This is a genomic window from Cupriavidus taiwanensis LMG 19424 (genome assembly GCF_000069785.1).
Taxonomy (GTDB): domain Bacteria; phylum Pseudomonadota; class Gammaproteobacteria; order Burkholderiales; family Burkholderiaceae; genus Cupriavidus; species Cupriavidus taiwanensis.
This window is the reverse complement of sequence record NC_010528.1, coordinates 1,638,378-1,868,560: the sequence shown is the minus strand read 5'-3', so window position 1 is coordinate 1,868,560 and position 230,183 is coordinate 1,638,378. Positions and strand designations below refer to the sequence as shown.

Sequence of the window (230,183 nt, the reverse complement as noted above, 5' to 3'; positions counted from 1 at the left end):
GGCAGCGGGGTCGGGTGGCAGCGTGCTGGGCTTCCTGCGCCTGCCGCAGGTATGGGTGTGCTGGGGCTTCTTCCTGCTGACCACGTTCTCGGCCGCCGGCATCCAGAGCTTTGCGCCAACCGCGCTGACCTACCTCTATGGCATGCCGTTCACGCTGGCCACCGCGTCGTACACCGTCTACATGCTGTGCAGCGCCGGCGGCATGATCGTCGGCGGCTTTGCCGCCAGCCGCACCAGCAACCACGACCGCCTGATCGCGGTCAGCTTCACCGTGTCGGGCCTGATGGCGGTGCTGGTGGGGCTGAACCTGGTGCCGGCGCTGCTGGTGCCGGTGCTGATGGGCGTGATCGGCTTTGGCGCCGGCACCGCCGGGCCGTCGCGCGACCTGCTGGTGCGCGCGGCAGCCCCGGCCGGCGCCACCGGGCGCGTCTACGGCGTGGTCTACTCGGGCCTGGATATCGGGCTGGCCTGCGGCCCGCTGTTCTTCGGCGCGCTGATGGATGCCAGGCTGCCGGCCTGGGTCTTCTTCATGATTGGCGGCTTCCAGCTGCTGTCGATCTTTACCGCGGTGACCGTGGGTAACGGCAACCGCTCGCGCAGCGAGGCCGCCGCACGGGCGGAGGCCGCCTAGCCCGCCCGCCGCTATCCCAACCCGCTTGCCTGAGGAACGTTTCCATGCCAACGACGCCAGTCAACGCCAGCCAGCCTGAAGACACCGATCGCGGCGCGCCGCTGCCAGGCGGCCATATCCTGGTCGACGCGCTGCTGGCGCATGGGGCCGAGTTGGCCTTCGGCGTGCCGGGCGAAAGCTACCTGGCGGTGCTGGATGGCTTTCATCGCCGCCGCGACCGGCTGCGCTTTGTCGTCTGCCGCCAGGAGGGCGGCGCCGCGGTGATGGCGGAAGCCTACGGCAAGCTGACCGGCCGTCCGGGGCTGGCCTTTTGCACGCGCGGGCCCGGTGCCACCAATGCCAGCATCGGCGTGCATACCGCGTTCCAGGACTCGACCCCGATGATCCTGTTCATCGGCCAGGTCGGCACCGATTTCATGGACCGCGAGGCCTTCCAGGAAATCGACTACCGCCGCATGTTTGGCCAGATGGCCAAGTGGGTGGCGCAGATCGACCGGGTCGAACGCATCCCCGAGTACATCGCGCGTGCCTACCAGACCGCCACCTCCGGTCGTCCCGGCCCGGTGGTGCTGGCACTGCCCGAAGACATGCTGGCGCAGACCGCCGTCGTGCCGCAGTTGCAGGCCTACCGGCGCGTCATGGCCTGGCCCGGCGAGGCCGAGCTGACGCGGCTGGCCGACATGCTCCACGCCGCCGAGCGCCCGTTCGTGCTGGCCGGCGGCAGCGGCTGGACCCCGCAGGCCTGCGCCGACCTGCAGGCTTTTGCCGAGCGCTTTGCCTTGCCGGTGGGCTGTGCCTTCCGCGGCCAGGACCTGTTCGACAACCGCCATCCCAACTACGCCGGCGATGTCGGCATCGGCATCAATCCCGCGCTGGCCGAGCGCATCCGCAACGCTGACCTGGTGCTGGCGATCGGCCCGCGGCTGGGCGAGATGACCACCGGCGGCTACGCGCTGATCGCGGCGCCGCGGCCGGCGCAGACGCTGGTCCATGTGCACGCCGGTGCGGAAGAGCTGGGCAGCGTGTACCAGGCCGATCTGATGATCCAGGCCTCGATGCCGGCCATCGCGGCGCGCCTGGCGGGCCTGCAGCCGCAGGCCACGCCGCGCTGGCAAGACTGGACCGAAGGCGCGCACGCCGATTACGAACGCTACCTGCAGCCGCCGCCGTTCAAGGCGCAGGGCGTCGACATGGCCGAGGTCATCCGCACGCTGGACCAGCTGCTGCCGGACGATGCGGTGGTGACCAACGGCGCCGGCAACTATGCCGGCTGGCTGCACCGCTATTTCCGCTACCGGCCGTTCACCAGCGGCGGACGCGGCCAGCTGGCGCCGACCAGCGGCGCGATGGGCTACGGCGTGCCGGCCGCTGTCGGTGCCAAGATCGCCTTCCCGCAGCGTACCGTGGTGGCGCTGGCGGGCGACGGCTGCTTCCTGATGAATGGCCAGGAACTTGCTACGTCGATGCAGTACCAGGCGCCGGTCATTATCATCGTCGTCAACAACGGCATGTACGGCACCATCCGCATGCACCAGGAACGCGAGTACCCGACGCATGTGTCCGGCACCGAGCTGCTCAATCCCGATTTTGCCGTGCTGGCGCGCGCCTATGGGGCACGCGGCGCTACCGTGAATACGACCGAAGCCTTTGCGCCGGCGTTGCGCGAGGCGCTCGCCGCGCCGGTGTCGACGCTGATCGAAATCCAGGTGGACCCGGACGTGATCACGCCGCGCACCACGCTGAGCGCGATCCGGGCGCAGGCGCTGGCCAGCCGGAAGCCGTAACGCCGCGCGGCGCGGCAGCATTCTTTCTTACCGATCAGGAGACCCGAGATGAAGCCCGTCACCACCGACCTGTGCGACGCGCATGAAGACCGCCTTGCCGAGGGCACGCTGCGCGTGATGGCGCCGGTGTTCCGCGCCTTCGGCAAGCAGCCGGCATTTGCCGGCCCGGCCGCGACGCTCAAGGTGTTCGAAGACAACTCGCTGGTGCGCGCCACGCTGGAGTCGCCGGGCCGCGGCCGCGTGCTGGTGATCGATGGCGGCGGCTCGCTGCGCTGCGCGCTGGTGGGCGGCAACCTGGGGCTGCTGGCCGAGAAGAACGGCTGGGTCGGCATCGTCGTCAACGGCTGCATCCGCGATACCGCCGAGCTCGACGTGTGCGACATCGGCATCCGCGCGCTGGCCGCGCATCCGCAGAAGAGCCAGAAGCGCAACGTGGGCGAGAGCGAGGTCACGGTGCAGATGCCGGGCGCGGTGGTGCGCCCGGGCAACTGGATCTATGTCGATGTCGACGGGATCCTGGTCGCCGACGACAAGCTGGAGCGCTGAGCATGCCGCGCGTCTTCGTTTACGGCACGCTGCGCGCCGGCGAGGTCAATGACCTGAACGCCGCGGCCCGCCGCTACGGCATTGCCGCACCCACGCTCCTGGGCACCGGTACGGTCGCCGGCAGGCTCTATGACTTTGGCACCTATCCCGGCCTGGTGCTGGATGCCGGCGGCGGCCCGGTGGTCGGCGATATCTACGAGATTGCCGAAGCCCTGTTGCCGGTGCTGGATGAAATCGAGGAGGTCTATCCGGGCCAGGCCACGCTGTTCGTGCGCGAGGAACAGGCGGTGCAGCATAACGGGGAGCCCGTTGCCTGCCTGCTGTACCCGGTGGCGGCCGCCGCAACCGCCACGCTGCCGCGCATCGACGGCGGTGACTGGATTGCCTATCGCCGGGCCCGCGATACGGCCGCGGCCTGATTCCCGTACTCGCTTCAGCACGCGTTTCAGCACGCGTTTCAAACAGGCGGCGCCCATTCGCGGCACCGCTGGCTTTTGCGTAGCATGGCCGACCATGACATCGAACGATGGAACCGACGGCCATGCACGCTATGCAAGTCCCGCAGCAAGTCTCACAGCAAGTCCTGCAATCGTGTTTCATCGATGCCGGCGACGTGCGCCTGGCGGCAACGCGCCGGGGCGCGCCCGGGCCAACACGGCCAACCATCGTGCTGGTCCATGGCTACCCCGATAACAGCGAGGTCTGGCACGCCGTGGCGGCACAGTTGGCCGGGCGCTTCCACGTGGTGGCCTACGACGTGCGCGGTGCCGGACGCTCGACCGCACCGCGGGCGAGCGCGGCCTACCGGCTGCCGAAGCTGGCTGACGACTTTATCGCGGTGATCGACGCGGTGTCGCCGCAGCGCGCGGTGCATCTGGTCGGCCACGACTGGGGCTCGATCCAGGGCTGGGAATTTGTCACCGATCCGCGTTTGCAGGGGCGCATTGCCTCCTTCACTTCCTGCTCCGGCCCGTGCCTGGACCACGCGGCCATCGCGCTGCGCGAACTGCGCGGGCAGCGCTCGCTGGCGGCATTGGGGCAGGCGCTGCGCCAGCTGATGGCATCGTGGTATATCGGCGTCTTCCACCTGCCTTGGCTGCCCGAGCTGGCCTGGCGGCTGTGGCTGGGCCGGGCGTGGCCACGCTACCTGCGCCTGACCGAGGGCGTCCGCGCCAGGCTGAACCCGACCCAGGTCGCCGACGGCTGCCACGGCGTGCGCCTGTACCGCGCCAACATCCTGCCGACGCTGCGCGCGCCACGGCCTCGGGACGCGCATGCGCCGGTGCAGCTGATCGTGCCGCGGCATGACCGTTACGTGAAGCCTTCGGTGACAGAAGCCATGCACCGCTGGACCCCGCAACTGTGGCGTCGCACCGTACCGGCGCAGCACTGGCTGCCGCTCGCCGACCCTGCCGGGTTTGCCGCCATGGTCAGCGAATTTGTCGATCATATCGAAGGCGCTCCGGCCTCCGCGGCGCTCCTGGCGTGTCGCGTTCACTGACACGCTTGCGCCGCATCTGCCGCTTTTTTCACAATGTGGGAAATGGTTTTGGACCGCAAAAATGCGAGTTTGCGGAGCACAACGTCATTTCTCATGATGGAAGATTCTGTCCCGCATCGTGGAATAATTTTCTCAATCCGTTGATTTGAAAGAAGAATAAATCTGGGCGTGCCAGTGGCTTCGGACTTGTTGCGACGCGACAGCGTTCTCTACACTCTTATATAAGACACAGGACCTTGGGCGCGAAAAGCAGCCAGCGTCAGCGGGGCGCGAGGCAGCCTCCAAGTCCGGGCGAGCCCGAGATTCTCAGCCATCCCCAATCACGTTCAGGAGAGCAACCATGAACCGCCAAGAGCAGATCCAGGCCCTGCAGAAAGACTGGGACACCAATCCGCGTTGGAAGGGCATCAAGCGTAATTTCTCCGCCGAAGACGTGGTGCGCCTGCGTGGTTCGGTTCAGGTCGAGCACACGCTGGCGCGCCGCGGTGCCGAAAAGCTGTGGCACCTGCTGCATACCGAACCGTTCGTCAATTCGCTGGGTGCGCTGACCGGCAACCAGGCCATGCAGCAGGTCAAGGCGGGCCTGAAGGCGATCTACCTGTCGGGCTGGCAGGTTGCCGGTGACGCCAACCTGGCTGGCGAGATGTACCCGGATCAGTCGCTGTATCCGGCCAACTCGGTGCCGCAGGTGGTCAAGCGCATCAACAACACCTTCCAGCGCGCCGACCAGATCCAGTGGAGCGAAGGCACGGGCGACACCGACTTCTTCGCCCCGATCGTCGCCGACGCGGAAGCCGGCTTCGGCGGCGTGCTGAATGCCTTCGAATTGATGAAGGCCATGATCGAGGCGGGCGCCGCCGGCGTGCACTTCGAGGACCAGCTCGCCTCGGTGAAGAAGTGCGGCCACATGGGCGGCAAGGTGCTGGTGCCGACCCGCGAAGCCGTCGCCAAGCTGACCGCCGCGCGCCTGGCCGCCGACGTCTCGGGCGTGCCGACCCTGGTGATCGCCCGCACCGACGCAGAGGCCGCCGACCTGCTCACCTCCGACATCGATGACAACGACAAGCCGTTCTGCACCGGCGAGCGCACCGTCGAAGGCTTCTACCGCGTCCGCAACGGCCTGGAGCAGTCGATCTCGCGGGCGCTGGCCTACGCCGAGGTGGCCGACCTGGTGTGGTGCGAAACCGGCAAGCCGGACCTGGAATTCGCCAAGAAGTTTGCCGAAGCCGTGCACGCCAGGTTCCCGGGCAAGATGCTGGCCTACAACTGCTCGCCGTCGTTCAACTGGAAGAAGAACCTGGACGACGCCACCATCGCCAGGTTCCAGCGCGAGCTGGGCGCGATGGGGTACAAGTTCCAGTTCATCACGCTGGCCGGCTTCCATTCGCTGAACTACTCGATGTTCAACCTGGCCTACGGCTACGCCCGCAACCAGATGAGCGCGTTCGTCGAACTGCAGGAAGCCGAGTTCAAGGCCGCCGAAAAGGGTTTTACCGCGGTCAAGCACCAGCGCGAGGTCGGTACCGGCTATTTCGACGCCGTGACCCAGACCATCGAAGGCGGCCAGTCGTCGACGACCGCGCTGAAGGGTTCGACCGAAGACGAGCAATTCTTCGAAGACAAGAAAGTGGCCTGACTCTCCTGGTCACTCCCGCCGGCTCGTGGGTCCGGCGGGATCGGGAGCGCGTGCGACCATCACGCGCTCTCTTTTAGGCGACGCGCCGTTCTCTCTCAGGGACGGCGCGATTTTTTTGCCCCTCAATCTGAAAGATTGTCCAAATGCAATAAATTGTCATTTCTGGCGGCTTGCAGCATTTGGGTGATTCCCTCGCGCGGGCAGATGGCTTAAAGTGCCGGGGCCTTTATCGGCACTCTTCGAGCCACTCCACCCAGAACAACATCATGAAAGCAACTCTCTCGCTCGCTTCCTGCGCCGTCGCGGCGGCACTGCTGGCCGGCTGTTCCGGCGGCATGCCCACCAATGTCGACAGCATGCTGAGCGCCGGCACCTCGCTGGCCAAGGCGGCCACGCTGTCGGACGCCGACGTCAAGAGCCTGTCGGACCAGGCTTGCGCGGAATCGGACAAGACCAACAAGATCGCCGCTGCCAACAGCACCTACAACAAGCGCCTGGTCAAGATCATGAGCGGGCTGAAGAACAGCGAAGTGCCCAACGTCAATGCCAAGGTCTACCTGACCAAGGACGTCAACGCCTGGGCCATGGCCAACGGCTGCGTGCGTGTCTACAGCGGCCTGATGGACATGATGACCGACGACGAAGTGCGCGGCGTGCTGGGTCACGAACTGGGCCACGTGGCGCTGGGCCACACCAGGAAGGCCATGCAGGTGGCCTACACCGCCACCGCGGCGCGCGGCGCGGCGGCGTCGGCCGGCAATGGCGCGGTGGCGGCGCTGTCGCAATCGCAGCTGGGCGAGCTGGGCGAGAAGCTGATCAACGCGCAGTTCTCGCAGTCGCAGGAAACCGCGGCCGACGACTATTCGTTCGACCTGCTGACCAAGAACAAGGCCAGCACCAAGGGCCTGGTCACGGCGTTCCAGAAGCTGGCCAAGCTCGACGGCGGCAAGTCCAGCATGTTCTCGTCGCACCCGGGCTCGGAAGACCGCGCCAAGCATATCGAGCAGCGCATCAGCAAGGCTTCGTAAGCGGCCTGGGCAAGCAAAAAAACCGCCCGCACCGGTCTAGCCGGTGCGGGCGGTTTTGCTTTGGCGCGCCGCGTGCCGGGATCAGCGGTAGACGATCACCGGAATGTCGGTATGCGTCAGCACCTTTTGCGTCTCGCTGCCGAGCAGCAGGCCGGACAGGCCGCGCCGGCCGTGCGAGGCCATGAAGATCACGTCGCAGCCGTGGCGCTCGGCGGCGTCGATGATGCCCAGGTAGGGCACGGCGAAGGTCGACATGTCGGCGTCGAAGGTGACGCCGGCCGCCGTGGCGAGGTTTTCGACCTCTTTCAGATACAGCTTGGCCTGGTTCTCGATACGGTCCTTGAACGCCTGCGGGGCCTCGACCACGATCTCGCTGAAGGGGGTGTACGGGTATTCCTCCAGGCAGACATAGGCCGTGACGCGCGCGCCGATGGCCTTGGCGAGCTCCAGTCCGCCGTTGATGGCCTTCTTGGAGAGTTCCGAGCCGTCGGTGGGAAGCAGGATATGTTGGAACATGCGGGGCTCCTTTGCTGACTAGGGGAACGGGCAGGGCGGCCCGCCGGTTCGCGGTGGGGCCGCGGCGCCGGGCAACGCCTGTCACGAATCCATTGTAGTCAGTGTGCCGAGAGGGCCATTGCGTCATGTCAAGGGCAGCCGAAGTGCCCCGGCACGCCTGCGGTGGCGCGCGCCTAGTCGGCCAGCACCTCCGCCACGGGCAGCGCGCTGGCTTGCTCGGCGCGCCGCCAGTAGGACGGATTGCCGTAGGTGTTCTTCAGGTGGTCGATAAAGAGCCGCACGCGCAGCGGCAGGTGCTTGCGCTGCGGAAACACCGCATGGATGCCGATCGGCGGTGCCTGGAACTCGTCCAGCACCGTCACCAGCCGTCCGCTGGCAATCTCGCTGCCGACTTCCCACCAGGAGCGCCAGGCCAGCCCGTTGCCTTGCAGGCACCATTCGTGCAGCACCGCGCCGTCGCTGCATTCCATGGTGCCGCCCACCTTGACCGTCACGGCGCGGCCTTCTTCCTGGAACACCCAGCCGCGCTGCATGTTGGCGCTGGCGCCGAAGGCGAGGCAGTTATGGCGCTGCAGGTCCTCCGGCGCTTGCGGGCGCCCCGCGCGCGCCAGGTATTCCGGCGCGGCCACCACCACGCGCCGGGTTTCGGCCAGCCGGATCGACACCAGGCTGGAGTCGGGCAGGTCGCCCAGGCGGATGGCGCAGTCGAAGCCCTCGTTGACCAGGTCGACCACGCGATCGGACAGGTCCAGCGTGATCGACACGTCCGGGTGCGACTCGATGAACAGCGGCACCAGCGGCGCCACGTGCTTGCGCCCGTAGCCTGCCGGCGCGGTCACGCGCAGGTGCCCGCTGGCCTTGACGCCGCCGGCCGAGACGCTGGCCTCGGCGTTGTGCAGGTCGTTCAGGATGCGCTGGCAATCTTCCAGGAAGGCCGAGCCTTCGAAGGTCAGGCTGATCTTGCGCGTGGTCCGTACCAGCAGCTTGACGCCCAGGCGCTCTTCGAGCGCATCGATGCGCCGGCCGATGATCGCCGGCGCCACCCCCTCCGCCGCGGCCGCGGCGGACAGGCTGCCGCGCGAGGCGACGGATACAAAAGTCTCCAGTTGTTTGAAATGGTCCACAGATGTTTTGCCTGATATGCGCGGGAGGTTCCGCAAGTGCCGCGCTGGACACGCACCGGCTGCCATGGCGGAGCCTGGGTCACCAGTGAAGAGGATTTGGTGCGGAGTTTTGTTTTAGTCAGCCAAGATTAGTTGTGTAAAAGTAAAAGATCAAGTGACAGACGGCCACTTTGCCGCACTGCAGCGTCTCCCTACAATGCGATGCATTCAATGGTGTACAGAGCCACGCAGCTGTGGTCTGGCCGCCGCTTTACCCAGTCGCCCGTACCGTTTGCAGGTTGTCCAGGCTCCCATGAACAAGATCCGCGCCGTCGTCTTCGATGCCTTTGGCACGCTGTTCGACGTGTATTCCGTCACCGCGCGCGCGGAGCAGCTGTTCCCGGGCCGCGGCGAGGCACTGGCGCTGCTGTGGCGCGACCGCCAGATCGACTACACCCGCATCCGTACCATGGCCGCGCCCGACGGCGCGCACTACAAGCCGTTCTGGGCCATCACCGTGGACGCGCTGCGCTACGCTGCCGAGCGCCTGGGCCTGGCGCTGGATGAAGCGACGGAAGCGCAGCTGCTCAAGGAATACGCCTGCCTGTCTGCCTTCCCGGAAAACCTGGGCGCGCTCAAGCGCCTGCGCAAGGCGGGGCTGCCGCTCGGCATCCTGTCCAACGGCAATGCCGAGATGCTCGACATCTCGGTCAAGAGCGCCGGCATGCATGGCCTGTTCGACCACGTGCTGTCGGTCGACGCGGTGCGCCAGTACAAGACCGCGCCCGCCGCCTATGCACTGGGGCCGCTGGCCTTCGGGCTGGACGCGCAGGAGATGCTGTTCGTCTCGTCCAACGGCTGGGACGCCTGCGGCGCCATCTGGTTTGGCTACACCACTTTCTGGATCAACCGTGCCGGCCATCCGGCGGAGCGGCTCGACGTAGCCCCCTCCGGCACCGGGCACGACATGAACGACCTGCTCGAATTCGTCCGCGCCCATGGCGTGGCGGTATAGCAGGGCGCCCAACAACCCAAGCTATCGCTATCGTTTAACAGGAGAACAAGATGGCTATCACGCTGCCCGCGGGCATGAAGATTACCGGCGAGATCCTGCCGGCCTACGAAGATATCCTCACGCCGGAAGCCCTGGCCCTGGTAGACAAGCTGCACCGCGCCTTCGAGCCGCGCCGTCAGGAATTGCTGGCCGCGCGCGTCGAGCGCGCCAAGCGCCTGGACGCCGGCGAAGTCCCCGATTTCCTGCCGGAAACCAAGAGCATCCGCGAAGGCGACTGGAAGGTTGCCCCGGTGCCCAAGGCGCTGGAATGCCGCCGCGTGGAAATCACCGGCCCGGTCGAAGCCAAGATGGTGATCAACGCCTTCAACTCGGGCGCTGACAGCTACATGACCGACTTCGAGGATTCCAACACCCCCAACTGGCACAACCAGCTGCAGGGCCAGGTCAACCTGAAGGCCGCCGTGCGCCGCACGCTGACCCTGGAATCGAAGGGCAAGCAGTACAAGCTGAACGACAAGATCGCCACGCTGCAGGTGCGTCCGCGCGGCTGGCACCTGGACGAAAAGCACGTCACCATCGACGGCAAGCGCGTCTCGGGCGGCATCTTCGACTTCGCGCTGTTCCTGTTCCACAACGCCAAGGAACAGATCGCCCGCGGCGCCGGCCCGTTCTTCTACCTGCCCAAGATGGAAAGCCATCTGGAAGCGCGCCTGTGGAACGACATCTTCGTGATGGCGCAGAAGGAAATCGGCCTGCCGCAAGGCACCATCAAGGCCACCGTGCTGATCGAGACCATCCTCGCCGCGTTCGAGATGGAAGAGATCCTGTATGAGCTGCGCGAGCACAGCGCGGGCCTGAACGCCGGCCGCTGGGACTACATCTTCTCGTGCATCAAGAAGTTCAAGAACGACAAGGACTTCTGCCTGGCCGACCGCGCCAAGGTCACGATGACCGCGCCGTTCATGCGCGCCTACGCGCTGCTGCTGCTCAAGACCTGCCACTCGCGCGGCGCCCCCGCCATCGGCGGCATGAGCGCGCTGATCCCGATCAAGAACGATCCGGAGAAGAACGCCATCGCCATGGAAGGCATCATCAGCGACAAGCGCCGCGATGCCACCGACGGCTACGACGGCGGCTGGGTGGCGCACCCGGGCCTGGTCGAGCCGGCCATGAAGGAATTCGTGGCAGTGCTGGGCGACAAGCCGAACCAGTTCGAGAAGCAGCGTCCGGATGTGCAGGTGAAGGGCGCCGACCTGCTCGACTTCAAGCCGGAAACGCCGATCACCGAGCACGGCCTGCGCATGAACATCAACGTCGGCATCCACTACCTGGGCGCCTGGCTGGCCGGCAACGGCTGCGTGCCGATCCACAACCTGATGGAAGATGCCGCCACCGCCGAGATCTCGCGCTCGCAGGTGTGGCAGTGGATCCGCTCGCCGAAGGGCAAGCTGGAAGACGGCACCAAGGTCACGGCCGAGCTGGTGCGCAAGCTGATCCCGGAAGAACTGGCCAAGGTGAAGGAACTGGTCGGTGGCGACACCAGGACCTATGACCGCGCCGCCGAGATCTTCGAGCAGATGTCGACGTCGGAGGACTTCGCCGAGTTCCTGACGCTGCCGCTGTACGAAGAGGTCTGAACGCAGGCCGGGCACCTGCCGCTCCATGGAAACCGCAGCTTCGGCTGCGGTTTTTTTTCGCCTTTTCCGCGGGAAGGGCTGCGTTAAGCTGCCCTTATATCTGTACTGCGCTGCGGCAATACACCGTAAGTACTTGTAACTTTTGGGCATGCTGCAACGCTTTTATTGTCCGGTCTTCAAGACTATTTGGGTTTATCCCTAGCGCCTGAAACAGAAGAAACCCTCTAGGATGCGGGTTCCGATGGTGCGCTGCAAGATTGAGGGCGCGGCCCGGGAGCGAAGCCAGTCCGCGTTCCCGCGCCAGTGCCGGTGCGCCATTCTGTCCGATCCACCCACAGGAGATCTGCATGTCCCCTTTTACGCCCGAACAATTTGCTGCGGCGCAGAAGTCCAATGTGAGCCACTTGTTCGCGCTGACGAACACGGCCTTTGAAGGTTTCCAGAAGTTGACCGAACTGAACCTGCAGACGCTCAAGGCCACGCTCAGCGAAGGCCAGGAAAACGTCCAGGCGGCACTGGCCGGCAAGGACTTGCGCGAAGTGTTCGCGGCGCAAGGCAACCTGGCCCAGCCGGCTGCCGAGAAGGCGGTAGCGTATGCGCGCCACGTCTATGAGATCGCGTCGAACACGCAGGCGGAACTGAGCAAGGCCGTCGAGGCGCAGTACGAGCAGCACAACCGCAACGTCCAGGCATTCGTCGACACCTTCGTGAAGAACGCGCCGGCCGGTTCGGAAGCGCTGACCGCGCTGCTGCAATCGGGCGTGGCCGCGGCCAGCACCACCTACCAGTCGTTCCAGGACGCCGCCAAGCAGACCGCCGAAGTCGCCAAGGCCAACTTCGCCAAGACCGCCGCGTCGGCCACGGCCGCGAACGCGACGCCCCGCGCCGCCAAGGCATAACAGCGCAGCGCCGGCCCGCAAACTCAGGCCGGCGCGCTGAACCAAGATCGCAGGCATGCAGGCCGGGAACCCCGCGTTCCCGGGCCTGCGGCACCGCGACACCATATCTCCCGCCTCATCCATGCGCACCGGGACCGGCATGTCCGGCCCGGCACGGCAGCGCTTTGCCTGCGCGACGGCGGCGGGAATTTGCTCGGGGACCACCGGGGGAATGTCCCTTGCTGCACGGCAGGGGTCTTTCAACTTACGACAACGACGCAATCAGCATGACGAAGAGAATCGCATTGGTAACAGGTGGCATGGGCGGGCTCGGCGAAGCCATCAGCATCCGGCTGCACGACGCCGGCCATGCCGTGGTGGTGACGCATTCGCCCGGCAATGCCAACGCCAGGGACTGGCTTGCCGCGATGGCCGCCACCGGCCGCGAGATGCGCGCCTATGAAGTCGACGTCTCTGACTATGACGCTTGCCAGGCCTGCGCCGCGCGCATCCTTGCCGACGTCGGCAACGTCGACATCCTGGTGAACAATGCCGGCATTACGCGCGACATGGCGTTCAAGAAGATGGACAAGCCGAACTGGGATGCCGTGATGCGGACCAACCTCGATTCCGTCTTCAATCTCACCAAGCCGCTTTGCGAAGGCATGGTCGAGCGCGGCTGGGGCCGCATCATCAATATCTCCTCGGTGAACGGCTCCAAGGGGGCATTCGGCCAGACCAACTATGCCGCGGCCAAGGCCGGCATGCACGGTTTCACCAAATCGCTGGCGCTGGAAGTGGCGCGCAAGGGCGTGACGGTCAACACCGTGTCGCCGGGCTACCTGGCCACCAAGATGGTCAATGCCGTGCCCAGGGAGATCATGGAGACCAAGATCCTGCCGCAGATCCCGGTGGGGCGCGTCGGCAAGCCGGAGGAGGTGGCGGCGCTGGTGGCCTTCCTGTGCTCGGACGATGCGGCCTATGTGACCGGGTCGAATATTGCCATCAACGGCGGGCAGCATATGCAGTAAGGGCGTCGGCACTGGCCTTTGCCCGCGCGCGGAGCGCCCCTTGCGGAGGCGCTCCGGCGCCATTGCCGGCCGGTGGCCAGCGTTGCGTACCTCCGCAAGCCCGATTCTTGTCCATACTGAAGCTTGACCGGCGGACCGCCTCACCGACGCCGGGGACCACCGCGCCCGAAACTCGCACAGGGAGGGGAATCGTGTTCAAGCACATCTTGTTGGCCACCGATGGCTCAGATCTGTCAAGAATGGCGATGGAGGCCGCCATTGGCTTTGTCAAGGCCGATGGCGCCAGGCTGACCGCCTATACGTGCATGGAGGAGTACCCCTACATGGCGTCGGGCGACGCCGGCCACCCCAGGCGCAAGGCCTTCGAAGAGCAGGAAGCCGAACGGGCCAGGGCCCGGCTGGAGGAAGTGGTCGCCGCGGCCAGGGCGGCGGGTGTGCCCTGCGCCACGGACATGACCGCAACCGTTCCCTACAAAGGCATCATCGATGCCGCGGCAAGGCACCAGTGTGATGTGATTTTCATGGCGTCGCACGGCCGCAGGGGCCTGGACGCATTGCTGGTCGGCAGCGAAACGCAGAAAGTGCTCACCCACTGCCGGGTTCCGGTGCTGGTCTACCGCTGAAGGCGGGGGCGCGCAGCGGGCTCGCCCCCGCTGCGCGCCTGGCGCCGGACTCCATCTCTGGAGGTAATGCCATGGCGGAAATCGAGCAGGAGAAAGTCGTTGGCGTCCTGAATCGCATCGTGGAGGCCGAGCTCGCCGGCGTGGTGCGCTACACGCACTATTCGTTCCTTGTCTTCGGCTTCGGGCGCATCCCGATTGTGTCGTGGCTGCGCGAGCAGGCCAACGAGTCGCTGCTGCATGCGCAGCAGGCCGGCGAATGGATCACCACCCTCGGCGCATATCCCTCGCTCGGCATCGGCGAACTGCTGGACGCCCACATCCACGATATCGGCGCGATCCTGCGTGAATCGCTGGAAACCGAAAGGCAGGCGCTGGCGTTGTACCGCGAACTGCTCAGCCTGGTCGAGGGCCGCTCCGTCGCGCTGGAGGAGTATGCGCGGCAGTTGATCCAGCTCGAGGAACTGCACGCCGGCGAGGTAGGGAAGATGCTGCGCAAGCCCGCCGCGCCCATGATCCCCGACCCTGCCGGACGTACCGGCCAGGGATAAGGCCGGCCCGCATGGCATGGCGGCCGATTGCCGGCACGCTCGTGCCGGCACGCTCACTTGCTGCCGTCGCGCGCGTCGCCGCCGATCGCATCGACGATGATCATGGTGCGGTCCAGTACCCCGCGCTCGTCGAAGTACGCGCTGAAGTGCGCTGGCTGGTACGCGCCGGCGTAGAGCCGGTATGACCAGGCCTCGCGTTTCATCATCGGGTAGTACTCGACCGGCTCGCGCGGCAGGCCGAAGTGCTCGGCCACGTCCTGCTTGGTCCACACGCCCGGGCGGGCCGCGTAGATTTCCTTCTCGGTCAGCATCTGGCGGAAGCGGCTCAGCTTGCCGCCCGCGTCGAAGTCCGCGGCATAGACCTCGAAGCCGAGCGGCTGCTTGGAATAGATCCAGCGGCTCGTGCCGTCCGCGAGCTGATAGGTTTCGGAAGGCGCGCCGAAGGTATCGCGCACGGCGCTCTGCGGGCTGCCGAGCATTTTCTGCGCGGTCTCCACAGGCTGCAGGGTCGCGCAGGCGCACAGCAGGATTGCCGCGGTGGCGGCGAGCCAGGCGAACAGGCGATGGCGCATGATCGGTCTCCGGTAAGCACGGCGGATGGGGATCTTTTCAGCATAGCGCAACGCATGCTGGCGCTTCCAGTGCCCGGGCCATTACCGGGCCATTACCGGCCCATTCCCCGTCAATTACCAGCCGAACCGGTAATCCCTGGCTGGATGCAGCCGCCATGTGCCGTCGCCCGGCAGTTCCAGCACCTGGTGGTGATACTTCAGCAGCGTGGGACGGTGGCTGACGCTCACCAGGGTGGCCTCGAGGCCGGCCAGCAACTGGTAGAGGGCTTCTTCATTGACGATGTCGAGGGCACTGGTGGCCTCGTCCAGCATCACATAGCGCGGCCTGGCCAGCAGCACGCGCGCGATGGTCAGCCGCTGCTGCTCGCCCAGCGACAGGACCTTGCTCCAGTCCACCTCGGTGTCCAGCCCGCCGAAACGGCCGGCGATGTCGTGCAGGTTGACGGTATCCAGCAATTGCAGCAGCTCGTCGTCGGCGACCTGCCGGCCGACATGGTTGGGATAGAGCAGCTGGCTGCGCAGGCTGCCGACCACCATGTAGGGATGCTGCGGCAAGAACAGCATGTCCTGCGGCGCCGGCCGCACGATGCGCCCGGTGCCGCTGTTCCACAGCCCCGCGATGGCGCGCATCAGCGAACTCTTGCCGCCGCCGCTGGCGCCGACGATGAGCAGTCCCTCGCCTGCATGGATCGACGCGCTCAGGTCCGTGACCAGCGTGCGCTCCTGGTTGGGCGTCTGCAGCGTGACGTGTTCCAGCGCGAGCCGCGAATCCTGGCAGGATTCGATGGTGCTGGCCGCCCGCGGCGCGGTCGGCTTTTTCCCGGTCAGGGTGCTGGAGAACGTGTCCAGGCGGTCCAGGCCGGCCACGAACCGGCTCAGGTCTTCAAAGTTGTCGACGATCACCGTCAGCGCATTCAGCACGGCGGCGAACGCGCCAGCGGCCCGGATCGCGCTGCCGACCTCGAGCTCGCCGTCCAGCACGCGCGAGGCCACGATGGCGCTGGGCAGCAGGATGGTCAGGAAGCCATAGCCATACTGGAACATGTTCAGCCCCAGCTGCCACCGGATGAGCCGCTCGAAGTTCTGGAACGCCTTGCCAAAGCGTCCGCGGACATGGGAAGACTCCTGCGGCTCGCCGCGGTAGAACGCAATCGATTCGGCGTTCTCGCGCACACGGATCAGGCTGAAGCGGAAATCGGCCTCGCGCTTGAGCTGGTAGAAGTTCAGGCCGATCAGCACGCGCCCGAAGCAGGCGATCGAGACCACGGTGCCGGCGATCGCGTAGACCACCAGAAAATAGACCAGCTCTCTCGAGATCATCCACAGCACCGCGCTGAACGCAATCAGCTGCAGCAGCGCACCGATGCCGATCGACAGGAAAAACAGCGACTGCCGTGTAAAGGTGTTGATGTCCTCGGAGATGCGCTGGTCGGGATTGTCGATGCCGGTATCCGCATTGAGCTTGTAGAAAATGCGGTTCTTGAAATATCCGTCCAGGTAATGGTGGGTCATCCAGCGCCGCCAGTGCAGGCCCAGCGCGTTGCGGATGTAGTAGTAGACCGCGTAGACGGGAATCGCGACGATCAGGATGTAGAGGCAGGTACGGATCGAGGCCCAGAAGCGGTCGGCGTCGCGGGCCGCCAGCGCCGAGGTGAATTCGCCGGTCTGCTCGTTGATCAGCACCTCCGCCTGGGTCTGCCCCAGCAGCAGCAGGACCAGCACCACCAGCAGCCCGGCGGCCTTCCATCGTTCCTGCGAGACCCAGTAGGGTTTGGCGATCACCCAGAAGCGGGTCCAGACATGCCGGGTCGTCGTGGCGGGGCGTTTGCCGGGGACAGAAGTGCTGTCGGCCACCTGCGGCTCTGGCACGGCGCTCATAATCCACCTCCGGGAGGCTGAGCGGATTTCAGGATCGTCACATGGCGGGCGGGTCCGACCGCGGGCCACGGCACGGCGGAAAATGACTACTGAAATATAGGCGAGCAAATTCGATGCCCGGCGGTTTCGCGGGAGCCGAGCGTTCGGGCCCGGCCCAGGGCTGACGCCTGAGCCGGCAGCCGGGGAACCCGCGAGGGGGCGCCGCCCATGGTGGAAACCCGGGCATGTCCCGGGCCTGAACACTCTCTAAGATGAAAGACCCGCCGCCGTGCGGCGCACAACGATAACGCGGAGACTTCATCTATGGACCGTCGACAGTTCCTGAGCACCGCGGCCATCGCGGTGGCGGCCGGCGTGGCGCCGCATGCCATGGCCCAGCAGTGGCCCGCGCGCGCCATCCGGCTGGTGGTGGCCTATCCGCCCGGCGGCGGCACCGACGTGGTGGCGCGCCTGTTCGCCGACTACCTGGGGCGCGTGACCGGGCAGCCCGTGGTGGTGGAGAACAAGCCTGGCGGCGCCACCATTCCCGCCACCCAGGACGTGATCCGCGCCAGGAACGACGGGCAGACCCTGCTGGTGACGCTGGGCTCGTCGGCCACCTCGGGCGCGCATATCAACCGCGTGCCCTACGACCCGTTGACCGACCTGACCGCGCTGGCCGAACTCGGCCGCGCGCCGGTGCTGCTGGCCGCCAACAAGGATGCGCCGTACAACACGCTGAAGGAACTGGTCGCCTATGCCAAGGCGAATCCGGGCAAGCCGATCCACTCGGCCTCGTACGGCCCGGGCACGTCGTCGCACTTCGGCCCGCTGTTGTTCAACCGGCTTGCCGGCACGAACCTCGAACCGGTGCTGTACAAGGGCTCGGCGCCCGCCACGCAGGACCTGGTGGGCGGCGTGGTGCCGCTGATGATCGATGGCCTGACCACCGGCGTGCCGCTATACCAGGCCGGCAAGACCAAGGTGCTCGCCACCACCATTCCGGAGCGTTCCGAACTCGCGCCGGGCGCGCCCACGTTCCGCGAGCTGGGCTATCCCGAGATGGAGCAGCTCAGCGGCTATTTCGCGCTGTTTGGCCCGAAGGCGATGCCAAAGGAGACCGTGGAGGCGGTCTCCGCCGCAGTGCGCAAGGTGTTGGCCGATCCTGCTTACCAGAAGCGGCTGGCCGGTGTGGGCGTGCTGCCGCCGCAGGCGGTCACGCCCGAAGCGTTCGCCACGCAGATCCGGGCCGACCACGCCCGCTGGGGGCAGTTCATCAAGGACATCGGGTTCAAGCTCGAGGGCAGTTGAGTCCCTGGCCCTTCACGCCTGGTCTTGCTGGCTGGCCTGGGCACGGCCGGGCGCCGGCGCTTTTTTCTTCTTGCCCTGGTTGAACGCGATCGCTGCGCGGACCAGGGCCTTCAAGGCGCGTGTGTCGATCTTGTCGCCCTCGGCCAGGTCGATCGCCCGCCATTTGTTGCCGCCGAGGCCGGCGTTGAAGAGGCGGTCCGGGTCAGGCAGGCTGGCCCCGTTGGTAAAGGTGATCTTGACCTTGCCCTTGTGGGCATTGGCGACAGCGATCATGCCGTCGCGCGACCATACCGGGCTGCCCATCCATTTCCATTCCTCGACGATGCCGCTGTCGGCGGCGAGGATGGCCTTGCGCAGGCTGGCCAGGGTCTGGCCGCGCCAGTCGGCCAACCCTGCGATCAGCTGGTCAATCTGTTCCGATGGATTCATCGATGCGCGTTCCTCAAGGTTCTGCCTGACCGACCTATCATAGCCGCTGTATTCGATCGCGTCGCCGCACGTCAACCAGGGGGAGTTCAGCCATGGCCCAAAGCCCGTCCAGGACCCGGTCAGCTACCCGGCCCGCCACCGGCAAGCCGGTGCTGCTGGCGGGCGGCAATCCGCAGATTCCGAAAGGCGACGGCGATGCGCCGGTGCAAGCGTATCTCGACGCGATGCCGGGCTGGAAGCAGGACGTGGGCCGCCGCCTCGACGCGCTGATTGCGCGCAACGTGCCCGATGTAAGCAAGGCGGTGCGCTGGAACTCGCCGTTTTATGGCCGGGCGGGGCAGGGCTGGTTTCTCAGCTTCCATTGCATGACGAGATACATCAAGGTGGCATTTTTCCGCGGCATGTCGCTGGATCCGGTGCCACCGGTCGAATCCCGGGACAAGGACACACGCTATTTCCATATCCACGAAGGCGAGGCCTTCGACGAGGCGCTGATGGCGCACTGGATCCGGCAAGCCGCGACGCTGCCGGGATGGAAACCTTAGCCGCGCGCCGGGCGGCCGGCGTGGTCGGGCGTGGTCCGTTTGCACGCGGACAGCGCCGCGCAGGTCGCCATCAGCAAAATTGTCTTTCGCATTGAGTCTTCGATCTCACAGCGCGCCGGCGATGAAGGGGCATTCCGGTGCGCCGTCTGGCCTATATTGAAGTCCTGCGCGGCATCGTTGCCGGCCTTGCCGGACTGGCTGCGAGAGGAGGGCGCCATGAAGATCGCGAGCATCGAAGCCATCGTGCTGCGCATTCCGTTCACGGTCGGTGGCGTTTCGGCGGCGGGCGTCTGGGGCGGGGCCGGCATGCAGGCCGCCGACTCGCTGCTGCTGAAGGTGAGCACCGACGACGGCCTGGTCGGCTGGGGCGAGACCTTCGGCTTCGTCGGCATTCCGGCGGTTAAGGCAGCGATCGAACAGATGCTGGCGCCGGCCTGCATCGGCCGGGACGCGAGCCAGATCGAGGCCATCGGCCTCGACCTGCAGCGCAGGTTCCATGTGTTCGGGCGCAGCGGGCCCCTGTTCTACGGGCTGTCGGCGCTCGATATCGCGCTGTGGGATCTCTGCGGCAAGGCGGCCGGGCTGCCCGTCCACCGCCTGCTCGGCGGTGCGCGGCGCGAGCAACTGCCGGCCTACGCCAGCCTGATCCGGTATGCCGATGCCGACACGATCGCGGTCAACGTCAGGCGCGCCATCGCCGATGGCTACCGCAGCCTGAAGCTGCACGAAGTCGACCTGGCGGTGATCCGCGCCGCGCGCGCGGCCGCGGGCCCGGATATCGAGATCACCCTCGATACGAACTGCCCCTGGACGCTGCCCGAGGCCATCGACATGGCCCGCGCCCTGCAGCCGCTGTCGCTGCGCTGGCTGGAAGAGCCGCTGTGGCCGCCCGAGAACTACGCCGGACTGGCGGCCCTGCGCCGGCGCTGCGCGATTCCGCTCGCGGCCGGCGAGAATGCCACCACGCTGATGGAGTTCGAGCACCTGCTAGGCATGGGCGCCGTCGATGTGGTGCAGCCCAGCCCGGCCAAGATGGGTGGCATCAGCGCCTTGCGCGATGTCTTCGCGCTGGCCAGGGCGCACAACACGCAGGTGATGGTCCATACCTTCTACGATGGTCCCGGCTTGCTGGCCGCCATGCATGCCACCGCGGCGCTGGGCGACACCGCCGCCATGATCGAATGGCGCTACTTCGACATGGCCGCACAAGTGCTTGGCGATGCCGTGGTGCCGCGCGACGGCATGATCGCGCTGCCCGCCGGCCCGGGCCTGGGCATCGACCCGGATCCGGAGGTGATCCGGCGCTACCGGGTCGGCTGACGCCGGCGCTCAGAAATCAACCTTCTCGCCGGGCTGCGGCACGATCACGCCTGCCGCGGCATTGGCGCCCAGCGCCGCCTTGAATTCCTCCGGCGTGCCGCTCGCTTGCGGCGAGGTCTGGTAGTGGATCGGGATCGCGAAGCGGGGCCGGATCAGGTCGCGCACGGCGATCGCGGCCTCCTGCGGCCCCATGGTGGAATACCCGCCGATCGGAATCAGCACCAGGTCCGGCTTGTAGATCTCGCCGATCATGCGCATGTCGCCGAACAGCCCGGTATCGCCCATGTGCCAGATGCGGAAGCCGTTCTCCAGTTCGATGATGTAGCCCACCGGCTCGCCGCCGAAATGGGTTTCGTCCTTGCCGGTAGCCGGGTTCTTCAGCGACAGTTCCGACGAGTGTTCCGCATGCACCGCGGTGATTTTCGGGCCCGACGGGCCGAACGGCATGACCGTACCGCTCTTGCCGAAGCGCTGCACCTGCGCCTCCGGCACCAGGCCCAGGCTGACCAGCGCCCGGCCCAGGCCGCCGCCGTTGTACACCGGCGCGTTGGTCAGCCGGGCCAGCGCGGGCGTATCGCCGAGGTGGTCATTGTGGGCATGCGTGACCAGGATCAGGTCAACCTTGCCGAGCGCGGGCAGCTGCCTGAAACCGGGCGGGGTCTTCGGATTGCTGGTCAGCCACGGGTCGATCACGATGACCTTGCCGCCCGGCGTGGTGATGCGCGTGGCGGCCTGGCCCAGCCACAGCACTTCGGCCTTGCCCGCGGCGGGCTGGCCCGGTGCGACCGGGCGTGGCGCCGCTGCCGGGGGCGCGGGTGCGGCACAGGCACCCAGCAAGGCGCAGAGCGTGGTGAGGGCAGCGAGGCGCATCGCAAGGTGTCTGAGCATGTCCTGCCTCCGTAAAGGGATCGATGCCGGATCGGTACGCAGCCCGGGCCGCTAGCGTACAAACATGCCCAGGCCTTCGTGGTCGTAGAACTCCAGCCACACGCGGTCGCTGGAGAATGCGGCCTGCGAGATCGTGCCCGGCATGGCGTTTTCATTGACGAGCGTGAAGGTGAAGATATCGCCGTCCCAGTGGCTCAGTGGCAGCACCAGCGGCGTCGCGCCCAACGTCATCACCAGCGTGCCGCCCTGGTCCGCGACCTGCAGCGGACCGTAGTAATCGTTCCGGTAGACGCCGGTGTAGGCCGACAGCGCGCGCGCCGGCAGCGGATTGGCCGGGCGCGGCTGTCCCACCAGCCGGCCTTCCGGTTCCAGCAGCGGTGCCAGCGCATCTCCGTAGATCTTGCCCCAGTCGCGGCGGATGGCGCCGTACTGCGCCAGGTCGAAGAACTGTGCGTTCAGCGTTTCCGGCACGCCGATGGGCTGCGCGTTGGTCAGCGTCACGATGGCCAGGTCGAGTTCCGGCACCGCCACGAAGCTGGTGGCGACGCCCATGGCGAAGGCGCCGGAGTGGTTGAGCGAGGTCAGGCCCAGTTCGGTCGTGCCGACATTGAAGCCGTAGCCATAGAAGCCGGCAGGGCGTCCGTTGGCGGGCGGGTTGCTCTGCATCTGCGGGCTCACCGCCGGCGCCAGCGCGGCGGCGTCAACCACCCGCTGCCCGGCGAACTCGCCCCTGGCGAGCAGCATCGCCAGCCATTTGGCCATGTCGTTGACCGAGGCGCTGACGCCGCCTGCCGGCGATTGCGCGTCGGGCATCCGGCTTGCGCCTTGCACCCAGTTGCCGTTGACGCGGACGTGGCCGACGGCGCGGTTGTCGCGCGCGGCATAGTCGGCGTAGCGTGAGCTGGTGCGCGTCATGCCCAGCGGCTGGTAGAGCGCCTGTTCCGACAGCGTGGCCCAGTCGGTGCCGGCGGCGACGGCCACGGCTTCGGCCGCGGCCGTCATGCCGAAGTTGGTGTACGCGTAGACCCCGCGGAACGGATGCAGCGGCAGGAAGCGCAGGCGGGTCAGCACTTGCTGGCGGTCGTACCCCATGTCTTCGAGGCGGTCGCCGGCATGGTCGGGCAGGCCAGAGCGGTGGGCGTAGAGGTCGCCAACGGTGACGTCCGCCGACACCTCCGCATCGGCCAGCGTGAACCAGGGCAGGTGCGTGCGCACCGGCGTATCCCAGCCGATGCTGCCGCGGCCGACCTGCCGCGCCACCACGGTGGCGCCGATGGACTTCGATACCGAGGCCAGCTGGAACACGGTGTCGGCATCGACCGGCGCGGGGTCGGTCACCAGCCGCCGGCCGAAACCCCTGGCATAAACCGTCTGATTGCCGCGCACCACCGCGACGGCCATGCCGGGCACGCCGGAACTGGCCATCAGGTCGGCGGCCAGTTGGTCCACCTGGGCAATGGCCCGGGTGATCTGCGCCGCGGGAACCGGCTCCGGGGGCGTTGGGGTGGGCGGTGGCTCGTCGTCGCCGCCGCCGCACGCGGGGAGCGCAGGGACCAGCAGGCCGCCCAGCGCGGCTCCCAGGAAACGGCGGCGTCCTTGTTTGCCCACGGTAGTTCTCCGTTGTGAGGCCGGGCATGCAGTGGCTCGGCCGCGGCCTGTGGATGGAACTACTGTATGCGATCGATAGCTCGGCGGCGAAGGATAGCGGGACAAAACAAAAAAGGCCTGCATGCGCAGACCTTTCTTGAATTGTGGTGCCCAGGAGAGGACTCGAACCTCCACAGTGTTGCCACCGCTAGGACCTGAACCTAGTGCGTCTACCAATTCCGCCACCTGGGCAGGTGGTGAGCCGCGAATTCTACCGAAGGCGGCGGAATTTGCAAGCCCTGGTACGGGCGCCGTGCGAAAAAAATCCGGTGGCCGCTGTCAGCAGCGGTCGGGGCGCCTCGCGGCAATCAGAACGACGGCACCATCGCGCCCTTGTACTGCGCCTTCATGAACTGGCGCACGTCTTCAGACTGGTATGCGGCCACCAGCTTCCTGACCCACGGCTTGTCCTTGTCCTGGGTACGCACCACGATGATGTTGGCGTACGGGCTGTGGATGTCTTCCAGCGCGATGGCGTCCCGGGTCGGCTGCAGGCCGGCGGCAAGCGCATAGTTGGTGTTGATCACGGCGGCGGCGACATCGGGCAGCGCGCGCGCCAGCTGGGCGGCGTCCAGTTCCACGATCTTCAGCTTCTTCGGGTTCTCGGCCACGTCCAGCGGCGTGGCATTGGAGCCGTTGGTGCCGGCGCCGGCCTTCAGTTTGATCACGCCTTGCGCCTGCAGCAACAGCAGCGCGCGGTTTTCATTGGAGGGGTCGTTGGGCACCGCCACCCTGGCGCCCTGCGGCAGGTCCTTGGGCGACTTCAGATTCTTCGAGTAAACGCCCAGCGGCGAGATATAGGTGTAGCCCACGCTCTGCATCTTGTAGCCGCGCTGCTTCACCTGGCTGTCCAGGTATGGCTGGTGCTGGAAGCTGTTGGCGTCGAGGTCGCCGGCGTCGAGCGCGGCATTGGGCTGCACGTAGTCGTTGAACTCGACGACCTTGACGTTCAGGCCATTGCGCTTGGCGACCTTCTGGACCACTTGCCAGACCTCGGCGTCCGGCCCGCTGACCGTGCCGACACGGATAGTCTGTTCCTGGGCCGAGGCACTGCCCGCGGCGATAAAGCCGACGGCGGACACAGCCGCCGCCAGGCGCTTGATGAAAGACGTGCGCATAGGAGTTGTGAAGATCTTGTTGTGATGTGGCGAGTGAGAGGCAATCGCAGGGCAGGGATCGCCTACCCGGAGCGAGTGCACAGATTAACGCAATTGCGTGCGGATGGCGCAACGCGGACGATCCTGGCGTCTATTTCTTTTTCATAAGCTTATGAAGCCAGGCGGCGCCCACCTGTCGGCATTAAATGCCTTTGCATCGCGGCTTAGTCCGCGAAGACTTCCCGCAAGGTCCGCAAGGTGTCTGCCACGGTCCGGTCACTCAGGCCGCCCGCCCGCTTCACCAGCCGCGACTTGTCGACGGTGCGCAGCTGGTCCAGCAGGATCAGGCCCGTCTTGCGCTGGAAGGTCACCGGGATGCGAAACGGTGCCGGCCGGCTGCCTGTGGTCATCGGCGCCACGGTCACGGTGCGCAGGTAGTCGTGCATTTCGGGCGGAGACAGGATGACGCATGGGCGTGTCTTCTCGACCTCGCTGCCGACGGTGGGATCGAGCGCGACCAGCCAGACATCGCCGCGCGCTACCATTTCAGCTCCGCGTCGTCGGCGTTGGGCAGCTCGCCCAGCACCGGGGTGTCGTCGCCGTCCGCGGCGATCTGCCGGCTGGCTTCGGCCCAGCCTTGCCGCGGTGTCTGCCGGGGCCGGCGCAGCACCAGCGTGTCATTCACGATTTCCATTTCCACTTCATTCTCCAGACCCAGCTGTGCCAGGATTGCCTTGGGGATCAGGACACCTTGCGAGTTCCCCATCTTGCGGATCGTTGCCTTCATGTCTTGTTGCTCATGGTGTGGCCAGTAGTGGCGTCAGCACAATGTTATTACACCACGGACATCAAGGAAACAGGCAGGCACGACACTGGATGGAAATGTGACATCCCGGCGCAGCCGCCGACAGGCGAATCGTCCGAAAACGCCCGTGCCGCGCGCGGCGGCTCAGTCGGCCACCGCCCCGTACCCCTGGCCCTTCCATTCGACAAAACACAGCCCGTGCCCGAACGGGTCCGACAGCGTGGCCTGGCGGCCCCAGGCATACTCCTGCGGCCAGTCCTCGATCTCGGCGCCGGCCTCGAGCGCGCGTTCGATGGCCTGGTCGAGGTCCGCGACGACGAAGTCGAGGTGAACCGGCGTCCAGTGGCGGCGATAGTCGCGCCGGGTCGCGGCGCGCGTGGTGGGGCGCGTGCCCGCGGGCTTGGCGAGCAGGTAGATCGGGGTATTGCCGCCGAGCATCTCGGCGACGGTGCCGTCGAACAGCTTGCGGTTCAGGCGCAATCCCAGCCCCTGCGCGTAGAAGTCGATGCCGCGCGGCAGATCCTCGACGTCGATATTGATGAGCAACTCCATCACAGCCTCCTGCAGCGTTCCGTGTGAAAGCGGCCGCATTGTGCGCCGGGTCTCCTGACACCTGCTGTCAGGAGTGATGTTTCAGCCGGGCGCCGGGTGACGGCGGGGGGCTCCAGTCTGCGCGAAGTCTGGTCGATATGTGGGAAGGCTCGGGTCAACCATGTTGCACTGCGCAGACAAAAAGGTCTCGCGAATACGCGGAGACTTCATAATATCGACTTATCGCAAACGGGAGAGTGAAGTTGCGTTTTGAGCACTTGGTTGAGATCAACGATCCGGGCAACCCGCAGCTGGAGCCACTGACCGCCGATCAGCTTTGGCAGGGCCTGGTGCTGCGCGCCGAGTCTCCCGAGCTGTTCGTGCTGGGCCTGGACAGCGCCGAGGTGGTGGACCGCGGCGAGAACTGGATCGATCGCGTGCTGCATTTCGGCGAAGCGTCGATCGAGGATCACGTGGTCTATGAGCCGCGCCGGCTGGTGCGCTATGAAACCGCGGCGACGGCCGAGCATGCCGGCGGCACGCTCACCATGGCGATCGAGACCCCGGGGCCGGGCGCGCTGCTGCTGCGCTTTATCTACGACACCACCATGCCGGCGGTCGATGCCAGCGGCGACGACCGCTATGCCGAGATCGTCAAGTCGGCCTACCACGCGGCCGACATCGACACCGTCCGCAAGATCCGCGAGATCGCCGACACCGGGCGGCTGGGGTGAGCGAGGGCCCCGCCACGCCGGAGGGTTCCGGCCAGCGGACGGGTCTGCCGACCCGCCAGGCGCTGCGCGCGCGCTACGGCGAACGGCTGCGCTGGCTGGTGCTGGCGACGCTGATGCTGGGCACGATCTCGTCGATCGTCTCGTCCACCATCGTCAATGTGGCCATTCCGGACCTGAGCCGGCATTTCGTGCTGGGGCAGGAGCGTGCGCAGTGGGTCGCGGCCAGCTTCATGATCGCGATGACGCTGTCGATGCTGCTGACCCCGTGGCTGCTGAACCGCTACGGGCTGCGGCGCACCTTCCTGGGCGCGTCGCTGCTGCTGGGCGCGGGCGGGCTGCTGGGCGGTTTCTCGCCCACCTACGGCGTAATGATCGCCATGCGCGTGGCCGAGGGCATCGCCGCCGGCATCATGCAGCCGTTGCCCAATATCCTGATCCTGCGGGTGTTCGAGGAACGCGAGCAGGGCAAGGCGATCAGCATGTTCGGCTTCGGCGTGGTGCTGGCGCCGGCGCTGGGGCCCAGCCTGGGCGGGTTCCTGGTCGAGGCGTTCGGCTGGCGCTCGATCTTCTTCGTGGTGGTGCCGCTGACGCTGCTGGCCGTGCTGATGGCGCGCCGCTTCATGGCGGTGGACTCGATCATGATGGGCGAGCGCCAGCCGCTGGACTGGCGTGGGCTGGGCCTGGCCGGCATCGCCACGGTCAGCCTGCTCAACGGCGTGGTGGAAATGCGCGAGAGCGTGCCGGCGGGCCTGGCGCTGTCGGGCTTCGGCGTGCTGATGCTGGCGGCCTTCGTGATGTGGCAGCTGCGCGCGGCGTATCCGCTGATGAATATGCGCCTCTACAGCTACCGGCAGTTCGCGGCGGGCGCGGTGGTGGCCTTCATCTATGGCGCGGGCCTGTTCGGCTCGACCTACCTGCTGCCGGTCTATATGCAGATGGCGCTGGAATACACGCCGTCGCGGGCCGGCCTGGTGCTGTTCCCGGCGGGTGTGGTGCTGGCGCTGACAATTGCGGTGGCGGGGCGCTTCACGCACCGGATCCCGCCGCATGTGCAGGTGTCGTTCGGGCTGGCGCTGCTGTCGTTGTCGTTCCTGCTGATGGCGCTGGGCTCGCGCGCGACGCCATACCTGGTGCTGGTGGGGCTGGCGGTACTGGGACGGATCGGCCTGGGCTGCATCCTGCCATCGCTCACGCTGGGTGCGATGCGCGGGGTCGACTTCACGCTGATCGCGCAGGGTTCGAGCTGCATCAACTTCCTGCGGCAGCTGGGCGGGGCCATCGGCGTGAGCCTGGCCGGGGTGGGGCTGCAGTGGCGGCTGGCCGGGCATGGCGCGCTGCTGGGCCAGGCCGGCGACACTGCGGTCCAGGCGGCGCGCATCCGCGCCTTCGACGAAACCTTCCTGGCGGTGGGCGTGGTGATCGCCAGCGCCATGCTGGCGGCCTGGCGCATCCGCCCGCGCCCGGTGCCGGCGGCCTGAGGGCGCCGGGCGATTCCGTAGCCGTTCAGCTGGCCGCGCCGCTGCGCAGTTCTTCCACCAGCGCGATGTATTGCTCCATCGCCTGTTCGCGCGCCGTGCCGCGCAGCGCTTCCCACGCTTCGAACTTGTAGCGGCCGACGAAATCGGTCATGCCGGGCTTGTCGCCGTGGGCATCGCCCTCGCTGCCTTGCTTGAACAGCGCGTACAGGCGCAGCAGGGACATATTGCTGGGGCGCTCGCTCAGTTGCTTGACGTCGATCTGGGCCTGTTCGAAGCGTGCCTGCAGGTCGCTCATGGGGTTTCTCCGTGTGGACTGTCTGGGTTGCGAAAATGCAGCCCGATGATAGCCGCCCCGCGCGGCCGCGCCGTCCGTATAAAACCGAAGAAGCCCTCGATTCCGGGCCCAACGGATACAATCGCGCCATGTCCTGGATTCTTGCTGTTGAAACTTCTACGGAGTGGTGCTCGGTCGCGCTCGGACGCGCGGCAGGCGCCGGCATCGAGTGCCTGGTGCGCCATGAGCACACCGGCGCACGCTCGTCGGCGCGCGTGCTGCCGGTCGCCGGCGAATTGCTGGCCGAGGCGGGCATTGCGCTGGCCGATTGCGCGGCCATCGCCTTCGGCGCCGGCCCGGGGTCGTTCACCGGGCTGCGCACCGCCTGCGGCGTGGCGCAGGGGCTGGCGTTCGGCGCCGGGCTGCCGGTGGTGCCCGTCAATACCCTGATGGCCTGCGCCGAGCGCACCCGTGCCGCCACGCCGGCGCTGCCGGACGGCACCGCGGTGCTGGTGGCGCTGGACGCGCGCATGGACGAGGCCTATGCGGCCGCGTTCGGCTGGAATGCCGCCGCGCAGGAGTGGGCCGGACTCACGCCGATGCAGGTCGGCGCGCCGGAAACCGTGGCCTTGCCTGCGGGCGAATTCTGGCTGGCCGGCAATGCGTCGGCGGTCTTCGGCGAGCGGCTGGCCGGCCTGGGCCGCGCCGCCCGCGTGCTGCCCGAAGCCATGCCCCATGCGCAGCCGATGGTTGCCATCGCGCTGCGCGCGCTGGCGCGCGGCGAGGCCATCGACGCCGACCAGGCCATGCCGGTCTACCTGCGCGACAAGGTCGCCCAGACCATCGCCGAACGCGAGGCCGTTGCGGCGGCGCGCGCGGCGGCCCAGCCGGGGAGCGCATCATGAGCGCCGCGTACCCCCTCGAGGACCGCCACGCCTGGCCCGCGGTGCCGGCCATGCCGGCGCTGCCGGAGGGCTGGTCGCTGGGCCGCATGAGCGCGCTGGACCTGCAGGCGGTGGCGGCCATCGAGGCGCGCGCCTACAGCCATCCGTGGACGCGCGGCAACTTCGAGAACTCGGTCAAGTCCGGGCATCTCGGGCTGACTCTGCGCGACCCGGTGGGCACGCTGGTGGCGTATGCCATGCTGATGCCGGTGGTCGATGAAATGCACCTGCTCAACATCACGGTCGAGCCGCAGCGCCAGCGCCAGGGGCTGGGCCGCCTGATGCTCGCGGTGGCGCTGGCTACCTCGCATGCGCACCGCATCCACACCATGCTGCTGGAAGTGCGGCCCTCCAATACCGGTGCGATTGCGCTGTACCAGGCGGCCGGGTTTGCCGAGATCGGGCGCCGCAAGGGCTATTACCCGGCGCCCGGCGGCAAGCGCGAGGACGCGCTGGTGTTGCGCCGCGCCTGGCCGGCGCACGATGCCGCCAACGAAGGCACGGAGGGCCAGGCATGAGCCGCCGTGCGCAGTTCCTCGAGGTGCTGGGCATTCCGACCGAATGGCTTCCGCGCGAGCCCAGGGCAGGGCAGGCGCAGCCCGACGCAGCGGCGCAGCCGGCCGCGGTGCCGGCAGCCGAGCCGCCCGCGGCGGTAATGACTGCCCCGGCGGCAGCAGCGGCAGCGGTCGATTATCCGGAGGCGCTCCCGGACGCAGCGGTGGCGCAGCCGGCAGCCGATGAACAGGTGGCGCCGGAACCGGTGCCTGCAGGCCCCGGCGCCGCCGATGTCCAGGGGGAACGTGAAGCCGCCATCGCCACGATGGACTGGCCGGCGCTGGACGCCGCGGTGGCGGGCTGCACTGCCTGCGGGCTGTGCCGGACGCGTACCAACACGGTGTTCGGCGTGGGCGCGCGCCAGGCGGAATGGATGCTGGTGGGCGAAGCCCCCGGCGAGAACGAAGACCTGCAGGGCGAGCCGTTCGTCGGCCAGGCCGGCAAGCTGCTCGACAACATGCTCGGCGCGCTCGGGCTGGCACGCGGGCGCAATGTGTTCATTGCCAACGTGCTCAAGTGCCGCCCGCCCGGCAACCGCAACCCGGAACCGGAGGAAGTGGCGCAGTGCGAGCCCTTCCTGCGCCGGCAGATTGCGCTGGTCCGGCCCCGCGTGATCGTGGTACTGGGCCGCTTCGCCGCGCAATCGCTGCTGCGCACCACCACGCCGATCGGCAAGCTGCGCGGCACCGTGCATGTGTACGAAGGCATTCCCGTGGTGGTGACCTACCATCCCGCCTACCTGCTGCGCACGCTGACCGACAAGGCGCGCGCCTGGGAAGACCTGTGCCTGGCCCGTGAGGTCCACGACCGTGCGGGAGCTGGGGCCTGACCTTTCCCTGACCCGCGGCGGCGACGGCCATGGGCCGTCGCACGCGCCGCTGTGGCGCCGTGCCGCGTCGGCACGCGCGCGCGACCTGGCCTGGACCACGCTGTCGCCGCCGCTGCTGGACGTGGTGCCCGGCGCCGCGCTGGCACGCTGGCCAGCCGGGACGCTCGAGGCCTGGCAGCACTGGCTCGAAGGCGCGGATCCCGCCACGCTGCCCGCCACCATCGACGAACTGGCCGACGGCCACGCCGCGTTTTCCGCCGATGCCGACCTCGATCCCGCCAATCGCAGCCTGCGCCTGGGCCGGCATGCCGAGCGGCTGCTGCATTTTGCCTTGCGCCATATGCAGGGGCTGTCGCTGCTGGCCGCCAACGTGCCGGTGCGGCGCGCGAGCCGGCACGGCGTGCGCACGCTCGGCGAGCTGGATTTTGTCTGGCGCGATCTGGCCTCGGGCGCGGTGGTCCACTGGGAGATGGCGGCCAAGTTCTACCTGATGGCGGCGGGCGGCCACCAGCCGCCGCGGGCGCAGGATTTCGTCGGGCCTAACCTGGTCGACCGCCTGGGCGACAAGCTCGGTCATATCGTGCACCGGCAGTTGCCGCTGGGGCATACGGCCGAGGCGCGGGCCGCGCTTGGCCATACCGTCGACCGCAGCGAGGTTTACCTGCTGGGGTGGCTGTTCTATCGCGACGGCCAGGTGCCGGCCGGACTGGACACGCTGGGTATCGCGCCGGACCACCTGCATGGCTGGTGGTCCACGCTGGATGCCTGGGCCGCGCGCGCCGCCGCGCGCCCGGGGCTGCGCTGGTGCCGCCTGCCGCGTACCGGGTGGCTGTCGGGCGCGCTGGTGCCGGAAGCCGGCACGGCGGACGCCGGCACGCTGCATGGGCTGCTGGCGCAGCGCTTCGCCGATCCTGGCCATGACCGCGGCTGGCGCCGCGAGTCGCCGGTGATGCTGTGCGAACTGGAACCGGCCGGGCCGCAGGCGCCGGGCTGGTGGCGCGAATGCTCGCGCGGGTTCGTGGTGCCGCCGGGGTGGCAGGAGCGCGCGCTGGCGCGCACGGAAGAGCCGCCGCGGGCAGGCGCGCCAGCGGGGCAGGAGGACGCCTGACGCGCGCTGGCCGGCCGCCGCCGCGGCCGCACCGTGAGGGGCCTAGTGATGCTTGTCCTCGCCGATCATCGCCAGCGAGTTGAAGGTGCGTACGTTGTACTTGTGCAGCTTGAGCACCAGCGCCATCGTCACGCAGATAAACAGGCCCAGCGCGATGATGACCACGCCGATCGGCACGTTGAGCTTGATCAGCAGCGCGTACAGGCACAGCATCAGCAGCACCGAGACGTTCTCATTGAAGTTCTGCACCGCGATCGAGTGCCCGGCCGACAGCAGCACATGGCCGCGATGCTGCAGCAGCGCGTTCATCGGCACCACGAAATAGCCCGACATCGCGCCCACCAGCATCAGGAACACGTAGGCGATGGCCATGTACAGCGGCATGTGCAGGCCCAGCACGTCGAGCGTGACCTGCGGCATGGCGTCCTTGGTGTAGAACGCCATCAGCATCACCGTGGCACCCATCGCCACGCCGAACGGCAGCACCGACAGGGACTTGCGCAGCGGAATGCGCGCCGCCGCCAGGATGGCGCCAACGGCAACGCCGACCGCCACCACGGCCTGCAGCAGCGCGCCCTGGGACAGGTTCAGGCCCAGCGATTTCTCGGCCCACTTCAGCACGATGAACTGCAGCGTCGCGCCCACGCCCCAGAACAGGGTCGTCACCGCCAGCGAGATCTGGCCCAGCTTGTCGCGCCACAGCGCCAGGAAGCAGTCGCCAAACTCGGCGATCAGCTTGATCGGGTTCTTTTCCTGCGCCGGATAGCGGGCGCCGGTGTCGGGAATGAACAGGTTGAAGAGCGAAGCGATCACATAGAACAGCATGATCACCACCATCGCGGCCTCGGCCGGCGTGTCGATGCCCGTATTGATAAAGGGCAGGTCCAGGCGCAGCAGCAGGCTGGAGACATGCACGGAGATCAGCGCGCCGCCCACCACCGTGCCAAGGATGATCGAGCCCACCGTCAGGCCCTCGATCCAGCCGTTGGCCAGCACCAGTTTTTCGGGGGGCAGCAACTCGGTCAGGATGCCGTACTTGGCGGGCGAATACGCCGCCGCGCCGAAGCCGACCACGCCATAGGCCAGCAGCGGGTGCAGCCCGAACATCATGATGGCGCAGCCAACCACCTTGATGGCGTTGGTGATGAGCATCACCCGCCCCTTGGGCATCGAGTCGGCGAACGCGCCGACGAAGGCGGCAAGAATGACGTAGGAGAGAACGAAGAACAGCTTGAGCAGCGGGGTCATCCACTGCGGGGAATGCAATTCGGTGAGAAGGGCGATGGCGGCGATCAGTAAGGCATTGTCGGCCAGCGAGGAAAAAAACTGCGCGGCCATGATGGTGTAAAAACCCTTCTTCATGCTGTCGACTTTCTCTCCATCGCGCGCTCCATTCAGGGTGGGCAGGCTGGTGCCGGCCGCAGAGGCCATGGTTTGCAGGGAACCTTGTGCCGCGGCCGTGTCGAATTGTGTCGCAGGTGCTGCGCTGCGGCGCCGTGAGGCCTGCCTGACAGTCATTGACATAATGCTTCGCTTTTAGAACATGGCCGGAGCGTCCGGCTTTATATCACGAAAACATGACATTCCCGAACCCCGGCAACGGCTCTTTTTGACAGCAAATTGACTTGCCGATTCCCCGATGACCGCCGGCAACCGCATCCGGATGTGTTCAAATAACGGCTGCCACCGCGGCCCGCCGGACCGGTCTTTCCCTGATCTGGTTGTGCGCCCGGCGAGATATGGTGACTGGGATACCCGGGCGTGCCAATTGCGGGCATCCCGCATATCCGTCGCCACATCCGCTGCCGGTCCGTGCCGCGGCACACCGACAGGTGACGTTTGCGCCATCGATACTGAGACAGAGCCGTCCCTCCAGCCCGCCGCGCGCGTGAGCCGCCCGCGCCGCTGCCGGCTTTGTCCGCTACCCTGATGTGACTTCCAATGCCAAGACCGATCCAAGCCGTCATCCACCAACCCGCCCTGGCCAACAATCTCGACGTGATCCGCCGCAAGGCGCCCGATGCGCGCGTCTGGGCGGTGGTCAAGGCCAATGCCTACGGCCATGGCATCCGCCGCGTCTTTGCTGCACTGCGTGGTGCCGATGGCTTCGGCCTGCTGGACCTGAATGAGGCCGTGCTGCTGCGCGACCTCGGCTGGCAAGGTCCGATCCTGCTGCTAGAGGGCTTCTTCCAGCCGCAGGACATTGCCTTGATCGAGCAATACCGGCTGACCACCGCAATCCACTGCGACGAGCAACTGCGCATGCTAGAAAGCGCGCGCCCCAAGGGACCGCTGGCGATCCAGCTCAAGCTCAACACCGGCATGAACCGGCTCGGCTTCCATCCGGCGGAATATCGCGCCGCCTGGGAGCGCGCGCGCGCCATGCCCTGCGTGGGCAGCATCGTCCATATGACGCATTTCTCCGATGCCGACGGCCCGCGCGGCATTGCCCACCAGGTCGAGGCCTTCGACGCCGCCACCGCCAACCTGCCAGGCGAGGCCAGCCTGTCGAACTCGGCCGCGGTACTGTGGCATCCGCAGGCGCACCGCGCCTGGGTGCGTCCCGGCATCATCCTGTACGGCGCCTCGCCCACCGGCCGCGATGCCGATATCGCGGGCACGGGGCTGCAGCCGGCGATGTCGCTGCACAGCGAGCTGATCGCGGTGCAGGACCTGCAGCCTGGCGATACGGTCGGCTACGGCTCGCTGTTCACCGCGGAGCGGCCGATGCGCATCGGCGTGGTCGCGTGCGGCTATGCCGACGGCTATCCGCGCCATGCCTCGGGCTGGGGCGAGCAGCGCGCGCCGGTGCTGGTCGACGGCGTGCGCACCGAGCTGGTCGGGCGCGTGTCGATGGACATGCTGTGCGTGGACCTGACGCCGTGCCCGAAGGCCCGCGTCGGCAGCCCGGTCACGCTGTGGGGCCAGGGCCTGCCGATCGACGAAGTGGCGCAGGCCAGCGGCACGGTCGGCTACGAGCTGATGTGCGCGCTGGCGCCGCGCGTGCCGACCACGGTGGCGACCATCACGGCATCGGACAGCGCCGCGCCAGCGGTCGCCTGATGTAGCCGGCGTGCGCGCCTGGCGGCGGTGCAGGCGCAGCGCCGCACGGTTACGCTGTGTACGCGTGCGCTGCCTCGGGCCGCTTCGCCCACTACGCCACTTCCGCGGGCCGGGTCGCTTTCACACCCGGCTCGATTCTTTCTGCAAGGACCTCCGTTGGCCAAGAGCAAGACTGTCTATACCTGTACCGAATGCGGCGGCACCACGCCGCGCTGGGCCGGCCAGTGCCCGCATTGCCAGCAGTGGAACACGCTGGTGGAGACCGTGGCGGAATCCGCCGCGAACAAGCGCTTCCAGCCGCTCGCGGCATCGGCCACGGTGCGCAAGCTGGCCGAGATCGAAGCCGCCGACGTGCCGCGCTTTTCCAGCGGCATCGATGAGTTCGACCGGGTCCTTGGCGGCGGCCTGGTGTCGGGCGGCGTGGTGCTGATCGGCGGCGATCCCGGCATCGGCAAGTCCACGCTGCTGCTGCAGGCACTGGCCAACCTGGCCGGACAGCGCCGCGTGCTCTACGTCAGCGGCGAGGAATCGGGCGCGCAGATCGCGCTGCGGGCGCAACGCCTGGGCGTGGAAAGCCCGTCGCTGGGGCTGCTCGCCGAAATCCAGCTGGAGAAGATCCAGGCCACGCTGGAAGTGGAAAAGCCCGAGGTCGCGGTGATCGATTCGATCCAGACGCTGTATTCCGAGGCGCTGACCTCGGCGCCCGGCTCGGTGGCGCAAGTGCGCGAATGCGCGGCGCAGCTCACGCGCATCGCCAAGAGCAGCGGCACCACCATCATCCTGGTCGGCCACGTGACCAAGGAGGGTAGCCTGGCCGGGCCGCGCGTGCTCGAGCATATCGTCGATACGGTGCTGTATTTCGAAGGCGATACCCATTCGTCGCACCGGCTGATCCGCGCCTTCAAGAACCGCTTCGGCGCGGTCAACGAGCTGGGCGTGTTCGCCATGACCGAGCGCGGCCTGCGCGGTATCAGTAATCCGTCGGCGCTATTCCTGTCGCAGCATGAAGAGACCGTGCCGGGCTCGTGCGTGCTGGTGACGCAGGAAGGCACGCGCCCGCTGCTGGTCGAAATCCAGGCGCTGGTCGATACCGCGCATGTGCCCAACCCGCGCCGGCTGGCGGTGGGGCTGGAGCAGAACCGGCTGGCCTTGCTGCTGGCCGTGCTGCACCGGCACGCGGGCATTGCCTGCTTCGACCAGGATGTCTTCCTGAACGCAGTGGGCGGCGTCAAGATTACCGAACCCGCGGCGGACCTGGCGGTGCTGCTGTCGATCCACTCGTCGATGCGCAACAAGCCGCTGCCGCGCGGCCTGGTGGTGTTCGGCGAAGTGGGCCTGGCCGGCGAGATCCGCCCCAGCCCGCGCGGGCAGGAACGCCTGAAGGAAGCGGCCAAGCTGGGCTTTACGCTGGCCGTGATCCCCAAGGCCAATGCGCCCAAGCAGAAGATCGACGGGCTCGAGGTGATCGCGGTCGAACGCATCGAGCAGGCCATCGACCGCGTGCGCCACCTGGACTGAGCCATGGACACCGGCATCGCCTTCGAGACTGGCCGCTTGCGGCTGCGCCAGTGGCGCGACGAAGACTATGCGCCGTTTGCCGCGCTCAATGCCGATGCGCAGGTGATGCGCTATTTCCCGGCTCCACTGACCCGGGCCGAAAGCGATGCGATGGCCGGGCGCTGCCGCAGCCTGATCGCGCAGCAGGGGTGGGGCGTCTGGGTCGTCGAACGCATCGCCGACGATGCCTTCCTCGGCTTTGTCGGACTGCACGAGCCGGCCGCCGCGCTGCCGTTCGCGCCGTGCGTGGAGATCGCCTGGCGGCTGGCGCGGCAGGCCTGGGGGCAGGGCTACGCCACCGAGGCGGCGCGCGGCGCGCTCGCCTACGGCTTCGGCCGCCTGGCGCTGAATGAAATCGTCGCCTTCACCACGCTCGCCAATGCCCGCTCGCGCGCGGTGATGGAACGGCTTGGCATGCGCCAGGATGCCGAGGGCTTCGACCATCCCGCATTGCCGCCGGGACACCCGTTACGGCCGCATTGCCTGTACCGCTTGCCGCGCGCGGCGTGGCTGGCATCGTGCGCCTGATGTCCATGCGTCAGTCCGCCACGAGCCAAGGGCCCGGCGCCGCATGTGGCGCCAAGGGCAGGCGCCGCAAAATCGGTAATAATGCGCAGCACTGCCGCGCCCTCCACTGACGGCAATGATTACCGGATCACCTGGGTTCCAATGATGCAAGCCAATTCCCGCGCCTATTTCCTGCTGATTGCCATCGTCTCCTTCGCCCTGGTCGGCGTCGCGCTCTACCTGCAGATCGAAAAGGGCTACCAGCCTTGTCCGCTCTGCGTGATGCAGCGCTTCGCCTTTATCGGCATCGGGCTGTTCTCGCTGCTGGCCGCGGTGGCGCAGAACACGCGCTCGCTGTGGCAGGGCCTGGGCATGCTGTCGGGCATCGCCGGCATTGCGGTGGCGGTCTACCATGTGTCGCTGCTGCTCAATCCCAAGGCATCGTGCGGCATCGATCCGCTCGAGAACTGGGTCAATGCGCTGCCCACCGCCAAGGTGCTGCCGCAGCTGTTCTACTCCGACGGCCTGTGCACTGCGCCGCTGCCGCCGGTGCTGGGGCTGTCGGTGCCGGCCTGGTCGCTGATCTGGCTGTTTATCCTGACGCTGACGCTGGCGGTGGGGCTGATCCGCAGGGAGAAGAATTTCCGCTGAGCCCTCGGGTAAGCGAACGACACAAAGAGAAACGGCGCCATCGGCGCCGTTTCTCTTTTGCGGTGGTGCGAGGGAGGAGACTCGAACCCCAGACCGATCAGGCAATCTGCTCGATCTGCTCCTGCAGTTCCAGCCACTTTTCTTCCAGCGTCTCGAGCTCGCCGTTGACCTCGCCCTGGCGCTTGAGCATCTCCATCAGCTTCATCTTGTTGGCTTCGGCGTAGCTGCCTTCGTCGGCCATGAACTGGTCGATCTCCGCTTTGGCGGACTGCAGCACCGCCATGCGTTTTTCGACCTTTTCCAGTTCTTTGGTGAGCGGTTTGCGCAGCGCCGACAGCCGCTGGCGCTCGTCCGCTTCGGCGCGGCGCTGGTCCTTGCGGTTGACGGCGGCCTCGCCGGCGTTTTCCGCCTGGTGCGCGGCGGTGGCGGCATTGCGCTTGGCCGCGGCCTGCTGCAGCAGCCAGTCGCGGTAGTCGTCCAGGTCGCCATCGAAAGGCCGGATGGTGCCGTCGGCCACCAGCATGAACTGGTCGGCGGTGGCGCGCAGCAGGTGCCGGTCGTGCGAGACCAGGATCAGCGTGCCTTCGAACTGCGCCAGCGCCATGGTCAGCGCCTCGCGCGTATCGAGGTCGAGGTGGTTGGTCGGTTCGTCGAGCAGCAGCAGGTTGGGCTTCTGCCAGACGATCAGCGCCAGCGCCAGCCGGGCCTTTTCGCCGCCGGAAAAGGGCTCGATCGGCGTGGTGGCCATGTCGCCGCGGAAGTTGAAGCTGCCGAGGAAGTCGCGTAGTTCCTGCTCGCGCACGTCCGGCGCCAGGCGCGCGAGGTGCTGCAGCGCGGAGTCGTGGTCGCGCAGCGTTTCCAGCTGGTGCTGGGCGAAGTAGCCGATCTGCAGTCCCTTGCCCAGGCGCAGGGTGCCCTTGAGCGGGTCCTGCGTGCCGGCCAGGGTCTTGACCAGTGTCGACTTGCCCTGGCCGTTCGCGCCCAGCAGGCCGATGCGCTGGCCGTTCTGGATCGACAGTGCCAGGTTGTGCAGGATGGTGACGGGCGGATCGGCTTCGGCGTAGCCGCAATCGACGCCGTCGAGCACCATCATCGGGTTGGGCGCGGCATCGGGCTCGCGGAACTCGAAGGCGAAGCCGGCGGCGACGTGCACCGGCGCCAGCCGCTCCATCTTCTCCAGCGCCTTGACCCGGCTCTGCGCCTGGCGCGCCTTGGTCGCCTTGGCCTTGAAGCGGGTGATGAACGATTCCAGGTGCGCGATTTCCTTCTGCTGGCGCGCGTAGGCGGCCTGCTGCTGCGCCATCTGCTGCAGCCGCAGGGTCTCGAACAGCGTGTAGTTGCCGCCGTAGCGGCGCAGCTGCTGGTTCTCGATATGCACCGTGACATTGCAGATCGCGTCGAGGAACTCGCGGTCGTGCGAAATCATCACCAGCGTGCCCGGGTAGCGCGCCAGCCAGTCTTCCAGCCAGACGATGGCGTCCAGGTCCAGGTGGTTGGTCGGTTCGTCGAGCAGCAGCAGGTCCGACGGGCACATCAGCGCCTGTGCCAGGTTCAGGCGCATGCGCCAGCCGCCCGAGAACGATGCCACCGGCTGCGATACCTGCGCCAGCGTGAAGCCCAGGCCCAGCAGCAGGGCCTCGGCACGCGCCGGCGCGGTGTAGCCGTCGGCGTCGGCATAGGCGGCATGGGCTTCGCCTTCGGCGCTGCCGTCGCCGCTGGCCTGCGCCGCGGCAATGGCGGCTTCGATCTCGCGCAGGCGGGTATCGCCGTCGATCACGTAGTCGACCGCGGTGCGGCTGACCGCCGGCGTTTCCTGCGCCACGTGGGCGATCCGCCACTGCGCCGGCACGCTGACATCGCCGCCGTCCGGATGCAGCTCGCCGCGCAGCAGCGCGAACAGCGTCGACTTGCCGCTGCCGTTGGCGCCGACGAGGCCCACGCGCTCGCCCGGGTTGAGCGTCACGCTGGTGTGGTCGAACAGCACCTTGGTGCCGCGCTGAAGGACTAGCTGGTCGATTCGGATCACGAGAGGGGAAATGCCTGAGTGAAAAACAGAAAAAGCGCCGTGAACGCGGGCCGCGGCCTGCGCTGTGGCGCTGGCCCGCATTGTAGCGTTTCCGGTGCGCGGCACGCCGTGCCGGTGCAAGGGGCGCGCCAAAGCGGGTCGAAGCGCGTCAATGCATGCACCGTGAAAGTGCCGCTAAAGCCGCCGAATTCAGGGATTACCCTTGGTCTGGCAAAACTCTATTTTCTTGTAAGTCGGTTGCGTGTAAATTCATTTTCACAACGACGCGCCCGCTAATGCGCAGTCGATCAACCGCTTCCACCATGCCCATTGGCCATTCGATTTCGGACCGCATTGCACGCAGCCTGCCGGCACTGACGCCGGCGCACCGCCGCATGGCGGAATACGTGCTGGCCAATCTGTTCCGCGCGGCAACCATGCGCATCGATGAATTTGCCGCGGCGGTCGAGGTCTCGGTGGCGACCGCCAACCGCTTCGCGCGGGCGCTCGGCTTCGACGGTTATCCGCAGTTCCGGGCCGAGCTGGTGCGCGGTTTCGAAGCCACGCTGGCGCCGGTGGAGCGGCTGCGCAGCGAGCTGGAACGACCCGCCACCGTGGCCGAAGTGTTCGCCGCCTCGCTCGAGGATGCGGCGGCCAATGCCGAAGCCACGAGGCGCGGCATCGACGCGCAGGCATGCGAGCGCGCGGTCTCGGCGATCCTGGGGGCGCAGCGCGTCTACGTGGCGGGCTTCGGCGCCAGCGGTTTCCTTGCCGGGCTGCTGCAGCACGGCCTGGAAATGCATTGCCGCATGGTGACCTCGGTCGCCGGTGCGGGCGGCGCCTCGCACGCCGCGCGCCAGCTGTTCAAGCTGCAGCCGAGCGACCTGCTGATCGTGATCGCCTTCCCGCGCTATGTGACCGATTCGATCGAGCTGGCCCAGCGCGTCAAGGCACACGGCGGCCAGGTGCTGGCGCTGACCGACGGCCCGACCTCGCCGCTGGCGCCGCTGGCCGATATCGCGCTGTATGCGCAAGCCGGCAACCGGCTCTCGGCCAACTCCGATGCCACCGTGCTGGCGCTGATCGAGGCGCTGTGCGGCGCGGTCGCGCACCGGGCCGAACGCCCGGTCAAGGCCGCCGCGGAAATGACCGAATTCCTGCTGCCGTGGCTGTATGGCACGCCCGATGCCGAGCCGGGGCGCCGGGCCGCGCCGATGCCGGCGCAATCCACCGAACCCAAGGCCGGCGCCCGGCGCGCGCGGTCGTCCAACACCCGCAAGTCCTGAGTCCCCTTATGCAAGCAGCTGTCATTGCCATCCACGGCGGCGCCGGCACCATCACCCGCGCGGCGATGGATGCGGCCCGCGAACGCGAATACATCGAAGCGCTGCAACACGTGCTGCAAGCCGGCCAGCGCATCCTGGCCGATGGCGGCAGCGCGCTCGACGCCGTCACCGAGGCGGTGCGCCTGCTCGAAGAATGCCCGCTGTTCAACGCCGGCAAGGGCGCGGTGCTGACCCACGCCGGCACCTATGAACTGGATGCGGCGGTGATGGACGGCGCCACGCGCAATGCCGGCGCGGTGGCATGCGTTACGCGCCTGCGCAACCCGGTGCTGGCCGCGCGCGCGGTGCTGGATCACAGCGAACATGTGCTGTTTGCCGGCGCCGGCGCCGAGGCCTTCGCGCAGGCGCAGGGGCTGGAACTGGTAGCGCCCGAGTACTACTTCACCCAGGCCCGCCACGACCAGTGGCAGCGTGCGCGCGGCAATGCCGGCATGGCCTTGCTCGATCACGACGCCGCCACGCTGGCGGCGCAGCAGGCGCGGGGCACGGCGCCGATCGATCCCGACAGCAAGTTCGGCACCGTTGGCGCCGTCGCTTGCGACTGCCGCGGCAACCTCGCGGCGGCCACGTCCACCGGCGGCGTCACCAACAAGCAGGTGGGCCGCGTCGGCGATACCCCGCTGATCGGCGCCGGCTGCTATGCCGACGACGTGGCCGCCGTGTCCGCCACCGGCACTGGCGAGATGTTTATCCGCACCGTGGCCGCGCACGACGTCGCCGCGCAGATGCGCTATGCCGGCCTGCCGCTCGACGAGGCGGCGCGGCGCGTGGTGATGGAAAAGCTGCCTGCCATCCAGGGCCGCGGCGGCCTGATCGCGGTGGACCGCGATGGCAACGTCACGCTGCCGTTCAACACCGAAGGCATGTACCGCGGTGTCGCCCGGGTGGGCGAGGCCGTCGACGTGTCGATCTACGGCTGACGCGCCGCCTGCCAGGCCGTCCCGCATCCCGCCATCCAAGGAGTACCCGTGGTTACTACCCCAGCGCCAGCGCGCGTTCCCGCATCTGGCATCGTCATGCCGCCCGAGCGCGTCGTCCAGGTAGACGGGCTTACCGTGCGCTTCGCCACGTCCGAGCGTACCGTCGAGGCCGTACGCAACCTGTCCTTCCATGTCGATCGCGGCGAGACGCTGGCGGTGGTGGGCGAGTCGGGCTCGGGCAAGTCGGTGACCTCGCTGGCGCTGATGCGGCTGGTCGAGCATGGCGGCGGCAAGATTGCATCGGGCAGCATGGCACTGCGCCGGCGCGGCGGCGAGGTGATCGACCTGGTGCGCGCGGACAACGCGACGCTGCGCAGCGTGCGCGGCGCCGACGTGGCGATGATCTTCCAGGAGCCGATGACCTCGCTCAACCCCGTGTTCCCGGTGGGCGAGCAGATCGCGGAATCGATCCGCCTGCACCAGGGCAAGAGCCGCGCGGCGGCTCGCGCCGAGGCGCTGCGCATGCTGGAGCTGGTGCGCATCCCCGAAGCGCGCCGCGTGCTCGAGCGCTATCCGCACCAGCTTTCCGGCGGCATGCGCCAGCGGGTGATGATCGCGATGGCGCTGTCGTGCAAGCCGGCACTGCTGATTGCCGACGAACCGACCACGGCGCTGGACGTCACCATCCAGGCCGAGATCCTGCAGCTGATCCGCAGTCTGCAGGCGGAGATGCACATGGGCGTGGTGTTCATCACCCACGACATGGGCGTGGTCGCCGAAGTGGCCGACCGCGTGCTGGTGATGTACCGCGGCGAGAAGGTGGAAGAGGGCACTTCCGACGACGTGTTCCGCGCGCCGGCGCATCCGTACACACGCGCGCTGCTGTCGGCGGTGCCGCGGCTGGGCGCCATGCGCGGCACCGACCTGCCGGCCAAGTTCCCGCTGCTGCGCCTGGACAGCGCCAGCCCCGAGCCGGCCGCGCCGCAGGATACGGTGGCCCCGGGCGTCGCGCCGATCCTGCGGGTGCAGGACCTGGTCACGCGATTCGACGTCCCCGGCGGCCTGTTCGGCCGCGTGACGCGGCGCGTGCACGCGGTGGAGCAGGTCAGCTTCGATCTCTATCCCGGCGAGACGCTGGCGCTGGTGGGGGAATCCGGTTGCGGCAAGTCCACCACCGGCCGCTCGCTGCTGCGCCTGGTGGAAAGCCAGAGCGGCACCATCGAATTCAACGGGCAGAACATCAGCAAGCTCGAAGGCGCGGCGCTGCAGACCCTGCGCCGCAATATCCAGTTCATTTTCCAGGACCCGTTCGCCTCGCTCGATCCGCGCGTGCCGGTCGGCTATTCGATCATGGAGCCGCTGCTGGTGCACCAGGTTGCCAGCGGCAAGGACGCGCAGCAGCGCGTGGCGTGGCTGCTCGACAAGGTGGGGCTGGATCCGTCGCACGCGGCGCGCTATCCGCACGAGTTTTCCGGCGGCCAGCGCCAGCGCATCTGCATTGCGCGCGCGCTGGCGCTGAACCCCAAGGTGGTGGTGGCGGATGAATCGGTGTCGGCGCTGGACGTGTCGATCCAGGCGCAGATCGTCAACCTGATGCTCGACCTGCAGCGCGAGCTCGGCATCGCCTTCCTGTTTATCTCGCACGACATGGCGGTGGTGGAGCGCGTCAGCCATCGCGTGGCGGTGATGTACCTGGGCCAGATCGTCGAGATCGGCCCGCGCCGCGCGATCTTCGAAAACCCGCAGCACCCGTACACGAAAAAGCTGATGTCGGCGGTGCCGATCGCCGACCCGGCGCGGCGCCACCTGCGGCGCGAGCCGCTGAACGACGAGATCCCCAGCCCGATCCGCGCGGTCGGCGACGAGCCGGTGGTGCAGCCGCTGGTGCAGGTCGCCGGCAGCGGCGCGCTCGGCCATTTTGTTGCGCGGCACGCCGTTGGCGGCGCCTACTGAAACGGAAGTCAATCCAAGGAGAATCGAGATGTCTGCACGTATGGTTTCGCCCCGATGGATGGCCGGTGCCTTTGCCGCCGGCGCCCTCGGCATGCTGGCCGCCGCACCGGCCTTCGCGGCCAAGGACGCCGTGATGGCGGTGTATTCGACCTTCACCACGCTCGACCCGTACGACTCGAACGACACGCTGTCGCAAGCCGCGAGCAAGTCGTTCTATCAGGGCCTGTTCGGGCTGGACAAGGACATGAAGCTGGTCAATGTGCTGGCCGACAGCTACGAGGCAAGCAAGGACGGCCTGACCTACACCATCAAGCTGAAGAAGGGCATCAAGTTCCACGACGGCACGACGTTTGATGCCGCCGCCGTCAAGGCCAACCTGGACCGCGTCACCAACCCGGCCAACAAGCTCAAGCGCTACACGCTGTTCAACCGCGTGGCGAAGACCGACGTGGTCGACGCCAATACCGTCAAGGTCACGCTGAAGGAACCGTTCTCGCCGTTCATCAACGTGCTGGCGCATCCGTCGGCGGTGATGATCTCGCCGGCTGCGCTGCAGAAGTACGGCAAGGACATTGCCTTCCATCCGGTCGGCACCGGCCCATTCGAGTTCGTCGAATGGAAGCAGCCTGACCACCTGAAGGGCAAGAAGTTTGCCGGCTACTGGAAGACCGGCTACCCGAAGATCGACACCATCACGTGGAAGCCGGTGGTCGACAACAACACGCGCGCCGCCATCATGCAGACCGGCGAGGCGGACTTTGCCTTCAGTATCCCGTTCGAGCAGGCCGCGGTGCTGAAGAACAGCCCCAAGGTGGACCTGATCGCCGCGCCGTCGATCATCCAGCGCTACCTGACCATGAACACCATGGTCAAGCCGTTCAACGACCCCAAGGTGCGCCAGGCCATCAACTACGCCATCAACAAGGAGGCGCTGGCCAAGGTCGCCTTTGCCGGCTATGCGGTGCCGGCCGAGGGCGTGGTGCCGCACGGCGTGGACTATGCCGAGAAACTGGGCCCGTGGCCGTACGACCCGGCCAAGGCGCGCGCGCTGCTGAAAGAAGCCGGCTACCCCAACGGCTTCGAGACCACGCTGTGGTCGGCCTATAACCACACCACTGCGCAGAAGGTGATCCAGTTTGTGCAGCAGCAACTGCAGCAGGTCGGCATCAAGGCGCAGGTGCAGGCGCTTGAGGCCGGCCAGCGCGTGGAGAAGGTCGAGAGCGTGCCGAAGCCGGAAGACGCCGGCGTGCGCATCTACTACGTGGGCTGGTCGTCGTCGACCGGTGAATCCGACTGGGCGCTGCGTCCGCTGCTGGCCTCGGAGTCGATGCCGCCCAAGCTGCTGAACACCGCCTACTACAAAAACGACCAGGTCGACGCGGACATCGCCGGCGCGCTGCGCACCACCGACCGCGGCGAGAAGGCCCGCCTGTACAAGGACGCGCAGGAACGCATCTGGAAGGATGCGCCGTGGGCCTTCCTGGTAACGGAGAAGGTGCTGTTCGCGCGCAGCAAGCGCATGAGCGGGGCGTATGTGATGCCGGACGGGTCGTTCAATTTTGATGAGATCGATATCAAGCAGTAAATCGATGCGACGGCTCCAGGATGACCGTCATCTCCGCGAAGGCGGGGATCCAGTGTCTTTTTTGGTGGTTCCCAAGCCAAAGACGCTGGGTTCCCGCCTGCGCGGGAACGACGAACAAGTCCACGGGTATCGCAGTACCTGGCAGCAAGCAGTAGAGCAGTAAGCCGACAGACGGCCGCCTGCCTCGCGTCGCGGGGTTCGCAGGCGGGCGGCCCGCGGCCTTTCTTCATGGTGTGTGATGCTGAATTACTTCCTCAAACGCGTGCTGGGCGTGATTCCCACGCTGCTGATCGTGGCCGTGCTGGTGTTTCTGTTTGTCCACCTGCTGCCGGGCGATCCGGCGCGCCTGGCGGCGGGCCCGGAGGCTGACTCGGCCACCGTCGAACTGGTGCGCAAGGATCTCGGCCTGGACCGGCCCCTGCACGAGCAGTTCGTCAACTTTTTCTCGAACGCGCTGCGCGGCGAGTTCGGCCATTCGCTGCGCACCAAGCGCCCGGTGAGCGAGGAGATCGGCGACCGCTTCATGCCGACGCTGCTGCTGACGGTGGCGTCGATGGCGTGGGCGGTGGTATTCGGCATGGCCATCGGCATCGGCTCGGCAGTGTGGCGCAACCGCTGGCCGGACCGTTTCGGCATGACGCTGGCGGTTTCCGGGATCTCCTTCCCGGCCTTCGCGCTGGGCATGCTGCTGATGGAGGTGTTCTCGGTGCAGCTGGGCTGGCTGCCGTCGATCGGCGCGGACACCTGGCAGCACTACGTATTGCCATCGGTCACGCTCGGCGCCGCGGTGGCAGCGGTGATGGCGCGCTTTACCCGCGCGTCGTTCGTCGAGGTGCTGCAGGAAGACTTTATCCGCACCGCCCGCGCCAAGGGCGTGCGCGAGACCCTGGTGGTGGCCAAGCATGGCCTGCGCAATGCCATGATTCCGGTGGTGACCATGATGGGCCTGCAGTTCGGCTTCCTGCTGGGCGGCTCCATCGTGGTCGAGAAGGTGTTCAATTGGCCGGGCCTGGGACGCCTGCTGGTCGATGCCGTCGAGATGCGCGACTACCCGGTGATACAGGCCGAGGTGCTGCTGTTCTCGCTCGAATTCATCCTGATCAACCTGGTGGTGGACATGCTCTACACCGTGATCAATCCCACCATCCGCTACAAGTGAGGCCGGCATGACTGAGCTTTCCACGCCCGCCGCAGCGCAAGCGGCATCCGCTACCGCCTCTGCGCCGGAAGCCGTGCGCACGCCATGGACCGAGTTCTGGCGCAAATTCCGCAAGCAGCACCTGGCGCTGGGCGCCGGCGCGTTCGTGCTGGTGCTGGTGGTGATTGCCATCGTGGCGCCGCACATCGTGCCGTACGACCCGGAGAATTTCTTTGACTACGACGCGCTCAACGCCGGCCCGTCGGCCGCGCACTGGATGGGCGTCGATTCGCTCGGCCGCGATATCTTCAGCCGCATCCTGGCCGGCACCCGCATCTCGCTGGCGGCGGGCTTCCTGTCAGTGATCATCGGCGCGGTGATCGGCACCGTGCTGGGCCTGTTGGCCGGCTACTACGAAGGCTGGTGGGACCGCATCGTGATGCGTATCTCGGACGTGCTGTTCGCCTTCCCCGGCATCCTGCTGGCGATCGGCATCGTGGCCATCCTCGGCAACGGCATGACCAACGTGATCTTCGCCGTGGCCATCTTCAGCATCCCGGCGTTCGCACGGCTGGTGCGCGGCAATACGCTGATGCTCAAGCGGCTGACCTATGTCGAGGCCGCGCGCAGCATCGGCGCGTCGGACTGGACTATCCTGATGCGCCATATCCTGCCCGGCACGGTGTCGTCGATCGTGGTGTATTTCTCGATGCGCATCGGCACGTCGATCATCACCGCCGCCAGCCTGTCGTTCCTGGGGCTGGGTGCGCAGCCGCCCACGCCGGAGTGGGGTGCGATGCTCAACGAGGCGCGCGCCGACATGGTCACCGCGCCGCACGTGGCGATCTTCCCGAGCCTGGCGATCTTCCTGACCGTGCTGGCCTTCAACCTGCTGGGCGACGGCCTGCGCGACGCGCTCGACCCCAAGATCGACCGGCGCTGAAGATGACTGCCTCCACCCCGGGCGTGCCGCGCGTCGGCTGCCTTCCCGCGGGTCCGCTGGACAGCATTGCCGACGTGGCCGGCGTCACCGTCGGCCACTGCACGCTGGCCGAGGGCGGCCTGCAGACCGGCGTGACCGTGATCCGCCCGCATGGCGGCGATCCTTACCGCGACAAGGTGCCTGCGGCGGCTACCGTGCTCAACGGCTTTGGCAAGAGCGTCGGGCTGGTGCAGGTGGACGAGCTGGGCGTGCTGGAGACGCCAGTGGCGCTGACCAACACCTTTGCGGTTGGCGCCGTGGCGCAGGCGCAGATCCGCGCGGCGGTGGCGGCCAACCCGGACATCGGCCGCGCGCTGCCCACGGTCAATCCGCTGGTGTTCGAATGCAACGACGGCTACCTCAACGATATCCAGCGCATGGCGGTGGCTGGCCAACACTACGATGCAGCGCTCGCCGACGCGGGACCCGAATTCGCGCAGGGGGCCGTGGGCGCCGGCCGCGGCATGTCGGCGTTCGGCGTCAAGGGCGGCATCGGCTCGGCTTCGCGCGTGGCGGGCGGCCATTGCGTCGGTGCGCTGGTGCTGGCCAATTTCGGCACGGCGGAATCGCTGACCGTGGCGGGCCGGCTGGTCGGTCCGGAGCTGGCGCGGCGACTGGCGCTGCCGGACGGCGCGCCGGAGCCGGAGAAGGGTTCGATCATCATGATCCTGGCCACCGACGCGCCGCTGGACGCGCGCCAGCTGCGCCGGCTGTCGCTGCGCGCCGGCGCGGGGCTGGCGCGCACCGGTTCGGTGTTCGGGCATGGCTCGGGCGATATCGCGCTGGCGTTCTCGACGGCCTACACCGTGCCCGACGACGCGGCGCGGCCGATGCCGGCGCTTGCGCTGCTGCATGAAACCCTGCTCGACCCGCTGTTCCGTGCCGCCGCGGACAGCGTCGAGCAAGCCATCCTGCATGCCCTGTGGCATGCCACGCCGGTGCAGGGCCGCGACGGCCACCGCCGCGCCGCGCTGCTCGACGTGATGCCCGAACTGCGCGAGAGCCGCTGATGAAGATCCTTGTTTCCACCGATATCGAAGGCGTCGCCGGCGTCTTCCACGCCGAGCAGACCCGCCCGGGCAATGGCGAATACGAACGCGCGCGCGCCTGGATGACCGGCGAGGCCAATGCCGCCATCGAAGGCGCCTTTGCCGGCGGCGCGGCCGAAGTGCTGGTCAATGATTCGCACGGCGGTTTCCGCAACCTGCTGCCCGACCAGCTCGATCCGCGCGCGCGGGTGGTGCTGGGCAAGCCGCGCTACCTGGGCATGATGGCGGGGGTCGAGGCCGGCGTCGACGGCGTGCTGATGATCGGCTACCACGGCCGCGCGCAGAGCCGCGGCGTGCTGGCGCACACCATCAACAGCGGCGCCTTTGCGAGGGTCTGGCTCAACGGCAAGGAACTCGGCGAGGCCGGGATGTATGCGGCGCTGGCCGGCGAGTTCGGCGTGCCGGTGCTGATGGCCAGCGGCGACGACGTGTTCGTGCAGGAAACCCATGCGTTGATGCCATGGGTGCGCTATGTCGAGACCAAGACCGCGGGCGGCTTCGGCAGCGGCGCCTCGCTGTCGCCGACGGCCGCGCGCGAAGCCATTGCGGCGGCGGCAGCGGGCGCGGTGCGCGAGTGCGCGCAGGCGCAATGCCTGCGCATCGCGGCGCCGGTGGCCTGCACGCTGCAGACGCAGACGCCGGCGCATGCCGACCTGTTCTGCCAGTGGCCGACGCTGGAGCGGCGCGACGGCGTGACGCTGTCGTTCCAGGCCGATTCGGTGCAGGCCGCGGTGCGCATGCTGAACTGCCTGTCGGCGATGTCGTTCATGCTGAAGTAGCCCACGCGCAGCGTGGCGGGCCGGCCACGTCCCGCGGATTTGCGACAATGGCGGGTCGAGCAACACGCAGGCCACACACAACGCATGACCCAGGCACACGACGGCGGCTGGATCCCCGTACGCAAGGACTTCGTCGATCCCGCCGCGCGCTGCCACGCGCGCGGCGCCAGTCGCCGCCATCACGGCTTTCCGGAAGGCCAGGCTTATATCCTGCGCGATGCCGCCGGGCACGAATACCCGTTCGGCGAGGACTGCGCGCGCGCCGCGCTGGCGCAGCCGGCCCTGCTGCGGCAGGTGCCCGACTACACCGAGCGCGACGTGGTGCCGCGCACGGCCTTGCCGGAGCTGCCCGCGGCGCCGCGCCGGCGCGACCCCGCGCAGGCCCGTGCGGCCGAACGCGCCGCGGCGATCCGCTACCTGGTGCTGCGCATGGAGAAGGTGGCGGCGGTGCCGCGGGTGCAGCCCACCGTGCGCTTCCCGGCGCTGGAGGACGTCTACGAGCAGTACCAGCGCAGCGGCGACATCGCGCCGGCGCAGGTGCGCCGCATCCTGGCGATCGAGCGCAGCCCGTCGACGCCGCCCCGCCTGCGCGCGACCAACCTGCTCGACGTCTATACCGCGCATGTGAAGCTGGAGCGGCTGATCGCGGCATCCACCAGCGTCGACAACATCCGCTTCCTGCGCAGCCTGCATGACTGGCTGGCGCGGCACCTGGTGCTGACCGCGGCGCAGCTGGCCGCGGCCGGGATCGCGATGCATCCGCAGGCGTTCACGTCGGCCGGCATCTGGGGCCCGGAAGCCGAGGCGCCGGCCGCGGCGGGCAGGTTCCAGTCCGGGACGCTGTTCTAGCCGCGACTGGCGGGACCCGCCGAATTGGCGTCTAATGCCTGCATCGCATCCGCGGGTGACGCCATGAGCCATTTTTCTCGCAGCTACGCCGAAGCGCGCAAGACCTTCCTGGACGCCGCCCGCGGCGCGGGCGCCGCCCTGGCGCAATTTCCGCATCCCACCCGGCGCGGCAGCGCCGGCGAGGACCTGGCGATCGACGTCGCGCTGGCCGGCGCGCCCGAGGCGCGGCGCTGCATCATGGTGACCTCGGGCACGCACGGTGCCGAGGGCTTTGCCGGTTCCGGGGCGCAGGCAGCGCTGCTGCACGACGCCGCGCTGCTTGCCGATTGCGCCGCCGCCGACGCCTGCCTGCTGCTGGTGCATGCGGTCAATCCCTACGGCTTCTCCTACCTGCGCCGGGTCAACGAGGACAACGTCGACCTGAACCGCAACTTCATGGATTTCACCCAGCCGCTGCCGCATAACGCCGCCTATGCCGAAATCGCGCCGCTGCTGCTGCCGGCGCAATGGCCGCCGTCGGAGACCGACCAGGCGCAGCTGATGAAGGCGGTGGCCGAGCGCGGCATGGCGTGGTACCAGGCCGCGGTCAGCAGCGGCCAGTACCAGGATCCGGGCGGCATGTTCTACGGCGGCGACAAGGCCACCTGGAGCAACTACACGCTGTGCCGCATCCTGGCGCGCTTCGGCGCCGGCCGCGCGGCGCTGCGCTGGATCGACGTCCATACCGGCCTGGGGCCGTGGGGCTACGGCGAGCCCATCCACATGGGCCCGGACACGCCCGAATCGATCCGGCGCACGCGCGCCATCTGGGGCGAGCGCGTGACCTCGATCTACGATGGCTCGTCCACCTCCGCCAACCTGACCGGGCTGGCCTGGCATGCCGTGCCGCAGACCCTGCCGGCGGTGGACTACGCCGGCATCGCGCTGGAGTTCGGCACGCTGCCGGTGGGCGAGGTGCTGGATGCCCTGCGCGGCGACCACTGGCTGCACCGGCATCCCGAGGCCGACGAGAACCAGCGCGCGCTGGTGCGCCAGGCGATGTGGCGCGCCTTCTATGGCGATGCCGACGACTGGCGCGACGGCGTGGTGGCGCAGGTAACCGACGCCGTGCGCAGCACGATCGCGTCCGCCTAGCGAGTGGGGTTCAGGCCGCAAGCGTCATCTGGTATTGTCCGGGCTTGGCGGTAGAGTGCCGAGCCAGGCACTGCCGCCATGCCCTGGCCGGGGCGTGCCGCGGCCGGGCCAGGAGCCAGACCAACACCAAGAACAACACGGAAGCGGCCGCGGCGCGGTGCGCTTCCGGCATCAGCTCGGCAGGGAGGCCGGTGCGATGACGCTCTACGAACTGAAACCCAGGTTCCAGGCCTGGCTGCGTCCGCTGGTGCAAGACCTGGCGCAGCGCGGCGTGACCGCCAACCAGGTCACGCTGGGCGCCGCCGCGGGATCGCTCGCGGTCGGCGTGCTGGCTACGCTGGGCATGCTGGTGGCCGAGACCCCGGCGCTGTTTCTGCTGTTTCCCCTGTGGTTGTTCGCGCGCATGGCGCTCAATGCCATCGACGGCATGCTGGCGCGCGAGCATGGCCAGCAGAGCGTGCTGGGCGCCTACCTGAACGAGCTTGGCGACATGGTCTCGGACCTCGCACTGATCCTGCCGCTGGCTGCGCTGCCCGGTTTCAGCCTCGGGCAGGTGGGCACCTTCGCGCTGCTGGCGCTGATGGTCGAAGCGGCCGGGCTGATCGGCCCGCTGGCCGGCGCCAGCCGGCGCTACGACGGCCCGCTGGGCAAGAGCGACCGGGCCTTCGCGGTCGGCGCGATCGCGCTGTGGGCGGGCCTGGGCCTGGGCTTCGGTGCGGCCGCCAGCTGGCTGTGGCTGCTGTTGTCGCTGTTGTCGCTGCTGACGATGGCCAACCGGGTGCGCCGCGGCATTGCCGAGGCACAGTCCCGCCTTGCGGAGTAGCGAGATGGACCGACTATCGACCCGCCAGCCGCAGCAGCGGCAATTCGAGACCCACGACGGCCAGGCGATTTTCTATCGCCACTGGCCCGCCGTGGAAGGGCCGGCGCGCGGCGCCGTGGTGCTGTTCCACCGCGGCCACGAGCATTCCGGCCGGGTCGCCCACCTCGCCGACGAGCTCAACCTGCCCGGCTACGACATCTTTGCCTGGGACGCGCGCGGCCATGGCAACTCGCCCGGCGAGCGCGGCTACAGCCCCAGCCTGGCGGATTCGGTGCGCGACATCCAGACCTTCACCACGCATATCGCCGAAGTCCACGGCATTGCGCTGGAACGCACCGCGGTGATTGCACAAAGCGTGGGCGCGGTGCTCGCCGCCACCTGGGCGCACGACTACGCGCCGCCGATCCGCGCGCTGGTGCTGGCGTCGCCGGCGTTCAAGGTCAAGCTGTACGTGCCGTTCGCGCGGCCGGGCCTGAAGCTGATGCAGCGCCTGCGCGGCAAGTTCTTCGTCAACAGCTACGTCAAGGCCCGGTTCCTGACCCACGATCCCGAGCGCATCGCCAGCTATGACAGCGATCCGCTGATCACGCGCCCGATCGCGGTCAATATCCTGCTCGACCTGTACCAGACCGCCGAGCGCATCGTCGCCGATGCGGCCGCGATCACGGTGCCCACGCAGTTGCTGATCTCGGGCGCCGACTGGGTCGTGCACCGCGGGCCGCAGGACCGCTTCTACGAGCGCCTGGGTTCGCGCACCAAGGAACGCATCGTGCTGGACGGCTTCTACCACGACACCCTGGGCGAGCGCGACCGCAAGCCGGCGGTCGATGCCGCGCGCCGCTTTATCCTGCGCGAATTCGACACGCCGTCGGCGCCGCGCTCGCTGCTCGATGCCGACCAGATCGGCCCGTTCCGCGAGGAAGCGGACCGCCTGGCGTCGGCGCCGGGCGCGCTGGCCGCCTGGTACTGGCGCGCGGCGCGCGCCAACCTGAAGCTGGGCGGGATGCTGTCCGACGGGGTGCGGCTGGGCCATGAGACCGGCTTCGACTCGGGCTCCACGCTCGACTACGTTTACCGCAATACTCCATCCGGCCGTGGCGCGCTGGGCCGGCTGGCCGACCGGCAATACCTCGACGCGATCGGCTGGCGCGGCATCCGCCAGCGCAAGGTCCACGCCGAGGCGCTGATCGCCGAAGCCGTGCGGCGCCTGCGCGAGGCCGGCATGCCGGTGCGCATGGTCGATATCGCCGCCGGCCACGGGCGCTACGTGCTGGAAGCGCTGGGCGCGCTGGAGGGCGGTGCGGCCGCGGTCGAGTCGATCCTGCTGCGCGACTACAGCGCGCTGAACGTCGAACAGGGCCGCGCGCTGATCGCCGCCAAGGGCCTGCAGGACGTGGCCCGCTTCGAGCAGGGCGATGCCTTCGACGGCGACAGCCTGGCCGCGCTGGCGCCGGCCCCGACGCTGGCGGTGGTGTCCGGCCTGTACGAGCTGTTCCCCGACAACGCCATGGTGCGGCGCTCGCTCGACGGACTGGCGCGCGCGGTGCCGCCGGGCGGCTACCTGGTCTATACCGGCCAGCCCTGGCATCCGCAGCTGGAGTTCATCGCGCGCGCGCTGACCAGCCATCGCGCCGGCGCCGCCTGGGTGATGCGGCGCCGCTCGCAGGCCGAGATGGATGAACTGGTGCGGACCGCCGGCTTCGACAAGGTCACGCAGCGCATCGACCCGTGGGGCATCTTCACCGTCAGCCTGGCGCGCAGGCGCGGCGCATGAGCACGGTGCCGACGCAGGCCGGCGTCGACGCGCACCCGCGGCGGCCGTGGGGCCTGGCCTGCCTGCTGCTGGCGCTGGCCGGCGTGTTCTTCTTCTCCAGCTATGGCTTCGCCAACTGGCTGGCGAGCCAGCGCGCCAACGTGCCGTCGTTCTACTTCGCCTGGGAGCGCGGCATCCCGTTCCTGCCATGGACCATCGTGCCGTACTGGTCGATCGACCTGCTGTACGGCATCTCTTTCTTCGTGTGGCGCAGCCGCGCGGCGCTGTTCACGCATGTCAAGCGGCTGGTGCTGGCGCAGTTGGTGTCGGTGGCGTGCTTTATCGCCTTTCCGCTGCGCTTCAGCTTTGCGCGGCCCGATGCCGACGGCCTGCCGGGCCGGCTGTTCACGCTGCTGGGCGGCTTCGACCTGCCGTTCAACCAGGCGCCGTCGCTGCATATCAGCCTGCTGGTGATCCTGTGGGTTGCCTTCGCGGCGCACCTGCGCGGCGGCTGGCGCTGGCTGCCGCATGGCTGGTTTGCGCTGATCGGGGTCTCGGTGCTGACCACCTGGCAGCATCACCTGATCGACGTGCCCACCGGCGCGCTGGTGGGCTGGCTGTGCGTCTACCTGTTGCCGATGCAGTTGCCCGCGGCTGCGGCCGGCGTGCCGGATGCACGCACGCGGCAGCTGTCGCGTCGGTACGGCGTGGGGGCGGTGGTGGCCCTGTTGTGCGCGGTGCTCGCGGTGGGCGCATCGGTGACACTGGCGTTCCTGCTGTTGTGGGCCGCGCTGGCGCTGGCCTGCGTGGCGCGCATCTACGCGCTGGCGGCGCCGGCATGGTTCCAGAAGGATGGCGACGGCACCATGGCGCCGGGCGCGCGCTGGGTGCTGGCGCCTTACCTGCTGGGCGCCTTCCTCAATTCACGCTGGTGGACGCGGCGCGCGCCGCAGGCCAGCGCGATCGCGCCGGGAGTCTGGGTGGGCCGCTTCCCGACAACGTCCGAGCTGCGCGCGCTCGGCGCGGATGCCGTGCTGGACCTCAGCGCCGAGCTGCCGCGTTCGGCCACGGCACCCGGCCTGGCGTATCGCTGCGTACCGGTGCTGGACCTGACCGTGCCGACGCCGCAGCAGATCGGGCAGGCGGTGGCGCAGCTCGACGCCTGGCAGCGGCAGGGACGCCGCGTGCTGGTCAGCTGCGCGCTTGGCTATTCGCGCAGCGCGCTGGTGGCGGCGGCCTGGCTGGCGCGCCGGCAGCGCGTGCGCGATGCCGGCACTGCGCTGGCGGCGCTGCGCCAGCATCGGCCTGCCGTGGTGCTCGGGCGCGAGCATGCCGGCGCGCTGCAGCGATTCCTGGACCGTGACGCCACGCGGGAGACTGACGATGGCCGCTGACCAGTACACGTCCATGGGCGCTGACCGCGCGCACCGCACCGGCGCGTGGATCGCGCATGCGGTCACCGGCGCGCTGTCGGGCGCCATGTGGATCGGCGCGGCCGGACTGGCGTTCGCCATACTGGCGGCCTGGCTGGGCGCGGGCAGCGCAGTCCCGCGCTGGGTAGCGGCGCTGGCGCTGCTGCTGGCGCTGCCGCAGCTCTGGCTGCTGCTGCGCGTCGCCATCGACCATCGCCTGTTCGCTGCGCTCGCCAGCGGCGCGCAAGGCCAGGCCGACCTGGCCGCCGACCTGGCCGCCGACCTGAGGCAGCTCGATGCCGCGCTGCTCGAACTGGGCTGGATGCCCGCCGCGCGCGCCGCACGCCCGTTGCCCGAGCGCGCCCGCGGCGCGCTTCGCCTGGTGCGCGCCAGCGCCGTGCTGACCGTGTGCCAGCTGCTGCTGGCCTTGCTAACGCTGATCCTGAGGTAACCAACCATGTGGCTTGCCCGCGCGACGGCGCGCGCCATCATCGTTTTCGCCCGGCTGCTGACGGGCATGCGCGCCAACTGGCAGGGCTGCATTCCCGCCGCGGTGCAGCGCGTCTACTTTGCCAATCACAGCAGCCACGGCGATTTCGTGCTGATCTGGGGCTGCCTGCCGCCCGACCTGCGCGCGGTCACGCGGCCGGTGGCGGGAGCGGATTACTGGCAGACATCGCCGTTGCGCCGCTTTATCGGCCGCGACGTGTTCCGCGCGCTGCTGATCGACCGCACCCGCAGCGATCCTGGCTGCGACCCGGTGGCGCTGATGCAGGCCGGCCTCGCGGCGGGCGATTCGCTGATCCTGTTTCCCGAAGGCACACGCAACACCACCGACGCGCGCCTGCTGCCGTTCAAGAGCGGTATCTACCACCTGGCGCGGGCCTGCCCGGAGGTCGAGTTCGTGCCGGTGTGGATCGACAACCTGAACCGCGTGATGCCCAAGGGCGAAGTGGTGCCGGTGCCGCTGCTGTGCACCGTGACCTTCGGCCAGCCGCTGCGGCTGGCCGCCGACGACAGCAAGGAAGCGTTCCTTGCGCGCTGCCGCGAGGGCCTGCTCGCGCTTGCCCCGGAACTGGAATGAAAGCCATGCCCACCTTGCACTGGAGCCATGAAACCTGGCTGCTGTTCGGCGGCCTGTTCGGTGTGCTGCTGCTGGCTTCCACCGTGACCGCGCTGCTGCGCTGGCGCGTGGCGGGCGGCGGCCAGCACGCGGTGATCGACAACCTCGGGCAGCGCGTGTCGGCGTGGTGGTGGATGATCGGCATCATGGGCGTCGCCTTTGCGCTGGGGCGCACCGCGGTGATCGTGCTGTTCTACCTGCTGTCGTTCTTCGCGCTGCGCGAGTTCGTCACCATCATCACCACGCGGCGCGGCGACCATCGCGCCATCGTCGCGGCGTTCTTCGTGTTCCTGCCGCTGCAGTACGTGCTGGTCTATATCGGCTGGTACGGCATGTTCTCGATCCTGATCCCGGTCTATGCCTTCCTGGTGCTGCCGATCCTGGCCGCGCTGTCGTCCGAGACCACGCGCTTCCTGGAGCGCTGCGCCGGGGTGCAGTGGGCGGTGATGGTGTGCGTGTTCTGCATTTCGCACGTGCCGGCGCTGCTGACGCTGCCGATCCCGGGCTTCGACGGGCGCAACCTGCTGCTGATCGCCTTCCTGGTGATCGTGGTGCAGGGCAGCGACGTGCTGCAGTACGTGTGGGGCAAGCTGTGCGGCAAGCGCAAGATCGCGCCGCTGCTGTCGCCGTCCAAGACCGTCGAGGGCTTTGTCGGCGGGGTTGCCAGCGCCACCGCGCTGGGCGCGGCGCTGTGGTGGATCACGCCGTTCTCGCCGTGGCAGGCCGGCGCGATCGCGCTGGTGATCGCGCTGATGGGCTTCCTCGGCGGCCTGGTGATGTCGGCGATCAAGCGCGACCGCGGCATCAAGGACTGGGGCCACATGATCCAGGGCCACGGCGGCATGCTCGACCGGCTCGACTCGGTGGTGTTCGCCGCGCCGGTGTTCTTCCACATCACGCGCTACTGGTGGGTGCCCTGAGCGCAAGCGCTGCGCCGCGGCGGCTTTACAGCGCCATTTCCGCGCACCACGCCACCACGGCATCGCGGAAGTCCTGGCAGATCGGCGACAGGTAGCCGTCCGCGCGCCACAGCACGGCCAGCTCGTGCTGCCACGATGTGCCCGGGGCGTCGATCGCGGCCAGGCCCTGGCCCTCCGCCTGGCGCAGCATGCGCGGCGGCATGATCCCAAGCAGGTCGGAGTGCCGCAGCAATTCGCCGAAGGCGACCGGCGACGCCGTGCTTTCCACCGCCACGCGCGGCGGCGGCAGGCCGACCGCGGTAAACCGTTCTTCCAGCCACTGGCGCAGGTACAGCGAACTGGCCGGCACCACCCAGCGTTCGCCCGCGAGGTCGGCCAGCGTGCGAAAGCCATCGCGGCGCGGGTGGGCACTGCGGCACACGATCTGCATGCTGAGCGGCCCGAGCGGCAGCCAGGCTACCTCCGCCGGCAGGCTGGCGGGACGCGCGCCGAGGATCAGGTCGGCCTCGCCGTTCTGCAGCATTGCCATCAGGCGCGCGCTCAGGTGCGTCTCGATCGAGAACGTGGCCAGCGGCCGGCTCAGGAAGAACCGCGCCAGCAGCGGCGACAGCAGCGAGGGCAGCAGGTAGGGGATGGCGCCCAGGCGCACCGTGCCCGCGCGCGCGGCGCGCTGTTCGGCCAGCTCGTTGCGCATGTCGCCGGCGGCCAGCGAGATCCGGCGCGCATGGGCGGCGAGGGTGCGGCCCGCACCGGTCGGCACCAGGCCGCGCGGGGTGCGCTCGAACAAGGGCATGCCGGCTTCGCCTTCCAGCCGCGCCAGCGTCTTGGACAGGCCGGACTGGGTCATGCCCAGGGCGTCGGCCGCGCGGTGCAGGTTGCCCTGGTCGATCACGACCAGGAAGGCTTCTAGATCCTCGAATCGCATGGGTCGGGATGGCGCTGGGGGTGCGGGCCATTGTAGCGCCATGCCTGCCAGGACTTGGCTCGCGCCGCGCGGGAATCACGCCGGCCCGGACGCTGGCCTAGACTGCGTGGCATCCCTCGCGCACCGCGCCGCAGTGAAACGGCAACGGCACTACAGAAGGGACCCAGCACAGGAGACAAACCGATGCCATTCCGTTGCACAGGGCTGCGCACAGCCTTGGCCGCCATGTTGCTGGCCGCCATGCCCGCCGTCTTGCCGGCCGCCGCCGTGGCCGCCGGGTCCACCCCCGCCGAGCCCTATCCATCGCGGCCGCTGACCATCGTGGTGCCGTCGGTGGCGGGCAACGTCAACGACGCCGTGGCGCGCCTGATCGGGCAGGAGCTGACCAGGAGCTGGGGCCAGCCGGTGATCGTCGACAACAAGCCCGGCGCGGGCACCACCACCGGCACCAAGTACGTCGCCAGGGCGGCCAGGGACGGCTACACCGCGCTGCTGACCTTTACCGCGCACGTGCAGAACCCTTCGCTGTACCGCGGCATCGGCTATGACCCGATCGCGGATTTCACGCCGGTCAGCGAGGTGGCGGTCTCTTCCACCATCCTTGCGGTGTCGCCGGACTTCCCGGCGCGCACGCTGCCCGAGGTGGTGGCGCTGCTCAAGGCCAATCCCGGCAAGTACCCATATGGCTCTTACGGCGCCGGCACCACCGGGCATATCCTGGGCGAGCTGCTCAAGCGCGAGGCCGGCGTGCAGATGGAGCACGTGGCCTACAAGGGCGGCGCGCCGCTGGCCACCGACCTCGCGGCCGGCCACGTGAAGCTGGGCTTTATTGCCGTGGGCACGGCGATGCCGCTGCTGCAGGGCGGCAAGCTGGTGCCGGTGGCGATTGCCGGCGTCGAGCGCTCGGCCTTGCTGCCCCGGGTGCCGACCTTCCGCGAAGCCGGCTACCAGGGCTTCGAGCCCGAGGCGTGGATGGGCCTGCTGTTCCCGGCCGGCGTGCCGCGGGCTCGGGTCGATGCGCTGTCGCGCGAAGTGGCGCGCATCGTGCGGCTGCCGGAGATCGCCAGGAAGATGCAGGACCTGAACCTGGTGCCGGTGGGCAGCACGCCGGAGGCCTTCGCTACCGTGATGAAGAACGACCGCGACAAATGGAGCCGCATCATCCGCGATGTCGGCATCACGCTGGAGTAAGGGATTGACCATGCAAGACAACGACTATCTGGGGCTGGTCTGCTCGCGCTGGTGCCACTGGAGCGAATTGGAACTGCAGCGCCTGCCGCGCCAGCCGCTTGGGCCGGGGCAGGTGCGCATCCGCGTGCGGCATGCGGGCGTCGGCTTTGCGCTCAGCCTGTTCGTGTCGGGCAAGTACCAGCGCAAGCCGCCGTTGCCGTTCACGCCCGGCACCGAAGCGGCTGGCGAGATCCTGGAGGTCGCGCCGGACGTGACGCGGCTGCACGTGGGGCAACGCGTGGCGGCGGCGCTGGACTGGGGCGGCTTTGCCGAAGAAGTCGTGACGACCGCGGACACGGTTTATCCGGTGCCCGGCGGGCTCACCCTCGCGCACGCCGCGGCGCTGCCGATCACGTACGGCACGGTGTGGGCCGCGCTGGCGTGGCGCGCGGCGCTGCAGCCGGGCGACACCATGCTGGTCCATGGCGCCAGCGGTGCGCTGGGCACGGCCGCGGTACAAGTGGGCAGGCTGATGGGCGCGCGCGTGATCGCCACCGCCAGCACCGCGGCCAAGCGCGAGGCGGCGCTGCGCAACGGCGCCGCGCACGTGCTGGAGCCCGATCCGGCCACGCTGGCGGGCGCGGTCAAGGCGCTGTGCCCGGCCGGGGGCGCCGACGTGGTGTTCGACCCGGTCGGTGGCGATCTCTTCGATGCGTCGCTGCGCTGCGCGGCGCCCGGCGCGCGGCTGCTGTCGATCGGCTATGCCAGCGGCCGCATTCCGGCGGTGCCGGCCAACCTGCTGCTGGTGAAGAACCTCACGCTGATCGGCTTCAACTACGGCTATTACATCGGCTGGGGCCTGACCGATGAGCGCCGCCGCTTTGCGCCGCAGGTGCAGGCCATGGTGGGCGAGATCATGCAGGCGGCCGCCAGCGGCAGGCTGGCCCCACCGGTGCTGCAGCACTTCGCGCTGGGCGACTGGCTGAACGCCGTCGACACCACCATGTCGCGCCGCGCCATCGGCAAGGTCATGCTGGACATCTGAACGGAGCGTACCGATGCACGAAGCACAAGCGGCCCTGGACGACACCATGGGCGATGCCATGTTCGACGGCCTGACCGTGCTCGACCTGAGCCAGGGCATTGCCGGCCCGTACTGCGGCCTGATCCTGCGCCAGCAGGGGGCGCGCGTGATCAAGGTGGAGCCGCCGGGCGGAGACTGGTCGCGGCAGATGGGGCGCATCCGCGCCGGCCAGACCGCGATCGCGGTCGCCTGCAACGCGGGCAAGGAGAGCGTGGTGCTGGATGCGCGCAGCGCCGACGGCCGCGCCGCCATCGTCCGGCTGGCGCAGCGGGCCGACGTGGTGATCCAGAACTTCCGCCCGGGTGTGGCCGAGCGCATGGGCGTCGGCTACGAGGCGCTGGCCGCGCACAACCCGGCGCTGGTCTATGTCTCGATCTCGGGCTACGGCCATGCCGGGCCGCTGGCGAACCGGCCCGCGGTCGATACCACCATGCAGGCCTACAGCGGCCTGATGCACCTGAACCGCGATGCCAGCGGTCAGCCGCGCCGCATTGCCTTTTTCATGGTCGATCTGGCCACCGGTCTGTACGCGTCGCAGCAGGCATCCGCGGCGTTGTACAAGGCCGCGCGCAGCGGCCGCGGCCGGCATGTGCGGCTGTCGCTGCTGGAGACCAGTGCCGCGCTGCAGTCCTACCTGATGGTGGACGACGCCATGTTCCCCCAGGCCGAGCTGGCGGCCGCCAACGCGCCGACCGGGCTGTTCGAGGCGGCCGATGGCGCGCTGTACCTGAGCATGCTCAACGACGCGATGTTTATGCGGCTGGCGACGCTGCTGGGGTTCGACGACTGGCTTGCCGATACCACGCTGCATACCAGCGCCGGGCGGTTGCCGCGCGCGGCGGAACTTGGCCGGCGCGTGGCGCGCGCGCTGGCCGCGCAGCCGCTGGCGCACTGGGAAGCGCTGCTGACCGAGCACGATGTGCTGTTCGCGCGCGTCGGGCATGCGCGCGATCTGCTGGAGAGTGCGCAGTGCGCCCAGGCGGGGGTGTTCGGGCGGCTGCCGCTGGCGGGTATCGGCGAGGTGCCGTGGGCGAATCTGCCCGGCATGGCGGGGCGAGCCGGGCCGGTGGGGAGGGCGCCGGGGCTGGGCGAGCATACCGGGGTGGTGTTGGGGGAGTTTGGGATTCGGGCGTGAAGGGGGCTTGGGTTTGTCGTGCTTGCCGTGCGCGCCCGCACCACCCTCCGGAATTCGTCGATGCCCCAAAAGAAAAACGGACGGTGCGCGATGCGTACCGTCCGTGTTCCATTGTGCGTTGGTAGGCTCGATTGGACTCGAACCAACGACCCCCACCATGTCAAGGTGGTGCTCTAACCAGCTGAGCTACGAGCCTAGCGAAGGCGCGAATTATAGAGAGGCCGGCGCGATTGCGCAAGCACTCCCGCGCGACTTTTTGCGTGCGTGCCTGGCACTGCGCGTCAGGCAGCGGCGACGCGGTCGCGCAGTTCGCGCTTGAGCACCTTGCCGATGGCGCTGCGCGGCAGGCTTTCCACCTCGTGGATCGCTGCCAGCCGCTGGGTCTTGCCGAGGCGTTCATTGGCCCAGGCCAGCACATCCTGCACGCTGGCGCTGCTGCCGGCGTGCAGGGCGACAAAGGCTACCGGGGTTTCGCCCCAGCGTTCCGACGGCACGCCGACCACCGACACTTCGGACACCGCGGGGTGCTGGCGTACCACTGCCTCCAGGTCGCTCGGATACAGGTTGAAGCCGCCGGAGATGATCATGTCCTTCTTGCGGTCCAGCAGCACCAGGAAGCCGTCTTCGTCGAAGCGGCCGATGTCGCCGGTGCGGATAAAGCGCTGGCCCTGCGCGTCATGCCATTCGGTCTCGGCTGTCTTTTCCGGCTGGTTGTGGTAGCCGTTCATCATCGCCGGCGAACGGCCCACCACTTCGCCGGTGCTGCCCGGCGGCAGCTCGCGGCCTTCGTCGTCGATGATGCGGATGTCGGCGTTCGGCGCGGGGCGGCCCACGGTATGCAGCTTGTCGGGGAACTGGTGCGCGTGCAGCAGGCAGCTGCCGCCGCCTTCGGTCATGCCGTACAGTTCGGTCAGCCCGCCGGGCCAGCGGCGCAGCACCTCGGCCTTCAGCGCCGGGCTGAACGGCGCGCTGGTGCAGAACTTCTGGCGGAAGGACGACAGGTCGTGGCGGTCGAAGTCCGGATGCGCCAGCAGGCGCTGGTATTGCACCGGCACCAGCATGGTGTGCGTGACGCGATGCTGCTGCGCCAGCGCCAGGTACTTGCCCGCATCGAACCTGGCCATCAGGATCGCCGTGCCGCCCAGGCCGATGGTTGGGAAGAAGCTGGCCAGCGTGGTGTTGGAGTACAGCGGCGTCGACAGCAGCGTGACCGCGTCGGCGCCGTAGCCCGTGGCTGCGCCACGCGACACATGGGCCCAGCGCATGCCGTGCGACTGCACGATGCCCTTGGGCGTGCCGGTGGTGCCGGACGAGTAGATGATGTTGAGCGGCATTTCCGCGCGGATCTCGGGTTCCGCCACCGGCGTGCCGGCGGGCGCCAGCCAGTCCGCGTATGGCCGGCCCGCCTCGCTGCCGTCCAGCGTGACGACCGGTGTGCCGGCGAGCCTGGCGCGCACCGGCCCGAGCACGTCGCTTACGGTGGCGTCGGTGAAGAGCAGGCGCGCGCCCGCGTCGGCAATCATGCCCGCCAGGCTGTCGGGCGTGGACGAGGGCGCCAGCGGCGCGACCACCACGCCGGCCCGCACCGCGCCCAGGTATACCGCGGCGTATTCGATCGACGATGCGGCGCAGATGGCGATGGCTTCGCCGGGCCGCACCCCGTCGCGGGCCAGCGCCGCGGCAATGCGGTCCATGGCGGCGTCGAGCCCGGCGTAGTCGAGCACGCGGTCGCCATGCATCAGCGCGCGCTGCGCCGGACGCTGCGCGGCGTGCTCGCGCACGAGCACGGACATGGTGGTGAAGGGACGTTGGAGCGGAGTCGGTTGGGTCATGGTCGGCAGGGAAGTGGGGGGCGCCGTGGCGGCACCCTGGGCAGCGGTGGCGAAAAGCGGCGGGCCTTACTGGACCTGCGCGCCGGAGTCCTTCACCACCTTGCTCCAGCGGTTGATCTCGGCGTCGATATGGGTGCGCAGCGCGGCGGGTGTGGAACCGACCGGTTCATAGCCGTTTGCCGCAAGCGTGGCCTTGAGCTCGGGCTGGCGCAGCACGGTGGCGATCTCGGTGCTGAGCCGGTCGATCACCGGCTGCGGCGTGCCGGCCGGCGCCAGCACCGCATACCAGCCGGTAATGCTGATGCCGGGTACGCCGGCCTCGGCCAGCGTCGGCACTTCGGGCGCGACCGCGGCGCGCTGGCTGCCGGTCACCGCCAGCGCCCGCAGCTTGCCGCTCTTCACGTGCGGCAGCGTGGTGGAGATGCTGTCGAAGGTCAGCTGGACCTCGCCCGACAGCATTGCCGTGACCACCTGCGCGCTGCCCTTGTACGGCACGTGGGTCATCTTGATGCCGGCCACGGAATCGAACAGCTCGCCCGCCAGGTGGCCGGTGTTGCCGTTGCCGGCCGAGGCAAAGGTCAGCTTGCCGGGGTTGGCCCTGGCCTCCGCGATCAGCTCCTGCACGTTGTTCGCGCGCAGTGACGAACTGCCGGCGAGGATCATCGGCAGGTTGGCCACCAGCGACACCGGCGCGAAGTCCTTGCGCGTGTCGTACGGCAGCTTGGGATACAGGCTGGCATTGATGGCATGCGCGGCCAGCACCATGATCAGCGTGTACCCGTCGGGCCTGGCGCGCGCCAGCGACTGGCTGGCGATGGTGCCGCCGGCGCCGGGCCGGTACTCCAGCACCACCGGCTGCCCCAGGCGCTCCTGCAGTTTCGCGGCGACAGGGCGCGCCAGCAGGTCGGCGCTGCCGCCGGGCGGGTAGGGGATCAGCAACTGGAGCGGGCGCGCGGGCCAGGTTTCGGCGGCGGCGCTGAACGGCAGCGCCAGCGACCCGGCGGCCAGCATGCCGGCCAGGCCGCTCACGAGCCATGCACGGCGGCCCCGGACGGGGCGCAGGGAGGATGCCATCGATGTGTCTCCTTGTGATGCGGCCGCGGGGCGCGGCCGCCGTCCCATGTCGCGGGCCGGGACGTCGATGTCACAAACGGTAAAGCGGGATGCGCGGCAGCGGAATTCTTAAATTGATAAGTCTGGCTTTTTGAAGGCGAAGCCCGTGGCGATGGTGCTGGTGATCCGCGCGCCGCCCCGCTGCAGCAGAGAGGCCGTCCGAATGGCGCTCAGTGGGCCGGATGCGGCGGGCTGAAGAAATACGGGATCAGCGACACCGCGACCAGCACCGCCGCTGATGCAAAGATTGCCGCATAGGTCGAGGCCACCGGCCAATGCCGGACATGCCCGGCGTTGGCGATCATCCCGAACGCCCACGACGCCAGCGCCGAACCCAGGAACACGAAGGTATTGAGCAGCCCCAGCCCGCGTCCGCGCTGCGACGGCGGGATCAGCCCGCGGCCCTGCGCCATCACCAGCGGGTGCAGCATGCCGATGGTCGACAGCAGCGCCATCATCGCCACGCCAAAGCCGATGCCGCGGTCCGGCCACAGCGTCAGCAGCAAGGCCCCCGCCATGGCAAAGCACGACCACCCGGCGATGGTGGTCTTGAGCGTGCTGCGCCGCACCAGCACCGGCAGCAGGAAGGCGGTCAGGAAGCCGGCCAGGCTCAGCAGCGTCAGCGCCACGCCGCGCGGTGCCGAGCCCAGGCCGAACACATCGGCCAGGTAGGGCCCGCTCCACGCGTTGCGGAACGCGGTGCCCGCGGCCATCGCCACGCACAGCGGAATCAGCGTCCACAGCGGCACCAGCTTCAGCAGCTGCAGGCTTTCCGACAGCATCGCCGGCCACGACGCGTTGCGGGCCTCGGCATGGCCCTGGTCGCGCACGCAGCGCCATACGCCATAGCAGGCCGCCACCATGCCCAGCGCCGACAGCGCCATCGAGGGGCGCCAGCCGACCAGCGCGACGGCCCAGCCCAGCGGTGCGGTCGCGCACAGCGAGCCGACCATGCCGGTGGCGTTGGAGCGGCTGACCACGCGGGTGTAGTCGCGTTCGGACAGTTGTTCCGAGGCGAAATGCAGCAGTCCCATGAACACCGGCGCGCACGCCAGCCCTAGTCCCACCTGCGCCAGCGTGGCCGCGGTGCCGTTGGGCGCCAGCACGAACAGGATCGACGACACCGCGCCCACCGCCAGCAGCAGCGCGGTCGGACGGCCAACGCCATAGCGGTCGAAGGCGATGCCCACCGGGATCTGCGCGACGGCAAAGGCCAGGAAGAACGACGAGGACAGCGCGCCGAAGCCCGCCGGCGACAAGCCGAAATCGTGCTGCAGCTCCGGCGCCATCACCGCCAGGCAAGAGCGGAAGAACTGGCTGAGCGCGAACGCGAAGGTCAGGATGGCGATGCCGCGCACGGCATACGTGGCCGTGTGGCGGGCGGGCAGGGCGCCGGTGCCGGGAGAAGATCCGGGAGGGGGGATATGGCTGGGGGTCACGGCGTCTGTGGCGCTATCTCTGCAGCGAGTGTAGGGCCTGTGCCCGTTGCCGGATCAACGGTTGGCCGGTGTTCGCCCAGATTGCGATGGGGTACTCCCTCTCCCGCTTGCGGGAGAGGGGAGCAAACAAGCGGTTCGCTGATCCTTGTCAGCCCGGCAGCGCGTCGTACGTCAGCAGGAACACCTGCTCGTCCCCCGCGCTGACCGGCAGCCATACGATCTCCAGTTCCGGGAATGCCGCTTCGACGTTGGCATGCTCGTTGCCGATCTCGACCACCAGCACGCCGCCCGGATTCAGCCGCGCCTTGGCGCCGGCAATGATCCGCCGCACCACGTCCATGCCATCGTCGCCGCCGGCCAGCGCGATGCGCGGCTCGGCCTGGTATTCGGCCGGCAGCGCCTGCATCGACGCCTCGTTGACGTACGGCGGGTTGGTCAGGATCACGTCGTAGGTCGCGCCATGCGGCAGCGGCGCGTACAGGTCGCCTTCGTAGAGACGGATGCGGTCGTCCATCTTGTAGTCGGCCACATTGCGGCGCGCCACGGCGAGCGCATCGGGCGAGATGTCGACGGCATCGATCTTCGCGTGCGGCCACACATGCGCGGCCAGGATCGGCAGGCAACCCGAGCCGGTGCACAGCTCCAGCACCGGGCCGATGCTGCCGCTCTCGCCGACCCAGGGCTCCAGCCCTTCCTGCAGCAGTTCGCCGATAAAGCTGCGCGGCACGATCACGCGCGAATCGACGTAGAAGCGCAGGCCGTGCATATAGGCCTCGTGCGTGATGTAGGCGGCCGGCACGCGCTCGTTGACGCGGCGGTCGATCACCTTCAGCACGGCCTCGACTTCCTCGGGCAGCAGCCGCGCATCGAGGAATGGGTCGAGCGTATCGAGCGGCAGGTTCAGCGTATGCAGCACCAGGTAGGCCGCCTCGTCGTAGGCGTTGGCGCTGCCGTGGCCGAAGGACAGGCGTGCGGCGGTAAAGCGCGACACGGCCAGGCGCAGCAGGTCGCGCACGGTGCGCAGGGGAGAGGGCGTTGCCATGGATGGGTTGTCTTTGCGAAAAAATCAGGCGATCAGGCGTTCCAGCACGCCGCGGTACACGTTCTTCAGCGGCTCGATAAAGCGCACTTCGACGTGTTCGTCGATCTTGTGGATGCTGGCGTTGGGCGGGCCGAACTCGATCACCTGGGGGCAGATCCTGGCGATAAAGCGCCCGTCGGAGGTGCCGCCGGTGGTCGACAGCTCGGTGTCGAAGCCGGTCTCGGCCTTGATTGCCGACGACAGCGCCTCGGACAGCTCGCCGCGCGGCGTCAGGAAGGGCTCGCCGCCCAGGGTCCAGTCGAGCGTGTAGTCAAGGCTGTGGCGATCGAGGATGGCATGCACGCGCGCCTTCAGGCCCTCGGGCGTGCTGGCCGTCGAGAAGCGGAAATTGAAGTCGATGGTGACGTGGCCCGGGATCACGTTGGTGGCGCCGGTGCCGCCGTGGATGTTCGACATCTGCCAGCTGGTGGGCGGGAAATACTCGTTGCCCGCGTCCCACACTTCGGCGGCCAGTTCGGCCAGCGCCGGGGCGGCGTCGTGGATCGGGTTGCGGCCCAGGTGCGGGTAGGCGATATGGCACTGGATGCCCTTCACCGTGAGCTTGCCCGACAGCGAGCCGCGGCGGCCGTTCTTGACCATGTCGCCGAGCGCGTTGACCGAGGTCGGCTCGCCGATCACGCAGTAGTCCAGGCGCTCGCCGCGCGCGGACAGCGCCTCCACCACCTTGATGGTGCCGTCGTGCGCCGGGCCTTCCTCGTCGCTGGTGATCAGGAAGCCGATCGAGCCGGCATGCGCGGGATGGGCCTTGACGAATTCTTCCACCGCCACCACGAAGCCGGCGATCGAGGTCTTCATGTCGGCCGCGCCGCGGCCGTACAGCTTGCCGTCGCGGTGGGTCGGCGCGAACGGGTCGGAATGCCACTGCTCCAGCGGGCCGGTCGGCACCACGTCGGTATGACCGGCGAACACCAGCAGCTTGCCGTCCTTGCCCTGCGTGCCGCGCTTCACCGCCCACAGGTTGGTCACGCGGAAGTCGTCTGGCCCGCTGACCAGCGCTTCGCAGTCGAAGCCGATTGCCTTGAGGCGGGTTTCCAGGATGGCCTGGCAGCCTTCGTCGGCGGGCGTGACGGAGCGGCGGCGGATCAGGTCTTCGGTAAGGGCGAGGGTGGGGTTCATCGGACGGCGGAATCGGAAATCAGAACTGGCTGGCGTACTGGTCGGCGGAGAAGCCGACCATCACCTTGCCATCGTGGGCCAGCACCGGGCGCTTGATCAGCGACGGGCTTTGCTGCATCAGCGCGATCGCGCCGGTTTCTTCGTCGGCGCGGGCCTTGTCGGCATCCGACAGTGCGCGCCAGGTGGTGCCCTTGCGGTTGAGCAGCGTGGCCAGCGGCACGTGCCGCAGCCAGCCGCGCAGCATGGCTTCATCCACGCCCTGCTTCTTGAAGTCGTGGAAGGTGTAGGCCACGCCGTTGGCATCCAGCCAGGTGCGGGCTTTCTTGACGGTATCGCAGTTGGGAATGCCGTAGAGCAGGACGGTCATGGAAGGTCTCGTTACTTTCACTGCCATTCCCGCCTGCGCGGGAACGACGGGCGTTTCAGCGGAACAGCAAATTCAGCGCAATGACCAGGCTGCCCAGCCCCAGCGCCACGCCGCCCATCGCCACCGCAGTCATCAGGCGCAGGCGCCGGTCCAGCCGGGCAGCTTCCTTGCGCAGCGCGTCAACGGTAATCGCATGCTGCTCGGCCAGCAGCTTGACGGCCTCGGCCTGCTGCACCAGCGCGGCTTCCAGTTCGGCGATGCGGGCCGCCGGGTCGCGCGCGTCGGCCACCGCGCCTTCGGTCGTGCCGTCCTTGCGCTTGTTCTTCTTCAGCTTCTCGAGGGTCTTGTTGGCCTGCTCGAGAATGGTGGGCAGCAGGGACAGCACGGTGCTGACGGTGGTGGGATCCAGGGCCATGAGTCGCTTGCGGAGGGAGGGCATGTTCAGCCTGGCCAGGCGGGTGACGACGGTAAATCGGCCCCGGAGCAGGGCCCCGGGGCGGCGCGGCCCATGCGGGCCGCGAGCGGCGATCAGTCGCCGCGCAGCAGGTCGTTCAGGCTGGTCTTGGCGCGGGTCTGCGCGTCGACCTTCTTCACGATCACGGCGCAGTACAGGCTGTACTTGCCATCCTTGGACGGCAGGTTGCCCGCCACCACCACCGAGCCGGCCGGCACGCGGCCATAGTGGATCTCGCCGGTTTCGCGGTCGTAGATCTTGGTCGACTGGCCCAGGTACACGCCCATCGAGATCACCGAGTTTTCCTCGACGATCACGCCTTCCACGACTTCCGAACGGGCGCCGATGAAGCAGTTGTCTTCGATGATCACCGGGTTGGCCTGCAGCGGCTCCAGCACGCCGCCGATGCCCACGCCGCCCGACAGGTGCACGTTCTTGCCGATCTGCGCGCACGAACCGACGGTGGCCCAGGTGTCGACCATGGTGCCTTCATCGACATAGGCGCCGATGTTGACGTACGACGGCATCAGCACCGCGTTCTTCGCGATGAACGAACCGCGGCGGGCCACGGCGGGCGGCACGACGCGGAAGCCCGCCTTGGCGAAGTCGTCGCCGCTCCAGTTGGCGAACTTGGTCGGCACCTTGTCGTAGAACTGGGCAAAGCCGCCGGCGCTCATCGGCGCGTTGTCTTCCAGGCGGAACGACAGCAGCACGGCCTTCTTGACCCACTGGTTGACGATCCAGTCCTTGCCTTGCTTCTCGGCCACGCGCAGGGTGCCGGCATCGAGCTGGCCGATGACGTTGGCGACGGCCTCGCGGATGTCGTTGGGGGCGGACTTCGGCGACAGGCTGGTGCGGTCTTCCCAGGCCTGGTCGATCAGGGCTTGCAGTGCTTGCGTCATGTTAGGTTCTCAGGTGGTGAATGTTGAAATTTTGCCAATTGTGTTCTCCCTCTCCCCTCAGGGGGAGAGGGTCGGGGAGAGGGGTGGTCTAGCAAGGCATCCCGCTAGCAGAACCGCCTGCCCTCTCCCCCGGCCCCTCTGCCGCTCGCGGGAGAGGGGAGCAAACCGGCGGCCGGGAGAAGTCTCAGCCCAGCGATTTGCAGAATTCCACGATCCGCCGCGCCCCCTCCACGCATTCCTCCGGCGTCGCCACCAGCGCCATGCGCACGCGGTTGGCGCCGGGGTTGAAGCCGTCGGCCTCGCGCGCCAGGTAGCTGCCGGGCAGCACGGTGACGTTCTGTTCGGCCAGCAGCCGCGCGGCGAATTCGGTATCGGAGAGGCCGGTGCGCGAGACGTCGGCCCACAGGTAGAAGCCGGCATCGGGCAGCGCCACGTCGAGCACCTCGGCCAGCATCGGCGTGACTTCGCTGAACTTGCGCACATAGGCGGCGCGGTTCTCGCGCACATGCGACTCGTCGTTCCACGCGGCGATGCTGGCGCTCTGCACCGCCGGGTTCATGGCGCCGCCGTGGTAGGTGCGGTAGAGCAGGAACTGCTTCAGCAGCGCGGCGTCGCCCGCAACAAAGCCCGAGCGCAGGCCCGGCACGTTGGAGCGCTTGGACAGGCTCGAGAACACCACCAGGCGCTCGAAGGGGTTGGCCCCGTTCGCACGGCCCAGCTTGTGCGCGGCCTCGAGCGCGCCCAGCGGCGCGCGGCCCTCGTCGAAATAGATCTCGGAGTAGCACTCGTCCGAGGCGATCACGAAGCCGTAGCGGTCGGACAGCGCGAACAGCTGCTGCCAGTCTTCCAGCGACAGCACCGCGCCGGTCGGGTTGCCGGGCGTGCAGACAAAGAGCAGCTGCACCTTCTGCCAGACGTCGTCGGCAATGCGGTCGAACGCCGGGGCGAAGTTGCGCGCCGGGTCGCTGTTGGCGAATACCGGGGTGGCGCCCGCCAGCAGCGCCGCGCCTTCATAGATCTGGTAGAACGGGTTCGGGCACAGCACCAGTGCGCCCGGACGGCTGCCGTCGACCACGGTCTGGGCAAAGGCGAACAGCGCCTCGCGCGAGCCGGTCACGGGCAGCACTTCGGTGGCGGCGTTGACACTGGGCAGGCCGTAGCGGCGCTCCAGCCAGCCCGCGATGCACTGCCGTAGTGCATCGGAACCGGCCGTTGTGGGATAATTCGCCAGCCCCGCAAGCGACTCTGCCAGCGCTTGCTTGATGAATGCCGGCGTCGGATGCTTGGGTTCACCGATGCCGAAGCTGATGGCCGGCTTGTCGGCAGCCTTTACTTGCGCAAAGAGCACCCGCAGTTTCTCGAACGGGTAGGGCTGGAGCAGGTCGAGGCGCGGATTCACAGTGTCAGTCGGGGCCGGTTAAAACGACGCATTATAGAGGAACGGCGCGGGTTTCCGTGCGCGGTCCCGGCCCGCCAGGCGGTCTTTGGCGAGGGTTGGGCCGGCATGGATGGCGGGCATCACGCCACGGTGATGCCGCCGGCGCCGTCCGGACGCTGCCCGCCGCGCATGGCGGGCGCTCCGGCTCGCCTCGCACCGATTCCCTTTATGAGCACAAATTCCGTTGCGGCGCCGCTGGCGCCGGCCGACCGCCATGCGGTCAAGGCATCGCTTTCCATCCTGATCGGCGCCTCGGTGTGGGGCATCGCCTGGTTCCCGTACCGCGTGCTGGCCGGCTGGGGGCTGGGCGGCATGCATGCCGCGGCGCTGGTCAGCGCGGTGGCGGCGGTGCTGTCGCTGCTGGCCTTCCGCCGCCACCTGGGCGGGTTGCGCCCGCACTGGCTGTTCGTCGCGATCGGCCTGGCGGCGGGCGTGACCAACGCCGGCTTCGTCTGGGGCAGCGTCAACGGCCATGTGATGCGCGTGCTGCTGCTGTTCTACCTGACGCCGGTCTGGACCGCGCTGTTCGCGCGGCTGTTCCTGGGCGAGCGGCTGTCCGCGGCCGGGCTGGCGCTGGTGGGGCTGGCGCTGTTCGGCGCCGGGCTGATGCTGTGGACGCCCGCGGTCGGCGTGCCGCTGCCGGGCTCCGCCGCGGAATGGTCGGGGCTGATCGGCGGCATGGGTTTTGCCGTCAACAACGTGCTGTCGCGCCGCGCCGGGCAGCGCTTTCCGGACACCGACGCCCGCGTGCGCACGGTGGTGGTCTACCTGGGCTGCACCGTGGTCGGCGTGCCGGCCGCGCTGCTGCTCGACGGCCCGGCGGTGGCGGTGGTGCCGGGCGCGCAGGTCAGCGCGGCGATGCTGGTGCTGGGGCTGGCGGCGGTGCTGGTGGTCAGCAATTCGGTGGTGCAGTACGGGCTGCAGCGGCTGCCGGCCAACCGCGTGTCGCTGCTGATGCTGTTCGAGATTGTCATCGCCGCGCTGTCGTCGTGGTGGCTGGCCACCGAGGTGCTGAGCTGGAAGGAGGCCGCGGGCGGGCTGTGCATCATCGCCGCCGGGGCCTTGTCCGGGCTGGTTCACCGCAGCCGCGCCGCGCCCGCGCCGGAGGCAGGCGCGGAGGCCGCGGCCTGCCACTAGCCCGGGCGCGGGTCAATGCAGCATCACGCGCGACACCATCGCCACCAGCGGCGCGCGCACCGCGCGCTCCACGCCGCGGTGCAGCTGCAGCGGCCGCAGCAGCATCTTGACGGTCATCTCGATCGGGATGTTGCGGCGGATCACGCCGGATACGCGCGTATTGAGCGCGCGCACCTCCGCCTCCGGGATCGACTCGACCCCGCGTTCCATGCGCAGCACGTTGCGCAGCGCGATCGCGGCGTCCTCGTTCTTGATTTCCAGCAGCCGGCGCGCCACCGCGCCCAGCACGCGCAGCCGGCCCAGGCGCTCGGCCTCGGCGAAGCGGTTGAAGAAGTGGAGGAAGTGCTTGTAGTGCCGCACCTCGTCGTTGGAGATGCGCCGCGTCAGGTCGCGCAGCACCGGCTCGTCGCTGGCCTGCTCGAGCGCCCGGTAGTAGGCCGCCGTGCCGGTTTCCACCACGCAGCGCGCCGCCATTTCCAGTGCCTCGGTCGGCTCGAACTGGTCGATCGAGCAGGTCTGGCTGTACTCGGCGAAAAAGCGCGCGTAGCCCCGCTCCCAGTCGAATTCCGGCCAGACGTGCTCGACATAGCGCCGCAGCGCCAGGCCATGCTGCAGCTCCTCGGCTTCCCACTGCTCGGCCAGCCAGCCGGCCGCATCGGGCACCCGGGCGTAGTAGGTGGCAAGGTTGCCCGCGTAGGTGTCGGAGCCGCTCTCGATGAACGAGGCCGACACCAGCAGGTAGAACAGGTCGCGGTCGCCGCGCACGCGCGCGAGGTCGATCGCCTCGTATCGGATGTCGTTGACAGACCACGGCCGGTTGGCCGCTGACGGTTCACTCATGCTCTGTCCTCCTGGTTGGCCAAAGGCTGCAAGGGGCGTTCAGGGTGCGTGGGGCCGGAGCGCATCCGGCATCACGCCGACAGAGCAGAGACTAGCATTTACCCTAATTAGTTTCAGCGCCCGGGCCGCGCAAGCGTGGCGGGCTGCCCACGCGTTGGCTGCCAAAGTGCTTGCGAAAACGCTTGTAAGAGTCGGAAAGGCAAGGGAATTCCGGGGCCCGGCGACCATCCCCGGGACGAGCCCAAACGGGCCGGCGAAGGCATCTGCGATGGTATGATTAGCCCCAATTCACGGGCCCGGGGGGTATTTTGAGGTGCCGGCGTCACGCCGCGCCGACTCCCGCGCAGCCCGGCTTTTCCGAACCGAGCAATAGCCCCGATACCCGATACCTGGCCGCCCCCGCTTTTCCTGCCGGAGTGGCCGATACCACACGAGAAACCGTGCGACTATCCTCGATCAAGCTGGCGGGCTTCAAGTCATTCGTCGATCCCACCAATTTCCAGGTGCCGGGCCAACTGGTCGGCATCGTCGGTCCCAACGGCTGCGGCAAATCCAACATCATCGACGCGGTGCGTTGGGTGCTGGGCGAGTCACGCGCGTCAGAGCTGCGTGGCGAATCTATGCAGGACGTCATCTTCAACGGTTCCACGGCGCGCAAGCAGGCCGGACGCGCCAGCGTCGAACTGGTGTTCGACAACGCCGAAGGCCGCGCCGCAGGCCAGTGGAGCCAGTACGCCGAAGTGGCGGTCAAGCGCGTGCTGACCCGCGATGGCACGTCTTCCTACTACATCAACAACCAGCCGGTGCGCCGGCGCGACATCCAGGACATCTTCCTGGGCACGGGCCTGGGCCCGCGCGCCTACGCCATCATCGGGCAAGGCATGATCTCGCGCATCATCGAGGCCAAGCCCGATGACATGCGCATCTTCCTGGAAGAGGCGGCGGGGGTCTCCAAGTACAAGGAGCGCCGCCGCGAGACCGAGAACCGGCTGTCGGATACCCGCGAAAACCTGACCCGGGTCGAAGACATCCTGCGCGAACTCGGCAGCAACCTCGAAAAGCTCGAGGGCCAGGCCGAAGTGGCGCAGCGCTTCAAGACGCTGCAGGCCGACGGCGAAGAGAAGCAGCACCTGCTGTGGCTGCTGCGCAAGCGCGAGGCGCAGCAGGAGCAGGAACGCCACCAGCGCGCCATCGAGCAGGCCCAGATCGACCTGGAAGCGCAGACCGCGCAGCTGCGCCATGTCGAGGCCGAGCTGGAAACCCTGCGCGCCGCGCACTATGCCGCATCGGATGGCATGCACGCCGCACAGGGCGCGCTGTACGAGGCCAATGCCGAAGTCAGCAAGCTCGAGGCCGAGATCCGTTACGTGGTGGAATCGCGCAACCGCGTGCAGGCGCAGATCGCCGCGCTGACCGCGCAGCGCGAGCAATGGCAGGGCAAGGCCGAGCAGGCCACCGACGAGCTGGCGCAGGCCGAGGAAAACCTGGCGGTGGCGGAAGGCCGCACGGTCGAGGCCCAGGAAGCCGTGGCGCAGCAGAACGACGAGCTGCCGACGCTCGAAGCGCAATGGCGCGACGCCCAGCAACTGCTCAACGAGCAGCGCGCCGGCATCATGCAGGCCGAGCAGGCGCTGAAGCTGGAAGCCGCGCAACAGCGCAGCGCCGACCAGATGCTGCAGCAGCTGGAGCAGCGGCGCGAACGGCTGTCGGCCGAAGACAAGGGCCTGGACCGCCCCGACGAGACCCGCCTGGAGCAGGCCCGCGCCGAGCTGGCCGAGCAGGAAGCGCTGGTCGAGGAAGCCCAGGCGGTGCTCGCCGACGCCGAAGAGAGCGTGCCGCGCCTGGATGAGGCGCGCCGCGCCGCGCAGGCGCGCGTGCACAGCGAAGCCGCCGCCATCGCTACGATTGAGGCGCGCCTGTCGGCGCTGCGCCAGCTGCAGGAAAACGTGCAGACCGACGGCAAGGTGCAGCCGTGGCTGGCCAAACATGAACTGTCCGAGCTGCCGCGGCTGTGGAAGAAAGTGCATATCGAGCCGGGCTGGGAGAACGCGCTCGAATCCGTGCTGCGTGAGAAGCTGGCCGCGCTGGAAGTGTCGAACCTGGACTGGGTCAAGGCCTTCCTGTCCGACGCGCCGCCGGCCAAGCTGGCGTTCTACTCGCCGCCGGCCGCCGCGCGTCCGCTGGAAACGCCCGCCGGCCTGCGCCCGCTGATGGCGCTGGTGCAGATCACCGAACCGGGCATCCGCGCGGTGATGCAGGACTGGCTCGCCGACGTCTATGTTGCCACCGACATGGCGCAGGCGCTGGCCGCGCGCAACACGCTGCCCGACGGTGCCTCGTTCGTGGTCGCCGAAGGCCACCTGGTGGGCCGTAACGCGATCCAGATCTACGCCGCCGATTCCGAGCAGGCCGGCATGCTCGCGCGCGAGCAGGAAATCGAAAACCTGCAGAAGCAGGCGCGCGCGCAGCTGCTGCTGTCCGACGAAGCCAAGACCGAGGCGGTGCGGGCGGAAGCCGCCTACACCCAGGCCAGCCAGGCGCTGGGCGAAGCGCGTGCGCGCGCCGAGCAGGCCACGCGCCGCGTGCACACGCTGCAGATGGACGTGCTCAAGCTGTCGCAGGCGATGGAGCGCTATGCCGCCCGCAGCGGACAGATCCGCGAGGAACTGGCAGAGATCCACGCGCAGATCGAAGAGCAGCGCGCCATCCGCGCAGAATCCGAAGCCAGCTTCGAGCAGCACGACGCCGCGCTGGCCGAGATGCAGGCCACCCACGAAGACCAGCAGATGGCCTTCGAGGCGCTGGACAGCAAGCTCTCGGGCGCGCGCCACCAGTTGCGCGACCTCGAGCGCGCCGCGCAGGAAGCGCTGTTTGCCGAGCGCAACCTGGCCAGCCGCATCGATGAGCTGCGCCGCAATATCCAGGTGGCGGCGGACCAGGCCGAGCGCATCGCCGAATCGCTCGAGAACGCCCGCGCCGAACTCGAGACCATCAACGAGCAGACCGCGCATACCGGCCTGCAGGAAGCGCTGGAGCGCCGTGCCGAGAAGGAAGAGAAGCTGACCATCGCGCGCACCGAGCTCGATGCGCTGTCGGCACAGCTGCGCCAGCACGACGAGCAGCGCCTGGCCGCCGAGCGCAGCCTGCAGCCGCTGCGCGACCGCATCACCGAGCTGCAGCTCAAGGAACAGGCCGCGCGCCTGAACCAGGAGCAGTTCAGCGAGCAGCTGAGCGCCGCCGCGGTGGACGAGGCCGCGCTGGCCGGCAAGCTGACCGGCGACCTGAAGCCGTCGTACCTGCAGGGCGAAGTCACGCGCATCAACAACGCCATCAATGCGCTGGGCCCGGTCAACATGGCCGCGCTCGACGAACTGGCCGCGGCGCGCGAGCGCAAGACCTTCCTCGACGCGCAGTCGGCCGACCTGAACGACGCCATCGGCACGCTGGAGGACGCGATCGCCAAGATCGACCAGGAGACCCGCGCGCTGCTGCAGGGCACCTTCGACCAGGTCAACCACCATTTCGGCGAGCTGTTCCCGTCGCTGTTCGGCGGCGGCCAGGCGCGCCTGATCATGACCGGCGAGGAAATCCTCGATGCCGGCGTGCAGGTGATGGCGCAGCCGCCGGGCAAGAAGAACTCGACCATCCACCTGCTGTCGGGCGGCGAGAAGGCGCTGACCGCGATCGCGCTGGTGTTCGCGATGTTCCAGCTGAACCCGGCGCCGTTCTGCCTGCTGGACGAGGTCGACGCGCCGCTGGACGACGCCAATACCGAGCGCTACGCCAATATGGTGGCGCGCATGTCGGACAAGACCCAATTCGTTTTCATCTCACATAACAAGATCGCCATGGAAATGGCTCATCAACTCATTGGCGTGACCATGCAGGAGCAGGGCGTTTCGCGTATCGTGGCCGTGGATATGGACGCGGCGGTGTCGATGGCGGAGGCAGCATGAACCTGAATATGGACCTGCAGACCGCGCTGATCGTCGCGGGCCTGGTTTTCGTGGTGCTGGTGTTCGGCTACAACCAGTGGCAGATCCGCAAGGCGCGCCGCCCGCGCGAGCTGCGGCCCGAAGACGACCTGCCGCCGATGCGCGAGCCGGTGGTTGGCCAGAGCACCGCGCCGGAGACCGTCGCACGCCTGCACGAAGCCGCGGCCGAGCAGCCGCCGCGGCGCGAGCCCACGCTGTCGCAGGCGCCGGCCAGTGCCGGCGCCGCGGTGGCTGACCGCAATCACGCCGCTGCCGCCGCGGCCGCGGCGGCCAGCACTGCCGATGCCGACGAAGCCGTCGCCGAGGAGGTAGCTGTCGGGGCTGCAGCGTCGCAGGCGTCGGCCGACGAAGCGGACGCTGCTGCCGCGGTGACGCCTGCCACGGCGCCTGCACCAGCAACCGTGTCTGCGCCGGCACCCGCTCCGGCTCCGGTCGCCGCCGTGCCGGACGGCCAGCCCGCGCCAGCCGTGGTCGATCCGCTGATCGACTGCATCGTGCCGCTGCACCTCGAACGCAAGGCTTCCGGCGACCGCATCCTGCCGCTGACCGGCCGCCTGCGCCGTGCCGGCACCAAGCCGGTCCACATCGAAGGCCTGCGCGCCGAAGCCAACGCCTGGGAACCTGTCACCGCCGGCCACCAGTATGAAGACCTGCAGGTGGGCGTGCAGCTGGCCAACCGCGGCGGCCCGCTCAATGCGCTGGAGTTCTCGGAATTCATCACCGCGGTGGAATCGCTGGCCGAGTCGCTCGACGCCTCGGCCGACCTGCCGGACATGGGCGAGACCGTGGCCAACGCGCGCGAGCTCGACGCCTTTGCCGCCGCCAGTGACGTGCAGCTGGGCGTCAATGTGATCTCCGACGGTGCACCGTGGTCGGCTGCCTATGTGCAGAACGTGGCCACGCAAGACGGGCTGGTGCTGTCGCGCGACGGCACCCGCTTTATCCGCTACCAGGCCAATGCCGAGGGCGTGCAGCGCCCGCTGTTCACGCTGCAGTTCGGCGACACCAACTTCCTGCGCGACGACCTCACCGTCAAGGCCGGCCGCCAGATCACGCTGCTGCTCGACGTGCCGGTGGCCGACCAGGGCGCCAAGCCGTTCAAGACCGTGTGCGAATACGGCCATACGCTGGCGCAGCGCATGGGCGCGCAGCTGGTCGACGACAATATGCGGCCGCTGACCGAAGCGTCGTTCGTCGCCATCTTCAACCAGCTCGAAGCGCTGTACCAGAAGCTGGAAGCGCGCGGCATGCCGGCCGGTTCGCCGGTGGCGCTGCGCCTGTTCAGCAACTAGCCGGAGCCTGCCCATGACCGCAAAACACCGCGGCGCGCAGGCAGAGGCCTCCGCGCCCGCCGGCGCCTTGCCGGCCGACGCCGCCGCCAGCCGCGTAGCCTGGCTGCGTGAAGAGCTGGACCGCCACAACTACCAGTATTACGTGCTGGACGCGCCCACCGTTCCCGATGCGGAATACGACGCGCTGTTCAGCGAACTGATGGCGCTGGAACTCGAGCATCCCGAGCTGCAGACGCCCGACTCGCCCACCCAGCGTGTGGGCGGCGAGCCGTTGTCCGCGTTCGACTCGGTGCGGCACCGCGTGCCGATGCTGTCGCTCAACAACGCCTTTGCCGACGAGGACGTGCTGAACTTCGACCGCCGCTGCGCGCAGGGGCTGGGCCGCACCGCCCCGGCAGCAGGCGAGGCCGACCTGTTCAGCGCCGCCGACGCGGTCGAATACGCGTGCGAGCTGAAGTTCGACGGCCTGGCCATGTCGCTGCGCTATGAAGACGGCCGCCTGGTTCAGGCCGCCACCCGCGGCGATGGCGAGACCGGCGAGGACGTCACCGTCAACGTGCGCACCATCAAGGCGATCCCGCTCAAGCTGCGCGGCCAGGCGCCCGCGGTGCTGGAGGTTCGCGGCGAGGTTTTCATGTTCCGCCGCGACTTCGACAAGCTCAACGCGCGCCAGGCCGAGGCCGGCGAAAAGACCTTCGTCAATCCGCGCAACGCCGCCGCGGGCAGCCTGCGCCAGCTCGATCCGCGCATCACCGCGAGGCGTCCGCTGTCGTTCTTCGCCTACGGTCTGGGCGAGCTGCAGGGCGTTGAGCGCCCGCCCACCCACAGCGCCATGCTCGACGGCTTCGCCGCGCTGGGTTTGCCGGTGTGCAAGGACCGCGCGGTGGTGAAGGGCGCGCAAGGGCTGCTGGATTTCTACCGCGATATCGGCAAGCGCCGTGACGACCTGCCCTACGACATCGATGGCGTGGTCTACAAGGTCAACGCGCTGGCCGAGCAGGAGCGCCTGGGCTTTGTCTCGCGCGCGCCGCGCTTTGCGCTGGCGCACAAGTTCCCGGCGCAGGAAATGACCACCGTCGTCGAGGACATCGAGGTGCAGGTCGGCCGCACCGGCGCAATCACGCCGGTGGCGCGGCTCAGGCCGGTGTTCGTCGGCGGCGTGACCGTGACCAATGCCACGCTGCACAACGAGGACGAGATCCGCCGCAAGGACGTGCATGTTGGCGACACCGTGATCGTGCGCCGCGCCGGCGACGTGATCCCGGAAGTCGTCGCCGTGGTGGCCGAGCGCCGCCCGGCGGACGCGCGCGCCTTCGTGATGCCGACCGCCTGCCCGGTGTGCGGCTCGCATATCGAGAAGCTGGAAGACGAAGCCATTGCCCGCTGCACCGGCGGCCTGATCTGCGCGGCGCAGCGCAAGCAATCGCTGCTGCATTTCGCGCAGCGGCGCGCCATGGATATCGAAGGCCTGGGCGACAGGCTGGTCGAGCAGCTGGTCGACCAGGGCATCGTGCGCACGCCGGCCGACCTGTACAAGCTTGGCGTCGCCAAGCTGGCCGCGCTGGAGCGCATGGCGGACAAGTCGGCCGCCAACCTGGTGGCGGCGATCGACAAGTCGCGCGCGACCACCATGAACCGCTTCATTTTCGCGCTTGGCATCCGCCACGTCGGCGAAGCGACCGCCAAGGACCTGGCCCGGCACTTCGGCAAGCTCGATGCGCTGATGGCGGCCGACGAAGCCGCCCTGCTGGAGGTCAACGATGTCGGCCCGGTGGTGGCGCAGTCGATCGCGCACTTCTTCGCCGAGCCGCACAATGTCGAGGTCATCGAGCAACTGCGCGCCGCGGGCGTACACTGGCCGGAAAGCGAGCCGGTGGCAAAGTCGCCGGCGCCGCTGTCGGGCAAGACCTTTGTCCTGACCGGGACGCTGCCGACCTTGTCGCGCGAAGACGCCAAGGAACTGCTGGAAGCCGCCGGCGCCAAGGTGGCGGGGTCGGTGTCGAAGAAGACCGACTACGTGGTTGCCGGCGCCGAGGCCGGCAGCAAGCTGGACAAGGCCGAGGCGCTGGGCGTGCCGGTGCTGGACGAGGCCGGCATGCTGGCGCTGCTGGCGCAGGCAGGCGCCGCGCCGGCCGAGGAATAACCGGGGAACGGAACCATGATCCGCGAGATTCTAAAGATGGGTGATCCGCGCCTGCTGCAGGTGGCGCGGCCGGTGGAGCGCTTCAACACGCCGGAGCTGCGCACGCTGATCGAAGACATGTTCGACACCATGGACCACGCCAACGGCGCGGGCCTGGCCGCGCCGCAGATCGGCGTCGACCTGCAGGTGGTGATCTTCGGCTTCGACCGCAATCCGCGCTACCCGGACGCGCCCACCGTGCCCAAGACCGTATTGATCAACCCCGTGCTGGAAATGCAGTCCGACGAGATGGAGGACGGCTGGGAGGGCTGCCTGTCGGTGCCGGGCCTGCGCGGCGTGGTGCCGCGCCACCTGCGGCTGAAGTACAGCGGCTACGACCTGATGGGCAACCGCATCGAGCGCGTGGCCGAGGGCTTCCATGCGCGCGTGGTGCAGCATGAGTGCGACCATCTGCAGGGGATTCTTTATCCGATGCGGATCAAGGATTTTTCGAACTTCGGGTTTACCGAGGTGCTGTTTCCGGATTTGCCGGCGAATAGCGACGATTGAATGGCAATGCCAATCGGCACGCTGCCGGTTTGCTCCCCTCTCCCGCTTGCGGGAGAGGGGCAGGGGGAGAGGGCAGGCGCTGGCATACCGACGCCTGTCACTTCGTCGACATGCCGGCCCTCTCCCCAACCCTCTCCCGCAAGCGGGAGAGGGAGCACGCAATCGGTACAGGGATGAGGCGGTGGCGATTGCCCACCCCCCCGAAAAAAGCGGCCATTCCGGCCGCTTTTTCACATCAGAACTTCTCGAACTGCCCCAGGAACCGCCACTTGCCCGGCGGCAGATCGCCCAGCACCACGCGCCCCATGCGCACGCGCTTGAGGCCCACCACCTGCAGCCCCACCTGTTCGCACATGCGGCGGATCTGGCGCTTGCGGCCCTCGCGCAGCACGAAGCGCAGCTGCTCTTCGTTCTGCCAGCTGACCTTGGCCGGCTTGAGCGGCACGCCGTCCAGCGACAGGCCGTGGCGCAGCAGTTCCAGGTCATCGGCCGGGAATTCGGCGCTGATGTTGCGCTCGACCGGCCCGTGCGGCGAGTGCCAGACCACGCGCACCAGGTATTCCTTCTCGACGGTCGAATCTTCGCCGATCAGCGCGCGCGCGACCCGGCCGTCCTGGGTCAGCACCAGCAGGCCGGTGGAGTCGATATCGAGGCGGCCGGCCGGCGCCAGGTTCTTGCGTTGCCACGGCGCAAAGCGCTTGCGCGTGGGGTCGCCTTCCCACTGGTTCTCCGGAGCGAACAGCGCCGCGGCGGGCTCGTAGCCATCCTCGGCCTGCCCGGAAACGTAGCCCACCGGCTTGTTCAGCAGCACGGTGACGCGCTCGCCTTGCTCGGAGCGCGCTTCCTGCAGGATCTCGATCTCGGCGTCCGGGCGGATGCGGCTGCCGAGTTCGGTCACGGGCTTGCCGTCGACCAGCACCCAGCCGCGCGGGATCCATTCGTCGGCCTCGCGGCGCGAGCACAGGCCGAGTTCGGACATGCGCTTGGACAGGCGTACCAGGCCGTCGTCGTGGCTGGATTCGTCGCGCGGCGCCGCGGGCGCTTCGCGGCGCGAAGCTGGCGCCGGGGCGCGTTCCGGGCGTGCGGGCCCGGCGGTGCGGATACGGTCGGCCGCGTCGCTGAAGCGGCGTGCCGGTGCCGTGCCTTCGCGGCGGCGCTCGCCCGACGGCGCGGGGCGGGCGCGCCGCTCGTCGTCGCCATGGCGGCGCGGGCGCGAGTCGGCGCCTTCGAAGCGGCGAGGGCGCTTGTCGTCGTCACCAAAGCGGCGCGGGCGGGTGTCAGCGCCTTCGAAGCGGCGCGGGCGCGGCTCGCCACGGTCGTCGCCAGTGCGGCGCGGACGGTTGTCGTCGTCGCCATAGCGGCGCGGCGGGCGCGACTCGCTGCTTTCGAAGCGGCGCGGCCGCGCCTCGCCACGGTCGTCGCCAGTGCGGCGCGGACGGTTGTCGTCGTCGCCATAGCGGCGCGGCGGGCGCGACTCGCTGCCTTCGAAACGGCGCGGGCGTGCTTCGCCGCGGTCATCGCCATAGCGGCGCGGACGGCTTTCGTCGTCGCCGAAGCGGCGCGGCGGGCGCGACTCGCTGCCTTCGAAGCGGCGCGGACGCGCTTCGCCGCGGTCATCGCCAGCACGGCGTGGACGATTGTCGTCGTCGCCGAAGCGGCGCGGCGGGCGCGACTCGCTGCCTTCGAAGCGGCGTGGGCGCGCTTCGCCGCGGTCATCGCCATAGCGGCGCGGACGGCTTTCGTCGTCGCCGAAGCGTCGAGGGCGCGCCTCGCCGGCATCCGGGCGGCGCGGACGCGCCTGGCGTTCGCTGTCAGCGGGGCGGGGCGCACGCGGCTGGCGCGGCTGTGCTGGCGCTTCGCCCTGGGCGGCGCTGCCACCGGTCTTGCCGCCGGCGCGCTGCTGGGCGCGCTTGATGCCCTCGGAGACGGCCTGCACGCGCTTGCGGTTCAGGTCGGACACGCGCACGGGGCGGGTGCCGCCCTTGCGCGCGGCCGTGCCGGTATCGCTGGCGGCCTTGATGCCTAGCGTCTTGCGCTTCGGCGAATTGCTGTCGGTCATAGGTTGATGATGCCCGCCCGCCTCAGATGGCGAGGGCGGCGAGCAAGTCCTGTTCAAGCTGAATCTGCAATCGGTTGTCGGCGGCCAGGCGGCTGCCGTCTACCAGGAACACGTCTTCGACGCGTTCGCCCAAAGTGTTGATGCGTGCCGTGTGCACGGACACGCGATGGCGCGCCAGTACGCGGGCGATGGCGTACAGCAGGCCGGTGCGGTCGTTGGCGGACAGCGACAGCAGGTAATACTGGCCGCGCTCGTCCGGGCGCAGGTCGACGCGCGGCTTGATCGGGAAGCTGCGCGACTGGCGCGACAGCCGCCCCTGCGTGGGCTCGGGCAGCGCGCCCTGCAGGCGCAGCCGCTCGCACAGCTCGTGCTCGACCAGCGCGATGATGTCGCGGTAATTGCCGCCGTCGCCGGCCATGCCGGGGTCGGTGACCTGGAACGTATCGAGCGCGTAGCCGTGGCGCGTGGTGTGGATCTTGGCGTCCTGGATCGAAAACGCCTTGCGCTCGAAATAGCCGCAGATGCGCGCGAACAGGTCGGGCTGGTCCTTGATGTAGACCGCTACCTGCAGGCCTTCGCCGGCCGGCGACACGCGCGCCTTGACCACCGGCACCGGGCTGTCGACCTTGTTGTACAGGTGGCGCGTCAGCCAGGCGATATCGTGCGAATCGTGGCGCAGGAAGAAGGCCACGTCCAGCTGCGCCCACAGCGACTTGCCCAGCGCCGGGTCGAACGCTTTCAGGCGCAGTTCCGAGATGGTGTCCGCCTTGCGCTGCGACCACAGCGAGTGCGGGTCCACCCGCGCGCCGCCCAGCACGCGCAGCGTGATGTGGTACAGGTCTTCCAGCAGCTTGCCCTTCCAGGCGTTCCATACCTTGGGGCTGGTGCCACGGATATCGGCGACGGTCAGCAGGTAGAGCGCGGTCAGGTAGCGTTCGCTGCCGACCACCTCGGCGAAGGCATGGACCACGTCCGGATCGGTCAGGTCCTGTTTCTGCGCGACGTGGCTCATGGTCAGGTGGTGCTCGACCAGCCAGCAGATCAGGTCGGCGTCCTCGCGCGCAATGCCGTGCTGCCTGCAGAAGCGGCGCGCATCGACGGTGCCGAGCCGTGAATGGTCGCCGCCGCGGCCCTTGGCGATGTCGTGGAACAGCGCCGCCACCCACAGCACCCAGGGCTTGTCGAAGCTGGCCATCAACTGGCTGCAGAACGGGAACTCGTGGGTGTGCTCGACAATGGCGAAGCGGCGCATGTTGCGCACCACCATCAGGATGTGCTGATCCACGGTGTACACGTGGAACAGGTCGTGCTGCATCTGCCCGACGATGCGCCGGAAGTTGATCAGGTAGCGGCCCAGCACGCTGGTCTGGTTCATCAGCCGCAGCGCATGGGTAATGCCCTGCGGCTCCTGCACGATGGCCAGGAACAGCCGGCGGTTCTCGGGGTCGTTGCGCCAGCGCGCGTCCATCACCGTGCGGGCGTTGTACAACCCGCGCAGCGTGCGCGGGGCCAGTCCCTTCACGCCGGGCGTGCGCTCGTACAGCAGGAAGGTCTCGAGGATGGCGTGCGGGTCGCGCTCGTAGAGGTCGTCGCTGGTGATTTCCAGCATGCCCTGGCGCTCGACGAAGCGCTCGTTGAGCACGCGCGTCACCTGCGACTCGCTGGGGAACAGCATCGCCTCGATATTGAGCAGCAGCACGCTGTTGAGCTGGGTCACCGCCTTGGCGGCCCAGTAGTAGCGGCGCATCAGCTGCTCGCTGGCGCGCTTGTGGGCACTCTGGCGGTAGCCGAAGGCCTCGGCCAGCGCGGTCTGCAGGTCGAACACCAGCACGTCCTGGCGGCGCCCGGCGACCAGGTGCAGGCGCGCGCGGATGGTCTTCAGCAGGCGCTCGTTGCGGGCCAGTTCCTGCGCTTCGCGCTGCGTCAGCAGCCCCTTCTCGAACAATTCCTTCCAGCTGTCGCCCAGGCCCGCGGCCTTGGTCATCCACAGGATCACCTGCAGGTCGCGCAGCCCGCCCGGGCTCTCCTTGCAGTTGGGCTCGAGCGCGTAGGGCGTGTCCTGGTACTTGGCGTGGCGCTGGCGCATTTCCAGCAGCTTGGCCTGGAAGAACGCCGCCGGGTCGAGGTCGGCCTGGTAGCGGCTGCGCAGCGCCTCGAACAGCTTGCGGTTGCCGGTCAGCAGGCGCGCCTCGAGCAGCGAGGTCTGGATGGTGACGTCCTGGCGCGACTCGCGGATGCAGTCGTCAACGGTGCGCACGGCCGAGCCGATCTCGAGCCCCAGGTCCCAGCACAGGCCGATAAAGCGTTCCAGCTTGCCGGCGGTATCCCGGTCGGGTTCGGCCGGCAGCAACAGCAGCACGTCGACGTCCGAGTACGGGAACAGTTCGCCGCGGCCGTAGCCGCCCACCGCCACCAGCGCCGCGTCCGCGGGCATCGCCAGCCCGCGCCAGGCCTCGCCGAGCGCGGCATCGACGGCGCGGCGCAGCCGCGTGGTCAGCGTGCCGGCATTGGCGCTGGCGTTGAAGTCCGCAAACAGCGCCTGCTTGTCGGCTTTCAGCTGGTCGCGCACGCGCGCGGCCAGCAGCAGTTCCGGCGTGGTGTCCATGGGGAGGGCGGAAGGGTTCGTGGGCACGGCTGGAAAAAGAAGGGCGCCCGGTCAGGCGCCCTGGCTTGCGCGCGGCGTCAGGCCGCCACGGAATCGGTAATGAAGGCCGGCGGCGCCGGGGTGCCGGCGGACACCGTCAGCACTTCGTAGCCGGTCTCGGTGACCAGTACCGTGTGCTCCCACTGCGCCGACAGGCTGCGGTCGCGGGTCTTCACGGTCCACTGGTCGGGCATGGTGCGGATATCGCGCTTGCCGGCGTTGATCATCGGCTCCACCGTGAAGATCATGCCGGCCTTGATCTCGGCGCCGGTGCCGGGGCGGCCGTAGTGCAGGATCTGCGGGTCTTCGTGGAAATTCTTGCCGATGCCGTGGCCGCAGTACTCGCGCACCACGCTGTAGCCGGCGGCTTCGGCGTGCACCTGGATGGCGTGGCCGATATCGCCGAGGCGGGCGCCGTGGCGCACCTGGGCGATGCCCTTCCACATGCACTCATAGGTCACCTGCGCCAGGCGCCTGGCCAGGATCGAGCCCTCGCCGACGATGAACATGCGGCTGGTGTCGCCGTAGTAGCCGTCCTTGGTGATGACGGTGATGTCCAGATTGACGGCGTCGCCGCTCTTGAGCACGCGCTCGCCGGGAATGCCGTGGCAGATGACGTCGTTGACCGAGGTGCAGATCGCGCCGGGGAAGGGCGGGTATCCCGGGGGCGCATAATTCAGCGGCGCCGGCACCGTGCCCTGCACGTCGCGCATATAGGCGTGGCACAGGCGGTCGAGTTCGCCGGTGGTGACGCCGGGTTGCACGAAGGGCGTGATGTAGTCGAGGACTTCGGAGGCAAGGCGGCAAGCCACGCGCATGTGGGCGATGTCTTCGGCGGTGTTCAGGTAAATGCTCATGCTGCGTCGCCAGAAAAAGTGAAGGCGGGGCCACGGGCCACGCCTGAATCGAAGGTGCAAAGTGGGATTATCGCACCATCGAGGCCGGATCGCAGCCTGTTCCGGGCCGCCCGCGCCAGCGCGCCCCAGGAGGGAGAGACCCGCACGGCTTGAGCGGGCGGCACTTTTGTTGCTACAATAGCGGGCTGATCTGGTTGCGCCGCAGCAATTGCGCCGGCCGGTTCGGTTATCTGGCAGGGCCTTCCTGCCGCTTGAAATCGCTGGCCCGCCTATCCGGGGTGTTCCTTTTCAGGAATGTCGGGGCGGGCTTCAGACCTAACCCTTTGGAGATTCACATGTCCGTGACCATGCGCGAAATGCTGGAAGCCGGTTGCCACTTCGGCCACCAGACCCGCTTCTGGAACCCGAAGATGGCCCCCTTCATCTTCGGCCATCGCAACAAGATCCACATCATCAACCTCGAAAAGACGCTGCCGATGTTCCAGGACGCCATGAAGTACGTGCGTCAGCTGGCGGCCAATCGCGGCACCATCCTTTTCGTGGGCACCAAGCGCCAGTCGCGCGAAATCCTGGCTGAAGAAGCAGGCCGCGCCGGCATGCCTTACGTCGACGCCCGCTGGCTCGGCGGCATGCTGACCAACTTCAAGACGGTCAAGACCTCGATCAAGCGCCTGAAGGACATGGAAGCCGCCAAGGAAGCCGGCGCGCTGGAAACCATGAGCAAGAAGGAAGCGCTGATGTTCGAGCGCGAGATGATCAAGCTGGAAAAGTCGATCGGCGGCATCAAGGAAATGGGCGGCGTGCCTGACGCCATCTTCGTGGTCGACGTCGGCTACCACAAGATCGCCGTGACCGAAGCCAACAAGCTGGGCATCCCCGTGATCGGCGTGGTCGATACCAACCACTCGCCGGAAGGCATCGATTACGTGATCCCGGGCAACGACGACTCGAGCAAGGCCGTGGCCCTGTACGTGCGCGGCGTGGCCGACGCCATCCTGGAAGGCCGTGCCAATGCCGTGCAGGAAGTCGTTGAAGCCGCCCGCGGCGACGACGAATTCGTCGAAGTGCAGGAAGGCTGATAGCCTCCCGGCCCGCTGCTGAAAGGAACCCGATAGCGCGCACGTCAACACAGGACAAGGCAGGCGTCGCCTGCCGCCCGGCACGCCGGGCAGCGCGCAGGGCGCAAGCCGGGGTACTTCGGCAGCAGGGCAAAAAAGGGGGCACATCTGGCGCCCCCTTTTTTCGAATTTGAATTGTTGTCATCCGCCGCAGGCAAGATCTGCCGCGGGTGCGCTGAAGACCCACCGACCGGGTGCAGCGGGCGACTGCCTGCACCCGGCGCGAACCATTCAAGGAGTGACAAATGGCGGCAATTACCGCAAGCATGGTTGCAGAACTGCGCGCGAAGACCGACGCGCCGATGATGGAATGCAAGAAGGCCCTGACCGAGGCCGACGGCGACCTGAACAAGGCTGAAGAGCTGCTGCGCGTCAAGCTGGGCAACAAGGCCAGCAAGGCTGCCTCGCGCGTGACCGCCGAAGGCGTGGTCGCTGCGTTCATCGACGGCACCACCGGCGCGCTGGTCGAACTGAACTGCGAAACCGATTTCGTCTCCAAGAACGACGACTTCCTGGCCTTCTCGGCCAAGGTGGCCGAGCTGGTCGCCAAGCAGAACCCGGCCGACGTGGCCGCGCTGTCGGCGCTGGAAATCGACGGCGTGAGCGTTGAAGCCACCCGTACCGCCCTGATCGGCAAGATCGGCGAAAACATGACGATCCGCCGCTTTGCCCGCTACGCCAACGGCGGCAAGCTGGTCTCGTACCTGCACGGCACCCGCATCGGCGTGATGGTCGAGTTCGACGGCGACGAAGCCGCCGCCAAGGACGTCGCCATGCACGTGGCCGCGATGAAGCCGGTGTCGCTGTCGGCCGAGCAGGTCCCCGCCGACCTGATCGCCAAGGAGCGCAGCATCGCCGAGCAGAAGGCCGCCGAGTCGGGCAAGCCGGCCGAGATCGCCGCCAAGATGGTCGAGGGTTCGGTGCAGAAGTACCTGAAGGAAGTCTCGCTGTTCAACCAGCCGTTCGTGAAGAACGACAAGCAGACCGTCGAGCAGATGCTGAAGGCCGCCAACACGACCGTCAAGAGCTTCACGCTCTATGTCGTGGGCGAAGGCATCGAGAAGAAGCAGGACGACTTCGCCGCCGAAGTGGCCGCCCAGGTGGCCGCTGCCCAGAAGGGCTGATGTCCGGGGCGCGCCGGGCCGGCCGTCGGTGCCGGTCCGGGCGCCTATAATGCCGCAGGGGCGCCGCAAGGTGCCCCTCTGCATAAGTAGTGCAGCACGGCGCGGCCGCGTTGCGCTACGGCAGTCCGGCGGCAGCAGTCTGTTTTCGCGGTGGTCCGGTCCAGTCCGGGGCACCCCGAAAACCGGCTTTTCTCCTGCCGGCGGCACGATGACCCGTGCCACCGGTGCCAAAACATTCGTCCCAGTATCGTCTCAACCGAGCGAACTGCTCCTTCCGAGGGTGAACATGCCAGCCTACAAGCGCGTCCTTCTGAAACTGTCCGGTGAAGCCCTGATGGGCGACGATGCCTTCGGCATCAACCGCTCCACCATCGAGGCGATGGTGAACGACATTGCCGAGATCGTGAAGCTCGGCGTGCAGGTGGCGGTGGTGATCGGCGGCGGCAATATCTTCCGCGGCGTTGCCGGCGGCGCTGCCGGCATGGACCGCGCCACCGCGGACTACATGGGCATGCTGGCCACCATGATGAACGCGCTGGCGCTGCAGGACGCGATGCGCCACGCCAATATCGAAGGCCGCGTGCAGTCGGCGCTGCGCATGGACCAGGTGGTCGAGCCCTATATCCGCCCGCGCGCGATCCGCCAGCTGGAAGAGGGCAAGGTGGTGATCTTCGCCGCCGGCACCGGCAACCCGTTCTTCACCACCGATACCGCGGCCGCGCTGCGCGGCTCCGAGATCGGCGCCGAGATCGTGCTGAAGGCCACCAAGGTCGACGGCGTGTACACCGCCGACCCGAAGAAGGATCCCAGCGCCACGCGCTACACCACCATCAGCTTCGACGAGGCCATCTCGCGCAACCTGCAAGTGATGGACGCCACCGCGTTTGCGCTGTGCCGCGACCAGAAGCTGCCGATCAAGGTGTTCTCGATCGTGAAGCCGGGCGCGCTCAAGCGCGTCATCCTGGGCGAGGATGAGGGTACGCTGGTGCATGTGTGATCCTCGTCGCCGGGGCGCATCTGTGAGTCCGGTAACGGATGCCGGGCCGCGGCGCTGGTATCCAGCCGGGCAAAGAGTAGAATGATTCATTTTCGAACCCCACCAGAGGGGATCTTGGTTGGCTGATTTTCGGAGGTAAAAATGAGCGTCGCCGACACAAAGAAGAGCGCCGAGCAGAAAATGCAGAAGTCGATCGAAGCCTTCAAGGCCGATCTGGCTAAGATCCGCACCGGTCGTGCCCATACCGGCCTGCTCGATCACGTTCAGGTGGATTACTACGGCTCGATGGTTCCCATCAGCCAGGTGGCGGCGATCGGCCTGGCCGATGCCCGTACCATCACGGTGCAGCCGTGGGAAAAGAAAATGGTCAGCGCCGTCGAAAAGGCCATCCGCGATTGCGACCTGGGCCTGAATCCGGCCACCATGGGCGAAGTGATCCGTGTGCCGATGCCTGCACTGACCGAAGAGCGCCGCAAGGAGCTGACCAAGGTCGTGAAGGGCGAGGCCGAGGGCGCCAAGGTGGCCGTGCGCAACCTGCGCCGCGATGCCAACGAGCAGTTCAAGAAGCTGGTCAAGGACAAGACCATTTCCGAGGACGAAGAGCGCCGCGGCCAGGACGAGGTGCAGAAACTGACCGACAAGTACGTGGCCGAGATCGACAGGATGGTCGCCGAAAAAGAGAAGGAGATCATGACGGTCTGACGCCCGTCCCGGCCTTGCCGGGACTGTCAGCGACCGTCTCACGCCCATGCAGCACATCAGCTCGACGCTTGCCGTACCCGATACTTCCTACGTGCCCAGGCACGTTGCCATCATCATGGACGGCAACGGCCGCTGGGCGACCCAGCGGCATCTGCCGCGCGTGGCGGGGCACAGCCGGGGGCTGGACGCTGTGCGCGCGGTGGTGGAAGCCTGCGCCGCCAGGGGCGTGCAGTACCTGACGCTGTTCGCGTTCAGCTCCGAGAACTGGCGGCGTCCGGCCGACGAGGTCTCGTTCCTGATGCGGCTGTTCATGATGTCGCTGCGTCGCGAAGTGGTGAAGATGCACGCCAACAACATCCGGCTGCGGGTGGTGGGCGACCTGAGCCGCTTCAGTCCGCGCATCCAGCGGCTGATCAAGGATGCCGAGGCGCGCACCGCCGGCAATACCGGCCTGACCGTCACCATCGCCGCCAACTACGGCGGGCGCTGGGATCTGCTGCAGGCCATGCGCAAGATGCTGGCGCGCTCGCCCATGCTCGATCCGGAAACGATCGACGAGTCCCTGCTGGCACCGCACCTGGCCATGGCCTATGCGCCGGAGCCGGACCTGTTCATCCGCACCGGCGGCGAACAGCGCATCAGCAACTTCCTGCTGTGGCAGCTCGCCTATTCCGAGCTGTATTTCACCGATGTCTACTGGCCGGATTTCGACGCCGCGGAACTCGACAAGGCCTTTGCCTCGTACCGCCAGCGCGAACGCCGCTTCGGCCGCACCAGCGCGCAGCTGGTCGCGCCGGGACTTTCCGGCACGGCCTGAGCCAGGCCGCTCCAACTCTTCACGGGACCGCAGCGCATGCTCCTCACCCGCGTCATCACCGCCCTGTGCCTGTTGCTGCTGATCCTGCCGATCCTGTTCCTGGCGCCGCCGGCGGGCCTGGCGGGCCTGCTCGGCGTGATCGTGCTGCTGGCCGGCTGGGAATTCGGCCGCCTGATCGGCCTGCGCGGGCCGTGGCCCTACGTCTATGCGCTGGCCTGCCTGATCGCCACCATCGCCTGGCATGACCTGCCGCTGCGCCATGCCACCACCTGGCTGCTCGAGGCCGCGGTGGTGTGCTGGGTCGTGGCCGTGGTGCTGCTGGCGCGCGGCGTGCGCAGCGCCACCCCGGCGTTCACGGCGCTGGGCGCGGTGCTGGGCCTGGTGATGCTGCCTGCGTTTGCCCATGCCACCATGATCCTGCGCGGCGCCGGCATCGGCGTGCTGCTGACCGCCGCGGTGCTGGTATGGGCCGCCGATATCGGCGCGTATTTCACCGGCAAGGCCATCGGCCGGCGCAAGCTGGCGCCCGGCATCAGCCCGGGCAAGTCGTGGGAAGGCGCGATTGGCGGCTGGGTGCTGGCGCTGGTGATCGGCCTTGCGCTGGCGGCCACCCACGCCTTTGCCCCGACCTGGTTCTCGGCAATGGGCGACCGCGGCGGACTGGGCTTCGTCGCCGCGCTGACCACGCTGCTGGTCGCCGCCAGCGTGGTGGGCGACCTGTTCGAATCCCTGCTCAAGCGCCAGGTCGGCAAGAAGGACAGCAGCCGGCTGCTGCCCGGCCATGGCGGCGTGCTGGACCGCATCGACGCCTTGCTGCCGGTGTTCCCGCTGGCCGCCCTGATGCTGATTTTTCTCTGAAGCCGTCTGCTATGCATCGCATCACCATCCTGGGCGCCACCGGCTCCATCGGAGAAAGCACGCTCGACGTGATCCGGCGCCATCCCGGCCGTTACGCGGCGCATGCGCTCAGCGCCCATCGGCAGGTGCGCAAGCTGGCCGACCAGTGCATCGAGTTCCGCCCGGCGCGCGCCGTGGTCGGGACGGCCGAGGCGGCGCGTGAACTGGAAACGCTGCTGCGCGATGCCAGCGTGGCCACCGAGGTCAGCTACGGCGAGGCCGCGCTGGAATCCATCGCCGCCGACGCGCAGACCGATGCGGTGATGGCCGCCATCGTCGGCGCGGCGGGCCTGCGCCCGACGCTGGCGGCGGCGCGCGCGGGCAAGCGCGTGCTGCTGGCCAACAAGGAAGCCCTGGTCATGTCCGGGCGCATCTTCATGGACGCGGTGCGCGAGCACGGCGCTACGCTGCTGCCGATCGACAGCGAGCACAACGCCATCTTCCAGTGCCTGCCCGCCGACGACCCGCGCTACGGCCGCGGCGTGGCCAAGGTGCTGCTGACCGCGTCGGGCGGGCCGTTCCGTACCCGCGATCCGGCCACGCTGCACGATATCTCGCCTGACCAGGCCTGCGCCCATCCCAACTGGGTCATGGGCCGCAAGATCTCGGTCGACTCGGCCACCATGATGAACAAAGGCCTCGAGGTGATCGAGGCGCACTGGCTGTTCGGCGCCCCGGCCGAGCGCATCGAGGTGCTGATCCACCCGCAGAGCATCGTGCATTCGATGGTGGCCTACACCGACGGCTCGGTGCTGGCGCAGCTGGGCAACCCCGACATGCGCACCCCAATCGCCTATGGCCTGGCCTATCCGGAACGGATCGACGCGGGCGTGACGCCGCTCGACCTGACCCTCGCCGGCGGCCTGCATTTCGAAAAGCCGGACCTGGCGCGGTTCCCGTGCCTGGGGCTGGCCTTCGACGCGCTGCGGGCGGCGGGGGTGGCACCCGCGGTGCTCAATGCCGCCAATGAAGTGGGGGTAGAGGCATTCCTGGCGGGCCAGGTGCGCTTTACCGATATCGCCGGCATCGTGCGTCAGGTGCTGGAGGAAGCACCGAGCGGACCCGCCGACACGCTCGAGGCCGTGCTCGCCGCCGACGCGCTGGCGCGCGAGGCGGCCAGGGCCGGCGTCACCGCGCGGGCCGCGGCCCGCTGATCCGGCGGGGCGGTCTGCCGCATCTGCGACAATAGCGGCTGCGCCGGCCGGTCCCCTGAGGGACCGCGCGGGCCGGCCCAGCGACCTTACCGACGTCCCGCACCATGCAAACCGTACTCGCTTTCATCGTTGCCCTGTGCGTGCTGATCTACGTGCACGAAATGGGCCACTACCTGGCCGCGCGCGCCTGCGGCGTGAAGGTGCTGCGTTTTTCCATCGGCTTCGGGCGGCCGCTGCTGCGCTGGATCTCGAAGAGCCGCGACCGCACCGAATGGACCGTGGCGATGATCCCGCTGGGCGGCTACGTCAAGATGCTCGACGAGCGCGAGCTCGATCCCGCGCGCGACACCCCCATCGACCCGGCCGACCTGCCGCGCGCCTTCAATCGCCAGCCGGTGGGCAAGCGCTTTGCCATCGTCGCGGCGGGCCCGCTGGCCAACTTCGCGCTCGCCATCGTGCTGTATTTCGCGCTGTTTGCCGGCGGCATGCGCGAGCCCGTGCCCGTGGTGGCCGAACCCGCGGCCGGCACCATGGCGGCGCAGGCCGGCGTGCGCGACGGCGACCGGGTGCTGTCGCTGACCGCCAACGGCCACACCGAGCCGGTCCGCTCCTGGAACGACCTGCGCATGGCCGTGTTTGCCGAAGGCTTCGGCGATGCGCGCGCGGTGCTGCGCGTGCGCGGCGCCGACGGCGCCGAGCGCGATGTCACGCTGCCGCGCCTGCCCAATACCGGCGGCAATCCCGAGCAGGATCCGCTGGCCACGCTGGGCCTGAACCTGAAGGGCGGCCCGGTGACGATCACCGAGGTGCTGCCGGATTCGGCCGCCGAGCGCGCCGGGCTGCGCAAGGGCGACCGCATCGTGGCCTGGCAGGGCAGCCCGCTGACGCAGGCCAGCGCGCTGATCAAGGCGGTGCGCAGCCAGCCGGGCCAGGCCGTGACGCTCGGCATCGAACGCGACGGCCAGCGCCTGGACGTGCCGGTCACGCTCGACACCGCCGTGGCGCGCGATGGCGCCACGGATGCCAGCGCCAGCGCGCCGGCGCCCTCGGGCAAGCTGGGTGCGGCGCTCAGCCAGGCGGTGCAGATGGAGACCGTGCGCTACCGGCCGGACCAGGCGCTGGCGCGCGCGGCGGGGCAGGTGTGGGATACCAGCGTGCTGTCGCTCAAGCTGCTGGGCAAGATGCTGGTGGGGCAGGCCTCGCTGCAGAACCTGAGCGGGCCGCTGACCGTGGCGGACTACGCGGGACGCGCCGCAAACCTCGGCATACAGGCCTTTGTCAGCTTTCTGGCACTGGTCAGCGTTAGTCTTGGCGTACTCAATTTGTTACCCATTCCGGTTCTGGATGGGGGGCATTTGCTGTATTATTGCGTGGAATTTTTGACTGGCCGGCCCGTCCCAGACCACTGGCAGGCAATGCTGCAGAAGGTTGGCATCGCCTGCATCTTGCTCCTGACTTCGCTCGCTTTGTTCAATGACGTCAGCCGAATGTTTCTGGCGAACGGCTAGAAACGTGTGTCGGCAAGGGGTGGTGGTGTCGTCGGACACCGTCGCCGGGGACGCCATTTGCCAGGCGCAGTCCAACGAGGCATCGGAGCGCAATCCTGGATGGAATCAAAGAGGGGATCAACATTGATCAGACATAAGCGCATTTCGCTGGGCTTGCTGGCGAGTGCCGTTATTGCAGCCTGGAGCCCGGCGGGCTGGGCTGCCGATCCGTTCGTCGTCAGGGACATCCGCGTTGAGGGACTGCAACGCGTGGAACCGGGTACCGTGTTTGGCTACCTGCCGGTGCGCGTCGGCGAAACCTTCACCGATGACAAGGGCGCCGATGCCATCCGTGCCCTCTACAATACCGGCTTCTTCAAGGACGTGCAGATCCGCGCAGAAGAAGGCGTGCTGGTGGTGCAGGTCGAAGAGCGCCCGGCGATTTCGCAGCTCGAGTTCGTCGGCATCAAGGAATTCGACAAGGACACGCTGCGCCGCTCGCTGCGCGCGGTGGGCGTGGCAGAGGCCCGCTACTACGACAAGGCCCTGATCGACAAGGCCGAGCAGGAACTCAAGCGCCAGTACGTCGCGCGCGGCTACTATGCCGCCGACGTGCAGACCACGATCACGCCGGTGGACCGCAACCGCGTCTCGGTGGTGTTCAACGTCGACGAAGGTCCGGTCGCCAAGATCCGCCAGATCAATATCGTCGGCAACAAGGCGTTCAAGGAAAGCACGCTGCGCGACGAAATGCAGCTGTCCACCCCCAACTGGCTGTCGTGGTACACCAAGAACGACCTGTACTCGAAGCAGAAGCTGACCGCTGACCTGGAATCGCTGCGTTCGTACTACCTGAACCGCGGCTACCTGGAATTCGCCATCGAATCGACCCAGGTTTCCATCACGCCCGACAAGAAAGACATCTTCCTGACGCTGAACATCAAGGAAGGCGAGCAGTACAAGGTTTCCGACGTGCGCCTGGCGGGCGAGCTGCTGGGCAAGCAGGAGGAAATGGAAAAGCTGCTGCAGCTGAAGAAGGGCGACATCTTCTCGTCCGAGAAGCTGACGCAGAGCACCAAGGCCATTACCGACCTGCTCGGCACCTATGGCTACGCGTTCACTACCATCAACCCGCAGCCGCAGATCGACAAGGAAAAGCGTGAAGTTGCGCTGACCCTGATGGTCGATCCGGGCCGCCGCGTCTACGTGCGCCGCGTCAACGTGGTCGGCAACAGCAAGACCCGCGACGAAGTGGTGCGGCGCGAGATGCGCCAGATGGAAAGCTCGTGGTTCGACAGCGAAAAGCTGCAGCAGTCGCAGGCGCGCATCAACCGCACCGGCTACTTTACCGACACCAACATCACCACCGAGGACGTGCCTGGCGCGCCCGACCAGGTCGATGTGAACGTCAACGTGACCGAAAAGCCGACCGGCCAGATCAGCCTGGGCGTGGGTTTCTCGTCCACCGACAAGCTGGTGCTGCAGGCCGGCCTGCGCCAGGACAACGTGTTCGGCTCGGGTACCAGCCTGGGCCTGGACGTGAACACCGCCAAGTCGTTCCGCACCATTGCGCTGACGCAGTACGACCCGTACTTCACGGTGGACGGCATCAGCCGCTCGACCGACATTTACTACCGTACTTCGCGCCCGCTGTACTACACCGGCGACCAGGACTACAAGATCGTCTCGGCCGGCGGCGGCTTCAAGTTCGGCGTGCCATTCTCGGAAGTCGATACCGTGTTCTTCGGCATCGGCTACGAGCGCACCCAGGTGTACACCTCGGTCAACACGCCGAATCAGTACAAGAACTGGCTGACCGAGATCGGCAAGAACTCGGGCGACGGCATCAACAACTTCCCGTTCACGATCGGCTGGGCGCGCGACCGCCGCGACAGCGCGCTGGTCCCGACCAAGGGCCCGTACACCCAGGCCAACCTGGAAGTCGGCCTGCCGGGCGGCGATACGCAGTACTACCGCGCCAGCGTGCAGCAGCAGTACTTCTATCCGATCTCGAAGGCCTTCACGCTGGCACTGAACGGCGAAGTGGCCTACGGCCACGGCTACGGCAACACGCCGTTCCCGGTGTTCAAGTACTTCTACGCCGGCGGTATCGGCTCGGTGCGCGGCTACCAGACCAGCACGCTGGGCCCGAAGGACCAGAACGGCAACCCGGTGGGCGGCGCCTCCAAGATGATCGGCAACGTGGAATTCATCTTCCCGTTGCCGGGCTCGGGCGTGGACCGCACGCTGCGCCTGTTCACCTTCTTCGACTTCGGTAACGTCTATCAGGAAGGCGAGCCGCTGCGCTTCAGCGAGCTGAAGTACTCGACCGGCTTCGGCATGTCGTGGCTGTCGCCGATCGGGCCGCTGAAGCTCAGCATGGGCTTCCCGCTCAAGCGCGACGACAACGACAAGGTCCAGCGCTTCCAGTTCCAGATCGGCACGGCATTCTGATTCTGTAAAAGGATCTGTTTTCATGACTACAACATTCAAACTGGTCAAGTCCCTGGGCGCTGCCGCGCTCGCCACCGCGGCGATCTGTGCCGCGGTGCCCGCCTCGGCCCAGGAAGCGCGCATCGCCGCGGTCAATTCCGAGCGCATCCTGCGCGATTCGCAGCCCGCCAAGGCGGCCCAGGTCAAGCTGGAGCAGGAGTTCTCCAAGCGCGACCGCGAGCTGCAGGACATGGCCCAGAAGATCAAGGGCATGGCCGACAAGCTGGACAAGGACACGGCCGTGCTGGCCGATTCCGACCGCCAGCGCCGCCAGCGCGAAGTGGCTGACCTCGACCGCGAGTTCCAGCGCAAGCAGCGCGAATTCCGCGAAGACCTGAACCAGCGCCGCAACGAGGAACTGGCCCAGGTGCTGGAGCGCGCCAACCGCGTGATCCGCCAGCTCGCCGAACAGCGCAAATACGACCTGATCGTGCAGGAAGCGGTGTACGTGAACCCGCGCATCGATATCACCGACGACGTGATGAAGGTGCTGAACGCCGGCGGCAAGTAAGCCGCCGCCGCGTCGTTCCTTCGTTCGTCTTTCATCAGGAAGTACCGCCATGCAGACACCCACACTGGGTCAGCTCGCCACCGAGAACGGCGCGCAGGTTGTGGGTGACCCCGACCTGGCGATCACCGGCCTGGCCCCCCTGGACCAGGCCGGACCGGGCGAGCTCTCGTTCCTGTCCAATCCGCTCTACCTGCAGCAGGCGCTGGATGCCAAGGCCGGCGCCGTGATCGTCTCGGCCGCCGACCTCGAGCGCGTGCGCGCCGAAGGCAAGGCCGACGGCCGCAACTGGCTGGTGGCGCGCAATCCCTACGTATGCTTTGCCCGCGTGGCGCAGCGTTTCGACCGCGCCGCCAATACCGATGCGCGCACCGGCATCGACGCGCGCGCCACCGTGGCGCCCGACGCCGTGGTGCCGGCTTCGTGCTACATCGGCCCCAACGTGGTCATCGAAGCCGGCGCGCGCCTGGGCGAGCGCGTGCGCATCCTGGCCAACGGCTATGTCGGCGCGCACGCGCAGATCGGCGACGATGCGCTGTTGTACGCCAACGTATCGGTCTACCACCACTGCGTGGTCGGCGCCCGCGCCATCCTGCACAGCGGCGTGGTGATCGGTGCCGACGGCTTCGGCTTCGCGCCGGACATCAGCGCGAGCGGCGTCGAATACGTGAAGATCCCGCAAACCGGACGCGCGGTGCTGGGCGATGACGTGGAAGTCGGCGCCAATACCGCAATCGACCGCGGCGCCATGGCCGACACCGTGATCGAGGACGGCTGCAAGATCGACAACCAGGTCCAGATCGCGCACAACGTGCGGGTCGGCGCGCATACGGTCATCGCCGGCTGCGCCGCGGTGTCGGGCAGCACGCGCATCGGTCGCTTCTGCGTGATCGGCGGCGCGGCCAACTTTGCCGGCCACCTGACCATTGCCGACCGCACCACGGTGTCGGGCGGCACCTCGATCACCAAATCCATTACCAAGCCCGGCGGTCATTTCACCAGCGTGTTCCCGTTCCTGCCGCACGGCGAGTGGGAACGCAACGCAGCCATCGTGCGCGGCCTGAGCAAGCTGCGCGAACGGGTGGTGGCGCTGGAACGCCGCCTGCGCGGCCAGGCCGCCGGGTCCCAACCCTCACAAGACTAAAGAGAAATCATCATGAGCGCGGCCGAAATCGATATCCGCAAGATCCTCAAGCTGCTGCCGCACCGGTACCCGTTCCTGCTGGTCGACCGCGTGCTGGAGTTCGAGGCGCAGAAGCGCATCAAGACCCTGAAGAACGTCACCATCAACGAGCCGTACTTCCAGGGCCATTTCCCCGAGCAGCCGGTGATGCCGGGCGTGATGATCCTGGAAGCGCTGGCGCAGTCGGCCGGCCTGCTGACCTTCGGCGCCGACATGGAGCGCAAGGAAGGCGCGCTGTACTACTTCGTCGGCATCGACGGCGCCCGCTTCAAGCAGGTGGTGTACCCGGGCGACCAGCTGCACATGAACGTGACGGTCGAGCGCTATATCCGCGGCATCTGGAAGTTCAAGGCGTTCGCCACGGTCGACGACAAGGTGGCCTGCGAGGCGGAGCTGATGTGCACCGTGAAGCAGGCCGAGTGAGGCCGCCCGCGGCCCGCGGCGCCGCCGCGGGCTGACTGCCGCAGCCCCCGCGCCCCTTCGCGCCGCGGGGGCGGACGGCCCGGAAGGGAACCTTTGCCCGGCGCATGGGCCCATCCTTCACCAGACCCATCACAGGACAGTACGCATGACGCAAATCCACCCCACCGCACTGGTCGACCCGAAGGCAGAACTGGCCGCCGACGTCAGCGTCGGACCGTTCTCCATCGTCGGCCCCAACGTGCGGATCGGCAGCGGCACCCGGATCGGCTCGCATACGACAGTCGAGGGCCATACCACGATCGGCGCGGGCAACAACATCGGCCCCTATGCCTCGGTCGGCGGCGTGCCGCAGGACATGAAATACCGCAACGAGCCGACCCGGCTCGAAATCGGCGACCGCAACACCATCCGCGAATTCACCACGATCCACACCGGCACGGTGCAGGACCGCGGCCTGACCAGCATCGGCAACGACAACTGGATCATGGCCTACGTCCATATCGCGCATGACTGCATGGTCGGGAACCACACCGTGTTTTCCAGCAACGCGCAGATCGCCGGCCACGTCGAGGTGGGCGACTGGGCCATCCTGGGCGGCATGAGCGGCGTGCACCAGTTCGTGCGCATCGGCGCCCATGCGATGCTGGGCGGCGCCTCGGCGCTGGTGCAGGACGTGCCCCCGTTCGTGATCGCGGCCAGCGACAAGAGCGGCAACAAGGCCACGCCGCACGGCATCAACGTCGAAGGGCTGCGCCGCCGCGGCTTCGACGCCGGCCAGATCGCCGCGCTGCGGCAGGCCTACAAGCTGCTTTACAAGTCCGACCTCAGCTTCGACGAGGCGCGCACCGAGATTTCCGCATTGCTGGCCCAGGTGGATGCCGGCACCGCGGCGCCGCTGCAGGCCTTCGTCGACTTCCTTGCCGCCACCCAGCGCGGCATCGTGCGCTGAGACCGGACCCACATGGCTGACGCCGCGATTCGGAAGGACCTGCCCGCGGGCAGCGGCAGCGCCGCGGGCAAGCGCGGCACCATCGCCATGGTGGCCGGCGAGGCCTCGGGCGACCTGCTGGCTTCGCTGATGATGGGCGGGCTGCAGGCCCGCCTGGCCGAGACCGGCCAGGCGGTGGACTACGCCGGCATCGGCGGCAAGCGCATGATGGCGCAGGGCTTCACCTCGCGCTGGCCGATGGAAACGCTGTCGGTCAACGGCTATGTCGAGGTGCTGGGCTCGCTGCGCGAGATCCTCGCCACGCGGCGCGCGGTGCGCGACTGGCTGCTGGCAGAGCCCCCGCTATGCTTTATCGGGGTCGATGCCCCGGACTTCAATTTCGGGCTGGAAGTGCCGCTGCGCCGCGCCGGCATCCCGGTCGTGCATTTCGTCAGCCCGTCGATCTGGGCCTGGCGCGGCGGGCGCATCCGTACCATCGCGCGCGCAGTCGACCACATCCTTTGCCTGTTCCCGTTCGAGCCCGAGATCTACGCCAAGGCCGGCATTCCGGCCACCTACGTGGGCCATCCGCTGGCCGACGTGATCCCGATGGTGCCCGACGTGGCCGGCGCGCGGGCCGCGCTGGGGCTGCCGGCGGGTCACCGCGTGGTGGCGGTGCTGCCCGGCAGCCGCCAGTCCGAGGTACGCAACCTCGGCGCGACCTTTTTCGCGGCGATGGCTCGCATGCAGCGCATGGATCCGAAGCTGGCGTTCGTGCTGCCGGCGGCCAGCGCGCCGCTGCGCGCCATCGTCGAAGACCTGCACCACCAGCATCCGGAACTGTGCCTCACCATTGTCGACGGCAAGTCGCACCAGGCCATGGAAGCCGCCGACGTGGTGCTGCTGGCGAGCGGCACCGCCACGCTCGAGGCGGCGCTGTACAAGAAGCCGATGGTGATCTCGTACAAGGTGCCCTGGCTGACCGCGCAGATCATGAAGCGCCAGGGTTATCTGCCCTACGTGGGATTGCCTAATATCCTGTCAGGGCGCTTTGTCGTGCCCGAGCTGCTGCAGGACGACGCCACGCCCGAGGCGCTGGCGCGCGAGACCCTGCTGCAGCTCAACGACGAAGGCAATACCGCCTTCCTGTACGAGCATTTCACCCGCATGCACGAGACGCTCAAGTGCAACACCGCGCAACTGGCGGCCGATGTCGTGGTCGACCTGATGCGCAGCCGGGGGACCGCCTGATGGCACGCCGCGATGCTGCCCGCAGTGCAACCTCTGCGCAACTGGGGCTGGACCTGGCGCCGGCCGCCGGCGCCATCCAGCGCCTGTGCGGCGTCGACGAGGCGGGCCGCGGCCCGCTGGCGGGGCCGGTCTATGCCGCCGCGGTGGTGCTCGACCCCAAACGCCCGATCCGCGGCCTGGCCGATTCCAAGATCCTGACCGCCGCCAAGCGCGAAGCGCTGTACGAGAAGATCTGCGAACGCGCGCTGGGCTGGCATATCGCCTTCGCCACGGTCGAGGAAATCGACACCATCAACATCCTGCACGCCAGCATGCTGGCGATGCAGCGGGCCGTGCAGGGCCTGGCCGCCAGCGGCGTGGTGCCGGACCTGGTGCAGGTCGACGGCAACCGCTGCCCGCAGGTTGCCTACCCGGTCGAAGCCATCGTCAAGGGCGATGCGCTGGTCAAGGCGATCTCGGCGGCTTCGATCCTGGCCAAGGTGGCACGCGACCGGGCCCTGATGGAACTGCACGCGGCCTACCCGCAGTACGGCTTCGATTCGCACGTGGGCTACGGCACGCCGCAGCATATGGCCGCGCTGGCCGAGTTCGGCGCGACCCCGCACCATCGCCGCTCGTTCGCGCCCGTGCGCGAGGCGCTGGCGCAGCGGCCGGTATTCACTGCCATGGTGGCCGCCGCGCCGGTCGTTGACGGCACTCACGTCGCTGACGCCGGCGCCCTTGGTGCCGCGGCCGCCGCCCGGCACGGTACGTTCTTGCCACCCGAAGCATCGTGAAGCACATCACCTCGCGCGACAACGCGCTGTTCAAGCACCTGAAGGCGCTTGCCGGTTCCACGCACCAGCGCCGCAAGGCCGGGCAGTCGCTGCTCGACGGCGTGCACCTGGCGCAGGCCTACGTGGCCGCGCGCGGCCAGCCCGTGACCTGCCTGGTGTCGGAGCGCCACTACGACCACGCCGAAGTCGCGCCTCTGCTGGCCGAGGTGGACAGCGAGCGCGTGGTGGTGCTGGCCGATGCGCTGTTCACGCAGATCAGCGGCGTGGTCAACGGCATCGACCTGATGCTGGTGATCGAGACGCCGGCGGGCCACCTGCCGGCGCGCATCGAGCAGGACTGCATCATCCTGGACGGGGTGCAGGACGCGGGCAATGTCGGCTCGATCCTGCGCAGCGCGGCCGCGGCGGGCATCCGTGACGCCTTCCTGGCCACCGGCTGCGCCTTCGCGTGGTCGGTCAAGACGCTGCGCGCCGGCATGGGCGCGAACTTCCACCTCAATATCGTCGAGCATTGCACGCTCGAGGCGCTGGCGCCGCGGCTGGCGATCCCGCTGCTGGCGACCTCGTCGCACGCCGAGGCCGCGGTATTCGATACCGACCTGCGCGGACCGGTGGCGTGGGTGGTCGGCAACGAAGGGGCAGGGGTCAGCGAGGGCTGGATGGCGCATGTCACGCGCAAGGTCGGCATTCCGCAACCGGGCGGGATGGAGTCGCTGAACGTGGCCGCGGCCACGGCGATCTGCCTGTTCGAGGCGGTGCGCCAGCGGCGCGCCGGCTGAGCGCAGCGACTGAGCGCGCTGGCGCGGCCAACAAAAAAGCGGCCCCTGCGGCCGCTTTCTTTATTCTTGCTTCAGTAGTTGTCGCGGTCGACCTTGATCTCCTGCAGGATCGTGGTCGCGATCTCCTCGATCGACTTGTGCGTCGACGACAGCCACTTGATGCCTTCGCGGCGCATCATCGCCTCGGCCTCGTTGACCTCGTAGCGGCAGTTTTCCAGCGCGGCGTACTTGCTGCCGGGGCGGCGCTCGTTGCGGATCTCGGTCAGGCGCTGCGGGTCGATCGACAGGCCGAAGATCTTCGGCTTGAACGCATAGAGCGCCGACGGCAGCTTGCCGCGCTCGAAATCGTCGGGGATCAGCGGATAGTTGGCCGCCTTCAGCCCGTACTGCATGGCCAGGTAGAGGCTGGTCGGGGTCTTGCCGCTGCGCGACACGCCCACCAGGATCACGTCGGCTTCTTCGAGGTTCTTGTGTGACTGGCCGTCATCATGCGCCAGCGAGAAGTTGATCGCCTCGATCCGGTTCTTGTAGGCCTCGGTGTCCGCATTCTGGTGGAAGCGGCCGATGGCGTGGGTGGACTTCAGCCCCAGTTCCTTCTCGAGCGGCTCGATAAAGGTCTGGAACATGTCCAGGATCATCGCCTTGGCGCGGCGAAGCGCCTTGTTGGCTTCCTGGTTGACCAGCGTGGTGAAGACGATCGGCGGCACCCCTTCGTTGTGGAACGCCTCGTTGATCTTGCCGACGGCAATATGTGCCTTTTCCGGGGTATCGACGAAAGGCATGCGCACCTTGCGGAAACGCATCTCGAACTGGGCCAGGATGGAGTGGCTGAAGGTCTCGGCGGTGATGCCGGTGCCATCCGAGACGATGAACACGGTGCGGATCGCGGGGCGCTCGGCCGCCTGGGGTGCGGGTACAGGGGTGTCGGGCTGCGTTCCAGGCTGGGGCCCGGGTGTCGCCGTTCCGGGCGCTTCTGGCTGGGACATGGGGATGGCGCACATTGGGATGGCGCGTTAAGAAATAGATTCAATCTTCCGCAGAAAAGTGCGGCGCAGCACGGTAGAATAGCGGCGATCTTTTCGCTAAGCAATTCCATAGGGCGGGCGCCTCCGCAACATGCCCACGCCACAAACCGTGCCCGGAATTGTCGACAATGCGCGCTACGCGATGAGAGCCGTAGCGCCAGGTCCGCAGCGCCAGTTCGGGGTTGCTTAGCCAAGCGATCCGTCCGGGAACAGAACACCTACAACATACCGGACATGCGCAACCAGTTTTCTACTTTGTTTTGAGGCTCTCATGACTAACCAGGCAGATAACGGCGCCTATGTGCTGCCGTTCGAGCAGTTGCGCATGGCTGACGTGGAAATCGTCGGCGGCAAGAATTCGTCGCTGGGCGAGATGATCTCCCAGCTGGCGGAAGCCGGCGTCCGGGTTCCGGGCGGCTTTGCCACCACCGCGCTCGCCTTCCGCGACTTCCTCACCCACAACAACCTGACCGAGCGTATCTCGCAGCGCCTGAAGACCCTGAACGTCGACGACGTCAAGGCCCTGGCCGAGGCCGGCGCCGAGATCCGCGACTGGGTCGCGACCGCGCCGTTCCAGCCGCGCCTGGAACAGGAAATCCGCGAGTTCTATGCCCGCGTGGCCGAGCGCGAAGGCGCCGAGGCTTCGTTCGCGGTGCGTTCGTCGGCCACGGCCGAAGACCTGCCCGACGCCTCGTTCGCCGGCCAGCAAGAGTCCTACCTGAACGTCAGCGGCATCGACGACGTGCTCGACAAGATCAAGCACGTGTTCGCCTCGCTGTACAACGACCGCGCCATCTCCTACCGCGTGCACAAGGGCTTTGCCCATGACGTGGTGGCGCTGTCCGCCGGCATCCAGCGCATGGTGCGCTCGGATCTGGCCGCCTCCGGCGTGATGTTCACCATCGACACCGAATCGGGCTTCCCCGACGTGGTCTTCATCACCTCCAGCTACGGCCTGGGTGAAACGGTGGTGCAGGGCGCGGTCAACCCGGATGAGTTCTACGTCTTCAAGCCGACGCTTCAAGCCGGCAAGTACCCGATCATCCGCCGCTCGATCGGCTCCAAGCTGATCAAGATGGAATTCACCAAGCCGGGCGAAGCCGGCCGCGTGAAGACCGTCGACGTGCCCGCGGAGCTGCGCAACCGCTACTCGATCACCGACCAAGACGTGACCGAGCTGGCGCGCTACGCGATGATCATCGAGAAGCACTATGGCCGCCCGATGGACATCGAGTGGGGCAAGGACGGCAAGGACGGCAAGATCTACATCCTGCAGGCCCGCCCGGAAACGGTGAAGAGCCAGTCGGCCGGCAAGGCCGAGCAGCGCTTCAAGCTCAAGGGCACCGCGCCCGTGCTGACCAGCGGCCGCGCCATCGGCCAGAAGATCGGCACCGGCCCGGTGCGCGTGATCAACGACCCGTCCGAGATGGAACGCGTGCAGCCCGGCGACGTGCTGGTGGCCGACATGACCGACCCGAACTGGGAGCCGGTGATGAAGCGCGCCTCGGCCATCGTCACCAACCGTGGCGGCCGCACCTGCCACGCCGCCATCATCGCGCGTGAACTGGGCGTGCCGGCGGTGGTCGGCTGCGGCGATGCCACCGACGTGCTCAAGGACGGCACGCTGGTGACGGTGTCGTGCGCCGAGGGCGACGAAGGCCGCATCTACGACGGCCTGCTGGAAACCGAAGTGACCGAGGTCCAGCGCGGCGAGATGCCGGAAATCGACGTCAAGCTGATGATGAACGTCGGCAACCCGCAGCTGGCGTTCGACTTCGCGCAGATCCCGAACAACGGCGTCGGCCTGGCCCGCCTGGAATTCATCATCAACAACAATATCGGCGTCCATCCGAAGGCCATCCTCGACTACCCGCAAGTCGATGCCGACCTGAAGAAGGCCGTCGAAAGCGTGGCCCGCGGCCATGCCAGCCCGCGCGCGTTCTATGTCGACAAGCTGGCCGAGGGCATCGCCACCATCGGCGCGGCGTTCTACCCGAAGCCCGTGATCGTGCGCCTGTCGGACTTCAAGTCCAACGAGTACAAGAAGCTGATCGGCGGCTCGCGCTACGAGCCGGATGAAGAGAACCCGATGCTGGGCTTCCGCGGCGCCTCGCGCTACATCGCCGAAGACTTCGCCGAAGCCTTCGAGATGGAATGCAAGGCCATGAAGCGCGTGCGCGACGAAATGGGCCTGACCAACGTCGAGATCATGGTGCCGTTCGTGCGCACGCTCGGCCAGGCCGAGAAGGTGATCGAGCTGCTCGCCAAGCACGGCCTGAAGCGCGGCGAGAACGGCCTGCGCATCATCATGATGTGCGAAGTGCCGTCCAACGCGATCCTGGCCGAAGAGTTCCTGCAATTCTTCGACGGCTTCTCGATCGGCTCGAACGACCTGACCCAGCTGACACTGGGCCTGGACCGCGACTCGGGCATGGAGCTGCTGGCCAAGGACTTCGACGAGCGCGATCCGGCGGTGTGCTTCATGCTGTCGCGCGCGATCTCGGCGTGCATCCGCCTGGACAAGTACGTCGGCATCTGCGGCCAGGGTCCTTCGGACCATCCGGACTTCGCCGCATGGCTGGCCAAGGAAGGCATCAAGTCGATCTCGCTGAACCCGGACTCGGTGGTCGAGACCTGGCAAAAGCTGGCGTCCTGAGGCATTTGACGTCACAATAACGATGGCCGGCGCCCTCGGGCAGCCGGCCGAAGCACCGGCCCTGCGTCAGGTGTTGCAAAGCCCCGCAGACGCTGTATGGCGCTGCGGGGTTTTTACTTGTTCGGGAAATCCGTGGTCGAACGGGAGCTTGGATGGCGTACTACATCTGGTTCGTGGCAGCGGTGGTGCTGGTGATCGTCGAACTGAATACTGGCACGTTCTACCTGCTGATGGTGGCGGTGGGCCTGGCTGCCGCCGGGGTGGCCGCCTTGCTTGGAACATCGCCCGCGGCGCAGGCACTGATCGGGGCGCTGGTCGCGGCGGTGCTGATCGCCGGGCTGCGCCGCACCCGCTTTGGCAAGCTGCGGCGCGGCAATGCCGCGGCCGATCCGGACGTCAACCTCGATATCGGCGAGGAGCTCGACGTGCCGGCGTGGGACGCCAACCGGCGCGCGCGCGTGCCGTACCGCGGCGCCGACTGGACCGTCGAGCTGTCGCCAGATTGTCCCCCCGATCACGCGCTGGCGCCGGGGCGCTACCGCATCGTCGCGGTGCGCGGCAGCACGCTGGTGGTGTCGCCCCGCTGAAGCCCTGTCTTCCGAATCCTTTGCACATCGCGGCCGCGATGTGCTCCGCCTGCCGCCGACCGGCGGCGCCGTACCGATGTGTTCTGCCTGGAGGGTCGTTACATGCTCGCTTTTCAGCTTGGTTTGCTGCCGCTGATCATCCTTATCGCCGTTATCGTGCTGATTGCCAAGGGCATCAAGATCGTGCCGCAACAGCACGCCTGGGTGCTCGAGCGCCTGGGCCGCTATCACGCGACCCTGACGCCGGGGCTGTCGATCGTGGTGCCGTTCGTCGACCGCGTCGCCTACAAGCATGTGCTCAAGGAAATCCCGCTGGACGTGCCCAGCCAGGTCTGCATCACCAAGGACAACACGCAGTTGCAGGTCGACGGCGTGCTGTACTTCCAGGTTACCGACCCGATGAAAGCGTCGTACGGTTCCAGCAACTTCGTGGTGGCGATCACGCAGCTGTCGCAAACCACGCTGCGCTCGGTGATCGGCAAGCTGGAACTGGACAAGACCTTCGAGGAGCGGGAGTTCATCAACCACAGCGTGGTCAACGCGCTCGACGAGGCCGCCTCCAACTGGGGCGTGAAGGTGCTGCGCTACGAGATCAAGGACCTGACCCCGCCCAAGGAGATCCTGCATGCGATGCAGGCGCAGATCACCGCCGAGCGCGAGAAGCGCGCGCTGATCGCGGCGTCCGAAGGCAAGCGCCAGGAGCAGATCAACCTGGCCACCGGCGCGCGCGAGGCGGCGATCCAGAAGTCGGAGGGTGAGCGCCAGGCGGCGATCAACAAGGCCCAGGGCGAGGCCAGCGCGATCCTGGCGGTGGCCGAGGCCAATGCGCAGGCGATCCAGAAGATCGGCAATGCGATCCGCACCGAAGGCGGCATGGACGCGGTCAACCTGAAGGTGGCCGAGGAATACGTGGCCGCGTTCGGCAACCTGGCCAAGCAGGGCAATACGCTGATCGTGCCGGGCAATATGGGCGACATGAGCAGCATGATCGCGACGGCGCTGCAGATCGTGAAGGGGCAGAAGGTGGCTTGAGCGCGGACTTGAAGCCGAGGCGATACGGCTCCACCGGCCCATCGTCATTCCCGCGAGGGCGGGAATCCAGCGTCTTTAGATCGCCGAGGCAAAAGTCACTGGGTTCCCGCCTTCGCGGGAACGACAACCGGGTAAGCGTAATGCGTTATTCCTTGCCGCCCTTCATGATGCGCGCCTTCTCGCGCTGCCAGTCGCGCTGCTTTTCGGTCTCGCGCTTGTCGAACTGCTTCTTGCCCTTGGCCAGGCCGATCTCGCATTTCACGCGGCCGCGCGTGTAATGCAGGTTCAGCGGCACCAGCGTGTAGCCGCGCTGCTCGACCTTGCCGATCAGCTTCTTGATTTCGTCGGCCTTGAGCAGCAGCTTGCGCGTGCGCACCGGATCGGGCTTGACGTGGGTGGAGGCGCTTTGCAGCGGGCTGATATGGGCGCCGATCAGGAACATCTCGGCATCGCGCACGACCACGTAGCCTTCCTTGATCTGCACCCGCCCGGCGCGGATGGCCTTGACCTCCCAGCCTTCCAGCACGATCCCGGCCTCGTATCGTTCCTCGATGAAATAGTCGAAGAAGGCCTTCTTGTTGTCTGCAATGGTCATGCGTGCGGGTAGGGTGCGGTAGGGTGGATGCTGGCCGGTTCGCTGCAGCGCCGCATGGCGGGATGCCGCGCGGCGCGCGGGTCGGCTAAAATCGGGATTCTAGCAAACCAGCCCCCGGCACAGGCGCATGCCTGCCGCGCAGCGCGCGTGGCAGGGCCGCAAGCCAGATTTCCCCTTACATGGCAGACGTCCATAAATCCGTCCTGCTCGGTTACTCCGCCGCGCAGATGTATGACCTGGTCACCCGCGTGGAGGACTATCCCAAGTTCCTGCCATGGTGCGGTGGCGTGGAGGTGTTCGAGCAGACCGAGACCAGGCTCGACGCCAAGATCCATATCCACTTCAAGGGCATCCAGCAGTTCTTCCATACGCGCAATACCCAGGAACGCCCCACCCGCATCGACATGACCTTTGCCGACGGGCCGTTCAAGACCTTCAACGGGTCATGGCGCTTTACGCCGCTGCGCGAGGACGCCTGCAAGATCGAGTTCCACCTGCACTACGAGTTTTCCAGCCTGCTGCTGGAGAAGCTCATCGGCCCGGTCTTCAGCATGATCGCCAATACCTTTGTCGATGCCTTCGTCAAGCGCGCCGAGGTGGTGTATGGCACCAGCTGAACGCAGCGCCGGCACGGTGCATATCGCGGTCTGCTACGCGCGTCCGGATGCCGTGTTCCTGAAGGCCATCGACGTCCCTGCCGGCACCACCATTGCCGCGGCCATCGTCGGCTCCGGATTGCAGCAGGCGTGCCCGGAGGTTGATCCGGCCACCATGCGCGTGGGCATTTTCGGCAAGCTCAAGACCCCGGAGACGGTGGTGCGCGACGGCGATCGCGTCGAGGTGTACCGGCCGCTGACGGCGGATCCGAAGCAGGCACGCCGCAAGCGGGTACAGAAGCAGCGCGCCAGCGGCACGCGCGAGGGCCAGAAATGGCTGCGCGGCAATAGCTGAGCCGCGCCTTGCCGCCAAAGCGAACGGGGCCCGTGCGGCCCCGTTTTGCATGGCTTCAGTTGCAGTGCTTTTCCAGGTTGGCGCTGGTCTTGAGGATTTCCGCCTGGCGCTGCTCGCTGTTCAGGTGCTGCAGCGAACCATCGGGGCCCGCGACCGCGGCGCGCATGCCCTGCTGCAGGCCGGTGGCGTAGTTGCGCAGCTGCGCGCAACGGGCGGCGCGCTCGGCCGCATCGGTTTCCCTGCGGGCTTCTTCGGCGGCGGCTTTCAGGCTGGCTTCGCGGCGCTTCTGGAACGCTTCCTCGGGCGTCGGTGCACTGGGCTTGGCCGATGCCTTGGCCGGAGACGGTGCAGGCGGGGCGGCATCGGCAGGCTGGATTGCCTGGACCGGCTGGAAGTCGCCGGCATGGCGGCCCGGTGCGCGCAGGACCCTGGCCGCGGCCGTGGACGGCGGCACGTCGCTGTAGACCATGTGGCCGTTGGCGTCGCGCCATTGCCAGTAAGCGAGGGCCGGCGCAGGCGACACCAGGACGGCGGCAAGGGCAGCGGCAAGCAGGCACGGCGCGGACGATCGTTGCATGGCGGGACGTCTCAAAGTGGCTCTGGAAGCACGGGCCGCCGGCTGCATGCGTGGCGATGCCGCGGCAGACCACCGCGGCAATTAGCGCGGGCGCCTCGCCTGCATGGCAATGCGTAGCGCCGGTTTGACCCTGGAACGTTGTATTTTTAAGTGGCGCGTGTGACCCCCGCGCCATGGTTCGCTAGTCTACGCAGACTTGTCGGTGGCGTGCAAGCGCACCGACCAGGCCACGCCGATCATCAGCAACACGATCGCGGCGATTTCCAGCGGGCGCGGCCAGCGCTGGTCAAAGACAAAGCCATAGGCCAGCGCGAACAGTGTTTCGAACACGATCATCTGGCCCGACAGCGTCAGCGGCAGGCGCCGGCTGGCGATATTCCACAGGTTGTTGCCGATCAGCGAAGCGCCCAGCGCCACCGCGGCGTTGACCATCCAGAACCACTGCCAGTCGCGGCCGCTGTCGGCGGCGCTCAGGGTGTCGCCGGCGATGATCCAGCCGACCAGCGCCAGCACCGCCGACACCGCGCCGGTCGACAGCCCGTACAGCGCGGACCATTCATTGCCGCTGTAATGCGGGTTGCGCTGCAGGTAGCGCGCGTTGTCGACCGCGTACAGGGTCCAGCAGACCAGCGCACCGGTGGCGCAGCCGACCCCGGCCAGCTTCTGCCACACCGGCCGCGCCACCGCGCCGGCCGCAACCGCATGGGCGCTCTGGCCGCCGCCGAACAGGTCGATGTTGATGCAGGCAATGCCCGCGGCCACCACCAGCAGCGGCCACAGCAGCCGCGACAGCGGCACCGCGCCGTGGTCGCGCCGCCCCATGATGGTGACCGAGATCGGCAGGATGCCGATGATCAGCGAGGTCGGGCCTACCCCGGCCAGTTGCACGCCGAAGGCCAGCAGCACGTAGTAGAGCAGGTTGCCGGTAAAGGCCTGGCGCAGCAGCGCCACGCAGTCGGCGCGGGTGAGCTTGCGGGCGATGCGCCGCAGCAGCGGCAGGGCGGCCACGCAGGCCACCAGCCCGTAGGCCAGGTAGCGGCCGATGGCCAGTTCCCACGGCGAAAACACGGGCAGCAGCTTGGGGGCGATGAAGACCATGCCCCAGAACGCGCCAGCCAGCAGCCCGCACAATACGCCGATTCCCATACTTCGCCGTGCCCGGATAAAAAGACCACGAGCATAGCAGACCGCACCTCGGAAAGGCCGTTGGCAGGCGTCAGCAAATCGCGCATTCCTGTATAATTCGGTTTTGCGCCTAGAGGAATTGCTATGCGTCTTGTCCAGAAAGCACTCACATTCGATGACGTGCTGCTCGTTCCGGCCTATTCGGCCGTCCTTCCCCGGGATGTTTCCCTCCGCACCCGCCTGACCCGCTCCATTGATCTGAACATCCCGCTGGTATCCGCGGCGATGGATACCGTGACGGAAGCGCGCCTGGCGATCTCCATGGCGCAGGCCGGCGGCATCGGCATCATCCACAAGAACCTGAAGCCCGCAGACCAGGCCCGTGAAGTCGCGCGCGTCAAGCGCTACGAGTCGGGCGTGCTGCGTGATCCGATCACCATTTCGCCGGACATGAAGATCCGCGATGTGATCGCGCTGTCGCAGCAGCACGGCATTTCCGGGTTCCCGGTGGTCGAGGGCAAGGCCGTGGTCGGCATCATCACCAACCGCGACCTGCGCTTCGAGGAAGAGCTCGATGCCCCGGTGCGCGCCAAGATGACGCCGCGCGAGAAGCTGGTGACGGTGGCCGAGGGCGCGCCGCTGGAAGAAGCCAAGCGGCTGATGAACCGCCACCGCCTCGAGCGCGTGGTGGTGGTGAACCAGGCCTTCGAGCTGCGCGGCCTGATCACGGTGAAGGACATCCAGAAGGCGGTGGACAATCCGCTCGCCAGCAAGGACGACCATGGCCAGCTGCGCGTCGGCGCCGCGGTCGGCGTGGGCCCGGACAACGACGAGCGCGTCGAGCTGCTGGTCAAGGCCGGCGTCGACGTGATTGTGGTGGATACGGCGCACGGCCACAGCCAGGGCGTGCTGGACCGCGTGCGCTGGGTCAAGCAGAACTTCCCGCAGGTGCAGGTCGTCGGCGGCAACATCGCCACGGGTGACGCGGCACGCGCGCTGGTCGAGCATGGCGCCGATGGCGTCAAGGTCGGCATCGGCCCGGGCTCGATCTGCACCACGCGTATCGTTGCCGGCGTCGGCGTGCCGCAGATCACCGCCGTCTCCAACGTGGCCGAAGCGCTCAAGGGCACCGGCGTGCCGCTGATCGCCGACGGCGGCGTGCGCTACTCCGGCGATGTGGCCAAGGCCCTTGCGGCCGGCGCGCACACCGTGATGATGGGCGGCATGTTCTCGGGCACCGAGGAAGCGCCGGGCGAGACCTTCCTGTTCCAGGGCCGATCGTTCAAGAGCTACCGCGGCATGGGTTCGGTGGGGGCGATGAAGGATGGGGCGGCCGACCGCTACTTCCAGGAAGACAACACCGCCAACGTCGACAAGCTGGTGCCCGAAGGCATCGAAGGGCGCGTGCCATACAAGGGCTCGGTGATGGCCATCATCCACCAGCTGACCGGCGGCGTACGCGCCTCGATGGGCTATTGCGGCAGCAAGTCGATTGCCGACTGGCACGAGAGCGCGCAGTTCGTCCAGATCACGGCGGCCGGCATGCGTGAATCGCACGTGCACGACGTGCAGATCACCAAGGAAGCGCCGAACTACCATATCGACTGATGCCCCGCGGCCGCGCACCGTCCCTGCAGGCGGTGCGCGACCGCCGGCATCCGGGCGAGGGCGCGCCGGCGCGTGCCCGCGCCCGACCCGCCATCCCATCCGAACCTGGCCGCGCGCCATGCAGGCGTTGTCCTGATGCCCGCCGCACCGCCGGCCGGGGCCAAGACGAGGAGCGCCAATGAAGGTGTTGCTGCGAGCCGTGCTGTTCTTCGATGCCCTGGTGGACCTGCTGCTGGGCATCCTGCTGCTGATGTCCCCGTTCACCACGCTGTACGCGGCGCTGCAGTTGCCGCAGCCGCAGCCGGCATTGTTCGGGCAGCTGCTGGGCGTGGCGCTGGTGGGGCTGTCGGTGCTGTTGTGGCAGGCCGCCTTCAATGGCCAGCTGACGGTGCCGGTGGCGCGCACGGCAGGCTATGTGAACCTGGCCAGCGCGGTGCTCATCATCGGCTGGATGGTGTTCATGGAGCTGCCGCTGGAAGGCGCCGGCAAGATCTGGCTGCCGACCATGGCCGTGGTGCTGCTGTTCTTTGCCGTGGTGCAGATCCCGGCGGCCAAGCGCGTGCGCGTGCGCGAACAGCAACGGAAGATGGAACGCGCGCTGCAGGAACAGGAAAGCAGGAAGGAACCCGGCGTTGCCCCCGCGGCGCGCCCCACGAATACCCCAGAATACCGGCGCGAGCCGGTCATCACGCCGCCGCCGGGCTATGGCCCCGGCACGGAAGTCGTGACCGAGCCCATCCCGGAAGACAAGCCATCGGCCCATCATGCACGACAAAATCCTCATTCTTGATTTCGGCTCGCAGGTCACGCAACTGATCGCGCGGCGCGTCCGCGAGGCGCACGTCTATTGCGAAATCCATCCGAACGACGTCAGCGACGCGTTCGTGCGCGAATTCGCTCCCAAGGCGATCATCCTGTCCGGCAGCCACGCCAGCACCTATGAAGACCACCAGCTGCGCGCGCCGCAGGCGGTGTGGGACCTGGGCGTGCCGGTGCTGGGCATCTGCTACGGCATGCAGACCATGGCGGTGCAGCTGGGCGGCAAGGTCGAGTGGAGCGACCATCGCGAATTCGGCTACGCCGAGATGCGCGCCCACGGCCATACCGAGCTGCTCAAGGACATCGAGGACTTCCGCACGCCGGAAGGCCACGGCATGCTCAAGGTGTGGATGAGCCATGGCGACAAGGTCACCGGCCTGCCGCCCGGCTTCAAGCTGATGGCCTCCACGCCGAGCTGCCCGATCGCCGGCATGGCCGACGAGACGCGCCACTACTACGCCGTGCAGTTCCACCCCGAGGTCACGCACACCGTCAAGGGCCGCCAGATGCTGGAGCGCTTCGTGCTGCAGATCGCCGGCTGCAAGCCTGACTGGGTCATGCGCGACCATATCGAGGAAGCGGTCGCCAAGATCCGCGAGCAGGTCGGCGATGAGGAAGTCATCCTGGGCCTGTCCGGCGGCGTCGATTCGTCGGTGGCCGCGGCGCTGATTCATCGCGCCATCGGCGACCAGCTCACCTGCGTGTTCGTCGACCACGGCCTGCTGCGCCAGGACGAAGGCAAGCTGGTGATGGAAATGTTCGTCGGCCGCCTGCACGCCAAGGTGGTCCATGTCGACGCCTCCGAGCAGTTCCTCGGCCACCTGGCCGGCGTGACCGACCCCGAGCAGAAGCGCAAGATCATCGGCCGCGAATTCGTCGAGGTGTTCCAGGCCGAGGCCCGCAAGCTGACCAACGCCAAGTGGCTGGCGCAGGGCACCATCTACCCGGACGTGGTCGAGTCGGGGGGCACCAAGACCAAGAAGGCCACCACCATCAAGAGCCACCACAACGTCGGCGGCCTGCCCGAGACGCTGGGCCTGAAACTGCTCGAACCGCTGCGCGACCTGTTCAAGGACGAAGTGCGCGAGCTGGGCGTGGAGCTGGGCCTGCCGCCCGAGATGGTCTACCGCCACCCGTTCCCGGGCCCGGGCCTGGGCGTGCGCATCCTTGGCGAAGTCAAGCGCGACTACGCCGACCTGCTGCGCCGCGCCGATGCCATCTTCATCGAAGAACTGCGCAAGACCATCGCCACCGAGCACGACGCCGCCGCGGGCCTGTGCGAACCCGAACAGGTCGGCAAGAGCTGGTACGACCTGACCAGCCAGGCCTTCGCCGTGTTCCTGCCGGTCAAGTCCGTCGGCGTGATGGGCGACGGCCGCACCTACGACTACGTCGTCGCGCTGCGCGCGGTGCAGACAACCGACTTCATGACCGCGCACTGGGCGCACCTGCCGTATGCGCTGCTGGGCCGCTGCTCGAACCGCATCATCAACGAAGTCCGGGGTTTGAACCGGGTCGTGTATGACGTGTCGGGGAAGCCGCCGGCGACGATCGAGTGGGAGTGATCCCGGGTCCGGCATGAGCCGGCACTAAATAACACGAAAGCACCTCGAAGCCCGCGAAAATGCGGGCTTTTTTATTCTCGGTTGGCACTGTCCGGCAAGATCGGGGCTATCAGATGGCGGACTCAACCCGCGATAGGTGCTTCCAGCGGTTAGAGCGGCTAAGAAGACTCGTCATCCCCGCCTACGCAAGGACGACGTCCTGGTTCTGTTGGCTGCCCCTTTTTTTGAGCCACCGGTTTGGAGGCCATGCCCGGCTTCCTTCGAACGGCTGGATTTCGTCGGGCCGCTGCGGCGAGACTTGAAGGCGCGCCGCACGTCCTTTCGGTGGCAGCCGGTCTCTGCCTTGCAGCGAGTGCGTGCTCGCGCAGCGTCTGCCGGCACCCAAGGCTGGCAGACTTCCATTTGCATCTGCCAAGCCGCACAGAAACGTACCTAGTGCGTATCGTGCAATCCCAGCACATTGGCACCGATACGCGGATCAGTCGCACGTTCAAGTCGCCGTGGATGCGTGACGACCGTTACCTCCAGTGATCCGGTGCCGACCTCCATCGACAGGATATGGCCGCCGTACGTGTCGAAGCTGCTGTCACCGGCCACGCCATGCGCATGGATCGACGGCTTGCCTTCCTTCCACGCCAGGCTGCCGACGATGCTGGCCATCTCCACGTTGCGGAAGGTGCGCGGGTTGAACTGCTTCTTCGCGGCATCCCAGAAGCCGAACGTGACGTTGGCGAAGCCGATCGCGGACAGGCTCGCGCTGGGCACCTTCTCGCAGATGGCAAAGGCTTCGATCTGCTCGAACACGTTGTCGCCCATGCGCAGCACCAGCAGGTAGCCGGTGGGGGTCTTGATGTAGCGCGGCACGCTGTCGCGCGGGTAGTTGGGGTTCTGGGCACGGGCGTCCAGAGCCGCCTTGCATTCGGCGGATGGCGCCGGCTGCGCCGCGGCTGCGGCGGGCATCAGGGCGGCGGCGCCGACGGCGGTGGCCGCTGCGAACGTGGCGAGCGCCTGGCGGGCGCGCAGGGTCTTGCGAAGGATCATCATCGGTTGTCTCCTGTCTGGTTTGTTTGCGTCTGGTTTGTGGCTACGGCAAGAAAACTACGAGGCGGGCGGATGCGGCGGCAGCAGGATGTCCGTGCCGACCGCGCGGATGTCGGTGTGGCCGCAGAAGGCCATGGTCAGGTCGAGTTCCTTGCGGATGATCTCCAGCGCGCGCGTCACGCCGGCCTGTCCCATGGCGCCCAGCCCATACAGCATCGGCCGGCCGATATAGACGCCACGGGCGCCGAGCGCGACCGCCTTCAACACGTCCTGCCCGGAGCGGATGCCGCCATCCATATGGACTTCGATGCGCTCGCCCACGGCTTGCGCGATGGCGGGCAGGGCGCGGATCGATGCCGGCGCGCCGTCGAGCTGGCGGCCGCCGTGGTTTGACACGATCAGCGCGTCCGCGCCCGACTGGCACGCCAGCCGCGCATCCTCGACATCCTGGATGCCCTTGAGCACCAGCTTGCCGGGCCAGCGGCGGCGGATCCATGCCACGTCGTCCCAGTCCAGCGTCGGGTCGTACTGGCGGCTCGACCAGTCGGCCAGCGAGCTCATGTCGTCGACGCCCCGCACATGGCCGATGATGTTGCCGAAGGTGCGGCGGCGCGTGCCCAGCATGCCCAGGCACCAGCGCGGCTTGCCCATCATGTTGAGCAGGTTCCACGGCGTCAGCCGCGGCGGCGCCGACAGGCCGTTGCGCAGGTCCTTGTGGCGCTGCGCGCTGACCGGCAGGTCCAGCGTCAGCACCAGCGCCGGGCAGCCCGCGGCGCGGGCGCGGTCCATCAGGCGTTCGACGAAGGCGCGGTCGCGCATCACATAGAGCTGGAACCAGAACGGATGCCCGCCGGTGGCCTCGGCCACGTCCTCGATCGAGCAGATGCTGACCGTGGACAGCGTGAACGGCACGCCGAAATCGCGCGCGGCGCGGGCGGCCAGGATCTCGCCGTCGGCGTGCTGCATGCCGGCCAGCCCCGTCGGGGCGATCGCCACCGGCATGGCGACGTCCTGGCCCAGCATCCGCGTGGCGAGGCGGCGCTCGCCGATATTTACGGCCACGCGCTGGCGCAGCAGGATGTTGCCGAATTCGCGCTGGTTGGCGCGGTAGGTGGACTCGGTCCACGAACCGGAGTCGGCGTATTCATAGAACATGCGCGGCACCCGCTGCCGGGCGAGCCGGCGCAGGTCCTCGATCTCGTTGATATCGCTGAGGGATGACATCTTGTGTCCTGCAAGGATGGAAGGTGGAGCGCGCCTGGCCTTAGTGCAGCCATGCGGCCGGCACCAGGATCAGCTGCGGGAACAGCACGAACAGGAACATCAGCGCGGTCAGGCTCAGCAGGAACGGCCAGACGCCGCCGATCACGCTGTCCAGGCTGCAGCGCGAGGTGCCCGCCACGACGTTGAGCACCGTGCCCACCGGCGGCGTCAGCAGGCCGATGGCGTTGTTGAGCACGAACATCACGCCGAAATACACCGGGTCGATGCCCGCCTTGGTGATCACCGGCATCAGGATCGGGGTCATGATCAGCACCGTCGGCATCAGGTCGAGCGCGGTGCCCACCACGATCACCAGGATCATGATGACGAACATCAGCAGGATCTTGTTGTCGATGAAGGGCTCGAGCAGGTCGGTCACCTGCGCCGGGATATTGGCGATGGTGATCAGCCATGCCGACACCAGCGCGCAGGCGACCAGGAACAGCACCGTGGCGGAGGTCTTGGCCGCGGTGACGATCAGTTCCGGCAGCGCGCGCAGCTTCAGTTCGCCGTAGACGAAGCGGCCGACCACCATGGCGTAGACCACGGCCACCACTGCCGCCTCGGTCGGCGTGAACGCGCCGATCTTCATGCCGCCGATGATCACCACTGGCAGCACCAGCGCCCAGATGCCGTCGAGCGCGGCCCTAGCCAGGCGGCGGGCATTGAAGGGTTCGGTGGGCGCCAGCTTCTCCTTGCGCGCACAGAAGTGCCAGGTGACGGCGAGCGTCAGCGCCATCATCGCGCCGGGTGCGATGCCGGCGAGGAACAGCTTGGTGATCGACACCTGCGCGACCACGCCAAACACCACGATGCGATCGACGGCGGGATCACCGGCGCGATGATGCCGCCCGCCGCGATCAGCCCCGCCGCGCGCGGCACGTTGTAGCCGGCATTGCGCATCATCGGGATCAGCAGCGCTGCGACCGCGGCGGTATCGGCCACGGCCGAGCCGGAAATGCTGGCCACCACCGTCGCCGCGATGATCGCCACGTAGCCCAGCCCGCCACGGACGTGCCCGACCGCCGCGTCGGCGACGCGCACGATGCGCCGTGACAGGCCGCCGGCGTTCATCAACTCGCCCGCCAGCATGAAGAACGGCACCGCCATCAGCGGATAGTTGTTGACGCCCTCGAGCATGTTCTGCGCGAGGATCTGCGTATCGAAGTTGCCCAGGTGCAGCATCAGCGCGACCCCGGAGGCGAGCAGTGCAAAGGCGATGGGCATGCCGAGCGACATCGCGCCCAGCAGCGAGCCGACAAAGACAAAGATGGTCATGGCTGGCTCCTTGCGCTTATTCGCCGGAGGCGCCGGACTGCGGCACCAGTTCATGCTGTGCCATGCGGCCGCTGGCGAGGCGCCACAGCCCGTGCAGCAGCATCGCCGCCATGCCCACGCTGCACACCAGCAGGCAGGCATAGACCACGCCCAGCGGCACGCCGGTGACGGGCGCGCGGTCGTCCATGCCGATCGCCACCAGCTGCCAGGCGCCATGGGCCAGCAGCAGGCAGCAGGCCAGGGCGCCCGCGTCGGCGAGCAGCCGGCAGGCACGCTGCCCGGTCTCGCCCAGCCGCGACACCACGGTGGACATCCCCAGGTGGGCCTTGTCATGCATCACCAGCAGGGCGCCGGTCAGCGTCAGCCACATGAAGATGAAGCGCGAGGCTTCCTCGGAGAAGGCAATGCCGGAATTGAAGACGTAGCGCAGGACCACGTTGCCGAAGACCAGCACGATCATGGCGGCCATCATGGCGACCATCGCGCCCTGGACCAGGCGCAGCGTAATTCGGTTCATGATTGAGGACTCCTGGGGGGGACGGGGACTCAGCGCAGGCTCGCCACGGGCGCCCCGATCCTGTAAAAGCGCATGGCGTTGTCGTGCCACACCGCGTGCGCGGCGGCGTTGGGCAGGCCTTCCAGCGCGGCGGCTACGGTATTGACGATTTCATGCAGCGATGCGCGCAGCCCCGACACGGGCAGGTTGCTGGCGAACATGCAGCGCTGCCAGCCGAAGATCTCCAGCGCCTGGCGGATGACGGCGGCATTGCCGGCGCGATCCCACGACGCGCCCGGCAAGCCGAACTCGGACAGCTTCAGGTGCACCCCGGGCAGGCTGGCCAGCGCCGCCAGCCCGCGGCGCCAGCCGGACAGGCCGGCTTCGGTGCGGTCCCACGGCAGGCCGGTGTGTTCCACCACCACGTCGAGCCCCGGCACCGCGGCGATCGCCTCGGCGGCTTCCTCCAGGTGCCACCACGGCACCCGCAGGTCCCACGCCAGGCCGTGCTCGGCCAGCCGCTGCAGCCCGGACTGCCAGCGCGGGTCCTGCAGCGTGCCGGGCTGCCCGCGCACGCTGTCATCCGCCGTCCGGCTGGTGCGCGGCTTGCACCGCACGCCCCGCACCAGCGGGAAGGCCTGGTGCGCGCGCAGCTGGTCCGCCAGCGTGTCGCTGTTGAAGTCGGCATGCGCCACCACCGCGTTGGGAAAGCCGTGGCGCGCGTGTACCTGATGCAGCCATGCGGTCTCGGCCACCGATTCGTCGGCATGCCGCTCGGCTTCCACGTGGACGCTGGCGGCCAGGGGCAGGCCGTCCCACTGGCGCAGGTAGTCGGCAGGAGCGAAGTCCTGCCGCAGCGCGGTGTAGTCGCCAAGAAAAAACGCTGCGGCGTCATAACGCTCCTGCAGCCAGGGATAGCGTGCCGGGCCGAGGCGCCACAGGTGGTGGTGGCTATCGACGATGGCGGCGGGCAAGGTGGACGAAGCGGACGAGGTGGACGAGGTGGACGAGGTGGACATGGCCGGCCTCCTAGCGCTGCGCGTCCATGGCGCGCAGCACGGCGTCGCCGTTTTTTTGCACGAACAGATGGCGCGTCTCCTCGCGCACCACCTTGCGGATGCCGGCGTTGTCGGGATGCTCGTTGACCTGCACGCCCCTGGCGCGCAGCGTGGCGATGGCCGCGGCCTCGTTGTCGGTGTTGAGCTTGCGCTGGTAGGTGGCGGCGGAAGCGGCCTCTTCCAGCAGTACCTTCTGGTACTCGGGCCTGAGCCCGTCGAACTTCGCCTTGTTCATCAGCACCACCAGCGCGGTATAGGCATGGCGCGTCATCGACACGTACTTCTGCACCTCGTACATCTTGGCCGAGACCATCAGCGTGGGCGGATTCTCCTGGCCGTCGACCGCGCCGGATTCCAGCGCGCCGAAGACCTCGGCGAACGGCATCGGCTGCGGGCTCGCGCCCAGCAGCTGGAAGGCCTTGATATGCGAGGGGTTGGGCGTGGTGCGGATCTTCAGGCCGCGGATGTCCTCGGCCTTGTTGACCGGGCGCTTGTTGTTGCCCAGGCTGCGGAAGCCGATCTCCCAGAAGGCCAGGCCCTTGATGCGGTGGGCGCCCAGTTCTTCCAGCAATGAACGGCCGACCGGGCCGTCCAGCACCTTGTAGGCCGAGGGGCCGTCCTCGAACTGGTAGGGCAGGTCGAGCACGTTCAGGCGTGGTGCCAGGCCGGTGACGAAGGGATTGCCGGTGGCGCCGATATCGATGGTGCCGCTGCGCACGCCGGTGACCAGCGTGGTGTCGTTGCCGAGCTGGCTATTGGCAAAGACCTGGATCTCGACGCCGCCCTGGGTGCGCTCCCTGACCTTCTTGCTGAAGGCGAGCGCGGCCAGGTGCTGCGAATCGGTTTCCGGAACGGTATGGGCGAAGCGCAGCTTTACCGGTGCCTGCGTCTGTGCCTGTGCCTGTGCCACGCCGGCAACGGACAATAGCGCTGCCAGCACGATATGCGGGATAACGTGTTTCATGGTGTCTCCTGGGTTTGTGATGCGGCCCGGTCGATGAGTGCCGGGCTCTGGGGCGCCCCGTGCGGGGGCGGATATCAGGGCGGCGGATGCAGCAGCCCGCGCTGGGCCAGGCTGGCCATCAGCGCGCCGATGCCGAAAGTCCACGGCGGCAGCGCGTCGCTGGTGCCGACCCAGTTCACCAGGCCGCCGAGGCGCGGCGCGGAGATGCTGACGCGGTCGCCGGGGTGATGGGTAAAGCCGGCGCCGGGCGCGTCGCGATCCTGCACCGGCGCGAACAGCGTGCCGCAGAACAGCATCATGCCGTCGGGGTACTGGTGGTGCGCGCCCATCGCATGCGCCACCAGTTCCCGCGGCGAACGGCTGATCTGCGTCATCGCGCTGGCGCCATGCAGCACGAAGCCATCTTCGCCTTCGATGGTCAGGCCGATCTCGGTACGCGCGATCTCGTCGGTGCCGAAATGCGCATCGCACAGCCGGATCCACGGGCCGATGCCACAGGACGCGTTGTTGTCCTTGGCCTTGCCCAGCAGCAGTGCGCTGCGGCCTTCGAAGTCGCGCAGGTTGACGTCGTTGCCCAGCGCCGCGCCGACGATCTCGCCGCGCGGCGAGACCGCCAGCACCACCTCCGGCTCGGGGTTGTTCCAGGTCGATGCCGGATGCAGGCCGACATCCACGCCGGTGCCCACCGATGACAGCGGCGCGGCCTTGGTGAAGATCTCCGCGTCCGGGCCGATGCCGACTTCCAGGTATTGCGACCACAATCCCTGCGCGACCAGCACATCCTTGATGCGCATGGCTTCGGGCGAACCCGGGCGAATGGCGGCAAGGCCCGTGCCGAGGATGGCGCTGACGCTCTCGCGCACCGCGGCGGCGCTGGCCGCGTCGCCGCGCGCGCGCTCCTCGATCACGCGCTCGACCAGGCTGGCGGCAAAGGTCACGCCGGCGGCCTTGACCACCTGCAGGTCGTTGGGCGCCAGCAGGTGGCGATGCGCCGGGTCCGGCCCGTGCGCGCAGGTCGAGTCGAGCCAGTCTTGCAGCGGCCCCAGCGAAGGCCCGCCGGCCTGCCGCACGCGTTCGGCGCAGTCAGGGAGCGCCAGCAGGCCGGCAATGGTGGGCGCGGTGGCCGTGATATCGAACAACTCCGCGCCGCGCACGACGACCGTCACGGGACCGCCGTGCGGGCCGGGCAGCCACGCGCGTCCCACCAGCAAGGCGCGGTCCGCGTCGCGCGGCAGGGTTTCCTCAACCGAGATGCGTCGTGTCATGTCACACCTTCACGTTGGCGTCCTTGACCACGCGCGCCCACTTGGCGCGCTCCGTGGCGATGAACTGCGCGAAGCGCGCCGCGCTGCCGCCGCCGTCCTCGGCACCGAAGCCGGCAAGCTTGCCCGCCACGTCGGGCAGCGCCAGCACCTTGTTCAGGTCTGCATTCATGCGCTGGACCATGGGCGCGGGCAGCCCGGCGGGGCCGACCAGCCCGTACCAGGTGCCGGCATCGAAGCCGGGAAAACCCGATTCCGCCAGCGTGGGCACGTTGGGATAGCTGGCCGCGCGGCGCGGGCGCGTTTGCGCGATCGCCACCACCTTGCCGCCCTGGATCTGCGGCGTGGCGGAAGTCATGGTCTCGAAGCTGAAGTCGATCTGTCCTCCGATCAGGTCGGTCAGCATCGGCGCCGAGCCGCGATACGGCACGTGCAGCGCATCCACGCCGGCGCGCAGCTTGAACATCTCCAGCGCCAGGTGCTGCGCCGCGCCGGCGCCGGACGAGCCGAAGGTGATCTTGCCCGGCTGGCTGCGGCACAGCGCGACCACGTCGGCCACCGAGCGCGCGCGCCCGCCGGTATGGCAGATCAGCAGGTTGGGCGTGACGCCGACCAGCATGAGCGGGGTGAAGTCCTTCTCCACCGAATAGCCCAGCTTCGGGTACAGGCTGGGCGCGATGGCATGGTTGCTGATATTGGTCATCAGCAGCGTGGTGCCGTCCGGCGCCTGGCGCGCGGTGTACTCGGCGGCGACCACGCCGGCGGCGCCAGGCCGGTTCTCGACGATGACCGGCACCCGCCACAGCGCCGAGAGCTGCTGCGCGATCACGCGCGCCATCACGTCGGTGCCGCCGCCGGGCGGGAACCCCACGATGATGCGGATCGGGCCGGTCGGCAGTGCCTGGGACCAGGCTGCCAGCGGCGTGGCCAAGGCGGCCGCGCCCGCGCACAGGAAGGTGCGACGTCGCATGTGTTGTCTCCTGATGTTGTTGTTGGTGTAGGGAAGGGGGTGGCCTTACAGCGAAGCCTGCAGCAGCGCCAGGTAGTCCTCGGCGCTGGCTTCGCGCGGGTTGGTCTTGTGGCAGTGGTCGGCCAGCGCGTAGTCGATGACGCGCGGGAACAGGGCCGGATCGACGCCCATCTCGCGCAGGCCGGCGGGCAGGCCCAGGCGCCGGTTCATGTCGGTGATGGCCGGGGCGATGGCGCTGGCCTCGGATAGTCCCATGGCCAGCGCGATGCGGGCCAGCTTGTCATCGGCCTGCATCGACGGCGCGCCGGCGTTGAAGCGGATCACCGCCGGCAGGAGCACGGCGTTCAGGGTGCCGTGGTGCAGCGTCGGCATCAGCCCGCCCAGCGCATGGCTCAGGCTGTGCACGCAGCCCAGCCCCTTCTGAAAAGCGAGCGCGCCCTGCATCGATGCGCTCATCATGGCCAGGCGCGCGGCACGGTCCTGCGGATCGCGGCGCGCGCGCTCGATATGCAGCCAGGCGCGGCGCAGGCCATCGAGCGCGATGCCGTCGGCGGGCGGGTTGAAGGCCGGCGCCATGAAGGTTTCCAGGCAATGCGCGATGGCATCCATGCCGGTGGCCGCCGTCAGCATCGGCGGCAGGCCCAGCGTCAGCTCAGGATCGCAGATCGCCACGCGCGGCACCAGGTAGGGCGACAGCACGCCGACCTTGCGGCCGTCGTCGAGGATCAGCACGGCGCCGCGGCCGACTTCGCTGCCGGTGCCGGCCGTGGTGGGGATCGCGATCACCGGTGCGGTGGCGGCCGTGATCCTCGCCACGCCGCCCTCGATCGCGGCGAACTGGCGCAGCGGGCCGTCGTGGGTGGCGCAGACCGCCACCCCCTTGGCCAGGTCGATCGGCGAGCCGCCGCCCACCGCGATGATGCCGTCGCAACGGTACTCGCTATAGAGGCGCATGGCCTCGCGCATGGCGGCTTCGGTCGGGTTGGACGGCGTGCCGTCGTAGATCACCGCCTCGCAGCCGGGGCGCAGCTGCTCCAGCACGCGCTGCACGATGCCGGCGGCCTTGACGCCGGCGTCGGTGACCACCAGCGGCCGCGTGATGCCGATGCGTTCGCATTCCTGGGCCAGCAGCCCGATCGCGCCGAAGTCGATCTGGATCTGGGTGATGTAGTGGATCAGGGCCATCTTGTCTCCATGCTGTGTGGGGTGAGCAGGGCGCCGTGGGGCGGGCCGGCTGCATTGGTGACGAAGTCTAGGAACAAGGCCCGCGGGTCACAACGTGGAATTACTTGAAGGCTGCCCAAGAAAAACTCACAGCACCGGACGCCTAGTTTTTCTTGAAACGGCGCTGAGATTTTCTCGTTTTGCGGCGCGCGGCGCGGGCCCTAGACTGGCGCAGACCAGCCGGATTCCGGACCACCGCCCGCACCCGCCGGGCCTCCTCCACACCAACGACAACCATGAGACAACCCATCCTGATCGAGCGCGACGCGCAGGTCGCCACCATCACGCTGAACAATCCGGACAAGCTCAATGCCATGGACCTGTCCATGTGGCAGGGCCTGACCGAAGCCATCCAGGGCCTGTCGGCCGACGACACATTGCGCTGCGTGGTGCTGCGCGGCGCCGGGGACAAGGCCTTCGCCGCCGGCGCCGACATCGCCGAGTTCGACACCATGCGCGCCAACGCCGCGCAGGCGCAGCAGTACGGCGAGATCACCAACGCCACCATGCGCGCCATCGCCGAATGCCGGCACCCGACCATCGCGCTGATCCAGGGCGCCTGCGTCGGCGGCGGGCTGGAAATCGCGTCGATGTGCGACCTGCGCATCTGCGGCAGGTCCAGCCGCTTCGGCGTGCCGGTCAACCGGCTCGGGCTGGTGATGTCGTATGGCGAACTGGGCGGGCTGGTGGCGCTGGCGGGACCGGCGACCGCGCTGGAGATTGTCCTGGAGGGCCGCGTATTCGATGCCGACGAGGCCCTGCACAAGCGCCTGGTCAATCGCGTGGTGGCGGACGAGGCCGTGCCGGACGAAGCCTACGCGGCGGCACGGCGCATCGCCGCCGGCGCGCCGCTGGTAGCGCGCTGGCACAAGCAGTTCGTGCGCAGGCTGCTGGATCCCACGCCGCTGCGTCCGGAAGAGCATGCCGAGTCCTATGCCTGCTTCGATACCGAGGATTTTCGCATCGGCCACCGCGCCTTCATCGACAAGACCCGGCCGCAGTTCGTGGGCCGTTGACAGCACCTTTTATCCAAAGCATCGCGGCGCCGCCATTTCCATGCGGCCGCCCCCAACCTCAGGTGGTATCCATGAATTTGCCGTTATCGAAAATCAAGGTCCTGGACGTCAGCCAGATCATGGCGGGTCCGTTCTGCTGCATGCTGCTGGGCGACATGGGCGCCGACGTCATCAAGGTCGAAGCGCCGGGCGCCGGCGACCAGACCCGCAAGTCGATGGGCTTCCGGCTCAAGGGCGATGACAGCGGCGGCTTCCTGGCGCTGAACCGCAACAAGCGCAGTGTCGAGATCGACCTGAAGAACCCGGCCGGCCTCGAGGCCTTCTATGAACTGGTGCGCGGCGCCGACGTGCTGGTGGAGAACAACCGTCCGGGCGTGGCCGCTCGCCTGAAGATCGACTACGCGGTGCTGCGCGAGATCAATCCGCGCCTGGTCTATGCCAGCATCTCCGGGTTCGGCCAGACCGGGCCGTGGTCGCGGCGCCCGGGGCTGGACCTGATCGCGCAGGCCATGTCGGGCGTGATGAGCGTGATGGGCCACCCGGACGCGCCGCCGGTCAAGGCCAGCGTGCCGATCGCCGACCTGGGGGCGGGGCTGTTCACCGCGTATGGCGTGCTCAGCGCGCTGATGGGGCGCGAGCATTCCGGACAGGGGCAGTACGTGGATGCGTCGCTGTTCGAGACGGCGCTGGGGCTGTCGGTATGGGAGTCGGCCGAGTTCTGGGGCACCGGCGACGTGCCGGTGCCGATCGGCAGCGCCAACCGCATGAGCGCGCCATACCAGGCGGTGCGCGCCGCCGACCGGCACTTTGTGATCGGCGCGGCCAACCCCAAGCTGTGGGCCGCGCTGTGCGAGGTGATCGAGCGGCCCGACCTGCTTGCCGACCCGCGCTTTACCGACAACGCCGCCCGCATCCGCAACCGTGCCGCGCTGATTCCTGAAATTGAGGCAGAATTCGCGCGCAAGCCGGCGGCGGAATGGGTCGATGCGCTGCTGGCGGCCGGTGTGCCGGCGGCACCGATCTTCACCTACGACGAAGCGCTGGCCAGCGAACAGGCGGTGGCGCGGGACATGGTGCTGGAGATCGATCATCCGGTCGAGGGGCGGGTCAAGGCGCTGGGCTTTCCGGTCAAGCTGAGCGGCACGCCGCAGCAGGTGCGCTATCCGGCGCCGCTGCTGGGCCAGCATACCGATGAGGTGCTGGGCGAGTTCGGGCTGGACGCAGCCACCGTCACGCGGCTGCGGGCGCAGGGGGCGTTCGGCGCACCGGCCCGGGCACAGGAACTGGAACGCGGCGCCGCCTGAGCGCACCGCGGCCATCATCTATACCGATAAAAGACAGGAGACGACCATGACGATGTCACGTTCGCTGATGCGGCGCTGGGCGATGCCGGCCGCCGTGGTGCTGGGGCTGCTGGGGGGTACGGCCACGGCAAGCGCGGAAACCTACCCGAGCCGGCGCATCGAGCTGATCGTGCCGTGGCAGGCGGGCGGTGGGGCCGACGTGGTGGCGCGCGCGCTGTCGGCCGCGGCCGCGAAACACCTGCCGCAGCCGATCGTGGTGATCAACAAGCCGGGTGCCACCGGCTCGGTAGGCCTGGGCGAAGTGGTCAACGCGAAGCCGGACGGGTACAAGCTGGTGCTGTCGTCCAGCGAGCTGACCTTCCTGAATTACCTCGGGCTGGCCAAGTTCACCTACCAGGACCTGATCCCCATCGCACGCCTGAATGCGGACCCGGCCGCCGTGGCGGTCCGGGCCGATGCGCCGTGGAGCACGATCGAACAGTTTGTCGCCGATGCGCGCAAGCCGGACGCCAATATCCGCGTGGGTAATGCCGGGCAGGGCTCCGCGTGGCATATGGCAGCCGCCGCGCTGGCCGACAAGACCGGGGCGAAGTTCAACCATATCCCCTATGCCGGCGGTGCTCCGGCCACGCTCGCGCTGCTGGGCGGGCATATCGACGCGGTCACGGTCAGCACGGCGGAGGTCTTCACGCATGTCGCCGCGGGCAAGCTCAAGGTGCTGGCGGTGATGGCCGACAAGCGGGTCAGCGGCTTCGACAACGTGCCAACGCTGAAGGAGCGCAATATCGACCTGTCGATGGGGATCTGGCGCGGCATCTCGGCACCGAAGGGCACGCCGCCGGAGGTGATCGCGGTGCTGAAGACGGCGATCGCGAAATCCGTGCAGGAGCCGGTGATGCGCCAGACGCTGGAGAAGCTGCACTTCAGCACCGATACCTATGCTGATGACGTGACGCTGCAGGCCGCCATGGTGAAGGAGTCGGCGCAGTTCAAGCAGCTCGCCGGCCGCATCAGCGTCAAGGAGTAAGCCCATGCGCGACACACCCGCGGCGGGCGCGGCGTCCGTCGAGCCCTTTATCGACGCGCATCAGCATTTCTGGAACCTGGCGATCAACCCGTACCCGTGGCTGCAGGACGAAACGGTGCCGAACTTCCGCTATGGCGACTATTCGGCGCTGCGCAGGAACTATCTTCCCGAGGATCTCGCCCGCGATACGGCTGGCTGCGCGCCGGTGAAGACGGTGCATGTCGAAGCCGAATGGGCGCGCGCCAATCCTGTCGACGAGACCGCGTGGCTGACCCAGCTCGCCGCGCAGACGGGTCGGCCTACGGTGATCGTCGGCCATGCCCAGCTTGACCGCGGCGATGTCGAGGAAGTGCTGGCGGGCCATGCCGCCTGCGCGATCATGCGCGGCATCCGCAACAAGCCGGTGACCGCGGCGCGGCGCGAGGATGCGCGGCGCGGCGTGCCGGGCTCGATGGACGATGAGCGCTGGCGTCGTGGCTATGCCTTGCTGGCGCGGCACGGCATGTCCTTCGACCTGCAGGCGCCGTGGTGGAACCTGGATCAGGCGGCCGCGCTGGCACGGGACTTCCCGGACACGCAGCTGATCCTGAACCATACCGGGCTGCCGGCCGACCGCAGTGAAGCCGGCCTGGCCGGCTGGCGTGCCGCGATGGCCGAGCTGGCCGCGCAGCCCAATGTCGCCGTGAAGGTCTCGGGCCTGGGTTTGCCGGGAAAACCATGGACACAGGCCGACAATGTGCCCGTGATCCGCGACGCCATCGCCATCTTCGGCACGGAACGCTGCATGTTCGCCAGCAACTATCCGGTGGACAGCCTGGTGGCGAGCTACGGCACCATCGTCGCGGGCTTCCGCGCCGCCATTGCCATCTATCCGCCCGAACAGCAGCGCGCGCTGTGGCACGACAACGCCGCGCGCTTTTATCGCCTGTAGCAGCGCATTGCAAGGATCCGCCACCCGCCCGGCTAGCGCCGTGGGGGACGGGCGGATTCGTCCCTACACTTGAAAGGACCACTTATGAAGAACGGATTGCAACCTGGCGCGACCTGCGCGCGCACGCTGACGGTCGACCGCCAGCGCACCATCGATTTTCTTGGCGAGAGCCTGCGCATCTACGCCACGCCCGAGCTGGTACGCGATATCGAACAGACTTGCCTCGATTTCCTGCAAGGCTTTCTCGAGGATGGTGAAAGCTCGGTGGGCGCGGAGGTGTCGGTGCAGCACACCGGTGCCACGCCGCTGGGCGGCGAGGTGCGCATCCACGTCGAGGTCACGGCCATCGATGGCCGCAGTGTCACCTTCGGCGTGACCGCCGACGATGCGGTGGAGCGGGTTTGCAGCGGCACGCATCGCCGCTTCGTGGTCGATGTCGAGCGCTTGCGCGCACGCGTGCAGAAAAAGACGGCATCAATGCCCGTCGCGGTCTGACTTCGCGCGGCCAGGCGCGTGCAGCTTGCGGGACGCGCCCCCCAAGCCGTGCTCAGACGGGGGACGGCTGCTGCTGATCCGCCGACACTTCCGCGCGGATCCAGTCGGTGAAGCTGCGGATGCGGCGATCCTCCAGCCGCTCCTTCGGGAACACCACGAAGTAGGAGAATTCGACCGGCAGCCGGATCGATTCGAACAGGCGCACCAGCCGGCCCTCGGCCAGGTCCTGCTCGATCCAGTTCTTCTTCACCAGCGCCACGCCCAGGCCGTTGAGCGCAGCGTTGATGACCAGGTGGCTCGGCCAGAACGACGGCCCCCGGCTGGCGTCGACATCGGTCACGCCGGCGTGCTCCAGCCACATTGCCCAGTCGGGGTTGCTTACGTCCGTATAGGTGCTGTCGTCGTGCAGCAGCGTATGGTGCTTCAGGTCGGACGGTGTTTCGAGCGGCTGCGGGCCGTGCCGCAGCGCCGGGCTGCACACGGGGATGACTTCGACCGCCATGCACAGCTCGCAGTGCAGGCCGGGGTAATCGCCGCGGCCATAGCGGATCGCCATGTCGAAATCGTCGCGCTCGAAGTCGATGCGATGGTTCGAGGTCGACACCTTCAGGTCGATATCGGGGTGCGCCTTCATGAAGCGGTCCATGCGCGGGATCAGCCATTTGACCGCGAACGTGGGCGGCATGTTGACCTTCAGCGCCGGGCGGTCCTTGCTGTGCAGGCGGTGCGTGGCATCGGCGAGCTGCTTGAAGGCCAGTTGCACGCTGGGCAGGTAGGCCGTGCCCGCCGGGGTCAGGACCAGTGCCTTGGCGTCGCGGATAAACAACTGCACGCCCAGGCTTTCTTCCAGTGCCTTGATCTGGTGGCTGACCGCCGACGGTGTGACGAACAATTCCTCCGCGGCCCGCGTGAAGCTCAGATGCCGGGCAGCCACTTCGAACGCCCTGAGCGGGTTCAGTGGGGGAATCTGTCTCGACATAGCGGTGGTACGCAATCCTTTAAGCGACTTGCCGGCGTGGTCGCGTTGGCATCGGCAGGCGCTGCACGATAGCATCCGTGTCAAGCTATGGGAATAGGGCCGGCCCCCATGTAGGTGAATTCAGGGCTGCTGCGGTTGCGCCCTGGACGATTGGCCGGAAGGCACTCCATGACGGGCTGGACGCGTGCGGTGACTATCGATTGGAAGCCGTCACCGCGCTACAGGCCGTCCCGCAGTTTCCGGTCATGACGGTGAAAGCGACGGTAAATGCCCACGTCGATCACCGCAACTCCCTTTAGCCACATGGGTTTGCAAGATCTGTTGATGATCGAGTGGGAGTGACCCGCCAGGTCGTTAAATGAATGCTCGGGCGCCTGCAAGGCGCCTTTTTTTGCTTCGCGCAGAGAGCCGCGCGAGACCTCAGCGTGCCGTGGCGACCGCTGCCGCCGGCTGCAGAGCCGAACTGAACTCGGGGGCTTCGCTGAGCGCCTTTTGCAGGTTGCTCAGCATATTCTCGCTGGCGCGCTGTGCCGACAGCGCGAAGTTGCTCTTGAATTCCGAGAACTCCGCGTTGCCCTGGCCCGAGACGACTTTCTTGAACACGACCTTGCCGCTGAGATCCGTCACGGTGCAGGTAAGGTTGACTGTGAAGCGGGTCGGTGGCCAGGTGAAGGCGCTGTCCGACGACGAATCGGTCGAGATCTCGGGCGTCAGGATATAGGCGAGCTGCGCTTTGTCGATTGCCGCGCGATCGTCCGACGCCTTGAGCTTGGTAGCGTTGGCGAACACGTTGGACAAGGTGCTGTAGAGCGGCACCTCCAGGTCGCGGTACGGCAGGTAGCTGACCTTGTCGCCACCGCCGCCGGGCGTGATGACTTCCTTGGCCAGTAGCGGGTCCGGGATAACGAAGCCGATGTTCTTGTCGACCTTTTTCTGCGCAGGTGCGGCGGGCGCGGACTTGTCGGTCGCAATCTGAATCGGGTGGGCACAGCCAGTCAGCGCGATCAGCGCGGCAACAGCCGCGCAGCGGCTCGCGATCGTGAACCAGGCACGCATCGTGTTTCTCCTTTTTTGCGTCGTGAGGGGCGTTACTTCAAAGCGTCGAGGAAAGCGGGGTCGGCGTAGAGCGTGGCGAGCAGCGCTTGCACCGTGTAGCCGTATTCGCTGACAGCCTTCGGAATCGCCACTGCCGCCGCGAACGATGAATCCCATTCGCGATGGGCCGACTTGACCTGGTCGTAACGCACGGTCTCGCCTTTCTTGACGACGAAGCGCGCCGATACGTCGCCAGAGGCAGTGACGATCGCGGGATCGATCTCGTTGCGCAGCAGCGTGCCGGAGATCACCACATCGGCGGTCGGCGACAACTTGCCCGCCATGGTCAGCTCCCGCGTCACGGCCTCGGCGAGGTACGCCGACCATGTCCCGCCATACGGTGACTCAAGGCTGTTGGCGCGCAGCGACATGGGGTGTTTCACGCCGGGTGCGCTCTCAGTAAAGGTGCCGACGCGCGTGGGCGCGGCGCCGCTGTTCCTGAGCGTCTGGACGTTGTCGAGCGATGGCGGATAAGGCGGTGCAACGACGCTGCACCCGGACAGGATGAAGCCCAGCACGCCAAACGCCAGGCTGGTTTTGATGCGACCCACTGCGGACACCTTTCTTGTGTTCTGTGTTTTTGTTGCGTCGTCGGCCGCAGTAACCATGCCGCGACGATTGCCGTCTGACACAGGCATGCCGACGACCATGGCATTTTGCCAAAGCGGGGGCGCTTTGCGTCACGGCGCCGGCCTGATTCGCTCTGTTGTTGCGCCAACTGGACACCCATCCATTGGGGGGTGTCGTTCGTAGGTCAGGAGAACATCCTGGAGTGGTAGCGCCCGAGATTCGCGATCCAAAAAACAAGGCGCCTTCGAGGCGCCTTATGCTTCTCAACGGTGCGACACCGGACAGCAGCCACCGGCTGCGGCCCGCCCGACGATGCTACCGGCCACTCAAACCGACCACCCCAGACTCACCACCCCAATCACCACCCCCAACCCGATCCGGTACCACGCAAACGCACGCAGCGAATGCCGCGCCACCAGCCGCACCAGCGCATTGACGACGACGAGCGCGGAGAGGAACGCAGCGGTGAAGCCGGCGGCGATGGACCAGAAGTCCTGCATGCTGAGCAGGTGGTAGTGCCGCATGGCGTCGTAGGTGGCGGCGCCGAGCATGGTGGGGATGGCCAGGAAGAAGGAAAACTCGGTCGCCGCCTGACGTGAGACGCCGGACAGCATGCCGCCAATGATGGTGGCGCCGGAGCGGGACGTGCCGGGGATCATCGCCACGCACTGGGCGAGGCCGATGCCGATGGCCTGTTTCCAGCCGAAGTCTTCGATGGCGTGGATGCGGGGCACGGCGCTGCGCCGCTCTACCCACAGGATGACGAGCCCGCCGGCGATCAGTGCGGCGGCGACCACGGCGGGGTCGAAGAGGTAGTGCTTGATCGGGCCGATCAGCAGCGCGCCGATGACCGCGGCGGGCAGGAAGGCGACCAGCACCGCGGTGGCGAAGCGCAGTGCGTCGGGATCGCGCCGCACCACGCCGTCGCACAGGTTAGCGATCTTGGCGCGGTAGAGCCAGCATACGGCCAGGATGGCGCCGAGCTGGATCACCACGTCGAACACGCGCGCCTCGTGCGAAGTGAAGTCGATCCAGTCGCCGACCAGGATCAGGTGCCCGGTGCTCGAAATGGGCAGGAATTCCGTCAGGCCTTCGAGCAGGCCGAGAAAGAAGGCCTTGCCCAGGTGGATCCAGTCGATCATGTGGCGGCTGCCTCGGGGTTTGCGTTGCTTTCGAAGGGGCGCGGAGCCGTAGGCCGTCAGGCCGCCAGGCTGTGGATCAGCTGGGGTTCGCGCTGCTCCAGGTAGCTGCGGAACTGCGCGCCGGTTTCCTGGTGCTTCAGCGCAAACTCGACGGTGGCCTTCAGGTAGCCCAGCTTGCTGCCGCAGTCGTAACGCGTGCCGTGATAGCGATAAGCCAGTACCTGTTCCTGGCTCAGCAGCGACTGGATCGCGTCGGTGAGCTGGAATTCGCCGCCGGCGCCGGGTTTCAGCGCGCGCAGGTGGTCGAAGATGCGCGGCGTCAGGATGTAGCGGCCCACCACGCCGAGGTTGGACGGGGCCTCTTCCGGCGCCGGCTTCTCGACGATGCCCGAGACCTTGATCACGCCTTCGCCCCACTCGCGTCCCTCGACCACGCCGTAGGAGCGGCTTTGCTCCGGCAGGATCTCTTCGACGCCCAGCACCGAGCAGTTGTAGTGGTCGTACGCATCCACCATCTGCTTCATCACCGGCGGGTTGCCGTCGATCAGGTCGTCGGCCAGCATCACGGCGAACGGGGCGTCGCCCACCAGCTTGGCCGCGCACAGCACCGCGTGGCCAAGGCCCAGCGCTTCGGACTGGCGCACGTAGAAGCATTCGACGTTGGCCGGCTTGATCGAGCGCACCACATCGAGCAGCGCGCGCTTGTTCTTGGCTTCCAGCTCGACTTCCAGTTCGAAGGCCTTGTCGAAGTGGTCTTCGATGGCGCGCTTGGAGCGGCCGGTGACGAAGATCATCTCGGTGATGCCGGCGGCCATGGCTTCTTCCACGGCGTACTGGATCAGCGGCTTGTCGACCACCGGCAGCATTTCCTTGGGGCTGGCCTTGGTGGCCGGCAGGAAGCGGGTGCCCAGGCCTGCGACCGGAAAGACGGCCTTGCTAACGCGACTTGTCATTTCAGTGGTTCCCTTCAAAGGTTCGGCAATGCTCGGTGCGATGGCGGCGAGGTCTGCCTTGATGTCTGCCTGCATTCGCCGGCAAAGAAAGAGGGTGTAGGCGCAACAGGGAATCAATCGCCTACACCCTTAAGTCGGCACGGGGTGCCACCCGCGATTCTGCTGCGTCGCACCACCCGCGGTACCCCTCAGGCGTTGGGACGGAATTCGTTTCCACTCTGATGGGGGGATCGGAAATTTGGTAAAAACGCCGTCCACGCCTTGAAGAGGTCGTCCCGCGAGCCATAAACTTCGCCGGTCATTTACGGATGACGCAGTGCAGAAAAGAGCGCGCCCAGCGCGCCGTGCACACACCAGTCAACACCGCCAGGTTCAGATCCGCAGCCGTGCAGACAAGCGGACAGGCACCCGACGGGCGCCAATGCCGAACCAGCGGAGTCGCCGCTGCGCATTGCGACAGCGGTGGCGGCGGGCCATGCGGGTCTTCTTGCAAACAAGGGAATCATCGAGAGTGCTAAAGCTTTCAAGCAGCTTGAGGTTTGGCAGGGCCGTCGTGTGCCTGGGGATCGTTCCGTTGCTGGCATCGTGCGCGCTGGCGCCGGGCATGCGCTTCGACCCGCAGCGTCCGCTCGATCCGGAGGACCCTGAGTCGGTGCCCAAGGTCACGCAGATCACGCCCGCGCTGGTGCGTACGCTGAAGGCCGCCACGCCCCCGGCGAACGCCGGCGTGGAAGCGTTGTTCGGCGAGCCGGGGCCTTATACCGTGGGCGTCGGCGACATTCTCTCGATCGTGGTGTGGGACCACCCCGAACTGGTTTTCCCCACGCAGACCTACTCGATTGGCGCCGCCTACGAGATTCCCAGCTACAGCGGCGCGGCCAACATTCCCGGCTACGTGGTCAGTCCGGCCGGCACCATCCAGTTTCCCTATGCCGGCGTGCTCAAGGTGCTCGGCCAGACCCCGGACCAGATCCGCGGGCAGCTGAGCACCCAGCTCAAGCCGGTGGTGACGATGCCGCAGGTCACGGTGCGCGTGCTGGCGTTCCGCAGCAAGCGTGTCTACCTCGACGGCGAAGTGAAGACGCCGGGTCCGCAAAATATCGACGACGTGCCGATGACCCTGGTCGAGGCGCTCAACCGCGCCGGCGGCATCAACGCGCTGACTGGCGACAACAGCCGCATCCGCATCTCGCGCGAGGGCAAGATCTACTACGTCAGCCTGCCGGCGCTGCTGCAGCAGGGCATCGATCCAGCGCGCATCCTGCTGCGCAACGGCGACATCGTGCGCGTGGAGCAGCGCGAGGACAGCAAGGTCTTCGTGACCGGCGAAGTCGTCAGGCCGACGCCGGTGATGCCGCGCAACGGCCGGCTCACGCTCAGCGAAGCGATTGGCGAAGCCGGCGGCCTGAATCCCAATTCGGCCAACGCCAAGGAGCTCTACGTGATCCGCAAGGCCGACGACGGGCAGGCCGAGGTGTTCCACCTCGACGGCAAGTCACCGGTCGCGTTCGCCCTGGCCGAGGCATTCGAGCTGAAGCCGCGCGACGTGGTCTATGTCGATGCCGCGGGCGTGGTCCGCTGGAGCCGCGTGATCAACCAGCTGTTGCCGAGCGGGAATTTCTTCACGTCGACGGCGAACGCAGTCAAATGATCAAGACCGTACTCGTGGTCTGCATCGGCAATATCTGCCGCAGCCCGATGGCGCAAGGCCTGCTCAGGCAGGCGCTGCCCGAGGGCGAGGTGGTCTCCGCCGGCCTCGGCGCGCTGTCCGGGCACGCGGCCGATCCGCATGCGGTGGACCTGATGAGCCGCCAGGGCGTCGACATCTCCGGGCACCGGGCCCAGCAGCTCAATCACGTGCTGATCCGGCGCGCGGACCTGATCCTGGTGATGGACGCCGCGCAGCGGCAGGAGATCCAGCGCCTGCACCCGGCCACCACCGGACGGGTGTTCCGCCTTGGCGAACTGGAGAAGTTCGATGTGCCAGACCCTTACCGCCAGCCCCGTGCGGCATTCGAGAGCGCGTTGCAGCTGATCCAGCGCGGCGTGGAGTCCTGGGTGCCGCGCATCCGGGCCCTGGGTTAAACCGATACTGTCCTGCCTGCCATGAACCAGTCCACTTATCTTCCCGTCGCGGCGCCGGTCCAGTCGGACGAGATTGCCGTCGTCCGCTACCTGGACGTGCTGGTGGCGAACCGCTGGCTGATCGCGGCCATCGCCTTTGCCGTGCTGACGCTCGGGGTTGCCTACGCGTTCCTGGCCCGCCCGGTGTACGAAGCCAACATCCTGGTGCAGGTCGAGGACAGCCAGAACAGTCCCAACGGCCTGCTGGGCGATGTCTCGTCGCTGTTCGACGTCAAGACGCAGGCAACCGCGGAAATCGAGATCCTGCGCTCGCGCATGGTGGTCGGCAAGGCGGTCGACAACCTGCGGCTCTATATCGATGCCAAGCCCAAATACTTCCCGCTGGTCGGGCCCTGGATCGCCAGCCAGTCGAAGGGGCTGTCCGAGCCCGGCCTGTTCGGCATGGGCGGCTATGCCTGGGGCGGGGAATCGATCGACGTGCCGACCTTCGACGTGCCCGAGGCGCTGCAAGGCGAGGGTTTCGTACTGGTGAGCCTGGGCGATGGCCGCTACCGGCTCGAGCAGGCCAGCCTGGACCAGCCCATCGTCGGCCGTGTCGGCGAAGTCATCGAGGCCCGCCATGCGGTCGGCGAGATCCGGCTGCTGGTGACGGCGCTGAAGGCCAGGCCCGGCATTGCCTTCAACCTGGTGCGCCAGTCGCGCCTGAAAACGCTGGAGCAGCTGCAGCAACAGCTGAACATTGCGGAGAAGGGCAAGCAGAGCGGCGTGATCGGGGCCTCGCTGGAGGGCAATGACGCCAGGTTGACGGCGGCGATCCTGAACGAGATCGGCGACGAGTACGTGGCGCAGAACATCAACCGCAAGGCCGCGGAGGCGGAAAAATCGCTGCTGTTCCTCAACAACCTGCTGCCGCAACTCAAGGGCGAGCTCGAGCGCGCGGAAGTGAAGTACAACGCCATGCGCAACGACCGCGGCACCTTCAACCTCAGCGAAGAGGGCAAGGCCTTCCTGCAGGAGAGCGTGACCGCCGAGACCTCGCTGCTGGAACTCAAGCAGAAGCGCGCCGAGCTGGTGACGCGCTTTGCGCCGGGCCATCCGTCGATGCAGGCCATCGACAAGCAGATTGCCGCGCTGGCGGCGAAGGCGGGGGCGGTCGCCGGCCGGGTCAAGACCCTGCCGAACCTGGAGCAGGATACGGTGCGGCTGATGCGCGACGTGCAGGTCAACAACGACCTCTATGTCGGCATGCTGAACAATATGCAGCAGCTCAAGCTGGTCAAGGCGGGCAAGGTCGGCAGCGTGCGCCTGGTCGACACCTCGCCGGTGCCCGAGGAGCCGGTCAAGCCGAAGAAGGCGCTGGTGATCGTGCTGGCGGCGGTGCTTGGCGTGCTGGCCGGGGCGGTAGTGGCCTTTGTCCGCAATGCCCTGTATGGCGGCATCACCGATCCCAAGGACATCGAGGAACATACCGGCCTTAACGTGTATGCGACCGTGCCCCAGTCCGAGCACCAGATCACGCTCAGCAAGGATATCCAGGCGCGCAAGCGCGGCCACTACCTGCTGGCCGACCGCTTCCCCAACGAGCCCTCGGTGGAAAGCCTGCGCAGCCTGCGCACGTCGCTGCAGTTCGCCATGCTGGACGCGCCCAACAACCGCGTGCTGCTGACCGGCGCGACGGCCGGCGTGGGCAAGTCCTTCGTCTCGGCCAACCTGGCGGCGTTGATGGCCTCGGGCGGCAAGCGCGTGCTGCTGGTCGATGCCGACATGCGCAAGGGCTACCTGAACCAGTATTTCGGCAAGGACCGCGATCCGGGCCTGTCTGACGTGCTGGCCGGCAAGCTGGCGCTGGAAGAGGTGGTGCACCGCGACGTGGTGCCGGGCCTGGATTTCATCGGCACCGGCACGATCCCGCCCAATCCGGCCGAACTGATGCTGAAGGAACGCATGGCCGGGCTGCTGGAGGCGTTCAGCGCGCGCTATGACATGGTGATGATCGACACCCCGCCGGTGCTGGCCGTCGCCGATGCCGCGATCCTGGCCGAGCGTTGCGCCACCGTGTTCCTGGTCACGCGCTTCGGCAAGAGCTCGATCGGCGAGATCTCGGAGTCCGCCAAGCAGTTGGGGCAGGTCAATGTCAGCGTGAAGGGGGTGGTCTTCAACGGCCTCGATCCCAACGCCTTCCGCTACGGCTACGGCTCCAAGTACGGGCGCTATCGCTACGCCTACTACGGCTACTCGCAGGGCGAGAAGGCGTAAGCGATGCGAGCCGCGCGACTGGACCGCGACTGGGTGCTGGCCGAGCGCGGGCTGGCCACCGTGGCGAGCCTGGTGCTGAGCCTGCTCTACCTGGTGATCTATTTCTTCGGGCGCGACGCGCTGCCGGAAAAATGGGTCACCGATTCCAACAAGATGCTGGAGTTCCTGGTCAGCGGCTCGACCGATCTCGACGATTCGTTCGCCGCCACCGCCAAGGTATTCTCGTTGTTCGGGGCGGCGTATGTGAATGTGGTCACCGCCACGGTCGGCGTGGCCTATCTTGCGCTGGCATCGAGCCGGGTAGCGAGCCTGCGCGACCTGGCCACGCGCTGGCTGTTCGTGCTGCCCTGCATGCTGCTGAACCTGCTTTCGCCCGGCAAGGAGACCGTGGTGATCGCGATGTCTATCGTGCTGGTCATGGGCGGGATGTCGCGCGGCGTGTCGTTCCGGGGCCTGGTCGTCATGACCGTGCTGCTGTACGGCTGCTACGCGCTCTTCATCCGCAACTACTACGCGATGATCCTGGTGCTGGCGCTCGGCCTGCGCGTGGCGGCGCGGCTGACGCCGGCATGGAGGGCCATTGTGCTGGCCTGCGTGCTGGGCGCGATCCTGGTGGCGCCTTCCGAGATCCTGTACATCCTGCAGTCGCCGCGGGATATCTCGAACAACTATGCCCTGAGCATCGGCAGCGACAACCGCACCATGATCTGGAACCTGTATCCGCCCAGCTCGGGTGTGAATTTCCTGGTCAACTACCTGTACGCGGCCGTCATGTTCGTGCTGCCGGTGATCAGCTTCCGCGCGCCGGTCGACCTGGCCATGATGCTGATGCATGCGGCGATCCTGCGCGTGGCGCTGCGCGGCTTGTCCGGGACGCCCGCGATGAGCGGCGACGAGCGCAAGCGCCGCTGGTTTGCCACGCTGGTGGTTGCGCATATCCTGGTGCAGTTTATCTTCGAGCCGGACCTGGGCAGCTACGTTCGCCATCTCACCTCGGTCAGCTTGTTCCTCATCCCTTTGCTAACTACCTTGCCGGCCAAACAAGATGAAGCACGTCGTCATATGCGCGGTGCCATACAGTGACAACCTTGGCGATGCGGTGATCGCCGAAACGCTGGGGCATCTGATCCGCCAGGCCGTGCCGGATTGCCGGGTCAGTTTCCTCGATATCGCCGGGCGCACGCGCCTGGGCGAACAGTCGCTCAAGAAGGGCCGACTGATGCGGCTTTTCTCCAGGCTGCCAGGCTGGGCCCGGGTGCCGGTGCTGACCATGGCCATCTGGCTGAAATACCGGCGGCAGTGGCGCGTGCGCTGGCAACAGCAACTGGCCGATGCCGATGTGGTGGTGGTTGGCGGCGGCCAGCTGCTGTGCGATGTGGACCTGAACTTTCCGCTGAAGCTGTACCTGCTGGCCCGCTGCCTCGGCAAGAATGCCAGGGTCGCGCTGGTATCGGTGGGCGTGGCGGCTGGCTGGTCGCGGCTGGGACGTTACCTGGTGTCGCGCTTTTTCGCGCTGGCGGCGCCGCAATACGTCTCGGTCCGGGATGAAAGCTCGCGGCGCAATATCGTCGGCCTCGGCGCGGGCGAGGCTTGCGATGTCGCCATCATTCCCGATCCCGCCATCCTGAGCGCGTCGCTGTATGCGGAGCACGGGCTGGAGAAGCGCTGGGATGTGGGGATCTGTGTCTCGGACGTCGAATCGCTGCACTACAACGCGGACCTCGTCAGCGTAGCGGAGCAGGGCGGCGGGCTGGGCATGTTCGTAGAACTGGTGCACAAGCTGCGGCAGGGCGGACAGCGCGTGGTGCTGTTCACCAACGGCGCCGAGGAAGACAACCTTGCCGCGGCGGCGGTCAGGAGCCGGCTGGGCGCGGACGGGATGCAAGGCGTGGATTTCATGCTGCCCGCATCCCCGGCGGAGCTGGCATCGATCATTGCCGCCTGCCACAGCATGGTGGGGCACAGGATGCACGCCAACATCATTGCCTTCAGCTTCGGCGTGCCGTCCGTCGGCATTGTGTGGGACACCAAGGTCGCTTCCTTCTTCAAGCTGAGCGGGCGTGGCGATTTCGCCGTGCGGCAGAACGCCAGCGCTGACGACGTGATCGAAAGGCTGGCCTGCGCTCGCTCGCTGGGCGCGGCGCAGTTCAAGCGTTCGGCGCGGCTGGGCCGCGACATCACCCAGGGCCTGGCGCTGCTGTTCGGCCAGACGCTGGCGCTGCCGGCCGCCCCGGCGACGCTGCGGGCGGCGCCTTCGCTCGAGGGGACGCCATAATGCGCCGCATGCTGTCGGCGCTGGGCGCGGTGTTCGAGCAGGCCGCGTACACGGCGGTCCAGTTCGGCATCAACGTGGCGCTGGCCCGCTCGATGGACGTGGCGGGCTATGGGCTGGTGGCGGTGGTGCTGTCGCTGGTGGTGTTCATCAATATCTTCTATGTCGCGTTCCTGCACGAGCCGGCGCTGATCGAGGGGATCAAGCTGCGCGTGCGCTTCTCGGTCGAAGTCGCGGTGCTGACGGTGCTGCCGGTCACGGCCGGCTCGATCCTCTACCTGTACGGGCATGGCCTGAGCACGTCGGCCTGTGCGGCGGCCGCCGTGCTGTTTGCCTGCTACACCGCCTATTGGGTGCTCAGGACCGTGGGCGCAAAGGCGCGCGGCTATGCCGGGCTGCTCGCCTGCCACATGCTCATCGGCGGGGGCGTGGCCATGATTGGCCTGGCCTCCGGTACGCGGCCGGCGCCCGCGGCGATGCTGCTGCTTGCCGCCGCGATCCTGTTGCCGACCCTGGTAGCCGCCGCCACGCTGCGCCGCCGGGGGCGCATCGAGATCGTCCCGGGCAGGCCGGAGTCGCCGCGCCAATGGCTGGGGTTGGGGGCCAGCTCGGCCAGCGCGCAGCTGATGAGCTGGCTGGTCGGGCCGGGACTGGTGGTGCTCCTGGGCTCGCTCGGGCACTTCGCCGACTCGGCGAAGTTCCGCATCCTGCTGACGGTGCTGCTGCCGGCGCAATATATCCTGATGGCGCTGGGCTACCACCTGATGCCGAAGTTTGCCGCATCGTTCAGGCAGGACGACACGCCGACGCTGGCCCGCAACGCCGCCGGGTTCGTGCTGGGCGGGGTGGTGCTGTCCGGCGCGCTGAGCGTGCTGCTGCTGCTGTTTGGCGACCAGGTCGTCGTCATGCTGTTCGGCGCGGCCTATGGAGATCTCGACGTGCGTTTCTTTTCGCTGTTTCCGATCGTATTTGCGGTGGTGATGTGCCTGCGCACCTTGCTGAAATCCTTCGGCATGGCACGCGCCATCTTCCTCGCCGCGGGTATCGGCCTGCTGGCGGGCATCGCCCTGGGCGCATGGCGTTATCCGCAGCTCGACTACCTCGTGGCGGCGCAGATCATGCTGGTGTCGTTCCTCGTCATCGCGCTGTTCCAGACCGGTGCGCTCGCCATGGGCGTACTGCGCAGGCATGCCGCCGCATAGCGCGGCGCCGCGCGGCGGCGCGCGGGCGCTGGCATTGGCCGCGCTGATCGCGGTATCGGGCTGGTGGCCCGGCCAGCCTGCGCAGGCCCAGGCATGGCAGGCCTCTGGCCGGATCGCGTCGATGCCCGCGTTTGCGGTGCAGATCGATCCCGCCACGGTGTCGTCGCGCGATCTCGCCGAGATCCGGCGCCTGGGCTTTACGCATGTGCGTTTCGGCGTGCGGCCCGAGGTGGTGCGCGGACACCTGAAGCCGCAGCGCTACGCGCAGGTCATTGCGCAGGCGCGCCAGGCCGGCCTGCACATGCTGGTCACGCTGTACGGCGGGCGGTACATCTGGGGGGATGACGGCGAGGACGGCTCCAGCGACGCCAGCGAGGCGAAGTTCGCCGCGTTCGCCAGCCAGTTCATGCTGCGCAACGCAGGGCCGGACCTGTCGTACGAGATCTGGAACGAGCCCGACAACAAGACCTTCCTGCATCCGTCGGTACCGATCACCCGGCTGATCTCGGCCGCCGGCAGGATCTGCGACGCGCTGGCGCAGGCCGGCACGGCGCCGCCGCCATCGGTTTACCTGTTCGGCCTGGCGCGGCTGCCCGGCGCGGAGAATGCCGCGGCGGAACAGTCCTTGTCGCGCTTGCTGACCGATCCGCGCCTGGGCTGCGTGAAGGGGCTCAGCATTCACCCGTACCGGGCCACGCCCGAGACACTGCTGCGCGACTATCGCCAGCTTGGCGAGCGCATCCGCAGCTCGCCGCGCCCGGGCGCGCAGCTGATCGTCAGCGAATGGGGCTATGCCTCGTACCTGCCGGTGCGCAGCGAAGCGACGCAGGCGACGCTGATCGCCAGGCAGGTGCTGGCCGGCGTCATGGCGCAGGTGCCGATGCTGGGCATCTATGCATGGCGCGACCGCGGCCAGGCCCGCTGGGAGCGGGAGGCAAACTTCGGCTTGCTCAGGAATGACGGCTCGGAAAAGCCGGTCATTGCCATGCTGCGCGACCTGCTGGGCATGCTATCCGGGGCGAAGGACGCCAGCTGGCATCAGCGCCAGGACAGCTTCATGGTGGAGCTGCGCAAGGACGGCGTGGCCCATCGCATCTATTGGGGCCCGCAAGCGCGGACCCTGTTGCGCGATGCGCTGGCGCGAGCGGGGGCAACAGACGGTTGCACGGCGAGGGCGCTGGGCGACGCGCAGAAGGCGCTGCCATGCGCGGCGCTGCTGCAGGACAGCGCGGTACTTGCCGATGGCGCGATGCTGCTGGCCAGCTGGTCAGGCGGCAAGGCGCCGCCCTGACCAGCGCGGCCGATGCCGGCTAGGCCAGCGCGGCGCGCGAGTAGAAGGACTCGAACTTTCTGGCCTGGGTCACGATATTGAACTCGGACTTGGCCCGGGTGACGGCGTGCTCGGACATGGCCTGCCACAGCGTGGCATCGCCGACGATGGCTTCGATCGAGCTGGCCATGGAGGGGGCGTCGTCCACCGGCACGATAAAGCCGTTGCTGCCATCGACGATGATGTCCTTGATGCCGTCGACGTCGGTGCCGACCACCGGGATCGCCAGCGCATTGGCTTCCGCCAGCACGTAGCCGAAGCTCTCGTAGTGCGAGGTCAGCACCACCACCGCGGCATGCGCCAGCAGTTCCAGCAGCTCGGCCCGGCCCATCCACGCGATGGCGGTGATGTCCTTGCCCTCGACCAGCCCGCGTTCCCGCAGCATGGCATCGAGCGTGGCCCGGTCATTCTCATAGTGGCCATAGCCGACCAGCATGAATTCGACGTCGGGACGCCCCTGGAACAGCTTCGCCACGTCCAGGAACATGGGGATGTTCTTCTGCGGGCTGATCCGCGCCACCATGATCACGCGCTTGACCGCGCCCAGTTGGCGTTCCACCGGCACGGAGCGGGGCTCGACGGCATTCAGGATGGAGTGCGCACGTTCCCGCGGCAGGCCCACGTCATGGATGGCGCGGTCGCGCTCCGACGGCGAGGTGGCCAGCACCGCATCGGTCAGCCGGTGCAGGAAGCGCTCGGCCATCAGGAACACGCGGCGCTTGATGCCGCGCAGGCCCAGGTAGTAATAGGCATGCGGGGTGTAGACCACGCGCACGTTCAGGCCGATGCAGGCCAGCCGTCCCACCAGTCCCGCCTTGGAGCTGTGCAGGTGGACGATCTGCGGCGCTACGCGTTTCACCAGCGCGCGCAGGCTGAGCGCCGCCTTCAGGTCGTTGAGCGGATCGAGCTTGCGCGGGATCGGCAGGTAGCTGACGCCGAAATTGCGCGCATCGGCGATCGCGGACACCGAGCATTGCTTCGGCAGCGCGAAGTGGAAGCTGATGTGCTCGTCATTGATATGGGAGGCGAGCAGGTGCAGGTAAGTCTCGACACCGCCCAGGCACTCGGTCACGTGCAGGACTTTGATCATTGGCTTGCGGATGCGATGGGGTAGCGGAATTCGGTGGGGCGGGACGGGCTGGACTGGCTCAGTAAGCATTGCTGCCCATCCAGCCGCGGAAGGCGGTCCAGAAGATGATGCGCAGGTCGAGCCAGAACGACCAGTTGCGGATGTAGAAGATGTCGTGCTCCACCCGCTTGGCCATCTTGTCCAGGGTGTCGGTCTCGCCGCGATAGCCGTTGATCTGCGCCCACCCGGTGATGCCCGGCTTGACGCGGTGGCGCAGCATGTAGAAATCGAGCTGCTCCTTGTACATGTTGTTGTGCGCCATGGCGTGCGGGCGCGGCCCCACCACGCTCATCTCGCCCTTCAGCACGTTGATGAACTGCGGCAGCTCGTCGAGGCTGGTGCGGCGCAGGAAGGCGCCGATCGGCGTGACGCGGCTATCGCCCTTGGTGGCTTGCGTGACTACGCCGTGCTCGGCATGCACCTTCATGCTGCGGAACTTGTAGACGTGGATCACGCGTCCGTCCATGCCGAGGCGCTCCTGCTTGAAGAACACCGGACCAGGCGAGTCGCGCCTGATCAGCACGGCTATCAGCAGGAACAGCGGCGACAGTGCGACCAGCACGAGTGCGGCAAAGGTGCGGTCGAAGATGGCCTTGATGGTGCCGCGCACGCCCAGCGAAGGCGGCTTGTTCATCTCCACGGCCGGCATGCCGAGGAAGTTGCCGACGTTGTGGTTGAGGAGGTCGAAGTCGAGCACGCTCGGCATCCACTTGATGTCGATGAAGTCATTGCGCAGCGAGAAGGCGATCTCCTGCATCAGGCGGTGCTCGCGCATCGGCAGCGTCAGCCAGATCTCGGCAATGCCGTGCTCGCGCGCGAAGGCGGCGATGTCGGCGCTGTCGTGGATGCGGCGGCGTCCTTCCGGCGTGGGCTCGCCTTCGGCGGCATAGATGCCGCTGATCTTGTAGCCGGTGGTGTGGCTGGCGGTGGCGCGGCGGTACATCTCCTGGCCGGTGCGGCCAAAGCCGACGATGATCACGCGCTTGTTGTTGGCGCCGGCGACGCGCAGCAGGTTGAGCACGGCGCGGCTGACCACGCGCAGCGCCACCAGCGCTGCCAGTGAGAACAGGTACCAGTACACCATCCACAGGCGCGACAGCGAGTCGGTCTGGTGCAGCAGGTAGGTCAGCAGCAGGCTCACCAGCCAGACCAGGCTCCATGCGGACAACAGCCGCGCGGCAAGCGAGAACAGGCTGCGTCCGCGCCACGACGTGTACACGTCGAAGCCTGGCAGCACGATGAAGGCAATGGCACAGGCAAAGTACTGGATGAACTGGTGGATTGGCGCCTGCGCGGTGTCGAACCGCGCTTCACTGGCGAGGATTGCCGCCACCCAGATGGCGCCGGCGTCGAGCAGGCGAGCCATCAGCGCGAGCTGATCGTGGTGCCTGGCAAACATATCGCGATAGATACCCAATTGCTTCTCCCAGAAGCGTTGAGTAATGGGCGCTCATGCGAGTGCCCACGCCCTTGTTGTCTCCTCCGAACTCCCGGTCCGCGCGAAGTGGCGGCCAGGCTCGTCGCATGGCATGCATCTGCCTGTGCATGCGCATGGCGTGATCAAGCAGAGTCGTGCGGGGCTGCCTTGCGGCAGCGGTTCCATGGTGTGGCGGCGGTCAGCGCATGACCTGCCACGGGCCGCATCGGTGACGGCCGTCCATGCAACTGCAACGCTCTCGTTCTGCCGGTGCGCTGAAGGCTCCGGCGTGCTCCGTGTTTTCAGGAGCGAATAGTGCGATGCGCCCAAAAGCGTCGGTACCCTTCATCGGAAGGGAAACTCCGGACGCGTGTGAACCGGCCTCGCGCCGGTGCCTGCAGTGCGAATCGTGGGGGACGTGATCGACTTTCGCGCGTTTTTTCGCGCGCGAAAATGCCGCCGTTCGCGCTTCTGCGTTACCCCGCGCAAGGAGGGAAACGACAGGGCAGCGCACCCCTCGCTGCGGGGGTGAGAATAAAAAGCGTTGGCGAGCAGCTTCGCGACCGCCGGCCTGGTGCGCGTGCACCGGCACGGCGACGGCGACTCGGCGTCCTGGCATCCTTCACTCCACGCGGTAGAGGAATGAGAAAGAACACAGAGCCACTGACGGTATTCACGCGCGAACAGCTGGATGCGTATTTCGCGTCGTACGTAGGGATGGAAGGGGGCAATCCAGGCGCCGCGGTCTGGTTCTGCGACAGCTCCCCGCATCCCGGCGTGGCGCCGCTGTCCGTGCCGCTGATTCCGCATGCGCGACCCACGGCATGGGATGCGGCGTACCGCTGCAAGTATCGGCATCACATGGAGCGCTGGCAATCGCACCAGAAGATCGCGCGCATCATGTCGGCGGCGCGTGCAAGGGTGCTCAGGACCACCTTGGGCGAGCACGACTGGAAGCATTACTTCGACCGCCACCTGTACGGCCCGCAGGGCGCCGAGTTCAAGCTCAGCCTGTTTCCGCTGCCGGCGCGACCGACCGAGGAGATCCCGTGGTCGAAGGCATTTCGCCGCCAGCCCGAATTGTTTCCGCGACAGCGCTATCTCGACCTGTGCCGCGAAGGGCGCCGCTTTGCCTTCATCGACGGCATTCGCCGGCTCTGGAGACCGAAGGTGGTGATATGCCTGGGCGAGCGGCACGCCGATGACTTTGCCCTGGCCTTCGGGCTCGCGCAGGCACACGCCGCCGAGCACGTCCTGCAGCCCGCCGACCAGCCCAAAACGCTGCGCGTGCTGGAGCGCGACGGCACCACGTGGCTGCTTTGTCCGCCGCTGGCCGGGGCCGGGGGAATGATGTCCGATGTGCTGCTGGATGCGATGGGGCAGTACCTGTCGCGTTGGCTGCGCCCGGACGATTTCTCCGGGCACGTCATGAGCGAGGCGCCGGAGACGGCGAGCCTGCCATGAACCCATGCCAGCGAGCGTCGTCGACCCTGGCCGGCCTGCGGGCAAGCGCGGCGGCGCACTGGCTTTCCCCCGGCATGCAGGGGTGACACGGATTGGCGGATGCATTTATCTGCGGCCTGCCGCGACCTTGCAAGCTGCTGCCGCGGCATCCGCCTGCAGCGTCGCGCTTGGCAGCAGCACCAGAAGCAGTGCTGGGCGCGCCTTAGCCTGTGCGAGGCAGGATCACCGGCGCAGGCTTCCCCACCATGTTTCGTCGTAGCGCAGTATTGATCTCAGGAGAGCAGCGTGCAAACCAAAACCCGTAAGATTTTCATCCTAGGCATCATGGCAGGCGCGGCGGCAACGCTCGTGGCTTGCGGCGGCGGCGACGATTCGCCAGCGCCTTCCCAGCCGTCCCAGCCCTCCGCCACGGTGAGCGGCAAGGCGGTGGACTTCTACCTGTCGGGCTCGACCGTGACCTTCCTCGATTGCGAAAACAAGACCGCGGTCACCAATGCCACCGGCGATTTCACCTTCCCGGCAGGCTGCACCAAGAGCGCGCTGAAGGTGACCGGCGGCACCGATGTCGGCACCAACCTGCCGTTCGCCGGCGTGCTGCAGGCCCCGGCGATCGATTACCGGGAGGGCGTGACACAGGTGGTCTCGCCGCTGACCACGCTGACAGTGCAGCTGGGCGCAGGCCAGGTTGCGCCGCTGGCGACGGGGCTGGGCCTGGCAGGCAAGGACCTGGCGACGCTCGACCCGATGCAGGATGCGCAGGCGCTGCGCGCGGCGGTGGTGGTGCAGCAACTGGTCGACCATGTCTCCAAGACCCTGAACGGGCTGGGCGCAGGCGGCACGCTGACGCCGGCGGATTCGGCCGCGGCGGCGTCGAAGGCGGTCGCCACCGCGGTAGCGAGCGCGCCCGGTACGGCGGACCTGAGCAGCGGTGCGCTGGTGGCGGGCGTGGTGTCGAGCGCCGTGCAGAACGCGCAAGCGGGGCTGCCCACCAGCCTGCAGTCGAACATCGGCGCCGTGGCCACCAACGTGGCTGCGCTGGCCGCGCCGGTGATCGCCAGCGAAGTGGATAGCGTCAGCACCGCGCTGGAAGCGATCGACGTCAGCAGCAGCCCCACCGAAACGCTGTCGGCCCTGATCGAGGGCGGGTCGATCAACATCGTCACGCAGAGTGCCCAGGCGGCCACCACCACGGCGCTGGTGCAGGCGGTCACGGCCGGCGCACTGGCCAATGCGGCGAACGCGGCGGGGCTGGCGCAACTCGGCGACGCGGTATCGAGCGGCAGTGCCGCACAGATCCAGCAGGTCGCCGCGAACCTCGGCGGCGTAGTCGACGCCGGCGCCATCAACAGCGTGGCCGATGCGGTCCGGCTGAAAAACTCGCTGGTGCTGTCGAACCTGACCATCAACGGCGTGACCCAGCCGATCACCGACAACATCACTGCCACCGGCGGCTCGCTCGATGCGATCCAGGTCGGCGTGGCGCAGAACGGCGATGCCTTCAACGGCGGCCCGACGCAGGTGCGTGCCGGCCTGAGCTATACCTATGGCGGCAACCAGGTCGATGTCATCATCGAAAACGTGACGCTGACCTTCAACGGCTCGCAACTGGTCGATGCGGTGGTGCCGGCCAACACCGCGTATTCGTTCCGTGTCAGCGGCAACCTGTCGGTCGCCGCAAGCCTGAGCAACGCCGCCGCCGACAGCCTGTTCTCCAGCGCCAACGGCGGCTCGCTGAACCTGCCGTTCACCACCTTCCTCGGCAAGCTCAGGTCTTCCGGCGCGCTCAGCCAGGCGCAGGTCGACGCGCTCACCCCCAAGGCGACCAGCACCTTCCCGGTGACCTTCGCCACCACCACCGGCCGCCCGGGCCGGGACGTGCGCGTAGGCATGCTGCTCAACAACGACGTCGCATTCGCCAAGACGGCACTGGTCAAGACCGACGCCGAAATGGTGGTCGGCGACGGCCTCAAGACCACGGTCACGCTCAACCCGTGACCAGCGCTTAGCGCCATAGCGAAGGCCTTCCGCCGGCACGGCGGAAGGCCAGGCTCCCGGTCATCCTCACGCGCGCCGCCGGCCGCGTACCGCAGGCCTTGCGTGCCAGGGCCGACCGGGTCATGTTTTGTCTGCGTCGGGCGCTTCCATCGGAACGCGCCGGGCATGAGGCTCGCCCAGTGGCCTCGGAGTTTCCTATGCAGCTGCTTCGAAAGCGCCGGCTCGACCAGGCCTGCGCCCTGATGCTGGGGCTGTGTGCCGCCGGCACGGCCAGGGCCGCCCCGGACGATGTGTTCATGCAAGCCGAGCCCGCCACCGGCGAGTTCACCTCGGTGCGCGTGGAGGCCAGCTATGACATGGTCAATCGCAGCGTCGACGTCTTCAACCTGCGCGGGCGCCAGGGACCGGTATCGGACAACGCGGGCGACTACCGCGGCGGCAAGCTGATGCTGGGCTACAAGTTTTCGCCGCACTGGTCGGGATCGGCGACCTACTGGCGCCGCGGCATCGAGTACGGCCAGGACCGCAACCACATCGATACGTGGATGCTGGCGATGCACTATGACCCGCTGGCCGAGGCCGGCGCGCGCGATCGCATCATGCTGCGTTTCTCGCTGTGGGGAGACCACGCCGGCAGCCTGAACCGCTCGTCGCCAGTGATTGTCCGCAACACCACGTTCAACAGCCTCACCGTGAACAACGCCAACGATGTCCAGGCCCAGGCCGACGTGATCTTTTCCGGCGAGCTGACCGAACGCAACCAGCTTACCGGCTTTGTCGGGCTCGGCATCAGCCGCGTCACGGTTGGCAGCCTCAATACCCGCCTGCAGCGCGGCAACTGCAATTTCAACGTTGCCATCGGCTCGGACAATCTCGCCAACGGCCAGCTGGCGGCACCCTGCAACGTGGGCAACGTCACCCTGCAGTCGGCCTCGTTCTCCGTCAACGCCAGCCAGTTCGGCCTGGATTTCAACGACGATTTCAATTACACCGCTGGCTACCTGAACCTGGGCGGATCGTGGCGCTGGAAATACGACCGCTTCGCGGCGCGCCTCGGCTACCAGTTCCAGTACCTGCTGCGCAGCAACGTCGACAGCCGCGCCGAGTCCTACGGCAACGCGCCGATCAAGTCCAACCACACGCTGGGGCTGGAGCTGTCGTATGGAGTGGCCAAGAACGTAGAGGTGTTCCTGCGCGGCCAGGCTTCCCTGTACAACTTCGTCGGCACCATCCCCTTCCTTTACAACGCGACCACCGCCGGCAAGCTGGACCGCTACTACGGCTACGGCTCCATCGGCATCCGCTTTTCCGGATTCTGAGCCGCAAGCGCGGCGACCCCTCGGTTCCGGTAATCCGTCAGCTGTTTTTTATCCCCTCGGGCGAGGGGATGGAAAATCGCGCCCAAAATATATTGCGCCGCAGCAGATTGCTTATTTCAGACCTTAGAAGATTGAAATTCCTATATCCGAAAGCTTTGGATAAAATCATCTCAATCAAGAAAGGGCTATAGAGCCCTAAATCAGCCGGGCCGGCACCGCCATGGTGCGTTTGACGATCGGCGTTCTCGCTTGTCTGGCGAGAAAAAATGATTGTCAGGTTCGTAATATTTGTAATTTTTTGTATTTCTGGGGGAAGTAAAATAATGAATAAGCTTCGGCCTGATTAAATAAGCGCAGACGCAAAGCGTCCTATCGGGGCCAGCGGTGGCTCTCGACTTCCCGCGACCGGACTAGCCGCAAGGGCGGCGCCGTGCGCCGGGACACGCCTGTTCCAATTACTCAAAGCAGGGTCCGGGACATTATAAGAACCGATGGAAGCATGCCGCTCGGGGGAGGGGTATTTCGCATCCGTCTATTTTCCTGGCCTGTTTAAAAAACAATGGCATATGACCTCGGCAGTACGTACGCCCATCGCGGCGGCGGCATGCTGCGGCATTTAATATTGGGGGTCCCACTAAGCAGCAAGGGATAAAATGCAGCATTCACGGATGTTCACGCGTCAGGAACTGGACCGGTATTTTGCCTCCTACGTCGGAATGGAGGGCGGCAATCCAAGGGCTGCCGTCTGGATATGCGACCGAAGCCCGGCGTGGTCCGAGCCTATCGTCGCGCCGCTTAATCCGCAGCTGGCACCACCGGCCTGGGACGCCGTGTTTCGCCAACACCATCGACAAGACATGGCCAGGTGGTTCGGCCACCAGTGCGTGGCGCGCATCATGGCGGCCGCGCGCGCCGAGGCGCTTGGGGCGCGGCTCGGCGACAACGACTGGGAACACTACTACTGGAACCATCTCTACTCGCCGGCCGGCGCGGAATTCCGGCTGAGCCTGTTCCCGCTGCCCGCGCATGTCGACGGCAGAACGACGTGGTCCAAGGCGTTCCGGGGGCAGCCGGAACTGATTCCGCAGAAGCGCTATGTCACGTTGTGCCGGCAGGGCGAACGCTTCCGCTTCATCGCCCGGACCTGCGAGCGCTGGCGTCCGAAGGTGGTCATTTGCCTGAGCCACCGCCATGCCGAGGAATATATCGAAGCGTTCTCGCTAGAGGGCATCGCGGGCGAGGAGCACGCGCTGCGGCCGGCGGACCAGGCCAGGCGGCTGCACCTGTTTTCCCGCGGCGAAACGACGTGGATCATCTGCCCGGCCATTGGCGGCAGCGCCGGCATGACCTCGCAGGTCCAGCTCGATGCATTCGGCAAGTTTATCGGCGCGCGCCTGGCAGCGAGCGATTTCAAGCATTGCCTCGAGCTGGATGCGCAGCAACCACCGGCCCGGGTGGATCGCCAGCCGGAGCGGTATGCGGTGCCGCCCGCCGAGGTCGCCGGGCGCGACCTGGGGCATCGCCTCCGGCCGGGGCTTGCCTGGAGCGAACCCGCCGTGACGGGGAATCTCGAAACCTACGCCTGAGTGTGCAGGAAGCGATCAGCCCGCATATCGCCGCTTTGTATCGCCGCTTTGCATCGCCGCTTTGTATCGTCGTATAGGACCTTCCCGGCCCGGATACACGGCGATACACAAGGCCCCGGTTTCAGACACATGCCGCTTGCGTCGGCCTCCTAGACTTGCGTTCGGACTCACACCACGCATACAGGAGAACAACATGCCGAACGCCATCAACCTGCCCCGTCGGGGCTTTCTGGGTGCTGCCGCGGTGACGCTCGCGGCCGGCTCGCTGGGCCTGTCGCGCGCCGCGCGCGCACAGGTCGGTGTGCCGGGAGCCGACGCCTTGCCCACCCTCACGCCGGGCACGCATACGCGCTTTGCATCGATCCGGCAGATCGACGCCGGCGTGCTCAACGTCGGCTACGCCGAGGCCGGCCCGGCCGACGGGCCGGTGGCCTTGCTGCTGCACGGCTGGCCCTATGACATCCACAGCTTCACGGACGTGGCGCCGCTGCTGGCGGCGCGCGGCTACCGGGTGATCGTGCCTTACCTGCGCGGCTATGGCTCGACCACGTTCCTGTCGGCCGACACCCTGCGCAACGGCCAGCCTTCCGCCATCGCCGTGGACATGATCGCGCTGATGGATGCGCTCAAGGTGCAGAACGCCGTGGTGGCGGGCTTCGACTGGGGCGCGCGTACCGCCGACATCATGGCCGCGCTGTGGCCGGAGCGTGTGCGCGCGCTGGTCTCGGTCAGCGGCTACCTGATCGGCAGCCAGGCCGCCGGCCGGCAGCCGCTGGCGCCGGAAGCCGAGTTGCAGTGGTGGTACCAGTTCTATTTCGCCACCGACCGCGGCCAGGCTGGCTACCGACAATACACGCACCAGTTTGCCAAACTGATCTGGAAACTGGCGTCGCCGAAGTGGAACTTCGATGACGCCACGTTCGCGCGCAGCGCCGCCGCGCTCGACAACCCCGACCACGTCGCCATCACCATTCACAACTACCGCTGGCGGCAAGGCCTTGCTGCCGGCGAGGCCCGGTTCGACGCGATCGAGCAGCGGCTGGCCACGGCGCCGACCATCGGTGTGCCGACCATCACCATCGAGGGCGATGCCAACGGCGCGCCGCATCCGAAGCCGAGCGCCTATGCCGGCAAGTTCACCGGCTGGTATGAACACCGGACCCTGAACGGCGGGGTGGGGCACAATCCGCCGCAGGAAGCGCCCACGGCGTTCGCGCAGGCAGTGATCGACGTCGACCGGCAGGCGCCACGGCATGGCTTGCGCGGCGCTGCATGACCGCTGGCGCAAGGCCTGAACGCAACGCTGCAAGAGCTTTCAAAACGGGGCTTTCAATTCGGCGCGATCATGTTGTAGAATTCGCGCTTCGCTGAACGGCGATATGTTCCCCGATAGCTCAGTCGGTAGAGCGACGGACTGTTAATCCGCAGGTCCCTGGTTCGAGCCCAGGTCGGGGAGCCAAAGTACGCGGGAGTAGCTCAGTTGGTAGAGCGCAACCTTGCCAAGGTTGAGGTCGCGAGTTCGAGACTCGTCTCCCGCTCCAAATCCTCCGCGTGGTCCCACGCCGGAACACCCGCCCATGTGGCTCAGTGGCAGAGCACTCCCTTGGTAAGGGAGAGGTCGGCAGTTCGATCCTGCCCATGGGCACCATTTTCCCTTCCGCTGTATCGGTCCTGCCGCCGGCGTCCGCCGTCGTTCACAGGTCCGCCTCGCCGCGCGTCGCCAGCCTGCGGCTGTGCCGGCGCATGCCGTCGAAAATCGCGTCGGCCACATCCGGCGGAAAGTCTGCCGGCAATGCCGATGCGACTGTGTCGATCACCTGCGCGGTCTGCCCGGTCACGTGGTCCAGGATGGACGCCACCTCGGCGGGCGAGAAGCCGATGCGCTGGCCCTGTGCGAACCAGTGGCGCCGGCGAATCTCGTGGATGGCATAGTGTCGGTTGCTGCCATGCAGCGCCATCGCCAGCCGGGCCTTCTGCGGTGCCAGCTGGTTGCGGCCGCGGCCGATCACCGGGTGCGCCGACAGCACGTCATACAGCGGCGTCGCCTCATACTGGCTGCCCGGCAGGTGGGCGATGCTGAAGTTCTTGGCATGGCCGTCGGTTGCCGCCAGCAGCCAGAACACCACCTGCGCCATGAAGAAATGCCGGCGGTCGGCGGCCGCCGCGCGCGATCCGGACAGGATCTCGGCAATCTGCCGGATGCCGGGTCCACCGTCGGACTCATATTTCTGCAAGGCCGAGGTGCCGGTGGCCTGGCACATGTCTTCCTGCGGCAGGCGCAGCAGCCACGTGCCGCGGCTCGACGGCCTGCGGTCGAAGCGTTCGACCACCAGCGCCTTGGTGCCGGCAAAGCGTGCGATCTCGCACTGCGCCACCGGCAGGCCATAGGCGGCCACGATCTGCGCGCACAGCCATTCGTTTTCGACCGACGTGCGCATGTCGGCGCGCATATTGCCGACCAGTCCGAGCGGCAGCTTGAAGATGTGCGTGGTCGGCGTGCTGCCCTGCGGCAGCTGCCATGTTCCGCGCCAGCGCAGCAGCGCGGTTTTTTCCTGCGCGCCGGCGATCGACAGCCGCAGGTCGTCGATGGGCTCGCGATGGCCCAGCACGGGTGCCGACGTGGTTTCGTGCAGCAGCGTCGCGATCTCGTCCTCGGTGAGCACACGGCCGCTGACCGTCTGCAGTGCCTCGGGCGCTTCGCCGGGCGGCAGCATCTGGATCGCGCCGACGCAGTCGCGCCCCACCTTGGCCAGCAGCGCGAAGGCGTCGGTGCCGCCGGCGCGGTAGCGCGCCGCGATCCGGCGCCGGATGACATCGCTGTCAGGCAGCAGGTTGTCGAAATAGTTGGCCACCGCGGGTCCGCGATGCGGCTGGTTGCCCGGTGTGAATGGCAGCGACAGGGACAGCGGGCGTCCTTGCGGGTCGGCGATCCAGTCTTCGCGATAGACCAGCCGGTCGCCGCCGGCGCCGGTTTCCCAATGGCCGACCGGGATCCCGTTCATCCACAGGTCCAGGCGGTTGCCGTGCCGCGCGCGCGCCATGGTCACCAGTCCTCCCGCGGGCGCCGGCCCGTCGCGGCGCGGGCCTCGCGGACGCTTTCGCGGGCATTTTCGCGGACTTTTTCGCGGACCTTGTCGCTGGCCTTTTCCGGCTGGCTTGCCGTTACCTTCGTCCTGGCCCGCGGCCGGAGCGGGGCGGCATCGCCAGCCTCCGCCTGCGACAGCACCAGCTCGACGCCAAGCACGCGCAGCACCCGCAGCAGCCGTTCGACGCTGGCGGCGGCAGGGTTGGCTTCCAGTTCGGCATAGGTTTGCTGCCGGATGCCGAGGTGCTCTGCCATCATGGCCTGGGTCATGCCGCGGGACTTGCGGAATCCCTGCAGAATCGGTCGCAACTGGTGGATGGTCTTGATGGCGTAGTGCATGGCGCGCTCCCCGACCCGGCGGACGGCCGGACGGCTACAGGATATTACCTGTTGTCCGTATTCACAAGCTTAAGCCTGTAATCCCAGGAAACAGGATATTTCCTGTATTTGCAGATTATCGGGTAAAACCTGTGAAACTTCCGGGGTGCTGCGGCCGCGTGCGGGCAACCGCCGACCACTCGCTTCAGCGATGCGGCAGGCCACGCGACTTGCGCTCCCTCGCGCGCATCGCCAAACCCGCGGCGACTGCCACCGCGGCGAGGACACCAGCGGCCACCAGGAAGTGCAGGGGCTGGTCGATGGCCAGGCTATCGCCGGCAACAACGATGCCGAACGCATAGCCCGCTTCGGCGATGGCCATTGCCGCCAGGAATTTCAGGAAAGGGTAATGCATGGTGCCGAACAGATAGCCGGGAATTTCCGAAGGCACCGCGATGCAGAACAGCAGTACCGCCCAGAACTTCATCCGCTTCGACACATAGCCGCGGTACTTCTCCAGCTTGTCCGCGTAGCCGGTACGGGCGAGCAGCGGACCGGCCAGCCGCCCGATGCCGAATGCGGCGCCGGCGCCCAGCAGCCAGCCGCCCCAAAGCAGCAGCATCGTCAGCGGCTTGCCCCATGCCTCGCTGGCCACCGGCACCAGCACCACGCTCGAGGCAAACGCGAGCATCGCGGAAACGGCCGACCCCACGAAGAAGACCAGCGCCCCCGCTACGGGGTGCTGCGCCATGATTTCACGCGCCCAGTCGACCGCCTGTCCGACCAGGCCCTTGAAGGCCGGCGACATCGCGACCGCGACGACCAGCACGGCGACGGTCGCGACCGCAAGCCAGAACCAGATGCCGCGCCGGACGGCGTGCCGCTTCCCAGACAATGTGGCAGGCAATTTGCTCAGCATATGAAAATTTAGAACACGGGGCCGGGGGCAAAGTTCTGCACGAGTATCGAGCGCTGGTCCCGGTGGACGATGACCCCGCGTCGCGCGCACGCTGCTGCAGGGCGACGGGGCAAGGCAGGTGCCGGCTCGGCTGGGAGTAAGCAGCGTTTAACTCAGGCCCGCACTGGGTGATCATCGATGGACCGGCACGTAACGTTCCAGGCCATCAGCCGATAGATGCCGTTGTCGTGCTCCGTCCGGAATCCGAGCCGCCGGCGCTGCCACGACAACCTGATGTTCGGCATGGGCGGGCTGCAGCAGGGCGTGCGGCTGACGTTAGCGGCGCCGTTCTAGGCGCGCTGACACCGCCATCGCATCGCCTTGGCGCGCGCTGGCGTCTGCTCAGCGCCCCATGCCGGTTCCGGGCGCGCCCCCCGATGGCCCGGTCGTACCGGTACCGCCCGTGCCCGTGCTGGGCGCGTCCAGTCCGCCGCCGCGCGTCGTGCCCGAGCCGCTGACCGATGGCGAACCGGTCGCGCCCGATGGCGCTGCCACGCCCGACGCCCCGGCCGCGCGGCCGGCCCCGGCATCCGTGCCATGCCGCTTGCCGGCCGACGAGCGCGAGCTGCCTTGCTTGTCGCCGCTGGCGCTCTTGCCGCCGCCATCGGTCATGCTGGTGCCGGTTCCGGGCGTGCCCGGGCTGCCTGGCGTCCCGGTGCTGCCCGACGGGCCCGTGCCGGCGCTGCCGCCGCCCGAGCTGCCGCCCGAACCACCGCCCGCGCCGCCAGCGCCGCCAGCGCCGCCCCCGCCGCTCTGCGCCAGGACCCCACCACTCGCCAGTGCCGTACAGGCAAGCCAGGCCATCATCCATGTGCGTGCTTTCATCATCGTCTCCTTGAGTTGGAAGCACCGCAGCCGCAAGGGGCGTTCCACCCTGGCGCGCATGCCGGCGCGCACACGGTTGCAAGGTTTGCCGGTGCGCGCCGGCAATAGTTACCTGAGGCCACATCGGGCAGCGCGGGCGGTCGTGGACCGCGGTATATCGTTACGCATGGCGCCAATCCCGGGCACAGGCATACGGATTGCTTAAGAGAAACAGAAGTCATCTCCGCAGCGGCGGTATCCCTGGAGCCCGCGATGGACAGCCCGGCAACCACGTTCAAGAAATTCGGCGGACTGCGCGGCCGCATGGTGATCGTTGGTTTCGGCAGCATCGCCCGATCCGTAGTGCCTGTGCTGCTGCGCCATCTCGACATCACTCCCGCGCAGATCACCGTGGTATGCCCGCCGTCCAACGACACCGCCGTGGCACAGGAATATGGGATTCGCGTCGTGCCCAAGGGACTCACCGCGGAAAACCACAAGCAGGTGCTGCAGGAACTTGTCGGCGAGGGAGACTTCCTGCTGAACCTGTCGGTCAATGTTTCCAGCGAGGCGCTGGTGCGCTATTGCTGGGAGCACGGCGTGCTGTACCTGGATACCTCGATCGAGCCATGGGCGGGCGCGGCCACGGATCCGGCCGCGCCGCTGTCACGCCGCAGCAACTATGCCTTGCGCGAAGGCGTGCTGGCGTTCCGCCTCGACAAGCGCGACGGGCCCACCGCGATCCTGACGCAGGGCGCCAACCCGGGCCTGGTGTCGGCGCTGGTCAAGCAGGCGCTGGTCAATATCGCGGCGGACAACGACGTCGAGCATGAGCGCCCGGCAAGTTTCGAGGACTGGGCAGCGCTGGCGCGCCAGCTGGATATCCGCACCATCCACATCGCCGAGCAGGACACGCAAATCGGCGACCGGCGCAAGGCCCCCAACGAATTCATCAATACGTGGTCGGTCGACGCCTTTATCGAGGAAGGGATGCAGCCGGCGGAACTGGGCTGGGGCACGCATGAACGGCACTGGCCCGCGGACGCGCGCCGGCATGGTTTCGGCTCGGATGCGGCGGTCTACCTGACGCGTCCGGGATTCGGCACGCGCGTGCGCAGCTGGACGCCGCTGGGCGGCCCTTACCACGGTTTCCTGATCACGGACGGCGAGTCGATTTCGATTGCCGATCACCTGACCCTGCGCGACAGCGGCGAAGTCGTCTACCGGCCGACGGTGCACTATGCCTATCGTCCGTGCGACGACGCGCTGTTGTCGATCGACGAACTGATGGGCAGCGGCCGCAAGCAGGACCACCAGCGCATCCTGCGCGACGACATCGTCGCCGGCATGGACGAACTGGGAGTGCTGCTGATGGGCAATGCGCGCGGCGTCTACTGGTACGGCTCCCGGCTGACCATCGACCAGGCCCGGCAACTGGTGGAGCACAACACCGCCACCAGCCTGCAGGTGGTCGCCGGCATCCTCGGTGGCGTGGTCTGGGCGCTGGACAACCCGCGCGCGGGCGTGGTCGAGCCCGATGACCTGGATTACGAAACCGTGCTGCGCGTCGCGCGGCCCTACCTGGGCGAACTGGTCGGCGTCTATGGCGACTGGACCCCGCTGGCGCAGCACTCGCAGCTGTATCCGCCGGCACGCGACGAAGACCCCTGGCAGTTTCTCAACGTGCGCGTGACCTAGGCGCCGGCCTGCCGCAACCGGAGCCGAAGACAATGTCGGGGCTGCTGCTAAAGGAACTGGGCGTTATCGAGAACTCGTACTACGAGGCGAGCGTCCACCGGCCGGCGCCGAGCCAGCCGCTGCATGGCCGCATGGACGCGGAGGTGTGCGTGGTGGGCGGTGGCTATGCCGGGCTGTCGTGCGCACTGGAACTGGCCGCGCGCGGCTTTCACGTCGCGCTGCTCGAGGCGCAGCGGATCGGCTGGGGCGCTTCCGGACGCAATGGCGGCCAGGCCATCGTCGGCTTCGGCTCGGAAGGCGAGGGCGCGATCGAGCGCCAGTGCCCGGCCGAGGTGGCGCAGGCCGCGTGGGATGCGTCGGTCGAAGGCATACGCCTGCTGGAGCAGCGCATCGCCACCTACGGCATCTCTTGCGATCACGTGCGCGGCTACATGACGCTGGCGCCAAGGCCGCACAAGGTCGAGGGCCTGCGCCGCTGGGTGCGCCATATGCGCGAACGCTACGACTATCCGCTCGAATGGGTCGAGCGCGCGCAGCTTGGCCGCCATGTCGCCAGCGACCGCTTCGTCGCCGGCGCGTATGACCCGCACTCGGGCCACCTGCATCCGCTCAAATACTGCCTGGGGCTGGGCGACGCGGCGCGGCGGCAGGGGGTCGAGGTGTTCGAGAATTCGGCCGCCTATCGCGTCGAGCGCGACAACGGGCCGGTGGTGAAGACGGCGGAGGGCGAAGTGCGATGCAGGCAGGTGGTGCTGGCGGGCAACGTCTACCTGGGCGAGTTCGGTGACCATCTCGCGCCGGAAATCGCGGCACGCATCATGCCGGTGGGGACATACATGATCGCGACCGAGCCGATGGACGCGCAGCGGGCCAGCGCGCTGATGCCGAGCCGGGTCGCGGTATCCGACAACAACCTGATCGTCGACTATTTCCGTCTCAGTGCCGACAACCGCTTGCTGTTCGGCGCCGGCGAGACCTTCAGCGCGCGCCCGCCCGGGAACCTGGTGCAGCGCATCCGCGCACGCATGCTGCAGGTCTTTCCGCAGACGGCGGACCTGAATATCGACTATTCCTGGGGCGGCTTTGTCGATATCACCATGAACCGGGCGCCCGACCTGGGCCGCATCGGCACCAACCTCTACTATGCGCAGGGTTTCTCCGGCCACGGGCTGTCGTTTGCCGGCATGGCGGGCAAACTGATTGCCGAAGCGATGAGCGGCGATGCCTCGCGGTTCGATGTCTTTACCCGCATCCGGCATCATCGCTTCCCGGGCGGCGCGCTGTTCCGGACTCCCGCGCTGGTGCTGGGGATGTGGTACTACAAGCTGCGCGACCTGCTGTAGGGCGCGGCTGGTTACCGCACCGGTGCCGGCGGCGTTTGCACGCCCACGCCATGGACATGCACCATTTTCCCGCCCAGCCAGCCGGATACCACCAGCAGGCCGATGGCGATCGCCGACAGCACGATGGCGCCCGCTCCGGCCCCGCGCATGCGCCACCAGGCGTTGATTACATAGAGCACGACCACCGTCAGGTTGATGCCCATGTGCAGCAGCGCAATGCGGCGGATGCCGCTCGGCAGCGACAGCAGGTCGATCAGACCGGGCAGGGCTGCGAGCAACGCGCCGATGATGCCGCCGACCATGGCATAGAGTGCCACCACCGGCCAGTTGGGACTGTCGCCGCCGAAATAGCGGATCAGGTCGCAGGCAAAGGAAAAGATCCACAAGCCGATGGGGATGGTGATCAGCATCGGATGGATCGGGTGCTTGGCAATGCTGGCGGGGGTAAGCATGGCGACTCCTCTGACGTTCAGGGCGCGCAAGGGCCCTTACGGTTCGCCGCGCCGGCGCGGCGTGCCTCCCCGTTCAATGATGGCGCTGGTCGTCCCGTGTCACATCGACGGGTTCCAGCCCACCTTTCGCCGGACCATGCAGCACCGAGCCATCGACGCCGAAGCGCGAGCCATGGCATGGACAATCGAAGGATTGCTCCAGGCTGTTCCACTGGACCAGGCATTTCAGGTGCGGGCAGGTGGCGTCGAAGGTGTGCAGGCCGTCATCCGCATCGCGGAACGCGGCCACGTGGCGGCCGCCGGCCCTGACCACATGCCCTGCGCCCGGGGCGATGGCATCGAGCGCGACGCCGTCGTCCTTGCCGAGCCAGTCGGCGTACTGGACCACCACATTGGCGTTCTCGCGCGCGTACTCGACCACGGCCGTCAACGACTTGCGGGACGGATCGTAAAGTTCGGCCCAGTCATTGGTGCGGTCCGTGATCTGGTCGCGGATCAGCATGCCGGCGATCGCGCCGTGGGTCATGCCGTTGCCGGAATCGCCGGTCACGACGTAGACGTTGGCATCACCTGGGTTGCGGCCGATAAAGGCGACCCCGTCGACCGGCTCCATCACCTGGCCCGACCACGCGAACACGGGTGCGTCGACTACCGGGAAGCGCTGGCGGGTCCAGTCGGCCAGCCTGGCGAAGCGCTGTCCGGCATCGTCGGCCTGGCCGACCTTGTGGTCCTCGCCGCCGCTGATCAGCAACTGGTAGTCGGGATCGAAGTCGCCGGCGATGCGCACGTAATGGTACGGTTCCAGCGTGTCCCAGAACTGGCTCGGCGGCATGCTGCCGCGCGGCACTTTCATGCCGACCACGAACGTGCGGTACGCCGCCTGCTTGGTATGAATGGCAAAGCGGTCGATAAACGGCGTGTTGGTGGCGACGACGACGCTGCCGGCCCGGATGCGCGCGCCGCTGGCCGTGTCCACGGTCGCGGGGTGGCCATCGCTGACTTCCATGGCCCGGGTCTTGCCATATACCTTGCCGCCCCGGCGCTGGATCGCGTCGACCAGGCCGCCCAGGTACTTCAGCGGATGGAGTTGCCCCTGGCGCGGAAAACGCAGTGCCGAGCGCAGCAGCACCTTGCCGGTCGGCACGTCGCTGGCCCGTTCGACGTCTTCGAGCCCGGCGCGGTGCGCGGCTTCCAGTTCCCTGGCGAGCAGGTCCTCGCCATCGGACGATTCGGCAAAGAGGTAGCCGTCGACGCGCCGGAAGTCGCAAGCGATGGACTCGGCGGCGCAGATCGCTTCCATCCGCGACACCGCCGCCGCGTGGCTGCGCGCCACCTGCCGTGCCGCCTGGTGTCCGAGGTGGCGTTCGACATAGGAGAAATAATCGTCGAAGGCCGTCATCAGGTGCGCGGTGGTCCTGCCGGTCTCGCCTGCGCCGGGTCCCTGCGCATCGATCACGATCACGGCCAGCCCGGCCGCGGCCAGTTCATAGGCGACCGACAGTCCCGCGATCCCCGCGCCGATCACGCATGCGTCGCACTCCGCGTCGCCGTCAAGGGGCGGGCTGGTCAGGGCGGTGCCGGCTGCCCAGTATGAAGTCGTCATGCCGCCTGACCTCCGCTTGTTCTGCCTACGTTTCAGTGATAGGTCAGCGATGCGGGCGCAGGTATCGGGCGCGGTCCTACAGGCCGGCGGCCACGTGGCCATAATTTACCCGGGTAATATTGACTTCTTATTTTATCCGGGTAATATTTGGACATGTTCCTTTTCCTCTTTCGCGGACTTGCCATGACCGGGCCAACGCCTCACCACTTCACCACCTTCGACGGCCACCGTCGCATTGCCTCCGGCCCGCTGCCGGAGAATGCGCTCGCGCTCAGGCGGGCGCTGCAGGCCGGCGCGGCCGGGCCCGTGCTGGTGTTCGACGACAGCACCGGCCGCTCGATCGACCTGGACACCAGCGGTACCGAAGCCGAAGTGGTGGCGCGTTCGGCCGCGCGCGCGGCGCAGCTGGCGGCGCCGCAACTGGCGTCAGGCGGGAGCGGCGAGGTCGGCGAGGGCATCGAAGCGGCCGAGCCGCGCGGCCGTGGCCGGCCAAAGCTCGGCGTGGTAGCGCGCGAGGTGACGCTGCTGCCGCGCCACTGGGATTGGCTGGCCACGCAGCCCGGCGGCGCGTCGGTGGCGTTGCGCAAGCTGGTCGAGCAGGCGCGCCGCGACACTGCCGGCAGGGACCGCAGCCGCGCGGCCAGCGAGCGCGCCTATCACTTCATGGTGGCGATTGCCGGCGACCTGCCCGGTTTCGAGGAGGCGAGCCGGGCCTTGTTCGCCAGCGATCTGGCGGGTTTCGCCCGGCAGATCGCGGCATGGCCGGCGGATGTGCGCGAGCACGCGCTGCGGCTGGCGGACAGCAACGCCTGAGCGGCGCGCTCAAGTCCCGCCGAGCAGGTCGTGCGCATCCACGATCGCGTAGGCGATCTCGGGATGCGCCTCCATGCTGCGGCGGATCGCGGACGGAATCGACTGGCGGATCTTGCGGCACAGCCCCGGTTGCTCCAGCACCTGGATGCTGATGCCGCGCACGGTACGCACGCCGCGCGCGCTGGGCGTAATGCTCAGCACGATGCCCAGCTGCGCCTGCATCAGGCCCTCCATGCGTTGCAGCTCGGCCAGGCTGGTCAGGTTTTCGAGCCGTTCGACCAGCCGTTTTTCCTCGGCGCGCGTCAGGCGCAGCACGCGCAAGTCGGCATGCGGGTCGCTCAGCAGCGCTTCGCGCCCGCAGATGCAGGCACCGGGCGGGCATTCCGTGCGGAGAGGGAACGGCGCGTTCATGGCGGACGCTGGCAGCGGGGCGGCAGGGTTGCGGGGGACGATGGCCGGATATGTTAAATCAGGTTGCCGGCTACTGGCGCAGGATCCGGCAGCGATGGCCAATCCGGTCTATGCTCGCGGCTGCGGTCCGGGGCACATGCCCGGGCCAGCGATACAAGAAACCCGACCCCTGCACAGGAGACGCTCCATGGCACTTTCGATGTACGACGTTTCGATCCCTCCGTTTATCCGCGCGCTGGGCAATCTTGACGCGATCCTCGCCAAGGGCGCGGCGCACGCACAGGCGCAGGGGATGGACCCTGCCGACCTGATCCAGACCCGCCTGATTGCCGACATGGACCCGCTGCCGGCGCAGGTGCAGCGTGCCAGCGACGCCGCCAAGGGCTGCGCGGCGCGGCTGGCCGGGATCGAGGTGCCGTCGTTTGCCGACACCGAAACCACCTTCGCCGAATTGCAGGACCGCATCGGCCGCACCATCGTGTTCCTGGAGCAGATCACGCCGGCGCAGCTGGAAGGCAGCGAACAGCGCGTGGTCGAGCTGAAGCTGCCCCAGGGGCCGCTGCGCTTCGACGGCAAGTCCTACCTGCTCGGCTTTGCCTTGCCCAATTTCTACTTCCACGTGACCACTGCCTACGACATCCTGCGCCACAAGGGCGTGCAGATCGGCAAGCGCGACTATCTCGGGTTGAAGTAGGCGCGCGGGCGCCGGGCCGGCACGGGCCCGGCGCGAGCGCTGCGCATCACCTTTCCCGGTCGTGCCCGGCGCTCTGGTAGCCGGCTGGCCCAAGGGCGGCCAAGCGGAAGTCCTGGGGCCTCTGGTATACTTGCGGCACGTCCGGCCCCGTGCCGGGCGCAGCCTGCGACAGGCCAGGACAGCCCCACCCGGCAGCCCACGCGCTGCCAGCACAGCCGCCCCGATCGATACGTCCGGTCCACATCGAGTGCGCGACCACGCGCCAATGCGACCACGCGGCGCGAGGTCCGGCTCCGGCCCTGCCCATCCTTTACTGAACCCCGGCCAGCAAGACGCTGCCGAACCGCTGCGAACCGCTGTTTACGGTCCGAGAGAGACCCCACGCATGACTTACGCCGTCAAGGAAATCTTCTATACGCTGCAGGGCGAAGGCGCCAACGCCGGCCGCGCCGCGGTGTTCTGCCGCTTTGCCGGCTGCAACCTGTGGAGCGGCCGAGAGGAAGACCGCGCCAGCGCGGTGTGCCAGTTCTGCGATACGGATTTCGTCGGCACCGATGGCACGCGCGGCGGCAAGTACCGCACCGCCGCGGAACTGGCGGCGGTGGTTGCGTCGGAGTGGCCGCAGGGTGCCGGCGGCAAGCCGCTGGTGGTCTGTACCGGTGGCGAGCCCCTGCTGCAGCTCGACGCGCCGCTGATCGAGGCGCTGCATGCGCATGGCTTCGAGATCGCGATCGAGACCAACGGCACGATTGCCGTGCCGCCCGGCATCGACTGGGTTTGCGTCAGCCCGAAGATGGGCTCGGAACTGGTGGTGACGCGCGGCGACGAGCTCAAGGTGGTGATCCCGCAGGACGGGCAGGACTTTGCCGCATACGAGAAGCTTGATTTCCGCCATTTCCTGGTGCAGGCCATGGACGGTCCGCTGGCGCGCGAAAATACGGCCGCCGCGGTGGCGTTCTGCCAGCGCCACCCGCGCTGGCGGCTGTCGCTGCAAACGCACAAGCTGCTGGGCATCCGCTGAGCGGCCGGGCCGGCGGCGCGCCCGTGAGCGAACCGGCCAGCATCGCGCAGTAAATTCAGTCCACAATAGAGGCTTCGGGCGCACGCGCGGCGTCCGCTTCAACGCAGGCGGCCGGCACCGGCGCCGGTACACATGAGCAAACAAGTTTCCATCACCCGCCGGCTGGAGTTCGACTCCGGCCACCGCATTCCCAACCACTGCGGACAGTGCCGCAATATCCACGGGCACCGCTACCGGCTGGACCTGACGCTGTCGGGCGAGGTCCTCCACCGCGAGGGCGCCTCGGATGACGGCATGATCCTGGATTTCGGCGATATCAAGGCGCTTGCCAACGAGCACCTGGTGAGCAAGTGGGACCACGCCTTCCTGATCTACCGCGGCGACACCGCGCTGCTGAACTTCCTGCAATCGATGGAAGGGCACAAGACCGTGGTGCTCGACGCGATCCCCACGGTCGAGAACCTGGCCCAGGTGGCTTTCGATATCCTGGCGCCGGTGTTCAAGGACTGCTTCGGCCACCACCTGCAACTGACCCGGCTGGTGCTGTTCGAAACGCCCAATTGCTGGGCCGAGGTCAGCGCACCGGCGGTGCTGCCCGCGCAGGACTGAGCGGGCGACGATGACCCAGCCGCCGCCACTGCCGTTGCGCGCGCCGCGCGCACTGCCGGACGATCCGGCGCAGGCCGCGGAGCGCGACGCGCGCTATATGCGCGCCGCGCTCGAAGAGGCCCGCCTGGCCGAAGCCGCGGGCGAAGTGCCGGTGGGCGCCGTGGTGGTCTGGAACGACACCATCATCGCGCGCGGCCACAACCTGCCGATTCGCTCGGTCGACCCGTCGGCGCACGCCGAAATGCAGGCCCTGCGCGCCGCCGCGCAGGTGATCGGCAACTACCGCATGCCCGAGTGCGAGCTGTACGTGACGCTGGAGCCGTGCGCCATGTGCAGCGGCGCGATCCTGCACGCGCGGCTGCGGCATGTGGTGTTCGGGGCCAGCGACCCCAAGACCGGCGCCGCCGGCAGCGTGGTCAACCTGTTCGAGCAGGCGCAACTCAACCACCAGACCACCATCGCCGGCGGCGTGCTAGCCGACCCATGCGGCCAGATGCTGAAGGACTTCTTCGGCGCCCGGCGCCGCGCGCAGAAGGCAGCGCGCCAGCCGGCGCCCGCCGCGGCACCCGACCCGAACCACGACACTGAAGCATGAGCACGCCGAACAGCAGGCCGCATACCGAAGTCCGACTGATTGCCTCGTCCGGGTACCCGCACGATGTCGCCACCGCTGCGCGGGGCTGCGCCTGGCTCAAGCACCACGGCTACCACATGACCAACCCGGACGTGCTGGCGCGGCGCTACCTGCGCTTCGGCGGCACTGACGCCGAGCGGCTGGCCGACCTGCACGCCATCGGCACCGGCGTGCCGCATGAGCTGACGCTGGCGGTGCGCGGCGGGTATGGCATCGCGCGCCTGCTGGCGCAGGTCGACTTTGCCCGCATTGCCGCGCAGGCGCGTGCCAGCGGCACGCCCATCGTCGGCCACAGCGACTTCACCGCGTTCCAGCTGGCCTATCTGGCGGCCACGGGCGGCGTCACCTTTGCCGGGCCGATGCTGCTGGCCGACTTTGGCGCCGAGCCTGTCGACGCCTATATGTGGGAGCACTTCGAAGGCATCCTGCGCGACCCGGCCTACCGCGTCGACATCGCCGCGCCGCAGCCGGGCGGCCAGCCGTTCTCCGGCAGCATCGAAGGCACGCTGTGGGGCGGCAACCTGGCCATGTTGTGCAGCCTGCTGGGCACGCCGTTCATGCCCCAGGTGCAGGGCGGGGTGCTGTTCCTGGAAGACATCAACGAGCCGCCGTACCGGGTCGAGCGCATGCTGGTCCAGCTGCAGCAGGCCGGCGTGCTGGGTGCCCAGCGGGCCATCGTGCTGGGCGATTTCTCCAATTACCGCGTCACCGACTACGACAACGGCTACGACATGGACGCCGTGGTCGCCTACCTGCGCGAGCAGCTGCCGGTGCCGGTGCTGACCGGATTGCCGTTCGGGCATTGCGCCCGCAAGCTGACGCTGCCGGTCGGTGCGCAGGTGCGTCTGTCGGCACGTGCCGATGGCTTCAGCATGGCGTTCTCGGGCTATCCGGTGCTGCCGCCGCTGGCCTGAATCTTCCTGCCGCCGCCGCGCGTGCCGGTCGCAAGGAATGCGTCCGGATGATAGAATGTGCGGTTATTTCGTGACTTCCTGCCGGGTTCTCGCATGAACCGGGCGTGGCCCGTGCCGCAGCGCCATCCATGGCCGCCGGAATGCTTCCGGCCCGCGCCGCGGCGCCACCCTCTCCAGACAAGGTTCCAGACGTGCTTTCTACCGCAAACATCACCATGCAGTTCGGCCCCAAGCCGTTGTTCGAGAATATCTCGGTCAAGTTCGGCGAAGGGAACCGCTACGGCCTGATCGGCGCGAACGGCTGCGGCAAGTCCACCTTCATGAAGATCCTGGGCGGCGACCTCGAGCCGTCGTCGGGCAACGTCATGCTGGAGCCGGGCATCCGCCTGGGCAAGCTGCGCCAGGACCAGTTCGCCTATGAAGACATGCGCGTGCTGGATGTGGTGATGATGGGCCACACCGAGATGTGGGCCGCCGCGCAGGAGCGCGACGCCATCTACGCCAACCCGGAAGCGACCGACGAAGACTACATGAAGGCCGCCGAGCTCGAGGCCAAGTACGCCGAATACGACGGCTACACCGCCGAGGCGCGCGCCGGCGAGCTGCTGCTGGGCGTGGGCATCCCCACCGCGCAGCACCAGGGCCCGATGAGCGACGTGGCGCCGGGCTGGAAGCTGCGCGTGCTGCTGGCGCAGGCCCTGTTCTCGAACCCGGACGTGCTGCTGCTGGACGAGCCGACCAACAACCTGGACATCAACACGATCCGCTGGCTGGAGACCGTGCTCAACGAGCGCAACTCCACCATGATCATCATCTCCCACGATCGCCACTTCCTGAACTCGGTCTGCACCCACATGGCCGACATGGACTACGGCACGCTGAAGGTCTACCCGGGCAACTACGACGAGTACATGGAAGCGTCAATGCAGGCCCGCGAACGCCAGATGGCCGCCAACGCGCGCGCCAAGGAGCGCATCAGCGAGCTGCAGGACTTCGTGCGCCGCTTCTCGGCCAACAAGTCCAAGGCGCGCCAGGCCACCTCGCGCGCCAAGCAGATCGAGAAGATCAAGGTCGAGGACATCAAGCCATCGTCGCGCCAGAACCCGTTCATCCGCTTCGAGTTCGAGAAGAAGCTGCACAACCTGGCGGTGGAGGTCGAGGGCATTACCAAGAGCTACGACCGCAAGATCATCGACAACCTGTCGCTGGCGATCCAGGCCGGCGAGCGCGTGGCCATCATCGGCGAAAACGGCGCGGGCAAAACCACGCTGCTGCGCAGCCTGCTCAACGGCGCGGTGCAGACCGGCGTGCAGCGCGGCGTCGAGGTGGACCGCGGCACGGTCAAGTGGGCCGAGAACGCCAACGTCGGCTACATGCCGCAGGACACCTACGAGGAGTTCCCGGAAGACCGCGACGTGATGGACTGGATGAGCCAGTGGACGCAGGCCGGCGATGACGAGACCTCGCTGCGCGGCACGCTGGGCCGCCTGCTGTTCTCGGCCGACGACATCAAGAAGAACGTCAAGGTCCTGTCCGGCGGCGAGAAGGGCCGCATGATCTGGGGCAAGCTGATGCTGGGCCGCCATAACGTGCTGGCGCTGGACGAGCCGACCAACCACATGGACATGGAATCGATCGAGTCGATGCAGATCGCGCTGGACAAGTTCCAGGGCACGCTGATCTTCGTCTCGCACGACCGCGAGTTCGTCAGCGGCCTGGCCACGCGCATTATCGAAGTGCGCACCGACGGCACGCTGACCGACTACCTCGGCACGTACGACGAGTACCTGCAGTCGCAGGGCATCGACGGCTGAGCGCCGCACCCCGCTGCATGCTGAAGGCCGCCTCCGGGCGGCCTTTTTGCTGTTCGCCTGGCGTGTCAGGCGGCGCTGCCGTCGCGGACCTGGTCCAGCTGCGCCATGATGGCGCGTGCCGTCAGGTCGCCACGGGCCTTGAGCAGGGCGGCGTGCAGCGGTTCGCGCAGCGCCATCAGCGCGGGCAGGTCGGAAGCCTTCTCCACCTTCACCTGCAGCATGTAGCCGCGCAGGCCGAGATGCTGCCCGATCACGTCGGTATAGAAATGGTAAAGGCGCTGGTACGCCTGGACCTCGGCGGGAGAGTGGGCTGTGGCCGCACTGGCGTGTGGCGGCGCCGCTACCTCGGCCAGCGGCGCATGGCGCATCGCGTAGACCGAGAACAGGTTGGTATCGGCAGCCGGCGTTCCGCCACGCACCGGTTCCTGCGGCGGGGCCGCGGGCGGCGCTGCCGGCTCGGCGACGGCTTCGACCAGCCCCTGCGCCAGCAGCGCGGCCATGGCCTCCGGTCCCAGCCCCATGCCCGCAACCTGCGCCAGCAATGCCTGCTCGCGGCGCTCGCCGTTGACCATCAGCAACAGCGCGCGCAGCTTGTGGTCCAGCTTGCGCGCGCGGCTGCGGATTTCGTCGTGCCCCGCATCCGTCTTGCGGTAGATCGGATCGACCATGCCTCGCCCCCTTTGTCATTGTTATGTGCGCGCGCCGTGGCGGGTATCCCGCCCGTGACCCCTCGGCCGATTATCGCCATGTTCTTGCGCGGAGCGGCCGGCGCGGCCGGGGCCATTTCCCGCGGCGCCGGAACATGGGCCGGAATCCGCTCTACAATGTGCGTGCACCATAAAAGTAACAAAAAATTGCAATCGCCAATTCACCAAACCGAGAACTGTGGCCATGCAACAACGAGACAAACTCTTCATTAACGGCAAGTGGGTCGCGCCCCACGGCACCGGCAAGATCGACGTCATCCATTCCGCCACCGAAGCGGTGATGGGCACCATTCCGGAAGGCTCGGCCCGCGACGCCGAAGATGCCATCCAGGCCGCGCGCGCGGCCTTCGACGGCTGGTCGGCCACGCCGCCGGCAGTGCGCGCCGGTTATATCGCCAAGATCGCCGAAGGGCTGAAGGTGCGCAGCGAAGAACTGGCGCAGCTGATCGCCGGCGAAGTCGGCATGCCGATCAAGCTGGCGCGCGCGATCCAGGTGGGCGGCCCGGTCTACAACTGGGGCCAGGCCGCCAGGCTGCTGGACGGATTCCGCTTCGAGGAAGAAGTCGGCAATTCGCTGGTGGTGCGCGAGCCGGTGGGCGTGGTCGGCGCGATCACGCCGTGGAACTATCCGCTGAACCAGATCACGCTGAAGGTGGCGCCGGCGCTGGCGGCGGGTTGCACCGTGGTACTCAAACCGTCCGAAGTGGCGCCGCTCAACGCCTTCGTGCTGGCCGAGGTGATCGAGGCCGCGGGCCTGCCGCCGGGCGTGTTCAACCTGGTGACGGGCTACGGGCCGGTGGTGGGCGAGGTGCTCGCCAGCCATCCGGAAGTCGACATGGTGTCGTTCACCGGCTCCACCCGCGCCGGCAAGCGCGTGTCCGAGCTGGCCGCGCAGACCGTCAAGCGCGTGGCGCTGGAGCTGGGCGGCAAATCGGCCTCGGTGATCCTGGACGATGCCGACCTGCCATCGGCGGTGAAGGGCACCATCAATGCCTGTTTCCTCAACTCCGGCCAGACCTGCTCGGCGCACACCCGCATGCTGGTGCCGCGCGCCCGCTATGACGAAGTCAAGGCGATCGCGCAGAAGGTGGTCGCGGGCTTTACCGTAGGCGATCCGCTGCAGGAAACCAGCAAGCTGGGCCCGCTGATTTCCGCCGTGCAGAAGGAACGCGTGACCGGCTATATCCGCCGCGGACTGGAAGAGGGTGCCGAGCTGGTGGCCGGCGGCCCCGAGACGCCGGAAGGGCTGGAGCAGGGCTTCTACGTCAAGCCGACGGTGCTCGGCAACGTCGAGCCGCGCGCGACGGTGGCGCAGGAAGAGATCTTCGGACCGGTACTGTCGATCATCTGCTATGACACCGAGGAAGACGCGGTGCGCATTGCCAACGACAGCATCTATGGCCTGGGCGGCGGCGTGTGGTCCGGCGACGAGGCGCGCGCGATCCGCGTGGCGCGCCGCATTCGCACCGGGCAGGTCGACATCAACGGCGGACCGTTCAACATGCAGGCGCCGTTCGGCGGCTACAAGCAGTCCGGCAACGGGCGCGAAGCGGGCAAGTACGGCCTGGAGGAATTCCTCGAGTACAAGTCGCTGCAGCTGAAGAAGCCCGCTGCCTGACAGGGCCTGCACGCAACAACGGCGATGCATGAGGAAATGCCCGGCTGGCCCGGGCATTTTTTCGTCAGGATAATGCGCGGAAGCACATGACAAGGATAAAGGGGGAGCAACGATGCGCGGGTTCGGTCGGCTGACCAGGTGGCTGGCGGTGCTGGTGGGGCTTGCGGTGGCCGCTGCCGCGGGCGCGTTGGCCTGGTATCGGCATGCGGCGCAGCCGCCGGTGTCGGGCAGCGAGGTGCTCGCGGGATTGCGCGACCCGGTCACGGTGGTGCGCGACCGCCATGGCGTGCCGCACATACGCGCCGCCAGCAAGGCCGATGCATGGTTCGCGCTGGGCTACGTCCACGCGCAGGACCGCTTGTGGCAGATGCAGATGAACAAGCGCATCGTCGCGGGCCGGCTCGCCGAGATCCTCGGGCCGTCGGCGGTCGATAACGACAAGTTCCTGCGCACGCTGGGCGTGCGGCGCAACGCCGAGGCCATCTTCGCGCAGGCCTCGCCGGAAGCGCGCGCGGCGCTGCAGGCCTATGCCGACGGCGTCAATGCGTGGATCGACCAGCGCAAGGGCCCGCTGCCGCCGGAGTTCCTGCTGCTGCGTACCCGGCCCGAACGCTGGGAACCGGCTGACACGCTCGGCTGGCAGACCATGATGGCCTGGGACCTGGGCGGCAACTGGACCCAGGAGACGCTGCGCATGCGGCTGGCGCAGGTGCTGCCGGTAGCCCGCATCAGCGAACTGCTGGCGCCGTATCCGGGCGAGCAGCCGGTACGCACCATGGACTATGGCCATCTGTACCGCCAGCTGGCGCCGCTGGCGAGCGCGATGGCCAGCGTCGGCGACAAGGCGCCGCCGGGCTATGTCGAGGGGATGGGCTCGAACAACTGGGTGGTGTCGGGGGCGCATACGCAATCGGGCAAGCCGATGCTGGCCAACGATCCGCACCTGGGATTGCAGGCGCCCGCGCTGTGGTACTTCGCGCGCCTGAGCGCGCCCGGGCTCGAGGTGGCCGGCGCCACGCTGCCCGGCATGCCGCTGGTGGTGCTGGGCCACAACGACCGCATCGCCTGGGGCCTGACCAATACCGCGCCGGACGTGCAGGACCTGTATCTCGAGCGCGTGCGTCCGGGCAACGACACCCAGTACCAGACGCCGCAAGGGTGGGCCACGTTCGAGACCCGCACCGAGACCATCCGCGTCAAGGGCGCCGCCGACGTGACGATGAAGGTCCGCAGCACGCGCCACGGGCCAGTGATTTCCGATGTGGCCGAGTCGCTCGCCAGCGCCGCGGCGCCGCTGGGCGCGCAATACGTGGTGGCGTTCCAGTGGACCGCGCTGCGCCCGGACGACCGCACCTTCCTGGCCGGGCTGCGGCTGAACCAGGCGCGCGACTGGAACAGCTTCACCGACGCGCTGCGCGACTTCCACTCGCCGCAGCAGAACATCGTCTATGCCGACGTCGACGGCAATATCGGCTTCTACGCGCCGGGCCGCGTGCCGCTGCGCCGCGCCGACAACGACCTCAAGGGCCTGGCGCCGGCTCCCGGCTGGGATGCGCGCTATGACTGGACCGGCTTTATCCCGTTCGAGGCGCTGCCGCACCAGTACAACCCCGCCGATGGCGTGATCGTGACGGCCAACCAGCGCATCGTCGCGCCCGACTATCCGTACTTCATCACCAGCGAGTGGACGGTGCCGTATCGCTTCGACCGCATCCACACGCTGCTGGCCGCCACGCCGAAGCACACGTTCGACAGCTTTGCCGCGATCCAGAAGGACGTGCTCTCGCTGGCGGTGCGCGACGCCTTGCCGCTGCTGCTGGCCGCGCCGGTCAGCAGCGATGCGTCGCGCCCGCCGCGCGAGCGCGCGCTGCTGGAGGCATTGCGCCGGTGGGACGGCACCATGGATGCCGGCCGTGCCGAGCCGCTGGTGGTCACCGCGTGGCTGCGCGAGCTGTCGCGCCGGCTGTTCGAGGAAAAGACCGGCGAGGCCATCTTTGCGCGCATGTGGGAGCAGCGCAACGTGCAGCAGCCCATGCTCAACATCCTGCGCGATCCGCGCCAGCTGGGCGCGTTCTGGTGCGACCGTCCCCATACCGGCCCGGCCGAGAGCTGCGACGATGCCATCGCCGACGCCTGGACGCAGGCCATGGCGGACCTGACGCGTCGCTATGGCGACGATCCCGCGCGCTGGCGCTGGGGCGAAGCGCACGCGGCACGCTCCGAGCACCGGCCGTTCGGCAAGGTCGCGTACCTTGCGCCGCTGTTCAACCTGCGCGTGCCGACCGGCGGCGACACCTATACGGTCAACGTGGGTCGGCATAACCTGCGCGACGAGAAGGCGCCGTTCGAAAACACCCATGCGGCCAGCGTGCGCGCGCTCTATGACTTGTCCGACCTGGCGGCGTCGCGCTTCATGGACTCCACCGGGCAATCCGGCAATGCGCTGTTGCCGCGCTACCGCGACTGGACCGGCAAATGGGCGGCGGTGGAATACATCACCATGCCGCCTGTCGCGGCCCCGGGCACGCACGGCGCGGCGGACGCCCTGGTGCTGGCGCCTGCGACAAAATAGCGCGGGCCGCGGCAAGCCTTGCCGGCAATGCCGGAACACCGGCAAGGTCATGCCGGTGTTCCGGCGGCAGGTAGCGACAGGCGCTAACATGTGGCCCTTTCCCTCCCTCACTGCCGGCAGGAGCCCTTGATGACAACGCGTACCACCCATGTGATCCAGCACGTCGCCTTCGAGCACGCGGGCGTGATCGGCAACGCCTTGCGCGCGCGCGGGCATACGCTGCGGGTGTTCCAGGCCGGCGTCGACGACCTGGCACCCATCGCCAGCGAGCCGGCCGACCTGCTGCTGGTGCTGGGCGGCCCCATCGGGGTCTACGAAACCGAGGCCTATCCGTGGCTGGAGGCGGAAATCGCGCTGATCCGGCAGCGCCTGGCGGCCGGCGGCAAGATCCTCGGCGTTTGCCTGGGCGCGCAGCTGATCGCGCGCGCCGCGGGCGCCAGGGTCTACCCCGGCGTCCGCGAGATCGGCTGGGCCCCCATCACGCCGACGCCGGCCGGACAGGATTCACCGCTTGCCGAGTTGTCCGGGGCCGACTGGGAAGTCCTGCACTGGCACGGCGACACCTTCGACCTGCCCGCCGGCGCGCAGCTGCTGGCCTCGACCGCGGCGGTACGGAACCAGGCCTATGCCATCGGCAACCAGGTGCTGGCGCTGCAGTTTCACCCCGAGGTCATGCCGCGTGATATCGAAGCCTGGCTGATCGGCCATACCGTCGAACTGTCCAGGGCCGGCATCGATCCGCGCACCATCCGCGCGCGCACCGCGCAAGTCGGCGCCACCGTGGCGGCGGCAGGGGAGCGCATGTTCGCGCGCTGGCTGGAGCAAGCCGGACTATGAGCCAGCCCGTCACCGCCGTACGCGTGCCGGTCGATGCGGTGCTGACCGGGCCCGTGCGCCCGTTCGGCCCCAATGGCGTACCGAGCGGCATTGCCAAGACGGCAACGCGCGCACGCGTCCGTGTGACCGCGACCGGGCTCGAGGGCGACGGGCAGGGCGATCCGCGGCACCATGGCGGCCCGGAAAAAGCGCTGCATCACTATCCCTTCGACCACTACCCGGCGTGGCGGCGGGCGCTGCAAGAACAGGGTGCGTCCGGCGACGGTGTGCTCGACACGCCCGGCGCCTTCGGCGAGAACCTGAGCACCACGGGGCTGACCGAGGCCGACGTCTGCATCGGCGACCGCTTCCGCCTGGGCACGGCGCTGGTGGAGGTGTCGCAGGCACGCCAGCCGTGCTGGAAGCTCAACCACCGCTTCGGCTATGCGGGCATGTCGCGCGCCGTGCAGCAGAGCCTGCGCACGGGCTGGTACTACCGCGTGCTGGAAACCGGCGACGTGGCGGCGGGCGACAGGCTGGAACTGATCGCGCGGCCCTGTCCCGGATGGTCGCTGCACCGCCTGCTGCAGGTGCTGTATGTCGACCGGCTGGACTATGCCGCGCTGGAGGATATGGCCGCGCTGGTGCCGCTGGCCGAGAGCTGGCGCAAGCTGGCACGACAGCGCCTGGAACGGCGCGAAGTCGAAGCGATGGAGCGGCGCCTGTCCGGCGAATGACGGGCCGCGGGCCAGGGCCTCTCAGCCCTGGCGAAAACGCTTGCCGGTGCCTTCGCGCGTGATGCGCTCCCAGACCCGCTGCTTGTCCTCGTCGCTGAAAAAGACCCAGTTGCTGACCTCGGCCGCGGTACGGCCGCAGCCCTGGCACACCTCGTCGAACAGGGTCGAGCAGATGCCGATGCAGGGGCTGTCCGGACGCTCGGACAACGTGGAATCCGTGGCGCCGTGGTCCGGTTCGGGGCTGAGCGTGGCGGATTCGGAAGGTGACGGCATGGTGGCGGCAGGGCGGAGGGTAAAACGGCCGCCCATTATATCGGGAGCGCAGCGGCAGCCCGGCCAAAGGCCGTGCCGTGGGGGCGGGGATTACCTCGGAGGTCATTGAGCCGTGCTGCGGGGGCCATTACGCTGCGACAGGAATCGCGCCCTTTCAGGAGTCCAGCCATGCCCCAGACCATCGCCGCCGTGCCCTTATCCCAATACCGCCGCCCAGACGGTGTCGACCCGCGCATGCGCGCCATGGTCGATACCGTGCTGCTGGGATCCCCCGTGGCGCGCGCCCTCGGCGTGCGGCTGGCCAGCCTGGCCCCGGACCATGTCGAACTGGAGATGCCGTTCCTGCCGACCAACGTGACCCACGGCAGCATCGTGCACGGCGGTGTCATTGCCACGCTGATCGACATCGCCGGCGCGGCCGCGGCGGCGTCTGGCGCGAGTGCGGACGAGGTGAAGGGCGGAGCGACCGGCTCGCTGTCGATCCAGTACCTGGCGCCGGCGCAAGGCGCCGCGCTGAGGGCGGTGGCGTCGGTGGCCCGGCGCGGCCGCCGGCAGGTGGTGACGGATGTCTCGGTGTACGCCGAAGCGCCCGACGAGGGCGTGCTGGTCGCCAGGGCGTTGATGAGCAGCGCCATGTTTTGAGCCGATGCGCCGACGCGCGCTGTAATTCCCATTAACGCAATTAACCGCCGGATATTCGCCTTCACCCCCGTGCGCGCCAATGGCATTGGCGCGACCGGCTGCCAGCATAGTGGGCACGGGCCGTGTGGAGGCTATGAAGCACGGGTGTGCAGTGGCCCGGCTGATGAGGGGGAGGGCGCGCCGCCGGGAGAACCCCTGCGCGGCGCGCGGATCGGTGCTGCCCTGGATCAGTACTTCCAGAACACCTGCTGCAGCGCCTTGGCGTCGTTGGTCTGCGTCAGCGCCAGCGCCATCAGGATGCGCGCCTTCTGCGGCAGCTGGTCGTCGGTGACGATCCAGTCGTACTTGTCATCCGGCTGCTCGGCATTGCGTACCACCACGCCGCTGCCGGTGCGCGACGCGCGCACGATCTGCACGCCCTTGGCGCGCGCGGCCTTGAGCGGCTCGACCATGTAGTCGCCGACGCTGCCGTTGCCGGTGGCGGCGTAGATGATGGCCTTGGCGCCGCTCTTGACCGCGGCGTCGACCGCGGCCGGGTTGGCGTTGCCGTAGGCATAGAGCACGGCGACCTCGGGCAGCTTGTCGATCTTGTCGATGTCCCACTGCGTCTGCACCGTATGCGGACGTGCCGGCAGGCGGTAGAACAGCGTGCGGCCTTCCACCACGTAGCCCAGCGGGCCGAACGGCGAGCGGAAGGTCTCGGTCTTGAAGGTGTTGGTCTTGGAGACGTCGCGGCCGGTGTGGATCTCGTCGTTCAGCACGGCCAGCGTGCCCTTGCCCTTCGACGCCGGGTTCGAGGCGACCAGCACGGCGTCATAGAGGTTCAGCGCGCCGTCGGCACCCAGCGCGGTGCCCGGACGCATCGAGCCGACCACCACCACCGGCTTGTCGCTCTTCAGCGTCAGGTTGAGGAAATAGGCGGTTTCCTCGATGGTGTCGGTGCCGTGCGTGATCACGATGCCATCGACGTCGGGCTGCTTGAGCAGTTCCGACACGCGCTTGGCGAGCTTGAGCAAACGTTCGTTGTTGAAGCTTTCCGAGCCGATCTGGAAGATCTGTTCGCCCTTGACGTTGGCGACCTTGGAGAGCTCCGGCACCGACGCGATGATCTTGTCGACCGGGACCACGGCGGACTGGTAGGCGGCGGTGTTGGTCGCCGCGGCGCCAGCGCCGGCAATGGTGCCGCCGGTGCCGATGATGACGATGTTGGCCTTGCGGGCCTCGGCCGGAGCCGTGGCAGCGGCGGGCTGTGCCGCGGGCGCGAGCTGCGCATGCGCGGTGCCGGTGATCAGGCTCGCTGACAGCAGGGCAGCGGCCAGCGTGGTGACGCGGGCGAAATGTTTCATGATTCTCCTCGGGTATCTATACGAACGTGTGGCCCGTACTGGAAGCGGCACGACATACCTTATGGGTGGAATGGTGCCGTCCGTGTTCAGTCGGTGGCTGCCTGCGGCCGGGACTGTGGTGCAGGCCCGGCGCTGGCAGCGGCAGAGACTATACGTGAGGAGAAATTCGCGTTGGAAGTGCGGCGCAAGGGTTATGCCAATTCGGCATGAAACTGCTGCCGCCATAACCGCAAGCGCATACTTGGCGGGGGCCGAACCGGCCGGCGCCCGCCATGCGCTGGCGGCTGGCTCAGAACGCGTCGCCGGGCACGCGCACCCAGCCTTCCATCAGCACGCGCGCGCTGCGGCTCATGATGGCCTTCCGGACCACCCATTCGCCGTCGACCAGTTGCGCCTCGGCGCCAACGCGCAGCGTGCCGGACGGATGCCCGAACCGGACCGCATTGCGTTCGCCGCCGCCGGCCGCCAGGTTGACCAGCGTGCCGGGGATGGCGGCGGCAGTGCCGATCGCCACTGCCGCCGTGCCCATCATGGCGTGGTGCAGCTTGCCCATCGACAGCGCGCGCACCAGCAGGTCGACGTCGGCCGCGGCCACCTGCTTGCCGCTGGAGGCGGTGTAGTCCGCCGGCCTGGCCACGAAGGCGACCTTGGGCGTGTGCTGGCGCTTGGCCGCCTCGTCGACGTTCTTGATCAGGCCCATGCGCAGCGCGCCGTAGGCACGGATGGTTTCGAACATCGCCAGCGCCTTGGTGTCGCTGTTGATGGCGTCCTGCAGCTCGGTGCCCGTGTAGCCGATGCTCTCGGCATTGACGAAGATGGTCGGGATGCCGGCGTTGATCATGGTCGCCTTGAGCGTGCCGACGCCGGGCACTTCCAGGTCGTCGACCACGTTGCCGGTCGGGAACATCGCGCCGCCGGCGCCTTCTTCCTCGGCCGCCGGGTCCATGAACTCGAGCTGGACTTCGGCGGCGGGGAAGGTCACGCCGTCCAGTTCGAAATCGCCCGTTTCCTGGACTTCGCCGTTGGTCATGGGCACGTGGCCGATGATGGTCTTGCCGATATTGGCCTGCCAGATGCGCACCACGGCCACGCCGTTCTGCGGGATACGGCTCGGGTCGACCAGGCCGGCACTGATGGCGAAGGGGCCGACCGCGGCCGACAGGTTGCCGCAGTTGCCGCTCCAGTCGACAAAAGGCTGGTCGATCGAGACCTGGCCGAACAGGTAGTCGACATCGTGGTCCGGGCGCGTGCTTTTGGACAGGATCACGGTCTTGCTGGTGCTGGACGTGGCCGCGCCCATGCCGTCGATCTGCTTGCCATAGGGGTCGGGGCTGCCGATCACGCGCAGCAGCAGCGCGTCGCGCGCGGGGCTCGCGACCTGGGCGCGCTCGGGCAGGTCCTGCAGGCGGAAGAACACGCCCTTGCTGGTGCCGCCACGGATGTAGGTGGCGGGGATCTTGATCTGGGGTACGTGGGCCATGGGAATGTTTAGTCCTGGTTAGGCCGGGGGCCTTTGTACAGATTGGAAGTCCAATGCGGGGAAGCAAAGCGAAGCGCTTGTTTTCTCCCCTCTCCCGCAAGCGGGAGAGGGGAGCACACCACTGGCTTCGGTAGAAGCCTTAGCTTACGCCGCCGCCTTGTTCGACTCCAGGAAGTCCTGCGCAAACCGCTGCAGCACGCCACCCGCCTCGTAGATCGACACTTCTTCATCGCTGTCGAGGCGGCACGTCACGGGCACTTCCACGCGCTCGCCGTTCTTGCGATGCACGACCAGCGTCAGCGTGGCGCGCGGCCGGCGTTCGCCGATCACGTCGTAGGTTTCGGTGCCATCCAGCCCCAGCGTCAGGCGGTTCACGCCCGGCTTGAACTCCAGCGGCAGCACGCCCATGCCGATCAGGTTGGTGCGGTGGATGCGCTCGAAGCCTTCGGCGACGATGGCTTCCACGCCGGCCAGGCGCACGCCCTTGGCGGCCCAGTCGCGCGACGAGCCCTGGCCATAGTCCGCGCCGGCGATGATGATCAGCGGCTGCTTGCGGTCCATGTAGGTCTCGATGGCTTCCCACATGCGCACGACCTTGCCTTCCGGCTCGATGCGCGCCAGCGAACCCTTCTTGACCTGGCCATCGACCACGGCCATTTCATTGATCAGCGTCGGGTTGGCGAAGGTGGCGCGCTGCGCGGTCAGGTGGTCGCCGCGGTGCGTGGCGTACGAGTTGAAGTCCTCTTCCGGCAGGCCCATCCTGGCCAGGTATTCGCCAGCCGCGCTGTTGGGCAGGATCGCGTTGGACGGCGACAGGTGGTCGGTGGTGATGTTGTCGCCCAGCAGCGCCAGCGGGCGCAGCCCCTTCAGCGTGCGCTCCCCGGCCAGCGCGCCTTCCCAGTACGGCGGGCGGCGGATATAGGTGCTCTGCGGGCGCCAGTCGTACAGCGGCGCGGCGCTCTCGCCGGTTTCCGCGGTCAGCGCGAACATCGGCTCGTAGACCTTGCGGAACTGCTCGGGCTTCACGCTCTGCCTGACGATGGCGTCGATCTCTTCGTCGCTCGGCCAGATGTCCTTCAGGTACACCGGCTTGCCGTCCTGGTCGGTGCCCAGCACGTCCTTTTCGATATCGAAGCGGATGGTGCCGGCGATGGCGTAGGCCACCACCAGCGGCGGCGAGGCCAGGAAGGCCTGCTTGGCGTACGGGTGGATGCGGCCGTCGAAGTTGCGGTTGCCGGACAGCACCGCGGTGGCATACAGGTCGCGGTCGATGATTTCCTGCTGGATCTTCGGATCCAGCGCGCCGGACATGCCGTTGCAGGTGGTGCAGGCGAAGGCGACGATGCCAAAGCCGAGCTTTTCCAGGTCAGGCAGCAGGTTGGCTTCTTCCAGGTACAGTTCGACCGCCTTCGATCCCGGCGCCAGCGACGACTTGACCCACGGCTTGCGCGTCAGGCCGCGCGCGTTGGCGTTGCGTGCCAGCAGCGCGGCGGCGATCACGTTGCGCGGGTTGCTGGTGTTGGTGCAGCTGGTGATAGCGGCGATGATCACGGCGCCATCGGGCATCAGGCCTTCGGCTTCCTGCGCGCGGGCCTTGTCCAGGTCCACCGCGATGCCGCGCTCGGCCAGCGCCGAGGTCGGCAGGCGCTTGTGCGGGTTCGACGGGCCGGCCATGTTGCGGACCACGGTCGACAGGTCGAAGCTCAGCACGCGCTCGTATTCGGCGTGCTGCAGCGAATCGGCCCACAGGCCGGCGGTTTTCGCGTAGGTTTCGACCAGCTTGAGCTGCTCGTCGGTGCGGCCGGTCAGGCGCAGGTATTCGATGGTCTGCTCGTCGATGAAGAACATCGCCGCCGTGGCGCCGTATTCCGGGGCCATGTTCGAGATGGTGGCGCGGTCGCCCAGCGTCAGGCTCGATGCGCCTTCGCCGCGGAACTCCAGGTAGGCGCCGACCACCTTTTCCTTGCGCAGGAATTCGGTCAGGGCCAGCACGATGTCGGTGGCGGTGATGCCGGGCTGGCGCTTGCCGGTCAGCTCGACGCCGACGATATCCGGCAGGCGCATCCATGAGGCGCGGCCGAGCATCACGTTCTCGGCTTCCAGGCCGCCCACGCCGATGGCGATCACGCCCAGCGCATCGACGTGCGGGGTGTGGCTGTCGGTGCCGACGCAGGTATCGGGGTAGGCCACGCCGTTGTCGGCGTGGATCACCGGCGACATCTTCTCCAGGTTGATCTGGTGCATGATGCCGTTGCCCGGCGGGATCACATCGACGTTCCTGAACGCCTTCTTGGTCCAGTCGATGAAATGGAAACGGTCTTCGTTGCGGCGATCCTCGATGGCACGGTTCTTCTCGAACGCCTGCGGATCGAAACCGCCGCATTCCACTGCCAGCGAGTGGTCGACGATCAGCTGCACCGGCACCACCGGGTTGACCTTGGCAGGGTCGCCGCCCTGGTCGGCAATGGCGTCGCGCAGGCCGGCCAGGTCCACCAGCGCGGTCTGGCCCAGGATGTCGTGGCACACCACGCGTGCGGGGAACCACGGGAAGTCGAGGTCGCGCTTGCGCTCGATCAGCTGCTTCAGCGAATCCGCCAGCGTGGCGGGATCGCAGCGGCGCACCAGGTTTTCTGCCAGCACGCGCGACGTGTACGGCAGCTTGTCGTAGGCACCCGGCTGGATGGCCTCGACCGCGGCGCGCGCGTCGAAGTAATCCAGCTTGGTGCCCGGTAGCGGTTTGCGGTTTGCAGAATTCATGGTGTAGGGAAATCTATATAAGTATGAAAAAGGGGTAGTGGCCCCGTGTCAGCGACCAACTACCCCCTGTGCCCGCAGGCTCGGATCCATGCAACCCGCGGGCAAACCGGCAGCCGGTCTTACTTGCGATCCTTGATCGGCACGAACTTCAGGTTCTCCGGCCCGGTGTAGTTGGCGCTGGGGCGGATGATCTTGTTGTCGATGCGCTGCTCGATGATGTGCGCGGCCCAGCCCGAGGTGCGCGAGATCACGAACAGCGGCGTGAACATCGCCGTGGGCACGCCCATCATGTGGTAGCTGACCGCGCTGAACCAGTCCAGGTTGGGGAACATCTTCTTGATGTCCCACATCACGGTCTCCAGCCGCTCGGCGATGTCGAACATCTTCATCGAGCCGGCATCCTTCGACAGCTTCTTCGCCACTTCCTTGATCACCTGGTTGCGCGGGTCGCCGGTGGTGTACACCGGGTGGCCGAAGCCGATCACGACCTCCTTGTTCTCGACGCGGCGGGTGATGTCGGCCTGGGCCTCGTCCGGGTTGTCGTAGCGCTTCTGGATCTCGAATGCGACCTCGTTGGCGCCGCCGTGCTTGGGACCGCGCAGCGCGCCGATCGCGCCGGCGATCGACGAATACATGTCGGAACCCGTGCCGGCGATCACGCGCGCGGTAAAGGTCGACGCGTTGAACTCGTGCTCGGCATACAGGTTGAGCGAGGTGTTCATGGCGCGCTCCCACAGCGCCGACGGCTTCTCGCCGTGCAGCAGGTGCAGGAAGTGGCCGCCGATGGAATCATCGTCGGTCTCCACCTCGATGCGGCGGCCGTTGTGGCTGTAGTGGTACCAGTACAGCAGCATCGAGCCGAGGCTGGCCATCAGGCGGTCGGCGATGTCGCGCGCGCCCGGGGTGTTGTGGTCTTCCTTCTCCGGCAGCACCGCGCCCAGCACCGACACGCCGGTGCGCATCACGTCCATCGGGTGGGCGCTGGCCGGCACCCATTCGAGCGCCGCCTTGACGTTGGCGGGCAGTCCGCGCAGCGACTTCAGCTTGGCCTTGTAGGCGGCCAGTTCGGATTTGGTCGGCAGCTTGCCGTGCACCAGCAGGTGGGCGATTTCCTCGAATTCGCAGGTCTCGGCGATATCGAGGATGTCGTAGCCGCGGTAGTGCAGGTCGTTGCCGGTGCGGCCGACGGTGCACAGCGCGGTATTGCCGGCGGTCACGCCCGACAGCGCGACGGATTTCTTGGGCTTGGGAGTGACGAGCGGTTGCGCTTCGGACATCTGGGTCTCCTTGGTGTGATGCCTGGTGTTGCCTGTCTTTGGTCGTGCAAGCGGCCGGGAGGGGATATCCCCGCCCCGGCCGCGCCTGCGTCTGGTGCCTTACTTGCCCTTGCCCTGCGCGAACAGGGCGTCGAGCTTCTGTTCGAAGGCATGGTAGCCGATGCTCTCGTAGAGCTCGGCGCGGGTCTGCATGGTATCGACCACGTTCTTCTGCGTGCCGTCGCGGCGGATCGCCGCGTAGACGTTTTCCGCCGCCTTGTTCATGGCGCGGAAGGCCGACAGCGGATACAGCACCATCGACACGCCGGCGCCGCCAAGTTCATCAGTGGTGAACAGCGGCGTGGCGCCGAATTCGGTGATATTGGCCAGCACCGGCACCTTTACCGCATCGACAAACTTGCGGTACATGGCCAGGTCGGTCATGGCTTCGGGGAAGATGGCATCGGCGCCGGCTTCCACGCAGGCCACGGCGCGCTCGATGGCGCTGTCCAGGCCTTCGACGGCCAGCGCATCGGTGCGGGCCATGATGACGAAGTTCTCGTCAGTGCGGGCATCGACGGCGGCCTTGATGCGGTCGACCATTTCACCCTGGGTGACGATTTCCTTGTTGGGACGGTGGCCGCAGCGCTTGGCGCCGACCTGGTCCTCGATGTGCATGGCCGCGGCGCCGAACTTGATCAGCGACTTGGTAGTGCGGGCCACGTTGAAGGCCGAGGCGCCGAAGCCCGTGTCGACATCGACCAGCAGCGGCGTGTCGCACACGTCGGTAATGCGGCGGATGTCGGTCAGCACGTCATCCAGGTTCGAGATGCCCAGGTCCGGCAGGCCCAGCGAGCCGGCCGCGACGCCGCCGCCCGACAGGTAGATGGCGCGGTAGCCGGCACGCTTGGCCAGCAGGGCGTGGTTGGCGTTGATGGTGCCGACCACCTGCAGCGGATGCTCGTCGGCAAGCGCCTGGCGGAAACGGGCCCCAGCGGAGCGCGCGAGGTCGGAAGCGGAGTAGGTCATGGCGTATGCGTTGGTGAACAGGACAAGCCGGATACTGCAAGGGGTGTGCCAGGCCTTGCGAGCGCGGCAGGAAAACCCGGAATCCCTTGCCAGTATTGGGCCGATGGGCAGGGCAGCGGGTTCCGCCGCGGGATCCATGCCGGGATTTCCGCACATTTGAAATCCAGGCCCTGCATTTTGGAATTCAAAGTTGAAATCCGGGGCCGCGTAGCGGACAATGTGACAGCACTGTACGCCCGTTCCTGCCGCTTTTCATCCGACTTTCCTTCCGCACCGCATCATGGCTCCGCCCGTCTCCACGCAAGGCCGCCCGCGCATCTGGGCGATCGGCATCAGCCGCCTCGCGCGCGCCTTTGCCGACCTGATCCCGGCCTATGCCGACCGCGCCGAATTCCGCATCGTCGGCAAGGGCTTCGAGGCCGCCGCCAGCGCGGTGTCGCGCGAGGTGCGCGAGGGCCGGCTCGACGTGGTGGTCGCCGGCGGCTCCAACGGCGCCTACCTGCGCCAGCATGTCGACGTGCCGGTGGTGCTGGTCAAGGTCACGGGATTCGACGTGATGAGCGCACTGGCTACCGCGCGGCGGATTTCGCCGCGGGTTGCGCTGGTCACGCATGCGGCGACCTATGCCGAGGTCGACGAATTCGTGCGCGCGTTTTCGCTGTCGGTGCCGGCCTATACCTACCTGACCGAGGACGACGCCGTGGCGCGGGTGAAGGCGCTCAAGCAGGAGGGGATCCAGGTGGTGGTGGGTCCCGGCCTGGTGACCGACCTGGCCGACCGCTATGGCTTGACCGGCGTGTTCCTGTACTCCGGCAACTCGGTGCGGATGGCGCTCGAAGACGCGATCGAGGCCGCGCGCCTGCGCCGCATCGAGGCCACCCGGCGCGACTACGTCAACACTATCCTGGCGCACCTGAACGAGGGCGTGGCGGCGGTCGATGCGCAAGGGCGCATCCAGTCGTTCAACCCGGCGATGGAGCGCTTCCTAGGCACCTCGGCCGCCGCCGCGGTGGGACGCAAGCTGCAGACGCTGGCGCCCAGCCTGGCGCTGGAAGGCGTGATGCAGAGCGGCGACAAGGAGCTCGAGGCGATCCACAAGCTCGGCGACAAGATGGTGGTGGTCAACCGCATTCCCATCCTCTCGGAGGCCGGCACCGCCGGCGCGGTGCTGACCATCCAGGATGCCAGCGCGATCCAGCGCGTCGACCGCAACCTGCGCTCGCGCAGCCGCGCGCGGCCGGCGGCGGTGCGCTACAGCCTGGACGACCTGGCCGGCACCTCGGCGGCGATGACGGCCCTGCGAGAACTGGCGCGGCGCTACGCCGCGGTGGACTCGACCGTGCTGATCGGCGGCGAGAGCGGCACCGGCAAGGAGGTGCTGGCGCAAGGCATGCACGATGCCAGCCCGCGCCGCGCGTTCCCGTTCGTCGCGGTCAATTGCGCCGCCTTTCCCGAGGCGCTGCTGGAAAGCGAGCTGTTCGGCTACGAAGAGGGCGCCTTCACCGGCGCGCGCCGCGGCGGCAAGGCCGGCCTGTTCGAATCGGCCCACAACGGCACGCTGTTTCTCGACGAGGTCGGCGACATGCCGCCCGCGCTGCAGACGCGCCTGCTGCGCGTGCTGCAGGAAAAGCAGGTGCTGCCGATCGGCGGGCTCGACGCGGTGCCGGTGAACGTGCGCGTGATCGCCGCCACGCATCGCGACCTGGCGGCGATGGTGCGCGACGGCACCTTCCGGCAAGACCTGTATTACCGCCTCAACATCCTGCGCATTGCCATGCCGCCGCTGCGCGAGCGCGCCGAAGACCTGCCCGAGCTGGCCGAACTGCTGTACCGCCGCGCGCAGGACCGGCTGGGGCTGGAGCGTCCGCAGCGCCTGCCCGCCGCGGCCCGCGCGCGGCTGGCGCGCTACCGCTGGCCCGGCAACATCCGCGAGCTGGAGAACGTGACCGAGCGCATCGCGGTGCTGGTCGCCGGCCGCCGGCTGGACGGCGAAGCCTTGCAGCGCGAACTGCATGCCGCCGCCCCCGAGCTGTTCGGCGATGCCGCGCTTGCCACTGCGCCAGCGGGCGGGCCCGAGGCCGCACCGGCGGCGCCGGCCGCGCGCGCGCGCCGCTCGCTGGCGCGCGTCAAGCAATCCAGCGAGGTCGACCATATCCGGCGCGTGCTGGAAGAGTGCGGCGGCGACCGGACCGCCGCCTGCCATATCCTCGGCATCAGCCCCACCACGCTGTGGCGGCGGCTGAAGGCGGCCTAAGGGCGCTAATGCCGGCTAATGCCGTTCAGTTAAGCACTGTCGTTCCCGCGTAGGCGGGAACCCAGCGACTTTATCCCCAAAGGGGACGTGAAAGACGCTGGATTCCCGCCTGCGCGGGAATGACAGTAGTGTTTGGGCGCCGGTTTTATCGGGCTAGCCGGCCGGGCTGGCCCGGCGGAACGGAATCGGCTGCAGCCCCTTGCCCTGCAGCCACGCTTCATTGAACAGCCGTCCCATGTACAGGTCGCCACGGTCGCACAGCAGCGTCACGATGGTGTGACCCGGCCCCATCTCGCGCGCCAGCGCTACCGCGGCGCCGACGTTGATGCCGGATGACCCGCCCACGAACAGTCCTTCCTCGCGCAGCAGCCGGTAGACCATGTCGACGCAGGTCTGGTCGTCGATGCGCACGGCATCGTCGATGGGGGTGTCCTGCAGGTTGGCGGTGACGCGGCTGGAGCCGATGCCTTCAGTGATCGAGCTGCCTTCGGCCTTGACCTCGCGGTGCTTGACGAAGTGGTACAGGCCGCTGCCGTGCGGGTCGGCCAGCACGATGCGCACGCCCGGCTTGTGTTCCTTCAGGCAGCGGGCGATGCCCGCGAGCGAGCCGCCGGTGCCGGTGGCGCAGGTGAAGGCGTCGATATGGCCGGTGGTGGCGTGCCAGATCTCCGGGCCGGTGGTCTCGTAGTGGGCCTGGCGGTTGGCGAGGTTGTCGAACTGGTTGGCCCAGATCGCATTCTCGGTTTCGTCGGCCAGCCGGCCGGCGATCTTCTGGTAGTTGTCGGGATCGGCGTAGGGCTTGGCCGGCACCGCGCGTACCTCGGCGCCGAGCATGCGCAGCCGCTCCATCTTTTCCGGGGATTGCGTGTCGGGGATCACCACGATGCAGCGGTAGCCGCGCGCCGCGCACAGGTGCGCCAGGCCGATGCCGGTATTGCCCGCTGTGCCCTCGATCACCGTGCCGCCCGGCTTCAGCAGTCCGCGCCGCTCGGCGTCGCGGATGATGTACAGCGCCGCCCGATCCTTGACCGAGCCGCCCGGATTGAGGAATTCCGCCTTGCCGTAGATATCGCAGCCGGTTTCGGCGCTCAGGCCGGCCAGCCGGATCAGCGGCGTATGGCCGATGGTGCCGGCAAATCCATCCCTGATCTCCATGGTGCACTCCTGCCGCGCCCGGGGCGGGCGTCATGCTTGAGTGATAGATCGGTGCGGCGGGAATGACAAGCGGGCAGCCCCGGAGCGGCCCCAGGCGGGGCGGGAAGTGACCGGGTGGCGGTTTGCGCCGAGGGCGCCGGGGGGCTCAGGCGGCGTTGAGCCAGCGGAAGCTGAAATCGCCTTCGACGAAGTCAGCGCGCGCGGCGTGGAAATCGCGCATATAGGGGCGGTTCAGGTGCGATTCGAGCGCGCGCTTGGAGTCCCAGACCATGTAGATGACGAACACCCGCGCATCCTCGGCATCCTGCCCGACGTGGTAGTCCAGGCAGCCGGGCTCGGTCAGCCCGCGCGAGCGCAGCGCGGCGAGCTGGGAGACCAGCGCATCGCGGCGATGCGCCTTGGCACGGGCGATGCCGACTAGCGTGTACGTTCCGGACATGGGTGAACGGGGGCGACTGGCTGGCGTCTGTGAGCACTGGGCCAGCCATTGTAGCGGCGGCCATGGCGGCGCCGGCAATGCCCGACGGCGCCGTCCGGGCATTCGGCCGGCGCTTGACAAGGGTGCGCGGCACCGTTCCTGCCGCCGCCGACACTCAAGTTATGCCCGCCGGCGCCGATAACCGGATCGACAACAAGACATCCATCATCCGAGGGGGATGGCGCATGCTGAGACGCATTGGGTCGGAGCAATTGCAGGTCGGGATGTTCGTCGCCAGGCTGGGCGGGCCCTGGATCAACCATCCGTTCTGGCGCGCGCGCTTCCTGGTCGCCAGCGAGGAGCAGGTACGGCAGATCCAGTCGGCCGGCGTGCGCGAAATCTGGATCGATATCCTGAAGGGCCGCAACCTGCCGGCGCCGGAAGAGGCGGCCGGCGCAGCCACGGCCATGGCTTCGGCCCGGCCCGCGCCCGGCGCCGATGGCCCGGCTGACGCGCCGCCCGCCACCACGCTCGAAGCCGAGATCGTGCATGCGCGCGAACTGCTGCAGTCCGGCAAGGCCGTGATCGGTTCGATGTTCGCCGACGTGCGCATGGGGCGGGCACTGGAGGTCAGCGGCGCGCTGCTGCTGGTCGACGCGGCCTCGCGCTCGCTGTCGCGCCACGGGCAGGCGCTGCTGGCGCTGGCGCGGCTCAAGGCGCGCGGCGACGACAACTACCTGCATGCCTTCGCGGTCTGCGCGCTGATGATCGCAGTCGGCCGCACCCTGGGCCTGCCCGGCGACGAGGTGCGCGAACTGGGCCTGGCCGGCCTGGTGCACGACATCGGCAAGCTGACCGTGCCCGGAGCCGCCAACCTCCGCGCCGGCGAGCGCACGCCCGAGCAGGAGGAGGCCTACCGCCGCCATCCCTCCGCCGGCTATCGCATCCTCAACGAAGCCCGGCTCTATTCCAATATCCCGCTCGATGTCTGCGTTCACCACCATGAGCGCGTGGACGGACGCGGTTTCCCCTTTGGCCTCGTGGGGCACGAACTGAGCGTGCATGCCAGGATCGGCGCGATCTGCGACACCTATGACGCGCTCACCGCCAGCCATCCCGGGCACCAGCCATGGTCGCCGGCCCGCGCCATGGAATACATGGCGGTGCGCGTCGACACGCTGTTCGACCGGCACGTGTTCAAGGCCTTCTCGCGCACCGTCGGCATCTACCCGCTCGGCACCGTACTGCGGCTGCGCTCCAACCGGCTGGCGGTAGTCTGCGCGCAGCATGACGCCGACCCGCTGCGGCCCAAGGTGATGGTGTTCTACTCGGTGTCGCAGTCGCGGCCGGTGCCGACCGAGCTGGTCGACCTGCGCCACGGCGACGAGACCGTGGTGGCGTTCGAGAACGCGGCGGAGTGGGGCTTTACGGATGAGCAGCTGCTGGAGATGTATGCGCCGGCGGCGTGAGCGCGCCGCGCCGTTGCGTCATCGCGCCAGCCATTTGCCTTGCCCGAGCCGTTCATGCAGGAAATCCGCCAGCGCCCGCACTCGCGCGCTGTGCCGCAGGTCGGGGTGGGTCAGCACCCACAGGTCGGTGTCCATGGCGGCGTCGGGCGGCGCCAGCCGCACCAGTGCGGGATCGTCGCCGGCCAGCAGGCACAGCAGCATGCCGGCGCCCATGCCATGGCGGACCGCGTCCGCCATCGCCACCAGGCTGTCGGCGCTGACCACGCGGCGCGGCTCCGGCACGTGCTCGCGGATCCAGCGCGCCTGGGCCAGGTGCGACAGCGCTTCGTCCGGCACGACCCAGTCATAGGCCGGCCAGTCCGATAGCGCGGGGCTGTCCGCCGCGGCCGGCAGGCCGAGTTGCTGCAGGTAGCTGCGCGCGGCGTACGGCGCCGTTTGCAGCCGGCCGATACGGCGGCCCACCAGGTACTCCGGCGGCGTGTTCGCCGGCCGGATTGCCATATCGGCCTCGCGCCGGCTCAGGCTGAGAAAGCTGTTGTTGACCACCAGCTGCAGCTGGATGCGCGGATGCAGCGCGCGGAACGCGGCAAACAGCGGCATCAGCAGCGCGCCCAGCAGCGTGTCGGTGGTGGTCACGCGCAACGGGCCGCTGAGCTGGCTGTCCAGGCCGGACAGCTGGCGCTGCGCCGCATCGATCTGTTCGCCCACCCCCGCCAGCCGCTGCGCCAGCGCCTCGCCGGCCAGGGTCATGGCGTAGCCGGTGGCGTGGCGCTCGAACAGCAGCGTGCCCAGGGTGTCTTCCAGCCGCGCCAGCCGGCGCAGCACCGTCGAGTGGTTGACATGCAGGGCGCGCGCGGCGCCGGCCAGCGAGCCGGACTGGCCCACGGCCAGGAAGTACTTCAGGTCGTCCCAGTCTGCTTCCTGCATGTTTGCATAGCCCCTTTGCAAGATTCGCCAGTTTTCGTGCGGATCCGCACAGCCTACAGTGGCTGGACCTGGCCGGCAATGGGTGCCGGCGGGCGCTGAGCACAGGGAGGAAAACATGGCGATGGCGTGGACGCTGCTGGTGCTGGCCGGGCTGATCGAGATCGTGATGGCACTGGCGCTGAAACATACCGACGGCTGGACCCGCCTGGGCCCGACGGCGCTGGGCATCGGCGCCGCGCTGGCCAGTATCTACCTGCTCAGCGCGGCCCTGCGGCACCTGCCGGTGGGCACGGCCTACGCGATCTGGACCGGGATCGGCGCCATCGGCGTGACGCTGATCGGCATCCTGTTCCTGGGCGAGAGCGCGTCGCCACTGCGGCTGGTGCTGATCGGGCTGGTCTTCGTCGGCATCGGCGGATTGAAGCTGCTGCCGGCCTGACCTGCATCGGCACGGCACGCAGGGGAGGCGGGCGCGTTCGGTACACTATCTGGCCTAGTCCAAGGCCAGAACCGCCCCGCCATGAATTTCGATGCCCTGCTGGAGCTGTTCCAGCAACGTATTCCCGCCCATCCATGGGCGCAGATCGCACTGTACCTGGTGGCGCTGGGGCTGATCGCCGCGCTCGCGCAATGGCTGTTCGGCCATGTGATGTCGCGCATCGCCCACCGGGTGCTGAAGGTGTGGGGCAAGACCCCGTGGAGCACGGCGCTGACGCGCCATCGTGCCTACCGGCGCTTCGGCTATGCGGTGGGCTTTGCCGTGATCACCGTCGGCATCGGCGAAGTCCCGCATATGGGCCGCTATGCGCTGGCGATCGAGCGCCTCGCGCATGCCAGCCTGTGGGTGTGCTTCTTCCTGATGCTCGGCGGCGTGCTGGGCGCCTGGCAGGACGTGTATGCCGCCAGCCGCCGCGCGCAGACGCGTTCGATCAAGGGCTATATCCAGGTGGGACGGCTGGGGCTGGGGCTGGTGTGCGCGGTGCTGGTGCTGTCGATCCTGATCAACCGCTCGCCGCTGTGGATGCTGTCCGGCCTGGGCGCGTTGTCGGCGGTGCTGCTGCTGGTGTTCAAGGACACGCTGCTGTCGCTGGTGGCGAGCACGCAGCTGACCTCCAACGACATGCTGCGCATCGGCGACTGGATCGAAATGCCCCAGTGCAATGCCGACGGCTACGTCAAGGACATCGCGCTGCATACGGTCAAGGTGCAGAACTGGGACAACACCGTGACCACGGTGCCGACCTACAAGCTGTTCTCGGAGAGCTATCGCAACTACCGCCAGATGTTCGAGTCCGGCGCGCGCCGGATCAAGCGCACCTTGCGATTGGATGCGGGCAGCGTGCGCTTCCTGGAAGACCGCGAAGTCCACGCGCTGATGCGCTTCCGCCTGCTGCACGACTATTTGGAAGAAAAGCAGCGCGAGGTCGACGAGGCCAACCGGCTGCTGATCGCCGCCGGCAACGACCCGGTCAACCGGCGCCGGCTGACCAATATCGGCACGTTCCGCGCCTATGGCATTGCCTACCTGAAGGCGCATCCCGAGATCCACCACGACCTGCTGCTGAACGTGCGCATGATGGAGCCCGATTCGCAGGGCATCCCGGTCGAGATCTACTGCTTTACCGCGCTGACCGCGTGGATGGACTACGAGCGCATCCAGGGCGATGTGTTCGACCACCTGCTGGCGATCCTGCCGGAACTGGGACTGCGGCTGTACCAGGCGCCGTCGGGCGCCGACCTGAACGGGGTGCGCATCGCGCCGGTGCTGGCCGCCGCGCAGGTGGCGGCGGCACAGGCGGTCCAGCATGCCCCGGCGCACGGGGCCGCCGCGGGCAGCCATCCGATGTAGCGCGCGGCGTTTCGGCGTTCTAGCGTTTCAGCGGCTCAGCCCACCGCGCGCGGGCGCACGCGGCTGGCGGCTTCCTTGGCCCGCGTGCGCGCGGTGTCGATATCGTCGGCATACGCCAGCGCCACGCCCATGCGGCGCCGGGCGAAGCTCTCCGGCTTGCCGAACAGCCGCACCTCGGTCTGCGGCACGCGCAAGGCCTGGTCGACGCCGTCGAAGACCACGCCCTGCGCCTCCACGCCGCCGTAGATCACGGCGCTGGCGCCGGGGCTGCGCAGCGTGGTGTCGACCGGCAGGCCGAGGATGGCGCGGGCATGCAGCTCAAATTCGTTCTGCCATTGCGTGGCCATGGTCACCATGCCGGTGTCGTGCGGGCGCGGGCTGACCTCGCTGAACCAGACCTGTTCGCCCTTGACGAACAGCTCCACGCCGAACAGGCCCATGCCGCCGAGGTCGGCGGTGACCGCCTGCGCGATGCGCTGCGCGCTGGCGAGCGCGGCCGGGTGCATGGGCTGCGGCTGCCAGCTCTCGACATAGTCGCCGCTGACCTGCACGTGGCCGATCGGCGCGCAGAACCGGGTTTCGACCTGTCCGCTGGCGCCGATCGCGCGAACGGTCAGCAGCGTGATCTCGTAGTCGAAATCGATAAAGCCTTCGACGATGACGCGGCCGTGGCTGACGCGGCCGCCGGCCATGGCGTAGTCCCACGCCGCCTTGACGCCTTCGGGGCCGTCGATCTTGCTCTGGCCCTTGCCGGAGCTGCTCATCACCGGCTTGACCACGCACGGGTAGCCGATGCCGCCGTCGATGGCGGCCTGCAACTCTTCGAGCGAATCGCAGAACTTGTAGGGGCTGGTTGGCAGCCCGAGCGATTCGGCGGCGAGCCGGCGGATGCCTTCGCGGTCCATGGTCAGGCGCGCGGCGCGGGCGGTGGGAATCACGCGCACGGTGCCGGCGGCTTCCAGCGTTTCCAGCATCGGCGTGGCGATGGCCTCGATCTCGGGCACGACCAGGTGCGGCTTCTCGGCTTCGATCAGGGCCTTGAGCTGGTCGGGGTCGCTCATCGCGATGGTGCGGGCGTGATGCGCGACCTGCTGGCCGGGCGCGTTGTCATAGCGGTCGACCGCGATCGTCTCCACGCCCAGGCGCTGCAACGCGATCAGCACCTCCTTGCCGAGCTCGCCGGAGCCGAGCAGCATCACTTTGGTGGCGGAGGGGGAAAGGGGCGTTCCGAGGGTGGTCATGGCGGGAAGGGCGGCGGTGCGAAAGGAAAACCCGGATTGTACGTGCTGCCGCGCGCCCTGGCGTCCCGGGCGCTAGTCTTCGGCGTCGCGCGAGCCGGTGTGGCGCCGCGCCGCCTCGTCCTTGCGGTCGGCCGCCTCGGCCTCGGCCGGGCTGGAGGCGACCCCGTACATGCCGTGGCGCGGCGTGCCTGGCGGCAGGTTGCCAAGTCCGGTGGGCTGGTAAGGATGCGGGCCGGGCGGAGGCTGCGAGGTATCGCTGGACGGATGCGCGCGGCCGGTCAGTTTCTCGTCCTGCGTGACGCTGTGGCCGCCGTAGTGGTAGTCGGTCAGTGATCCTTCATGCGCAGGGGCCGACGGGGCCGGCGCGCCGGAGATATCGGTCACCCGTACCGGAATCGACGGATAGACCTGCTGGGCGCCGGCGATCGCCATCTCGGGCGAGTCGAACTCGCCGTCGAGCCGCTCCGGTGCGCCCTTGCCGGTGCGCATTTCCAGATGCCAGCGGCCGTCTTTCGGGCCGCACACCAGGATTTCCTGTTCGGTCGAGGTCATGGGGGCCTCCTTGGGTCTGGGCGTTGCGTCTCTGCGCAGACAGGCAGGAACCGTTCCAGCGGCGCGGCCCGCGCCGTACCGCCCTGGGCGCGCGCCGCGTGACGCCAGATTTACAATGCGCGCCCGTTCTTACCGCCGCCGCGCTCAGGACGTCGCCATCAACGGCGGCCGCGGCCGCGTCGCCACCGCGAAAGCGATCTGCGCAAGCCCCGCGGCCAGCCCCAGCGCCACGCCGGCCTGCCAGGCTACGGTATAGGAGCCCAGTGCGTCATAGACCAGCCCGCCGCCGAAGGCGCCGACAAAGCTGCCGATCTGGTGGCTGAAGAAGGCCACGCCGCCCAGCATTGCCTGCCAGCGCAGGCCGAAGGTCTCGGCGATCCAGCCCGATACCAGCGGCGCCACCCCGAGCCACAGGAAGCCCATGACCGCGGCGAATACCAGCGTGCTCTGCGGCGTCGGTGCCGACGAGAAATACCACGTCAGCGCGAGCGAACGCAGCGTATAGATTCCGCCCAGCAGCATCAGCTTGTTGTAGCGGCCGCCGGCCCAGCCGAAGAAGATGCTGCCCAGCACGTTGAAGCCGCCGATCACGCCCAGCGCTTCGGCGCTGAGCATCGGATCCATGCCGCACACGTCCAGATACGACGGCAGGTGCGTGGTCAGGAACACCAGCTGCATGCCGCAGACAAAGTACGCCAGCGCCATCACCACGAACGGCGCATGGCGCAGCGCGGTGCCCAGCGCCTGGCGCGCGTTGTCCTGGCCGATGCCCGCCGGCGTCGCCAGCGGCAGCCGGTCGACGCGCCCGGCCGCCCACGCCGCCGGCAGCATCACCAGCGCCAGCAGCACGAACGCGGCCAGCCCGGTGCGCCAGCCATAGGCCTGGGTCACCATCTGTCCGATCGGCGCCGCCAGCAGCGCGCCGAGCGAGCCCGCGCCCGACACCAGCCCCAGCACCGTGCTGCGCAGCGCCGCCGGCACCGGCCGCGCCGCCACCGCCATCGCCAGCGCGCTGCCGGTGCAGGCCATCGACGCGCCGATGGCCACGCCCGCACCGAGCGTGACGCCGACCAGGCTGTGCGCGGTCGCCAGCAGCACCAGGCCGGTCACGTACAGCAGCGAGCCCGCCATCATCAGCGGACGGAAGCCGATGCGCGTGGCCCACGCGCCGGCGAGCGGCTGCAGCAGCCCCCACGCCAGGTTCTGCACGGCGATGGCGACGGTGAAATCCGACACCGAGATGCCGATATCGCGCGTCAGCGGTGGCATGAAGATGCCCAGGCTCTGGCGCAGGCCCATGGCCAGGCTCAGCATTACCGAAGCGCCGAGCAGGATCGGCAGCGCCGGGCGCAGGCCCTCGAAGCGGGAAGGAGTGGGGGAGAGGGGCACGGTGGGTCTCGTCGCGGGGGTTATCGTTATCGTTGTGGACCCCGGGCGCCTTCCATGTCTGCAATGTCTGCAATTTAAGCGGGCACTGAATATACCGCAGGGTAAGGCGAGGGTATGCCGCGGCGCCGGGCCGTGTCAATTTGGCTTTGGGGCGGGCCGCCTTCCGATTTGGCAAAGGGGGCCCGGTGAGCGGCCGCCAGCTCAGTCCAGGCTGACCTTCGACGCCCGGATGGTTTCGCCCCAGCGCTGGAAGTTCTCGGTCAGGTGGGCGGTCTGGCCGACGCCAGCTGAAGCTGCACCGAGCTGTAGATACTATTGGTACTGCCTTGGGTGAGGCTCGCGTTGGCGTGCACGGTGGTGCCGTAGCAGAAGGGCGGCACGCAAAGGCTGGCCTGCATGCCCGGCCAGTCGCCACGATGGTGCCCGCAATCTGCACCAGCGCCTTGCGGTCCTGTTCGGAAAGCTTCTGCAAGTCCGGATTGCTCAGGATCTGCTGGCCGACCAGCTCGGCTGCCAACGTAGCGGTCGCGTCCCCGGCAGCGCCGGCCGCAAAACTGCCGTCCATCGCTTGCGCCATCAGACCGCCAATGACCGCGTGCAATGCGACCTTCACTTCCGCTGGCTGGTTCTGCGTCAGCGTGCCCACTTGGTCATACACCATCGGCGCCAGTTGCTGTGCCACCTGGCTCTGCAACTGGTTCAGCTCCCGTTGGTCCTTCACCTTCTGTGTATCGAAGACCTTGTCGATGCTCTGGTTGGCGGTGGCCGTGTCGCGGTTCAGGCCGCCACGGTCTCGTCGGCCGACTTGCCGGTCTTCTCCCGCTGACTCGCGTTGTCGGTGATGATGACCCTGGCCGGCGCAATCGCACTCTTGGTGACGCCAGCGGCACTGCCGTCAATCGACTTCTGCGCGTTACCCGCAGCGGTGGCCGCCAGGCTGTTGGCCCCGCTTTGCAGCAGGTTCGCATTGCCCGCCCAGTCAACGTGCGCCGGTTGCACCGGCCCCAGGTTCGGATCGCTCGCGGGCACGCTCTTGCCGCCGCTGTAGCTCGCCACGAGCGTGGTCGAGTCACTGCTGTACTCGGCCTTGTTCTCGATGTCGCTGGTGGTCAGCGTCCATGCGCAACTTCGATTAGTCGCTCATGCGAAAGATGCGCAGGTCATCCAGAGCGTCAGACGCTGCGCTGGCAACAGCTTGATCCCCCCCCAAGCTCAAGAGAAACTCTTCTGCCATGGCGACGTCCAAATCATGAATTCGCCGCGCCAAATGTCCAACACATGTTACCGCCAGGCTCCTCAAGGAGTCCGGCCGGTTAAGATCGAACGCGACAGATTTCAATCGCTTAAATGCCCATTCCCAGTCATCTTCATAATACGCGATGCTCAAACAGGCATCGGCTATGGCCTCTGGATTACCAGAAGCAAGTACGTGGTCAATCTCGGCATTAGGAATGCGGGCCGGTTCTTGATACCTCATTGTCATTTCGGATTTCCTTTCCTATCCACATAGCCGCCTCGCACCAGTGCATTCTGCATATCGCTGGTAAGGTCTTTCCATGCCCGGACATGACCGTGATATACATCACCGAGAGTTCGATCGAAAACCACAAATTCGCCAGTTTGCGGATCAACGCTAACGCGGCGCGGCGATGTCTCCTTTACCTGAACTGAATTTTCTAGAACACTTTGTCCATTTGATGGCCCACGGCTCTTGACAGCATTGTCGGTAGACCCGTGATACGGAGCTGCCTCATAGGTTAGCCCTTTAGGACTTATGGCGCCAGCAATGCCCGGAGCCGCGCCGATTCCGACATCTGCCACCAGACTCGCAACGGCATTGGGATCTAGCGGTTTGTCGCCTGCCAACCGATTCGCATTAGTGATGGCAACACTGCGCATGCGATTCAGCGTGGCGTCGCCAAAACGCAGGTCAGAGTACTCGAGAGTTTCCGCCGCAGTCCAGTTGGTCGGCCCCTTGGCTTGCAACTCTGCCATCCGCTGACCTTGCGCCTGTTGCTCCGCGCGCAGGTCTTGGGCAACTGACACACATTCTGCCTGACTGGAGCAATTCTCGACTGCCGCCTTATTTCTCTCATACTCTGCGGCGTACTTCTCCTGCACTTGTTTCTTGCAATTACCGTCCTTGCAAGCAACCGTTGCCTCAGCCCGAGCCTTCTTCTGTGTATGGGTCAGGTAGTTGTTCTCTGTCGCCACCTTGCCAACGTTGGCGCCAGCCGCTGCATCGGCAACGGTTCCACCTGTCGCAGCACCGGCGGCACCGCCCACGATAGTGCCAGCCAGCAGCACCAGCGCCTTCCTGTCATCAGCCGACAGGCCTTCCACGCCCAGAAGTTGCTGACCGAAGGTTTCTACCGCCAGTTTGGCTGCAGCGCCGCCGGCTGCCCCCGCCGTAAAGTCCCCACCCAAGGCCGTAGCCATCAGACCGCCCAGCAACGCGTGCACTGCCGTCTTGGTAGCCACTGGCTGGCCCTCCAGCAGGCCACCTACCTGGTTGTAGACCATCGGCGCCAGTTGCTGCGCCACCTGGCTCTGCAGCTGGTTCAGCTCCCGCTGATCCTTCACCTTTTGTGCGTCGAAGATCTTGTCGATGCTCTGGTTGGCGTTGGTGGTATCGCGGTTCAGGCCGGCAACGGTGTCACCGGCCGATTGGCCGGTCTTCGCCTGCTGGCCCGCATTGTCGGTAATGACGACCGTGCCCGGCGCAATCGCACTCTTGGTGATGCCCGCGGCACTGCCGTCAATCGACTTTTGCGCATTGCCGGCAGCGGTGGCGGCCAGGCTATTGGCGCCGCTTTGCAGCAGGTTGGTATTGCCTGCCCACTGGACATGTTTCTCAATCAGATTGCCATCCTGGTCCAGCGCGTCGTCCAAGCTCTTGCCACCGCTGTAGCTCGCCACGATGGTGGTCGAATCACTGCTGTACTCGGCCTTGTTCTCGATGTCGCTGGTGGTCAGCGTCCCGGTGTTAAGGTTGTTCTTGCCCGCATCTGCCGTACTGGCCAGGATCCCACCCTTCAGGTCGGTATGGCCCTTCACGTCGACATCGAACCCGCCCTTGCCGGCATAGATGCCGCTTTGCTCCTGCACCGAGCTGTAGGTGCTGTCGGTATTGCCCTGGGTGAGGCTCGCGCTGGCGTGCACGGTGGTGCCGTAGCAGAAGGGCGGCACGCAAATGCTGGCCTGCATGCCCGACGACGATTCCTTGCTGTGGTAGGTCTCGGTATCCGGACGGCTCTCGATATTGAGGTCCCGACCCACGGTGCCGGCGACGGTGTCGCCGATCAGCTGCGCGCCCTTGAGGTTGGTGTCGCGTCCGCTCACCACCGTCACCTTGTCAGTGGCCACCACATGCGAGTTGTGGTTGGTCACCGCCTCGCCATTGGCCTTGGCCTTGTTCTGGCTCGCGGCCAGTTCCAGCGTAAAGCCGAACTGGTCGCCGCCGACGCCGAATCCGACACCAACGCTGGCATTGCTGCCCGAACTGCGGCTGTCCAAGGTAGAGCGGTCCTGCGCGCTTTCGAGGTTCACATCGCGCGCCGCTGAAAGAGTGACCGTCTTGCCCTCGATCTGCACGCCGTGCCCGCTGATGTCGCCGTCGGTGGCGAAGCCGTCAGCATCCTTCTGGCCGGAGCCGGTCGCGACGATGGTGACCACGTTGCCCGCCTTGATGGTCGTGCCCTGGTTAGTGCTCGACGTGCTGTGCGCTTCGCTTTGCTGGCTGGCGCCACCGACACTGGCGGTCACCTTGATCGCCGCCGTCTGGCTTACCCCACCGCTGGTCACCGTCTGGATGCCTTGGATGCCGTTGGCGATGGCTAGGCCCGCCTGGACTCCATAAAGCGTCGCCACCCGGCCGTCCTTCTTGTCCTCGACAGCATGGGCGGCATTCTCGACGGCCTGTGCCGCCGTGACGGTATAGCCTGACAGCGCCAGGGTCGTGCCGTACTGACTGGTGCGATGGCGCTCGTTCTGGCTCGCCGAGTCCGTGCCGGGATCGAGGATCACGTTCTTGCCGATCATCGTCACGTCGTTGCCGGCTTCGATGTCGGCGCCGCGCGCGGTGATGTTCTCGCCCGCGGCCATGGTCACGTTGCCGGATTTGCTGACCACCTGGCTGCGGATCGTGTTCTGGGTGGTCTGGCTGGCGTCGGCGTGGTGCGACTCGCTGCGCACGCCCACCGTGCCGGAGTAACCGGTGCCGCCCAGGTCGCCAATCTGGCGGCTGGTGCGGTCCAAGCGCTGCGACAGGGTGTCCTGCCCGGACAGGATGTCGATCTTGCCCTTGGCTGCCGACAGCGCCACATCGCCCTCGGCAGCGATGCCGCTGCCGGCGATGGTGATGTCTCCCGTGCGGGCCTTCACGCCCACGGTGTTGCCGGTGATGACGCTGGCGTTCTGCTTGCTGCTGGTGGTGGCGCCGGTGGCGTTGCTCTTCTGGGTGCCAAACGGCACCATGCCCACGCCGCTGTTGTTCGGGCCGCCGCTCAGATGGCGGGCCACGTCACCGGGGCTGGGTAACGCGCTACTGATGGACCAGCCACTGCTGCTGGTGCTGTTGGCGGCCTGATAGGTATCGGTGGAAGCGCGCACTGTCACGTCGCGCGCGGCGTCCAGGATGGCGGCGTCGCCGGCGCTGATCGTGCTGCCGGACACCAGGACGTTGCCGTCGAGTGCCTTGCCGTTGGCATCGGTCTCGCCGTTGCCGGTGGCGCGCACGCGCACGTTGCCGGCCCCGGTCACGCTGCTGCCGCTGCTGGTGGTGGTGACGCTTGAGCCCTGGGCGCTGCTCTTCTGGTTGCCGATGCGTACGTCGACTTGGGGCAGGGTGAGCGCTGACGCGCCCAGCTCCTTGACCGTACCAGTCACGCGCGAGACAGCGCTGGGATCCTTCTGCACCGCCTGCAGGTTCTTGACGGTATCGTAGGGCGTCCCGACCAGAGCGACTGACAGGCCGCTGGAACGGTTGCGCTGGCTGGCATCCTGATATACGCGGTCCACGCCCTCGGCAATGGTGACGTTCTGCGCGAGGATATCGATGTTGCCTGCGCTGGACTTGTCCTTGTCTCCTTTGCTGCCCGCGATGAGGTCGCTGCCGACGATGGTGGCGTCCTTGCCGGCGGTGATGACGACGTTGCCGTTGCTGGCGCCGACCACGCTGCGCGCGTCGCTCTGGGTGATCGCCAGACTATGGCTTGTCCCGGACGCCTCGCTCTTGCCCACCGAGACGCCGATGCCGCCCTGACCCGCGAAGCCGGAGATACCGGACTTCTTGACCTTCAAGGCGTCGCTTGCCTCGTGGATGTTCTGCCCCGCGGTCACCAGCACATCGCCCCGTGTGGCGATCAGCGCCACGCCGTCGGTCGCGGCGATAGCGCTCTGGCGGATGGTCACATCGTTGCCGCCCTTGACGCGAACGGTATCGCCGGACAGCGTGCTGCCCACGCCGATGTCGCTGTGGCGGCTCGACTGCTCGCTGGTGGAAGTCCGGGACACGAAGCTGCCGAACTTGCGCTGGATATCGACGCTGCTGTCGTGCAATTCACGCGCCTCGGCCACGGTCACGTCGCGGTCGGCCACCACATTGAGGGTGCTGCCGCCCTTACCGTCGGCGCCCGCCATCACGTTGGCCCCGATCAGCGTCACGTTGCCCTTACCATCGGTACGATCCAGCCCGCCACCTTGGCTCGTCGGCTTGACGGCGGCCAGCGTGGCGTTGCCGCCCGCCTCCAGTTTCACGCCGACTGTGCTCTGGTCGCGGCGGTGATCCTCCTGCTGGCGCTGCCTGCTCTGGCGCGCCACGTTGTCATGGGTGGTTTCGTTGGTGACGGCGCTGGCGTTCAGGTCGCCACCGGCCACCATGGTCAGGTCCGTGCCGGCCTTGACCTGGGTACCCTTGAGGGTGGTGTCACCTCCACTGCTGGTGGTGAGGCTGCCGCCGGTCCCAACGGAGCTGACGGAATGTTCGGTGCGGCTGCCCTCGCTGTGGTGCCTGTCGCTGTTGTAGATCGACTGGCTGGTCTTGCCTTCCAGCACGTCGAAGGTGAGGTTGCGTCCAGCCAGCACGGCGGCGTCGCCGCCCGCATTGATGGTTGACCCGGTAGCGGTGAGGTCCCGGCCCGCCGAGAGCAGCATATCGCCGGTCGAGGTGATGCCCGCCTGCTGGCCGTAGAGGCTAGTCGAGGCCTTCGAGTTGCCTGCCGCTGACTGCGTGCCTCGCTGGTCGAACAGGGTCACGTTCTGGATGTCGCGCCCGGCGACCAGCCCGACCCTGTCGCCGCTGATCTGGCCCGACTGGTTCAGGATGTCGCGGCCGGCGGAGATGGCCGTGGTGCCCTGGCTGCGAATAGCACCCCGGTTCACCACATCATCCGTGGCCGCAATCGAAAGGCGGCTCTTGGCGTCTACAATGCCGCTGTTGCGCATGGTTCCTGCGCTGTGCAGCTCGAGGTCATCGGCGGCAATCAATGCGCCGTTGGCCTGCAGGTCGGCGGCATGCGCACGCGCGAGGTAGATGCGCGGCACTAGTACGCTCTGGGTGCTGCCGTCAGCCAGTGTGACCGTCTCCGACACCAGCCAGACGATGTCCGAGGTGAGCGCATCCATCTGCGCCGCGGTAAGCGCCATGCCGGGCAGGATGTTGAACTGCTGGGCCGCATGAACGCCGGAGGCCATCAGGGCCTTGTATTGCTCTTCGGCGCTATCGTAGCCGGCGAGCGTGACCCGTCCTGTCAGGCGCGTCACCTGGTCGCGGATCAATTTCTGCTCGTAGAAGCCGTCACCAAGGCGCTTCTGCGTCATGGCCGGATCGATCCCAAGCAGCCCCAGCATGTAGTCCGACGACAGGAAGTTGCCGTATTGGGTGAAGCGCGGGTCTGTCTCGATCAGGTAGGTGTAGCCGGGCTCGGTATGGTATTTGTACAGCCCATTGGTCGGAAGGCTGATCGGCGCGTTGGTCAGAGTGGTGGCGGCGATCGATTGCGCATCAACACTGCGACCGGTCACGCCGGTGCCGCCGCCCTGACCGGCATTACTGCCCTGAATGGGCGACGCGCCGGCGATGGTCACACCCGACACGCCCGTGCTGCCGGTTCCCGCCAGCGGATCGCTCTTGCCGACATCTTCGTTGCGGAGGTCGCCACCGAAGATGGCAAGTCGCTGGCCAGCGGTAATGTTGCCGCTTATCCTGCCGACCGCGACGGGCGCCAGCACTACGCCAGGCTGGGCGACTGGTCCGACATCCTGGCTGGTGTCCTTGCTCCACGCATAAGTGGAAACAATGTCCTGCGTCGTGCGCCGGTAGAGCGTCTGGCCGACATTGGTGACGGTGGTGGTGCCGAACTGGCCGGATTCCAGCGCGCCGGAAGTGGCGCTCTGGTCGCCAATCTGCATGCTGCCACCCGCGGCAATGGTGCTGTAGCGGTTGGTCAGGCTGCCGACGTTAGCCAGAATCATGGCGCCGCCCGACACCAGGTTTGCTGCCGCTTGATTAGGGGTGGCGTCGCGGTCAGTGGTCGTCGTGGTGGTCGTGTCCCGCGCTATCTCGACGCGTTGCCAGCCGCGCTGCGCATCGCTGAGGGTGGCATACTCGGTGCCGGGGTCGTAGTGGACATCACGGTCGTAGCCGTCCCAGTAGTTGACCTGCAGTACGCCGCCGTTACTCTCGGAAAGGGTGTTGTAGTCGATCTGGGTGGCGACGCCATTGATATCGACCACCAGCCGTTGCTTGGTATTGTCGCGCGACAGGATCTGCGCGGCAGTGAAGGTGGCATCGACGGGGGTCTTGTAGGGGCCTTCCCAAAGTTCCTGAGTGCAACCCTTTTGCGGGTAAGCGTTGGTCGTCGCGCAGTGGATGTACTTCTCGCGCTTGAGCTGGTGTTTGGTATCGACGGTGGTATCGCTCACAATCACCGGGTCGGGGCGCTGGTTGATCAGCTCCTGCGCCGCGATCTCGACCACGCTGTAGTCACTGCCGCCCTCGATGGTGCCGCTGTCGTTGAGCACCCGGCCGGAGCGGTTCTTGAGGTAGCCCCTTTCGTCGCGCTCGCGGTTGGCAGCGATGTTCACATCGCCCAGGCTGTAGAGCGTCGCTCCTTCTGTGTTGCTGACCAGCTCGCGGCCATACGCGTTCAGAGTGTCGGTGGCCGCCATGATGGCCGCCGCCCCCGTGTTGTGAACCTCCCGGTGACTAGCGGTGACCTCGCCGCCAATCACCGTGCCGGTATTGGTCAGCACATCGCTATTGGTCGCAACGATATCGCCTTCGATGCGGCCGGCATTGATGAGATCCGTCGTGGCGTTCAAGGTCGTCGCCGCGGAATTGATGGTCGCGCCGGCCTCGTTGACGATGCGGCTGCCGTTGATCGTGAGGGCGTTGACGGCCTCCAGTTTCCCCTGGTTGGTGAAGGCGCCGGTGGTGCCGACCGATAGATTGCGTTCCGCTTTGAGCAGGTTGCCAGCGACATTGGCGTAGTCGCCCTGCATGGCGAGGCGCAGGTCCTGGCCGCTGTGGACGATGCCGACCCCGGTGAGAGTGCTCGTATCGATGCCGATATCGCCATCGGCGATAACCTTGCCGGCCTGGTTACTGAGCGATGCGGCATGCACAATGCTGTTGCCGCCCGAGGCGAGGCTGCCGCCGTCATTATTCAGGGCAGCAGCGCCACCTTTGACCGTCAGGCCAGTCCCTCCATAAACCTGGCCGCCGGTATTGCTGAACGACTGGCCCACGTCGAGGAACTGGGCGCCACCTGAGACGATCTGGGCCCTGGTGGTGTTGGTAAGCTGCCGCGCTTGCACCTGTACGTCGCCGTTGCCTCCCACCATGGCCCCGTTCGTATTGACCAGGCTGGTGGCAACCACTCGTGTCTGGCTCGTGCCCGTGTTGATGATTTGGCCCGCGTCATTGGTGACTGTGCCACCGGCCGAAACGTCCAGCGCAGCGCCGCCCTGCAGGGCTCCGCCGGTGTTGTCCACGTTGCCGCTGAGCGAGCCAGTCAGCTCCTCGTCGGCCAGCATCGTGCCCTGGCGGTTTGACAGCGAAGCACCCGCAAACTGGACCGACTTGCCGGAGATGGTGCCTCCGTCGTTGCGCCAGGTGACCTGGCTACCCTCCATCGTGAGGCGCTGTCCGGCATAGATTTGCCCGCCGGCGTTGTCCGCCGACTGGGTGAGGTGCAGGCCGAGGTCCGTGCCCGCGATCAACTGGGCGCCACCGGTGTTGACCAGTTGGTCGGCGGTAACCGATGCGGCGCCATTGCCGCCAAGCAGTCCGCCATGTGTATTGGCAATGATCGCGGCGCGCACCGTCGCGTCGGCTGCGCTGGTCCCGACAATCCTCCCCCCGGCATTGCGAAGCGCGCCAGTGGCTTCAACGGCCAACGCATCCCCCGCCTGGATGGTGCCGGACGCGTTATCGATATCGCCACCGATTGCGGCCGAGAGTGCTCCATCGGAGACGATGGCGCCATGCCGATTCGATAGCGACCCGCCGGCCAGCCGCAACGCATTGGCGGTGATCGTGCCGCCGTCGTTGTTCCAGGCGACACCGGTGCCGTCCATGATCACGGCCCGCGCTGCACGAATCTGCCCGCCCGAGTTGTCGCCCGTCTGGCTGACGTGCAGCGCCAGGTCGGTCCCGGCCACCAGTTGCGCGCCGTTGGTATTGGCCAGCCTGTCGGCCGTGAGCGAAAGCGAGCCGTTTCCGCCCACGACACCGCCGTTGGTGTTCGTGACGGCCGCCCCATTCACGACCGCGGAGCTGTTGGCATCGACACTGATCACCTGGCCGCCGTCATTGGAGACGCTTCCTGTCGCGCGTATGCCGAGGTACTGGCCGCCCTGTAGTACCCCGCCCGAGTTGTCAATGTCTCCGGTGCTTCCGATATCCAGGCTATCCCTGGCCAGTACCGTACCCTGTCGATTCGACAACGAACTCGCGGCGAACTGGACCGACTTGCCCGAGATGGTGCCGCCGCCGTTGTTCCAGGTGACGTGGCTGCCATCGATGGTGAGGCGCTGTCCGACGTAGATTTGTCCGCCGGAATTGTCCGCCGACTGGGTGAGGTACAAGCCGAGGTTGGTACCGGCGATAAGTTGAGCGCCACCGGTGTTGACCAGTTGGTCAGTGGTGATGGTCGCGACGCCATTGCCACCGATCGCGCCGAAGCTGGTGTTCTCGATGCGCTGGGCGTGGATCGTTGTCCCGCCCGTTCCGGCGTTCGTGATGCGGCCCCCGGCATTGGTCAACAGGCCGTCAGCGGACAGCGACAGGTCGCCCGCATCGGCAAGGATCTGTCCGCCGGAGTTATCGGCGTCGCCCCGGATCACCAGGGCCGTGCCATTTTGCGCATACAGCGTGCCGCCTTGGTTAGAGAGTTGCTGCGCGCTGCCGTCGATCCGCGCGCCACTCACTTTGGCGCCGTCGCTACGCAACAGGCCGGTGGTACTTGCCGTCAATCCCTGGCCTGCTGTGACGGTGGCATTGGCCAGGTCCAGCATGCCAGTCTGCGCGGTGAGCGCGACATTGCCGGCAGCACGTGTCTGGCTGCCCGTGAGGCTGACGCTGGCTCCGGTGACCGATATATTGCTGCCGGCGAGATTCTGGCCGGTTGCGGCCACACCCTGGGAACCAGTGACGGTCAGGTCGCCCCCCTGGCTCATGTTGCCGTTCGGGTCGATGCCGGCGGCCAAGGTGCCGGTGGATTGCACTGACTGGCCAGCGACTTGCAAGTGCTGTCCGGCAATCAGGGCACCGGAGTTCCGGATGTCGCCTTCGCTCGTAGCCGAAAGGCCGGCGCCCGCGGCCGTGGAGCCGCTGTTATCGAGCCCTTTCGCACCGTGGATGGCGAGCGCACCTGTCGACGAAGTTGTGCCGGACAGCGACACTCGGCCAGCGCCGTCGATGGTGAAATCACCTGCCTGGGCAGCCAGCGTGCCGGCATTGCGCACGCCGACGCCGGCCTCCGTGCCAATCAGGCGAATGCGATTCGCGTACATCCCGCCCAGGTTCGCCACATCGATGCCGACCGTCGGGGCCGCGCCTTCGCCCTGAATCAACCGCACGCCGAGGTTGGCGTAATCCACTTCGTTGGCACCCGTGATCACATTGGCAGTGTTAGCCCAGAGTTTGCCGTTGACCTCGACAGACCGTGCGATCAGGTCCACTTGATCGAGGCTGGTCCCGTTGAAGCCGGCACCTTCGACCTGGATGCCGCCGCGCGTGACACGAAAGGCTGCGAGACTGCCGTCGCCGCCGAACACGGGAGCGCCCGTTGTCAGCGTGGCGCGGTTGGCATTGATGAAACCGCCGCCATTTACGGAAATGCCATTGCCGTTTGAGATGACCACGTCGGCTCTTTGGCCCGCGATCTCGATATAGCCGTTCAATTGCGATGGGTGGGGGCCTGTCACTTCGTTCAGGATCACCCGCGCCGGACCGCTTGCACCCAGATTGGCATTGCCCGGTACATAACCGCCCAGTTGTGTCGGGGTGATGGCCGTGGCGTTATTGAGGATCGCGCCGCGCCCGTCCACCGAGAACTGTTGGTACTGGTTGTGCGAAACGCCAGCCGCTGATGGCGCAGTGATGCCGACCAGCGGCGTGCCGTTGGGCGCCCCCGTGACGTTCGGACCGTGCCCGGCGCGCGGGTCGGACACGATCTGCGCTGCGGCCGGGGGCACACATCCCAGTGAAAGCAACACTGCCCACGCCGTGGGGCGCAGCGTGGCGCAACATGCGCTACTCATTCCTCCGGTACTCCCCGCGCGCCCCGCGGACGCTGCCTTGCGGGCGCCGCTGGCACACTCGGCCACCGCCATTAGCATGTTTCGATGCTTGTTGAAGATCAGACGAAAGCGCTTGTGGTTCATGCTATGAGTACGTCAAACATCAAACAACGGCACGCCGAGGCAGCGCACAGGGAGCTGGTACCAGCAGGCCTCTCAGTATTGGTAGGACACCGAAAACCCGCCCGCTGGCGAGCGCGTGGGAAAATTGGCGGGTTTCACCAGCCCCCAACCGAGAAATGCGTCGTAGTACAGTCCCTTCACGGGGCTGCCACGTACGCCGATCGCCGTGCCTACCAGAGTGCGGCCTGCCAGGTAGCTGGCGCTGCGCCCACCAACGGTGCCAGCGTCGAGTCCAAGGTAAAGAGTCTGTCCGGTCGATCCGAGGGGAATTTCCAGATCGTTACGCCAGTAGGCACCGCGCTCGGCGGCGAGCGTCACGTCGCCATCGAAGCCGCGCACGGTCCAACGATTGCCGATAGAGATGAATTCGCTTGCGAATAGTGCCTGCCCGGTGTATTGGCCGTGGAATGTAGTGATATAGCGCAACGGCAACCGGCTGCCATCGGCGCCGCCTGGCACCGAGAAGGGCACCACCAGGTTGGCGTCGAGCGTGACGATGCGATAGAGAAACTTGCTACGCTGGCTGGGGAAGTCAGGTTCGACCGTGCGGATCTCCGTCTGGCCATCGAACCATGGCACACCGAAGCGGTAAGCCAGTGAGAGATCAAGTTGCGATGCGCCGAAGTATCGGCGATGTAGCCAGCCGACTTCCGCAAAAGTCGTGCTGCGCTGCTGGTTGAGGATTTCGGTGTCCTCAATGAACGCGTGGCTCCAACGGTGGCCCAGGCGAAACTGCAAGGAGTTTTTTTGGAACTGGTCGCGTTGGAACAGGTACTGTGCCTTGAACTCGGCGGTTCTCGAGTTGCCGCTGGACTCGAACGCCTGATTCACGCCGGCTATGCGCTGGAAGTAGTTGTAGCTGCTACCGGCGGCGCCGAGCGTCCAATTTCCCCAAGGCACGGAGTACGCGGCATTGGCGCCACGTGTGCCACGTCCGCCCTGATTGACATTGGCGTCGTGGCCGACGCCAACGTTGAAGAGATCGTTCAGGCCCAGCGGGTTGTCGATGCCCAGCGACAGGTTGCCCTGCAGGCGTCCCGTACCTTTGCTGCCGCTGTCGTCAAGCGAAGCCACCACCCTCCAGGCCTTGACCCGCTTCACCGAAATGACGACATCGGATTCGCCAGGCATCTCGCCGGGGACGATCTGCATCTCGACATCCTGGCTGGGGACACGCTTTATCTGCTCCAGCCCCTGTTCGAGGTCCCGGATATTGAGCAGATCGCCGGGGCGGGATGGAAATGCGCTCTGCCACATCCCACGAAGCGAGTCGTCGGCAAAGCGGATCTGACGGATGACGCCAGGAATCAGCGACAGTCGCAACGTGCCGGACGAAAGGTCTTGCTCCGGCACGGCCACGCGGGTGGTGGTGTAGCCTCGTCCAAGGATTTGCGCGGCCAGACGGCGAACAATCATGTTCAGGCCGTCGCGACCGATGCATATGCCTGCGTACTGGTCCAGGTAGACCTGTGCGAAGTGGAATGTGTCCATCGGCAATGCGCTCGCGCCTTGGGCGCGAATTCCGGCAGACAGCGCCTCTGGTACTGACAGCTGCACGTGCTCAATGGCAAAGCATGGAGCTTCGAGTGGAAGCTGAGTCGATTGGGCTTCCTGCTCCGCAGTTCTGCCGTCCAGCGAGACATTGGGTGACTGCACCTGGCGAGCGCGGTCATCGGCCTGCTCGATATTGCGCTCTCGCTGCAATTGCTGGTTTTGCTCCTGCCGGGAGCGGCGCAGCGCGTCCTCAGTATTTGGCGAACCCTGCGCGAGAGCTGTCCCAGCCAACAGCAAGCAGGCGGCGACCGGTATGGCGCTGAAAATGTACGAGTTAGGACATTGACCCATGCGGTTACTTCGAGGGATATATTTTTTGACGCGACCAAGAATGCCCGGGGTGCAGGACGACGGACCAAGGAGCGGGAAGCCAGACGTGTGCGATCAACCGTTCGTCCTGGTCGATCGGAAACGAATTAACCGACAATTTGAATAATGCGTCGATAGGACGTGTCTGAAAATCGAGGAAAGAATGAAAACGTTTGTGAAAACGAGGGTGTCAGGCCGGGTATTTGTTAAATAACTTTGCCGCGTGCCACGAAAACTGGCAAAAAAGGTGGAGCTTTCATAAGAGTCATGTTGAAAATTCTGATCTATGGATTCTCAGGACGAGACTCGACGCGTAGCAGCGGCAATGAAAGCGACTGGGACGTGTAAGAAGAATGGTTGTCGGCCATCTAAGTCCCCTGAACGCAAGTGTCCGCGCCATCGGCCCGGCGATATGGCCCAGCGGCACTTGTCCAAGGAATGCCCGTGCGGGAGCGCACCAGGGAGTTAGGGATGAACCGGGCGACGGGGCGGTTCTTGGGATAACGGCACGAAGTTCTCTAAGTTAAGAGCCCACTCTGCGTCGCAAAGCAAGGTGGCGGCTTGCCGGCACGGAATGGTGGCAGCGCCTGCGCCGGGTCGTCGAACACCAAGGCCCGCCAGCACCGAAGTGGTGGCGGGCATCGAGCCCTTATACGGCGCGTGGATGACCTTCGATGCTGGCGCGCAGGCGGAACAATTCCGTGGTCAGCCCTCGAATGCTGCTTGGCGTGCCAGACAGCTTAGCTCCGGGCTGACCAGCCTTAGGACGTCTGGATCTTGGGCCCGGCCAACGCCCGCCCTTCAGTCCAGGCTGACCTTCGACGCCCGGATGGTTTCGCCCCAGCGCTGTATCTCGCCGCGCACCAGCGCGGCGAACTTCGGCTGCGGCTCGCCGCCGGCAACGCCGCCCATGTCGCGGAAGCGCGCCACCACCTCGGGATCGCGCATGGCCTTGCCCAGCGCTTCCTGCAGCGCCGCCGCCACCGCCGGCGGGGTTTTGGCCGGGGCGAAGAAGCCCAGCCAGCCCATCACCACGAAGTCCTTCACGCCGGCTTGCGCCATGGTGGGCACGTCGGGCAGCGCGGGCAGGCGCTCGGGGCTGGTCACGGCCAGCGCGCGCAGCTTGCCGGCGCGGATCTGCGGCAGCGCCTGGGTCAGGTTGTCGAACATGAAGGTGGTTTCGCCCGCCAGCACGGAGGTGGTGGCCGGCGTCGAGCCCTTGTACGGCACGTGGATGACCTCGGTGCCGGTGCGCAGGCGGAACAGTTCGGCGGTCAGGTGGGTGGTCTGGCCGATGCCGGCCGATGCATAGGAGTACTTGCCCGGCGAATGCTTGAGCTGCGCCACCAGCTCGGCCACGCTGCGCACCGGCGCCTGCGCGCCGACCACCAGCACGTTGGCGAACGAGATCAGGTCGGTCAGCGGCAGGAAATCCTGCGGCTGGTAGGACAGCTGCTTGTAGGCGCTGTAGTTGATCGCATGCGAGCCGGTATTGCCGACCAGCAGCGTGTAGCCGTCCGGTGCCGCGCGCATGAAGGCCTGCGTGCCGATGATGCCGCCGCTGCCGGGCTTGTTGTCGACCACCACCGGCTGGCCCAGGATGGCCGACAGCTTCTGCGCCACCAGCCGCGTCGGGATATCGGTGGTGCCGCCGGGCGCGCCGGGCACGATGATGGTGATGGGCCGCTCGGGCCAGGCGGCGGCATGCGCGGCCGCGGGGACCATGCCGGGCAGCGCCGCGGCAGTGGCCAGCACCAGTGCTGCGCTGCGATGGGTCAGCGACGGGAACAGCGATGCGGGCAGCTTGGGTGTCATGGGTCTCCTCCACGTATGTTTATGGGCTGCTTGGCAAGGCAAGAACGGCCGGCTTGCGGCCGGCCGTTCTCATGTCAGGTGCGGGCGTTTCACTTGCCCGTCCACACCGGCTTGCGCTTCTCGGCGAAGGCGGCGGCGCCCTCGCGCGCGTCGGCGGAAGTGAAGACCGGGTCGATCAGCGGCTTCTGCTTGATGAACATTTCCTCGCGGGTCCAGTCGCCGGACTGCGCCACCACCTGCTTGCTGGCGGCAATCGCCAGCGGCCCGTTGGCGCCGACCGCTTCGGCCAGCTGCAGCGCGGCGTCGAGCGCGCCGCCGGCATCGGTCAGGCGGTTGACCAGGCCGAGGTCGTAGGCACGCTCGGCCGGCAGCATGTCGCCGGTCAGCGCATATTCCATCGCCACGTGGTACGGCACGCGGCGCGGCAGGCGGATCAGCCCGCCGGCCGCGGCGGCCAGGCCGCGCTTGACCTCGGGCAGGCCGAACTTCGCCGCGCGCGAAGCCACCACCAGGTCGCACGCCAGCACCAGCTCGAAGCCGCCGGCGAGCGCATAGCCCTCGACCGCGGCAATCAGCACTTTGCGCGGCGGCTGCTCGGTCACGCCGCCGAAGCCGCGGCCGGGAATGCTGGGGCGCTTGCCGGCCAGGAAGCCCTTCAGGTCCATGCCGGAGCAGAAGGTGCCGCCGGCACCGGTCAGCACCGCCAGGCTCAGGTCATCGCGCGCATCGAGTTCATCCAGCGCGGCGGCAATCGCCGTGGCGGTCTCGAAGTCCATCGCATTGCGGGCCTCGGGACGGTTGATGGTCAGCACCATCACGTTGCCGCGGATTTCCTTCAGCAGGGTATCGCTCATCAGTTCTCTCCTGTCTGGTTCGGCCGGTTTAGCGCGGTGCCATGCGGATGGCGCCGTCCAGGCGGATGGTTTCGCCGTTGAGCATGGGGTTCTCCAGGATGTGCAGCGCGGTCGAGGCGTATTCGTCGGGCGCGCCCAGGCGGGCCGGGTGCGGCACCATGGCGCCGAGCGAGGCGCGCACGTTCTCGGGCAGCTTGGCCAGCAGCGGGGTGTCGAACAGCCCCGGGGCGATGGTGCAGACGCGGATCGCGCGCTGCGCCAGGTCCCGCGCGGCCACCAGCGTCATGCCGACGATGCCGGCCTTGGCCGAGGCATAGGGAATCTGGCCGATCTGGCCTTCGTAGGCGGCCACCGACGCGGTCAGCACGCAGGCGCCGCGTTCGCCGTCGACCAGTTCGTTCTTGGCCATGCGCGCGGCACCGAGGCGCAGCGCGTTGAAGGTGCCGATCAGGTTGATGCGCACGATCGACTCGTACTTTTCCAGCGAGCCCGGCGAGCCGTCCTTCTCGACCACGCGCACCGGACCGCCCAGGCCGGCGCAATGGATCAGCGCGCGCAGCGGGGCGATGGCCTCGGCAGCGTCGTAGACCGCGTTCATCTGCTCGGTGTCGGTCACGTCGGCCTTCAGGAAGCAGACCTTGCCGCCGAACTCGTCGACCACGGCGTTGCCGCGCTCTTCCGACAGGTCGGCGATGACCACGTCGACGCCGCGTTCCACCAGGCGCCGCACGCAGGCCAGGCCCAGGCCGGAAGCGCCCCCGGTGACGACGGCGGACATATGCTCGAGTTTCATGGATGTCTCCTAGTAGGGTGCTATTGCTGAATGGGGCAGGAATCCTCTGCCTGTCATTCCCGCCTTCGCGGGAACGACGGAAGGGTTGCTTACAGGCGCTCGATGATGGTGGCGTTGGCCATGCCGCCGGCTTCGCACATCGACTGCAGGCCATAGCGCTGGCCGCTGTCTTCCAGCGCATGCAGCATGGTGGTCATCAGCCGCACGCCCGAGGCGCCCAGCGGATGCCCCAGCGCGATCGCGCCGCCGCGCGGGTTCAGGCGCGCCGGGTCGGCGCCGAGCGCGCGCTGCCACGCCAGCGGCACGCAGGCAAAGGCTTCGTTGATTTCGTAATGGTCGATCTGCTCCAGCTTCAGGCCGCTCTTCTTGATGGCGCGCTGGCTGGCGGGGATGGGGGCCGTCAGCATCGCGATCGGATCGTCGCCGCAGACGTCGAACGCGACGAAGCGCGCGCGCGGCTTCAAACCCAGGCGCTGCGCCATCGCCTCGCTCATCAGCAGCATGGCGGCAGCGCCGTCGCTGATCTGCGAGGCATTGCCCGCGGTCACGTTCCAGCCGATCTGCGGGAAGCGCGCGCTCAGCTCGTCGTTGCGGAACGACGCCTGCAGCGTGCCGAGCTTTTCCACCGAGGTGCCGGGGCGGATGGTCTCGTCGTGCTCGACCACGCCGTTGGGCGTGCTGATGCCGACGATCTCGCGGCGGAACGCGCCGCTTTCGCGCGCGGCGGCGGCCAGCTCGTGCGAACGGGCCGAGTAGCTGTCCATCTGCTCGCGCGACAGCTCATACTTCGCGGCGACCAGTTCGGCCGCCACGCCCTGCGACACCAGGCCGGGCGCGTAGCGTGCTTCCATCGACGGGCCATACGGGTTCTGGCCGATGCGTGCCGAGCCCATCGGCACGCGGCTCATCGACTCGATGCCGCAGGCGATGACGATGTCATAGGCGCCGGCCATGATGCCCTGCGCGGCGAAGTGCACGGCCTGCTGGCTCGAGCCGCACTTGCGGTCGATGGTGGTGGCCGGCACGTGTTCGGGGAATCCGGCCGCCAGCCACGCTACCCGGCCCGGGCCGGCGGATTGCTCGCCCGCCTGGGTTACACAGCCGGTGATGACGTCGTCGACCAGGCCCGGGTCCAGCCGGTTGCGCTCGACCAGCGCCTTGAGCACCTGGGCCAGCAGTTCGGTGGCATGGAGTTCGGTAAAGGCCGAACCCGGCTTGGAGCGGCCCATCGGGCTGCGGATGGCGTCGACGATGACGGCTTGTTGCATGCGGAGTCTCCTGAGAAAGCTGAGCGGTGCGAGTCGTGCGGGGATATTGAGACGTCTGTATCGAAAAGTGATCGTCGGATACGATGAATTGGGATTCTGGCGTCGGAAAACCGCCATGTAAACGTAAAAATCCCGGTTTGACTTTCGAAAAGGCGAAGGGCAACATCCGGGTTTTGAGACACGAGTATCAAAAAACTCCAGATCCAGGCCCTGCGATGACTAATGCTCCACATGCCTCCGTGGCCCCCGCATCCACCGATGCCGACGGCGAGGCGCGCCTTGTCAGCGCGCTGGCGCGGGGCGTCTCGATCCTCAACTGCTTCTCGCCGACGGTGCGGGAACTCAGCAGCCGGGAACTGATGGAGCGCACCGGGCTGGCCAAGCCGACCCTGTTCCGGCTGCTCGACACGCTGTGCGGGCTTGGCCTGCTGCATTACTCGGAACGCCTGTCGCGCTATGTGCCGGGCGTGGGCCTGATCAACCTGGCCGCGCCGGCGCTGGCGCGCATGACCGTCCGCCAGCTGGCGCGACCGGCGATGCAGGAACTGGCCGACCATATCGCCGGGCAGGTCGAGCTGATCGTCGGCAGCGGCCATGCGCTGACCTATGTCGAGATCGCGCAGGGCGTTGGCAGCCATGTGTTCCGGCCCGAGGTCGGCACGCGCGTGTCGGCCTCGCGTACCGGCTCGGGCCGCGCGTATCTGCTGCAGCTGGAAGCGGCCGAGCGCGAGGCCTACCTGGCCCAGCTGCGCGCCGCCGATCCGCCGCGCGCCGAGTGGCTGCAGGCGCGCCTGGCCGATGCCGCGCAGGACCTGCAGGAGCACGGCTTCTGCCGCGGCCATCGCGATCTGCACCGCGAGGTGGAGTCGGTGGCGGTGCCGATGCGAACGCGCCGCGACGGCGAGGCGTGGATCTTCGCCGCGTCGGTGCCGGTATTCAGCCAGCAGAGCAAGCAGCTGGAGGAAGATGTCGGCCCGCGCCTGGTCAGCCTGGTGCGCAATGTCGAAGGCGCGCTGGGCGTGGCGGGGTAGGGCCGTTGCGGCGCTTCGGTTGCCGCCTTAGTTGCCGGTAAAGACCGGCGTGCGCTTGTCCAGGAAGGCCTGCACTGCTTCGCGGTGGTCGGCGGTCTGGTGCGACAGCGCCTGGAAGCCGGCCGACAGCTCCAGCAGCGTATCCAGCCGGGTATGCATCGCCTCGCGCATCAGGCGCTTGGCCAGCCGCACCGCGTGCGGCGGATTGGCGGCGATGCGGCCAGCCAGCTCATAAGCGGTGGGCAGCAGCGCGTCGGGCGCGACCACGCGCGACACCAGGTTCCATTCGAGTGCCTGCCGGGCGTCGATCGCCTGCCCGGTGAAGGTCATCTCGGCCGCCCGCGACAGGCCGATCACGCGCGGCAGCAGCCATGCGCCGCCGTCGCCGGGGATGATGCCCAGCTTGACGAAGGACTCGGCAAACTGCGCGCGTTCCGAGGCGATGCGGATGTCGCACATGCAGGCCAGGTCCAGTCCCGCGCCCATGGCCGCGCCGTTGACCGCGGCGATCACCGGCACTTCCAGGTTGAACAGGGCCAGCGGCAGCCGCTGGATGCCGCGGCGGTAGTCCTGCCGGATCTCCATGCCTGGCACCGTGCCGGACGCCTGCCGCTCCATGTCCTTGATATTCCCGCCCGACGAGAACGCCGTGCCGGCGCCGGTGATGACCACCGCGCGCACGCTGCGGTCGCCGTGGATGCGCTCGATCGCGTCCAGGAATTCCGCCACCGCGGTATTGCCGGTCAGCGGGTTGCGCCGTTCGGGCTCGTTCATCGTCAGGGTGACGATGTGGTCCTGCTGTGCGTAGAGAAGGAACTGGCTCATGTCGGGGCTCCGGGTAGCAGTGCGGGGGTCTGTCCTGGCGCCAAGGCTAAGCGACGGCGGCCGGCAGCGTCCAATATTCATTTCTTGCGAGGCGATATCCGGCGGATATTGGTCGCCGGCCTGGCCATGCCGCCGGATCCGGGTTATCCCTGTACCCATAACGCGAGGGCTCGCCGATGATCGATGGGCCCCGGCCACCGCCCGGCATCGCGCCATACCGCGCAGTACCGTAATCCTGCAGTCCCGAATTCCAACAAGAATGCCCTCCAGGAGACGATATGAGCCATGCGTTGAAGTTGGCAACGGATCCCGTTGCCGCCGAATTTGCGTCCGAAGTTGCCACGGCCAGGCGCCGTACCAGGACACGCGCTGCGGCCTGGCTGGCCACCCTGGCACTGGCGGCGCAACTGTTGCCCGCCAACGCCGCGGCCCCGCGCAACGCGGCGGCGAAAGTCGACGGCGCCTTCATCAGTGCCAATGCCAGCACCACGCGCGACTGGCCCAGCCATGGCCTGGACTATGCCGAGACCCGCTTCAGCCGGCTGCGGCAGATCGATACGGCCAATGTGCGCGACCTGGGGCTGGTGTGGAGCTATAACCTGGAGTCGACCCGCGGCGTCGAAGCCACGCCGCTGGTGGTCGACGGCGTGATGTACGTGACCGCGTCGTGGAGCGTGGTGCATGCGGTCGATGCGCGCACCGGCAAGCGGCTCTGGAGCTTCGATCCCAAGGTGGACCGCGCGCTCGGCTATCGCGGCTGCTGCGACGTGGTCAACCGCGGCGTGGCGCTGTACCAGGGCAAGGTGTTCGTTGCCGCCTACGATGGCCGGCTGATCGCGCTCGATGCCGCCAGCGGGCGCAAGCTGTGGGAGCAGGACACCATCATCGACCGCCGCTATTCGTACACCATCACCGGCGCGCCGCGCGTGTTCAAGGGCAAGGTCATCATCGGCAACGGCGGCGCCGAGTTCGGCGTGCGCGGGTACATCACCGCCTACGACGCCGCTACCGGCGCGCAGCAGTGGCGCTGGTTCACCGTGCCCGGCGATCCGTCCAAACCGTTCGAGGACGAGTCGATGGCGGCCGCGGCGAAGACCTGGGACCCGAGCGGCAAGTACTGGGAAGCGGGCGGCGGCGGCACCGCCTGGGACACGCTGGCCTTCGACCCCGAACTGAACCTGATGTACGTCGGCACCGGCAACGGCGCGCCGTGGTCGCGCAGCAAGCGCAGCCCGGCCGGCGGCGACAACCTGTACCTGGCGTCGATCGTCGCGCTCAATCCCGACACCGGCAAGTACGTCTGGCACTACCAGGAGACCCCGGGCGACAACTGGGACTACACCTCGACCCAGCCGATGGTGCTGGCCGACCTGAAGCTGGACGGGCAGCCGCGCAAGGTCATCCTGCACGCGCCCAAGAACGGCTTCTTCTTCGTCATCGACCGCACCAACGGCAAGTTCATCTCGGCGAAGAACTTCGTCGACGTCAACTGGGCCACCGGCTATGACGCCAACGGCCGCCCGCTCGAACGGGCCGAGGCGCGCGCCGCCGACAAGGCCTATGACGCAATTCCCGGCCCGTACGGCGCACACAACTGGCATCCGATGTCGTTCAACCCGCAGACCGGGCTGGTCTACCTGCCGGCGCAGCACGTGCCGCTCAACCTGATGGACGACAAGACCTGGCAGTTCAATGAGGGCAAGCCCGGCACGCCCCATGGCAACGTGGGCTGGAACACGGCCAAGTTCCTCAACGCCGAGCCGCCGAAAAGCAAGCCCTTCGGCCGGCTGATTGCGTGGGACCCGGTGCAGCAGAAGGCCGCGTGGACGCAGGAGCTGGTCTCGCCGTGGAACGGCGGCACGCTGACCACGGCCGGCAACCTGGTGTTCCAGGGCACCGCGGACGGCCGCTTCGTCGCCTACGACGCGCGCAATGGCGACAAGCTGTGGGAATCGCCGACCGGCACCGGCGTGGTGGCCGCACCGGTCAGCTTCGAGCTCGACGGCAGGCAGTATGTCTCGGTCGCGGTGGGCTGGGGCGGGGTCTACGGGCAGGCGCAGCGCGCCACCAACCGGCAAGGGCCGGGCACGGTCTACACCTTCGCGCTCGGCGGCAAGGCGCCGCTGCCGGCGTTCGCCGAATACCGCGCCGGCAAGCTGCTGCAGGGCGTGAAGTACGATCCGGCGCTGGTCAAGGACGGCACCGCGCTCTACGTCAGCAACTGCGTGCTGTGCCACGGCGTGCCCGGCGTGGACCGCGGCGGCAATATCCCCAACCTGGGCTATATCGACGCGGCCTTCATCGAGAACCTGGACAAGGTGGTGTTCAAGGGCCCGGCAATGGCGCGCGGCATGCCGGACTTCACCGGCAAGCTGATGCCGCAGGACGTCGAGAAGATCAAGGCCTTTATCCAGGGCACCGCGGACGCGGTGCGGCCCAAGCCCTGAACAAAAGGCAGGGGGTCCGGTCTCCGGCCAGCAAGCCGGTCGCGTCGACGACCGGCTTGCACGCGGCACGCCGGCCATGCGCTGCGCCCTGCCGGCGACCAGCATGCGCATGGCGACACGCTTTCGGATTCTTGCGCGATACGATGATTTTTTTCGCAAATCGCGCCAACTGACTGGCACAGGCGGCCCAATGCCGGCAGAATCCGGACAGTAGCGGCCGGGATCGCCTGCCGAAAGAATCCAGACCATGACCACCGCCCCGACCATCCAGACCCGATCCGTCTTCCACCCCGCGGCCCGGCCCGCCATGCGCCGCAAGGCCGGCTGGCACCTGCCGGCCCCTGGCCCCGGCAACGGTTGACGGGGCCGGAGATGGCGCTGCCGCTGCTGATTGCGCTGCCGCTGCTGGCCGCGGCGCTGGCGTGGTGGATCGGCATGCGTGCCCCGCGGCTGCTGGCGCCGGTCATCATCGGCTTGCCGCTGGCCGCGCTGCTGCTGCTGCTGAGCCTGCGCGGCGAGGTCTTCGCGCAGCCCGGGCACGCACAGGGCTGGCGCGTGGCGTGGCTGCCCGCGCTGGGGCTGGACCTGTCACTGCGCCTCGACGGCCTGGCCTTCCTGTTCGCGCTGCTGGTGCTGGGCGTGGGGCTGCTGGTGATCCTGTATGCGCGCTACTACCTGGCGCGCAATGAATCGGCGGTGCGCTTCTTCTGCCTGCTGCTGCTGTTCATGGCGGCGATGCTGGGCGTGGTGCTGGCCGGCAACCTGCTGTTGCTGGTGGTGTTCTGGGAGCTGACCAGCATCCTGTCGTTCCTGCTGATCGGCTTCTGGTCGTGGCGCGCCGATGCGCGCCAGGGCGCGCGCATGGCGCTGGCGGTGACCGGCGGCGGCGGGCTGGCGCTGCTGGCCGGGGTGCTGCTGCTGGGCCATATCTGCGGCAGCTTCGAGCTGTCGGTGGTGCTGGCGCAGGCCGGCAAGGTGCAGCACCACCCGCTGTACCTGCCGATGCTGGTACTGGTGCTGCTGGCCGTGTTCACCAAGTCGGCCCAGTTTCCGTTCAGCTTCTGGCTGCCGCACGCCATGGCCGCGCCCACGCCGGTCTCGGCCTACCTGCACTCGGCCACCATGGTCAAGGCCGGCGTGTTCCTGCTGGCGCGGCTCTATCCGGTGCTGGACGGCACCAACAGCTGGTTCTATCTGGTCAGCATGACAGGGCTGGCCACGCTGATCGTCGGCGCCGGGCTGGCGCTGCTGCAGCGCGACCTGAAGGGACTGCTGGCATATTCCACCATCAGCCACCTGGGCCTGATCACGCTGCTGTTCGGGCTCGACACCCAGCTCAGCACGGTGGCGGCGATCTTCCACATCATCAACCACGCGGTGTTCAAGGCCTCGCTGTTCATGGCCGCCGGCATCATCGACCATGAAACCGGCACGCGCGACCTGGACCGCCTGCGCGGCCTCGCCCGCTATATGCCGCACACCGCGGTGCTGGCCATCGTGGCGTCGCTGTCGATGGCGGGGGTGCCGCTGTTCAACGGCTTCCTCAGCAAGGAAATGTTCTTCGGCGAGACCCTGGCGCAGGGGCTGCTGGGCGAGTTCAACTGGGTGATCCCGGCCGCGGCGACCATGGCCGGCGCACTGACCATGGCCTATTCGCTGCGCTTCATCTACGGCGTGTTCTTCGGCGGGGGCCAGCCGGACCTGCCCAATTACCCGCCGCACGAGCCGCCGCGCTTCATGAAGGTGCCGGTGGAATTCCTGGTGGTGATCTGCCTGGTGGTCGGGCTGGTGCCGGCCTACACCGTCGGCGACCTGCTCGCGGCAGCGTCGCTGGCGACGCTGCGCGCGCCGCTGCCGGAATACAGCCTGCATCTGTGGCACGGGGTCAACCTGCCGCTGATGATGAGCCTGGTGTCGATGGCGGGCGGCGCGACCCTGTTCTTCCTGCGCCGCGACGCGTTGCGGCGCTGGCAGCAGGCGATCGAGCACGTGAGCGCGCGGCGCTCGTTCGAACACGGCATGCGCGCGCTGGAACGCTTTGCCGCGGCGGTCACGCGCTGGCTGGAAAACGGCTCGCTGCCGACCTATATCGCCTGGATGCTGCTGGCGATGCTGGCCGTGCCGGCGTATTTCCTGGCCGACCTGGGCGCGCTGGCCGGCAGCGTGCCGGCCGGCGCCATCGACCCGATCGGCGCCGCCACGCTGGCATTGCTGTCGCTGTGCGCGATCGCCGTGGTGGTGGCGCACCGGCAGCGGCTGCTGGCGCTGGTGCTGCTGAGCGGCTGTGGCCTGATGGTGTCGCTGGCGTTCCTGCGCTTTTCGGCGCCTGACCTGGCGCTGACCCAGATCTCGGTCGAGGTGGTGACCATCCTGCTGCTGGTGCTGGCGCTGTTCTACCTGCCGCGCGAGACGAATGACCGCGCACGCGCCGGCCGCCGCGTCCGCGACGCCGTGCTGGCACTTGGCGGCGGCACGCTGCTGGCGGTGGCGGCCTATGCGGTGATGACCCGGCCGTATGACCCGGTGTCGACGTTCTATATCGAGCAGGCGGTGCCGGGCGGCGGCGGGCACAACGTGGTCAACGTGCTGCTGGTCGACTTCCGCGGCTTCGACACGCTCGGCGAGATCTGCGTGCTGCTGGTCGCCGGCCTGGCGGTGCAGGCCCTGCTGAAGGGCATGCGCCTGCCGACGCCGTCGGCGGCTCCCGATGGCCTGCCGTGGACCAGCCAGCCGCATCCGCTGCTGCTGGCGATGCTGGCGCGGCTGATGCTGCCGCTGACGCTGCTGGTCGCGGCCTTCATCCTGCTGCGCGGGCACAACCAGCCGGGCGGGGGCTTTATCGCGGCGCTGATCACCTCGGTGGCGCTGCTGCTGCAATACGTTGCCAACGGCGTGCGCTGGACCGAAGCGCGCATCGCGCCGGACTACCGCGCCATCGCCGGCGCCGGCATCCTGCTGGCGGGGCTGACCGGGCTGGGCAGCCTGGCCTTCGGCTATCCGTTCCTGACCACCGCCTTCGGCCACTTCCACCTGCCTGGCATCGGCGAGGTGGAGCTGGCCACCGCCATGATCTTCGACCTGGGAGTGTTCTGCACCGTGACCGGAACCACGCTGGTGATCGTGTCTCATCTGGGCGTCCGCAACCTGCCGCCGGCACGCGCCGCGGAGGACGACTGATGGCCGCGCTCTACGCCATCGCCATCGGCATCCTGACTGCCGCCGGCATCTACCTGCTGCTGCGCGAGCGCGTGTTTACGGTGGTGCTGGGGCTGACCCTGCTGTCCTATGCGGTCAGCCTGTTCCTGCTCGGCATGGGGCGACTGTCGATCGGCCGGCCGCCGGTGATTGCGCCAGGAGCCAGCTATGCCGATCCGCTGCCGCAGGCACTGGTGCTGACCGCCATCGTCATTGCGTTCGGCATGACCGCGTTCGCGGTGGTGCTGGCGCTGCGCTCGCTCGGGCTCACCGGCAGCGACCATGTCGACGCCGCCGGCCAGCCGGAGACGCGCGACGGCCACGCTGACGCAGGCGGCAACGCTGGCGACAACGCTGCCGGCCAGGAGCCGCGGCCATGAACCACGCCGTGCTGCTGCCCATCCTGATCCCGATGTTCGCCGGCGCGCTGCTGACGGCGATGCCGGCCCAGCGGCTGCACGCGCAGCGCACGGCCAGCGCGGTGGCCACGCTGCTGCTGGTGCCGGTGGCGGTGCTGCTGCTGCGCCATGCGGCCGGCGGGGACATCTCGGTCTATGCCATGGGCGACTGGAGCGCGCCGTTCGGCATCGTGCTGCAGCTGGACCGCACCGGCGCGATGATGCTGGCGCTGACCGCGCTGCTGGCGGTGGCCGCGCTGGCCGCGGCGGGCGAGAGCACGGCGCGCCAGGGCCGGCATTTCCACGCGCTGTTCCAGTTCCAGCTGATGGGCCTGAACGGCGCGTTCCTGGCGGGCGACCTCTTCAATCTCTTCGTCTTCTTCGAGATCCTGCTGATCGCTTCCTACGCGCTGCTGGTGCACGGGGCAGGGCGCGCGCGCGTCGGCGCCGGCCTGCACTACGTGATCCTTAACCTGGTGGCGTCGTCGTTCTTCCTGGTCGCGATCGGCGTGCTGTACGGGCTCTCGGGCACGCTCAACATGGCACACCTGGGGCTGCGGCTGGCCGGGCTGCCGGCGCAGGACCTGCCGCTGGCGGTGGCCGCGGGCGCGATGCTGATGCTGGTGTTCGCGCTCAAGGCGGCGCTGTTCCCGCTGTACTTCTGGCTGCCGCGCGCCTACGGCAGCGCAACCGGGCCGGTGGCGGCGCTGTTCGCCATCATGACCAAGGTCGGCATCTACGCCATGCTGCGTTGCGACGCGCTGATCTTCGGCGGCGCGCAGGGGCTGCTGGGGCCGTTCCTGCACGACTGGGTGTTCACGCTGGCGCTGGCCACACTGGCGGTCGGGGCGCTGGGCGCGCTGGCGGCGACGGCGCTGCGCGCCATGACCAGCTACCTGGTGGTGGCCTCGGTCGGGCTGCTGGCGGCGTGCGTGTCGATGCAAAGCCAGGCCGGCTGGGCCGCGGCGCTGTACTACCTGCTCAGCACCACGCTGTGCACGGCCGCGCTGTTCCTGCTGGCCGACGCGCTCGAGCCCGAAGCCGCGCGCACCGACGGCGCGCCGGTCATTGCTTCGCGCCTGGCGGGGCTGCTGTACCTGGTGGGCGTGGTCGCGGCGGTCGGCCTGCCGCCGCTGTCGGGTTTCCTCGGCAAGGCCATGATCCTGCGCGCCACGCCGGCGCAGTGGATGCCGGTGCTGTGGCCCGCGGTGCTGGTGTCCAGCTTGCTGATGCTGGTCGCCGTCTCGCGTACCGGCACGCGGATGCTGTGGCGCCTGCCGCATGAAGCGCAGCGCGTGGCCGAAGGCCCGGAATACCTCGACGAAGACCATCCCGGCGCGGCACGCCTGCGGGTGCGGCCGGATGCGCGCAAGCTGGCCTGCTGCATGCTGCTGCTGGCGGGCAACCTGGCGCTGACCGTCGGCGCGCGTCCGGTCAGCGACTACGTGGCGGATGCTGCCGCGCAACTGCTGGACCGCGCCGCCTACCTGCGGGCAGTGCTGCCCGGCGAACGGGGGTAGGCATGATGCGCCGTCTGCTGCCCCATCCCTGGCTGAGCCTGATCCTGATGCTGATGTGGCTGATGCTGGTCCAGAGCGTCGCGCCCGGGCACTGGCTGCTCGGCGCGGCGCTGGGCTGGGCCATCGGCCGGCTGGCGGACCGCTGGCTGGTGCTGGGCGCCTTCCGCCTGTCGCGGCCGGACCTGATCCTGCGGCTGAGCTGCCACGTGCTGATCGACATCGTCAGGGCCAACCTGGAAGTGGCCGTGATGGTGCTGGGACGTACCGCGCGGCTGCGGCCGGCTTTTATCGTGGTCCCGCTCGATGTCGAGCATGAGCTCGCCACCACCGCGCTGATCAGCATCGTCTCGCTCAGCCCCGGCACACTCTGCGCCGAACTGAGCGACGACCGCCGCGCCTTGCTGGTCCATGTGCTGGACCTGGAGGAAGAGGCCGCGCTGGTCGCGCTGATCAAGTCGCGCTATGAAACCCCGCTCAAGGAGATCTTCCAATGCTTGCCATCGTGATTCCGATCTGCCTGGCGATCCTTGGCCTGGCCTTCCTGCTGACGCTCGGCCGGCTGCTGCGCGGGCCCAGCCTGCCCGATCGCATCGTGGCGCTGGATACGCTCAACATCAACGCCATCGCGCTGATCGTCGTGCTGGGCATCAGCCTGGACTCGGCCGTGTTCTTCGAGGCCGCGCTGCTGATCGCGGTGATGGGCTTTGTCGCCACCGTGGCGCTGTCCAAGTACCTGCAGCGCGGCGATATCATCGAATACTAGGAGCCTGGCACATGCTGCATCCCGTTGCCGAATTCATTGTCTGCGCGCTGCTGCTGGTGGGCAGCGTGTTCATGCTGGTCGGGGCCATCGGGCTGTTCCGGCTGCCGGACTTCTTTATGCGCCTGCACGGGCCGACCAAGTCGACCACGCTGGGCGTGGGCGGCGTGGTACTGGCGTCGGTGGCGTACTTCGGCTTTCGCGGCGACGCCACCCTGCATGAATTGCTGGTGACCGCGTTCCTGTTCCTGACTGCGCCGATCAGCGCGCATATGCTGGCCAAGGCTGCGCTGCAGCGGCAGTTGCCGGTGGATCCGCGGACGCGGGGGAGTGGGTGGATGCCCAGGATCAGGGATTGAGTGTGGGCTCTCGTTGATAGAGTTGTCGTGCTTGGCGGGCGCTGCCGGAGTATCCACGAAGCCAACTGCATCCATTCGCGCATACCTGCATCAATTCAGCATTCGTCCACAACCTTATTTCTCCTCGATGCGCGCGCGCAAGCGCTGCGCGTCGAATGGGGCCTTGACCTTTTTGTCGTTGTCGAAATAGCAGTAGATGTCCCGATGCGCGGCGGCGCGTGGGCGTTTTGGCGAGATCCGCTGTGCGTCGGCGGGTTCCTGGCCGTTGGCCCACATGACCAGCCGCGCGGCCCAGCGGTCCAGCGCGGCATCGGAATAGGCGCCGCCATACAGCGTCTCGGAGCCATGCAGGCGCAGGTACAGGAAGTTGCTGGTGACGTCCTCGGCATAGGGCCAGTCGGCAACGGCGTCGGAGATGACCAGCGCCACACGGTGCCGGCGCAGCAGCGCCGGGAATTCCGGCGTGCAGAAGCTGGCGTGGCGGATTTCCACCGCATGCCGGATCGGGCGCCGGCGCCGGGTTTCGCACCACGGCTCCCGGACGTTGCGGTTGTGCTGCTGCGCCAGTTCGCGGGCACTGTGCGTGTCGTGCGGGATCAGCGACAGGAAGCGTTCCATGCGCTCCGGATCAAAGGCGAAGTTGGGCGGGAACTGCCACAGGACCGGCCCCAGCTTTTCCTCCAGCGCCAGCACGCCGGAGGCAAAGAAGTTGGCCATGGCTGGCCGGGCGGAGTCGTCGCGAAAGCGCAGCATGTGGGTCAGGTAGCGCGGGCCCTTGACGCTGAAGACGAAGTGCGGCGGCGTGGCCTCATGCCAGGCGCGATAGCTCTTCGGCGTCTGCAGCGCGTAGTGCGAGCCGTTGATCTCGATGGTCTCGACCGCGCGCGACGCGAATTCCAGTTCCCGCCGTTGTGGCAGGCCCTCGGGATAGAACACGCCGCGCCAGCCGGCATAGCGCCAGCCTGAGATGCCGATCCGGATCATTGTGATGCTCTGGTCTGTACGTTTTGCAACCGACGGCGCCAACTTGCCCGCGTGCCGGCCCGGGCGCCCGTCACAGTCGGCCCGATCATGCCTGCTCCGCAAGATCCGCGCCGTGGCCGGCGTACCACAGCGGAAGGCGTTCGCGCCGGCATAAGGCGTTTACCGCATCCCCGCGCGCCAGGTTTACATTCGCCGCGATGTGACCTACACCCAGTCAGGCGACGGCGGCGAGTTTGGGTAGGGCGGTCAGGGGAGGGCGGGGCCATGGGCATGCAACACCAGGACAAAGTCTTTGCCGGGGCAATTCCCGAGACCTATGAGGCTCTGATGGTGCCGATGATCTTCGCGCCCTATGCCGCCGACCTGGGGCGGCGCATCGCCGCACTGCGGCCAAGCCGGGTGCTGGAGCTGGCAGCCGGCACCGGGGCGCTGACGCGCGAGCTCGCCGCGCGCATGCCGGCCGACACCCTGGTGGTCGCCACCGACCTGAATGCGCCAATGCTGGCACGCGCGCAAGCCGCCGGCACCGCGCGCCCGGTGCAATGGCGCGAGGCCGACGCCATGCGGCTGCCGTTCGATGACGCCACTTTCGACCTGGTGGCATGCCAGTTCGGCGCGATGTTCTTCCCCGACAAGGGCAAGGCGTTTGCCGAGGCGCGCCGCGTGCTGGCGCCGGGCGGCACGCTGGTGTTCAACGTCTGGGACCGGATCGCCTTCAACGCCTTTGCCCGCGATATCACCGCGGCGCTTGCCACGCTGTTTCCCGATGCGCCGCCCGATTTCATGGTGCGCGTCCCGCATGGCTACCACAGCCAGGCCACGATCGAGCAGGACCTGCGCACGGGCGGGTTCACCGCCGGCGCGGTGTTCGAGACCGTCGCCGAGACCAGCCATGCCGCCGCCGCGCGCATTCCCGCCATGGCGTTCTGCCAGGGCACGCCGTTGCGCACCGAGTTGGAGGCACGCGGGCCGGACGCCCTGATGCGTGCGACCAATCACTGCGAGCAGGCGCTGGTCCAGGCCTACGGCGCCGGGCCGCTGGCCGGCCCGATGCAGGCGCACGTGGTCATGGTCGCGGCGCCCTGACGGCGCGGCTGGCGTTCAGGCTCCGGTCCCGGTAGCGCAGCGTTGTCGCGGCCGTGGCGGAATACGCCCGATGCAGTGGGAGCATGCAGGGTTGGCGGTTGTCTTGTTCTTGTGCAGCCAGATGCCGGGGAGGGGGGCATATCACTGCACGGCCGCAGTGTCTCGGAAGGGGACGGCGGCCGGCAAATTCTGCAACGCCGCGGCAGCCCTTGCCGCAGCGGGCGGCCGCGACGACGGCCAGCGGCTCCTGCGCGGAGGCCCTGCCTCGTGGAACAGAAGTTGCGTCGTTCTTGCTCGCCAGTACCGCTAGTCCCTTTCCGACCAGGCAAGTGGCCAGGGCGGGCAGGCAGTCCTCTCAGACCGACCATCGTGTCATGACAAGGAGTTGGAGATGAAGCCAGGTTCCAGCAGAAAGACGGCAGGCAAGGGCGGCGCGGACAAGAAGAACCCGGGTGCGCGCATGGACCGGGATGCCAGCGAGATCAAGAGCCGCAGCGCCGACCCCGGCCAGAGCAGCTATGGCGGATTCCGCAACGAGGATCCGCGCAAGCAGCACCAGGCGGAAAGCGGCAAACCAAAAAAGTCTTCGCGCTAGATTGCGCGGGATAGCGTGGCCTGAAGGGCCACGGTGCGCTCAATGCCCGCGGCGTGGCAGCGTGAAGCCCGCGATGGCTTGCGCATAGCGGCGCGCGACGGCCTGGCGGCGGTGGTCGGCCAGGAACCGGCGCAGGGCCGGTTCGGTGCGGCGCGACTCGCCGGCACACACGGCCAGCATGGTTTCGCATAACCGGTCCGGTTCAGGCTCCACCACCCAGCCGAACCGGTCGACGGCCTCGGGCAGCCCGCCGCGATGCGTCACGATGACCTCGCAGCCGGCCGCCAGGCCCTCCAGTGCCACGATGCCGAACGGCTCGTAGCCGATCGACGGCACTACCAGGCAGGCGTGCTGTACCAGCATCGCGGCCACGGCCGCCGCTGGCTGCGCGCCGGCGAAGGTCACGGCCTCGGCGCACTCCAGCGCGTTCGCCAGTGCCACCAGCAAGGCGTACTGCGGTCCATCGCCGATGATCGTCAGGCGGGCGTCGGGCCGCAGCCCGCGCAGCTTCGCGAAACTGCGCAGCAGCATGTCTACGCCTTTCTCGGTCACCAGGCGCCCGACAAAAACGAAGCTGCACGCCCGGCGCGGCGGGGACGAGTGCGCGAACAGGTCGTCGCGGTACCCGTTGTGGATCACCAGTGGCTGTCCTGGGAACCATCCGGCCAGGTAGCGGCTGACGCAAATGTTGTCGTAGAAGCGTGACATCCAGCGCTTGACGGTGCCGGCGGTAAAACGGCGCCCGTCGCCATAATGGGCATACGGGCCATGATGCGTCAGCACGATGCGCCGCCGCAGCAGTGTCGCCAGCAACACGTCGTAGAACGTCATCCCGACGAACACAACCAGCGAGTGCCGCAGCAGGGCGCGCGCCAGCGAGATATACCCGGCCACGCGCGTGACCGGATAGGCAAAGGCCGCCGCGTCGTCCGCAGCCGCCGGCGTACGCGTCGCCAACTCGATCCGGTAGCCGAGGTCGGTCAGCCCTTGCGCGAGGTCCTCGGCAAAGCGCTCCATGCCGCCCACGGAAGGATGGAACGGGGCGCTGAATATCAGAAGGTCGGGCAGCGGCGGGGGCGCGGTGTCCGCGGGCTCGGGCTGGCTCATCCTAGTCGCGCTCCATGGCTTGCACAGCACAAGCCCCCTGAGGGGACGGCGATGCGCCAGCATGCCGCGCGCCGCCTTCTCCTTCCGTGCGTTGGCGCACGCTGTCCTGGCGCCGCATTTGCGGGCACCCCCCATGCCGGGCGCTGTTTGCGGGCTAGGATAACCCGGACTCACCATCACCCGCGGCGGGTTCTGTCTCAGTCCAATGACGTTGCCAGCAGCATTTGCGGCCGCTGGCGCGAAGGATTTCCATCCAGAGGCGCATCGATGACACCGATACGCCGTGCGCCACAAGCGATATAGAACGGTTCGGCATACGGTTCCGCATCGATCGTGAGCTGTTTCACGCCCGTGGCGGCGGCGAGGCCGGACGCATGCTGCAGCAGTGCCCGGCCGATGCCCCGGCCCATGTAGTCCGGCACGACCCACAGATGCTCAAGCGGCCAGCCCGACATCGCGTCCGTCGCGCGGACTGTACAGAACCCGGCGATCCTTCCATTGATTTCGGCAACGTAGGTGAAGGTTTGCGCGACATATGCACCAGCGATCGTCAGGTCTTCGCGCCACGCTTCGAGTTGGGCGGCGGTGTATGGCCAGTGCGCCTTGGCCTGGAACGCTATGGCTGAGTATGGAGGCGTCGGTTTCGAGGCCGCGTCGGATGTTCATGGGCGGATGAGGAAGAACCGTGCTGGGGGTGGCCATGACCGACTCATCCTTCAGGCGCCTGTCCGCCTTGGAGACGAAGCCTTTCCGGTATTTCCGGTGTTCACGCCGCTTCTGGAAGGCGTCGCGCCACGGCCATTTCAGTGGACCGGGAAGTCTGCCGGGGGTTCCACGGTCTGGGAACCTTGGAC

Annotated in this window: 199 protein-coding genes, 5 tRNA genes and 1 pseudogene (1 of these 205 only partly in view); 122 read left to right on the top strand and 83 right to left on the bottom strand. The window is 67.7% G+C overall.

The genetic code is table 11. The features are described from left to right. The 7 genes from RALTA_RS08535 to loiP all read left to right on the top strand — a co-directional run. On the top strand, positions 1-631 hold the 3' portion of the coding sequence (locus tag RALTA_RS08535; RefSeq protein WP_012353033.1) for an MFS transporter. Its footprint begins 632 nt before the window's first position; only the last 631 of its 1,263 coding nucleotides appear in the window; its start codon lies beyond the left edge, outside the window; the stop codon is at positions 629-631. A gap of 44 nt (positions 632-675) precedes the next feature. Then, complete coding sequence (locus RALTA_RS08530; RefSeq protein WP_012353032.1) at positions 676-2,415, top strand: thiamine pyrophosphate-binding protein; 1,740 nt, start codon at positions 676-678, stop codon at positions 2,413-2,415. 48 nt (positions 2,416-2,463) lie between these two features. Next, positions 2,464-2,961, top strand: a complete 498-nt coding sequence (gene rraA, locus RALTA_RS08525) for a ribonuclease E activity regulator RraA (RefSeq protein ID WP_012353031.1) — start codon at positions 2,464-2,466, stop codon at positions 2,959-2,961. A 2-nt stretch (positions 2,962-2,963) separates the two neighbouring features. After that, positions 2,964-3,380, top strand: a complete 417-nt coding sequence (locus tag RALTA_RS08520) for a gamma-glutamylcyclotransferase family protein (RefSeq protein ID WP_012353030.1) — start codon at positions 2,964-2,966, stop codon at positions 3,378-3,380. Positions 3,381-3,502: 122 nt separating this feature from the next. Next, on the top strand, positions 3,503-4,462 hold the full coding sequence (locus RALTA_RS08515) for an alpha/beta fold hydrolase (RefSeq protein WP_012353029.1): 960 nt from the start codon (positions 3,503-3,505) through the stop codon (positions 4,460-4,462). A 340-nt stretch (positions 4,463-4,802) separates the two neighbouring features. Beyond that, positions 4,803-6,098: an isocitrate lyase gene (gene aceA / locus RALTA_RS08510; protein ID WP_012353028.1), complete on the top strand. Its 1,296-nt coding sequence runs from the start codon at positions 4,803-4,805 to the stop codon at positions 6,096-6,098. A gap of 266 nt (positions 6,099-6,364) precedes the next feature. Beyond that, positions 6,365-7,126, top strand: a complete 762-nt coding sequence (gene loiP / locus RALTA_RS08505; protein ID WP_012353027.1) for a metalloprotease LoiP — start codon at positions 6,365-6,367, stop codon at positions 7,124-7,126. Between the two features lie 81 nt (positions 7,127-7,207). On the opposite strand, the gene RALTA_RS08500 is transcribed toward loiP, so the two are convergent. Both RALTA_RS08500 and RALTA_RS08495 read right to left on the bottom strand, forming a co-directional pair. Beyond that, positions 7,208-7,642: a universal stress protein gene (locus RALTA_RS08500; protein WP_012353026.1), complete on the bottom strand. Its 435-nt coding sequence runs from the start codon at positions 7,640-7,642 to the stop codon at positions 7,208-7,210. Positions 7,643-7,815: 173 nt separating this feature from the next. After that, the gene (locus RALTA_RS08495; RefSeq protein ID WP_025584496.1) at positions 7,816-8,766 is read right to left on the bottom strand and encodes a LysR family transcriptional regulator; all 951 of its coding nucleotides are present in this window, start codon (positions 8,764-8,766) and stop codon (positions 7,816-7,818) included. A 292-nt stretch (positions 8,767-9,058) separates the two neighbouring features. Between RALTA_RS08495 and RALTA_RS08490 the strand changes: the two genes are divergently transcribed. From RALTA_RS08490 to RALTA_RS08465, 6 genes are all read left to right on the top strand, one after another. Then, positions 9,059-9,760: a haloacid dehalogenase type II gene (locus RALTA_RS08490; RefSeq protein WP_012353023.1), complete on the top strand. Its 702-nt coding sequence runs from the start codon at positions 9,059-9,061 to the stop codon at positions 9,758-9,760. 50 nt (positions 9,761-9,810) lie between these two features. Then, the gene (aceB, locus tag RALTA_RS08485) at positions 9,811-11,397 is read left to right on the top strand and encodes a malate synthase A (RefSeq protein ID WP_012353022.1); all 1,587 of its coding nucleotides are present in this window, start codon (positions 9,811-9,813) and stop codon (positions 11,395-11,397) included. Between the two features lie 347 nt (positions 11,398-11,744). After that, positions 11,745-12,296, top strand: coding sequence for a TIGR01841 family phasin PhaP3 (phaP3, locus tag RALTA_RS08480; RefSeq protein ID WP_012353021.1), 552 nt, complete (start codon positions 11,745-11,747; stop codon positions 12,294-12,296). A gap of 266 nt (positions 12,297-12,562) precedes the next feature. Then, positions 12,563-13,306 carry an acetoacetyl-CoA reductase gene (phbB, locus tag RALTA_RS08475; protein ID WP_012353020.1) on the top strand — a complete coding sequence of 248 codons (744 nt, stop codon included), beginning with the start codon at positions 12,563-12,565 and terminating at the stop codon, positions 13,304-13,306. A gap of 191 nt (positions 13,307-13,497) precedes the next feature. Further along, positions 13,498-13,929: a universal stress protein gene (locus RALTA_RS08470; protein ID WP_025584502.1), complete on the top strand. Its 432-nt coding sequence runs from the start codon at positions 13,498-13,500 to the stop codon at positions 13,927-13,929. A gap of 71 nt (positions 13,930-14,000) precedes the next feature. Continuing rightward, on the top strand, positions 14,001-14,477 hold the full coding sequence (locus tag RALTA_RS08465; protein ID WP_012353018.1) for a ferritin-like domain-containing protein: 477 nt from the start codon (positions 14,001-14,003) through the stop codon (positions 14,475-14,477). 53 nt (positions 14,478-14,530) lie between these two features. Here the strand turns inward: RALTA_RS08465 and RALTA_RS08460 are convergent, their stop codons facing one another. Together RALTA_RS08460 and RALTA_RS08455 are read right to left on the bottom strand one after the other, a co-directional pair. Next, positions 14,531-15,049 carry a hypothetical protein gene (locus RALTA_RS08460; protein ID WP_012353017.1) on the bottom strand — a complete coding sequence of 173 codons (519 nt, stop codon included), beginning with the start codon at positions 15,047-15,049 and terminating at the stop codon, positions 14,531-14,533. Between the two features lie 114 nt (positions 15,050-15,163). After that, positions 15,164-16,927 (bottom strand): ABC transporter ATP-binding protein/permease, encoded by a 1,764-nt coding sequence (locus RALTA_RS08455; protein WP_012353016.1) that lies wholly within the window; start codon positions 16,925-16,927, stop codon positions 15,164-15,166. A 303-nt stretch (positions 16,928-17,230) separates the two neighbouring features. On the opposite strand from RALTA_RS08455, the gene RALTA_RS08450 reads away from it, so the two are divergent. After that, positions 17,231-18,217: a Bug family tripartite tricarboxylate transporter substrate binding protein gene (locus tag RALTA_RS08450; protein WP_012353015.1), complete on the top strand. Its 987-nt coding sequence runs from the start codon at positions 17,231-17,233 to the stop codon at positions 18,215-18,217. Between the two features lie 12 nt (positions 18,218-18,229). On the opposite strand, the gene RALTA_RS08445 is transcribed toward RALTA_RS08450, so the two are convergent. Beyond that, positions 18,230-18,646, bottom strand: coding sequence for a DUF1801 domain-containing protein (locus tag RALTA_RS08445; RefSeq protein WP_012353014.1), 417 nt, complete (start codon positions 18,644-18,646; stop codon positions 18,230-18,232). Between the two features lie 92 nt (positions 18,647-18,738). Between RALTA_RS08445 and RALTA_RS08440 the strand changes: the two genes are divergently transcribed. Further along, entirely contained in the window at positions 18,739-19,191 is a 453-nt protein-coding gene (locus tag RALTA_RS08440; RefSeq protein ID WP_012353013.1) for a DUF1801 domain-containing protein, read from the top strand. Here RALTA_RS08440 and RALTA_RS08435 read toward each other — a convergent pair. Next, positions 19,188-19,424, bottom strand: coding sequence for a hypothetical protein (locus tag RALTA_RS08435; protein WP_157877124.1), 237 nt, complete (start codon positions 19,422-19,424; stop codon positions 19,188-19,190). The genes RALTA_RS08440 and RALTA_RS08435 overlap by 4 nt on opposite strands. Between RALTA_RS08435 and RALTA_RS08430 the strand changes: the two genes are divergently transcribed. Further along, entirely contained in the window at positions 19,408-20,511 is a 1,104-nt protein-coding gene (locus tag RALTA_RS08430; protein ID WP_012353012.1) for a mandelate racemase/muconate lactonizing enzyme family protein, read from the top strand. The genes RALTA_RS08435 and RALTA_RS08430 overlap by 17 nt on opposite strands. A gap of 9 nt (positions 20,512-20,520) precedes the next feature. Here RALTA_RS08430 and RALTA_RS08425 read toward each other — a convergent pair whose 3' ends face one another. The 7 genes from RALTA_RS08425 to RALTA_RS08395 form a co-directional block, all read right to left on the bottom strand. Continuing rightward, positions 20,521-21,399 carry a metal-dependent hydrolase gene (locus RALTA_RS08425; protein ID WP_050976446.1) on the bottom strand — a complete coding sequence of 293 codons (879 nt, stop codon included), beginning with the start codon at positions 21,397-21,399 and terminating at the stop codon, positions 20,521-20,523. 51 nt (positions 21,400-21,450) lie between these two features. After that, on the bottom strand, positions 21,451-23,007 hold the full coding sequence (locus tag RALTA_RS08420) for a serine hydrolase (protein ID WP_041232142.1): 1,557 nt from the start codon (positions 23,005-23,007) through the stop codon (positions 21,451-21,453). 144 nt (positions 23,008-23,151) lie between these two features. After that, a tRNA-Leu gene (locus RALTA_RS08415) sits at positions 23,152-23,238 on the bottom strand. 116 nt (positions 23,239-23,354) lie between these two features. Continuing rightward, positions 23,355-24,164, bottom strand: coding sequence for a MetQ/NlpA family ABC transporter substrate-binding protein (locus RALTA_RS08410; protein ID WP_012353009.1), 810 nt, complete (start codon positions 24,162-24,164; stop codon positions 23,355-23,357). Positions 24,165-24,367: 203 nt separating this feature from the next. After that, positions 24,368-24,688 carry a type II toxin-antitoxin system PemK/MazF family toxin gene (locus RALTA_RS08405; protein ID WP_012353008.1) on the bottom strand — a complete coding sequence of 107 codons (321 nt, stop codon included), beginning with the start codon at positions 24,686-24,688 and terminating at the stop codon, positions 24,368-24,370. After that, entirely contained in the window at positions 24,682-24,930 is a 249-nt protein-coding gene (locus RALTA_RS08400; RefSeq protein ID WP_012353007.1) for an AbrB/MazE/SpoVT family DNA-binding domain-containing protein, read from the bottom strand. The genes RALTA_RS08405 and RALTA_RS08400 overlap by 7 nt, the downstream gene beginning before the upstream one ends. Positions 24,931-25,092: 162 nt before the next feature. Beyond that, positions 25,093-25,500 carry a VOC family protein gene (locus RALTA_RS08395; RefSeq protein ID WP_025584522.1) on the bottom strand — a complete coding sequence of 136 codons (408 nt, stop codon included), beginning with the start codon at positions 25,498-25,500 and terminating at the stop codon, positions 25,093-25,095. 242 nt (positions 25,501-25,742) lie between these two features. Between RALTA_RS08395 and RALTA_RS08390 the strand changes: the two genes are divergently transcribed. Together RALTA_RS08390 and RALTA_RS08385 are read left to right on the top strand one after the other, a co-directional pair. Next, on the top strand, positions 25,743-26,213 hold the full coding sequence (locus RALTA_RS08390) for an SRPBCC family protein (protein ID WP_025584523.1): 471 nt from the start codon (positions 25,743-25,745) through the stop codon (positions 26,211-26,213). Further along, positions 26,210-27,691 carry a DHA2 family efflux MFS transporter permease subunit gene (locus RALTA_RS08385; protein WP_012353004.1) on the top strand — a complete coding sequence of 494 codons (1,482 nt, stop codon included), beginning with the start codon at positions 26,210-26,212 and terminating at the stop codon, positions 27,689-27,691. Before RALTA_RS08390 ends, RALTA_RS08385 begins: the two co-directional genes overlap by 4 nt. Positions 27,692-27,716: 25 nt before the next feature. Here RALTA_RS08385 and RALTA_RS08380 read toward each other — a convergent pair whose 3' ends face one another. Further along, positions 27,717-27,986 (bottom strand): acyl-CoA-binding protein, encoded by a 270-nt coding sequence (locus tag RALTA_RS08380; protein WP_012353003.1) that lies wholly within the window; start codon positions 27,984-27,986, stop codon positions 27,717-27,719. Positions 27,987-28,114: 128 nt separating this feature from the next. On the opposite strand from RALTA_RS08380, the gene tsaB reads away from it, so the two are divergent. Genes tsaB through RALTA_RS08360 form a run of 4 tightly spaced genes read left to right on the top strand, consistent with a single transcriptional unit; the run spans position 28,115 to position 31,401 of the window. Continuing rightward, on the top strand, positions 28,115-28,870 hold the full coding sequence (gene tsaB / locus RALTA_RS08375) for a tRNA (adenosine(37)-N6)-threonylcarbamoyltransferase complex dimerization subunit type 1 TsaB (protein ID WP_012353002.1): 756 nt from the start codon (positions 28,115-28,117) through the stop codon (positions 28,868-28,870). Then, positions 28,867-29,427, top strand: a complete 561-nt coding sequence (gene rimI, locus RALTA_RS08370; RefSeq protein WP_012353001.1) for a ribosomal protein S18-alanine N-acetyltransferase — start codon at positions 28,867-28,869, stop codon at positions 29,425-29,427. Before tsaB ends, rimI begins: the two co-directional genes overlap by 4 nt. Next, positions 29,424-30,293, top strand: a complete 870-nt coding sequence (locus tag RALTA_RS08365; RefSeq protein ID WP_012353000.1) for a uracil-DNA glycosylase — start codon at positions 29,424-29,426, stop codon at positions 30,291-30,293. Before rimI ends, RALTA_RS08365 begins: the two co-directional genes overlap by 4 nt. Continuing rightward, on the top strand, positions 30,259-31,401 hold the full coding sequence (locus RALTA_RS08360) for a DUF1853 family protein (protein ID WP_041232141.1): 1,143 nt from the start codon (positions 30,259-30,261) through the stop codon (positions 31,399-31,401). Before RALTA_RS08365 ends, RALTA_RS08360 begins: the two co-directional genes overlap by 35 nt. A gap of 42 nt (positions 31,402-31,443) precedes the next feature. On the opposite strand, the gene lplT is transcribed toward RALTA_RS08360, so the two are convergent. Next, positions 31,444-32,763, bottom strand: coding sequence for a lysophospholipid transporter LplT (lplT, locus tag RALTA_RS08355; RefSeq protein WP_012352998.1), 1,320 nt, complete (start codon positions 32,761-32,763; stop codon positions 31,444-31,446). 579 nt (positions 32,764-33,342) lie between these two features. Between lplT and alr the strand changes: the two genes are divergently transcribed. The 4 genes from alr (at position 33,343) to RALTA_RS08335 (ending at position 37,179) form a co-directional block, all read left to right on the top strand. Further along, the gene (gene alr / locus RALTA_RS08350) at positions 33,343-34,464 is read left to right on the top strand and encodes an alanine racemase (protein WP_012352997.1); all 1,122 of its coding nucleotides are present in this window, start codon (positions 33,343-33,345) and stop codon (positions 34,462-34,464) included. Between the two features lie 156 nt (positions 34,465-34,620). Continuing rightward, the gene (gene radA / locus RALTA_RS08345) at positions 34,621-35,982 is read left to right on the top strand and encodes a DNA repair protein RadA (RefSeq protein ID WP_012352996.1); all 1,362 of its coding nucleotides are present in this window, start codon (positions 34,621-34,623) and stop codon (positions 35,980-35,982) included. Between the two features lie 3 nt (positions 35,983-35,985). Then, positions 35,986-36,549: a GNAT family N-acetyltransferase gene (locus RALTA_RS08340; RefSeq protein ID WP_012352995.1), complete on the top strand. Its 564-nt coding sequence runs from the start codon at positions 35,986-35,988 to the stop codon at positions 36,547-36,549. A 144-nt stretch (positions 36,550-36,693) separates the two neighbouring features. Then, positions 36,694-37,179, top strand: coding sequence for a disulfide bond formation protein B (locus tag RALTA_RS08335; protein ID WP_012352994.1), 486 nt, complete (start codon positions 36,694-36,696; stop codon positions 37,177-37,179). A 97-nt stretch (positions 37,180-37,276) separates the two neighbouring features. Here RALTA_RS08335 and RALTA_RS08330 read toward each other — a convergent pair whose 3' ends face one another. Continuing rightward, the gene (locus RALTA_RS08330) at positions 37,277-39,205 is read right to left on the bottom strand and encodes an ATP-binding cassette domain-containing protein (RefSeq protein WP_041232140.1); all 1,929 of its coding nucleotides are present in this window, start codon (positions 39,203-39,205) and stop codon (positions 37,277-37,279) included. Positions 39,206-39,507: 302 nt separating this feature from the next. On the opposite strand from RALTA_RS08330, the gene RALTA_RS08325 reads away from it, so the two are divergent. The 16 genes from RALTA_RS08325 to RALTA_RS08250 all read left to right on the top strand — a co-directional run bounded on the left by RALTA_RS08325 (position 39,508) and on the right by RALTA_RS08250 (position 56,950). Beyond that, the gene (locus tag RALTA_RS08325) at positions 39,508-40,470 is read left to right on the top strand and encodes a MurR/RpiR family transcriptional regulator (protein WP_012352992.1); all 963 of its coding nucleotides are present in this window, start codon (positions 39,508-39,510) and stop codon (positions 40,468-40,470) included. Positions 40,471-40,478: 8 nt separating this feature from the next. Further along, entirely contained in the window at positions 40,479-41,450 is a 972-nt protein-coding gene (locus tag RALTA_RS08320) for an isoaspartyl peptidase/L-asparaginase family protein (protein ID WP_012352991.1), read from the top strand. Positions 41,451-41,546: 96 nt separating this feature from the next. Next, positions 41,547-43,403, top strand: coding sequence for a dipeptide ABC transporter ATP-binding protein (locus RALTA_RS08315; protein ID WP_012352990.1), 1,857 nt, complete (start codon positions 41,547-41,549; stop codon positions 43,401-43,403). A 28-nt stretch (positions 43,404-43,431) separates the two neighbouring features. Then, on the top strand, positions 43,432-44,988 hold the full coding sequence (gene gsiB / locus RALTA_RS08310) for a glutathione ABC transporter substrate-binding protein GsiB (protein ID WP_012352989.1): 1,557 nt from the start codon (positions 43,432-43,434) through the stop codon (positions 44,986-44,988). Between the two features lie 238 nt (positions 44,989-45,226). Continuing rightward, entirely contained in the window at positions 45,227-46,147 is a 921-nt protein-coding gene (gene gsiC, locus RALTA_RS08305) for a glutathione ABC transporter permease GsiC (RefSeq protein ID WP_012352988.1), read from the top strand. A 7-nt stretch (positions 46,148-46,154) separates the two neighbouring features. Beyond that, entirely contained in the window at positions 46,155-47,069 is a 915-nt protein-coding gene (gene gsiD, locus RALTA_RS08300; protein ID WP_012352987.1) for a glutathione ABC transporter permease GsiD, read from the top strand. Positions 47,070-47,071: 2 nt separating this feature from the next. Beyond that, positions 47,072-48,118 (top strand): DmpA family aminopeptidase, encoded by a 1,047-nt coding sequence (locus RALTA_RS08295; RefSeq protein WP_012352986.1) that lies wholly within the window; start codon positions 47,072-47,074, stop codon positions 48,116-48,118. After that, entirely contained in the window at positions 48,118-48,936 is an 819-nt protein-coding gene (locus RALTA_RS08290) for a M55 family metallopeptidase (RefSeq protein ID WP_012352985.1), read from the top strand. Before RALTA_RS08295 ends, RALTA_RS08290 begins: the two co-directional genes overlap by 1 nt. 84 nt (positions 48,937-49,020) lie before the next feature. Then, positions 49,021-49,785 (top strand): hypothetical protein, encoded by a 765-nt coding sequence (locus RALTA_RS08285; RefSeq protein WP_012352984.1) that lies wholly within the window; start codon positions 49,021-49,023, stop codon positions 49,783-49,785. A 63-nt stretch (positions 49,786-49,848) separates the two neighbouring features. Continuing rightward, the gene (locus RALTA_RS08280; protein WP_012352983.1) at positions 49,849-50,919 is read left to right on the top strand and encodes a M14 family metallopeptidase; all 1,071 of its coding nucleotides are present in this window, start codon (positions 49,849-49,851) and stop codon (positions 50,917-50,919) included. Positions 50,920-51,115: 196 nt separating this feature from the next. Continuing rightward, complete coding sequence (locus RALTA_RS08275) at positions 51,116-51,742, top strand: CDP-alcohol phosphatidyltransferase family protein (protein ID WP_012352982.1); 627 nt, start codon at positions 51,116-51,118, stop codon at positions 51,740-51,742. A gap of 4 nt (positions 51,743-51,746) precedes the next feature. After that, a complete protein-coding gene (locus RALTA_RS08270) occupies positions 51,747-53,516 on the top strand; it encodes a bifunctional alpha/beta hydrolase/class I SAM-dependent methyltransferase (protein ID WP_012352981.1) in 1,770 nt (589 codons plus the stop codon). Beyond that, on the top strand, positions 53,513-54,889 hold the full coding sequence (locus RALTA_RS08265; RefSeq protein WP_012352980.1) for a phosphatase PAP2/dual specificity phosphatase family protein: 1,377 nt from the start codon (positions 53,513-53,515) through the stop codon (positions 54,887-54,889). The genes RALTA_RS08270 and RALTA_RS08265 overlap by 4 nt, the downstream gene beginning before the upstream one ends. Then, on the top strand, positions 54,879-55,358 hold the full coding sequence (locus RALTA_RS08260) for a hypothetical protein (protein ID WP_242405226.1): 480 nt from the start codon (positions 54,879-54,881) through the stop codon (positions 55,356-55,358). Before RALTA_RS08265 ends, RALTA_RS08260 begins: the two co-directional genes overlap by 11 nt. Positions 55,359-55,364: 6 nt before the next feature. Next, positions 55,365-55,991, top strand: a complete 627-nt coding sequence (locus RALTA_RS08255) for a lysophospholipid acyltransferase family protein (RefSeq protein ID WP_012352978.1) — start codon at positions 55,365-55,367, stop codon at positions 55,989-55,991. Further along, a complete protein-coding gene (locus tag RALTA_RS08250) occupies positions 55,988-56,950 on the top strand; it encodes a phosphatidate cytidylyltransferase (protein ID WP_025584547.1) in 963 nt (320 codons plus the stop codon). Before RALTA_RS08255 ends, RALTA_RS08250 begins: the two co-directional genes overlap by 4 nt. A gap of 25 nt (positions 56,951-56,975) precedes the next feature. Here RALTA_RS08250 and RALTA_RS08245 read toward each other — a convergent pair whose 3' ends face one another. Continuing rightward, the gene (locus RALTA_RS08245) at positions 56,976-57,875 is read right to left on the bottom strand and encodes a LysR family transcriptional regulator (protein WP_012352976.1); all 900 of its coding nucleotides are present in this window, start codon (positions 57,873-57,875) and stop codon (positions 56,976-56,978) included. A gap of 183 nt (positions 57,876-58,058) precedes the next feature. On the opposite strand from RALTA_RS08245, the gene RALTA_RS08240 reads away from it, so the two are divergent. Genes RALTA_RS08240 through RALTA_RS08230 form a run of 3 tightly spaced genes read left to right on the top strand, consistent with a single transcriptional unit; the run spans position 58,059 to position 61,264 of the window. Then, a complete protein-coding gene (locus RALTA_RS08240; RefSeq protein ID WP_012352975.1) occupies positions 58,059-59,066 on the top strand; it encodes a tripartite tricarboxylate transporter substrate binding protein in 1,008 nt (335 codons plus the stop codon). A 10-nt stretch (positions 59,067-59,076) separates the two neighbouring features. After that, a complete protein-coding gene (locus tag RALTA_RS08235; RefSeq protein WP_012352974.1) occupies positions 59,077-60,090 on the top strand; it encodes an NADPH:quinone oxidoreductase family protein in 1,014 nt (337 codons plus the stop codon). A 13-nt stretch (positions 60,091-60,103) separates the two neighbouring features. Beyond that, positions 60,104-61,264, top strand: a complete 1,161-nt coding sequence (locus tag RALTA_RS08230) for a CaiB/BaiF CoA transferase family protein (RefSeq protein ID WP_012352973.1) — start codon at positions 60,104-60,106, stop codon at positions 61,262-61,264. Positions 61,265-61,383: 119 nt separating this feature from the next. Here the strand turns inward: RALTA_RS08230 and RALTA_RS08225 are convergent. From RALTA_RS08225 to dapC, 10 genes are all read right to left on the bottom strand, one after another. Next, positions 61,384-61,460, bottom strand: a tRNA-Val gene (locus RALTA_RS08225). A gap of 85 nt (positions 61,461-61,545) precedes the next feature. Continuing rightward, positions 61,546-63,096 (bottom strand): class I adenylate-forming enzyme family protein, encoded by a 1,551-nt coding sequence (locus RALTA_RS08220; protein ID WP_012352972.1) that lies wholly within the window; start codon positions 63,094-63,096, stop codon positions 61,546-61,548. Positions 63,097-63,162: 66 nt separating this feature from the next. Further along, a complete protein-coding gene (locus RALTA_RS08215) occupies positions 63,163-64,170 on the bottom strand; it encodes a Bug family tripartite tricarboxylate transporter substrate binding protein (RefSeq protein ID WP_012352971.1) in 1,008 nt (335 codons plus the stop codon). A 209-nt stretch (positions 64,171-64,379) separates the two neighbouring features. Further along, positions 64,380-65,648, bottom strand: a complete 1,269-nt coding sequence (locus RALTA_RS08210; protein WP_012352970.1) for an MFS transporter — start codon at positions 65,646-65,648, stop codon at positions 64,380-64,382. A 148-nt stretch (positions 65,649-65,796) separates the two neighbouring features. Beyond that, on the bottom strand, positions 65,797-66,690 hold the full coding sequence (prmB, locus tag RALTA_RS08205) for a 50S ribosomal protein L3 N(5)-glutamine methyltransferase (RefSeq protein ID WP_012352969.1): 894 nt from the start codon (positions 66,688-66,690) through the stop codon (positions 65,797-65,799). Positions 66,691-66,714: 24 nt separating this feature from the next. Continuing rightward, positions 66,715-67,866 (bottom strand): succinyl-diaminopimelate desuccinylase, encoded by a 1,152-nt coding sequence (gene dapE, locus RALTA_RS08200; RefSeq protein WP_012352968.1) that lies wholly within the window; start codon positions 67,864-67,866, stop codon positions 66,715-66,717. Positions 67,867-67,885: 19 nt separating this feature from the next. Continuing rightward, positions 67,886-68,233, bottom strand: a complete 348-nt coding sequence (locus tag RALTA_RS08195; protein ID WP_012352967.1) for an ArsC family reductase — start codon at positions 68,231-68,233, stop codon at positions 67,886-67,888. 55 nt (positions 68,234-68,288) lie between these two features. After that, the gene (locus RALTA_RS08190) at positions 68,289-68,672 is read right to left on the bottom strand and encodes a hypothetical protein (protein ID WP_012352966.1); all 384 of its coding nucleotides are present in this window, start codon (positions 68,670-68,672) and stop codon (positions 68,289-68,291) included. Positions 68,673-68,761: 89 nt separating this feature from the next. Further along, the gene (gene dapD, locus RALTA_RS08185; RefSeq protein ID WP_012352965.1) at positions 68,762-69,589 is read right to left on the bottom strand and encodes a 2,3,4,5-tetrahydropyridine-2,6-dicarboxylate N-succinyltransferase; all 828 of its coding nucleotides are present in this window, start codon (positions 69,587-69,589) and stop codon (positions 68,762-68,764) included. 184 nt (positions 69,590-69,773) lie between these two features. Next, positions 69,774-70,988, bottom strand: coding sequence for a succinyldiaminopimelate transaminase (gene dapC / locus RALTA_RS08180; RefSeq protein ID WP_012352964.1), 1,215 nt, complete (start codon positions 70,986-70,988; stop codon positions 69,774-69,776). Positions 70,989-71,195: 207 nt separating this feature from the next. Between dapC and RALTA_RS08175 the strand changes: the two genes are divergently transcribed. Further along, a complete protein-coding gene (locus RALTA_RS08175; RefSeq protein WP_012352963.1) occupies positions 71,196-72,164 on the top strand; it encodes a DMT family transporter in 969 nt (322 codons plus the stop codon). A gap of 12 nt (positions 72,165-72,176) precedes the next feature. On the opposite strand, the gene RALTA_RS08170 is transcribed toward RALTA_RS08175, so the two are convergent. Then, complete coding sequence (locus RALTA_RS08170; RefSeq protein ID WP_012352962.1) at positions 72,177-73,004, bottom strand: ferritin-like domain-containing protein; 828 nt, start codon at positions 73,002-73,004, stop codon at positions 72,177-72,179. Positions 73,005-73,444: 440 nt separating this feature from the next. On the opposite strand from RALTA_RS08170, the gene smc reads away from it, so the two are divergent. From smc to def, 4 genes are read left to right on the top strand one after another with little or no spacing between them, the layout of a single operon-like run. Then, complete coding sequence (smc, locus tag RALTA_RS08165; protein ID WP_012352961.1) at positions 73,445-76,960, top strand: chromosome segregation protein SMC; 3,516 nt, start codon at positions 73,445-73,447, stop codon at positions 76,958-76,960. After that, positions 76,957-78,291: a cell division protein ZipA C-terminal FtsZ-binding domain-containing protein gene (locus RALTA_RS08160; protein WP_012352960.1), complete on the top strand. Its 1,335-nt coding sequence runs from the start codon at positions 76,957-76,959 to the stop codon at positions 78,289-78,291. Before smc ends, RALTA_RS08160 begins: the two co-directional genes overlap by 4 nt. 13 nt (positions 78,292-78,304) lie before the next feature. Further along, entirely contained in the window at positions 78,305-80,434 is a 2,130-nt protein-coding gene (gene ligA, locus RALTA_RS08155; protein ID WP_012352959.1) for an NAD-dependent DNA ligase LigA, read from the top strand. Between the two features lie 15 nt (positions 80,435-80,449). After that, a complete protein-coding gene (gene def / locus RALTA_RS08150) occupies positions 80,450-80,983 on the top strand; it encodes a peptide deformylase (protein WP_012352958.1) in 534 nt (177 codons plus the stop codon). Between the two features lie 235 nt (positions 80,984-81,218). Here def and RALTA_RS08145 read toward each other — a convergent pair whose 3' ends face one another. The 3 genes from RALTA_RS08145 to map all read right to left on the bottom strand — a co-directional run bounded on the left by RALTA_RS08145 (position 81,219) and on the right by map (position 86,543). Further along, positions 81,219-83,042 carry a pseudouridine synthase gene (locus RALTA_RS08145; RefSeq protein ID WP_012352957.1) on the bottom strand — a complete coding sequence of 608 codons (1,824 nt, stop codon included), beginning with the start codon at positions 83,040-83,042 and terminating at the stop codon, positions 81,219-81,221. Positions 83,043-83,064: 22 nt separating this feature from the next. Continuing rightward, positions 83,065-85,647, bottom strand: coding sequence for a [protein-PII] uridylyltransferase (locus RALTA_RS08140; RefSeq protein WP_012352956.1), 2,583 nt, complete (start codon positions 85,645-85,647; stop codon positions 83,065-83,067). Between the two features lie 77 nt (positions 85,648-85,724). Further along, the gene (gene map, locus RALTA_RS08135; protein WP_012352955.1) at positions 85,725-86,543 is read right to left on the bottom strand and encodes a type I methionyl aminopeptidase; all 819 of its coding nucleotides are present in this window, start codon (positions 86,541-86,543) and stop codon (positions 85,725-85,727) included. A gap of 335 nt (positions 86,544-86,878) precedes the next feature. Between map and rpsB the strand changes: the two genes are divergently transcribed. The 16 genes from rpsB to RALTA_RS08055 all read left to right on the top strand — a co-directional run bounded on the left by rpsB (position 86,879) and on the right by RALTA_RS08055 (position 103,180). Further along, positions 86,879-87,622: a 30S ribosomal protein S2 gene (rpsB, locus tag RALTA_RS08130; RefSeq protein WP_012352954.1), complete on the top strand. Its 744-nt coding sequence runs from the start codon at positions 86,879-86,881 to the stop codon at positions 87,620-87,622. 284 nt (positions 87,623-87,906) lie between these two features. Beyond that, on the top strand, positions 87,907-88,785 hold the full coding sequence (gene tsf, locus RALTA_RS08125; RefSeq protein ID WP_012352953.1) for a translation elongation factor Ts: 879 nt from the start codon (positions 87,907-87,909) through the stop codon (positions 88,783-88,785). 286 nt (positions 88,786-89,071) lie between these two features. Next, on the top strand, positions 89,072-89,782 hold the full coding sequence (pyrH, locus tag RALTA_RS08120) for a UMP kinase (protein WP_012352952.1): 711 nt from the start codon (positions 89,072-89,074) through the stop codon (positions 89,780-89,782). Positions 89,783-89,923: 141 nt separating this feature from the next. Further along, positions 89,924-90,484 (top strand): ribosome recycling factor, encoded by a 561-nt coding sequence (frr, locus tag RALTA_RS08115; RefSeq protein ID WP_012352951.1) that lies wholly within the window; start codon positions 89,924-89,926, stop codon positions 90,482-90,484. A gap of 46 nt (positions 90,485-90,530) precedes the next feature. Continuing rightward, entirely contained in the window at positions 90,531-91,301 is a 771-nt protein-coding gene (locus RALTA_RS08110; RefSeq protein WP_012352950.1) for an isoprenyl transferase, read from the top strand. 36 nt (positions 91,302-91,337) lie between these two features. After that, positions 91,338-92,159, top strand: a complete 822-nt coding sequence (locus tag RALTA_RS08105) for a phosphatidate cytidylyltransferase (RefSeq protein ID WP_012352949.1) — start codon at positions 91,338-91,340, stop codon at positions 92,157-92,159. An 11-nt stretch (positions 92,160-92,170) separates the two neighbouring features. Beyond that, complete coding sequence (gene ispC, locus RALTA_RS08100) at positions 92,171-93,352, top strand: 1-deoxy-D-xylulose-5-phosphate reductoisomerase (protein WP_012352948.1); 1,182 nt, start codon at positions 92,171-92,173, stop codon at positions 93,350-93,352. Positions 93,353-93,456: 104 nt separating this feature from the next. Continuing rightward, positions 93,457-94,860: an RIP metalloprotease RseP gene (gene rseP / locus RALTA_RS08095; RefSeq protein WP_012352947.1), complete on the top strand. Its 1,404-nt coding sequence runs from the start codon at positions 93,457-93,459 to the stop codon at positions 94,858-94,860. Between the two features lie 99 nt (positions 94,861-94,959). Beyond that, positions 94,960-97,293 (top strand): outer membrane protein assembly factor BamA, encoded by a 2,334-nt coding sequence (gene bamA / locus RALTA_RS08090; protein WP_012352946.1) that lies wholly within the window; start codon positions 94,960-94,962, stop codon positions 97,291-97,293. Between the two features lie 22 nt (positions 97,294-97,315). Beyond that, on the top strand, positions 97,316-97,843 hold the full coding sequence (locus RALTA_RS08085) for an OmpH family outer membrane protein (RefSeq protein ID WP_012352945.1): 528 nt from the start codon (positions 97,316-97,318) through the stop codon (positions 97,841-97,843). A gap of 49 nt (positions 97,844-97,892) precedes the next feature. Next, complete coding sequence (gene lpxD / locus RALTA_RS08080; RefSeq protein ID WP_012352944.1) at positions 97,893-98,984, top strand: UDP-3-O-(3-hydroxymyristoyl)glucosamine N-acyltransferase; 1,092 nt, start codon at positions 97,893-97,895, stop codon at positions 98,982-98,984. 12 nt (positions 98,985-98,996) lie between these two features. Next, positions 98,997-99,446 carry a 3-hydroxyacyl-ACP dehydratase FabZ gene (gene fabZ, locus RALTA_RS08075; RefSeq protein ID WP_010809590.1) on the top strand — a complete coding sequence of 150 codons (450 nt, stop codon included), beginning with the start codon at positions 98,997-98,999 and terminating at the stop codon, positions 99,444-99,446. A gap of 145 nt (positions 99,447-99,591) precedes the next feature. Then, positions 99,592-100,395, top strand: coding sequence for an acyl-ACP--UDP-N-acetylglucosamine O-acyltransferase (lpxA, locus tag RALTA_RS08070; protein WP_012352943.1), 804 nt, complete (start codon positions 99,592-99,594; stop codon positions 100,393-100,395). 12 nt (positions 100,396-100,407) lie between these two features. Beyond that, the gene (lpxB, locus tag RALTA_RS08065; RefSeq protein ID WP_012352942.1) at positions 100,408-101,625 is read left to right on the top strand and encodes a lipid-A-disaccharide synthase; all 1,218 of its coding nucleotides are present in this window, start codon (positions 100,408-100,410) and stop codon (positions 101,623-101,625) included. Beyond that, a complete protein-coding gene (gene rnhB / locus RALTA_RS08060; RefSeq protein ID WP_012352941.1) occupies positions 101,625-102,401 on the top strand; it encodes a ribonuclease HII in 777 nt (258 codons plus the stop codon). Before lpxB ends, rnhB begins: the two co-directional genes overlap by 1 nt. After that, a complete protein-coding gene (locus RALTA_RS08055; protein WP_012352940.1) occupies positions 102,398-103,180 on the top strand; it encodes a TrmH family RNA methyltransferase in 783 nt (260 codons plus the stop codon). The genes rnhB and RALTA_RS08055 overlap by 4 nt, the downstream gene beginning before the upstream one ends. A 71-nt stretch (positions 103,181-103,251) precedes the next feature. Here RALTA_RS08055 and ppsR read toward each other — a convergent pair whose 3' ends face one another. Further along, positions 103,252-104,055, bottom strand: coding sequence for a posphoenolpyruvate synthetase regulatory kinase/phosphorylase PpsR (ppsR, locus tag RALTA_RS08050; protein ID WP_172583147.1), 804 nt, complete (start codon positions 104,053-104,055; stop codon positions 103,252-103,254). Between the two features lie 421 nt (positions 104,056-104,476). On the opposite strand from ppsR, the gene ppsA reads away from it, so the two are divergent. From ppsA to RALTA_RS08035, 3 genes are all read left to right on the top strand, one after another. Next, positions 104,477-106,861 (top strand): phosphoenolpyruvate synthase, encoded by a 2,385-nt coding sequence (gene ppsA / locus RALTA_RS08045; RefSeq protein WP_012352938.1) that lies wholly within the window; start codon positions 104,477-104,479, stop codon positions 106,859-106,861. A gap of 152 nt (positions 106,862-107,013) precedes the next feature. Further along, a complete protein-coding gene (locus tag RALTA_RS08040) occupies positions 107,014-107,448 on the top strand; it encodes an NfeD family protein (protein ID WP_012352937.1) in 435 nt (144 codons plus the stop codon). A gap of 102 nt (positions 107,449-107,550) precedes the next feature. Beyond that, complete coding sequence (locus tag RALTA_RS08035) at positions 107,551-108,480, top strand: SPFH domain-containing protein (protein WP_012352936.1); 930 nt, start codon at positions 107,551-107,553, stop codon at positions 108,478-108,480. A 145-nt stretch (positions 108,481-108,625) separates the two neighbouring features. Here the strand turns inward: RALTA_RS08035 and smpB are convergent, their stop codons facing one another. Next, positions 108,626-109,075, bottom strand: a complete 450-nt coding sequence (smpB, locus tag RALTA_RS08030) for an SsrA-binding protein SmpB (protein ID WP_012352935.1) — start codon at positions 109,073-109,075, stop codon at positions 108,626-108,628. Between the two features lie 179 nt (positions 109,076-109,254). Between smpB and RALTA_RS08025 the strand changes: the two genes are divergently transcribed. Continuing rightward, positions 109,255-109,692: a type II toxin-antitoxin system RatA family toxin gene (locus RALTA_RS08025; RefSeq protein WP_012352934.1), complete on the top strand. Its 438-nt coding sequence runs from the start codon at positions 109,255-109,257 to the stop codon at positions 109,690-109,692. Then, entirely contained in the window at positions 109,679-110,026 is a 348-nt protein-coding gene (locus RALTA_RS08020; RefSeq protein WP_025584588.1) for an RnfH family protein, read from the top strand. The genes RALTA_RS08025 and RALTA_RS08020 overlap by 14 nt, the downstream gene beginning before the upstream one ends. Positions 110,027-110,081: 55 nt before the next feature. Here RALTA_RS08020 and RALTA_RS08015 read toward each other — a convergent pair whose 3' ends face one another. Both RALTA_RS08015 and RALTA_RS08010 read right to left on the bottom strand, forming a co-directional pair. Next, positions 110,082-110,603: a DUF4124 domain-containing protein gene (locus RALTA_RS08015; protein ID WP_012352932.1), complete on the bottom strand. Its 522-nt coding sequence runs from the start codon at positions 110,601-110,603 to the stop codon at positions 110,082-110,084. Between the two features lie 186 nt (positions 110,604-110,789). Continuing rightward, entirely contained in the window at positions 110,790-111,749 is a 960-nt protein-coding gene (locus RALTA_RS08010; RefSeq protein ID WP_012352931.1) for a DMT family transporter, read from the bottom strand. 123 nt (positions 111,750-111,872) lie between these two features. Here RALTA_RS08010 and guaB point away from each other — a divergent pair, with 123 nt between their 5' ends. The 3 genes from guaB to guaA all read left to right on the top strand — a co-directional run bounded on the left by guaB (position 111,873) and on the right by guaA (position 115,720). Then, entirely contained in the window at positions 111,873-113,336 is a 1,464-nt protein-coding gene (guaB, locus tag RALTA_RS08005; protein WP_012352930.1) for an IMP dehydrogenase, read from the top strand. A 178-nt stretch (positions 113,337-113,514) separates the two neighbouring features. Beyond that, positions 113,515-114,126, top strand: a complete 612-nt coding sequence (locus RALTA_RS08000) for a hypothetical protein (protein ID WP_012352929.1) — start codon at positions 113,515-113,517, stop codon at positions 114,124-114,126. After that, positions 114,101-115,720 (top strand): glutamine-hydrolyzing GMP synthase, encoded by a 1,620-nt coding sequence (guaA, locus tag RALTA_RS07995; protein WP_012352928.1) that lies wholly within the window; start codon positions 114,101-114,103, stop codon positions 115,718-115,720. Before RALTA_RS08000 ends, guaA begins: the two co-directional genes overlap by 26 nt. A 432-nt stretch (positions 115,721-116,152) precedes the next feature. Here guaA and RALTA_RS07990 read toward each other — a convergent pair whose 3' ends face one another. The 9 genes and pseudogenes from RALTA_RS07990 to RALTA_RS07950 all read right to left on the bottom strand — a co-directional run bounded on the left by RALTA_RS07990 (position 116,153) and on the right by RALTA_RS07950 (position 125,237). After that, positions 116,153-116,764, bottom strand: a complete 612-nt coding sequence (locus RALTA_RS07990; protein WP_012352927.1) for a PPC domain-containing DNA-binding protein — start codon at positions 116,762-116,764, stop codon at positions 116,153-116,155. Between the two features lie 54 nt (positions 116,765-116,818). After that, complete coding sequence (locus tag RALTA_RS07985; protein ID WP_012352926.1) at positions 116,819-117,985, bottom strand: alpha-hydroxy acid oxidase; 1,167 nt, start codon at positions 117,983-117,985, stop codon at positions 116,819-116,821. Between the two features lie 40 nt (positions 117,986-118,025). Further along, positions 118,026-119,302 (bottom strand): annotated as a pseudogene (locus RALTA_RS07980) (TRAP transporter large permease). Between the two features lie 16 nt (positions 119,303-119,318). Continuing rightward, positions 119,319-119,819, bottom strand: a complete 501-nt coding sequence (locus tag RALTA_RS07975) for a TRAP transporter small permease (protein WP_012352925.1) — start codon at positions 119,817-119,819, stop codon at positions 119,319-119,321. A 29-nt stretch (positions 119,820-119,848) separates the two neighbouring features. Continuing rightward, the gene (locus RALTA_RS07970) at positions 119,849-120,817 is read right to left on the bottom strand and encodes an amidohydrolase family protein (RefSeq protein WP_012352924.1); all 969 of its coding nucleotides are present in this window, start codon (positions 120,815-120,817) and stop codon (positions 119,849-119,851) included. Between the two features lie 10 nt (positions 120,818-120,827). After that, the gene (locus tag RALTA_RS07965; RefSeq protein WP_012352923.1) at positions 120,828-121,820 is read right to left on the bottom strand and encodes a DctP family TRAP transporter solute-binding subunit; all 993 of its coding nucleotides are present in this window, start codon (positions 121,818-121,820) and stop codon (positions 120,828-120,830) included. Positions 121,821-121,894: 74 nt separating this feature from the next. Next, on the bottom strand, positions 121,895-123,085 hold the full coding sequence (locus RALTA_RS07960; protein WP_012352922.1) for a fumarylacetoacetate hydrolase family protein: 1,191 nt from the start codon (positions 123,083-123,085) through the stop codon (positions 121,895-121,897). Between the two features lies 1 nt (position 123,086). Then, complete coding sequence (locus RALTA_RS07955) at positions 123,087-124,052, bottom strand: Bug family tripartite tricarboxylate transporter substrate binding protein (protein WP_012352921.1); 966 nt, start codon at positions 124,050-124,052, stop codon at positions 123,087-123,089. A 45-nt stretch (positions 124,053-124,097) separates the two neighbouring features. Beyond that, a complete protein-coding gene (locus tag RALTA_RS07950) occupies positions 124,098-125,237 on the bottom strand; it encodes an iron-containing alcohol dehydrogenase (protein WP_012352920.1) in 1,140 nt (379 codons plus the stop codon). 275 nt (positions 125,238-125,512) lie between these two features. Here RALTA_RS07950 and RALTA_RS07945 point away from each other — a divergent pair, with 275 nt between their 5' ends. The 5 genes from RALTA_RS07945 (at position 125,513) to RALTA_RS07925 (ending at position 130,049) form a co-directional block, all read left to right on the top strand. After that, entirely contained in the window at positions 125,513-126,292 is a 780-nt protein-coding gene (locus RALTA_RS07945; protein WP_012352919.1) for an enoyl-CoA hydratase-related protein, read from the top strand. A gap of 71 nt (positions 126,293-126,363) precedes the next feature. Continuing rightward, on the top strand, positions 126,364-127,596 hold the full coding sequence (locus tag RALTA_RS07940; RefSeq protein ID WP_041232139.1) for a CaiB/BaiF CoA transferase family protein: 1,233 nt from the start codon (positions 126,364-126,366) through the stop codon (positions 127,594-127,596). A 46-nt stretch (positions 127,597-127,642) separates the two neighbouring features. Next, positions 127,643-128,623 (top strand): Bug family tripartite tricarboxylate transporter substrate binding protein, encoded by a 981-nt coding sequence (locus RALTA_RS07935; protein ID WP_193352061.1) that lies wholly within the window; start codon positions 127,643-127,645, stop codon positions 128,621-128,623. Positions 128,624-128,627: 4 nt separating this feature from the next. Beyond that, positions 128,628-129,554, top strand: coding sequence for an amidohydrolase family protein (locus RALTA_RS07930; RefSeq protein WP_012352916.1), 927 nt, complete (start codon positions 128,628-128,630; stop codon positions 129,552-129,554). An 84-nt stretch (positions 129,555-129,638) separates the two neighbouring features. Next, positions 129,639-130,049: a thioesterase family protein gene (locus RALTA_RS07925; protein WP_041232138.1), complete on the top strand. Its 411-nt coding sequence runs from the start codon at positions 129,639-129,641 to the stop codon at positions 130,047-130,049. Between the two features lie 52 nt (positions 130,050-130,101). On the opposite strand, the gene RALTA_RS07920 is transcribed toward RALTA_RS07925, so the two are convergent. The 5 genes from RALTA_RS07920 to galU form a co-directional block, all read right to left on the bottom strand. Further along, positions 130,102-131,028, bottom strand: coding sequence for a transcriptional regulator GcvA (locus tag RALTA_RS07920; RefSeq protein WP_012352914.1), 927 nt, complete (start codon positions 131,026-131,028; stop codon positions 130,102-130,104). Between the two features lie 420 nt (positions 131,029-131,448). Continuing rightward, on the bottom strand, positions 131,449-132,084 hold the full coding sequence (locus tag RALTA_RS07915; protein WP_012352912.1) for a hypothetical protein: 636 nt from the start codon (positions 132,082-132,084) through the stop codon (positions 131,449-131,451). 32 nt (positions 132,085-132,116) lie between these two features. Beyond that, positions 132,117-132,773 carry a hypothetical protein gene (locus tag RALTA_RS07910; protein ID WP_242405224.1) on the bottom strand — a complete coding sequence of 219 codons (657 nt, stop codon included), beginning with the start codon at positions 132,771-132,773 and terminating at the stop codon, positions 132,117-132,119. Between the two features lie 246 nt (positions 132,774-133,019). Then, positions 133,020-133,835 carry an undecaprenyl-diphosphate phosphatase gene (locus tag RALTA_RS07905; RefSeq protein ID WP_012352910.1) on the bottom strand — a complete coding sequence of 272 codons (816 nt, stop codon included), beginning with the start codon at positions 133,833-133,835 and terminating at the stop codon, positions 133,020-133,022. Between the two features lie 56 nt (positions 133,836-133,891). After that, positions 133,892-134,788: a UTP--glucose-1-phosphate uridylyltransferase GalU gene (gene galU / locus RALTA_RS07900; RefSeq protein ID WP_012352909.1), complete on the bottom strand. Its 897-nt coding sequence runs from the start codon at positions 134,786-134,788 to the stop codon at positions 133,892-133,894. A gap of 511 nt (positions 134,789-135,299) precedes the next feature. On the opposite strand from galU, the gene RALTA_RS07895 reads away from it, so the two are divergent. The 7 genes from RALTA_RS07895 to RALTA_RS07865 are packed head-to-tail and all read left to right on the top strand — an operon-like array spanning position 135,300 to position 143,894. After that, positions 135,300-136,439: a polysaccharide biosynthesis/export family protein gene (locus tag RALTA_RS07895; RefSeq protein ID WP_012352908.1), complete on the top strand. Its 1,140-nt coding sequence runs from the start codon at positions 135,300-135,302 to the stop codon at positions 136,437-136,439. Then, the gene (locus tag RALTA_RS07890) at positions 136,436-136,873 is read left to right on the top strand and encodes a low molecular weight protein-tyrosine-phosphatase (RefSeq protein WP_012352907.1); all 438 of its coding nucleotides are present in this window, start codon (positions 136,436-136,438) and stop codon (positions 136,871-136,873) included. Before RALTA_RS07895 ends, RALTA_RS07890 begins: the two co-directional genes overlap by 4 nt. Positions 136,874-136,894: 21 nt before the next feature. Next, positions 136,895-139,129 (top strand): polysaccharide biosynthesis tyrosine autokinase, encoded by a 2,235-nt coding sequence (locus RALTA_RS07885; protein ID WP_012352906.1) that lies wholly within the window; start codon positions 136,895-136,897, stop codon positions 139,127-139,129. A gap of 3 nt (positions 139,130-139,132) precedes the next feature. Then, positions 139,133-140,212 carry a hypothetical protein gene (locus RALTA_RS07880; protein WP_012352905.1) on the top strand — a complete coding sequence of 360 codons (1,080 nt, stop codon included), beginning with the start codon at positions 139,133-139,135 and terminating at the stop codon, positions 140,210-140,212. Beyond that, positions 140,175-141,404, top strand: a complete 1,230-nt coding sequence (locus RALTA_RS07875) for a polysaccharide pyruvyl transferase family protein (protein WP_012352904.1) — start codon at positions 140,175-140,177, stop codon at positions 141,402-141,404. The genes RALTA_RS07880 and RALTA_RS07875 overlap by 38 nt, the downstream gene beginning before the upstream one ends. Beyond that, on the top strand, positions 141,404-142,603 hold the full coding sequence (locus RALTA_RS07870) for a lipopolysaccharide biosynthesis protein (protein ID WP_012352903.1): 1,200 nt from the start codon (positions 141,404-141,406) through the stop codon (positions 142,601-142,603). Before RALTA_RS07875 ends, RALTA_RS07870 begins: the two co-directional genes overlap by 1 nt. Beyond that, on the top strand, positions 142,590-143,894 hold the full coding sequence (locus RALTA_RS07865) for a hypothetical protein (RefSeq protein ID WP_012352902.1): 1,305 nt from the start codon (positions 142,590-142,592) through the stop codon (positions 143,892-143,894). Before RALTA_RS07870 ends, RALTA_RS07865 begins: the two co-directional genes overlap by 14 nt. Before the next feature lie 19 nt (positions 143,895-143,913). Here the strand turns inward: RALTA_RS07865 and RALTA_RS07860 are convergent, their stop codons facing one another. Continuing rightward, complete coding sequence (locus tag RALTA_RS07860) at positions 143,914-145,023, bottom strand: glycosyltransferase (RefSeq protein WP_012352901.1); 1,110 nt, start codon at positions 145,021-145,023, stop codon at positions 143,914-143,916. Positions 145,024-145,081: 58 nt separating this feature from the next. Further along, positions 145,082-146,461 (bottom strand): undecaprenyl-phosphate glucose phosphotransferase, encoded by a 1,380-nt coding sequence (locus RALTA_RS07855; RefSeq protein WP_025584634.1) that lies wholly within the window; start codon positions 146,459-146,461, stop codon positions 145,082-145,084. A gap of 660 nt (positions 146,462-147,121) precedes the next feature. On the opposite strand from RALTA_RS07855, the gene RALTA_RS07850 reads away from it, so the two are divergent. The 8 genes from RALTA_RS07850 to RALTA_RS07815 all read left to right on the top strand — a co-directional run bounded on the left by RALTA_RS07850 (position 147,122) and on the right by RALTA_RS07815 (position 154,491). Beyond that, complete coding sequence (locus RALTA_RS07850; protein WP_012352899.1) at positions 147,122-147,943, top strand: hypothetical protein; 822 nt, start codon at positions 147,122-147,124, stop codon at positions 147,941-147,943. 285 nt (positions 147,944-148,228) lie between these two features. Further along, positions 148,229-149,938: a hypothetical protein gene (locus RALTA_RS07845; protein ID WP_012352898.1), complete on the top strand. Its 1,710-nt coding sequence runs from the start codon at positions 148,229-148,231 to the stop codon at positions 149,936-149,938. Positions 149,939-150,135: 197 nt separating this feature from the next. After that, the gene (locus RALTA_RS07840) at positions 150,136-151,257 is read left to right on the top strand and encodes a hypothetical protein (protein ID WP_012352897.1); all 1,122 of its coding nucleotides are present in this window, start codon (positions 150,136-150,138) and stop codon (positions 151,255-151,257) included. 668 nt (positions 151,258-151,925) lie between these two features. Further along, positions 151,926-152,843: a transcriptional regulator gene (locus RALTA_RS07835; RefSeq protein ID WP_115671094.1), complete on the top strand. Its 918-nt coding sequence runs from the start codon at positions 151,926-151,928 to the stop codon at positions 152,841-152,843. Positions 152,844-153,036: 193 nt separating this feature from the next. Next, complete coding sequence (locus RALTA_RS07830; RefSeq protein ID WP_012352895.1) at positions 153,037-154,119, top strand: alpha/beta fold hydrolase; 1,083 nt, start codon at positions 153,037-153,039, stop codon at positions 154,117-154,119. Positions 154,120-154,226: 107 nt separating this feature from the next. After that, positions 154,227-154,302 (top strand) — tRNA-Asn (locus RALTA_RS07825). Between the two features lie 6 nt (positions 154,303-154,308). Then, a tRNA-Gly gene (locus RALTA_RS07820) sits at positions 154,309-154,384 on the top strand. Between the two features lie 32 nt (positions 154,385-154,416). Next, positions 154,417-154,491 (top strand) — tRNA-Thr (locus tag RALTA_RS07815). A gap of 46 nt (positions 154,492-154,537) precedes the next feature. Here RALTA_RS07815 and RALTA_RS07810 read toward each other — a convergent pair. The 4 genes from RALTA_RS07810 to RALTA_RS07795 all read right to left on the bottom strand — a co-directional run bounded on the left by RALTA_RS07810 (position 154,538) and on the right by RALTA_RS07795 (position 158,029). Beyond that, positions 154,538-155,884, bottom strand: a complete 1,347-nt coding sequence (locus RALTA_RS07810; RefSeq protein WP_025584640.1) for a type II toxin-antitoxin system HipA family toxin — start codon at positions 155,882-155,884, stop codon at positions 154,538-154,540. 2 nt (positions 155,885-155,886) lie between these two features. Next, positions 155,887-156,267 (bottom strand): helix-turn-helix domain-containing protein, encoded by a 381-nt coding sequence (locus RALTA_RS30770; RefSeq protein WP_012352893.1) that lies wholly within the window; start codon positions 156,265-156,267, stop codon positions 155,887-155,889. A gap of 184 nt (positions 156,268-156,451) precedes the next feature. Then, positions 156,452-157,141 (bottom strand): VTT domain-containing protein, encoded by a 690-nt coding sequence (locus RALTA_RS07800; RefSeq protein ID WP_012352892.1) that lies wholly within the window; start codon positions 157,139-157,141, stop codon positions 156,452-156,454. A 405-nt stretch (positions 157,142-157,546) separates the two neighbouring features. After that, positions 157,547-158,029: a hypothetical protein gene (locus tag RALTA_RS07795; RefSeq protein WP_242405223.1), complete on the bottom strand. Its 483-nt coding sequence runs from the start codon at positions 158,027-158,029 to the stop codon at positions 157,547-157,549. Between the two features lie 252 nt (positions 158,030-158,281). Here RALTA_RS07795 and RALTA_RS07790 point away from each other — a divergent pair, with 252 nt between their 5' ends. Together RALTA_RS07790 and RALTA_RS07785 are read left to right on the top strand one after the other, a co-directional pair. Next, on the top strand, positions 158,282-159,706 hold the full coding sequence (locus RALTA_RS07790; protein ID WP_012352890.1) for a homospermidine synthase: 1,425 nt from the start codon (positions 158,282-158,284) through the stop codon (positions 159,704-159,706). A gap of 32 nt (positions 159,707-159,738) precedes the next feature. Continuing rightward, positions 159,739-161,049 carry an NAD(P)/FAD-dependent oxidoreductase gene (locus RALTA_RS07785; protein WP_012352889.1) on the top strand — a complete coding sequence of 437 codons (1,311 nt, stop codon included), beginning with the start codon at positions 159,739-159,741 and terminating at the stop codon, positions 161,047-161,049. Between the two features lie 11 nt (positions 161,050-161,060). Here the strand turns inward: RALTA_RS07785 and RALTA_RS07780 are convergent, their stop codons facing one another. Both RALTA_RS07780 and RALTA_RS07775 read right to left on the bottom strand, forming a co-directional pair. Next, entirely contained in the window at positions 161,061-161,501 is a 441-nt protein-coding gene (locus RALTA_RS07780) for a DUF2231 domain-containing protein (protein ID WP_012352888.1), read from the bottom strand. A 73-nt stretch (positions 161,502-161,574) separates the two neighbouring features. After that, a complete protein-coding gene (locus RALTA_RS07775) occupies positions 161,575-163,104 on the bottom strand; it encodes an FAD-dependent oxidoreductase (RefSeq protein WP_012352887.1) in 1,530 nt (509 codons plus the stop codon). Positions 163,105-163,287: 183 nt separating this feature from the next. Here RALTA_RS07775 and RALTA_RS07770 point away from each other — a divergent pair, with 183 nt between their 5' ends. Further along, entirely contained in the window at positions 163,288-163,917 is a 630-nt protein-coding gene (locus RALTA_RS07770; protein ID WP_012352886.1) for a DUF2239 family protein, read from the top strand. Between the two features lie 9 nt (positions 163,918-163,926). On the opposite strand, the gene RALTA_RS07765 is transcribed toward RALTA_RS07770, so the two are convergent. After that, a complete protein-coding gene (locus RALTA_RS07765; RefSeq protein WP_012352885.1) occupies positions 163,927-164,328 on the bottom strand; it encodes a hypothetical protein in 402 nt (133 codons plus the stop codon). A 187-nt stretch (positions 164,329-164,515) separates the two neighbouring features. Here RALTA_RS07765 and RALTA_RS07760 point away from each other — a divergent pair, with 187 nt between their 5' ends. The 6 genes from RALTA_RS07760 (at position 164,516) to RALTA_RS07735 (ending at position 170,014) form a co-directional block, all read left to right on the top strand. After that, the gene (locus tag RALTA_RS07760; RefSeq protein WP_012352884.1) at positions 164,516-165,022 is read left to right on the top strand and encodes a DUF1993 domain-containing protein; all 507 of its coding nucleotides are present in this window, start codon (positions 164,516-164,518) and stop codon (positions 165,020-165,022) included. 385 nt (positions 165,023-165,407) lie between these two features. Further along, positions 165,408-166,043: a 7-carboxy-7-deazaguanine synthase gene (gene queE, locus RALTA_RS07755; protein WP_012352883.1), complete on the top strand. Its 636-nt coding sequence runs from the start codon at positions 165,408-165,410 to the stop codon at positions 166,041-166,043. 132 nt (positions 166,044-166,175) lie between these two features. Further along, the gene (locus RALTA_RS07750; RefSeq protein ID WP_012352882.1) at positions 166,176-166,652 is read left to right on the top strand and encodes a 6-pyruvoyl trahydropterin synthase family protein; all 477 of its coding nucleotides are present in this window, start codon (positions 166,176-166,178) and stop codon (positions 166,650-166,652) included. 10 nt (positions 166,653-166,662) lie between these two features. After that, on the top strand, positions 166,663-167,247 hold the full coding sequence (gene tadA, locus RALTA_RS07745; RefSeq protein ID WP_012352881.1) for a tRNA adenosine(34) deaminase TadA: 585 nt from the start codon (positions 166,663-166,665) through the stop codon (positions 167,245-167,247). Next, positions 167,244-168,200 (top strand): muramoyltetrapeptide carboxypeptidase, encoded by a 957-nt coding sequence (gene ldcA / locus RALTA_RS07740; RefSeq protein ID WP_012352880.1) that lies wholly within the window; start codon positions 167,244-167,246, stop codon positions 168,198-168,200. Before tadA ends, ldcA begins: the two co-directional genes overlap by 4 nt. A gap of 191 nt (positions 168,201-168,391) precedes the next feature. Further along, positions 168,392-170,014: an ABC-F family ATPase gene (locus RALTA_RS07735; RefSeq protein WP_012352879.1), complete on the top strand. Its 1,623-nt coding sequence runs from the start codon at positions 168,392-168,394 to the stop codon at positions 170,012-170,014. Between the two features lie 65 nt (positions 170,015-170,079). Here RALTA_RS07735 and RALTA_RS07730 read toward each other — a convergent pair whose 3' ends face one another. Further along, a complete protein-coding gene (locus RALTA_RS07730) occupies positions 170,080-170,682 on the bottom strand; it encodes a hypothetical protein (protein WP_012352878.1) in 603 nt (200 codons plus the stop codon). 223 nt (positions 170,683-170,905) lie between these two features. Here RALTA_RS07730 and RALTA_RS07725 point away from each other — a divergent pair, with 223 nt between their 5' ends. The 4 genes from RALTA_RS07725 (at position 170,906) to RALTA_RS07710 (ending at position 176,464) form a co-directional block, all read left to right on the top strand. Continuing rightward, a complete protein-coding gene (locus RALTA_RS07725; protein WP_012352877.1) occupies positions 170,906-172,339 on the top strand; it encodes an aldehyde dehydrogenase family protein in 1,434 nt (477 codons plus the stop codon). Positions 172,340-172,451: 112 nt separating this feature from the next. Next, positions 172,452-174,911, top strand: a complete 2,460-nt coding sequence (locus tag RALTA_RS07720; RefSeq protein ID WP_012352876.1) for a penicillin acylase family protein — start codon at positions 172,452-172,454, stop codon at positions 174,909-174,911. 129 nt (positions 174,912-175,040) lie between these two features. Continuing rightward, complete coding sequence (locus RALTA_RS07715) at positions 175,041-175,748, top strand: glutamine amidotransferase (protein ID WP_012352875.1); 708 nt, start codon at positions 175,041-175,043, stop codon at positions 175,746-175,748. After that, positions 175,745-176,464, top strand: a complete 720-nt coding sequence (locus RALTA_RS07710) for an MOSC domain-containing protein (RefSeq protein WP_012352874.1) — start codon at positions 175,745-175,747, stop codon at positions 176,462-176,464. Before RALTA_RS07715 ends, RALTA_RS07710 begins: the two co-directional genes overlap by 4 nt. A 21-nt stretch (positions 176,465-176,485) precedes the next feature. Here RALTA_RS07710 and RALTA_RS07705 read toward each other — a convergent pair whose 3' ends face one another. Further along, positions 176,486-176,737 (bottom strand): DUF1289 domain-containing protein, encoded by a 252-nt coding sequence (locus tag RALTA_RS07705; protein WP_012352873.1) that lies wholly within the window; start codon positions 176,735-176,737, stop codon positions 176,486-176,488. Positions 176,738-176,905: 168 nt separating this feature from the next. Between RALTA_RS07705 and RALTA_RS07700 the strand changes: the two genes are divergently transcribed. Further along, a complete protein-coding gene (locus RALTA_RS07700; protein ID WP_012352872.1) occupies positions 176,906-177,379 on the top strand; it encodes a PaaI family thioesterase in 474 nt (157 codons plus the stop codon). A gap of 227 nt (positions 177,380-177,606) precedes the next feature. Here RALTA_RS07700 and RALTA_RS07695 read toward each other — a convergent pair whose 3' ends face one another. From RALTA_RS07695 to prpB, 5 genes are all read right to left on the bottom strand, one after another. Further along, positions 177,607-178,725: an asparaginase gene (locus RALTA_RS07695; protein ID WP_012352871.1), complete on the bottom strand. Its 1,119-nt coding sequence runs from the start codon at positions 178,723-178,725 to the stop codon at positions 177,607-177,609. Positions 178,726-179,014: 289 nt separating this feature from the next. Continuing rightward, entirely contained in the window at positions 179,015-180,205 is a 1,191-nt protein-coding gene (prpF, locus tag RALTA_RS07690; protein ID WP_012352870.1) for a 2-methylaconitate cis-trans isomerase PrpF, read from the bottom strand. A 144-nt stretch (positions 180,206-180,349) separates the two neighbouring features. Continuing rightward, complete coding sequence (gene acnD, locus RALTA_RS07685; RefSeq protein WP_012352869.1) at positions 180,350-182,962, bottom strand: Fe/S-dependent 2-methylisocitrate dehydratase AcnD; 2,613 nt, start codon at positions 182,960-182,962, stop codon at positions 180,350-180,352. A 119-nt stretch (positions 182,963-183,081) separates the two neighbouring features. Continuing rightward, positions 183,082-184,239 carry a bifunctional 2-methylcitrate synthase/citrate synthase gene (gene prpC, locus RALTA_RS07680; protein ID WP_012352868.1) on the bottom strand — a complete coding sequence of 386 codons (1,158 nt, stop codon included), beginning with the start codon at positions 184,237-184,239 and terminating at the stop codon, positions 183,082-183,084. Positions 184,240-184,338: 99 nt separating this feature from the next. Then, complete coding sequence (prpB, locus tag RALTA_RS07675) at positions 184,339-185,247, bottom strand: methylisocitrate lyase (RefSeq protein WP_012352867.1); 909 nt, start codon at positions 185,245-185,247, stop codon at positions 184,339-184,341. Between the two features lie 280 nt (positions 185,248-185,527). Between prpB and prpR the strand changes: the two genes are divergently transcribed. After that, positions 185,528-187,501, top strand: coding sequence for a propionate catabolism operon regulatory protein PrpR (gene prpR, locus RALTA_RS07670; RefSeq protein WP_012352866.1), 1,974 nt, complete (start codon positions 185,528-185,530; stop codon positions 187,499-187,501). A gap of 153 nt (positions 187,502-187,654) precedes the next feature. Here prpR and RALTA_RS07665 read toward each other — a convergent pair whose 3' ends face one another. After that, the gene (locus tag RALTA_RS07665) at positions 187,655-188,656 is read right to left on the bottom strand and encodes a cysteine synthase A (RefSeq protein WP_012352865.1); all 1,002 of its coding nucleotides are present in this window, start codon (positions 188,654-188,656) and stop codon (positions 187,655-187,657) included. A 145-nt stretch (positions 188,657-188,801) separates the two neighbouring features. Continuing rightward, complete coding sequence (locus RALTA_RS07660) at positions 188,802-189,095, bottom strand: putative quinol monooxygenase (RefSeq protein WP_012352864.1); 294 nt, start codon at positions 189,093-189,095, stop codon at positions 188,802-188,804. A gap of 224 nt (positions 189,096-189,319) precedes the next feature. On the opposite strand from RALTA_RS07660, the gene RALTA_RS07655 reads away from it, so the two are divergent. Next, positions 189,320-190,543 carry an HD-GYP domain-containing protein gene (locus RALTA_RS07655; protein ID WP_012352863.1) on the top strand — a complete coding sequence of 408 codons (1,224 nt, stop codon included), beginning with the start codon at positions 189,320-189,322 and terminating at the stop codon, positions 190,541-190,543. An 18-nt stretch (positions 190,544-190,561) separates the two neighbouring features. Here the strand turns inward: RALTA_RS07655 and RALTA_RS07650 are convergent, their stop codons facing one another. Continuing rightward, positions 190,562-191,470 carry a LysR family transcriptional regulator gene (locus tag RALTA_RS07650; protein WP_012352862.1) on the bottom strand — a complete coding sequence of 303 codons (909 nt, stop codon included), beginning with the start codon at positions 191,468-191,470 and terminating at the stop codon, positions 190,562-190,564. Positions 191,471-191,591: 121 nt separating this feature from the next. Here RALTA_RS07650 and RALTA_RS07645 point away from each other — a divergent pair, with 121 nt between their 5' ends. Then, entirely contained in the window at positions 191,592-191,909 is a 318-nt protein-coding gene (locus RALTA_RS07645; RefSeq protein ID WP_012352861.1) for a DMT family transporter, read from the top strand. A gap of 81 nt (positions 191,910-191,990) precedes the next feature. Beyond that, positions 191,991-193,319, top strand: a complete 1,329-nt coding sequence (locus RALTA_RS07640; protein WP_012352860.1) for a mechanosensitive ion channel family protein — start codon at positions 191,991-191,993, stop codon at positions 193,317-193,319. Between the two features lie 35 nt (positions 193,320-193,354). Here RALTA_RS07640 and purT read toward each other — a convergent pair whose 3' ends face one another. The 11 genes from purT to RALTA_RS07585 all read right to left on the bottom strand — a co-directional run bounded on the left by purT (position 193,355) and on the right by RALTA_RS07585 (position 215,022). Further along, positions 193,355-194,560 (bottom strand): formate-dependent phosphoribosylglycinamide formyltransferase, encoded by a 1,206-nt coding sequence (purT, locus tag RALTA_RS07635; RefSeq protein WP_012352859.1) that lies wholly within the window; start codon positions 194,558-194,560, stop codon positions 193,355-193,357. A gap of 72 nt (positions 194,561-194,632) precedes the next feature. Next, positions 194,633-195,112, bottom strand: a complete 480-nt coding sequence (locus tag RALTA_RS07630) for a hypothetical protein (protein ID WP_012352858.1) — start codon at positions 195,110-195,112, stop codon at positions 194,633-194,635. A gap of 144 nt (positions 195,113-195,256) precedes the next feature. Then, positions 195,257-196,426, bottom strand: coding sequence for an MFS transporter (locus RALTA_RS07625; protein ID WP_050976445.1), 1,170 nt, complete (start codon positions 196,424-196,426; stop codon positions 195,257-195,259). Between the two features lie 852 nt (positions 196,427-197,278). After that, positions 197,279-197,557: a hypothetical protein gene (locus RALTA_RS07620; protein ID WP_012352855.1), complete on the bottom strand. Its 279-nt coding sequence runs from the start codon at positions 197,555-197,557 to the stop codon at positions 197,279-197,281. A 76-nt stretch (positions 197,558-197,633) separates the two neighbouring features. After that, complete coding sequence (locus tag RALTA_RS07615; protein ID WP_012352854.1) at positions 197,634-197,984, bottom strand: hypothetical protein; 351 nt, start codon at positions 197,982-197,984, stop codon at positions 197,634-197,636. After that, the gene (locus tag RALTA_RS07610; RefSeq protein WP_012352853.1) at positions 197,981-208,390 is read right to left on the bottom strand and encodes a hemagglutinin repeat-containing protein; all 10,410 of its coding nucleotides are present in this window, start codon (positions 208,388-208,390) and stop codon (positions 197,981-197,983) included. The genes RALTA_RS07615 and RALTA_RS07610 overlap by 4 nt, the downstream gene beginning before the upstream one ends. A 72-nt stretch (positions 208,391-208,462) precedes the next feature. Beyond that, positions 208,463-210,274 carry a ShlB/FhaC/HecB family hemolysin secretion/activation protein gene (locus RALTA_RS07605; protein ID WP_012352852.1) on the bottom strand — a complete coding sequence of 604 codons (1,812 nt, stop codon included), beginning with the start codon at positions 210,272-210,274 and terminating at the stop codon, positions 208,463-208,465. A gap of 819 nt (positions 210,275-211,093) precedes the next feature. Continuing rightward, complete coding sequence (locus tag RALTA_RS07600) at positions 211,094-212,107, bottom strand: Bug family tripartite tricarboxylate transporter substrate binding protein (RefSeq protein WP_012352851.1); 1,014 nt, start codon at positions 212,105-212,107, stop codon at positions 211,094-211,096. Between the two features lie 89 nt (positions 212,108-212,196). Beyond that, the gene (locus RALTA_RS07595; protein ID WP_012352850.1) at positions 212,197-212,961 is read right to left on the bottom strand and encodes a crotonase/enoyl-CoA hydratase family protein; all 765 of its coding nucleotides are present in this window, start codon (positions 212,959-212,961) and stop codon (positions 212,197-212,199) included. A 28-nt stretch (positions 212,962-212,989) separates the two neighbouring features. Then, positions 212,990-213,754 (bottom strand): SDR family NAD(P)-dependent oxidoreductase, encoded by a 765-nt coding sequence (locus tag RALTA_RS07590; RefSeq protein ID WP_012352849.1) that lies wholly within the window; start codon positions 213,752-213,754, stop codon positions 212,990-212,992. Between the two features lie 89 nt (positions 213,755-213,843). Then, positions 213,844-215,022 (bottom strand): thiolase family protein, encoded by a 1,179-nt coding sequence (locus tag RALTA_RS07585; RefSeq protein WP_012352848.1) that lies wholly within the window; start codon positions 215,020-215,022, stop codon positions 213,844-213,846. Positions 215,023-215,237: 215 nt separating this feature from the next. Between RALTA_RS07585 and RALTA_RS07580 the strand changes: the two genes are divergently transcribed. Continuing rightward, on the top strand, positions 215,238-216,053 hold the full coding sequence (locus tag RALTA_RS07580; RefSeq protein ID WP_012352847.1) for an IclR family transcriptional regulator: 816 nt from the start codon (positions 215,238-215,240) through the stop codon (positions 216,051-216,053). Between the two features lie 27 nt (positions 216,054-216,080). Here RALTA_RS07580 and RALTA_RS07575 read toward each other — a convergent pair whose 3' ends face one another. Next, entirely contained in the window at positions 216,081-216,878 is a 798-nt protein-coding gene (locus RALTA_RS07575; protein WP_012352846.1) for a crotonase/enoyl-CoA hydratase family protein, read from the bottom strand. A gap of 278 nt (positions 216,879-217,156) precedes the next feature. Between RALTA_RS07575 and RALTA_RS07570 the strand changes: the two genes are divergently transcribed. From RALTA_RS07570 to RALTA_RS07540, 7 genes are all read left to right on the top strand, one after another. Next, entirely contained in the window at positions 217,157-219,325 is a 2,169-nt protein-coding gene (locus RALTA_RS07570) for a PQQ-dependent dehydrogenase, methanol/ethanol family (protein ID WP_012352845.1), read from the top strand. Positions 219,326-219,697: 372 nt separating this feature from the next. Then, a complete protein-coding gene (locus RALTA_RS07565; RefSeq protein ID WP_012352844.1) occupies positions 219,698-222,502 on the top strand; it encodes a monovalent cation/H+ antiporter subunit A in 2,805 nt (934 codons plus the stop codon). After that, positions 222,502-222,900, top strand: a complete 399-nt coding sequence (locus tag RALTA_RS07560; RefSeq protein WP_041232134.1) for a Na+/H+ antiporter subunit C — start codon at positions 222,502-222,504, stop codon at positions 222,898-222,900. The genes RALTA_RS07565 and RALTA_RS07560 overlap by 1 nt, the downstream gene beginning before the upstream one ends. Then, positions 222,897-224,438, top strand: coding sequence for a monovalent cation/H+ antiporter subunit D (locus RALTA_RS07555; RefSeq protein WP_012352842.1), 1,542 nt, complete (start codon positions 222,897-222,899; stop codon positions 224,436-224,438). Before RALTA_RS07560 ends, RALTA_RS07555 begins: the two co-directional genes overlap by 4 nt. Before the next feature lie 2 nt (positions 224,439-224,440). Then, a complete protein-coding gene (locus RALTA_RS07550) occupies positions 224,441-224,944 on the top strand; it encodes a Na+/H+ antiporter subunit E (protein WP_012352841.1) in 504 nt (167 codons plus the stop codon). Beyond that, entirely contained in the window at positions 224,929-225,201 is a 273-nt protein-coding gene (locus RALTA_RS07545) for a K+/H+ antiporter subunit F (protein ID WP_012352840.1), read from the top strand. Before RALTA_RS07550 ends, RALTA_RS07545 begins: the two co-directional genes overlap by 16 nt. An 11-nt stretch (positions 225,202-225,212) precedes the next feature. Next, positions 225,213-225,557, top strand: coding sequence for a Na+/H+ antiporter subunit G (locus RALTA_RS07540; protein WP_012352839.1), 345 nt, complete (start codon positions 225,213-225,215; stop codon positions 225,555-225,557). 114 nt (positions 225,558-225,671) lie between these two features. On the opposite strand, the gene RALTA_RS07535 is transcribed toward RALTA_RS07540, so the two are convergent. Further along, positions 225,672-226,541: a DUF72 domain-containing protein gene (locus RALTA_RS07535; RefSeq protein WP_012352838.1), complete on the bottom strand. Its 870-nt coding sequence runs from the start codon at positions 226,539-226,541 to the stop codon at positions 225,672-225,674. Between the two features lie 264 nt (positions 226,542-226,805). Between RALTA_RS07535 and RALTA_RS07530 the strand changes: the two genes are divergently transcribed. Then, on the top strand, positions 226,806-227,627 hold the full coding sequence (locus tag RALTA_RS07530; protein WP_012352837.1) for a class I SAM-dependent methyltransferase: 822 nt from the start codon (positions 226,806-226,808) through the stop codon (positions 227,625-227,627). A gap of 391 nt (positions 227,628-228,018) precedes the next feature. After that, positions 228,019-228,222: a hypothetical protein gene (locus RALTA_RS07520; RefSeq protein WP_012352836.1), complete on the top strand. Its 204-nt coding sequence runs from the start codon at positions 228,019-228,021 to the stop codon at positions 228,220-228,222. A 39-nt stretch (positions 228,223-228,261) separates the two neighbouring features. Here RALTA_RS07520 and RALTA_RS07515 read toward each other — a convergent pair whose 3' ends face one another. After that, positions 228,262-229,329, bottom strand: a complete 1,068-nt coding sequence (locus RALTA_RS07515; RefSeq protein WP_012352835.1) for a glycosyltransferase family 4 protein — start codon at positions 229,327-229,329, stop codon at positions 228,262-228,264. A gap of 197 nt (positions 229,330-229,526) precedes the next feature. Further along, positions 229,527-229,949, bottom strand: a complete 423-nt coding sequence (locus RALTA_RS29040) for a GNAT family N-acetyltransferase (protein WP_081479472.1) — start codon at positions 229,947-229,949, stop codon at positions 229,527-229,529. Positions 229,950-230,183: the final 234 nt, after the last annotated feature.

Coding starts and splice junctions, on each gene's coding strand:
- RALTA_RS08530 (WP_012353032.1), top strand. CDS start 676: ATGCCAACGACGCCAGTCAACGCCAGCCAGCCTGAAGACACCGATCGC.
- rraA (WP_012353031.1), top strand. CDS start 2,464: ATGAAGCCCGTCACCACCGACCTGTGCGACGCGCATGAAGACCGCCTT.
- RALTA_RS08520 (WP_012353030.1), top strand. CDS start 2,964: ATGCCGCGCGTCTTCGTTTACGGCACGCTGCGCGCCGGCGAGGTCAAT.
- RALTA_RS08515 (WP_012353029.1), top strand. CDS start 3,503: ATGCACGCTATGCAAGTCCCGCAGCAAGTCTCACAGCAAGTCCTGCAA.
- aceA (WP_012353028.1), top strand. CDS start 4,803: ATGAACCGCCAAGAGCAGATCCAGGCCCTGCAGAAAGACTGGGACACC.
- loiP (WP_012353027.1), top strand. CDS start 6,365: ATGAAAGCAACTCTCTCGCTCGCTTCCTGCGCCGTCGCGGCGGCACTG.
- RALTA_RS08500 (WP_012353026.1), bottom strand. CDS start 7,642: ATGTTCCAACATATCCTGCTTCCCACCGACGGCTCGGAACTCTCCAAG.
- RALTA_RS08490 (WP_012353023.1), top strand. CDS start 9,059: ATGAACAAGATCCGCGCCGTCGTCTTCGATGCCTTTGGCACGCTGTTC.
- aceB (WP_012353022.1), top strand. CDS start 9,811: ATGGCTATCACGCTGCCCGCGGGCATGAAGATTACCGGCGAGATCCTG.
- phaP3 (WP_012353021.1), top strand. CDS start 11,745: ATGTCCCCTTTTACGCCCGAACAATTTGCTGCGGCGCAGAAGTCCAAT.
- phbB (WP_012353020.1), top strand. CDS start 12,563: ATGACGAAGAGAATCGCATTGGTAACAGGTGGCATGGGCGGGCTCGGC.
- RALTA_RS08465 (WP_012353018.1), top strand. CDS start 14,001: ATGGCGGAAATCGAGCAGGAGAAAGTCGTTGGCGTCCTGAATCGCATC.
- RALTA_RS08460 (WP_012353017.1), bottom strand. CDS start 15,049: ATGCGCCATCGCCTGTTCGCCTGGCTCGCCGCCACCGCGGCAATCCTG.
- RALTA_RS08455 (WP_012353016.1), bottom strand. CDS start 16,927: ATGAGCGCCGTGCCAGAGCCGCAGGTGGCCGACAGCACTTCTGTCCCC.
- RALTA_RS08450 (WP_012353015.1), top strand. CDS start 17,231: ATGGACCGTCGACAGTTCCTGAGCACCGCGGCCATCGCGGTGGCGGCC.
- RALTA_RS08445 (WP_012353014.1), bottom strand. CDS start 18,646: ATGAATCCATCGGAACAGATTGACCAGCTGATCGCAGGGTTGGCCGAC.
- RALTA_RS08440 (WP_012353013.1), top strand. CDS start 18,739: ATGGCCCAAAGCCCGTCCAGGACCCGGTCAGCTACCCGGCCCGCCACC.
- RALTA_RS08430 (WP_012353012.1), top strand. CDS start 19,408: ATGAAGATCGCGAGCATCGAAGCCATCGTGCTGCGCATTCCGTTCACG.
- RALTA_RS08435 (WP_157877124.1), bottom strand. CDS start 19,424: ATGCTCGCGATCTTCATGGCGCCCTCCTCTCGCAGCCAGTCCGGCAAG.
- RALTA_RS08425 (WP_050976446.1), bottom strand. CDS start 21,399: ATGCTCAGACACCTTGCGATGCGCCTCGCTGCCCTCACCACGCTCTGC.
- RALTA_RS08410 (WP_012353009.1), bottom strand. CDS start 24,164: ATGCGCACGTCTTTCATCAAGCGCCTGGCGGCGGCTGTGTCCGCCGTC.
- RALTA_RS08405 (WP_012353008.1), bottom strand. CDS start 24,688: ATGGTAGCGCGCGGCGATGTCTGGCTGGTCGCGCTCGATCCCACCGTC.
- RALTA_RS08400 (WP_012353007.1), bottom strand. CDS start 24,930: ATGAAGGCAACGATCCGCAAGATGGGGAACTCGCAAGGTGTCCTGATC.
- RALTA_RS08395 (WP_025584522.1), bottom strand. CDS start 25,500: ATGGAGTTGCTCATCAATATCGACGTCGAGGATCTGCCGCGCGGCATC.
- RALTA_RS08380 (WP_012353003.1), bottom strand. CDS start 27,986: ATGAGCGACCTGCAGGCACGCTTCGAACAGGCCCAGATCGACGTCAAG.
- tsaB (WP_012353002.1), top strand. CDS start 28,115: ATGTCCTGGATTCTTGCTGTTGAAACTTCTACGGAGTGGTGCTCGGTC.
- rimI (WP_012353001.1), top strand. CDS start 28,867: ATGAGCGCCGCGTACCCCCTCGAGGACCGCCACGCCTGGCCCGCGGTG.
- RALTA_RS08365 (WP_012353000.1), top strand. CDS start 29,424: ATGAGCCGCCGTGCGCAGTTCCTCGAGGTGCTGGGCATTCCGACCGAA.
- lplT (WP_012352998.1), bottom strand. CDS start 32,763: ATGAAGAAGGGTTTTTACACCATCATGGCCGCGCAGTTTTTTTCCTCG.
- alr (WP_012352997.1), top strand. CDS start 33,343: ATGCCAAGACCGATCCAAGCCGTCATCCACCAACCCGCCCTGGCCAAC.
- RALTA_RS08340 (WP_012352995.1), top strand. CDS start 35,986: ATGGACACCGGCATCGCCTTCGAGACTGGCCGCTTGCGGCTGCGCCAG.
- RALTA_RS08335 (WP_012352994.1), top strand. CDS start 36,694: ATGCAAGCCAATTCCCGCGCCTATTTCCTGCTGATTGCCATCGTCTCC.
- RALTA_RS08325 (WP_012352992.1), top strand. CDS start 39,508: ATGCCCATTGGCCATTCGATTTCGGACCGCATTGCACGCAGCCTGCCG.
- RALTA_RS08320 (WP_012352991.1), top strand. CDS start 40,479: ATGCAAGCAGCTGTCATTGCCATCCACGGCGGCGCCGGCACCATCACC.
- RALTA_RS08315 (WP_012352990.1), top strand. CDS start 41,547: ATGCCGCCCGAGCGCGTCGTCCAGGTAGACGGGCTTACCGTGCGCTTC.
- gsiB (WP_012352989.1), top strand. CDS start 43,432: ATGTCTGCACGTATGGTTTCGCCCCGATGGATGGCCGGTGCCTTTGCC.
- gsiC (WP_012352988.1), top strand. CDS start 45,227: ATGCTGAATTACTTCCTCAAACGCGTGCTGGGCGTGATTCCCACGCTG.
- gsiD (WP_012352987.1), top strand. CDS start 46,155: ATGACTGAGCTTTCCACGCCCGCCGCAGCGCAAGCGGCATCCGCTACC.
- RALTA_RS08295 (WP_012352986.1), top strand. CDS start 47,072: ATGACTGCCTCCACCCCGGGCGTGCCGCGCGTCGGCTGCCTTCCCGCG.
- RALTA_RS08290 (WP_012352985.1), top strand. CDS start 48,118: ATGAAGATCCTTGTTTCCACCGATATCGAAGGCGTCGCCGGCGTCTTC.
- RALTA_RS08285 (WP_012352984.1), top strand. CDS start 49,021: ATGACCCAGGCACACGACGGCGGCTGGATCCCCGTACGCAAGGACTTC.
- RALTA_RS08280 (WP_012352983.1), top strand. CDS start 49,849: ATGAGCCATTTTTCTCGCAGCTACGCCGAAGCGCGCAAGACCTTCCTG.
- RALTA_RS08275 (WP_012352982.1), top strand. CDS start 51,116: ATGACGCTCTACGAACTGAAACCCAGGTTCCAGGCCTGGCTGCGTCCG.
- RALTA_RS08270 (WP_012352981.1), top strand. CDS start 51,747: ATGGACCGACTATCGACCCGCCAGCCGCAGCAGCGGCAATTCGAGACC.
- RALTA_RS08265 (WP_012352980.1), top strand. CDS start 53,513: ATGAGCACGGTGCCGACGCAGGCCGGCGTCGACGCGCACCCGCGGCGG.
- RALTA_RS08260 (WP_242405226.1), top strand. CDS start 54,879: ATGGCCGCTGACCAGTACACGTCCATGGGCGCTGACCGCGCGCACCGC.
- RALTA_RS08255 (WP_012352978.1), top strand. CDS start 55,365: ATGTGGCTTGCCCGCGCGACGGCGCGCGCCATCATCGTTTTCGCCCGG.
- RALTA_RS08250 (WP_025584547.1), top strand. CDS start 55,988: ATGAAAGCCATGCCCACCTTGCACTGGAGCCATGAAACCTGGCTGCTG.
- RALTA_RS08245 (WP_012352976.1), bottom strand. CDS start 57,875: ATGCGATTCGAGGATCTAGAAGCCTTCCTGGTCGTGATCGACCAGGGC.
- RALTA_RS08240 (WP_012352975.1), top strand. CDS start 58,059: ATGCCATTCCGTTGCACAGGGCTGCGCACAGCCTTGGCCGCCATGTTG.
- RALTA_RS08235 (WP_012352974.1), top strand. CDS start 59,077: ATGCAAGACAACGACTATCTGGGGCTGGTCTGCTCGCGCTGGTGCCAC.
- RALTA_RS08230 (WP_012352973.1), top strand. CDS start 60,104: ATGCACGAAGCACAAGCGGCCCTGGACGACACCATGGGCGATGCCATG.
- RALTA_RS08220 (WP_012352972.1), bottom strand. CDS start 63,096: ATGACCCAACCGACTCCGCTCCAACGTCCCTTCACCACCATGTCCGTG.
- RALTA_RS08215 (WP_012352971.1), bottom strand. CDS start 64,170: ATGGCATCCTCCCTGCGCCCCGTCCGGGGCCGCCGTGCATGGCTCGTG.
- prmB (WP_012352969.1), bottom strand. CDS start 66,690: ATGGCAACGCCCTCTCCCCTGCGCACCGTGCGCGACCTGCTGCGCCTG.
- dapE (WP_012352968.1), bottom strand. CDS start 67,866: ATGAACCCCACCCTCGCCCTTACCGAAGACCTGATCCGCCGCCGCTCC.
- RALTA_RS08195 (WP_012352967.1), bottom strand. CDS start 68,233: ATGACCGTCCTGCTCTACGGCATTCCCAACTGCGATACCGTCAAGAAA.
- RALTA_RS08190 (WP_012352966.1), bottom strand. CDS start 68,672: ATGCCCTCCCTCCGCAAGCGACTCATGGCCCTGGATCCCACCACCGTC.
- dapD (WP_012352965.1), bottom strand. CDS start 69,589: ATGACGCAAGCACTGCAAGCCCTGATCGACCAGGCCTGGGAAGACCGC.
- RALTA_RS08175 (WP_012352963.1), top strand. CDS start 71,196: ATGAGCACAAATTCCGTTGCGGCGCCGCTGGCGCCGGCCGACCGCCAT.
- RALTA_RS08170 (WP_012352962.1), bottom strand. CDS start 73,004: ATGAGTGAACCGTCAGCGGCCAACCGGCCGTGGTCTGTCAACGACATC.
- RALTA_RS08160 (WP_012352960.1), top strand. CDS start 76,957: ATGAACCTGAATATGGACCTGCAGACCGCGCTGATCGTCGCGGGCCTG.
- ligA (WP_012352959.1), top strand. CDS start 78,305: ATGACCGCAAAACACCGCGGCGCGCAGGCAGAGGCCTCCGCGCCCGCC.
- def (WP_012352958.1), top strand. CDS start 80,450: ATGATCCGCGAGATTCTAAAGATGGGTGATCCGCGCCTGCTGCAGGTG.
- RALTA_RS08145 (WP_012352957.1), bottom strand. CDS start 83,042: ATGACCGACAGCAATTCGCCGAAGCGCAAGACGCTAGGCATCAAGGCC.
- RALTA_RS08140 (WP_012352956.1), bottom strand. CDS start 85,647: ATGGACACCACGCCGGAACTGCTGCTGGCCGCGCGCGTGCGCGACCAG.
- map (WP_012352955.1), bottom strand. CDS start 86,543: ATGAGCATTTACCTGAACACCGCCGAAGACATCGCCCACATGCGCGTG.
- rpsB (WP_012352954.1), top strand. CDS start 86,879: ATGTCCGTGACCATGCGCGAAATGCTGGAAGCCGGTTGCCACTTCGGC.
- tsf (WP_012352953.1), top strand. CDS start 87,907: ATGGCGGCAATTACCGCAAGCATGGTTGCAGAACTGCGCGCGAAGACC.
- pyrH (WP_012352952.1), top strand. CDS start 89,072: ATGCCAGCCTACAAGCGCGTCCTTCTGAAACTGTCCGGTGAAGCCCTG.
- frr (WP_012352951.1), top strand. CDS start 89,924: ATGAGCGTCGCCGACACAAAGAAGAGCGCCGAGCAGAAAATGCAGAAG.
- RALTA_RS08110 (WP_012352950.1), top strand. CDS start 90,531: ATGCAGCACATCAGCTCGACGCTTGCCGTACCCGATACTTCCTACGTG.
- RALTA_RS08105 (WP_012352949.1), top strand. CDS start 91,338: ATGCTCCTCACCCGCGTCATCACCGCCCTGTGCCTGTTGCTGCTGATC.
- ispC (WP_012352948.1), top strand. CDS start 92,171: ATGCATCGCATCACCATCCTGGGCGCCACCGGCTCCATCGGAGAAAGC.
- rseP (WP_012352947.1), top strand. CDS start 93,457: ATGCAAACCGTACTCGCTTTCATCGTTGCCCTGTGCGTGCTGATCTAC.
- bamA (WP_012352946.1), top strand. CDS start 94,960: ATGGAATCAAAGAGGGGATCAACATTGATCAGACATAAGCGCATTTCG.
- RALTA_RS08085 (WP_012352945.1), top strand. CDS start 97,316: ATGACTACAACATTCAAACTGGTCAAGTCCCTGGGCGCTGCCGCGCTC.
- lpxD (WP_012352944.1), top strand. CDS start 97,893: ATGCAGACACCCACACTGGGTCAGCTCGCCACCGAGAACGGCGCGCAG.
- fabZ (WP_010809590.1), top strand. CDS start 98,997: ATGAGCGCGGCCGAAATCGATATCCGCAAGATCCTCAAGCTGCTGCCG.
- lpxA (WP_012352943.1), top strand. CDS start 99,592: ATGACGCAAATCCACCCCACCGCACTGGTCGACCCGAAGGCAGAACTG.
- lpxB (WP_012352942.1), top strand. CDS start 100,408: ATGGCTGACGCCGCGATTCGGAAGGACCTGCCCGCGGGCAGCGGCAGC.
- rnhB (WP_012352941.1), top strand. CDS start 101,625: ATGGCACGCCGCGATGCTGCCCGCAGTGCAACCTCTGCGCAACTGGGG.
- ppsA (WP_012352938.1), top strand. CDS start 104,477: ATGACTAACCAGGCAGATAACGGCGCCTATGTGCTGCCGTTCGAGCAG.
- RALTA_RS08040 (WP_012352937.1), top strand. CDS start 107,014: ATGGCGTACTACATCTGGTTCGTGGCAGCGGTGGTGCTGGTGATCGTC.
- RALTA_RS08035 (WP_012352936.1), top strand. CDS start 107,551: ATGCTCGCTTTTCAGCTTGGTTTGCTGCCGCTGATCATCCTTATCGCC.
- smpB (WP_012352935.1), bottom strand. CDS start 109,075: ATGACCATTGCAGACAACAAGAAGGCCTTCTTCGACTATTTCATCGAG.
- RALTA_RS08025 (WP_012352934.1), top strand. CDS start 109,255: ATGGCAGACGTCCATAAATCCGTCCTGCTCGGTTACTCCGCCGCGCAG.
- RALTA_RS08020 (WP_025584588.1), top strand. CDS start 109,679: ATGGCACCAGCTGAACGCAGCGCCGGCACGGTGCATATCGCGGTCTGC.
- RALTA_RS08015 (WP_012352932.1), bottom strand. CDS start 110,603: ATGCAACGATCGTCCGCGCCGTGCCTGCTTGCCGCTGCCCTTGCCGCC.
- RALTA_RS08010 (WP_012352931.1), bottom strand. CDS start 111,749: ATGGGAATCGGCGTATTGTGCGGGCTGCTGGCTGGCGCGTTCTGGGGC.
- guaB (WP_012352930.1), top strand. CDS start 111,873: ATGCGTCTTGTCCAGAAAGCACTCACATTCGATGACGTGCTGCTCGTT.
- RALTA_RS08000 (WP_012352929.1), top strand. CDS start 113,515: ATGAAGGTGTTGCTGCGAGCCGTGCTGTTCTTCGATGCCCTGGTGGAC.
- guaA (WP_012352928.1), top strand. CDS start 114,101: ATGCACGACAAAATCCTCATTCTTGATTTCGGCTCGCAGGTCACGCAA.
- RALTA_RS07990 (WP_012352927.1), bottom strand. CDS start 116,764: ATGATGATCCTTCGCAAGACCCTGCGCGCCCGCCAGGCGCTCGCCACG.
- RALTA_RS07985 (WP_012352926.1), bottom strand. CDS start 117,985: ATGTCATCCCTCAGCGATATCAACGAGATCGAGGACCTGCGCCGGCTC.
- RALTA_RS07975 (WP_012352925.1), bottom strand. CDS start 119,819: ATGAACCGAATTACGCTGCGCCTGGTCCAGGGCGCGATGGTCGCCATG.
- RALTA_RS07970 (WP_012352924.1), bottom strand. CDS start 120,817: ATGTCCACCTCGTCCACCTCGTCCACCTCGTCCGCTTCGTCCACCTTG.
- RALTA_RS07965 (WP_012352923.1), bottom strand. CDS start 121,820: ATGAAACACGTTATCCCGCATATCGTGCTGGCAGCGCTATTGTCCGTT.
- RALTA_RS07960 (WP_012352922.1), bottom strand. CDS start 123,085: ATGACACGACGCATCTCGGTTGAGGAAACCCTGCCGCGCGACGCGGAC.
- RALTA_RS07955 (WP_012352921.1), bottom strand. CDS start 124,052: ATGCGACGTCGCACCTTCCTGTGCGCGGGCGCGGCCGCCTTGGCCACG.
- RALTA_RS07950 (WP_012352920.1), bottom strand. CDS start 125,237: ATGGCCCTGATCCACTACATCACCCAGATCCAGATCGACTTCGGCGCG.
- RALTA_RS07945 (WP_012352919.1), top strand. CDS start 125,513: ATGAGACAACCCATCCTGATCGAGCGCGACGCGCAGGTCGCCACCATC.
- RALTA_RS07940 (WP_041232139.1), top strand. CDS start 126,364: ATGAATTTGCCGTTATCGAAAATCAAGGTCCTGGACGTCAGCCAGATC.
- RALTA_RS07935 (WP_193352061.1), top strand. CDS start 127,643: ATGACGATGTCACGTTCGCTGATGCGGCGCTGGGCGATGCCGGCCGCC.
- RALTA_RS07930 (WP_012352916.1), top strand. CDS start 128,628: ATGCGCGACACACCCGCGGCGGGCGCGGCGTCCGTCGAGCCCTTTATC.
- RALTA_RS07925 (WP_041232138.1), top strand. CDS start 129,639: ATGAAGAACGGATTGCAACCTGGCGCGACCTGCGCGCGCACGCTGACG.
- RALTA_RS07920 (WP_012352914.1), bottom strand. CDS start 131,028: ATGTCGAGACAGATTCCCCCACTGAACCCGCTCAGGGCGTTCGAAGTG.
- RALTA_RS07915 (WP_012352912.1), bottom strand. CDS start 132,084: ATGCGTGCCTGGTTCACGATCGCGAGCCGCTGCGCGGCTGTTGCCGCG.
- RALTA_RS07910 (WP_242405224.1), bottom strand. CDS start 132,773: ATGGTCGTCGGCATGCCTGTGTCAGACGGCAATCGTCGCGGCATGGTT.
- RALTA_RS07905 (WP_012352910.1), bottom strand. CDS start 133,835: ATGATCGACTGGATCCACCTGGGCAAGGCCTTCTTTCTCGGCCTGCTC.
- galU (WP_012352909.1), bottom strand. CDS start 134,788: ATGACAAGTCGCGTTAGCAAGGCCGTCTTTCCGGTCGCAGGCCTGGGC.
- RALTA_RS07890 (WP_012352907.1), top strand. CDS start 136,436: ATGATCAAGACCGTACTCGTGGTCTGCATCGGCAATATCTGCCGCAGC.
- RALTA_RS07885 (WP_012352906.1), top strand. CDS start 136,895: ATGAACCAGTCCACTTATCTTCCCGTCGCGGCGCCGGTCCAGTCGGAC.
- RALTA_RS07880 (WP_012352905.1), top strand. CDS start 139,133: ATGCGAGCCGCGCGACTGGACCGCGACTGGGTGCTGGCCGAGCGCGGG.
- RALTA_RS07875 (WP_012352904.1), top strand. CDS start 140,175: ATGAAGCACGTCGTCATATGCGCGGTGCCATACAGTGACAACCTTGGC.
- RALTA_RS07870 (WP_012352903.1), top strand. CDS start 141,404: ATGCGCCGCATGCTGTCGGCGCTGGGCGCGGTGTTCGAGCAGGCCGCG.
- RALTA_RS07865 (WP_012352902.1), top strand. CDS start 142,590: ATGCCGCCGCATAGCGCGGCGCCGCGCGGCGGCGCGCGGGCGCTGGCA.
- RALTA_RS07860 (WP_012352901.1), bottom strand. CDS start 145,023: ATGATCAAAGTCCTGCACGTGACCGAGTGCCTGGGCGGTGTCGAGACT.
- RALTA_RS07855 (WP_025584634.1), bottom strand. CDS start 146,461: ATGTTTGCCAGGCACCACGATCAGCTCGCGCTGATGGCTCGCCTGCTC.
- RALTA_RS07850 (WP_012352899.1), top strand. CDS start 147,122: ATGAGAAAGAACACAGAGCCACTGACGGTATTCACGCGCGAACAGCTG.
- RALTA_RS07840 (WP_012352897.1), top strand. CDS start 150,136: ATGCAGCTGCTTCGAAAGCGCCGGCTCGACCAGGCCTGCGCCCTGATG.
- RALTA_RS07835 (WP_115671094.1), top strand. CDS start 151,926: ATGTTCACGCGTCAGGAACTGGACCGGTATTTTGCCTCCTACGTCGGA.
- RALTA_RS07830 (WP_012352895.1), top strand. CDS start 153,037: ATGCCGAACGCCATCAACCTGCCCCGTCGGGGCTTTCTGGGTGCTGCC.
- RALTA_RS07810 (WP_025584640.1), bottom strand. CDS start 155,884: ATGGCGCGCGCGCGGCACGGCAACCGCCTGGACCTGTGGATGAACGGG.
- RALTA_RS30770 (WP_012352893.1), bottom strand. CDS start 156,267: ATGCACTACGCCATCAAGACCATCCACCAGTTGCGACCGATTCTGCAG.
- RALTA_RS07795 (WP_242405223.1), bottom strand. CDS start 158,029: ATGAAAGCACGCACATGGATGATGGCCTGGCTTGCCTGTACGGCACTG.
- RALTA_RS07790 (WP_012352890.1), top strand. CDS start 158,282: ATGGACAGCCCGGCAACCACGTTCAAGAAATTCGGCGGACTGCGCGGC.
- RALTA_RS07785 (WP_012352889.1), top strand. CDS start 159,739: ATGTCGGGGCTGCTGCTAAAGGAACTGGGCGTTATCGAGAACTCGTAC.
- RALTA_RS07780 (WP_012352888.1), bottom strand. CDS start 161,501: ATGCTTACCCCCGCCAGCATTGCCAAGCACCCGATCCATCCGATGCTG.
- RALTA_RS07775 (WP_012352887.1), bottom strand. CDS start 163,104: ATGACGACTTCATACTGGGCAGCCGGCACCGCCCTGACCAGCCCGCCC.
- RALTA_RS07770 (WP_012352886.1), top strand. CDS start 163,288: ATGACCGGGCCAACGCCTCACCACTTCACCACCTTCGACGGCCACCGT.
- RALTA_RS07765 (WP_012352885.1), bottom strand. CDS start 164,328: ATGAACGCGCCGTTCCCTCTCCGCACGGAATGCCCGCCCGGTGCCTGC.
- RALTA_RS07760 (WP_012352884.1), top strand. CDS start 164,516: ATGGCACTTTCGATGTACGACGTTTCGATCCCTCCGTTTATCCGCGCG.
- queE (WP_012352883.1), top strand. CDS start 165,408: ATGACTTACGCCGTCAAGGAAATCTTCTATACGCTGCAGGGCGAAGGC.
- RALTA_RS07750 (WP_012352882.1), top strand. CDS start 166,176: ATGAGCAAACAAGTTTCCATCACCCGCCGGCTGGAGTTCGACTCCGGC.
- tadA (WP_012352881.1), top strand. CDS start 166,663: ATGACCCAGCCGCCGCCACTGCCGTTGCGCGCGCCGCGCGCACTGCCG.
- ldcA (WP_012352880.1), top strand. CDS start 167,244: ATGAGCACGCCGAACAGCAGGCCGCATACCGAAGTCCGACTGATTGCC.
- RALTA_RS07730 (WP_012352878.1), bottom strand. CDS start 170,682: ATGGTCGATCCGATCTACCGCAAGACGGATGCGGGGCACGACGAAATC.
- RALTA_RS07725 (WP_012352877.1), top strand. CDS start 170,906: ATGCAACAACGAGACAAACTCTTCATTAACGGCAAGTGGGTCGCGCCC.
- RALTA_RS07720 (WP_012352876.1), top strand. CDS start 172,452: ATGCGCGGGTTCGGTCGGCTGACCAGGTGGCTGGCGGTGCTGGTGGGG.
- RALTA_RS07715 (WP_012352875.1), top strand. CDS start 175,041: ATGACAACGCGTACCACCCATGTGATCCAGCACGTCGCCTTCGAGCAC.
- RALTA_RS07710 (WP_012352874.1), top strand. CDS start 175,745: ATGAGCCAGCCCGTCACCGCCGTACGCGTGCCGGTCGATGCGGTGCTG.
- RALTA_RS07705 (WP_012352873.1), bottom strand. CDS start 176,737: ATGCCGTCACCTTCCGAATCCGCCACGCTCAGCCCCGAACCGGACCAC.
- RALTA_RS07700 (WP_012352872.1), top strand. CDS start 176,906: ATGCCCCAGACCATCGCCGCCGTGCCCTTATCCCAATACCGCCGCCCA.
- RALTA_RS07695 (WP_012352871.1), bottom strand. CDS start 178,725: ATGAAACATTTCGCCCGCGTCACCACGCTGGCCGCTGCCCTGCTGTCA.
- prpF (WP_012352870.1), bottom strand. CDS start 180,205: ATGGCCCACGTACCCCAGATCAAGATCCCCGCCACCTACATCCGTGGC.
- acnD (WP_012352869.1), bottom strand. CDS start 182,962: ATGAATTCTGCAAACCGCAAACCGCTACCGGGCACCAAGCTGGATTAC.
- prpC (WP_012352868.1), bottom strand. CDS start 184,239: ATGTCCGAAGCGCAACCGCTCGTCACTCCCAAGCCCAAGAAATCCGTC.
- prpB (WP_012352867.1), bottom strand. CDS start 185,247: ATGACCTACTCCGCTTCCGACCTCGCGCGCTCCGCTGGGGCCCGTTTC.
- prpR (WP_012352866.1), top strand. CDS start 185,528: ATGGCTCCGCCCGTCTCCACGCAAGGCCGCCCGCGCATCTGGGCGATC.
- RALTA_RS07665 (WP_012352865.1), bottom strand. CDS start 188,656: ATGGAGATCAGGGATGGATTTGCCGGCACCATCGGCCATACGCCGCTG.
- RALTA_RS07660 (WP_012352864.1), bottom strand. CDS start 189,095: ATGTCCGGAACGTACACGCTAGTCGGCATCGCCCGTGCCAAGGCGCAT.
- RALTA_RS07655 (WP_012352863.1), top strand. CDS start 189,320: ATGCTGAGACGCATTGGGTCGGAGCAATTGCAGGTCGGGATGTTCGTC.
- RALTA_RS07650 (WP_012352862.1), bottom strand. CDS start 191,470: ATGCAGGAAGCAGACTGGGACGACCTGAAGTACTTCCTGGCCGTGGGC.
- RALTA_RS07645 (WP_012352861.1), top strand. CDS start 191,592: ATGGCGTGGACGCTGCTGGTGCTGGCCGGGCTGATCGAGATCGTGATG.
- RALTA_RS07640 (WP_012352860.1), top strand. CDS start 191,991: ATGAATTTCGATGCCCTGCTGGAGCTGTTCCAGCAACGTATTCCCGCC.
- purT (WP_012352859.1), bottom strand. CDS start 194,560: ATGACCACCCTCGGAACGCCCCTTTCCCCCTCCGCCACCAAAGTGATG.
- RALTA_RS07630 (WP_012352858.1), bottom strand. CDS start 195,112: ATGACCTCGACCGAACAGGAAATCCTGGTGTGCGGCCCGAAAGACGGC.
- RALTA_RS07625 (WP_050976445.1), bottom strand. CDS start 196,426: ATGCTGAGCCTGGCCATGGGCCTGCGCCAGAGCCTGGGCATCTTCATG.
- RALTA_RS07615 (WP_012352854.1), bottom strand. CDS start 197,984: ATGACAATGAGGTATCAAGAACCGGCCCGCATTCCTAATGCCGAGATT.
- RALTA_RS07610 (WP_012352853.1), bottom strand. CDS start 208,390: ATGAACCACAAGCGCTTTCGTCTGATCTTCAACAAGCATCGAAACATG.
- RALTA_RS07605 (WP_012352852.1), bottom strand. CDS start 210,274: ATGGGTCAATGTCCTAACTCGTACATTTTCAGCGCCATACCGGTCGCC.
- RALTA_RS07600 (WP_012352851.1), bottom strand. CDS start 212,107: ATGACACCCAAGCTGCCCGCATCGCTGTTCCCGTCGCTGACCCATCGC.
- RALTA_RS07595 (WP_012352850.1), bottom strand. CDS start 212,961: ATGAGCGATACCCTGCTGAAGGAAATCCGCGGCAACGTGATGGTGCTG.
- RALTA_RS07590 (WP_012352849.1), bottom strand. CDS start 213,754: ATGAAACTCGAGCATATGTCCGCCGTCGTCACCGGGGGCGCTTCCGGC.
- RALTA_RS07585 (WP_012352848.1), bottom strand. CDS start 215,022: ATGCAACAAGCCGTCATCGTCGACGCCATCCGCAGCCCGATGGGCCGC.
- RALTA_RS07580 (WP_012352847.1), top strand. CDS start 215,238: ATGACTAATGCTCCACATGCCTCCGTGGCCCCCGCATCCACCGATGCC.
- RALTA_RS07575 (WP_012352846.1), bottom strand. CDS start 216,878: ATGAGCCAGTTCCTTCTCTACGCACAGCAGGACCACATCGTCACCCTG.
- RALTA_RS07570 (WP_012352845.1), top strand. CDS start 217,157: ATGAGCCATGCGTTGAAGTTGGCAACGGATCCCGTTGCCGCCGAATTT.
- RALTA_RS07565 (WP_012352844.1), top strand. CDS start 219,698: ATGGCGCTGCCGCTGCTGATTGCGCTGCCGCTGCTGGCCGCGGCGCTG.
- RALTA_RS07560 (WP_041232134.1), top strand. CDS start 222,502: ATGGCCGCGCTCTACGCCATCGCCATCGGCATCCTGACTGCCGCCGGC.
- RALTA_RS07555 (WP_012352842.1), top strand. CDS start 222,897: ATGAACCACGCCGTGCTGCTGCCCATCCTGATCCCGATGTTCGCCGGC.
- RALTA_RS07550 (WP_012352841.1), top strand. CDS start 224,441: ATGATGCGCCGTCTGCTGCCCCATCCCTGGCTGAGCCTGATCCTGATG.
- RALTA_RS07545 (WP_012352840.1), top strand. CDS start 224,929: ATGCTTGCCATCGTGATTCCGATCTGCCTGGCGATCCTTGGCCTGGCC.
- RALTA_RS07540 (WP_012352839.1), top strand. CDS start 225,213: ATGCTGCATCCCGTTGCCGAATTCATTGTCTGCGCGCTGCTGCTGGTG.
- RALTA_RS07535 (WP_012352838.1), bottom strand. CDS start 226,541: ATGATCCGGATCGGCATCTCAGGCTGGCGCTATGCCGGCTGGCGCGGC.
- RALTA_RS07530 (WP_012352837.1), top strand. CDS start 226,806: ATGGGCATGCAACACCAGGACAAAGTCTTTGCCGGGGCAATTCCCGAG.
- RALTA_RS07520 (WP_012352836.1), top strand. CDS start 228,019: ATGAAGCCAGGTTCCAGCAGAAAGACGGCAGGCAAGGGCGGCGCGGAC.
- RALTA_RS07515 (WP_012352835.1), bottom strand. CDS start 229,329: ATGAGCCAGCCCGAGCCCGCGGACACCGCGCCCCCGCCGCTGCCCGAC.